Raw genomic sequence first — 230,686 nt, forward strand, 5'->3', positions numbered from 1 at the left:
ATGCCACTTTGGTATACCACGAGGATGCACGGCAGACGATGACTCGCTTTGCCGAGTGGAATAGCCGCTTTGAACAAAACTCAGACCTGATCTTACCGGTATATTCAGTGTTTGATATTGAGAATGCGAAGCAGCAAGGCAAAGTGGGTATATTTTTTGGCGCACAGAACTGTTCACCGATTGATGATGAGATTGGTCTTATTAGTGTCATGCGCCGTTTAGGTCTATTAATTATGCAATTGACCTATAACAACCAGAGCTTACTGGCGACGGGTTGTTATGAGCAAAATGATTCAGGGGTAACACGTTTCGGTCAACAAGCCATAGCCGAGATGAATCGAGTCGGTATGATTATTGATATGTCGCACAGCGCAGAGCAATCAACGCTTGAAGCCATTGAGATATCGAGCCGTCCAATCTGTATCAGTCATGCCAATCCGACTACTGCGCATGAAGCGTTGCGTAATAAATCTGACACCGTTATTAGTGCTTTAACCAAGGCAGGTGGCTTATTAGGATTTAGCTTATATCCTTTTCATTTACCGAATGGCAGTGATTGTACGTTAAATGATTTTTGTACCATGATTGCTGATTGTGCTGATAAATATGGCGTTGAGCATTTAGCGATTGGTAGTGACTTATGCCTTAACCAACCACAAGCAGTACTCGAGTGGATGCGTAACGGGCGTTGGTCAAAGGCAATGGACTATGGTGAAGGCAATGCTAATAACTCAGGTTGGCCAGATACTTTGCCGTGGTTTGCGGGCAAGGATGGTATGGAAAATATTTATAACGGTTTATTAAAACATGGCTTCAATGATAAAGATGCTGGAAAAATCATCGGTCAAAATTGGTTTGATTTTCTTGAAAGCGGTATAAAACCTTTATAAAGCGTTTAGTAATATTTAGCGCTTCAACCTAACAAAATGAACGTATAAACCAGCAAGGCAGTGTTAATGTCCGTGTCAATGTAATACCGACCTAAGCGAAACAACTTTATTATATGGAGCCACACCATGGCTGATTTAAAGGGAATTAATAGTAAGCATAGTGAGCAAGGAAGCTCAATCATTCCTGATGTTTCATTGGACAATTTGGTTCAAAGCGAAGAATCATCGGATACTCTAGGACTGAAAAACCCTGCTTTTTGGTACAGTGGTGGTTTTATCGTTATCTTTGTTTTAATGGCGATATTTGCAGAAGCGCGTTTAGCAAAAATAGTTAATGTAGGTTTTGTATGGTCGGCAAATGTCTTTGGTCCTTTTTGGCAACTTCTGCTGCTGGCGACGTTTGTGATTGCGTTAGCCGTTGGTGCTGGTCGTACGGGTCGGGTTATTTTAGGCAATTTACCCAAGCCTGAAATGGATAATTTCAAATGGATGGCGATTTTATTCTGTACGCTACTGGCTGGCGGCGGCGTTTTTTGGGCAGCGGCTGAGCCTATCGCTCACTTTGTGACCGCGCCACCTTTATATGGTGAATCGACTGATATCCAACAACGCGCCATTAATGCATTGTCACAATCGTTTATGCATTGGGGGTTTTTAGCGTGGTCGATTGTTGGTAGCTTAACCGCTATTGTGGTGATGCACTTGCATTATGACAAAGGTCTTCCTCTCAAACCGCGTACGCTGTTATATCCAGTATTTGGTGAACGTGTTCTGCATGGTCAAACGGGCGCAATCATTGATGCGTGCTGTATTGTAGCGGTTGCTGCAGGTACGATTGGTCCTATTGGCTTTTTGGGTCTACAAACCAGCTATGCCCTCAACACGCTATTTGGTATTCCTGATACCTTTACCACTCAGCTTATTATTATCATATTTGCTATCGCCCTTTATACCCTCTCAGCCATTAGTGGACTGACCCGAGGAATGCAAATACTGAGCCGTTTTAATGTGATATTGGCTTTTGGGTTGATGGTCTTTATTTTAATGTTTGGTCCTAGTAAGTTTATTGTGAATGGTTATATTCAAGGCGTTGGCACGATGGTGCATAACTTTATCCCGATGGCAACGTATCGTGGTGATGAAGTCTGGCTTGGTGGTTGGACGGTGTTCTTTTGGGGTTGGTTCTTGGGCTATGGTCCGATGATGGCTATCTTTATCGCCCGTATCTCCCGTGGTCGTACGATTCGTCAGTTGATCACGACGGTTTGTATTATTGCCCCGCTGGTTACTTGCTTTTGGTTCACGGTTATTGGCGGTACAGGTCTGGCGTTTGAGATTGCCAATCCAGGTAGTGTCAGTACTGCTTTTGAAGGCTTTAATCTTCCGGGTGCGTTATTAGCAATCACTCAACAGCTTCCGTTCCCCTTGATTACCTCGTTACTGTTTATCATTTTGACCATGATCTTTATCGTCACGACGGGCGACTCGATGACTTATACCATCAGTGTCGTTATCAGTGGTGAGCGCGAGCCCAACGCTACGATTCGTACCTTTTGGGGCATCATGATGGGTGTGACAGCGATTGCTTTAATCTCACTTGGTGACGGCGGTGTGACTGCGTTGCAATCCTTTATTGTGATTACCGCAGTGCCTGTGTCTTTTATTCTACTGCCATCGTTATGGAACGGACCTAAAATTGCGCAACAAATGGCTCACGACCAAGATCTTTATCGTCCTAACCGAGTTGAGACTGCTCATCGACTTGCTGAAGAAAAAATTGCTACAGAGAGTATTACTAAAAAAACAGTCACTAAAGAAATCAGTTAAGTGCGTCATTACTATAGCGAATAATTTATTTACTCATTTAGTTCAGTGTTTACACGTAGCAAATAAATTATTGGCTTAACCCATTATTTAAGGTGATAGTTATATGGAACATACTTTGCCAAACAACGAAAAGCTAGCCAACGATAATCTAGACGCGGTCAGCTTCCGTACCCCCGATGTGGTGATGCACTCTGAAAGATTGGGCGCGATGCACCAAACGCGTATCAGCTTTGTGCGGTCGCTCCTGCGTAAAATCGATAAAGAAAATTGGACGTTAACTAAGCATCTTTGGGATTTAGATGATAATGGCTACGGACAAGTTATTTATCGTTTGCAAACGCCTGAGCACATTTACCACTTAGTGGTATTCTGCAATCAAATTGCTGATGAAGAGCGTAACGACCGCGTGATTGCGCAAAAATGGGATGTAACATTTGCATTGGTTTATGGCGAAATCGGCGATGAGTTATTGGCAAACCTAAAAGCAAATGTGCCGCTACAAGAAGCAGGTCGCAACTCAAATATGGTCATGGTATTGGCACGTGCTAATAAAAGCGTGCGCGTCTTTGACCACATTGTCAGCGCGCTTGCTGACGGGCAACAGCCTGATTTGGACGTCTTGGCGCAAGTCGGTTATATCTTGCGTACGACAGCCGTTTATGGTAATGGGAAATTCGGTATTTACGACTTTAAGCCACTCGATCACAGTGAAGACTTTAACCAGTCTTTTCGCGCGCAGATGTGTGCCGTTTATTTGCTAAGAGAATTTAGCCTAGATTGGGTGGATTATTTGGCGAAGAAAAAAGGCGGCGATAAGGCAGTCAGCTTACATCCAGAGATTAAGCAATATTTGGGTATCGGTAATGCCACTGGTCTTGGGATGGCACCTTATTTAATTAATCATCCTTGTGTCGTTGATCAATGGTTAAGTACTCGCGAAGGGGCACTACAAGCGGTATTGGTCTGTGATATTGAGCCTGAATCTGATAATAGCAAAATACAGCAATTCTCAACCTTAATGAATCGTGCTATTCAACACTTCTCGGAAGTGGTCACCATCAATGAGCCGCAAATTCTACTGAATAGTACGGTCGTTAAAGAGTTAACAACGTTGCAAGAAAACCTTGCTACTGAGCTTAAAGACTGCGATACGTGGGCTGATTTTTTACAGCGTAATGACCATCTCAGTTATGAGAGTCAAGAAGTCATTATCTCGTGCATGATGGAGCTTTATCCTGAGCTTGTAGATGATTTTGCAGGGCAAGTAAATGCTGATGAAACCATGTCACTACCGAGTGGCAAAGTCGTTCAAGACTTGATTGAAGTATTAGAAGCGCGTTATCAGTGGGCAATTAACATTGATTTTGCTGCAGAAGAGAATGTCTATTGGTTTTGGTATCGCTCTGAGGATAAAGAAGAGCCGAGAATGGGCGTACGTGGACAAGAGCAGGGCGATGATAAAGAGTTCTTACTTGATATTGGTAGACAAGCCAATACGCTGTACTTGGCGTTACAACAAGCAGATCCACAACAGTTGCTATCAGAATTTATCTTAACCCAGCCAAAATATCGCACAATCGCCCGTCGCGTATGGACAATGGGTCATAAAAAGATGGGTGATATTCAGATTAACGTATTGCAAAAGACCGCATTACCGATGCATTTATTACGCTGTAAATTGTCTATGTTTGGTGCAACCAAATTTGATCCGCGTTCAGATCGCTGGGTGCGTGTGACATTGTTCCAAGGTGCGCCGTTATTCGATGACGTCCACAGTGATGAATGGCTATTTCCTCTTTTACCAAAAATAAATGAGCTACCGACCTTACCATTAGCCGCCCAATAAGGAGTATTGAGACATGATCGTATCGCATAATGAAATCGTGACCATGGTGAATAAAGCCTTTTTGGGGTTGCAACGTGAAGTCGGGGAGGCTGACTTGATTGCCTCGATGGTAGCAGAGCTGCAAATGGCAGGTCTTAACGGCATCACCCACTTTAATAATGCCAGTCCATTTATTTTATCTGAACGTGATGCGCCTATCGATATCGTCCATCAAGCTGACGGTGAAGTCAGTTTGGATTTGCATGGCAGCAGTTTGGTTTGTCATCTGCCTGCTGTGATGGACTACGCCATTGAAAAAATGGGCAATCGTGATCACTTTAAAATCTATTTGCGCAACTGCCATAATCGCTGGTTGGCTTATAGTGAGCTGGTAAATCTTGCGGCAAAAGGTATCGCTTGTTTAGCTAAATGGGACAATGGCACAGCACCGAAGCATACAATATTTACTTTAGATAAAAGATTCGTTTATCCTGATATATATTATTTTAATGAGGCACAGGATAACTATAATACCAACGATATGGTGATTGAGCTGTCGACCTCTAATTTTGATATTGAACAAGAAATCCAAATTTTTGACAAAAAAGTATCAACGGATGAGCTGTTTGAAACTCATAAACGCGCATGGAAAGAAGGTATTTATGTCGATGATGAGCAGTGGGCGATACTAAAGAAAAGTGCATCGGCGATATTGGTAGAAAACAGTGAGGCATCAAGTAAGGGAGCAGGAGGGTTATAGGTTACAAAACGAATCTGTAACGGTAAGCTCACAATATTCTTTATGATAAATATTAATGATTAACAAGAAGGTGTTTATTCTAATTTTCTTAGGACACTCGATGCTGTTTTAAAGCTCTCTACCTGCTAAAACATTTCTTTGTACACTTCACCACAACTAATGAGCGTATTGGCTATAAAAAAGGCGGCGAAGTGCAAAGCCGCTTTCTAAATAGATTTTCTGAATAGTATTGGTGTTAAAATTTGATAATGTGTATAGATTTTTGGGTTTTCTATCCATATCATGCTGAGGTGTATAGAAAAGCAGGTTTTTTATACCTAACGGGCTACAAAACCCAAATACCTCAGAATTGAGATATCCTTTTAATCAGTGCACTTCATAACATCTACTCTTATTCAGCCGCCTTCTCTCACTTCAGCTCAGCTATTTTATAATAGATCATGCTCTCTTAAACAGCTTTTATGACCTAAAAAGTAACTTTTCAACGTCCTAATGTCAAAGCTATAGACATGAAGATAAAGCGCTTCTCTGTATAGGATAACCAATGGTTGCTTTTGGTCAAGTTTACCTTCAGTCAGTTCAATAGGTGTTGTACAGATAAAGTACAGAAATATTTATAAATAGTTTTCCGTACTAATCAATCTTTATCATTACTTATGTAATTTTGCTCACAGTGTTGATGCGCTAAGCCAATAAACGCTTTATTAGCAGCGCTCTGATAAGCACCTTTTCGTTGCAGCAATACGGCAGTGCGCTGTAGTAAAGAGGGTGCCAGGGCAATCGCAATCAGCTCATCGCGATTACTCACGATGTTGGACGGTAACAAGGTGCTCAATTGCGTGTTGCGTACTATCTCAATCACAGCACTTAATGAGTTTGCCTCCATCAATACCTTTGGCTGGATGTCGTGTTGGCGCCAATAACGCTCAATTTGTCCACGGGTTACAAATTCATGGCTGAGTAATACCAGTTCCTGTTCACTTAGCGTTTGTACATCAATCGCTTGGCGCTTTGCAAGCGGATGATTTTTGTTCACGACCAACGCCAGTGTTTCAATGAGTAGAGTCTGCGCTTCTATATCAGCAGATTTTACATCCGCAAAAGCAATACCCACATCGAATTCATCATTAAGCAACTGCTTTTCCATCTGCTCCTGCGACATCTCTTGTACGCTCAGCGTGACGTTAGGATAACGGTCATGAAATGCTTTTATCAGCGGGCCAATGAGGTAGGTGGTAAAGGTAGGAGTAATGGCAATCCGCAACGCGCCGCGACTCAGATTTTGCACATCGTGAATGGCTCGTTGCCCCTCTTCTAAATCCTGTAACGCTTTATGCGCATACCGAGCATACACCTCACCGGCGTGGGTAAGCTTGACACGACGTCCCGACCGATCAAATAAAGGCGCGCCTAAAGTTTCTTCTAATTGCTTAATTTGTTGTGATAAAGCGGGCTGCGAGACATAAAGAGACGCTGCTGCTTGGGTGAAGCTTTGATGCTTGGCAACCGCGAGGAAGTATTTTATGTGTCTAAGTATCATGGTTTCTCGATTGTTATTTTTTTATGTTCATTACTTTATTGTCATTGCGGACGTTATTGGTGTTTATCAATAGCCATCATAATTTATATCTCGTCCTTTACCTATAAGTATTTGTTATCGAAATCATAATATACCAGTCTTTTACCTTATCGAAATAACGGCGTAGTATTCACTTTATCGACACAACAGAGACCGCCGTTATGAAAGATATTATTGAAGGCTTTTTAAAGTTCCATAGCGAGGCTTATCCAAAACGCGCCGATTTATTCAAGGATTTAGCGACTCAGCAAAACCCGCGCACGTTATTTATCTCTTGCTCGGACAGTCGCTTAGTCCCTGAGTTGGTCACCCAACGCGAACCTGGTGGTCTGTTCGTGATTCGTAACGCTGGTAACATCGTTCCATCTTATGGACCTGAGCCTGGTGGGGTCTCTGCCTCGGTAGAGTACGCCGTCACCGCACTACAAGTGACCGATGTGGTGATTTGTGGGCACTCAGACTGTGGAGCTATGTCTGCCATTGCCAATTGTACCTGTATGGAGCATATGCCAGCGGTTGGTAGCTGGCTAAAATACGCCGACTCAGCGCGTGTGGTGAATGAATCTATCACTCATCTCAATGACAGCGACCGTATTGAATCTATGGTACGAGAAAATGTCATTGCTCAGATTGAAAATATCAAAACCCATCCCTCTGTTCGTCTGGCGATAAGAGAAGGACGCTTGGCTTTACATGGTTGGGTTTACGATATTGAAACAGGTGGCATTGATGCTTTAGATGGCGCTACCAACACCTTTGTTGCGCTTGCCGAGAATACAGAAGTTCGCGCTTATCCTATAGCACTGCCAGTCGCGATTTAAACCATCCTTACTGTTTTATTGACGCTAAATACGATTGACTTAATTGCCATCATTTACTAATAACGATTCACTAATAACCACTAATTAATAAAAGGTACTACCATGATTCAGTCTCAAGTTAGCAACACCGCCCGTCAAGCTTTAACCGACACCATCATTGCCGCTAAAGCTGATAAAAACTTATCGTTTGAGCAAATAGCTGCAGGCACTAATCTTAGCGATGTCTATGTGACTGCAGCGCTGCTTGGTCAGCACCCATTGCCTGCGGATGCCGCACAAAAAGTCGGCGAAACGTTAGGTCTTGATGACGAAGCCATCGTTTTACTACAAGCAATTCCACACCGCGGCAGTGTGGGCAGTGAAATGCCTACAGATCCTACCATCTATCGGTTTTATGAGATGATGCAGGTCTATGGCACAACTCTTAAAGCACTGGTACATGAGCAGTTTGGTGATGGCATCATCAGCGCGATTAACTTTAAAGTGGATATCAAAAAAGTTGCCGATCCAGAAGGTGGCGACCGTGCTGTCATTACCCTTGATGGTAAATTTCTACCTTTTAAGCCTTTCTAATCGTTTATAAAGTTTTACGAACCTTTTTGAAAAGGTTAAAACGCTTAAAAGTTAAAACTTTAGAAAAATATGGCAAAAGTCGGCGCTCAGCGTCGGATTTTTTGGGCTACACTTTTAGCAATAAAGGACATCATCTTACTAATGATTACTGAACGTATTTCCTCTACGAGACACCAGTCGGCGCTGACGTTATTTTGGCCTATGCTCGTGATTGCTGGATTGGCATTAACGCTACGTCCAACCGTGACGTCCACTGGCCCGCTTCTGGAAGGGATTAGACTGAGTACTGGTATGGGCTTACAAGCGGCCTCTTTATTGGTCGTGTTACCGATGCTGTGTATGGGAGTTTTCCCTTTATTGCTACCTTTAATTGGGAAACATCTGAGCGAAAACGCTTGGATAACGGGTGGGCTATTAGCGATTGCTGCATCTGGTTTATGGCGTTTGGGTTTAGGAACAGGTTGGGCGTTGATTGCTAGCGCCTTAATAGGTGGTACTGGTATTGCTATCGTACAGGCGTTAGCACCCGGCGTGGTAAAACGCTGGTATCCTCAGCGTGTCCCGTTAGCCATGGGTATTTATTCAGCATTACTAATGGCTGGGGGCGGCATTGCGGCAACACTGAGCCCAGTAGTTGCTCAGCATTATGGCAGTTGGCAAGCAGGTCTTGGGATATGGTTGCTGTTGCCTGTAGTAGCACTTTTTTTGTGGTGGTTAAGACCGTCCGAGGTGATGGAAACAAAGCATAATGGCGTGGCAGTCAATTTTTTTAAGAATCGGCGCGCATGGTTATTAGCCAGCTACTTTGGCTTAGCGAACGCTGGTTATGCTTGTATGATTGCATTTCTACCGACTTATGCTCATGATTTAGGATGGAGCGCCCAAGGTAGTGGCGAGCTAATCGGTATTATGACTATTTTTCAAGTGCTGGGTGCGTTAGGTGCGCCTGCGCTGTCTGCTCATCGCTTAGATCGTCGCCCTTGGTTATTTTTTGCTGTAGGTATTCAGATTGTAGGCTTTGCAGGATTAATTCTGATGCCAGAGTCACTGCTGATTCTGTGGGCAGCTATGATAGGTGGTGGTCTTGGCGCTTGTTTTTCATTAACGCTTACCGTGGCGCTTGACCATCTATCCGCACCTAGATTGGCTGGCGCACTGACGGCATTTGTACAAGGAATAGGTTTTATTATTACCGCTATTGTTCCTTATTTCGCAGGGTTTTTACGTGAATGGTTAGGTAGCTTTCAGGTCGTTTGGCTACTGCTTTTGAGCACGCTGGTAGCCATGCTGGTGGTCACGATGAAGTTTGTTCCTACAGGTTATGCTAAGGCGATCAATCTTCCTAATACTTAATAGCGCTTAAATTAAATAATCAGTAAACTAACTGTTAGGATTTAACATGAAAAACTTACTTGTTTGTGCTGCCCTTGCAACGTCAATGTTGTCAATTACGGCTTGTGCCAGCACTACTGCACAAAGCAATCAAACTAAACCGAACGTATCTAATTCTGGAGCTTATATGGCAACAATTCCTGTATTAACTGGTGAGATGGCACAGAACATAGTGACTGCAGCCGCCCTAGAAGCTAAAAAGAACCAGTGGATGGTGTCAGTCACGGTCGTTGATGCCTCTGGACAGACGCTAGCCGTGTTAAGAGACCATCGAGCAGGGGTGCATACCATCCGTGCCAGTTATAAAAAAGCGTATACCGCTAATTCACAAAAAAGAGAAACGGCGGTCATTGCTAAGGGTGTTGCGGATGGTACGATTCCTAGTGACATTCGCTATTTAGATGAAAATATACTTATCTTAGATGGCGGTGTACCTATTTATATTGATGGCATTGTGGTTGGTGGTATTGGAGTGGGCGGTGCGCACGGCAGTCAAGATGTGCAGGTTGCTAAAGCCGGCTTAAAAGCTATAGAGTAGAGTCTGACCAGTAATCATAGCTTGAGCTCAAGTTACCAGTTCATTGTTTACCCAGTTCATCGTTTACATAGTAGTCACTGCCTTAAATTTCCATTTTTTATGTTTGTTAATTCCATAATTTTCTATAACTTATTAAAGCGTTAAGAAAGCATACAGCGCGTTGTAAATATGTCTTTATTAGTATTAGTGACGGCATGTGAACGACAGTAAATAGCATAAACTGACAATAACGCATAATAACGCTTAGTATAATTTGGAAACCAGCAGCCAGCGTACTGATTGTTAAGGCATCAGCTACCACTACTTTAGTCATGTCTTTCATGTACACTGCTAAGATAATCAAATTTAATAGCAACTGTATTCAAGTAGGTCTGTACCTTGAACTGGAGAATCTCATTGCGCGCTGTCCACTATAAATATGTGGTTATTATCATATTGATAATGCTTGCCGTTGGTTTTGCGCTATTTCGTTGGTGGCAGGGACCGCTGTTGCCAAGCTATACCGTACAGTCAATGCCACTGGTACAAACGGTGGTGGCAACTGGGCAAGTAGTCACGGTGTCGCGCACCCAAGTGGGCAGTGAGGTGACTGGCGTGGTACTTGAGCGACTGGTACAAGAAGGCGACCGCGTGGCACAAGGAGATTTGCTGTTGGTGTTGCGCTCAGATGACGTTGCCGCGCAAGTGCGCCAAGCAGAAACTGCGCTGACTGAGCTTGCAACCAGCACCCGTCCTCAAGCTGAAGTGGCATTGGCAAATGCGCAAGTTCAGTTGACCCAAGCTCGTGGGAATGTAGAGCGTCGCCGCCAGTTGGCAGCGATTTCGGCAATTTCCGCTGAAGAGATGGCGCAAGCGGAGCAGGCGGAAAGTCAGGCTAAAAATAATCTTGAAGCCGCACGTTTAAAAGCCGCGGCACTGCAAGAAGGCGGTGTTGAGGAAACGCTGTTAAAGGAGCGTGTGGCGGCATTACAGGCTCAATTTAATAAAACTGAAGTACGTAGCCAAGTGGCAGGTACGGTACTAACACGCGATGTAGAAACGGGCGATTTGATACAACCGGGTCAGACATTGTTCACCATTGCGGTTGATGGCAGTACGGAGATTCGAGTGCCACTTGATGAGCGCAATTTATCAAAGCTCGCCTTACAGCAAAGCGCGATGGCGATTACTGATGCTTATCCAGACCAGCCTTTTCCTGCTTATATTAATTTTATTGCGCCGAGTGTGGATCCGCAGCGCGGTACAGTAGAGGTGCGTTTGACGGTTAATCCTTTGCCTGAATTTTTGCGTCAGGATATGACGGTGTCGGTGAATATCGAAACGGATCGCCGCGCCCAAGCACTCGTGCTACCGAATGATGCTTTGGGCAGTGTACAAGGCGATGATGCGGTCGTGGTGCTGCTGCGTGATGGTAAAATACAACGTCAAAAAGTAACGTTGGGTTTGCGAGGTTTAGCCATGTCTGAGGTGATTGCAGGCTTAAGTATTGGTGATGAGGTGTTGGCTGATGCGGCGACCTCATTAGCAGATGGCTCTCGGGTACGTATTGAGTCGCAAAAAGCCTCACTGATTCAAAGTGTTCATGATAAAAATCTTGCTAGCGTATTACCGGAGACAAGTAATTGACCGGATTTTTTGGGCGACTGTGGATTGAAGCAACCATTGCGATGAGCTTTTTGCGTGAGGGACGTTTACAGTCGTTGATGATTACCGTCGGCGTTGCGGTGGGTGTGGCAGTTATTATTTTTATTACCGCTTTAGTACAGGGTCTGCAGTCTAATCTTATCGAGAATACGTTAGGCACGCAGGCGCATATTCGCCTATTACCACCCGATGAGGTCAATCAGGTGCTTGCGCCTATCGCAGGCACAGTACAATTATTGCAAGAAGATAAACGCCCACAGCGGCTACGCTCTATCAACAACTGGCAACAAATCACCACGACCTTAGATCAATTACCCCTATTAACGGCAGTATCACCCACGGTATCAGGACCTGCATTTGTACGGCGAGGTGATGCGTTGGCGTCGGTTGCATTAGTGGGTACTGACCTTGAACGATATCAGAAGATTATCCCACTTGAGAAGTATCTGATTAGTGGTCAACTGCGAGTTGGCGCTGATGAAGTGTTGATTGGCAGTCAGTTGGCTAAAGATCTTGGCGTACAAGTTGGTAGTAAGCTGCGATTAGAAACCGGTCAGCAGAATAATGCGGTGGTAAATGTTGCAGGAATATTTGAGCTGGGCGTGCGTGAGCTGGATGCACGCTATGTTTATTTAGACTTAAAACAGGCGCAATCATTGCTCAGTCTTCCAGGTGGTGTGACGGTGATTGATTTAACCGTTGCCGATATTTTTGAGGCAGAAAATATCGCTGCACAAGTAGGGCGTTTGACCTCATTGCAAGCAGAGAGCTGGATTAAGACCAATGTACAATTGATGAATGCGCTTTCAGCACAAAGCTTGTCGACCAATATGATTATCGTCTTTGTGGCGATATCGGTTGCCTTTGGCATTGCTAGTGTGTTGTCGGTCAGCGTCGTACAGCGCACCCGTGAAATTGGAATTTTACGAGCAACAGGTGCCACCCGTCAGCAAATCTTACGAATTTTTTTGATTCAGGGCGCTGTGTTTGGCTTATTGGGTTCTATTTTGGGCAGTGCAGCAAGTTACGTACTGGTGTGGGTATTTAATACTTTTGGTCCCGGTTTATTTTATATTCCAATTTCCGTCAAGCTAGTGATGGTAGCAATGTTACTGGCTACGCTGACAGGTGTGTTAGCCGCTGCCATACCCTCACGCCGCGCCGCGGCACTGGATCCTGTAGTGGCGATTCGCTATGTCTAATAATACGCTTAACCAGTTTAATAGTAAGTCTAATAATAAGGCTGATAGTAAGTCTGCTACCTCGCACGAAGTTCTGCGTTTAGAGGCGCTGCACAAGTCTTATAATGTTGGTCAGCCCAATGAAGTTGAGGTGCTGCATGGGATTAATTTAACCATTAGCAGTAATGACTTTGCCGCGCTGATTGGTCCTTCTGGCTCTGGCAAAAGTACGTTATTAAATATATTGGGATTGCTAGATAAGCCTACTAGCGGCGAGCTTTATTTATTAGAGCAGGCAACCAGTGGCATGGATGATGCCGGACGCACCGCACTGCGTGGTCATAGTATCGGCTTTGTTTTTCAGTTTCATCATCTGATTCAAGCTTTTACCGTGTTAGATAATATACTGATGCCATTAATGCTAACACGTGGCAAACCAGATAAATTTGCATTGCAGCGTGCACATGATTTACTTGCCGCTGTTGGATTATCTAAGTTTTCTGCCAATAAGCCAAACGAGCTGTCCGGCGGTCAACAGCAGCGAGTTGCGATTGCCAGAGCGCTTATTACCGAACCGGCGTTATTATTAGCTGATGAACCAACTGGCAATCTTGATACGGTGACGGCGGCTGACGTGTTCGAGTTATTCCGTAAAATTAATCGTGAGCGCGACTGTGCCGTATTGTTAGTCACCCATGATCCAAGACTATCAGCCTCTTGTGATCGCACTATTAACCTAGTTGACGGGCGCATAGAAAGTGATTCTTTAAATGACTAAAAAATATAGTATTGATAATACAGCGCATATTGGCAGTGAATTTAGCAGCTGAATAAATGATTTCATAAATACACGCGTCGATGCTGCTTCTAATAAAATTAGTGGCTTTCATATCAATATTAAAAAATGTTGAAAACACAATACTTATGATATTGAAGCCAGTCATTATTCAGTATGCTACCAACGATGATAGACCGACAGTCTAGCACGATTGTCAACGTATCCTTGATTTCAACACGCGGTCCTAACCGTATTCTCTACTCAACATCGAAGGTTGGCGTGATGCAATGACAGCTTCACTGACCTTTGAATACGCAAATGAAGGTATTAGAGTAACCGCTGTTGCGGCTGATGATAAAGAGGTACCGCTAAAAAAATACTTCGTAATGGTAAACCGTCAACTAAAAAAGAAAAAGGATTGATTGATGCATTGTTAATCAAACACTTTGTAGTACCTTGCTAGGAAGATATGGCACGATAGAGTAGCAAGTGAATACTATCTCTTTTTTAGCTTCGCATGCATCCTCCTATATCACTGGTAGCATCATACCCATTGGTGGCGGTGGCGATAAAGGTTAATACCCTTTGTTTTAGTTTGGAGAACATATCGCAGCTGAGACACTCATCTGATCTACCAACTTCGTCTATGAAGTAATGCCGATTTGCACGGAGGCAATATGGCAAATTTAATACAAACTCTGAAAAAAGACTGGTCAGTCTCAGCATCCGTTGCCGGTTTTTTAGCGGTACTCATCTCTTACGCTGGTCCTTTAATTATTTTCTTTCAAGCAGCACAAGCCGCGCAAGTTTCAGATGCAATGATGGCCTCTTGGATTTGGGGCATATCAATAGGTGCTGCTGTTCCTGGCATTTATCTATCGATTAAATATAAGACACCCATTATTACCGCATGGTCTGCACCAGGTACTGCTTTACTCGTAACGCTATTTCCACATATAAGTATCAATGAAGCTGTTGGAGCTTATATTATCTCAGCTATTGTTATTTTTATTATTGGGGCAATGGGCTATTTTGACAAAATCTTAAAATGGATTCCAAACGGCATTGCCGCTGGGATGATGGCCGGCATACTGTTTCAATTCGGCTTAGAATTATTCAAAGCTACCGATACCATGCCATTTATTGTTTTTAGTATGCTGGCTTGCTATCTATTCGCCAAACGCTTATCACCGCGCTATACAATGATTTGGGTATTACTGTGCGGTGTCATTTTAAGTGCCTTATTTGGTAAGATAAACCCTGTCAATTTTAACTTAGCGATAACTATACCAACATTTATCTCACCTGAATGGTCGTGGAACTCTACTTTTAACCTTGCCATACCGCTTATCCTTGTCAGCTTAACGGGACAGTTCTTACCCGGTATGGCTATCTTGAAATTAAGTGGTTATGAGACGCCAGCCAAACCTATTATCGTAGTTTCCAGTGTTGCCTCATTAGCCGTTGCTTGCGTTGGCGGTATTACTATTGTGCTCGCAGCGATCACTGCGGCACTGTGTACAGGCAAAGATGCTCACGAACTTAAAGAAAAGCGCTATATTGCCGGTGTCGCTAATGGTATCTTTTATTTATTCGGTGGTTTATTCGCTAGCAGTATTGTGATGGTGTTTAGCTTGCTACCTAGAGAGCTGGTCGCAGCGTTGGCTGGTCTGGCACTGATCGGTGCCATCTCTGCCAATATTACCACTGCTATGAGAGACGATGGTCAAAGAGACTCGGCATTGATTACTTTCTTAGCTACGGCATCTGGTATGCATTTCTTAGGGCTCAGTTCAGTATTTTGGGGTATTCTTATCGGTATGGTTGCCCATTATATTTTGACTAAAAAACGCCTGTTTCCTACTTCATCGTCGGTAGCATTGAAGACCGCTGACCACGATATTAAGTAATAAACACACTTTAGATTAAAGAATCTAGATAGCATAGGCACAACGATTAAATACTTAAATTAATCATAAAAGTAAAAGCGCTATCTGACATTACTGAATAATAGGAAGCAACTAGGATTAATAAAGCTGGAAAAGTATGGCTGATATGCTTGCTCAGTCAAAATAAAGAGGGTACTACCACAAGATAGCTTGTTGGAATGATCGATTGCCTCATCTACTTAAGTATCGAAAACTTAGTCGTGATTAACATAACGTCTGATAGGGGAATAGTCGGGAATTTCTGGGTAAGTTACTTATTATAATCGATATTCAAATCAAAACATGGCGTTCGATAATCAAATAAGAGTCGAATCATTGTTCTCGCATCGAAGGTATTTCCATACTTTCCCTTCACATTTTCCATCCAGATAAGTATTGTAGACTCTTTCTTACATAGGATTACAGTACTATTAGTTACTGTTTGTCCTGCCATACCTAATGAGTTTGGGCCATGGCCAATATGATTCTCGGTTGGTAATTGTTGCCATGATTCTTGCTCTAGATATGTTTTGAGTTTATATAATTTATCTATACTAAAGTTAGGACTAGTGTAATAACTTACCAGTAGTGTTGTTCGATATGCGAAATAAGTGTAGCTATTATCGTCATCCATAGTACTTTTAAATTTTTTACCTTACTAATCATATTGTTCTCATCACTTTGGCTTAGTGTTGATATTCAGCCTGCACTTATGCTTCTAATTAGCGCAACAATATATAGCGTAAATTTTTTTTCAGAACAGCCTAGTTTTACCTACAAGTAAACGCCACTAATAGTTTGATTTTTGATATACCATTATCTATCAAGTCATTCATATCAAGCAGTGCCGTATCTATTGAGCATTTGGTCGTCGCTGCTCATTTCTTGATGGTCAGCTTGCCATAAAAATTAGTCAATAAAGTATTTAGTATCTTTACTTGTCTATCATTCAGAGCATGTTGTTGATGCATCTGCCAAAAGCTCGCTTTATTGATAATTCTATCTGTGGTCTTTTGAGCGTTGATAAGCAATTGTTCCAGCGTTTGTGCAGTTGGAAATAAAGCGTAATAAACAATGTAAACTAAACCTTCTCTTTGATTGCCACCTCTTAATTGACCGACTCACGATATCTAATACTACTATCATCTCTGATTTTTAGTCGCCGTATGTAATACAGTGCCAATATAGAGTGGGATAAATAACTGATAATAAGATAAACTTCTTTACGCTTGATTGCCCGAGCATTTGTAAAAGGGCAGTGATATAAAGACATTAACAAAAGAACATTGATATAAGGCACATTGCTATGGAACCAAGACAGAACCCTATGGAACAAACTCAAAACGCTGTAGAACACAGACCCGTATTCATGCCTAGAGTTAATAGTGACAATCTGGTAAAAACGGACATGGTTAGGTTTGAGCGGCATGTGGGATTCGCCAGTAGACAAAAGAAAAAATCCATCAATGATATGCATCAAGTGATTCGCAAGAAATATGGGTTTAATAGTGTCTTAGAGCTATCGAGTAAATCTGGCAATAAGCTGAGTTTTTTACTGAGTCCATTGAGCTTAAAGCTGGCTAATGAGTATGATGGTAAGCAGTATAGTGTCGAAAATGCCTTTCAAAGCAGTGGTGTTTTTGAATACGGTGGTCCCTATACCGACTTGCTGACAGCGCCACCAAGACAAGCCAAAAAAGATGAGCGGTTAATAACTTCAGGTGAATTAATTAGCTACAATTATTTTGGTATAGAGTGGAGCGTAGAGCCATTGACCGCGTTTTATGATTGGCTGTATGTGAATGCCCTCAAGCAAAATACTCAACTGCATGAAGAGGTTATGCAATATCAAGCCTTTACTGATATGGAATTTAATCCAAAAAAATCCATCCATTGTGCAGCTTATGCGCTAGCGATGTTTGTGGCGCTCAATAAACGAGAGTTGCTTGATAATGTTGAAGACCCTGCGGTATTTTTTAACTTATACCATGATTTTAAAGTGAGTAATACTGAGCAGCTTTTGGAAGAAGGCTGGATCTGATAGCTAGACCCTGTAATGGTTGTAGTGGCACAATAATATTATAAGCTCACTTGTGTTTTAAGAGTCAATACGTCACCCTGAGAGAATTAAGCATTTATCTATTCTCCATATATACAAATAACTGGGTGTGGAAAGCTATTGAGCATGGACAGTCGATGAAAGTTTTAAGCAAACAGGATAATCCATGAGTGAGTTTACAGAACAAAAGGTATCTAACCGCAATCATGCGTGGTTGATTCCTTTTAGTTGTCTTTTAGCGGGTGGTTTATTACTTGGGGTATCTACCAATCTAGCGAAATACGCGGGCGAAATCGGCTTAACGCCACTGGCTTTTTTATTTTGGTCCATCACAGGCGCGGCGATTATTCTGTCAGTAGTGGCGCTGTTACGGCATGAGCATCCGCCTTTAAGCGCACGTGGTTTTGAATACTATTTTGTGGCTGCACTGGTCAGCGTTGCCGGTTCTAATTTAATATTTTTCTCAGCTATTCCGCATGTCGGTGCAGGCTTTGTGGCAATGATGATTGCACTGCCACCGCTGCTTACCTACCTTGGTGCACTCGCGTTACGTATAGAGCGTTTCAATACCATCCGTGCTTTTGGGGTAGCAGCAGCGCTTGCAGGTGCTGGTGTATTAGCAATACGCAAGTTTTCTGCACCCGATGCCAGTATATTTTGGATTTTAATCGCGCTCTGTGGTCCTGTCTTGCTCGCCATTGGCAATATCTATCGCACATTACGGTGGCCGGATAAGGCATCTCCTAGTGCGCTTGCACCAGGTATGCTGATTGCAGCAGCAATTTGGCTAGGAATGGTCAGTATATTTTCGAGCTTTTCATTGGTGGTTCCGCGTGGAGCAGTGCTACCGTTTGCTCTAATCGGTATACAAGCCTGTATCTTTGCAGGACAATTCTTACTCTTATTTTTGTTACAAAAAACGGGTGGTCCGGTGCTATTAAGTTTACTGGGATCAGTTGGGGCAGTGGTTGGCGTGCCTATCGCTATATTTTTACAAGGTGAAAGCGCACCGGATGGACTTATTCTAGGTGCATCTTTAATCGCGCTTGGCGTTGGCTTGGTGACATGGGGCGGCATAAAGATGACAGCACCATTGCCAAAAAAAAGTGAATAAAAAGCCCACGCAGTACTGCTAATAACAGTCAGGTGGGTTTTTTATGAATGCCTTATTAAGACAATGATTATTGACTGGTAAAGTTTACGGTTTGAGTACCACTATTTGTTGGCACTTGCAGCGTTAACTTGCTATCCAAGATGTCACCTTTGGCATTAATTTTATAGCATTCGGCAGAACTACCATTAGGGTCAACTGCCAATAAAGCATTGGCTGAGCTGTTGATACAAAACCACGCGGTTTGATTGCTATCTTGTACCAGAGACCAAGATTGATTATACACGCCTATTCTTTTAAGTTGACTGCTATCGCTATAGACCGTTTCTGTGATTAATGGACTTGCCTCACCGACCATAGCCAATTTTGGGAGGGTAGTCGTCTGTGTCGATACTGAATACTCACCTGCACTGCTGGTATAGCCATGGAACACTAATGGTGAAAGAGTAAAGTAATTAATACTGACGGATTGACTGACAACTTGATTGTCCGATTTATTAATCGTATTGACTTCAGTACCTTGAACCTGTTGATTGTTAAAGACCATATTGCCTTTAGGCGTCACTCTGATGTCTGCTGACAGTTGTTTGTCATCGACCACCGCAACCAAATTTTGGCTACGCGCTTTGGTATAAATGTTGAGCATGGCAGTTTCGACGGGATAGTTAGTGATGACGGTGTTTTGATTGCCATTACCAACAGATGTGCCACCATTCATACTCGTACAGGCGCTTAAGCTCAGCGCTACTGCAACACACAATCCTAGTTTTTTCATTACTTTATCCTTAAAATTATTGAGAGTAATTATTTTAATCTTTACTATAATTGAATTTTGAGCCAATGACATCTGCCATTTATCTTCGATCTTATCCTATCTGAATATAGTGACACTATCTGCGATACCGTCGATGCCGCTCACATTTACGGTTTATAATTGTATACTGTCAATATCAGATACAGTGTTATTAAGGTCAGATATAATGCAAATATCTCCGTCACTTACCCTCATATTGAAATGGATAACTTATGAACAATGCAGATATTAACTATGCAGACCAGCCAAGAGAGCCATTAGGGTTTTTCCCAACGCCGTTAATTGAGCTGACTAAATTAAGTCAAAAGCTTGGTGGTCCAAAGATTTTTATGAAACGGGATGACAATACTGGACTTGCATTGGGCGGTAATAAAACCAGAAAGCTGGAGTTTATTATTGGCGATGCTATTGCCAAAGGTGCTGATACCATTATTACGGCAGGTGCAGCGCAATCCAATCATTGTCGCCAAACCGCCGCTGCAGCCGCGAGTTTAGGACTAGAATGTCATTTGGTGTTAGGCGGACAAGAGCCTGAACATGTAAATGGCAATCTATTATTGGATAAAATTTTTGGCTGTCACATTCACTGGGCAGGCAGTAACCGTAAAGGCGAAGACATTCCCAAAATCGTTGAACAATTAAAACAACAAGGTAAAAAGCCCTATGTTGTCCCGTATGGTGGCTCGAATGAGCACGGTGCTTTAGGTTTTGTAGAAGCATTTCGCGAAATGGAATCGCAACGTCAAAGTATGAACGTATCATTCACCCATATCATTTTTGCTTCTAGTTCTGGAGGCACACACGCGGGGTTAATGCTTGGCAATAAAATCTTTAACACCGCTTATCAGATCGTGGGTATCAATATTGATAAAGGGGAAACGGATAAAGTACCTTTTGATCAATATATCGTGGCGTTGGCGAATAGTACGGCAACGTTAATCGGTGAAAATCATAGCTTTTCAGCGTCCGATTTAATTCTTAACTCGGATTATGTTGGCGAAGGCTATGGAGTGATTGGCGCATTAGAAAATGAAGCCATTGCCATGACTGCGCAAACTGAGGGCATCTTAGTCGATCCTGTTTATACGGGCAGAGCGATGGGTGGATTAATAGATATGATTCGTTCCAGAAAAATCAAGAAAACGGACAGTGTATTATTTTGGCATACTGGCGGTGCACCCGCTTTATTTGCTTATGCCGATGATTTAGAGGTTACGCAATAGAAATAACAAGGTAGGGCAAATACTGTTTTTATAACAAGTGTCTTTTATAACAAGCGTCACGTCAAAGTATTGAGGTGGCGTTTTGCTTGCGAATAATTTGCCACTTATTGACTAACTTGCTCATACTCATCTTTATTCTAAAAGTGGTTAATGATATATTATCTCGCTAAAAGCTGAGAACGCAAAAATCTGTTAACATTAAAGGCTACTGACTTTGCAAGCTATCGCTATGCAGTGGTTATTCAGCTTTTAACATCCTCTTCTTTACTCCTATATTCGACTTACTTCGTACCTTTAGCACTGCGCTCATCAAACCCCGCTAGGAAGCTCTCATGATAATCCGGCAGACACCAAATGCATTCAAAATACTTTTTACCCTGCGCGGCTCTGTAATTCCCCACATTTATCCCCAAGTTTTGCTCATTACCTTGCTGAGCGCCTTAATATCAGCGGTTCAGCACTGGATTCCAAGCTATTTTAGCTCTTATAGTACTGCGCCTTTTACCTTATTAGGTATCGCGTTATCGTTGTTTCTGGGTTTTCGCAATAATGCCAGTTATCAACGCTGGTGGGAGGGTCGGTGTTTGTGGGGGCAGTTAGTGTTTGATTCGCGTAGCTTAACGCGGCAAGTGCTCTCATTTATAGATGAGGAAGCTGAGACTGGACGAGATACACAGCGGCGTATCATTCACCTTAATATTGCTTTTACCCATGCATTGCGTCATCGCCTTCGGGGGTCGTCGCCGTGGGAGGACGTGGATCGCTTTGTGGATGCTCAATATCATGATAGCATGCGCCAAGCGCGAAATCTCCCTGAATACATACTGCGACTGATGGGTAAGCAGCTCAGTTACTGTCGCCGTCAGCAGTTGACCTCAGATCTAATGATACAAAATATGGATGAACGCATGACGTCTATGACGATAGTCTTAGCGGCCTGCGAGCGCATTCATGGTACGCCTCTACCATTTGCATATATCCTATTGGTACATCGCACCACTTATCTGTATTGCTTTATGTTGCCCTTTGGCTTAGCAACTTCTTTGGGCTGGGTTACGCCTTTAATCTGTGGCGTCATTGCCTATACTTTTTTCGGTCTTGATGCGCTCAGTGAAGAGATAACCGATCCTTTTGGCGTAGCGGCTAACCATTTACCACTGACGACAATATCGCGTACCATCGAAATCAATCTATTAGAAGCCTTGGGAGAAAGCGAGCTGCCACCTGATATCGTTCCTATAAAAGGTTATCTACAATAAAAGCCACGTGATAGAAAGAAAACATAGTTATGCACAGAATTTAAGCTAAGTTTATACGATCAAAAACATGGTAGTATTTAGTGAATGACCTTAACTATGGTTAACCCAATCATCTATTAAACTGACAATAACATAACTGAACGATTTATTTTGGTCTGACATGATGAGCTATCTATCATAAAAAAGGAGTTTTATGAAAACGACTTTTCAGACTATATCAAACCTATTAGCACGCTCAATCCATTATAACTCTAGTTGTACTTGCCCAAAATGTGGCTGTAGCTGCCCGTCAACCTGCGATAAATGCGATAGAAGTTCAAAATGCTGTCAGTGCGGTGAAAAGTAATAAACTTTATAATGTAGAACTATATATATATATCATGTTTAATAATTAAAAAGCAGCCTTTAGATGTCTATTCTAAAGGCTGCTTTTTTATATACAATCGTGAAAAAATAGAGGCTCTACTTTTCCGCAAACTTAGCCTTAGCTCGTCTAACCCCTGCAAATGCAGAAAATTCATCTGTATAATAATCGATTAGTACCAAGCCTTTTTCTTTATTTATATCAATACTGTGAGGTCCATAACAGTCATCTATCTTTACAGTTCCGCATATTTTCTCATCATAAGACTCTTTACTCAATTCAGTTATTTCAGAGATGGTAATAGCTGCGCCATAAGCTCTATTGTTGTTTTGCCCGAATCTAAATATTCCCTCTTCAGTCACAAGAATGCGCCCAGCCATCCTTGCTGATGAAGGTGAAATACATATTGGACTACTTGGATGTTCTTCGAACTCTCCATTTACTGTGTCTGAAACCCATAGATTTAATTTTGAGCTGGCTGATTCAAGTTCACCAAAAAATAAATACCAGACGTTATCGTGAAAAAATAATGTGGCATCAAGTATGCGTTTGTCTTCCAGTTTTTTAATGAAAATCAGGTTTTTCTTTTTATCAGATAAATTAAAAAATTTTTGTGACGAGTGAGAGGCGACTTCAGGTAATAACTGCTCTTCTCCATTCAATAAGAAAGAGAAGGGGTAGGAATAATGTTTACCAGTTAATAGTACCTTATGCTTATCATTATCTTCGACGTCAATTTCAATAATATCACCTAATCCACTCTTGTTCCCAAGAGCCTCTAACCTTATCTTCGATCCATCCAAAGAGAAAAAAGGATCGGCATAAAAATTATAATTATCTTTGATGGGAATATCACTAATTGAGGAAGCATTAATAATATTATCCCCTCTCAAATCTAAATTAAAATTAAGCGTACCTACTTTCCATCTTTTCTCAAAAAAAGTACCATAAATAATATTATCTACTCTTTTCTTAAAAAGAAGCGTTGAGAACTTTAATACAGTGCTATTACTCGGCAAATGATAATCTTTACCATTTGTTTTCATTTCTAATAGATTATTTTTTTTAAGATTCAATAATGCTTTTCTTAATAAAAATTGCGATTGCTTGTAAAAATTTTCTGAAGTTCTCTTATATGAATAATGGGTTAATTTAGATTCAGCAAAAGCTAATACATGACCTACATCTAATTGATTTGTTATTCTTTGAACGATTATTCCTGATTTATCAGCGTTACCTAAAAGCTCATAAAAACCAGCTGGTCTACCTCTATATTTAGAAGGATCTCCATGATGAAAAGATAAGATAGGGATATTTTTTAAGCTATCATCTATTTTAATAAAAGACATGCCAAATTTTATAATGACATCAATATTGCTTTCTACAATTTTATTAGAAATTTCTGTAGGAATGCACTGTCGACTTGATATCAGATTAGATTTAAAATTTAATATTTCTTCAGTGGATAATTTATAATTAGACTTTTTAGATAGCTTATTTCTTAAAGTAAGTAGATTTAAAGAATAATATAGAGAGTTCTTTATTATTTTTTTTGGAATATTTGTATTCTTACAGTTTAGAATAATTTTTATATCTAATAAATCAGATGCTTCTTCTAAAGCTAGTTTCTGCCACTCTGCTATTTTTAGACTGTCTAGAATAATAGCGGCCTTTAGTTTTTTCATTACTTTCCCTTAATAAATAGTGATGGATTTTTTATACAATTTTATCTAAAAATATTTTTATTGAAATTTATCAATTAGATATTTTATATTAAATATAGTGTTGTGATAGATGATAGATGATAGATGATAGATGTAAGATGTAGATTGTTATAATTTTATATATAGCATAATTATATTTCGATAACTATCAACGAAAAATTTAAACGATAGTTTTGAAATGAAAATACAATATATATAATAATTTATTAAAATATTAGTAAGTGCAATCGGTTGTAAAATGGACGACAACTGCTAGAGTAGAGAGGCTAGGTTTATATATATAAAGGTATATAAAAATACTTAAAGTCATAACGCTTAAATTAAAAAATTAGTAATAAATAATTTCCTAATCAACTTTCTATAAAAAAGATAATGATAAAGATATTATTATCATAAAAATTTGATTTTACTAAAGAGGAGGTCAAATAATAATGAATTCATTAAAACAGATATCCATTCATATTCGCTGCGATCAGGCGTTGGCAGACGAGTTTAAACAAGTGGTTGAGCATCATGGCTACACTACGTCAATGATGCTAGGAAAACTCATGCAAGAGTATATTAATAATGAGAAAAACTCTCTATTGCTATCTGAGCAAGAACAGATAGAGACAGTGTTAGCACAAGATGCAGTAACTAGAATGACACCGTTATCTGATAAAGTAGCTGATGACTTGTTGCAATTAGCCATTAGAATGGCAGAAAAACACATTTAACTTTGATGACGAGTGCATTCTATTATCTATTAACCTTCAATCGCTTTTCATTTAGAAAAAACCCTTATTAAAATCAGTAAGGGTTTTTTATTTACGCTGCAGCATCGCTATTATATGAATCAGCCTTTAATAACATTAATTTATACTGCGTTATGCTTTTTTGCATAGGCATCAAAGGCATCTTTACTATTTGGGTGAGGGTAGTTGATGACTTCTGCGCCTTGTTGTCCAAAGTCTTGTTTGAGTTTTTCGTACAGTGGTGCGGTGCCCCAACCGTAAACATCACCTAGCGCATCATCAGCCGCAAAGACGATACGGTCTATTTTTACTTGTAACATGGCAGCCATACACATACCGCACGGTTTGCCGCTGGCGTACATGGTAATTGTGGCATCGTGTGGCTTGCTTAAGGTTTCGCCCGCTTGGCGTATGGCTTGCATTTCAGCGTGCGCGGTCGGGTCATTATGAATATAGGCTTCGTTGACGGCTTCGGTGATAATCTCGCCATTTTGGGTCAATACTGCGCCAAATGGTTCGCCGCCTTTTTCTACATTAGCAATAGCGAGTTCGATAGATTTTTCAATCATCTCTTTATCAAAATCGGTTAAATTCCCTTCCATAATGATTTCCTTTATAAAAATAGTAGTCTTTTGTTTGATTTATTGTCTTAATTAATGACTATTGAATGATTCGTATTATACCTATTCACAAGACCTTATACATTAAATACTGTAAAAATACCTGAAAATATAAGGCGTTAAATAAAAGCATTGGCTTGTAGGATTCGAGCAGAGTATCGCTATTCTATTAACTATTGTCAAGACATGCGTTTTGTCTTAGCATGTGTGGCAAAATATTGTGTCTTAGACTTTTGCTAGATTTTTATTGAAAAAATAAGCATTTAAAATAAATAACCATTATCTTATGATAAATTCTTCTTATCTAAGATTAATAAAGAGTATTCCTTTATGATTTCCCTTGAACAGCTGCAGCATGCAGTCAAAACGCGTATCCAGCGTTACAATGAGTTTGATTTTCCGGTTGCTGACAGAGTTGTACAATCGATTGCACTTTTAGACAGTCAGCAGCATATTTTAGCGCAAGATATTGTCTCGCCATTTGCTGTACCGAGAAACAATTTATCGGCGATGGATGGTTATGCATTAGCAATGGGAAGTGCATTAAATAAAGGTAATACGATTGAGATTATCGGTGAGTCGCAAGCAGGTACGCCTTTTCTCGGAAGTTTGCAAGAGGGTCAGGGCGTACGTATTTTTACTGGTGCGGTTGTCCCGAATGCTTGTGATACAGTCATCATGCAAGAAAACACCAACTTTTTAGCGATCAAAGAGACGTTGGATAAGTCTAAGCCGTACGCGATAACTTTAACGGAAGCGGCAACCATTGATACGCATATTCGTAAAAAAGGTGAAGAAATTGAACAGAGTGAGGTGGTTTTAAGCGCAGGCAAACGCTTGAATCCGGCTGATATCAGTTTGCTTGCTAATTTAGGGGTTGCTAATGTTGATGTTTATCAGCCGCTTATCGTCGGCTTATTAGCCACTGGCGATGAATTGGTGGCGTTAGGCGAGCCATTAACCCATTTAGCCCAAATTTATAATTCCAATACGCCCACGCTTAAAAGTATGTTGTCCGACTTGCCTATTGTCCTACGCGACTATGGCATTATTCCGGATAGTTTGGAGGCGACCGTTGCCGCTGTGACTGACGCTATGCATGACTGCGATGTGCTGATTTCTACCGCTGGCGTGTCGGTTGGAGATTACGATTTTTTGACCACTGTCATTGAGCAATTAGGACAAATCAATCATTATAAAGTGGCGATGAAACCGGGTAAGCCGTTTGTTTTTGGAGAATTAAATAAAAGTGTTAATAAACCGGTACTGTATTTTGGCTTACCAGGCAATCCGTTGTCTACGGTTGTGGGTGCTTTGCAGCTGGTTACTCCGGCGCTGTGGCAACTCTCTGGCGTAAACAGTAATGATATGCCGATGATGCTAACCGTACAGGCAACGCTAAGTGCCGATATCAAAAAAGCTGCCGGTCGTAAAGATTTTCAGCGCGCTATATTAACGCAAAATGCCGATGGGTCGTTTGCCGTAACCAGCTTATCCAAACAGCAGTCACATCGCATTAAACAGCTCAGTCAAGCCAATTGCTTGATAGTGCTCGCGCAGGACGCAGGTAATATATCTGCTGGCGAGACAGTCATGGTACAGCCATTTCCTTGGTCGTAACTGTTACTAACAACCATAGCTAAAAGTAACAACCATAGACAAGAGTGACAGCATGCTTTTATAAATATGAATTAGGCGCTAATAGTAGGATAACGATGTTGCATTATGGTGACGATTGGCAATATGCCGTGTGCGTCACGGTAAAGTTGTTATAATTAAAAGTGAGCTTTCAACCTTATATTGAACCGCTTTTATTAAACAGCTTTTATGAATGGTAATCTGTTATGACCCATCACGCTAATAAGGCCACTGACACGACCGAACTTAATAATGATATTAGGGCTGACAATGCTGCCAAAATTGTCGGTCATCATCAGCCATTAGTAGATGGTTTTTCACGTCAGCTGACGTATTTACGGTTATCGATTACTGACTTTTGTAATTTCCGCTGTGAATATTGTCTACCGAATGGTTATCAGGGCAAGCGTCCTGATGATGAGCTGAGTGTGGCTGAGATTGCTACTTTGATACGCGGTTTTGCCCAAGTCGGTACTGAAAAGGTACGTATTACCGGTGGTGAGCCGTCTATTCGTCGTGATGTGGTTGATATTATTGAGACCATTAAAAATACGGCTGGTATTAAAACGGTAGCAATGACCAGTAACGGATATAAGCTAGGTAAGCATTTGGCGGCTTGGCAAAATGCAGGGCTTAATCAGCTAAATATCAGTATGGACAGCTTTGATGCGGCTACTTTTTATAAAATGACCGGCTTTGATATGTTGCCGCAACTATTGGCGGATATGGATACATTATTAGAAACGACAGATATTAAATTAAAAATAAACGGCGTTTTAATGGCAGAAACGGCATTTCAGAATCTTTTAGATGCTATGAGTTATGTTAAGACGCGTCCGGTGACCTATCGTTTTATTGAATTTATGCAAACCAGTGATAATAGTGATTTGTTTTTTGCCCAGCATGCTCAAGCGGATACCATTACCGATTATTTATTGGCGCATGGCTGGCAGACCAACGCACGCGGTCATGCCGATGGTCCAGCAGTGGAATATAGCCATCCGGATTATTTGGGACGAATTGGTATGATTGCCCCATATGCCGCGCACTTTTGTGACAACTGTAATCGCTTGCGAGTCAGTAGCTTGGGTAAGGTGCATTTGTGCTTATTTGACCAAGGTAATTATGATATTCGCCATCATTTACGCCAAAATGATGTCAATGGTCTGGTCACGGCACTACAAAGCTTTATGCCGGTTAAACCTGAGCATCATCATTTGCATGAGGAAAATAGCGGTATCATGCACAATTTATCTATTATTGGCGGTTAGCGTTTCTTTTGTGTCCTATCTTTTATTAAAAATTTGAACTATTTTATTTTCGTTAAGGAAAACCCATGTCTAAGCCCATTGCAGCATTTATTCCGCTCAATATTGCCGTACTGTGCGTGTCCGATAGCCGAACCTTAGATCAAGATACGTCAGGGCAGTATTTAGCAGACAGTTTGACGGCAGCGGGACACCATTTAGCAGACCGAAAAATCATTAGCGATGACATTTATCAGATTCGTGCCGTGGTTAGTGGCTGGATTGCTGATCCAAACGTACATGCCGTGATTACCACTGGTGGCACGGGGTTTTTTATCAGAGACAGTATGCCCGAGGCAGTGAGCGTGCTATTTGATAAATCCATTGATGGTTTTGGCGAAATGTTCCGTTTGATTTCAAAAGACGATATCGGTATGTCAACGATTCAATCGCGCGCGGTTGCTGGCATGGCAAACAGTACCGGGATATTTTGTCTACCGGGTTCGACGGGAGCGTGCCGAACCGGCTGGGAAGACATATTAAAAGATCAGTTTGATAGCCGTACGCGTCCGTGCAATTTTGTACCGCATTTTATGCGCGCTAATCCCAGTCATGACTGATACTCTAAATAGCCAAGATAACGCAAATCGTTTATCTGAAGTTGCAGTTTTGGCGGGAGTCGTCATTTTAGCAGGTGGCGCGTCCAAGCGTATGGGCTCATCTAAAGCCCAATTGATATTGCCAACTGATGAAACTTTGTTAGATTATCATGTTCGGCAGAGTATTAAGTTAAATGTGCCGATTATGATTGCCGATAATGGTCGCGGTTTTATCGTTGATGGTGACTTACTTGGCAGCAATCCTAAGTTGCCCATTTTTCATATTGCTGATTGTGACTCTACAAATGCATATAAGGTACATGATACTGGCGGTGCTTTAGTAGCCATCGAGTCGGCATTACAAACGTTAGCGCTAAGCTCGGCTAAGTCCACCGATTCTTCTAAGCTAGAAGCCAAGTCATGGCTACTGGTAATAAGCTGTGATAGCTTAATTCCTGCTAGCGAGCTTTGGCAACATTTGCAGCCTTTTATCGCTCACGTAGCTGATAAGTCTGTGATTTGTTTGGTAGACGATGCCCATTTACATCCGTTATTAGGACTTTATCGATTAGATATTGAGCCAGAATTACGGGCGTATATTGACCAAGGCGAGCGAAGGGTGATGCGATTTATTGAACCTATTAAGCACACGGTACCCATTCCAAAAATGTGGCAGCACTTAGCCAATTTTAATACGCCTGACGAATTTAAGCGCGCCTGTACGGTGTTGTATCAACTATAGATTATGCTGTTAATAAAATAATGAGAGTTTGCCAATGACTGCTAATGCTGACCAAAATATACCTACTGGATTAACACCTGTTTTATCCCATTTAGATAGCAATGGCGATGTCAGTATGGTTGACGTGAGTGGCAAAACAGTAACCACAAGAGAGGCACATGCCACAGGTCAAGTACGTTTTCCAGCGGCAATTTATGCACAGATTAAAGCGGCAGATGGCATGACCAAAAAGGGCAGTATTACCCAAACGGCACACATTGCCGGTATTATGGCGGCAAAACGTACCCATGATTTGATTCCGTTATGTCACCCATTGCCACTGGATAAAATTGGTTTAACCTTTGATTATGATGATGGTGCGCAGGCGATTATTGTGAATGCTACTGTCAAAGTAACGCATAAAACCGGCGTTGAGATGGAAGCGCTGACTGCCGTAAGCATCGCGTGTTTGACCATTTATGATATGACCAAAGCCTTATCGCATGATATCGTTATTGATAATATGCATCTGATTACCAAAACAGGTGGTAAGTCAGGTTATCACTCGCCTTTAGATTAAGGGTTATTTCATAATAAAGGACAGTGACAGGAGATAAGCATGAACGTTAACGATAAACAAAAGACCATCACAAAAGATATTACGGTTTTATATTTTGCAGATTTAGCAGATGAAGCCAATTGTCATGAAGAAAAAGTCAGTATCTCGCAGTCAACGTCATTAAATGAACTATACGAACATCTAAATGCACGCCACCATTTTAGTCGTCCACAGTCAGAATTACGGGTGGCAGTAAATGATTATTTCGTTAAATGGACAGAAATCATTAATGATGGTGATCAAGTGGTCTTTATCGTTCCTGTAGCAGGCGGTTAATCATGGAAAACAGCGTAAATAGTCCAAACAAAGAAGTGCAAGATACGGACGTACATAGGCAATCAATGCGCATTAACCGTGGTATTGATGAGGCATATGCGCTTGCTGAGCGCGATGGCTTTGCCTTATTAGATGTTGCCATTGATGAACGTAAGCTTAGAGAAATGCTCGATAATGACAGCTGCGGGGCGTTTGTGAGCTTCGAGGGGCGAGTACGCAATCATAATAATGCCACTAGTGTCGAGCGCTTAAGCTATTATGGCTATGAAGCATTAGCCATTAATCAAGGTCGGCAGATCATCGAAGAAGCCAAGCAGAAATTCGACATTACCCATGCTGTCGCCATTCACCGTATTGGAGCGTTAGAGATAGGTGATATCGCAGTGTGGATTGGGGTTGTCTCTGCGCATCGTTATCCTGCTTTTGATGCCTGCCGCTGGTTACTAGATACTATCAAAGCGGATATTCCGGTTTGGAAACAAGAATATTACGGAGATGAATCTTCTAAATGGCTAAGAAATAATGGCTAATAGTTAAATAATAATATAATAAGCATCCGTCATCACTTATAAATAATGCATAAATAAGGTAGCTATGAGTAACAATACATTAAATAGGGACGTCCATTTGAATTTTATGCAACGGGTTACCATGCTATCAAAGCCGGTATTAGCCACTATTTTGTCCGTCTTTACTATCTTTGCCATTTCTGCTTGTAACCAAGATAAGTTAACGGCTGCTGAGCAAAGTGTCTCTAATGATGATACTGCGCAAATAGAAACCATACGTATTGCCGCCGCTGCCAATTTAGCAGATGTACTGCCAGATATTATCGAAGGCTATAAAACCGATAACAATTTGCCTGCACAGAATATCGAAGTCAGCTATGCGTCTTCTGGCAAGCTGTACGCGCAAATTAAATCGGGTGCGCCTTATGATATTTTCTTGTCTGCCAATCAAGAGTTTCCAGAAAAATGGGTGAAGGAGCGTCCGGCAACAGTGTCCGCCCATCAGCCTTTTACTTATACTCAAGGTCAACTTTCAATTTATAGTACTACTAAATCTATGTCTGGACTGAATCCTACTCGACTAACAGAGCTACTTACCACTCAAAAAGACAGTAAAATTACCATTGCCAGTCCGGAGCTCGCCCCTTATGGCGCGTCAGCAAAAGCCTATTTACAAGCAAAAAATATCTATGATGCTCTAAATTCCCAAAAGCGTATCATACAGGCGGAAAATATCGGACAAGCCTTTCAGTATGCGCATACAGGCAATGTTGATTACGGTTTTGTCGCCCAGTCTCAAGTTACCGCGATTAAAGCCACTCCTGAGCAGTTTTATATTTTACCAGCAGATACGTATCCAGCAATTTTGCAAGACGGTATTGTCTTGTCTAATGCTGTTACCGCGACAGTCTTTACCGATTACCTGCGCTCTGCTGCCGGTCAAGCATACTTTGCAAAGGCAGGTTATTTAGCGGTTGAACCATAACGCTATAATAGCGTTGGTGATATATGTTCTTTATAGAGTTTGTTAAAATACAGAGTTTATTAAACATCATATGAGAAAGGCTAGGGTTAATCACTCTGAGCACACAGTAATGCTATGGTCACTCAGTCTCTTGTCATGACAATGCTAACACCGTTTTGGGTCAGTATTAAGCTCGCTGGTATTACAACATTATGCCTGCTGCTATTGGCAACACCGTTAGCATATTGGCTGGCAAAACCCAGTCGCCACTCTATAATTGCACGTATCAAAATCTTATTAATAGGCATTATTGCCATGCCGTTGGTGCTGCCACCGACCGTTATTGGTTTTTATCTGCTATTGCTGCTAAGTCCAACGTCATCTTTTGGGCAATGGCTGGCGACACATCATATCAGTTCCTTGATTTTTACCTTTGAAGGGCTGGTTATTGGCTCCATTATTTATTCATTACCGTTTTATGTGCAGCCAGTCTATGCGCAGTTTTTGCGTATTCCGAAAAGCGTGCTGGAAGTAGCCCATTTACTAGAGCCGAACGGCTTTCGGCGCTTTTTGACCGTAGCGCTGCCGCACGCGCGTGTTGGTATTGTTTTAGGCAGCTTGATTAGCTTTGCACATACCATTGGTGAGTTTGGCGTTGTGTTAATGATTGGCGGTAGTATCTCCGGTGAGACAAAGGTTATCTCTATTGCCATTTATGAGCAGGTAGAAGCACTGAATTATGACACAGCGCATATTATGGCTGCGATTTTAATGGTTTTAGGAATGGTTATGGTCACCCTGATTGCTAGTCTCAGCCGAGCGATATCACGCTAACAAATATTGTTTAAATGTTCCTAGCCTTACTAAGCATTATACTATTACCAAAACCAGTGCCAAGAAATCATTACTAAAATAGATATCGATAATGTTCAACTGTACACAAGGAAAAATTTGATGGATTTGAGCAGTATTTTTATTCATGACACCACATGGTCTTTTGCTGCTGAAATAGTCATTCGAGTTACCGTGATGTTTTTTATGATCATCATGTTTTTGCGCTTTACTGGCAAACGTGGTATTCGTCAACTGTCTATCTTTGAGTTAACGATTATTTTATCACTCGGCTCTATTGCTGGTGACCCTATGTTTACTGAAGATTTACCGCTGATTCAGGCGGTGCTGATTATGAGTTTAATCATTGGGATGTACCGTTTCTGTACATGGCTTACCATGAAATTCCAGCCATTTGAAAATTTTTTAGAAGGTAAATCGCTGTATATTGTTGAAGATGGAGTATTGGTGCTTGAAAAAATTGAAGAAGAAAAAATGTCGCACGATGAGTTTTTTGCTGAAATGCGCCAGCAAGGTATTGAGCATTTAGGTCAAGTTCGGGTAGGCTTATTAGAAACCGATGGCGAGTTCAGTATCTTATTATTCGCACCTGAAAATGTGCGGTACGGTTTGCCCCTATTCCCTAAGTCGTATCAAGCGGTCACTGAAGTCCAAGTGGATGATTGCTACGCATGTATGTACTGTGGTCAGACTGCATATATTATAAAGCCTAACGAGTCTTGCCTACGCTGTCATCGTAAATGCTGGGCACAGGCTATTAATAGTCCAGTGATTAGGTAGACCAATAGTTAGGTATAATGACTGGATAAAAGGATTAATTTGATTAAGTATTCAATCTAATTAATACGCTTCACTATTAAACATCGCTATTAACAGTAATGATTAATCTAAATAAATAATTCATCATCTCTAAAATGACGGGCTATTACCTAAGCCAAGTGCGTAAGCAAATGCTCCAGTAGCAACCTAATTTTTGGTGATAACTGCCGATTATGTGGATAAATTGCCCAAATACCTTCCTCAATTTCACTATAATTTTCTAACATACTGACCAATACGCCCGTGTTTAAATGCTTTTGTACATAATAATCAGGCAGCTGGACAATACCTAATCCTTTTAATGCTGCATCCATTAAGCTATAGCCACTGTTATACCGCACACCACCTGTCACGCGTACCTTCTTCTCTTTAGCCGAATCTTGAAATTGCCAATAGTCTAACGTACCAAGCAGACAGTTATGCTGCTTTAAATCAGCAAGGGTTTGCGGCGTGCCATATTGTTCGATATAAGCAGGCGCAGCGCAGACAAAATTAGTACGGCTGCTGAGCTTTTTTGCCATCATGGTCGAGTCGGGGAGCTTGCCAATACGAATCGCTAAATCATAGCCGCCATCAATTAAATCTAGCTTTTGATTGCTTAAAAAAGCCGTCACTTCAATATCAGGATAGTGCTTCATAAAATCATTGACCAGCGGTAACAATTGCTGCTCGCCATAAGTGACAGGGGCGGTCAGCTTAATTCTGCCTTGCGGTTTTGATTGTAAATTGGTTACCGCTTGTTCAGCAATCTCTAGTCCATCAAGTACGGCGCGGCAATGCTGATAAAAGACGCGCCCCTCTTCAGTAAGTGATACCTTGCGTGTGGTTCTATATAGCAGTTTCACCTTTAGCCGTTTTTCTAATGCCCCAACTTGGCGGCTCACTTGCGCGGTCGAGATACCCAGTTGCTTTGACGCTTGAGTGAAGCTTTCACATTCTGTTACGTAGACGAACTCGCTAATACCTTCCCACTGCATGATTATTACCCGTGTGTAAGAGTCATTTGCAAAGTTAGCATATTATCATTATTCTATACATACTATAAAATGCTAACATTACTTTAAGAGCCTTGGTAGAAACGTTTTAACATAAACGCGTTTTGCCATATAAAGGCGCTCAACTATCCTCACCATACATGAACTCTCAAAACTCTAACACTTAAAAATTACTCAAAAATAGGGATTGTTATGTCAGATAAATTTATCAAATCTAAAGCCGCCATTGCTTGGGGTCCTAATCAGCCACTCACTATCGAAGAAGTGGATGTCATGCTACCGCGCAAAGGCGAAGTGTTGGTAAAAATTGTCGCCAGTGGTGTGTGCCACACGGACGCCTTTACCTTATCTGGCGAAGATCCAGAAGGCGTGTTTCCAACCATTTTAGGTCATGAAGGTGGCGGTATCGTGGAGCAAATTGGCGAGGGCGTGACCAGCGTCCAAGTTGGCGACCATGTAATTCCCTTATATACTGCAGAATGTGGCGAATGTAAAATGTGCCTATCGGGAAAAACAAACCTCTGTTCAGCAGTACGAGAAACCCAAGGTAAAGGTTTGATGCCAGATGGCACCACCCGTTTTTATAAAGATGGCGAGCCGATTTATCATTATATGGGCTGCTCAACTTTCTCTGAATATACCGTATTGCCAGAGATTTCATTAGCCAAAGTCAACAAAGCAGCGCCATTAGAAGAAGTCTGTTTGCTGGGTTGCGGCGTGACCACCGGTATGGGTGCGGTCATGAATACCGCCAAAGTTGAAGAAGGCGCAACCGTTGCTATCTTTGGTTTAGGCGGTATTGGTCTGTCAGCCGTTATCGGTGCGGCAATGGCAAAAGCCAGCCGTATCATTGCTATTGATATTAATGAAAGTAAGTTTGAATTGGCGAAAAAACTTGGCGCAACTGATTGTATCAATCCAAAAGATTATGACAAACCCATTCAAGACGTTATTGTTGAGTTGACTGATGGTGGTGTGGATTATTCTTTTGAATGTATCGGTAACGTTGATGTCATGCGCTCAGCGCTTGAATGCTGCCATAAAGGGTGGGGCGAATCAGTTATTATCGGTGTTGCCGGTGCAGGAAAAGAAATCTCAACTCGTCCATTCCAGTTAGTGACTGGTCGAGTCTGGCGCGGCTCTGCTTTTGGCGGTGTAAAAGGTCGTTCAGAATTGCCCGGTTACGTTGAGCGTTATCTTGCTGGTGAAATCCCATTACAAGACTTTATTACCCACACCATGCCTTTAGAGGACATTAATGAAGCCTTTGATTTGATGCATGAAGGTAAAAGTATACGCACCGTTATCCATTTTGATAAATAAAAAGTAAATACTAGCTCTTCATTAAATAGTAATAAAAAATGCTGTCCTTTATCGGACAGCATTTTGCGCTTTAATGGGTTCGTCTTTGAGTGCTTAAATAACTAATCTTTTTTAAAGCTGTGCATATCTTCTAACATATCCGTAAATCTATCGTATAGCCACGGTTCCATATCATCAACCACTTGGTTATATAAATGCGGACCTATGGTTTTAATAATAAAATCTAATAAAAATTTGGCAGGTAAGTTTCCGATATCAACGTTGAACTCTGCTTCCATATAATCTCTAAGCTGGTCTAAAACGACTTTTTCTGCGTCATCTGATAGGTTTATTAATTTATCTTTATTCATATAAGTAGTCCTACTAAAAAATCTTGATTTATTCTTCCATATTGGCTAATTGCTCTAAAATATTGACATAATTGTCGACGCCTTGCGCGCCACTAACCAAGTGTTGCTCATTAAAAATTATCGCAGGAACGCTTTTAATACCTTGCCGCTGCCAATGCTGCTCTACCTCACGTACGGCATTAGCAAAGCGCTGGTCCTCTAAAACTGCTAATGCTTCCTCACGATTCAGTCCAATTTCAGCGGCGATATCAGCAAGTACCGCGATATCAGATAGGTTTCTATTGTCGGTAAAGTGCGCGGCAAATAACGCCTGCTTTAATCCATGCATGTGCCCTTGCTGCTCAGCCCAATGCAAAAGCTGATGCAGATTAAAGGTATTGTGCATACGCAGGTCATCATTAAAATTAAACTCAAAGCCGAAATCAGAACCCACGTCTGTTATGTGGGCACGGCTGGCGTCGGACTCTGCTTTGCTTGAGCCATATTTTTCTGTGATATGCTCACGCATATTTTGCCCCTCGCTTGGCATGTTAGGGTTTAACTCAAACGGATGCCAGTGTATCTCATGGGTAGTATTGGTTTGCTCTAATGCTGCTGCCAGCTGACGATAACCGACAACACACCAAGGGCAAACGACGTCTGATACGATATCGATGCGTAGCGGTTTTTTTGAATTTTTCATATGTTTTACCTAATTTATTGTCTGTTTTCTATTTAATAAAGTACTATTTGAGGCACGCTTCCTTTACCCAAAGCTGACTATAATCAATATACTTATCGAACGATATTAAGAGAAAGGTTAGGTGATTACAACGGCTGCTAAGTTACTAATGAAAAGTGTCAACTGTTATCACATATCAAGTTGAGGGTAATTACTTTTTAAACTGAGGACCAATCGTCGATTTAATTTCCTTAGTTGGCTTAAAGTTAAATAAACAGTTAGCAGGCTTGTGGACATAATACAATGCTTTAGCCATCATATTAACAGGACTGCTTGAATACATTACTACCGTCATACAAGATAAAAAACGGTGTACGTTATAATTTGTTTTTTATTAAATATAAAGTAAGAAAGTCTTATGAATCGTACATTATGGATGGTAGTTGGCGTTATCAGTATTCTTGGAGGTGTCTTTGCATTTTTTAATCCTCTTAGCGCCAGTTTCGCCGCTGAACAGTTAGCAGGGTTTGTATTTCTTCTGGTGGGTATCTTACAATTTGTCGCTCTATTTCGTGCGCACAGTACCATTGGTAAAGTGCTCGCTGCTATCGGTGGCGTGCTTGGTATATTGATTGGTATTGAGCTATTACAAAATCCATTACAAGGTATATTAACGTTGACAATGGTCATTGCTATTTTGTTTATGGCAACAGGTATTGTCAGAGCCGTGGTCGCTTTTGGACTGCGTAAGACAGTGGCTTTTATACCACTATTAATCTCAGGGCTTATCTCAATTGCATTGGCTATCATGATTTTTACCAGTTATCCGCAATCAGCGACATATATCATTGGTGTACTACTAGCAGTCGAGCTGATTTCTAATGGCATATCACTTATCATGTATTCACGCGTACAGCCACCTTTGATTAGAAACATCTAGATTTTAGCTGTCAGCTATCAGAAATAAAAAAGACTCCGTAAAATCGAGTCTTTTTTGGCTTGTACACTCTTAATAAGGACTTAATTCCGTTAATACGTTTCATAATGACAAAAAAATGCGCCTATTATTGATAATAAGGCGCATTTAATAATTTTTATTTTTTGATTCTTCAATTTTATTTAATCCAGAAATTTCAATCCAGATGTTTTAATGCCCCAAATTAATTCAACAAAGGCACGATTGTTGGTTAACGGCTCGCCATCAATAATCAATGCGTAACCATCATTATCAATCCATAAAAATACAAAGCTGGTTTCAGGAATTAATAAATCCACTTGTTGGAAAAAAGAAATGGCTCGGCTACCGACTGACCAGCCGCGCTGCTTTTGACGCAGCATAAAGCCTGAAAAGTCAGCTGCCGCAACGCTGAGCATGTCCGCTTCTTCTTGACTATAACCAATCCGCGCCAAACAGAATCCATCATCTGAGGCAATTGCTGCGCGACGCTTACCCGATAGACTTGCTACTACATAAGGTAAAAACTGATCGAGTGGTAAGTTTGGAGCAGGTAGAAAGGTTGACAGTCTTTCAATAAATCCCTGCTCAACAAAACCATCTAGCCACAGTTCGGGATACTCCTCTAGCCATGTTGCCACTAGCATGGTCTCACGATGTGAGAGCAGGGCTTGTAATGCCAGTTGCATTGCAGTCGGTGCTTGCTGTGAAAATGCTTCAAATACGCCAGCTGGCGTTAGGGTAATATAGGTTTTATCAGCATTATCGAGAATGGACATAGAAGCTACCTTATTAAAATCTGAAAAATAACGTTAGTGATGACCTGTGTTGGTAACTTATCCTGACATTATTGAGCTTCAGGTATGGGCGTAGTACGTTCTTCATTGCTAACCGTGGTTTGTTCTAAGCGTTGCTGGCAGTCACTCCAACGCTCATCAAATAACCAATCACTTTTTCCTAAGCGAAACCAGACGATGGAGAAGGCAAGGCGATCATTACACGCCAAACAATGGGCAAAGAATTCATTTTCAATTTGCTTAATGGTTTGCCAGTTTTCATTATCGCGTGCTTCCATCAGCTCAGTAGTGATATTTTTGGCGACTTCCTTGGCATCATCACTACTGATACGCAAGCGGTGTGTATCGACATTCAGCGATGGAGTCACAAGGACACTCCAACGAGTGGCAAAAATACTGCTGTGCTTAATATAATCAAGTTTGTTAATACAATTGTGAAAAGCTTGTTCTATCTGTGGATGCAAGCGCCCTTGAATGCGCGCAAATATTTCTTCAACATTATAAGGGATATCGTACCAACAACCGTAAAAAAAGTCTGCCAAAGCGCCTTGTAAAGGCTCTTTTTCATTTAATAATAAGGCGGCGTTAATGCGTTGTTCATGGTAATAACGATTGTTTGGAACCACAAATACTTTACGGGAAAAGTAACGGAAGGCTTTGCGAGCGGCGAGCTCGCTTTCCTCAGTTACAGGTACATTGACCATAACGCTATCCCTTATTATTGAGTGAAAGATTATCTATTGAGTTATTACTGAGTGAGCTGTTATTAAGAAAACTGTTATTAAGTAAATTATTATAAAGTGGAGGCTGGCAAGAATGGAGCTATCTATTCAGAATATTTATTTAAATTGGGCAAGCTTATAAATATTAAAAAAGCAATTAGTAACCATAATAAGTATCCATGAAGATATCATTTATCAAATATTTTAAACGATTTATAAACTTCTATAGATACCTAAAAATGGCTAATTTTATCTTTTATGAGCCATCAACTAATTCAGCAAAGTTTCCATCAAATCTAACATAAACTCTCCATCTTCTTCACTCATTACCTCAAAGCCTTGAGGCATACCAAGCTCAGTTAACGCTGCTTTACCATCTTCATCGTTATGCAAATTAAGAATGGCATCCATGAGAATGTCGGTATCAGGAAAATCATCTTTAATAAGTAATACATGGCTAATATCTGCCAAATCGCTTTCAATAAGAACGGATAGTTGAGCCTTAGTAAGTCGTGAAAAGCTATGGAAAATTTCAGCCAAAAAGAAAGCGGCTTGAGATTCACCTTTGATAACTTGGCGTGCCGCTGCTTGATAAGTTTCGGTTACTGTCCAATTAAGATCGTTTTCTTCCAAATCAACCGCTTCTAGTAAGCGTAAACCAATGAGCTTAACGTCACGGTTATTTGCCATAGAAATGGTCGCGCCGACGGTCAAATCTTCCAAGCAATTGATATCGCTATTGGCAGCCGCCGCAATCACCATTTCATCAGATTTACCAATAGGACGGGCAACTGCTCGGTAGCCTTGTTCGCGGATAAGCGTTGTTGCATCAAAAGGATTGGCATAAATGACTTGAATGTTGCCTGCGCTAATCAGTTCTTCTTGCTCAGCATGTGAAGCGGGTATATTCAGGTGCATATTTAGATTGGCACGTTTTTGAATTAAGATATTAAACATATGCCAGCCTGCAAAACGCTCAGGCGAAAAATCAGGGGCGATTAACATATTATGCGTCGTCATGATTTAACCTTCCTCGTTCTGTTTCATTTCGGCATATTGAGCAATAGCGGCTTCAATTTTGCTACGTGATGGTTTACGGCGTACTGACGTGTAACCGACTGTTTTACCGTGTCGTACATTGGGCACGACAGTGGCGTAAACCCAATAATGACTGCCATCTTTGCACAAGTTTTTGACATAGCCATGCCACTTTTGCCCAGACTCAGCGGTTGCCCATAAATCTTTATAGGCGGCTTTTGGCATATCAGGATGGCGCAAAATAGACTGTGGCTGACCGATGAGCTCGTCAACACTGTAGCCGCTAATTTCTACAAAAGCATCATTAGCATGTGTAAGAATACCGTTCAAATCTGTTCGTGACACGATGAGTTTACCATCGGGATAAGGGCGCTCGATCCCTGAGTCGTAAACAGTACGCGAGGTTCCATCGTGATACGTTAACGTGATTTGCTCAGCGGGCATATCAGGCTTATTGGCATCAGAAAGTGGAGAACCCATGATAATCTCCTTTATCTATTTTAATAATCATTATTAGTTGATGTACATAACAATCAATGTGTTATCTCATCAATTAGAATCAGTTTTATATCGTTATTACTATACGCTTATTACTATAGAGCAGCTTAATTAGCCTTTAAATCAGCTTAGCAAGTGCTTCTGAAGCGCGCTTAATGTCCAAAAAGACCAGCCCCAGCTTAGCATTAGGCTTAGTCATAATGGTTAGTACCGCTTCATCACCTGAAGACGTCATGATGACCGAACCTTTTTCGCCTTGAATCATAATGCGATCGATACTTCCACGTGCCAACTCTTGACCTGCACGATCTCCCAAAGACAATAGGGCGGCTGACATAGCGCCTACCCTGTCTTCATCAACATTCGTAGGTAATGCAGATGCTATCATCAGACCGTCGGTTGAGATAAGAGCTGACGCTTCAACATCGGCTGATGAATTGTTTAAGTCTTCTAAGATTTGTTGAAATGAATCTGTACGCATATATGTCTCTATTGCTGAATGTTAAATGGATACAAACTAACTATTGATAATTTAGAAAGTTATATTTTCTTATGCACGTACAGTATAAAACCTTACTTCTTATATTGATATAAAATTATCTAATAATTTATAAAAACTACATTGAATATAGTAATTAGCTGTAAAATAGGGTGCATTACTTATTTTATTAAATTATTTAGATGCTGACTATTAACCTGCATCAACAATACGCGTTTTTGTATCAAGAAGTGTTTTACGAGATTTATAATTTTCACTATTTTTAAAAAAAACTATTGACTTTTTTGGTCAGAGCTGTAAATTAAATAGGCAGAGTCAAGCGTCCATTCATAAAATACCTTTCACATATTATTCATGACATTATTTATTGTAATGTTCTCATCTACCTATAAATTGTAGCCTAGATGGCAGTCTATAGTGACCTATTCACAACTATAGACTTTAGTATTGTGTGTCCGTCTATGGGTCAGTCAGCTCGCTTATATTCAAGTCAGCCGCCATAGATTCTGCATAAGCTCAACACTTGGCTGTTTAATACTGCACCGGTATTTGTCATATTGTAGTATATTGTCGTGCAATATGACCCGGATGCTATTCAGTACACCCACCTCGCTCCATCGCTAAGGAAGATATATGAGTATCAGTGAAGCCATCAAAAAAATTGAAGCCCAATATGCGCATCAGCCCGAATTCATTCAAGCCGTAAAAGAAGTCGCTATCACCATCAAGCCGTTGTACGAAGCTCATCCTGAATATGAAACTTTAAAAGTATTTGAACGTTTGGTAGAACCAGATCGCATGGTTTGCTTCCGAGTTAACTGGGAAAACGATAAAGGCGAGATTCAAATCAACCGTGGCTGGCGTGTCCAGTTTAACAACGCCTTAGGTCCTTACAAAGGCGGTTTACGATTTCACCCAACTGTAACGGAATCAGTGCTCAAATTCTTAGGTTTTGAGCAAATCTTTAAAAATGCCTTAACTGGTCTACCGATTGGTGGTGGTAAAGGTGGTTCTGATTTTGATCCTAAAGGCAAGACAGACTCTGAAATTCGCCGTTTTTGCTACGCCTTTATGCGTGAGCTGCATCACTATGTGAATAAAGACATTGACGTACCCGCCGGTGATATAGGTGTTGGTGGACGTGAAGTCAGCTATATGTATGCGATGTATAAAAACTTAACACGTGAATCGACAGGTGTCATTACGGGTAAAGGCGTTGGTTTCGGTGGTAGCTTGATGCGTACGGAAGCCACTGGTTACGGTGCAGTATACTTTTTAGAAAGCATGCTCACGGCTCAAAACGATAGTATCAAAGGTAAAAAAGTATTGGTATCAGGCGCGGGTAACGTATCCTTACATGCCGCTGAAAAAGCAAATATGATTGGTGGTATTGTCTTAACTGTATCCGATTCGCAAGGCACTTTGTATGATGAGAAAGGTCTCAATCAAGAAAAAATTGATTGGCTAAAAGCTCAGAAAGAACAAAGTAAACCGCTTGCTGAATATGTTAGTGTGTTTGGTGGTGAATGGTTAGCCGGTCAAAAGCCTTGGAGCGTGAAAGCAGATATCGCTATTCCATCAGCCACGCAGAACGAAGTGGATGAGGCAGATGCCAAGTTATTGGTAGATAATGGCGTAAAATATATCGTTGAAGGCGCGAACATGCCACTTACTGCAGAAGCGATTGACCATATCCGTCTACATCATGTGCATTATGCGCCAGGTAAAGCGGCGAATGCGGGCGGCGTTGCCGTCTCTGCGCTTGAGATGTCACAGAACTCTGTACGTCAGTATCAAACTTTTGAAGAAGTGGACGAACGCTTAAAATGTATTATGAAAGATATTCATGATAGCGCCGCAGCAGCTTCTGAAAAGTATGGTCAGACTGAAAACGGTTACATTGACTATATGGCGGGTGCCAATATGGTTGGCTTTAAACGAGTTGCTGATGCCTTGGTGGCTTACGGTATCTTAAACTAGAAATAGTATCTGGCTACATTGTACGTAGCTGAATGAATCACAGTAATATTTTTAGCAAATAGTTAACGAAATACCGCATTTGTCTTCAATAGGCAGATGCGGTATTTTTTTGGATTAAAAATGAAAATTTATAATAATCATCTATTATAAATAATTATCACAATCAATTTATTGTTTCTGTATTTAACGGTTATATACATTCCTCTTTTCTAGTCAGTTCCTACTATTTCCCTGTATTATTTTGCTGAATTTCTAACATTATTTCTAAATATTTTTCAAAATTTCATCAATAAGTCTCTTAGTTTTATCAGAATAATTAAAATTAAGTTTAGTAATATGAATTATCCCCAAGCTGTTTAAAAGACGTTAACTAAATTTTATTGGAGTATAAACCCTTAATAACTAACATTTTTTTACGGGCGTTACTTAGCGTTACATTTACAAGGTTTTATAGACACTTGTTAGGTAACAATTAATTCATCTTTTGTTTATCATATGCATGTCTCGCGTGTTAAATAACTTAAAAAATAATAATCTTGGAAAGTGATAAAAAGTATTAACGAATAAATTTAGTTAATAACACTAGTGCTGGTTTGCTCAATTATTTTTATTACCAGATGTCATTCTCTAAATAGAAACGGTCGACAATGCTTAAGGATAAGACATAATGATCGGTAAGGATATTTGTTTAAATGAAATAGGTCACAAAATCTCTGCACTATTTATGGTGAAACAGCTGAGAGTGAGATATGCCTTTAATGAATATATTTATGGTGAATGTTGCAATAAAAGTGATGCTAATGATGAGATAAACGATGGTAATAAAGACACTATGTTCCGTTTCACCGGTGATAATTCAAATATTATGGTAAAAGAAAGTTTCGAAGACATTCATTATGATAAGAAAGCGCTTAATTATTTATTGAATTCTAAGCAGGCTTTAAAAAATAATGAGGTTTATACAGATGATGCGATACGGTTAAGTTTTCAGCTGATGACTCGCGCTGAACCGGCAAAGATGGTGATTGAAACCATTAAAAGTTTAATTGCCATTAAAGCGGCTGACGATGAGATTTTGATTGTTGATAATAATCATACTGATGTGGATTTATATCAGCCACTAGCTGATTTCTGTGCAGCATTAGATACAAAGCTTAATGTGCACTTTTATCATATTGATGCCGTAGCAGGTTTTAAAGCGGGCGCATTAAATTTGGCATTAGGACTGATGAATCCGATGTGTACGCACATCGTGGTGGTTGATAGCGATTATCAAGCATTACAACATGCTAGAGCGTCGATTGCTGCTGCTATTCAGGAGTATCCGCACCATGCGTTATTACAGTTTCCGCAATTTTATCGTGATGCGGGTCGATTAGAGGTGCATGGTGAGTTAAATCATTATTTTAATTATCATTTATACCGTGATTTTAATCGCAAGCGGGCGCTATCTACGGGAACTTATGCTGTTATTCAACGTATGGCGTTAATAGAGTTGGGAGGGTGGTCTGGGGCATCAATTACAGAAGATGCACAGATGGGTGTGCTGATGCATCGTCAAGGTCTACAGACAGCATTTATTCCAAAAGTCATTGCCACAGGTCTACTGCCAAATACAGTTGGGGACTTGATGAGCCAGCGTCGCCGCTGGATATATGGCAATATGCAGGTACTAAATACTTACTTTTCTAATCACTCGCTACCGTTATCAAAGACATCTGCGCCAAACAGCTTTAGTCAGCGTTTAGGGTATATGCGTGCTCATTTATCTCAGCTTAGTGCATGGGTAAATATGACAGGTATATTTATTTTTCTCCATATCTGTACGCTACTGATAATAAGTGGCGCTATGCTTGCCAATTTTGATATAAATTTCCCGTTATTATTAACGCCTTTATATACGGTGTATGCTGGCTATACCTTATTTTTGGGTCGCCGGTTATGGGCATATTGCCATGACAATGCGCCATTGAATCAGCAGATGAATGGTTCTGATATGCCTTATTTCTATCAAAAACTACGAGCTTGGTTAATGCATTTAAACTTTTGGGAGCTAGGTGCATTGTCATGGTTGCCCGTACTCTGGGGGCGAGAAAAACCTTTTATTTGTACGCCAAAACAAGTGTATGTTCGTACGCGCCGTACGGTATGGACTGCGAATATCGCAGCGTTACCTAAGTTATTTTTTATCATTAATCTAATAACAGCATTAATGGCTGCGCCTTTTTCACCGCTTTATTCGCCACTCATTTTTGTTTGTGCTATAACGGTTTGTATGTTGAAACTATGGTCAGCCCAGATCATGTTGGCAAATTATGGGTATACCGAATCTAGCAATACTGTAACAGCGGACTTTGTTCATAATATTCATCTTGATATTAATAATAAGTCTACTCGTCAAGAACATTCGGTTCTTAATGATTCGGTTACCAGCCGTAAACTTTCAACTTCATTACAAGATAACCAAATCATTAACACTTAATCTTTAGAGTATTTTCGACCTCTATTTTTGCTGCCTAATTGCTGTATTTATTTTGGATTTTTTTATGTCATCGACTATATTTATGGATGTATTGAATAATAGTGTATCTGCGACTGATGTGACTGATATTGAACCGTCAGAGGGTGTTAGAGTAAAACCTCCTTCTAAAATTGCTTATGCACCATCAAAAAATCGTGGGCAGTCACATTCACTTCCACAACTACAACCACAATCATTATGCATTGCAATCATTGCTCATTGTTTATACCCGATTGCTGAGCCTTATGCTGGAGGTTTAGAGATGATTACCCAGCTCCTATGTAACGAGCTGGTTGCTCAAGGTCATGAAGTACTGCTTTATGCGCATGCGGATAGTCAAACCCAAGCCACGTTAATACCCTTTTTAACCCGGGAACAGTTTGATGCGATGGTTTATGACAATGAGCATGACTCCGTAGGAATGAGTCGTGAAGAGCTGTATCAGTATTTAGTTTATCAAGGGGCGCTGCGCGATATTATTGCTCGTGACGGACAAGGCGAGATTGACGTGGTACACAATCACAGCTTGCATCATATTCCAATGATGCTTGGGCAAGCGTTTGGCGCACGTTTTTTTACCACTTTTCATACGCCTATTTTCCCACAGCTGCGTTTGGCGTTATTGACGCTATGTCAAGGCACAACCACTCAATTTACGGCAATTAGTCAGCATCAGCAACAGTTATTTGCTGAGTTTGTACCGTCACATGTGATTTACAATGGTGTTGATGTGTCATCATTTATTGCTAATATCCAGCCTATTAATGATGAAGTTTATTTTTGGTACGGACGTATTTGCCCGGAAAAAGGCACTCATCTAGCCATGCAATATTGTCAGGCAGCGGGAAAGCGTTTAGTGATAGCAGGTCCTAAAAGTAATGAGGATTACTTTAATAAAGAAGTTTTTCCACTGTTGACTGAGGGTGGTGGGAATGGAAAACCAAAGTTATTTGAATATGTTGGGCATTTAAGCAAAGCTGAGATTAATGATTATTTGTGCCAGTCAACAGCGATGTTATTTACCAGCACTTGGGATGAGCCTTATGGACTAACATTGGCTGAAAGCTTGGCATGTGGTACACCTGTGATAGGATTTGATGGCGGTGCTAGCGCTGAAATTATCACGCCAGATACGGGTATTATGGTACCGAAAATGGATAAAGATGCTTTTGTGCAAGCATTTGCTGATATTAAGGGTATCTCACGTCAAGCATGTCGTCATCGAGCTGAGCTTTTTTGTTCGGTAGCAGCTATGGTAGACGGCTACCTAGAATTGTATAAACGTAGTTTAAATGACGAGGTAGTTTCTCAATATACGTGTGATACGTATGAAGCGCCTCAATCTGTTATCGCTCAGAAAAAGTCTTTGCGTGACTTATCTATTACCAACGCTTCTGCTTTTTAGAATATTGAGGACAGTATTTATATGCGTATTGGCTATTATGCTCATCATCATGGCTCAGGACATTGCCGACAAGCAGATAAATTAGCGGCATTATTACCGACTGAATGGCGGCAACAGTTGACCGTATTTACCAGTCTAGCACCTGATGCTTATACTTTTACTACCATAACTGATGCTCAAATTGTCCGCCTTAGCGCGGAAGATAAGCGGTTAGACGATGTATTAGCAGGACGGGCAGGGCAATATTGGCAGCCAAGCTGTCTCCATTATTCACCCGTTGGTAATCATGATATTCAGACCCGTAGCTGGCAAATCCTAGATACTATTCAGCAGCGCCAAATTGATCTGATGATTATTGATGTGAGTGTTGAAGTGGCAATGCTGTGCCGCGTGGCAAGCGTGCCTTATCTTTATGTTCGGCTTGCCGGTATCCGCGATGATATACCGCATAGTGCAGCTTTTGCCGGAGCATTGGGGTTATTAGCGCCTTATCCACAAGTTTTAGACGCAGCTATGACACCCGACTGGGTGCGCCAAAAAACCTTATATCTAGATTTCTTACCTTTTTCTCATAACGAACCATCAACTTACCTAGCATTTATTCAAATGTTGAAGACCAAAACGACTGACGAAGTGGCGCTGGCACGTTTGCAGAACGCATTACCATGGCTTGAGCAAAACTCCTCGGCTAATGGCATGAATCAGAGTACCGAGTCTATCTCAGCAAAATCGGCAAATAGAGCCAAGCTTAAAATTATTACTGTTATTAAAGGCTATGGCGGTCACGAAGCTATTGATGCAAAATTGCCAGCGCTACGGCGCGCATTGCCTGAGGCATTTATCATATCGCTTGGACCGATTGATGAAGATAAGCGCGCTTATGTCGATATGGCAGCTCACGTTTCAGATGTTACCCCTTTTATTGCATACAGCGATTGGTTACTCATGGCATGTGGACTTAACGGTATTGCACAGGTCTATAACTATGACACGCCACTTGTAGTGTTACCAGATAGTCGTCCGCATCAAGAGCAAGAGGTGATGGCAGAAGCGCTTATCGACCAAGGGCGCGCGGTCAGTTGGGAGCATTTTGTCAGGCAAATAGCAGAGGGGAAAGAGGAAGGCAGGTTATCAGCGTACAGTGGTAATAATTACGCAAATAATGGCAACAACGATAATGAAAATAGTCACAATCTTCACTCTCAAGCTCAGGATTTTATGAGTAGTCTCGCTACTTATACCTCACCTAAACTTTGGTTTCAAGAATGGTTATTACCCAAAATGAAAATATTGCCTGAAATTTAGAATAAAAATAATGAAAGAAAAATTAATAATATTAAAGAGATAAGATTGATAAAAGAGAAGATTATGACCATAGCAACAGACGAGCCAGCAGCAGGTCCTGTAATTGTTCCCGTAAGTGTCATTACCACCTGTTACGGGCGCAATCAGCATCTTTATAATTTGCTTGGCAGCTTAATGCATGGGAGCGTTCGTCCTGCTGAGGTTATCATTGTTAATGATGATGCTGATTCCGAGCAACTAAAAGCATTTTCTCTTAATATCATACAAATTCCTACTACGGCTGGCATGCAAATCAATAATGACAAGGGTCAGTCTGCTTTTGATATCGGGCGCAATCGCAATCTTGGTGCAGTGAGAGCAAACTATGACGCGCTGATATTTTTAGATGTAGATTGTATTATAGCGCCCACTTTTATCGAGCAGTTATACGCTAAGTTGCAATCTCATCCTGACGCTTTACTTATGGGGCAACCGCGTTATCTGCTGAGTCCTTTAGCAACTAATGAAAGTTATGAGTTGCAACAAGGCATCTTACCTGAATCGTATTTGAGTAATTTGTCGGTTTATAATCCGTATCGTTATAACTTTGAGTCGACTTGTTACGCAACCACCAAAAACGATATTGAACAAACCCAAGACTATGGGGCATTTTGGAGCTTATGCTTTGCGATTACCAAAGCTCAGTTTAATAAGATAGGTGGTTTTGATACGGGATATATAGGCTATGGCGCTGAAGATACTGATTTTGCTTTTATGGCACGAGAGTTGACTATCGATTTTTATTTAACAGCAGATATCATTTACCATCAACAGCACAGCGTCTATCGACCGCCACTTAATCACTTAGCCAGTATCATTATCAATGCCAATCGGTTTTATGAGAAATGGCAGCATTGGCCAATGGCAGGATGGCTTACTGACTTTGCCGATATGGGATTGATTGCATGGCAGCCTGAACAGACCAATGCAATTAATATTCTTCGTCAGCCAAGCGTTGCCGAAATTTCAGAAGCTCATTATCCTGATGCGCCTTTTGTTTAGGATGCTTATCGCTAATATTGACGAATAATCTGTACACCAGCTGGCGCTTTTGCCATCTCTTGACGTTCAAATGCCCAGTTGTGCCCTGACCAGAAATGCTCAGTCTTATTCTCGTCATTAAAGCCAACCATCAGCATCTCTAACGGAAAGACAGAATTTTGCAAACGCTGCACATGTATGCGCGCTGCCAAAAGCAGGCGGTATAATAAAAAACCTGATGACGAAGCAGATGAATGAATATCAGAAAAATAAGGGTAATCTGCGACGACCGGATGATGCTCTGAAAGCACACCGCACTGATTATTATCATGTAATAAATCTACCAATTCCTCTGGAATGGTTAAGGCTCGACTTTCAGTTACGGGCCCATCGTGCGCAGTTAAATCGTCATTTAGATGCGGAAATTGATAGGGCTGATTACTTAGTAATATTCCCAGTGGCGCACGTTTGCTCATCTCATAAATACCACTTAAATTGTTGCTTCTGGGCGGCAGACCGAAATGCAAATTACTATCACCGATTTGGCGAAAAAATAATAGTTTAGGCAGCTGGCTTATCAATGGATGCGTGGCAAAATAATCAGCGTGAACGAAATGATTAAACAATACCAGCAGGTCTGTTGATTCTAGTAAGGTATCAAGGTTTGAAGTATCTATAGAAGGGTTATTAGCAATACAAACAATACGCTTTTTTTGCATGAGAGCCGTTTGTATCACAGGAGGCAAGCTGTCAAAAGCGGTTTTTGCTTCAGAATAAATGATAAAGTCAGATGCAATGCTGTAGTCACTACTATTATTATCAGGTAACGCGTCTGCGATATTTAGTAGGTCATTGTTAAGTAAGATATTATTGAGTGAAGTATCTAGCATAAAGGATATGACTGACCTTATGAGTGTAAAGTGATAAGTAGATGTGAAATAAGGGAGCATATTATACCCATTGTTGGCTGAGATAATATGACTATCTATAGTATGCAGTATTTATCGTGAATGACTTGCAAACAGAGCAATCTTTTACGACACATTGATCATACATTACGCTACTTTTTTGTCTCACCACCATTTGTAGAGCAACGTATTATGATATGAGCAGTAAAAATTAATGATAAAATTAGGGAGATAATCTCGTGAATATTATATCAAAACATCTTTATCTAATCACATTAAGCGTCTGCCTAACAGCAGCCTTAGGCACAGGCCTACTCAGTACTGCCGTAAATGCAGCCACAAATTCAAGTGAAGTGCGAGCAGCGCAAGCGAGTAAAATTACCTTGAAGCAAGCTATTGATATTGCTAGTAAACACTCTTTAGGCACGCTGATTAGTGCTGAATTCGATGATGACGACGACAAAGCAAAAGGTGGCGTTTATGAAATAGAGTTCAATACAGACACGCATAATCACGAAATTAAGGTCGATGCGCTGACAGGTAAAATCATCAGCACAGAAACAGATCGTCTAGATAGCGGTGACATTGCCGATTTCAAAACCATGAAGCAAGCAAAAATCAATATCACAAACGCGATGAGTATTGCCGAAAAAAATACCAGTGGGCGTGTTATTGAAATTGAATTTAAAAACGACCGGGATTATGCTGATCATACCTCCTATTATGAAGTAGAAATACTCAAACAAAATCAGATTATTGAACTTAATATCGACGCTACCACTGGTAAAGTTTTTAATAAGAAAATTAAAAGATAAAAATAGAAAATAAATGATTGCCTTGCCTCGAATTTCGTCGATGGTCGCTGCCTTGATCAATATTGAGATACCACGTTCAGGGTTAAAATTTCTTGACGGCTTTAAGATTGAAGACAATACTAATGGTTCTTCAAATAACGAAGGCAGCTATCAAAACGTCATTGGTGAGGGTTTATAGCATTAACAGCTCTCGTATCTCTCACCTCTAATAGTGATAATATGCCAGTAATGTTATAAATACAGTTGTATAAATACAATAAATTGATAATGAATCAAGCCCCAATTATGACACTCATGGTTGGGGCATTCTTGTTGGATACCGTATTCTTGAACATAGGACTAGGGCGCATTCTCAATGCAATCGCTGGCATCTAAATGGGCTAAAAATGTCTAAATCTTGCGAAACCGCTTCAAATACTTGGTTAATATTCTGATATGAGCTGCGCTACTTTTCTCATTTGACTGCAATTTATCACGTTTTTATCGCCATTTTTAAAATAAGAACGTTCTCTAGTAAATATTAGTATTCTTAATCTACTCACTATTTTTGTACCAACCTTAGGTAGCAATTGCGTTACTATGTTACGTAACTTAAGCCTATACACTATAACAATGGCGGTTTGGCTCATTTTTATGAAATTTTAGATTAATTTACTTTTAGTATAAAATCAGTATTGAAAAATAGGGGCTGCATCCTCAAATCGAGCAGCCAAATGTTATTTATAATAACGAGATTAACGATTATATTTTATGGTCGTATACTGGCTTTTAAAGCTAGGTTTTATGTAACTTCTCTTTTTCATATGTTTAAGGATGCCCTATGAAACGTCGCGCTTTATTAACGCTTGCTGCCAGCACGCTATTGCTAGCTGCCTGTAGCCAGTCAAATACGAACGATGCTGATACCACTGGTAAGGCGTCAGATGGTAGCTCGGAGCTACTGCAACGTGTCAATAGTAGCGGCACAATTAATGTGGGTACTGAGGGTACTTATCCACCATTCACTTATCATGATGAGAGCGGAAAGCTGACTGGCTATGACGTTGAGGTGACACGTGCTGTTGCTGATAAACTGGGCGTCAAGGTGGATTTTAAAGAAACCCAGTGGGACGCGATGCTAGCAGGTCTTGACTCTAAACGCTTTGATATGGTCGCGAACCAAGTCAGCCTTACTACGCCTGAACGTATGGCGAAGTATGATAAAGCCACAGCTTATAGCTGGTCTGGTGCAGTCGTCCTAGCGCCAAAAGATGACAGTCGTTATAGCTCGTGGGAAGCGTTAAAAGGTTTGCGTTCGGCACAGTCGCTTAGCAGTAACTATGGTGAGCTAGCAGAACGCTACCAAGCAGAAATCGTGCCTGTCGATGGTATGGCGCAAGCGGTTGAATTGGTCAAGCAAGGTCGTGCTGACTTTACGATGAATGACAATCTTGCTGTATTAGACTATCTAAAGAAATTTCCGAATAGCGGGCTTGAAATTAAACTCGTAGCGCCTGCGAGTGAGCAACGTGGTTCAGGTTTGATATTACGCAAAGGTGATGATGCCGTTGTCGCAAAAATAGATGAAGCGATGGCAGCCCTACAAGCTGACGGTACGTTGACTAAAATTAGCCAAGAATTCTTTGGCGCAGATATAAGCAAACAAAACTAATGCTCGCATCTATAATGTCAGTGTTTGCTGATCTATTAGCCTTATTGCCGTTTATGACGCCTGAACGGGCGCATATCGTTATCACTTCGTTTTGGCCCATGCTAAAAGGTGGTATCTACTATTCGATACCGCTGGCATTGATTTCTTTTGCGATTGGGATGACGATTGCGTTGAGTGTGGCGCTCATACGTATTGTGCCACGCGCAAGCTTGTGGCACCAAATCGTTTATCGCCTAGCACGTATCTATGTGTCTGCTATTCGCGGAACACCAATGCTCGTACAGCTATTCATCATTTTTTATGGTCTGCCAAGTATTGGTGTCAAGTTAGATCCTTTTCCATCCGCTATTATTGCCTTTTCACTCAATATTGGTGCTTATGCCTCTGAGACGGTACGAGCTTCAATCTTGTCGATTCCTAAAGGGCAGTGGGAAGCAGGGGCAACGGTTGGTCTGACTTATCTGCAAACTTTTCGCCATGTAATTTTGCCACAAGCACTGCGGGTATCGGTACCGCCATTGTCCAACACTTTTATCAGCTTGGTAAAAGATACCTCTTTAGCGTCTCTAGTATTGGTGACTGAGCTGTTTAAACAGGCGCAAATTATTACGGCGCGTAATTATGAATTCATGTTGGTCTATACCGAAGCGGCGATTATTTATTGGGGTATTTGTTTATTCTTGACCTTTATTCAAGGTAAGCTTGAGACGCGATTAGACCGCTATATTGCTAAGTAATTGATTAGTAACTGGCGCCATATCATTAATAATACCCGCACAACAGGAAAGTTTATGATTCAAATCACTAATATTCATAAAGCTTTTGGTGGCAATCAAGTGCTTAAAGGCATCGATTTGACTATTATTAAAGGCAATGTGGTGGTGATATTGGGACCATCAGGCTCAGGAAAAACGACCTTTTTACGTTGTATTAACGCGCTTGAGATTCCTGATCAAGGGGTGATTACCTTTGATGATGGCAGCTTGACAGTGGATTTTGCCAAGAAACCGAATAAGAAAACCTTACTGGCATTACAGCGTAAATCGGGTATGGTGTTCCAATCTTACAATTTATTTCCACATAAGACTGCACTCGAAAACTTAACATTAGGTCCAACGGTGGTACAAGGTAAAACAAAAGCTGAAAGTCGCACGCAAGCCTTGGCATTACTTGCTAAAGTGGGATTATCCGATAAAGCGGATTTATATCCGTTTCAGTTATCGGGTGGTCAACAGCAGCGTATCGGTATTGCACGTGCACTTGCCATTGAACCCTCATTGTTATTATTTGATGAGCCAACGTCTGCGCTAGATCCTGAGCTGGTGCAAGATGTGCTAGCAACGATGAAACAGCTGGCATCAGAAGGCTGGACGATGGTGGTGGTCACGCATGAGATTAACTTTGCCCGTGATGTCGCAGATCACGTAGTGTTGATTGAAGATGGAAAGATAGTCGAAGAGGGTAGTGCCAAACAGTTATTTGAGCTGTCGACGCATCCGCGTACGCAGGCATTTTTACAGCGAATTGACAGTTAGTATAAAGAAGACTGGCTTGCTATCAAGTCAGTCTTCTTTATATATTCTTAATTATTTTTAGAACAGTTTTACAGTACTTGTAATAAAAAATTAGTTAATAAGCGCTTAGCACCTTCGGTTGCAAAAGATTCAGGATGAAACTGCACGCCTTGAATCGGATATTCATTATGACGCAAGCCCATAATCTCATCACCTGCTTGAGCGGCATCTGCTAAGCTTAAATGGCGATGATCGTCATTGGCAACGACCGCAGTGACTGTTAGGCATTCAGGAAGCTTATCTGTAGCAACCATCAACGAATGATAGCGCATAATTTCAAGCTCTTGTGGCAATCCTTGATACACGCCTTCGCCATCATGACGTATCGATGAGACTTTGCCATGCATTGGGATACTGGCATGAACCACTTGTCCGCCGAACACCTGCGCAATACCTTGCATCCCTAAGCAAACGCCCAATAAGGGTATCGTCTTACCCAGTACGGCAATCACCTCTGCGCAAATGCCAAAGTATGCTGGATCGTCAGGTGCACCCGGACCTGGCGAGATGATAATCCGATCAGGTTTCATCGCCTGCACATCATCAAGCGTTATCTCATTATTACGCTTTACAATTACGCTGCCCGTGCCTTTATCATCCATTGTCTGCAATATCTCGCCCACATACTGATATAGATTAAAGGTAAACGAATCGTAGTTATCAATAATTAAAACATTCATCAGCAATCAACTCTTTTATAGAATACGGTTTATAGCAATAATGGTGTTAAGGGTGTATAAAGCTGTCTAGTACAACCTTCATTGCCGATAGCTTGCGCTGAATTTCTAAATATTCATCGGCTGGATTAGAATCGTAGACATTACCACCGCAAGTTTGTGCATACGCAGATTCCCCATTAATAAATAGGCTCCGAATCGGAATGGCAAAAATACAATCGCCGTTAAAGTTAAACGATCCAAGTGCGCCGCCATAAGCACCGCGACCATCTGGCTCTAGCTCATTAATAACTTTGATGGCCTCAATCTTTGGTGCGCCTGATAACGTTCCGGCAGGAAAATTACTAGCAAGCGCGCTAAACATATCCTCATCAGGATGCAAAATACCGACGATTTCAGAAGAAATATGCTGTACGTGTGAGAAGCGTTTGATATCCATCAAATTACGTACCTTTACCGTACCAAATCGTGCGACGCGCCCAATATCATTACGATGTAAATCGACCAGCATATTGTGCTCGGCAATCTCTTTAGCATCATTTAATAAAGCACGCGCCAATTGACGATCTTCTACCTCATCAACGCCACGCTTTGCCGTACCGGCGAGTGGATAAGTCTCCATCTCGCCTTGACGCAGGCGAAATAGTAATTCAGGTGAGGCACCGATGATGCACTGCTGAGCAAATTTCATAAAGTACATGTGCGGTGATGGGTTGACCGCCCGCAGCTTTTCATAAATCGGCATCTTATCGCCAGCAATACGATATTTGGACTTAAAGCCGACTTCACACTGAAAAATACGCCCAGAGATGATGTCTTCTTTGACTTGCATGACAACTTTAGCATGTTCATCTTTACTCATCCCATCACCCAAAAATTCTACGGTGGGCGGCTCATAGCTTGGAATTGGCATATTAATTAAGGCTTTAATTTGCTCGATACGGTTGTTTTGTTGCTCGGTTGGATAGTAAAAATAGAAAATCTCGCCGGTCATCTTATCGAGCGTCAAGCCATCTAAATAGACGCCAAATTTAAACGGTTCAAAATCATCACTAGGCTTAGCATTTATGCTGGGCTCAAAGAAATTTACACTGTCATAACCCAAATAACCGACTAAGCCACCCGTTTGGTCACGGGCGATGACATGCTGCGGGGTAATTGTGCGTAGCAGCTGATAGGGGTTGTCAGTCTGATAGTGTTTGGTTTCAGCGGTTTTATTATCGGTAATGGCAAGAGTTGTGCGGTCAATGGCAGCAATGGTCATCACCGGATCAAAACCAATGGCATGATGGCGTGACATATGACTGTCTTCGCCTAAGGATTCTAGTAAATAACAGGTATTGAAAACATACTCAATACGTTTAAATAACGCGAAAAAATCAATATCTTGCGTCAGCTTTATCCGCTGCGGCTTGCTAGGAATATCAATAGCAGCAGGCTGGATGTGCTGGGATATAGGAGAGGTCATAACGAGATCCAAAGTAATTCAAATAGGTGTAGTTAAAATAAGTTTAGGTAGTGTTGATTAATGTATTACGCATCTTGTCTGTGGGTCGTCAGCAGCGCACTAACATCGTGAATCTGCGTGGCTTTGGCACCGCGTGAGACAGTTGCAACACCGACACCTAATTGCTCAGATATTTCACGTTGGGTAACGCCGCGCTCTAGTAAATCAAAAATCCGAATACGATTGGCAATCTCAAATTGCTCTTTATCTGTTAGCAGTGCATTTAGCAGCATTTCGATATCGGCGCTGTCATGACAACTGGCTAAATGATTTAATAAACTGCGATAAGGGTCAGTACTCATAATATTTAATCTTAATAAAAAAAGAGATTAACAGCTATTTTGTTTCAGTATTCTAGTACAATAGTACATAAAAAACAAGTAAAGTGATTGAACGTTTTAGCATTACTTTATTAAAGCTGTCTTTTAAAAATATTTAATTCAGCATAAAACTAAAAAGCCAGCTAATCATAATTAGCTGGCTCTACCATTAAAAATTTTGGTGGTGTTCTAAAAATCATGCTGACATCAGACATCGCCATAATTGACATAAAAGAACATCAAATCGAACACTATTGGAGTTTGAAACGATACTTAATGCAGGTTGGAAGTTAGCTCAAGATTATTACTTTTCATAAAAAACTACGCTAGCAATTCTATTGCTAGCGTAGTTTTAAAAGTAATCAATGACATATTCGGATTAACGATTGTGCCTTAATATTACTTATTTTACTGGACGAATAAACGGCATATGTCTATTCACGTCTTTATACAGTAAATATCTAAATGGACCAGGACCGCCAGCGTAACAAGATTGTGGGCAGAATGCGCGTAGCCACATAAAGTCACCTGCTTCAACTTCTACCCATTCACCGTTTAAGTGATAGACGGCTTTACCTTCTAGTACATACAAACCATGTTCCATTACATGAGTTTCATCAAATGGAATTACGCCGCCTGGCTGGAAAGTCACAATATTCACATGCATGTCGTGACGCATATCAGACTGCTCGGTAAATCGAGTGGTTGTCCATACGCCACCAGTACCCGGCATTTCAATCGCTTCAACATCATGGTCGCTAGTAACAAAAGCTTCAGGCACATCAACACCTTCACAATGTTGATAAGCTTTACGAATCCAATGGAATTTAACATGCTTGTCGCTATTGTTTTTTAGCGTCCATTTGCAGCCAGGTGGTAAGAATGCATAACCACCTGATTCAAGATGATGAGACTCACCTTCAATAGTGATATCCATTTCGCCTTCAACGATGAATACGACGCCTTCAGCATTTGCATCTAGCTCAGGCTTTTCTGAGCCACCATTAGGCTCAACTTCGACGATATACTGTGAAAAAGTCTCAGAGAAACCTGAAAGTGGACGTGCAAGTACCCACATGCGCATGCCTGTCCAAAAAGGTAAATAGCTAATTACAATGTCGGTTAGTACACGTTTAGGGATAATCGCATAGCTTTCGGTGAAGATAGCACGATCAGATAGTAGTTGTGTTTGAGGAGGTAATCCGCCAGTTGGTGCGTAATAAGTACTTTTTGTTGACATTGTTAATGTTCCTTAGTGGTGTTGTGCCGCGATAGATTCGTGTCTGAACTCATGGAGCAAAAGTCAGGTATACCCGTTTTGCTGGGATTTCCCTTTAACTAAATCAAATGCAGCTTGAAAGGCTAAGCTATTGTCAAAATCGTTAGACGTTAGACATAGCCCAGTAGTTTGGATCGGTTTAATTTTGTTTATCGACAACTATAACTGATGCTGTTTTTTCTAATGACGCATGGAGCTTCGATTTATCTAAGATTCCATGCTTTAATCAGTTGCAGATATGCTAACTATAAATATGTAAAGTTGCTCTGTCTTCCATGAGTACAATGTTATAGATATCAGGCATCTTAGAAGCTCCCATGCCTAAATCAACCCATCGAACCACGTAACCTGACAGTCTTTACGCATTGTTTTCTAATCTATTTTCAATTTTTTGTACACTTAATTCTTCAAGAACATCGACTTGATGAGATTGTGCCCGCTCATAATCACTTACGAGTTAGGGAGTATTTCAGAATGCACAAAAATAATTATTATTAATAATAAAAACAATAGTTTACAATGACTAAAAAAGGGTAAGTACTAGCTTAAAAGTTAGTATTTTTTGACCAATTTTTATAGCAAATCTTACCCATATTATAGCAAATCGTACAGATAATGAGCAATTTTTTCCTGAACTATCTTGCCAATATAAAGCGACTAAACAAAGAAAGCTACGTTCTCGTCTCAATCATCTTCAAGTAACGTATCGCTCTGTTAGTATGGATAACTGAAACAGTTTTTTAACCGCTTTTAAGCAGGATAATAAACGGGAAGAAAAATAGCATACCGTAGTTATATAGGGCAATAACTGCCGTCTCAGACATCGGTTAAAACGAGCCATTAGAAAAACATGTTATTTTTCTAAAAAGCTCGGTAATTATTTCAGCCTGCTTAATTTGGCGGTCTTTTATAACAATTATTGCTATGTGTGTTTTCAGTGTGCTTTTTAGAGCATAACCAAAAGACTACTTATTTAATTTCTAAACAGTATTAGCCTTTGCTCTCTCTGATTTAGCTTGCTCAGCAGACACATCGACACAAACTTCCCAATCATCAATCTCGAATTCATAGCAGTTATTACCATCGCCATTGATACGATCGACAACTAAGAAATCACAATCCGCTTTTAGCGCTAGTAGCGGGTGATGCCAAACATTGGCATCATACTGTACGCCTTGATGCGAATGAGCATAAAACACTTCCAAATCATCAGCAGACTTAGGTGGCTCACCAGCTTTGGCCACAACAACTATATAGTCTGTTGAATTTATAGAAAAGAAGGCTTGCGTACCAAACGGATGGTATTCCATAACTGATAAAGTAATAGGGCAATCACGTCTTTTGGTACGGAAAATACTAAAACCTACTTCTCCGCCGTCATGACTAACTTTTGAGATAGCGTTATGGCGACAGGCAAAGCCACGATTGATATCCCAGCTGTTTTCAGGACATTTTTCTTGATCATCATAAGGCTCAATCACTGAGCCATAAGGAGCAAAAGCAGCTTTAGTTAAAGGTTGAGCAATTATTGTGGTTTTCATGAATTCACCCTTAGGTTAATAAACAATGATATTTATTTAGTTGTTTTAGCAACTTATTAAGTGATAGACCGTCAGTGGTCGATAGCGGTATCAGGTTTTTATTCGTAAGATTTTTCTAGTGCTGTACGATGGTTATAGCTAGGCAGTTTATGCGCAGTTTTCTGCTCATATTAATAAACGATCAGACTGAATGTTATCGGTATTTGCTTATTTATACTAAGAAAATACCGAACATAAGATGTAGTTTTTGAGCAATGGAATCACTGAGGTATAGACTGTTTAAGATTACATCCAGTTTGAAGTATTATCGGCAGTTGCTGGATGATTTTCATACCAGTGCTTGGCGATTTCATCACGGCGGCATACCCAAACATCGGGTTTACTGGTGATGTATTGTAGAAATTGTTTGAGCGCTTTAATACGACCAGCACGACCAATGATGCGGCAATGCAAACCAATCGTTAGCATTTTTGGCGTGTCTTGACCTTCTTCATATAAGGTATCGAAGCTGTCTTTTAGATATTGATAAAAAGGTTCAGCGTTAGTAAATCCAGGACTTGAAGAAAAACGCATATCGTTAGTTTCAAGCGTGTAAGGAATAACCAGATGCGGCTTGCGCGTTAAAGTATTGCCATCTTGTACTTTAACATTGAGCCAGTATGGGAGCTCATCAGCGTATGAATCGGAGTCATAGATATAACCGCCTTGTTCGGCAACCAATTCACGCGTGTTGGGACTATCACGTCCAGTGTACCAGCCTAATGGCTGTCCGCCAAGCATCCTTTCAAATATTTTAGTTGCAGCACGTACATGTTCACGTTCTGTCTCACGATACATGTCTTGATAAGTAATCCAGCGCAGACCGTGACTTGCTACTTCATGTCCGTCTTCCAAGATACGCTCGACAATATGTGGCGTCTTTTCAGCAGCAGTGGCGCAGGTGAAAGTAGTAATTGGCAAGCCATACTCTTTGAATACGTCAAGCACACGCCAAACTCCAACGCGACTACCGTATTCAAAGGCAGACTCGATAGATTGGTGACGATTGAGAAATTCAGGCGTACCTAATACGTCAGATAAAAAGCGCTCAGAATGACCATCGCCATGAAGGACACTGTTCTCTGCGCCTTCTTCAATATTTAGTACGAACTGAACCGCGATTTTTGCTCCACCTGGCCAATTTGCTTTTGGTGGATTATCGCCGTAGCCTTTGAGGTCGCGAGGATAAGCGTCCTGATCAAAGTCACTGGTAATCTTCTGCGTCATTGTATTTTATCCTTAATGAAAAATAGAGCAATATATTTACTCAAGACTTAATAATCATATGAATATCATATGATGGTTTAGCGAAAAGGCTAGAAATAAGTAGGTTAACAATAAAATGGATTAAAACTAAAAGGTGGTTAACCTGGTGGGGGTGCTAGAAGTACGCTAATTAATCATTATAATGACAGCAATGGTTAGCACACTCACCAACTCCCCTAAATGTAATTTTTATGAAAACTGCTTGTTTTGAACGTTCTTTACTTTAAAAAGTAACATTTAGGAAAAGTTATTTACTTTATAAAGTTAACTATTATTTGACTGTACTGTTTCATTCGGCGAGACAGCGTAAGGGCGCATAAGTAGCCAATAAACAATACCACCAATTGCTGCACCCATTAAAAATCCATAACCTTCAAGCTTGGAAAGCATAGGTACAAGTATGGTTGCAATAGAGAATACAGCACCAAAGGCAAATGCAATCAAACCTCGAATATTCCAACCTTTATAATAATAATATGCGCCGGTAGGCTTATCAGAGAATAGATCATTCATATCAATATGTTGGCGTTTAATAAGGTAATAATCAACCACCAAAATACCGAAGAAAGGCGCGATGACTGCACCGATGGCATTAACAAAACCAACAATACCTATTTTACTGATAAAAGATAGCCATAAACCACCAACAAAAAATGCAATTACTGCAGTAATCAAACCACCTTTTCGAAAGCTAATATACTTAGGAAAAAGGTTGGCCAAATCATAGGCAGGCGGTATAAAGTTTGCGACCATGTTGATACCAACTGTCGCTGCAAAGAAAGTTAGGGCGGCTACAATAGTTAATGGTACAGCATCAACACGTTCAACAATATCGGAAGGATTAGTTAAGGCTTCGCCAAATACAACTAACGTACCTGCTGTAATCACAAGAGCAATAAATGAAAAGAAAAACATATTAACCGGTAGACCGATTAAGTTCCCTAGCTTCATATCTCGTTCACTGCGTAAAAAGCGTGAAAAGTCCCCAAAATTAATGACTACCGCAGCAAAATAAGCCACCATTGTACCGACAATGGCTGTAAATGCCTGAAGTTGGCTACCATCATAATCACTATTACTGGTAAAAATGGAACTGATGGCTGGTAGTAATTCTGATCCCGACTGATACCATATCATACCCATCAAAACGACCATCACTACATATACCAAAGGTCCTGCCCAGTTTAAGAAGTGCTTAATGGGTTCAATACCTGCCCAAAATAGCATAATCTGAAATAGCCAAACAATGACAAAGGCAACCCAAGCAGTACTGTTTAAACCTAGTAAGGTGGCATCTGATCCACCCATGATTAAGGTTAATAAAATAGCAACAGCGGTTGAGGCAAAATAGGTCTGAACCCCGTACCAAAAAATTCCAATGATTGCTCGCAGGACCGCAGGTAAATTTGCGCCGTTAACGCCAAGGCTTGCACGTATGAGTACCGGAAAGGGAATACCGTATTTAACACTAGGCCTACCCGTTAGATTGACCATTAGCATCACAATAAAGCCGGCACATATGATGGCTGCCATCACCCACCAACCGCTTAAACCATAACTTAAGAATAATGAAGCAGCAAGCGTATAGCCGAATAAGCTTTGGATATCATTTGACCAAACGTTGAATATAGAAAACCAACCCCAAGTTCGTTCACTTGGCGGTAATGGTGCTAAATCTTTGTTATATAATCTTGAGTGCTGGATATTAGGATCAAGTAGACTGTGATCATATATAGTTGGATTTTGTTGGCGCTTATTAGACATCTGTTCTTCCTTTTAGCAGATGGCAGCCACAATTAAGCCTTCTTTACTGTATGTCTATATGATGATTTGGTCAAGATAATTTTTGCTTAATATGAATAAAAAATAATAAGAGAGGTGTAAGGTTCGGTTAGCCAAAACATAAGAGACATTATAACCGCTAAGATATTTATAGTTTTAGTTTTTAATTGAATATTAAGATATATAGGATAGTGCGAATACACGATAATCATCAAAATAATTAATGTGTATTCGGGGGGATAGATGTTGTTACTAGCCGGTAATGAACCAGCTAGCACATGAGGTATAATAATTTTAAAATTATAAACCTGAAGTGTAAGCTACTAGCTGCTGACGTTCTTCGTCAGTCAATTTAGTAATGTTACCTAGTGGCATATATCCACTTTGTACTGCAGTAACAATTTTAGCTTTATGAATTTTCATGTCTTCAGGAGTTTGAAGAATAATACCCGCTGGTGGCGCAGCAAAGCCAGCTTGCGTTGGTTGTGCCGCATGACAAGTAGTACAGCGCTCATGAACAACCGCCATCATCGCTTCATCGCCTGAGGCAACGCCAGCAGTAGCACTGTCAGTAGTCGTTGTTGCGCTAACAACTGGTGCAGGTGCCGCTTCAATTGGAGCAGGGCGCATCCAGAAGATTAATGCAAGTGTAGCAATGGCAGGAACGATTAAATAACCTGGTTTATTGCGACCCAAATGTTTTTCGTTGAAGAAATGACGGGCAGTTGCCGTAATAATACCGACGAATACCAATACTAACCAACCTTGTGCATGTGAATACATCATTGGATAGTGATTACTAATCATGATAAAAATTAACGGTAGGGTAAAGTAGTTATTCATCACTGAACGGTTTCTGGCCATTAATGCTAAAGCTGCTACATCTGGACCTGGTTTTTCGCCTTTACGAACACAATCCACCAACGCACGCTGCGCAGGCATAATACCAAAGAATACGTTACCTGCCATGATCGTACCTAAGATGGCACCAACGTGGATAAATGAGGCACGGTCACTGAACAGTTGGTAAGAACCCCAAGTGGCAATAACTATTAATATAAAGATAGTGACACTAAAAACCAGTTTATTTTTGCCTATATGGCTACGAACAATAAGTTCATAAATAAGGTAGCTGCCGAACAAGAAGGCTAAACTGACAGCGATTGCTTGAATATTGGTAAACGCAATCTTACTTGGATCTACCAAATAAGCAGTCGCATTGGCGTAATAGACGATAGATAGCATCGCCATACCGGTAAGCCATGTGGTATAAGCTTCCCATTTGAACCAATGCAATGTTTTTGGCATTTCTTCAGGTTCAAGCTTGTATTTGGCAATTTCATAGAAACCACCGCCGTGAACAGCCCAAAGATCGCCTGAAATGCCTTTTTTGGCTTTCCATTCTGGCGGCTTCTGAAGGCTCATGTCTAGCCATACGAAGTAGAAAGAGGCGCCAATCCATGCTACGCCAGCAATGACGTGGAACCAGCGGAAGAATAGGTTTAACCAATCGAGATAATATGCGCCCATGTATCAAATGTCCTTTTTGTATTGTTCTGTCTTAGTAAGTGGTAACGGCAGCGGCGCATCATCTTGGTATAACAAACTAGTGATACCAAGATGATGAGACAAGTAAAGGCGGTGCCGGCTTTGATATCTAATGTTTGATTCTGTCAATACCATCCATAGGAGTAGCGAGAATCAAACGACTTTATATCGTTAAGCAATTCAGTTCTAATACCAATCGATTAAAACAATGAATCAAACTACTAGAGTTAGCGATTTGTGATGTATTTACAGATTTAAAAATAATGCTTGCACTAAATACTTGTATTGAAAGTACCTATCCAGTAAATGCACCAGATAGGCATAGTGACTTAAGAGTGACTTACGAACCGCGATACGTACCATAGCCATGTGCACTTAGCAATAACGGTACATGATAATGGCTGGCATCACTTACCACAAAATCGATCACAACTTGTGGATAAAACGCGGTTAGTTTTTGTGCATCAAAATAAGATTGAGTATCAAAGGTCAAAGTATAACGACCGTTGTTTAAGTTGCACTCAGCGCTATCAACAGCGGCATCAAAATTCCAGCTATCAGGTGTTACACGACCATCATTGTTGGTAGTGCCATTAGCAAGTAGGGTAGCTTCACCATTGTCTGATACGCGATGTAGAGTCACTGCGATATCAGCAGCAGGTTTGCCTAAATGTGTATCTAAAATATGTGATGACAGGGTGGCTGACATAATGCTTCCTTATTATAAGTGAAATTCCGTTAGGGTGATAGCTTATTACTAAGCACTTTCTTAATATTATACAGCTAAATTATCTAACTAAAACATATAGATAGGTGACACTCTATTTCTAATTGCTATCTATGCAAGACCAAATAGCTTTTGGATACGTAGACGCGTTATTTTGTTTTGCTCAGCTGCTGCATTAGCAAGCTCAGTTGTGCGATCATTTGGCAGACGTGCCAATAATAAATCAAGCATTTGCTGCGCGCTCTTGCCTGTTGCAAAGACAATAAAGATAAAACCAAATTTATCGATATAATCTTGATTGCCTTGGGCAAGCGCTTCGAGCACTTGATCTTCAGCTTCAGCAGCGCCTGACTGCTCATGCGCAGCGCTGTCTTGCGTATTACGATATTTTTCTTTTAGCGAGTCAACGTTACCAATTTGTGGATGACCATCAAAGGCTTCAATTAAATTGGCTTCACTGGTTTGAGCTTCGTTCCAGGCGCTATCACTAGCAGCCAGCATAGTATCGATATCAGCAAAAGGACGAGCACCAGCAAGTTGCTGTGCCCAATTACTGCTCGTGCAGCAAGTTAACAGTTTTGCTGTAGCATCTTCTTGAGAAAGGTCGTTAAATTCTGACAGGGTTAAGCTCATGATGACATCCTTTTCTTTTAATAGTGAAGCCCGATAGTCTAACAGGCAAAGGTGATATAACCATCCCTTTATATAAATTGAGTGACATAACTCGATAGGGCAAACCAATATTACGACGGGATTATGTTCTTTATAAACAAGAAACACCCTAAGTAGAAAGTTTTAAAAGTGTAATAAGCGATGAGAATCGTTTATTAAAATGATACTAATTGAAACGCAATTGGTTTATATTGTCTATTGTGCAAAAACCTGACCATTTGGTCAACTATTTTATGAAAAATATTTCGCTTTTTGGTGTTATTTTCCTTAAAAACTAGCATTTATCGTCAGTGCTAACAGGAATTTAGCGTTTTTCTTATCAAAATTGCCGTGTGGCCTAAATTATGACCATTATGACTCAAAATAATCAGAAAAATAATGTGGGTGCATCGGAAGCACCATCCCATCGTAGTCAGCAAGATATTCGAGCGCGCAATCAAGATCGGATATTACGAGCAGCTGAAGAGGAGTTTGTCTTAAAAAGCTACCGCGGTGCGACCATGCAAGGTATCGCTGATCGCGCAGGATTACCAAAAGCCAATATTCACTATTATTTCAAAAATAAGAAAAATTTATATAAAGTAGTATTACGCTCGATTATTCAAGAGTGGAACGAAGGTCTAGTGACTATGACGGTAGATAGTGACCCTAAAACAGTCATTGAAAAATTCGTTCGCACTAAGCTGCATCAAGCTTTTGCTCATCCCAATCGCCATAAATTATTTGCTGTTGAAGTCATTAGTGGCGCGCCTCATTTGCATGACTTTATGTCGACAACGATGCAAGAATGGGCACTTGATAAAGTGCAAGTAATGAAAATATGGCATGAGCAAGGAAAAATTAGTGTTGCTGATCCATTACAACTGTTAATTTTAGTATGGGCAACCACTCAGCGTTATGCTGAATTTGAAACTGAAATCATCGGCTTAATGGGAAAAACAGCTTATGATAAAGAGGATGAAACTCTTGCGGCTGAGTTCTTAGTACCTTTTATATTACGTGGTTGTGGACTTGAATAATGGCCGCAAACAAGCAGTTTTTCTAGTTAATACATAATGGTATGCGTCTTTCGTTTGTATCAAGTAATTTATATTAATCAATACTATCTATGATGCATTATAAATCGTTTAATTAATTATTATATATTAAAAGCTGACCAATTGGTCAGCTTTTTTTGCTTTGTTCCTATATAAATCTAGTATTGATACCATTATTTTTATTATAAATGAGTTATTAGCTCTCCATAAATTAATCAGTCGCAACTATCGAACGATATTTTTTATTTCTAGTATTGCTAAATTATTAACAGTTCGTTATCATACTTTTCTTTTTAATGTTAACTATTATCATTTGTATTCGTAATACCGTTTGTATTGACAGGTTATGCAGGGTTAAAGCTAGAGGTCTACAATAATGTGGTACGTAAAAAACATAAGCGCACGACCAATATAGCGCTAGCTTCAAAATACAAAAGATAATAGGGCACAAAATTCTCGGGTTTTTACAGTCAAATAAAGTGAGTCGGTTATGCGTGAAGCAATATTTTCTAGTCAGTTCACAGTGCTATCAGTCGGTATAGCCGCAGTGTTATGGTCACAAATGGCGAGTGCAGAAGTAGAGCCAAGTACTTCTTTACAGACAATTACCGTGACTGCAAACAGTTCGGTACGAGGAAAGGTACAAGAAGGTTCTGTCTATACAGAGGACTATACGCCAGCACAGCAAGCCGATCATTTAAGTGACTTTTTGAATGTAATACCAGGCGTTACCGTAGGCGGTACTTCGTCAGTTAATCAACGCATACGCGTGCGCGGGCTAGATGATACCAATCTAAAAGTGACCATTGATGGCGCACGTCAAGAGGGCACGCTATTTTATCATATGGGTGATGTCACGATTGATCCTGATTTATTAAAGCAGTCTGAAGTGGCGGTGGGTAACAATTCAGTGACGCTTGGTAACGATGCATTAGGCGGTGCCGTTGCTTTTAAGACCGTTGATGCAGTGGATCTGCTGAAACCGAGTCAAAAAATTGGTGCCAAATTACATACAGGCTACGCCAGTAATAATGATGAGTTATTAACGTCAGCAACAGTTTTTGGCGCACCAACCGATAATACTGATTTATTGGCTTATTATGGCAAGCGTGATACCAGTTCGGGTGAGGATGGTAACGGTCGTGAGCTGTTTGAAGACAGTAAAAGCGAAAACATATTATTAAAGGCGGGCGCTTATGTTGCCGATGATCATCATATTGGCGCAAGCTTTAGCCGTACTGAAAAAGAGGGTATTTTCCCATTTCGTCCAGACTTTCCTGGTCGTCCTGACGCCCCGATACCGCAACAAGTTAAGCGCGACACTTTTGGGTTAGATTACAACTTTAATCCAGCAAGCAAATTGATTGATGTTGATACCAATGTTTATCAGACCAAAACCCGTATCTTGCGCGATTCTGATTATATTAATAACCCAGGTTTTGATTTTAACGCACAGGTTAAAACGACCGGTGCGAAAATACAAAATACAAGTAATATCGACACTAATGTCGGTACGCACAAGCTGATAGCGGGTGTTGAGCACTATAAAAAAGAATCTGAGATGGAACGCGACTTCGTCAAAAAAGGGTCGGATGAAGCCAAAAATACCTCTGTATATTTAGAAGATCAGTGGAAAAATGGCAAATTAACATTAACGCCTGGTGTGCGTTATGATCGTTATGAGTCACCAGAGTTCGTTGCTGGTGGCAAAACTTATGATAATGTCGTCGGTGCACTGGCGGCGAGTTATGAAATTGCGCCAATGACGCAAGTTTTTGCCAGCTACACGCAATTATTTAATGGTCCTGATTTAAGCCAAGCGATTTTTAATTCGGACGGTGACAACACTTACGTTAATAACAACTTGAAAGCAGAAGAAGGCTCTAATGCTGAAATTGGTATCGCCAAAACGTTACGCGACCTAACAGTAGCGGGCGATGCGCTCCAACTGAGCGGTAAATACTTTGAAACCAATATTGAAAACTTTATTGAATTTGTACGTTCGGGCGGTACTCGTGTTGGCTTAGACTGTGCAACTGGACAATCTGGTGGTGCGTGCCAAGGCGCAGTAAATAAAGATGAAGACTTTAAAATTAAAGGTGTTGAGCTTGCCGCTGATTACAAAATGAATAACTTTAGTATGGGTCTGGGCTATACCCGCGCGCGTAGTAAAGGTGAGAAAACAGGCGATAGTATTCCATCAGTAACGGGCAGTAATTCTAACTCGGGTGATCGTTACATGGTGAACTTGAACTATGAACCAAATGATGTCGTTGGTTTAGGCTGGCGCAGTACTTATGTCGCATCAATCACAGACAATAAGCAAAATACCAAGCCAAATTATGATGTTCACGATGTGTATATGAACTATACACCACGTCAACTTGATAATATAAAAGCAACGGTTGGGGTATATAACCTCTTTGATGAAGCTTACGCCAGCCACTCCTCTCGCTTAAATACTGCTGATTTTACTACTACTGACTTTGAGCCCGGTCGTAATATCAAAGCGTCATTGACGTATCAGTTTTAAGTAGAACTTCGCTAGTATTAGTATTTAACAAGCCAGATGTCTTTGGAGACAGCTGGCTTTTTTAGTGGAAAAATACGCTTAAATTACATTATGAATAATTAAAAAATAACCGTTAATCATAAACTTAAAACTAAAATTAATAAAGAATTTGGAAAGATGATCTCATTTAACTCCCGACAAATCTGTCTTTGGATTCATCGTTATACCGGACTTGCGATAGCAGGTTTTTTAATTATTGCCGCTATTACAGGCTCGCTACTAGCATTTCATGATGAATTAGACGATATCTTTAATCAGCGTTTGGCGGTTGTTGAGAAAATGCAGACACCGCCATTGTCTATCGCCACCCTTCATGACAAGGTGATTAGCCGCTATCCAGAATATGGTTTTTCAACCATGCCCGTAGCAATTGAGCCTAACCGAGCCGTCGTCTTTGCGGTTGATAAAAATAAAGGTGATGTAAAGATAGCGCCTAAACCCTTGTTCCAAGAAGTTTATATCAATCCCTATACTGCGGATATCATGGGGGCGCGTGATAAAGACGAATGGGCATGGCGCAATACCATGTGGAAAGTGTTTTGGCTACATCGTGAGCTGTTACTAGGTGATATTGGCAAGCTGATATTGGGTATTATTGCATTGGTTTGGACAATTAATTGCTTTATTGGTTTTTATTTAACTTTTCCACGCGCCGTTAAAAAAAATCAGGTATCGCGCCAAGAAACTGCTAAAAAACGTGCTTCTCTATTCAAGCGCTGGCTACCGGCATGGAAAATCCGTACTAAAACCAATACCTTTAAGCTCAACTACGACTTACATCATGCGTTTGGCTTATGGCTGTGGCTGATGTTGTTTGTGATTGCATGGTCAAGTGTGGGTTTTAATTTGCAGCAGGTTTATAAGCCTGTTATGCAAGCAGTAGTAGGGCTTGATGGTAAAGAAGGTAAATCAAATAAAGCGGACAAATCTAGCGAGCTAGTAAGAAGTGAAACGGGCACCGCTAATCTGGTTAATAAAGCCAATAGTATCGACTATTTAAGTAAGCAAGCGAATATTGTCGCGCAAGAAAACGGCTTAACCGTGCAGCAGTTATTAGGTATTCGCTGGGTTGAGGAAGACAAGCAATGGCAAATGCGCTTTAAAACTAATAAAGATATCGGTAAAAAAGGTGGCGCGTCTTCGATTACCGTCAATGCAATAGATGGCAGTATCGAGCGCGTAAATTTTGCTTATCAAAACGTCTCATTTGGTAATAAGGTTGATCAGTGGTTATATACCTTGCACATGGGACATATCAGTCATGGCGCAGGTCATCTGGTATATCAAATCTTCTTAGCATTGATGGGGTTAGCGGTAGCGGTACTGTCTGGCACTGGTGTGTATTTATGGTGGAAAGGACGGCAACAACGCTTAAAATCTTTGCGAAATCTGAGATAAGTTTGGCTAAAGCTGACAAAGCCGTTTACGAGTACGACTTTAAACCGTATCGATAATCACTGGGCGACCTTGATGATTAAGCACGGTAACGTCCACGTTATAGAGGTCTTTCATAGTAGCTTTGGTGATGACATCCACTGGTCGACCAATAGCTTGTACTTGACCGTCTTTCATCGTCACCACGGTATCAGCAAACTGTGCTGCTTGATTGATATCATGGAGGACGATGACCACGGTTTTTTGCTGGCTATGACTCAACTCACGTAGCTCACGCATCAAGCGCCCTGAATGATACATATCGAGATTATTTAGTGGCTCATCGAGCAATAAATAAGGCGTATCTTGGCAGACAATCATCGCAATCAGCACTCGCTGGCGCTGTCCACCTGATAGCGCAGATAGAAAGCGATCGGCTAAGGGTTGCAGCTCGAAGCGTTCGATGATTTCATCTACTTTTTGCTGATCTTTTGCCGTTGGACGTCCTTGATGATAGGGGTAGCGCCCGAACATCAGCAGCTCATGAACCCGCAGTCGCCCTTGCACTTGATTATCTTGGCTGAGCATCGCTACTGTCGTGGCAAGCGTGCGCGCATCACAGCTGACAATATCGTGCTCAGCAAAGCTTATTTGTCCAGTTTGTAATGCTTGCAGGCGTGCCATGACCGAAAACAGCGTAGATTTACCCGCGCCATTGGGACCAATTAAAGCAATGACTTGTGAGCTTGGCAATGACAAGCTAATGTCATATAAGATTTTTTGTTTACCAATATGATGCGATACGCCATTTATTTTAATCATAGTCTTTCTTATTCTTCGCTGAATGTGTAATAAATTCTAAGTCTTAACGGCGTTGGCTCATGAATATTAAGGCTAAAAATACCAAACCACCTGCCAGCTCGATGACGACGGACAATACCCCAGCCATACCAAGCACTTGCTCAAATAGCGTTTGACCCAATACTAAACAAATCATCGCTACCAAGCTAACCAAAATTAAGCGTTCGCTATGGTACATATTGCGTGCCAGTCGATTGGTTAATGCACAAACTAATAAGCCAAAAAAAGTCACAGGACCTACTAATGCAGTTGCCGTTGCGACCAATACCGCAATGACAGTTAATAACCCAAATGCTAAACGCTGATAGTTAATGCCTAAATTAATAGCCTGCGCCTTACCTAACATGAGGACATCACATTGAAAACGCCAACGCCAAACAAATAGTGCACTCACCACACAAATAAAGAGACTGATACCAAGGAGCTGCGGATTGACAGTATTAAATTGCGCATAACTTGCTGATTGCACCACCACAAAATCATCTGGATTAATCAGCCGTGCAATCAACGCCGATAAACTACGAAACAATACACCAAAGATGACACCTACCAATATCAGCCGCGTTAAATCCTGACTGCTTTTGGAAAACAGTAATTTAAATAGCAGTAACGACGCGCCAAACATCAACACAATCTCAAGTGAGAATTTGGCAATGGGGTTAAGACTGGTGAAGCTAATCGCACCCAAAAAGAACACTAGTAAGCTCTGTAATAACACATAAAGCGAGTCAAAGCCTAATAATGAGGGTGTCAAAATAGGATTATGCGTTAGCGTTTGAAAGAGGAGAGTAGAGACGCCAACTGCATAACCGACCACCATCAGCGCCAATAGTTTTTTACCGCGAAGTGGCAAAGCAAAGTCCCAATGACCATGCACATTAACGGTTAAAAATAAAATGGCGGAGATAAGTAAAGTGATGGTGGCAATTGATTTTGGATGTTGACTGACGGCTAACCATAGCCGTACCCAAAATTTTGCTAATAGGTTAAGGCTGGTAGTAGCACTATCAATAGTAGCATCGGTCGTTGGGCTGGAAGAGGCAGAAGGTAAAAACATACGCTGATCTTATAAAAGAGAATGGCAAGTAAAACGATAAAGATAAATTATACAGTTTAGATAGCTTAGGACTCAGCAGGCACACGTAATAATAGCCATAAAAACACTACCGTACCGACCACCCCAAACACAGTTGCTACCGGTACTTCAAACGGATAGCGAATAGAGCGCCCGATAATATCGCAGAGCAATACCGCTGAAGCACCCAGTAAAGCAACCGCTGGCAAGCTGCGTCTAAGCTTATCACCCATAATACGACTGACGATATTCGGCACGACCAAACCAATAAATGGAATCACCCCAACCGTGACCACGACCACTGCGCTCATCATGGCGACCATGCCAACGCCAATCCATGTCACATGACGTTTACTGATACCCAAGTTCAAGGCAATATTGTCACCTAAGCCAATGATAGTAAGTTTATCAGCAATAATATAAGCGATAATGCAAAGTACGCCAGTAAACCAAAGCAGCTCGTAACGTCCTGCCAACACGCTTGAGAAGTCACCGAATTGCCAAACGCTGAGCATCTGTAAGGTCTCAGTTTGATAAGCAATAAAGGTGGTTATGGCATCAATAATCCCACCGAAAACAATGCCAATCAGCGGAATCATCAAAAAGTCAGTTGGCGGAATCCTGTGAATGAGCAGCATAAATAACATCATGCCAAATACCGCAGCGATAGTTGCCACACTCATTTTGATAATGAGCGCGCTGGCAGGAAAGAAAAGACTGACCACCAATAAGCCAAGAGCAGCGCTTTGAGTCGCGCCAACCATAGACGGCTCTACAAAGCGGTTTTTAAGCACGACTTGGATAATCATCCCAGCAACTGCCATGGCAATACCGGTCAAAATAATGGCAATCGTCCGCGGTAAGCGACTGACCAGCATCAATGAGCTGTCTGAATTGGCGCTGTGAGTGATAAGACTGTGAAAAATTCCTGACCATGAAAAGTCGGCAACACCAATAGACAAACTCAGTAATACCAATATTCCCATGATAATAAGGCTTGCTGTATTGATTAACCAAGGTGGAATTTTGGTATGGGGCGATTTAGCGTTTAAATCACCATTTACCTGCTGCTGCCATCGTGATGGCGCAGAAGGTAGAGATTTATCAATATTGACGTTATCAATATTAGTAGCGTGATTAGAAAATAGGGGCATAACGGTTGCTAACTTATGGCTGGCGTGAAAGGTCTACGCAAAAATATTTACTTATGGTCTATTTTTTAATGGATAAAAGCATTTACTTTGCCTGATTAAATGCCGTTTTAATCGCTGTTAAATCCTGCATCCACTGATAATAACCGCCAAATGCAAGGTAAGAATCTGGGCTAAGATAGACTACTTGATTCTTTTTCCAAGCTGTCGTTTGCGCGACTAACGGGTTGTCCAAGACGGCTTTTGCACCGACACTTTCTTCACCGATAGCGGCGCTACGGTCAATCACAAACAGCCAGTCAGGATTGGTTTTTTGTAAGTACTCAAATGACACTGGCTGACCATGACTAGCGTCTTTAATTTGATTATCCACCATCGGTACGCCAAGTACGGTATGGATAAAGCCAAAGCGTGATTTATCGCCATAGGCTGACAGCTTATTACCATTAACCATGACCACCAAACCATTACCTTTATTGTTGGTTACCGTTTTTGTCTCATCAATAAGACCATCGATATCCTGTTGCAACTTTAACGCTTGATCACTTTTGCCAAACAATGCGCCCAAATCATGCAAACGCTGCTTGCTAGACTCATAAATATTGGCGGTATCAATACTCATATCGAGTGTTGGGGCGATGCTTGATAGCGCATTATATTTCTCTGCCATACGCGAGCCGACCAAGATAGCTTGTGGCTGCATCGCATTTAATGCCTCGAGGTCTGGCTCAAATACGGTACCGACTTCCTTTGGCTCAGGCTGAGTTTTTGAATGTAGATTATCTAATTTTAGACCGCTTGGCATACCATCGACGGCGACATTTAGCGCTGCCAAATCCTGCATCAAGGTCATGTCATAGACCACAATAGGCGCAGGATTAATCGGCAATTTTACTTTACCTTTCACCGTCTCAACATCAATGTTTGTCACCGATATTGCATCATTATTAGCCACATTTGACGCCACATCTGCCGTTTTATTTTCCTTTTTCGTGTCATCTAATTCTGAATTCTGAGAAGGTGAGCAGCCTACTAGACTCGTGCTGGCAAGCAATACGGCCGTCATTGTAGTTAATAAAGGACGTTTGAACATTGAAGGTGATACAGAACGGGTAGTAGCGAAGCTATTGGTAAACATAAAACACTCGGTATAAGACAAATGGTTACCAGTACGTATTTAACACACTGATGACCTATAAAAAGAAAAAGAGCCCGTTTAGCGCTCTATATAGAAGGCTAAAACATTGCTCATGTATTAGATTATTGCGTCTATTAGTAACTTACATAAAAGATTTAATAGTATAGAAGCAATAAACTTAGATAATCATATAGGAAAGAAAACGTTTTATCAATGATAATGATAACGATTTATATTAACAATATCACTTTAAGAGTAATAATAAAGATGCATTTTAGAAGTCAAGATTATGCTTAATAAGACATCCGGCAATAAATCATCGCAGTTAATAAACGCAATAATCAATGAATTATTTTATTGATAATAATTATCGTTTGTATTACTATTAAGCCACTTTGAATTTGGTCAATGATTAGGGTGTTATGGGCTCAACGGATTTTAATACAGCGCCACGCAACATGACACTGATAGCACTCAGTGCCGTTGTTGGATTACACGTACTTGCGGCAATGGCGCTCGTGACGATGAAACCGTCAACCCCTGTTATTAAAGCGCAGGATATACCGCCTATTGAAATTCAAATGGTGACGCTGCCTATTTCTACACTTAAGCCTGAACCTGTCGAGTTAACAAATCCAGCTCCTAACAGTAAACCGATTGAAAAAAACGAGCCTGAAAAATCAGAAAATACATCACAAGTGCCACACGAAATTAAAGCAAAGCCTGAGGTAAAACCTGAAACAAAACCTAAGACTAAGTCGATAATAAAAGAGATTCCGCCAGAAGCATCTAAAGAGATAGAAGAAACTAAGCTAGAACAAACCAAGATACAAAACATTGAACCTGAGCCAGTCACCACGCCACAAGAGAAACGTATTATTGAAGATAAGATTGTGACTGAAACGGTAATCGAAAAAGAACCCCGTCCGATTGTTGATAATAGTGCAGCACAAGCATTAGCAGAAAAACAGCGTCAGATAGAAATCGTTAAGCAAGCAAACCTAGCAGCTGAAAAAGCGGCAATGCGTGATGTGCAGCAAGCAGCAGAAAAAGCAGCGCAAGAAAAGGCACAAGCCGCTCAAGAAGCAGAAGCGGCGGCAAAAGCTCAAGAGAATGACAAAGCTAAGGCAGATGCTAAAGCAAGAGTAGAGACAGAGGCAAAAGCAAAGGCAAAAGAGGAAGCAGAGGCGAAAGCAAAGGCAGAAGCTGCTAGTAACACACCCATGAACTTTAGTGCCAGTAATGCCAATTGGGCTTCAAAGCCGAACTTTAGCTTTCCTGATCGCGCCTCACGTGGTGCAAGTTCAGGCGATACCTTTAATCTAGTATTACTATTACGGGTGAATAAGCAAGGCGGCATTGATAGCGTCAGCCTGGCACAATCTTCTGGGAATACCATTTTAGATCGAGAAGCACTGCGTCAAGTGCGTTCGGGCAAGTTTAGACCCTTTATGAACAATGGAGTACCGGTAGTGGGCAATGTCACGCTACCCGTCAGCTATGCGGTTCCTTAACGAGCTTGCATTTACACAGCACCAATTATAAACAATCATTATTTATCGTGTCATCATAAAGTCAATAGCGCCAGTCGCAGCAGGTTTATGTATGTGCACCCTTTATTATCTATTGAGGAATCTGCTATGGACTTTATGAGCTACTGGCAATACAGCGACATGGTAACCAAGAGCTTGTTCTTTATGCTCCTGGTGCTATCAGTGCTCTCTTGGGTGACAGGTATCATTCGTGTGATTCAAAGCCGTAAGATGGCAATACAAGTGGCTGATGATTTAAGCCAACAGTTGCAAGAGAAACATGCAGTAATATCCGAGCTTGATGCTGCGGGGCGTCGATTGATCACAGAGCAAGCATTGCTGCAATATATTGGACGTTATCGCTACAACAGTGAGCGGGGCTTACCCATTTTAGGTACGACTGCGGCTATCGCTCCATTTATTGGGCTATTTGGTACAGTATGGGGTATTTTTCACGCGCTACATAATATTGGCGTTAGTGGTCAAGCAGGGCTTGGTCAAGTTGCAGGACCAGTTGGGGAAGCGCTCATTATGACAGGTCTTGGGATTGCGGTTGCGATTCCAGCCGTTATATTTTATAACTTATCTGTGCGTATCAATCGCCGCGTAATGTACCATGCCAACGATCGCGCTCATGAACTATTAGCACAATCTGCTCAATTGGCTGTGAGACAAAATCAGTCTGCATCTAAATCGCAAGCAGCACCCATTGTGAACAATACTAACACTACACAAAATTCTGCGCATCAGTCAGCAGACTATCGTAAGCCTGCCACCTCACAAACATAAAACGAGCTTTAAGCAGTTAAGACCATGTTATTCAGATTATGTTATAAAAAATGACACACAATTGAGAACATTATTGAGAGCACTATGGCATTTCAGTTAGGTGATGATGACGTACAAGGTATGAATGAGATGAATCTCATTCCGCTCATTGACGTCATGCTGGTATTAATGATTATCTTTTTATTGACCGCTACAGTACTCAATCCCACCGTGCCGCTTGACTTGCCAAAGACCAGCGCCGTAGTCAATGAGCAGCCACCAGAAGTGATTCAAATCAGTATTGATAAAGATGCTGGTATTTTTTGGGACAGCGATCCCATCACGATGGAAGAGCTAGATATACGCTTACAGCAAGAAAGTGCCTCAGGTAAAGACCCTGCTATTCAGCTGCGCGCGGATAAAGACAGTAAATATGATAGTGTCGCTAAAGTTTTGGCATCGGCAAGCCAAGCAGGACTGAGCAAAATTGCCTTTGTTAATGAATAAGCGTTCATAAAAAATAAGCTAAAAAGAAAAACGTTATAAGTTGGGTTACACAAGTAAGTTGGCAGTGTAGATAATGCCAGCAATCAGTAAAAAAATAAGCAGAATAATAATAAGAACAACGATAATAATAAATCTTACCTCCAACCTCGCAGAAATAGCACTGTGAGGTTTTCTTTATTATACGGTATTAATCTGCTTCGAAAATATCCATTGAAATGCCGTACTAAAGCAAGCTGAGCTTTATCATCGAAGCAAACCATTACCAGCCGTAACCGAAGGGGCGATAAGGATAGCCAAAACGTCCAGAGCCATAACCAAATGGATAAGGCGCACGTAAGTTATCCAAATCGCGCTGGCGAATATAATAGTAGCGCCCTTGTGAGTATGCCTCTTCTAGTTTTTCAATGCCGTTCAGAGGACAAACAGGCTGCCAATCATAACCTTCACGACCAAGTTTATAAGCGTTTAGCTCCGTACAGTACTTTTTAATTCCTTGCTGGCGACCTTGTTCCCAAATTATACGATTAGGCATTGCACCGACGACGCTTGCGCAGCTATTAATATAGTGACCGAAGTAATCTCCTGAGCGACCGCGCAGCCCATCTACATAACCAACCTCTTGCCAGTTACTAGCTTGGCACTGCTGCGGCGTTAGACTCTGAGTCGTTGCACAGCCGGACAAGGCAAATAGCGCTGCCCCCATTAACGAGAACGCAGACCATGATTTAAATTTATAGATAGAGTTAATAGTCGAAACCGAAAGCAGGGGCGATGTTTTTATAATATTAGTCATAATAAACCTGCGCGCATTTAAAATTATGGTTTATCATAGCATTTTTTACTGTCAGCAATGTTTGACATCTTGTTGTTAAATTTATTTTTATTGTTCTCAAATGCTTGATATCTAAGATTAAATAGTTAGTTTGCGGTTGAAAATACGACTGCTAGATAATTGTATTAGCTTGATTTCTAACGTCTGATACCTATTTAAGTAATGGTTTACAAGTACTTGTAATAGTAAATACTTATAATGACCTCTTAACACTGGCTATTGTAATGTATTAACAGTGAACATTTAATTCAGCTAAAAGGCTAGATTGTCATGGGAATATGGATTGCTGTTGCCATTGTACTATTCGTATTAGGGAGTATGATGGCGCTCAAACCGAGTGGTATTGATCAGCGCTTGGACAGGCTGCGCATGACCGCACGGCGGCTGGGTCTAAACCCAAAGCTGGTCGCTTGTCCAGATTGGGTCAAAGGAAAAGACCATGAATACGGTCGCGGTATGCTTGGGCAATATGGCTTAGTGCTGGACAATGTACAAATGCCACACAGCCGCTATCAGGCGATTGATGGACAATGGCGTCCTGATACGAGCTTAACGGACAGTAATCAAACCATGCCTTCAAGCTTTTATCTGGATAAAACACCGTTGAAATTACCGGCATCAATTGAGCCATTTGTCAAAGCGCTATTGATTAAAGCCAATAGTATTGTTATCTATTGGGAAGATATCGCCTATGTGCGTCCATCGACCAATCCAAGCTATAAGTCATTTGAGATTGAACCCGATTTATTGGTGCTTAAAGCACAATTAGAACAATGGGCGCTGCAAATGCAGGCAAGTCCGCGTCGTCCTTATGATAGTAGAGATATGGATGGGAATGATGTTTATAGCCGTGGCATTAACAGTCAGGGTGTTAATAGCAAAATGCTCAACAAAAACTTTTGAGTGAAGGTTACACGTCATATCATGGTCGTGACATTTTCAGCTGAACAGGTCATTTTTTAAAAACAATAAATGACGATTTGGTTGATATTTATCCTTTATAAGCCAGGTGGTTTTTAGTGCTTCGTATTTATTTACGGTTGACATCGTAACTCTTAGCAGTGTAACGTCTTGATAAGTTTGTCTATGCTTAACAGCTTATATTTATTTTATGACCTATTTTCATAAGTATTTTTTATAAGCGGCACCCCTGATAATAAATTAATAATCACAACTAACAGGCACCGCTGCTAACTTCTATCACTTTTAATTCATTTATTTTAACTCATTTATTCTGGTGTCGTCACACATGGCAAAAACCACAAGTACAAAAACCGCAACCTCTACTGCTGAATCGGCTGACTCGCCTAACAATAGTGCCAAGGGCAAATCGTTAGTGATTGTCGAGTCACCCGCCAAGGCAAAAACGATTAATAAATATTTGGGCAATGACTTTATCGTACGCTCTAGTATCGGGCATGTGCGAGATTTGCCAGTGGGTGCCAGTAAAGGTGCCAAAAAGGTGCCAACGACTAAAAAAGACGAGAGCTTAAGCAAAGAAGAAAAAACCCAGCAAGCATTGGTGCGCCGTATGGGCGTTGACCCTGAGCATGGTTGGGCGGCGGTCTATGAAGTGCTACCGAACAAAACTAAAGTCATCAAAGAGCTGAAAGCGTTAGCCAAAGACGCAGATAAAATCTATTTGGCAACGGATATGGATAGAGAAGGGGAAGCCATTGCGTGGCATCTCAAAGAAGTGATTGGTGGTGCTGATAGTAAATATGAGCGTGTGGTCTTTAATGAGATTACCAAAACCGCCATTCAAAATGCCTTTAAACAGCCGTCAAAACTCGATATTGACCGTGTTAATGCGCAGCAAGCGCGACGCTTTTTGGATCGAGTGGTTGGCTTTATGGTGTCGCCGCTACTTTGGCAAAAAGTTGCTCGTGGTCTCTCCGCAGGTCGTGTGCAGTCGGTAGCAATGCGTCTAGTCGTTGAGCGTGAACATGAAATCCGCGCTTTTATCCCAGAAGAATATTGGCAGATTTTTGCAGATACTCATATCGCAGACAGCAAAACCAAAACAGCCACAGACGCTGAGCACATTGCTATTCGCTTAGAAGTAACGAAACAAGACGGTAAAACACTGAAGCTGGTCAATAAAGAACAGACCGATAAGGTTTTAGAAGTATTAAATTCTGCCAGCTATATTGTTAAAGAGCGTGAAGAAAAACCGACTCAGTCAAAACCTAGCGCGCCATTTATTACCTCAACATTGCAACAAGCAGCCAGTACGCGTTTGGGCTTTTCAGTGAAAAAGACTATGATTTTGGCGCAGCGTCTTTATGAAGCGGGTCATATCACCTATATGCGTACCGACTCGACCTTTTTATCAGGCGATGCATTAGCTACGGTTCGTAGTTATCTCGAAGAAAGTTTTGGCACTAAATATGTCCCAGAAAAGCCCAACTTCTATGGTAATAAGCAAAACGCGCAAGAAGCGCATGAGGCGATTCGTCCCTCTGATGTCAATGTAAAATCAACCCAGCTGAAAGCGGTCGAGCGTGATGCTATTCGTCTGTATGAATTAATCTGGCGTCAGTTTGTGGCTTGTCAGATGACACCTGCTAAATATCTATCCGTCAATTTATTCGTAGGGGCTGACGATGTTGAACTAAAAGCGCGCGGTCGTACTATGGTGTTCGATGGCTATACCAGAGTGCTATCTCCAGCTAAAACGGACGATACCTTATTGCCGGATGTTAAAAAAGGCGATGAGCTAATTTTAGATAAATTAGATCCAAGTCAACACTTTACTAAGCCTGCACCGCGCTTTACAGAAGCAAGCTTGGTCAAAGAGCTTGAGAAAAAAGGTATTGGTCGTCCTTCAACTTATGCCTCCATTATCTCGACTATTCAAGATCGTGGTTATGTGAAGCTTGAGAACAAGCGTCTGTTTGCTGAAAAAATGGGCGATATTGTCACTGATAGATTAACAGCAAGTTTTCCAGATTTAATGGATTATACCTTTACTGCTGCGTTAGAAGACAAGCTTGATCATGTTGCTGAAGGCGAACAAGATTGGAAAGCTGTTCTAGATAATTTCTATGATGACTTTAAAGTTAAACTTGAGCACGCCAAAGATAAAGATGGTATGCGCCCGAATGACCCAACTGATGTGCCCGATGTACATTGTGACTTATGCGATCGTCCCATGCAGCTGCGCACTGGCTCCACGGGTGTATTTTTAGGCTGTACCGGCTATAACTTACCACCAAAAGAGCGTTGTAAAGGCACCAAGAACTTGATGCCGGTGGAAGCATTTGCCAATCTCGATGATTCAGAAAGCGATGATGAAGCAGCTGAAGTTAAAGATTTGATGGAGAAAAAGCGTTGTCCGAAATGTTCAACAGCAATGGATGGTTATATCGTTGATGGCGGGCTGAAACTGCATGTGTGTGGTAATAACCCAGATTGTGATGGTTATATTTTAGAAGAAGGTAAGTTTGAAGTTCCGGGTTCAGATTCTCCTACGATTGATTGTAATAAATGTGATGGACAAATGGAGCTGAAGACTGGACGATTTGGTCCTTACTTTGCTTGTCAAAAGTGTGACAATACACGTAAAGTACTAAAAACAGGTGAGGCTGCGCCACCGCGTATGGATCCTATTCATTTGCCAGAGTTAAAGTCGGTCAAGCATGAGGATTATTTTATCTTGCGTGAAGGCGCAGCTGGAATGTTCTTAGCTGCTTCTAAGTTTCCAAAAATTCGTGAGACACGTCCACCAAAATTGGCTGAGCTGCGTGAGATTAAAGATAAAATGGAAGAAAAGTTCCAATATCTATTCGCTGGACCCGACCAAGACCCTGATGGTAATGCCACAATCCTGCGTTGGTCACGCAAGAAAAAAGAGCAATATATTGGCTCTGAGAAAAACGGTAAAGCCACGCGTTGGGGCATTTACTGGCGTAACGGAGAATGGGTAGAGGAATAATTAATTTATCCTTTATCTTTAAAGCTGTAAATACCGTCCAATAAAAAACCTCTTATTAATTAAGAGGTTTTTTATTAACTAAAGAAACATTAACTATAAATATTATTAATTTTTTTCGATAATACCGCAAGCAATACGGTCACCCGATGCCCCTGCTGGTTGACTGACGTAATCATCTGCACCGCCATGAACGATAAAAGCCAAGCGGTTGACACTATATTTACCTGCTTCGGCAGCAGATATTTTCTTATTCACATAGTTAATGGTAGCAACACCGTCAGCGTTTGCCGTTAGGTTTGGCAAGTCCCCGGCATGACCATTCATATTGTCAGGATGAGAATGCATTTTGTTATCAGGGTTGAAGTGACCTCCAGCCGCCTTACCCATATTGGCACAGCTTCCAGTCTCATGGATGTGCAGCGCAACTGTCTGCCCTGGCGTCAAATTTATCAGCTTACCATACACTTGTACTCCACCATCAACGGGACGTAAGAACATTTGACCGACTTCAGTCTGATTAGCATCAGTGGTTTTAATCGTTGATTTTAGCGTCGGCTGACCAGAGGTATTCCCAGTTTTTAGTTGTCCTTCAGTACTTTGGCAGCCAGTAATTGCTAAGGCAGAACCACATAATAAAGCACTCACAAGCATCAATTTTTTCATTATTATCTCCATTTATATTTAATTTTATCAAATACTGATTGTATCAAGTACCACTCAAGGTAGAACGAACGGTCATAATGTTTTTCAAACCCGCAATCAGTATAGCGAAGCCCTGAGCTTAGATATTCATTAGAAGCGCAACAAAGCGTTAATATATGTAAGTCTTATACAACATATAAAAATAGTAACTTTACGTTCGCTTAAGAAAAGATGACGAAATGAAATGGTAACTGAGCCAACAGTACCGCAAAATAAACGTTTAATAATAATTAGGAATGACTATGAAAGCTTTGTTTAAGTTAGCAGGCTCTACTGCATTGGTTATGGGTATGTTAGGCGCAGGGACTGTAACTGCGCAAGCAGCAACGCAAACTGGTGATTTACATTATTCGGCAGATTGTGGCGTTAAAGAACTACGTATGGATAAAGGTCGCTATGACATTAACCGAGCTGGTGCGGTGAAGGGCAGTAATTATTGCGAATACTATTTTTATGCTAAAAAAGGGCAAAAGGTAAGTGCGACCATTATTGGTAGCGATGATTTATATCCGGTACTATACAGCACCAATTCGCCAGATTTAAGCACGCAAACGGTAACCCTTGATAAAACGGGCAAGCATACCATTCGTGTATTACAACCGCGCAATCAAGCGCGCGACGGTAACACGCCTAAGCCTTATTATCTGACGGTGACGATTAAATAAGCTGTTTTTTCATAAGATTTATGGATGGTTAAAACACAGTCAATATGAACAAAAAAGCCAAGCATTTATTGCTCGGCTTTTTTGCGTTCTAAATTTGGATTAACGCTGTGGTTTTTCTTCATTTTGCCAAACTAAGGTTTCGCCTGATTCCATCGTTTGCAATAGGTTGTAACGTGGAAACTGAGTTTGGTTTTTTGATTCCAGTTTTTTGGGTTGCAAGCTCAAAGTTAACTGGCTACTACTATTGCGCATGAAATCAAATAATGCGGTCTCAATGCGATTGCCTGTTTCACCGCAATTTATCGCGGAACTAAGGATGTTACTTACCTTGAAAGTATTATCTGTTAACAGAAAATAGGGCGCACTAGAACCATTGCAGTCTGCATTAAAAGCAACATATGGACCGTCTGGACTATTTCTAAATTCGAGTGAAATAGGATGGTTAGGATAATAAAAATCACTGATAGGCTGTCGAGATATAATCTTTCTATTATCATCAAAAGTATTATGAACAGCGCTAACCAAACGCCAGTTGTAGCGCTCTAACAGCTCGTTAGTAATAGATAAGTCAGTATGAGTAGGTAAGGCGTTTTTTACTGTCGTCTCGTCTGTAATTTTAGAGTTATTTTGAATAGGGGTTGTATTGATGATGGCAGCGGTCAGCTGAGCCTTTGCAACAGAAGTGGATTGACAGCCTATTAGACCTATTGAAAACGACACAACTGAACATACGTATAGAGCTGAACGGTTTAACATTATTATTATTACCAAATAAACATTTGTCCAAAATATAGCATGATATTTTAATAAGATTGTTGCTTATTATTACCAAAAAAAGCCGCCTATCTTCGTGATAAGCGACTTTTTTAATATTAACTATCAAGCGATTATGAATTAACTATAGCGGTTATGATTAATTATGCAGCGCTTGACCTTTGGTTTTATCAACCGTGACTTTAGCAGGTTTGATTGGCTTTGGCATACTGATCAATGCCACTTTTAATATCTCATCAATTGTCGCTACAGGCTGAATGGTCAGACCTGCTTTAACGTTATCAGGGATATCGGCTAAGTCACGCTCATTGGTGGCTGGAATCAAGACGTGCTTAATACCACCACGATGAGCTGCTAATAATTTCTCTTTTAGACCACCAATACGGAGGATTTTACCGCGTAAGGTGATTTCACCCGTCATGGCAATATCGGGACGAATAGCAATACCCGTTAGAGCAGATACCAACGCCGTTGTTAGCGCGCCACCAGCGGACGGACCATCTTTTGGTGTGGCACCTTCTGGCAAATGGACGTGGACATCAGTGTTTTTAAAGGTTTCATAGTCGATACCTAAGCTGTCACCACGCGCCCGAACCACACTCATTGCTGCGCGAATAGACTCTTTCATCACGTCGCCGAGTGAGCCGGTGACGATAAGTTCACCTTTACCTTTCATGGCAACGGCTTCAATAGTAAGTAGCTCGCCGCCAACCTGTGTCCAAGCCAATCCAGTAATGCGACCAATTTCCGGCTCTTCTTCAGCTAGACCGTAGTCATATTGGTGCACACCGAGATAGTCATCAATGTTGGTATCATCAACCACAATTAGCTGACGCTCATCTTTTTTCGGTGCACGGGCGCCATGATTTTCAACTGCGCCGCGAACGACTTTTCGACAGATTTTATTTACTTCACGTTCGAGATTACGCACGCCTGCTTCACGAGTGTAACTGCGCACGATGCTGTGTAGTGCCGCTTCAACAATCTCAATCTCGCCTTCTTTTAGACCATTATTTTTAATGGCTTTTGGCACCAGATATTTTTTTGCAATACTTACTTTTTCATCTTCCGTATAACCCGGTAGACGAATAACTTCCATACGGTCAAGCAAGGCGGCTGGAATGTCCATACTGTTGGCGGTACAGATAAACATGACTTGTGATAAGTCCAAATCCATATCTAAATAATGGTCGTTAAAGCTATGGTTCTGTGACGGGTCAAGCACTTCTAGCAATGCTGATGCAGGATCACCACGGAAGTCTTGCGCCATTTTATCGATTTCATCTAACAAAAAAAGCGGGTTTTTGACTTCGGCTTTTGCTAGTGATTGGACGATTTTACCTGGCATCGCACCGATATAAGTACGGCGATGACCACGAATTTCAGCTTCATCACGGACGCCGCCCAGCGCCATACGGATAAACTTACGCCCAGTCGCGCGTGCAATAGATTCACCCAATGACGTTTTACCCACACCTGGAGGACCCACTAAGCACAGAATTGGACCACGCAGTTTTTTCACACGTGATTGTACGGCGAGGTATTCCAAGATGCGGTCTTTCACATCTTGCAAGCCATAATGGTCTTCATCCAAGATAGTTTTGGCTTTATCAAGGTTGATGGATACTTTAGTCGTCGCGTTCCACGGAGTGTCTAAAATCCACTCAATATAGTTGCGGACGACTGATGACTCTGATGATGCTGGTGGCATCATTTTGAGCTTTTTCATCTCTTGATCGGCTTTTTTACGTACATCTTCTGGTAAGTCAGCATCTTCAAGGCGCTGTTCAAGTTCACTGATATCATCATCACTATCAAATGCGCCGTCATTCATATCTGACAGCTCATTTTTAATCGCTTTCATCTTCTCATTTAAGAAGTATTCGCGCTGATTGTCTTCCATTTGCTGACGGACAGCGTCTTGAATGTCTTGCTCGATATTTTGTTCCGCGCTTTGTTTGACCAAATATTCAGTCAAAGTATTAATATGCGCTTTGAGATCGTCTTTTTCCAAAAACGATTGTTTAACGTCTAAATCCATCGATACGCGAGTAGAGATAAAGTACACCAGCTCTAGCAAATCATCGATACGTTTAGCCACTCGCGTTAGCTCACGCGCGTTACGCAACCGCGCATCGGCATAGCTTTCAAATAAACCTGTTAAGGCCTTGATGGTGTTTTTTTGCTGACTGTCATCCATTGCTACATCAAGGTCAGCACGCTCAAACTTCGCCATCAACACGTCATCATGGTCTTCTAGCGCATCGACGCGCGCACGGTATTGACCTTCGATAAGGACTTTAATGCAGTTCTCATCGCTGTCATGCGGCATGGTGCTCACGATGCGGCAAACGGTGCCATATTGGTATAAGTTGTCTTGGTCAATATCTTCGGTGAGCGAATCTTTTTGTGCAACGACCAACACTTTATCGCCATATTCGGCTTGCGACAATTCAACCGCTTTAACCGATGGCGCACGACCAACGAATAACGCAATTTGCATATGTGGATAGACAACGACGTCTCGTAGCGCAAGTAGCGGTAAGTAACTCTCTGGCTTAGTATCGTCTGGCTTGGTATCGTCTGTGGTTACAGACTCGTTTTCTTCTTCGCCTTTAGTAACAATCTTGCTTTCAGCGTCGATTTTATTATCAATGTCAGTGTCGATCTCAATGTCAACGTTGTCTTTATCAATATTATAGTCAGTCATATCTTCTATTTCCTTATTAACCAGACTTGCAAAGTCAAGTTGGTAGCTCATGTTTAAATAAATGGTGACCCCAATAAAAATTGCAAGGCTCGTCATTCAACAGGCTTAAAAATAGTGGTGATTGACTGCCTATTGTTAGGTTGTGCGCGTAGGTTTTGATATGAAAATCAGGTAAACTGGCGCGCGTCTTAATGATAGGCAGCGCTATTGTAAAAAATTAGCGTCAATATTTAAGCCAATAGCATTAAGAAACAGGTTAAAAGCCAAGTAATAAATTACAGAGTAAAAAGGGAAAAATATGACAATCAATGCGGTGCTACTGGCAGTAGTTATTATGTTAGGGCTGTCACTGGCGCGGGTACATGTGGTACTGAGCTTACTGATTGGTGCAATCGCTGGTGGGTTGATAGCGGGAATGGGATTGACCGACACGTTAACTGCCTTTCAAGATGGTATCAAGAATGGCGCACAGATTGCACTGTCTTATGCTTTACTTGGGGCGTTTGCAGTAGCGATTGCACATTCGGGCTTGCCGCAGTCGCTGGCAGGCGCGGTAATTAAGCGTATTGATGCTGGTGGCACGAGCGGTATGATTAAATATATGCTATTTGCCGGTCTGGTTATGATGAGCTGCTTTAGCCAAAACCTTATTCCCATTCATATTGCTTTTATTCCTCTACTCGTGCCGCCCTTATTACTGGCATTTAACCGGATGCATATTGATAGACGCTTAATTGCGTGTCTGATTACCTTTGGCTTGGTGACGACATATATGTTCATTCCTTATGGGTTTGGCGATATTTATCTCAACCAAATCATGCTAAAAAATGTCGGCGAAGCGGGCATTGATGTCAGTAATATCTCAGTCACTAAAGCGATGGCAATTCCAGCTTTAGGGATGTTAGTCGGTTTACTAACCGCCGTATTTATTAGTTATCGCAAGCCACGTCACTATAAGCAATTAGCAATGGATAAAGCGGCACATGATGAGGCGTTGGAGAATGATGCGTTAAGTAAAACTGCTGCTCACGCACAAGCGCAAACCAAGATGAAAACACTGGTTGCGATAGCGGCAATTGTCACCGCCTTTGTCGTGCAGATGTACACCGACTCATTATTGCTTGGCTCAATGTTTGGCTTTGGCGTCTTTATGGCAACGGGCGTGGTCAAGTGGCGTGACGCCGATACGGTTTTTAATGACGGTATCAAGCTGATGGCGATGATTGGTTTTATTATGATTACCGCGCAAGGTTTTGCTGAAGTCATGAAAGCGACCGAGCAAATTCAGCCTTTAGTAGACGGTGCCACGGATGTTTTCGGTGGCAATAAAGCAATGGCAGCTTTTGTTATGCTATTGCTAGGTTTAATCGTGACGATGGGCATCGGCTCGTCATTCTCGACCATTCCGATTTTGGCAGCGATTTATGTGCCGTTGTGTATTTCGCTAGGATTTTCGCCATTGGCTACGGTTGCAATTGTCGGTACGGCTGGCGCGCTTGGTGATGCCGGTTCGCCTGCATCTGATTCAACGTTGGGACCGACTTCTGGTCTAAACGTCGATGGGCAGCATGATCATATTAAGGACAGTGTGATACCAACCTTTCTCCATTACAACATTCCGTTATTGATATTTGGTTGGATTGCGGCAATGGTGCTTTAATAAGATAATTGTTGAATAAAATACGCTATAATAACAAGTGCTTTAAACAGTGACATAGCTTTTCAAACTGCTATAAAAAGGTGAGTATAACTATAAATTATGCTCGCTTTTTTAATCTCATCGTTTATCTAATGGCTATATTTATCATTCTTACCTATTATTCCTATTTATCAAAATCCTTGAGTTCACCATTCAAACTACTCAAAAATGCATCGCTTTGTTCCAGTAGATCAGTTAAGCGTTGCTCGTTAATCACTTTTCCAATCTCCTCAGCGCTAAAAGACTGCTCTTGACTGTAATACAGAATCTCTGTGACATCGATTTTCTCTAGCGTTTGTAAGTGCTGCTCAACGTGCTCGGCGCTAGATTTTATGTCTTGCCGCTTTTTACTGTCCATTAAAACCACCTTATGCCATTAGGCGTAATCAATCCGTCAAGCGGCACATCCCATGGATGCCTTGCCAACTGTTCTACCACTTGAAAATCGTAACACCAGCCTATCTTTAATGGCTTTTTTGCGCCAGAACGATAGATTTTGCCCAGCGTCCTATCATAAAACCCGCCACCCATGCCCATACGGTTGCCCTGTGTATCAGCAGCGGTAAGCGGACAAATAATAACATCGAGCTCATCTGCCCACAGTAGTCTTCTATGATGGTTTTGCTTCATGCCAAGATTATGGATTCGGGTTGGAATATTGAGCAGTTTTTTTTGATAGATTGGCACGAAGCGCAGACGTTTATCATGTTGACTGAGGGAGCCAACGACTGGTAAATAGGGTTGATAGTTCAGACGCTGACACCAGTTTAATAGCGGCTGAGTTGGTAGCTCACCAAAACCATCATAATATAAGCCAATACGCGCATGAGCAGGCAGGCGCTGTTGTAGCTTATTCAGGTGCAAACTGGCAGCACGGGCAAAGTGTTGGCGCTGATTATCGGTTAACTCACGGCGCTGGCGAGTAAACTGGCGTCTAGGCGGATTATTTATAACGGGTGGCAGAGGTAGATGCTCGTCATCGCGACGAGCAACCTCATAATTAGCAATACCACGAGCGCTAAGATTGGTTATCATATTTTGATTACCTTTTTAATGTAAACCATAATTTTAGAGTAACAAATTCGTTTTTTACTATAGATAATGGGTATTAGTGATACAGCGTATATTGTTATATTTGTAAAAATGTCATTAGGACCTTATGCTGTCCGTGAGATATTTGTGATAAGTCATGCTATTATATTGTAAATAACACGCACGGTTAGTCAGATGAGCTACAATTTAGGCTCTTTTTTCTCGCAATCAATCATCAAAGAGGACAGTTATGTCGACACAGAATCAGGCAACTCGTACCGAAAAAGATACCATGGGCAACGTGGAAGTTCCGGCAGATGCCTATTGGGGCGCGCAAACCCAGCGTAGCCGTGAGAACTTTAAGATTGGTGGCGAGACTCTGCCGCGTCCAATGATTGAAGCCATGGCAATGGTCAAAAAAGCTGCGGCAATTACCAATGCTAGTCTTGACCGTATCGACGATGATAAGCGCGATTTAATCGTGCAAGCCGCTGATGAAGTGATTAATGGTGGATTGACTGATCAATTCCCATTAGTCGTATGGCAAACTGGTTCTGGTACGCAGTCGAACATGAATATGAACGAAGTGCTTGCCAACCGTGCCAACGAAATCGCTGGTAATGCCCGTGGTAGCTATCAGCCGATCCACCCAAATGACCATGTCAATCATGCACAATCCACGAATGACAGTTTCCCAACTGCGATTCGTGTGGCTGCTGCGCGACAAATTAACAGCTTACTTATCCCAGCTATCAAGGCATTACGTGCTACTTTGGATAGCAAAGCCAAAGAATTTGATAGTATCGTTAAAATTGGTCGTACCCATTTACAAGATGCCACGCCTTTAACTTTAGGTCAAGAATTTAGCGGTTATGTCAGTCAACTTGATCATTCTCTCGTGCGTATTGATAATGCGTTACAAGGGTTGTATGAGTTACCACTTGGCGGCACAGCAGTTGGTACAGGTCTTAATGCGCATCCTGATTATGCGGTAAAAGCCGCTGAGCAATTGGCGACCTTAACGGATCTACCATTTGTAACGTCACCAAATAAATTTGAAGCATTAGCCGCTCGTGATGCCGAAGTCTTTGCATCTGGTGCGCTAAAAACAGTCGCTGCAAGTTTAAATAAAATCGCTAATGATGTGCGTTGGTTGGCATCAGGTCCTCGTTGCGGCTTGGGCGAGCTGACGATTCCTGAGAATGAGCCAGGATCGTCTATCATGCCGGGTAAAGTGAACCCAACCCAGTCAGAAGCGATGACGATGGTGGTTGCACAAGTGATGGGTAATGATACCGTCATTAATATGGCAGGTGCGTCAGGTAACTTTGAGCTAAACGTCTTTAAACCGGTTATCGCTTATAACTTATTACAATCAATCCAGTTATTGGGCGATGCGTGTAATAGCTTTAATGATAATTGTGCGGTCGGTATCGAGCCAGTAAAAGATAAAATCGATGAATTTTTGCATAACTCGTTGATGCTAGTGACTGCATTGAACCGTCATGTTGGTTATGAAAATGCGGCTAAAATTGCTAAAACGGCTTATAAAGAAAACAAAACTTTGAAGCAAGTTGCAGTTGAATTAGAGCTATTAACTGAAGCACAGTTTGATGAGTGGGTGACGCCTGAAGATATGGTGCATCCTTCTTAATTTAGATTTTTGTTTTAAGTAGAAAAAGACCTTGTCATGTAGTGTGACAAGGTCTTTTTATTGATAGTATCAATTATCTTTTGACTGAATCCTTTGCCAAAAATTAGTAACTATTAATTATATAACTCATAACATTTTCTACCATACTCTTTCATAATTGCCCCAGTCAGTCCTTGTTGGGCGAAAGATTGAGCAATACCTGCATTGATTTTCTTTCCTTTATAAGTTAAAACTATCTTAGAAAAATTAACATTATTTTTAGCAGTTGTACCGTCTTTTTTCTGTAACTTAAAACTATAGTCTTTTCTATTTAAAACGTAATCCTTTAGCAAAATATCAAATACCTTTCCGCAAAAAATAACATAATCACGTTTTTGTTGAGTAATTGTGTCTAAAAGCAAGTCAGTATAGGGTACTAAAGTACTTAGCTGCATCAAATTAGTTTTAAATGAGTCTGAACCAAAAGGTATAAGTTCAAGCTGTAACTTATCATCTATGACTTTTTCAAGATTCACAAACGCATCGTTATCATTTAGATCTATAACATTAAAGGGCTTTATAAAATTAACTTGTTTTGAATCAAACCTCGACTTACTTTTTTTCGTTGCTAATTCGCCATATTTAAATTTTCCATAATTCCGATGAAAACAAAGATATTCGTTGAAGCTTTTATGTTTAAACTCTTCTTCATACTTATCAGAATAATTGTCTTTTTGCTTTGGGTTAAGGTGCACCAGTACAAATTTTGCATCAGGATTGCCAAAAAAATAAGATGGATATTCATTATGATTGACATGCATTCCAGTAGCACTAGCAAAGCTCTTAGCTCGCTCTATTTTACGGCTGTTATGAAATTCTTCAAAATCAATTTGCATGACTTCAGTAAGCTTGTCCATTGCATCTCCTAAAATAAAGCAGTAAAATTTTTGTCAATAATACAAAATTTTTTTACGCTTTAAAAATCTAAAAAATTAAAACTTATAAAGCAAACCAAGCGTAGTCGTTGACTCAGTACGCGAGTCTACCATTGGGCTGTCGTATTGCTCATCTGAGAGATAATCTAACGTTTGACTGGCAAAGCCTGCCCATTTCTCATTAATATCGTAGTTGGCGCTGACGCTAACGTAAGGGTTAAAGCTTTGGCTAGGTGAGTAAGCAGCAACGCCTGTACGCGCCGACTCTTTGTTGCTTACGCCATAATAATAGTCGTTATAGCTTTCGTCATGCCATTCAAGGCCCACGCTTGGATAGACGGTTAATTTATCTTTAGTAAATTTGGCAAGGTAAGTTAAACGAGCTAAATTACCATCATTACGACCTAAAATATCAGTGGCGAACTGTCCGCGGAAGCCACCAATAGGCGTACGGCGCAGATATGTGATACCAGCAGCCGCTGATGCTTTACGTTCATCAAGACCCGCTAGTGCACCATTGGCATCATCAGGGTCAAACTTACTACCCGCAAGTTGTGCGTAGGCAGACAACTGATTGGTACCATCATTGATAAGATAAGCACCTGCTTGAGCACCGCGAGCGTAGAATTTATTATTATCATAAAAAACGCCCGGTAACACCAGCACTTCTGCGCCATCGACGTCATAAGCTGAGTTGTTAATGATTACGTTTGCACCAACGCTTAATTCTGCATTGGGATCAGCAGGTAGGTTTTTAAAGGGCGCTGCATTTGCCATGCCAGCAGTGCTCAATAATGCTGTTGCCGTTAAAGCACCTAACAAGGTACGAGTGCTAAGAATAGAGGTGATAGCGTTGGTTAAAGTCGATGCTTTAGACATAGTTAAGTCTCATAAAGGAGTAGGGAGAAATGACGGAAAATTATTGTCCAGCTGATAATGCTCGTAATATTTGAATATGAATATCTTGCCACCACAGAAAAAAACTAATCGAGATAGCCAGCATTACAAGCCATGGCAGCAGTTGCCAAATCATAGCAGGCTTAGACGTAGAATGATTACTATTTTGCATATCAAAAGACGGCTGAATATTGATATTGCCATCAGCTGAATAATGAATATAATCCGTTTGATAGGGCGGTATAGACGCTTGCTGAGCGCTCATGCGCTGACGATGGACAATACCGATAGCCAAGGCAATGACCAAACCCGTTATCGCACCGCCAATATGTCCCGCATTATCAATCCCCGGCACCGCAAAGCCATAAACTAAATTAATACCCATTATCAGCACTAAGCTTTTAAGATTGAGTACCATACCGTTGACGGATATTTTAAACAGTGCCGCGATCAATAACGCTGCCCCGATACCCATAATGCCGCCAGACGCACCCGCTGAAATGCCGGGCTGGGCGCTACCCTCTACAATACCTTGCCACGTAATATAATTATTAAGAAGATTGCCACCAATAGCAGTCAATAAAAACAGTGCCAAAAATTTACTGGAGCCAAACATCGGCTCAGCAATTTGCCCAAAAAAGTACATGGCAAAGCAATTAAACAATAAATGCATCAAACCAATGTGCAAAAATGCACTACTTACCAAGCGCCAAGGCTCAAAACCCATGGTAAAGGGCAGTGCATTTGCGCCCCATTTGAGCAGCGCTTCTGTCGATGGATTATTGGCATCCATACCAGACAATACTTGTAAGATATATAAGCCAATAAAGCAGACCAATAATAGGGTCGTGACCGGGGCAGTTTTAAAAAGCTGTTGAATCGTCATAAAGCTGGGTTTTAGTTAAAAATGATGGGTAGAGTATAAAGGGTATGACTACCATAAAGAAAGCTACCAGCGCATTGGCGCGACATAAGGCAGCGCTGTTTTAAGATGTTCATACGTGCCTTTAACCAAAATATCATCACGCACTTGGTTAATGTCCGTATGACCACAAAACGCCATGGTAATATCGCATTCATTGTAAATCAGCTCAAGAGCGCGGCGCACGCCATCTTCGCCATAAGCGCCAAGACCGTATAAAAATGCGCGCCCAATCATCGTGCCATTGGCACCCAATGCCATGGCTTTAAGCACATCTTGACCAGAGCGAATACCACTATCAAGCCAAATCTCAATCTGACTGTTCTCAGCACGCACCGCTTGCACGATATCGCTAAGTGCAGCAATGGAGGAGGGCGCACCGTCTAGCTGACGACCGCCATGGTTAGAGACGACTAAGGCATCTGCGCCACTACGCGCGGCTAATACTGCGTCTTCTGGCTCCATAATGCCCTTGATGATTAACTTGCCGCCCCACATATCCTTAATACGTGCCACATCATCCCAGCTAAGCGCCGGGTCAAACTGCTCAGCCGTCCATGCGGATAACGATGAAAGGTCTTCGACATTCTTAGCATGACCGACGATATTACCAAAGGTGCGGCGCTTGGTGCCAAGCATATTCATGCACCATTCAGGTTTGGTCATCAAGTTTAAAATATTGGCAAGTGTTGGTTTTGGTGGCGCGGATAGACCATTTTTAATGTCTTTATGACGTTGCCCTAACACTTGTAAGTCAGCGGTTAAGATTAATGCTGAGCAATTGGCGGCTTTGGCGCGGCGGATGAGATTTGCCATAAATTCTTGGTCGCGCATCACATAAAGCTGAAACCAAAAGGGCGCACTGGTATGTTCGGCAACATCTTCAATGGAGCAAATACTCATCGTTGATAGTGAAAACGGGACGCCAAATTTTTCTGCTGCTCGTGCTGCATGAATCTCGCCATCTGCCCACATCATGCCCGTAAAGCCAGTAGGTGCAATAGCGACCGGCATTTTTACTGGCGAGCCAAGCATTTCGGTGGCAAGTGAGCGCCCTTCCATATTGACCAATACCCGCTGACGGAGCTTAATGCGATCAAAGTCCGTTTCATTATTGCGATACGTTGTCTGTGTCCACGACCCTGAGTCAACATAATCATAAAACATACGCGGTATTTTGCGTTGAGCCACTTGTCGTAGGTCTTCAATTTCGGTAATTTTGCTCAAATCTTTCATGAAATTTCCCTTAGTAACTTTCTAGCAAACTAACTAGAAAGCTGACGCTAGTATCAAGGATACGATAGCGTCAGCTTAAATACGATTGATGAGTTACGGTTGATTCGTTTACATGATTTCTCTTTTTGGTTTAACTTTCTAGTTTAAACATCAGCTTTATTTACCAGTGAAGGCGGTGTTTTTTTACTGGTGAGTGCCATAATTCCGAAAAATGCGATTGGCCAAATAACTGCCAAAATCCACCACCACATTTGCCCGAAAATAATACCCATGCCAATTAATCCGGCCTGAATGACATAATAAGTCATTGCTAGCAAGGTTTTGCGAATCACATAGCCTTCTTTGTCCATCATTCCAACTACGGCACAGGCTGCAACCACGTTATGCACCGCAATCATATTACCAGCTGCACCGCCCACTGCTTGTAAGGCGACCACTTGAGCGGCAAGGTTGCTATCAAAGCCAATTTGATTGGCAGTTGACCACTGGAAGTAGGAGAACATCATATTACTAACTGTGTTTGAGCCAGCGATAAATGCGCCCATTGCGCCAATCCATGGAGATACTAATGGCCATGCGTTTTGGAAGGCATCGGCTGCACTTTCGGCTAGTAATATAGGCATAGCAGGCAGCGCATTAGCGACGTCAGCAGCTGAACCGGAGTTAATAAATACTTGCACCATCGGCACTGAAAACAGTAGTGCAGGTGCAGCGGCAACCATGGTTCTAGCAGAATTGGTCCAACTGCGCTTCACCGCACGACCATTCATCTTAAACAATAAAATACACACTAAAGAGGTGATAATAAGAATAGTACCTGGAGAGTAGGCAAGCTGCACTTTACTAGAAATAGTCGTACCAAATAGATTACTAAATTCTACCGTCGTCAAATCCCCAGTTAAAAATGCTTTCAGGGGTGCAATGACGCGAGTCAAGATTAGTAGACCGATCACAATCAAATAAGGTGAGAATGCTCGAACTAATGAGAATTTTGGTGCGATTGAATCATCAAATTTTTCTTCAGTAAGGGTGCCGAGCCAATCTTTATCCCAGTTCGCACGCGGTGGAAAATGAAAGATTTCTTTTGGCATTAAAAAGCCACGTTTTGCTGCTGGCAAGACAATCATCAGTCCAATAAAGCCACCAACCAATGACGGGAATTCAGGACCCAAATATTTAGCCACTAAAAAGTATGGAATGGTAAAGCTAAGACCAGCAAAAATAGCAAATGGCCAAACTTTTAACCCTTCAACAAAGGAGCGCTTTGCCCCGAAAAATCGCGTTAAGAAACCACTCAATATCAATGGAATTAAAAACCCAACCAGAGCATGAATCAGACCGATATCACCGGTAATTTGTAGCAAGTAGTTTTCTGGCGTAAGAGGCGCAATAGCTTCGGTAATGTCTTGTTTATCACTAATACCGGTCCAAACTCCAAGCAACACTGGCGTACCAACTGCGCCAAATGATACGGGCGTTGACTGAATAATCAGTACCGCCATGACGCATGCCATTGCTGGGAAGCCCAATGCCAATAATAAGGGTGCACCGATAGCAGAAGGCGTCCCAAATCCTGACGAACCCTCAACCATAGAGCAAAATAACCACGCTACAATAATCGCTTGAATACGCCTATCGGGCGAGATATCCATAAATCCTTTACGGATAGCGACAATTGCGCCACCTTCTTTTAATGTATTGAGTAATAAAATGGCTGCAAAAACAATAAATAATAGAGTTAAGGCAACAATAATGCCGTTTACAGTAGCTGCTGCCACTTGCGCGCCACTCGTTTGCCATACAAATAAGGCCAGCAGAGCGGTAACTAAGTAGGCTGCACTCATCGAATATTTTGCCGGTAGCCGCATGATTACTAGCAGTACCAGCACGACTAAAATAGGCGCTAAGGCCAAAAAGGTATACATTATTTACAATCCTTGTTAATAAATGCCGTTTAAAGAGAAACAGTTAGAGCGTAAAAATTTATTGTTATTAGGGTTAGGGTGCCTGAAGCACATGTTTTTATGATGGTTTATTTTTAATTAATTTTTGTGGTGATATGACTCCTAAAAAGCGGTTTTTTATCAGGGAATCTGCTAATTCAACGATAAATTAAACATAACAAAAGTCGGAAAAATATACCAGTTAATAATGATAGAGCATACATATTCATACAAATGGTCAGATGAACATAATTAAGCAAGGTAACTGTGCCATCTTATAGGGTTGAAAAGACGGATAAAATTTACGTTATTTGGACTTATATTAATTGCTGCAAATCCATAACTGAAAAGGGATAATTTAAGCGACGATTTTGGGTGATTAATACTGGAATAGTCGTGGCAAATGTCATCATTAAGGACTCATCAAACTCCGCAATATCAACCAGCTGATAGGAGATTGGATACACTGCTTGTAAATTTCGTAAAATTTCTTCAGCTTGGTCACACAAATGACAGCCAGATGTACCAAGTAATAGCCAATCATAGTTATATTTATCGCTATCAAAATCAGGTAAGGCATCGATAATATCCGCCCGTAACGACTCTATATAGCATTTATCACCATTATCTGTATTTAAATTTGGGCTCATATCTGTACTCGAATTTTTGCTATACATATTTATTGTCTTTATAAAAACGACTATATTAAAAGTCGTGACATTAAAAGGCGTGGCGTTAGAAAACGTTATCAAAGTTCAATAACGTCCATGATTATTAACATCGATGTTATCGACATCATCAGGTTGTCATAATAAAGAAAGCGGGCAATTAATGACAGCGATTGTAAGATTAGGTAAGATAGCCTTCTGTTTACATGCCTATTACGCTCATAAATTTTTTGCCGCTCCATACTATAGATAGCGGTGCCCCCTTTTTTTAGCTGATTTAGCCTCCAACCTCTCGGATATTGTACGCATGACAAGTATTGGCAAATTATTCAAACGACTGTTATTAGTAGCGTTATTATTGATAGTAGCCTTTCATGTGTTGGTCGCAGGATTGCTGTTGATGTGGAAGACGCAGCCGATTGATAACAGTATGTTTATGCTGTCCCACAGATTAAAAGGCGGTAGCGTTACGCAGCAGTGGGCAGATTATGATGCGATAGCCAAATCTGCCAAGCAAGCGGCAATTGTCAGTGAGGATTCCAAATTTAGCCAACATAATGGCTTTGACTTGGATGGCATTGAGGCTGCACGTAAAAAGAATGAGGCGTCCGGTAGTATGTCTGCAGGTGGCTCGACCATTACCCAGCAGCTGGCAAAAAATTTATTTTTAACCTCGCATCGTTCTTACACGCGTAAAGCTGAAGAAGCTATTATTACGGTTATGATTGAAACATTATGGAATAAACAGCGTATTTTAACGGCCTATTTAAATGTGGCAGAATTTGGTGAGGGTATTTATGGCATTGATGCCGCTGCGCACCATTATTTTAATAAATCGGCTGCCACGCTTAATCGCGATGAATCAGCGTTATTGATTGCCATGCTCCCCAATCCCAAGTATTACGGCAAAAATAAAGGCGATAAACGCCTGCGTAATAAGCAACGTATTATCAAAAGACGCATGAATAACGCTGTCTTACCACAAGCAGTCTAAATTTTATGAAAGTTATTTTCATTTAATCAACGACAAAGCAGGCAGTTAGGTCTAAAATAGATGAAATTTTAAAAAATCTACTATAGAAAAGTAATTTTTTGAAAAACTGCTAATGCCAAGGGTGGTAGTACCGTTACGATAGAAAATAGGGGAGAAGTTGCATGACCAGCGCAAGTAATGACCACAGTGAAAACATGATCAATAAACAGTCAGTAATAGAAAACGTGTCAAAAAGTAATCAGGTAGAAACCAATTTAAGCGGAAAAATTCACAACAGTCAGAATAAAAGTAGTGGAGATGTGAGTAGCATTGCACCTCATCAAGATAAGACAAACACTATTGACAAGCCCGAAGTTAAAAATCCTAGCATCGACGAACCAAGTACCACCAAGCCCCTTCAAATTGATGATAAACCGCTAGCCACGAAAAAACCTGCTCCCAGCACACCTGCAAAACCAAAAGCCGTGAGAAAGCCCAGAACAACCACGAAAAAACCTGCATCATCAGCTAAAACGCTTAGTACCGTTACTAAATCTGCTTCCCAAACGACAGCTAATCCTATAAACAACATTACAAGCAAACCAGCAATGACTACCACACCGAAACCATTAACGACCGCATTAGCCACTATTTCGTCAAAAGCAAGTTCAAAATCATCTGCCACCTCGAAATCATTAGCATTGACGACAACGAATAAAACTACGCCAGCAAATACATTGACTAAAATTGCATGGCAGCGCCTAGAAGATGGTACGTATTCGCCAAACAGTTATATTCATCGTGATTTGTCATTGTTAGCCTTTCATCTGCGCGTTTTAGCTCAAGCGGCGAGTCCACGCCATCCGCTATTAGAGCGCCTCTTTTTCTTGATTATTTTCTCCTCCAATATGGATGAGTTCTTTGAGATTCGCGTTGCTGGCATCATGCAAAAGCTTAGTGTAGGTAATGTTGCTGATACCCCGCACGGTATGCGCCCAAGTGAAGTGCTTGATGAGATTTCAGCTATTACGCATAAGGCAATTGCTGAACAATACCGTATTCTGAACGAAGATATTTTGCCAGCGTTAGCAAAACAAGATATTCGCTATCTTAAGCGTGATGAGTTAAATGCAAAACAGTCAGCGTGGATGAAACGCTATTTCATTGAACAAGTATCACCAGTACTAACGCCAATCAGTATCGATCCTGCGCATCCTTTCCCAAGACTGGTTAATAAGAGTCTGAACTTTATTGCCACGCTAGAAGGTAAAGATGCTTTTGGTCGTGATATTAATTTGGCAATTGTACCTGCACCGCGTAGTTTGCCGCGTGTAATTCGCTTACCAGATGAACTGACTGGTGGTAAAGAGCACCATGTCATGCTCTCAGCAATCATACATGAGCATATCGGTGAATTATTCCCGGGCATGAACGTCACTGGCTGTCATCAATTTAGACTGACGCGTAACGCGGATTTAGATTTAGCTGATGACGTTGATGATATTGCTAAAGCCCTTGAAGGAGAGCTTGAAAACCGTCGTTTTGGTGACAAAGTGCGCCTTGAAGTCACGACCGATTGCCCAACGCCGATTAGTGATTATTTGCTTGAAGAATTTGGCTTGCACAACAATCAATTGTACCGTGTCAATGGGCCGGTTAACATAACGCGGCTGTTGTTTGACTTTAATTTGCCAGATTTACGTTATCAGCCCTTTACCCGTATTGTGCCAAAAGCCTTCCGCCGTGATATAGATAAGCTGGATAAGACCACCAGCATGTTTGCTGCCATGCGTAAAGGCGACGTATTGGTTCATCATCCTTTTGATTCCTTTACGCCTGTGATCAACTTATTATGGCAAGCAGCAAATGACCCCAAAGTCTTAGCTATTAAGCAAACCCTTTACCGCTCTGGCACCAACTCTGAGATTGTCAAAGCCCTCGCTGCAGCAGCGCGTAATGGCAAAGAAGTCACCGCTGTGATTGAGCTGCGTGCCCGCTTTGATGAAGCGTCTAACATTGCTGTTGCCAACTTTTTACAAGAAGCGGGCGCGGTCGTAGTTTACGGTATCGTTGGCTACAAAACTCATGCCAAATTGATGCTGATTGTACGCCGTGAAGACAATCGTATTCGCCGCTATGTGCATCTAGGCACTGGTAACTATCATGCCGCTAATGCAAAAGTGTATACCGACTATGGCTTATTCACCGCTGACCCTGATATCTCAGAAGACGTGCATAAAATCTTTCAAGAACTGACTGGTATGGGCAAACCTGCTAACCTTAAAAAGTTGCTCCACGCCCCATTTACGCTACATGACAAGCTTATCAGCTTTATTGATGATGAAATTGCTCATGCTAAAGCCGGCAAGCGTGCTCATATTATCATTAAAGTCAATGCACTCACTGAACGCCGTCTGATCGACAAACTTTATGACGCCTCGCAAGCTGGAGTAACGGTTGAGCTGATTCTGCGCTCTATCTGCTGTTTGCGCCCGCAAGTAAAAGGGTTATCAGAAAATATCACTGTGCGCTCAGTGATTGGACGCTTTTTAGAGCATACTCGCGTGTATTATTTTTATAATAATGGCGACGAGCGCATGTACTGTGCCAGTGCCGATTGGATGGATCGCAACCTATTTCACCGGGTCGAAGTTGCCTTCCCAATTGAAGATAAAGGATTATTCAAACAAATCTATCATGATGGATTGCTCAACTATCTAAAAGATAACACTCAATCATGGGCACTTGATGGCAATGGTGATTGGCAACAAAATCAACCGGCGGTCAATGAGCCGGTACACATTGCCCAAGACCATCTGTTGAAAGTCATTAATCGAGTTGGCGAATAAAATAGTGATCAGTCAGATATATAGTGGTTAGAAGAATAACTAGCGCCATATAAATAGGAATTCATTCTAAATTTTAATGACTTGCTAACATGATAAAAGCCAAGCTCAGAGTACCATCTGAGTTTGGCTTTTTTACGTCTAAAATTTGATAAGGATTGTTTTTTACTATAGAAAAATTAGTAAATGTCGGTTACAAACTGTGTTTGAACCTCACACATACTCACATATTGACACCGCAGTACACTAGTTTAGTATACAACGATATCTTTATAATCAATATTAGCTAAAAGTTATATTTAATAAAGCAGCTAAAAAAACAATAGATAAAGGACTAAATAATGAGTACTACTACTAATGATATTTCAGATATTAAGCAAGCCGCTAACAATGTGAATGTTGAGAAAATAGAAGAGAACTTACAAGATAGAAATCTGATTGAGGAACCAGAGTCATTAACTGAAAAGCAAAAAACGCCATTCATTGATGAAGAAACACGAACAGATAATTCATAATAATTCTTTATGCTCTAGAAATTATCCAAAGAAAAATAAATTATAAAAATCCAATTAACTATAAATAAAGCATTATAAAAAATTATTCATAAGGAAATGTTATGACTACCCAAGTAAAGCAAACCAGAAATTCCGTTATAAATGAGAAAACTGTGAATAACGAAGAGCCAGTGCCTATTAAAGATCCTGCTGCTCTCGCACCGGATAATCCTAAAGATAGCTATGAAGGACGTAAGAATGAGCCTGACATAAAAGGTCCACAGCAAGAATCGCAAGAAACTGATGAGATTTATGCTGACCCTCGTAAAGAAGAGAATTTACCTGATGGTGGCAAAAACGTAGGTGATTTAAATGCTTATGATTTAAGTCAAAAAGGGAATGAAATCTAAGAAAGAAAAAGAGTGAACAAATAAAGATAGGTATGTGATATTTAAAAAATAATGTTCTAAGTGAAATGGTGATGTAACCAAACAAAGAGACGAATATAGTGGTATCAGGGTTATAAATATAAACCAGAAAAGACACTAACGACGGTATGTTAAAATTTCCATAAGATGATGTTGAGAATATCGTGTCTTTACTTTCATTACTTTTAAGGATGATATTATGCAAACTAAAGATCCAGCATTAACCAAAACGCTTATCGTTGATGGCGATAAAGATAAGATCGCCCATCCTCATGTTAGCGAACATCACCGAGTGGTAGAAGTCATTCAGGATGATCTCCATCACAAAGGAACTGAAACACTTCAAGAAACAGTGTTAGGTACGTTGTACACTAGTGATCATATTTTTGATGAAGTTCTTCATGAGCATGATAGGAATCATCATCGTCAGCATGATGGAGCTCTAATTCATGATGATCCCGTTCATCAGGATATCGGTAACACCCAACACGAACGTAATGATCCTAAAAATACTGATACCTTCCAAGAAACAGTAGTAGGTTCAGGGTATATCGCTGATGACCATATAGTTGAGCATGATATAGGCAGTACGGAGAACTATAGAAACGAAAATACACTGGCTGGTGATAACTTAGGTAGAGATAAGGTAGACAGTGGATTTTTAGATAATGACCTTCAGCAAGGAAATGCAGTACATTTAGAGCATATAAACGAGGGAAATGAACCTGTCCTTCAGCCTGATAGACGTGACCAAGAGGGCAATGCATTTGATGATGGTATTAATGAACATAGTGTTGGCACTGAAGTTCCAAAAAGCGAACATATTAATGATATGAACCGTTATGCCAGTATTGATAACGCGCAAACTCGTGTACTTAACCCTGATGAAAAGTAACAAAATGCATTATTGTAAATAGAGGTTAATTTTAAGATAGAAATCACTAAGGTGGAGATTGATAATCAATAAGTTAAATAGTTATATGAAAAAAAATAGTGTAAAAAAGCACAATAGCGCTGATAGATTCAATCTCAGTCCTGTTGTGCTTTTTTATGCTACTTATTAACGGTACTTTATCAGTGATATTTCAGAAAAATTTAAAAACCCCTTATATTTTATTCGGGTTCGCCACTATGAAACCTTAGCTCATTATCAGGTCTTGAGATTAGCTCTAATTCTACCTCTTTAAAAAAAGCCACACGCTCATCAATATTATCTGTAGATAAGGATTGCGCTAGCGTTAGATAATCCTCAAAATGGCGACTTTCAGATTTCAGTAGATAGCGATAGTATTTCGCTAGACGCGCATCGTCAATCACCTCCGCTAAAGCAGAAAATCGATCACATGAGCGCGCTTCAATAAACGCACCGATAATCAAAACATCTATCATAGCAGCAGGCTCATGGGTTCGCTTATGCTTTAGCATACCTTTAGCATAGCGCCCTGCACTTAGATACGCCCACGCTTGACCACGCTCTTTCATGATACCCAGAACTTGCTCATAATGCAGCATCTCCTCACGAATCAACTGTGCCAGCTTAGCCTGTAGCTCATAAGAGAACTCATAGCGGAACATCAAGTTCATCGCTGTACCTGCCGCTTTTTTTTCGCAATTCGCATGGTCTTGAATGATTAACGGTAAATTAGCCAGTGCCGCTTCTATCCATGTTTGTGAGGTTCGACTTCCCAAAAAATTATAAATAGGCGAGAGGTCGATTTTGATTGGCGTTCGTAGCTGAGCAATATCTATACTGTCTTCTGTCTGCAAATCTGTAGCTACAATACTGGAGTGCTGAGTATTCATAATCTTATACGCTTATATTAAAAATCATCATGTAAAAACTAAGTCAGTTTACCTCAACCACTATTTTTCTTATGCTAAAAAATAACATTTTATATAAAGATAAATCGAAATAGAGCAACAACAATTGTATTAATAAATAATATTTAATTATAAATAGTCATCGTAATGATTACTTACAGTTTATCTTTACTCATTAGTCACCCTATAAGCTCAGTAATATAATGCTGTCAAAGCTATACTCACTCTAAACTATCATTATTATATAATCCCATTATTTATCTTATGAATGGCAATTGCTTGTTAATTTTCTTATTTGATAGTACGATATATTTTGTTTATGATACGTTTTGTCTTACTATGGGTTGTTACCTCATTATTACTAACCGTTATTATTATTAACTATAATAAATCGCTCGACAATTATGTAATACATCAATACGTATTAATAGCTAAGTATATTAGTCATCACTGAATACTAGGCACTAAATACTAAGCGTTTATTATTTCAAACAGCCGACGCAATAAAATACCTGCACGACTCCTCAAGAACCGATAAGGACATCATTATGAGCCAGGCTTCTCACGCTAATCGTATCCAAAAAGGCATTCTTGCCATCGACCCTTTAATGTATGACTTTATTGAAAATGAAGTGCTGCCAACGGTCGGCGTCGATTCGGAAAGTTATTGGGCGGGTTTTGAGAAGGTCGTCAAAGAATTGACACCGCGAAATAAAGCACTACTGGTAACTCGTGATGAGCTGCAAGCTAAAATTGATCAGTGGCATCTCGACCATCCTGCCAAAAATGGTGAAATTGATTATCCTGTATATAAGCAATTTTTAAAAGATATCGGCTATTTGCTACCAGAAGGTGATGATTTTTTGGTCAGTACCGGAAATGTCGATAAAGAAATTACCGATATTGCAGGACCGCAGCTTGTTGTGCCGGTGAAGAATGGTCGCTATGCGCTAAATGCCACTAATGCACGTTGGGGCAGTCTATACGATGCGCTTTATGGCACAGATGTTATTAGTGAAGATAATGGTCAAGAGATTACTCGCGCTTATAACCCAAAACGCGGTGCTGCTGTAGTAGCCTACGCTAAAAATTTCTTAGATGAAAATTTTACCCTTGCTTCAGGTTCGTATAGTGATGTGACCGATTTTGATGTAATAGACGGTAAGCTTGTCTTAACTCAAGGCAATAGCCATACCACGCTGAAAGACCCCAGCAAATTTGTGGGTTATGTTGGCGAGGCGAGTAGTCCAACAGGTATCTTATTAAAAAATCATAACTTGCATGTCGAAATTCAGATTGATGCCAATAATCCGATTGGTAAAGACGACCCAGCATTTATTAAAGATGTCTTACTTGAGTCCGCTATCAGCGTGATTCAAGATTGTGAAGATTCCGTTGCTGCTGTTGATGCTGATGGTAAAGTTAAGGTGTATCGTAATTGGCTTGGTCTTATGAATGGTACGTTGGAAGATACCTTCAAGAAAGACGGCAAAATACAAACGCGTAAACAAAATCCAGATCGCGAATACACCACACCAGAGGGTGGCAAGCTGGTGTTACCCGGTCGTGCGCTGTTGCAGATTCGCAACGTTGGTCATTTGATGCAAAATCCTTCTATTCTCGTTGATTTAGGTAATGGTCAAGAAGAAGTCTTTGAAGGCATTATGGATGCACTAATGACGCCGCTTATGGCATTAAATGATATCAGAGGGAAAACCGAGCGACCAAATTCGCGTACTGGCTCTATGTATATCGTTAAGCCAAAAATGCACAGCCCTGATGAGGTCAAGTTCGCTAATGACTTATTTAACGCCTCTGAAGACGTTTTAGGGTTACCTCGTTATACGGTTAAAATGGGCATTATGGATGAAGAGCGCCGGATGACGGTGAATCTAAAAGAAGCCATTCGTCAAGCTAAAGAGCGCGTTATTTTTATCAATACTGGCTTTTTGGATCGTACCGGCGACGAGATACACACCAGTATGAACGCAGGACCTTTTGTACGTAAAATTAAGATGAAAGAGCAAGTTTGGATACCTGCTTATGAGCAATGGAACGTAGACATTGGACTGGACGTCGGCTTGCAAGGTCATGGGCAAATTGGTAAAGGCATGTGGGCGCGTCCTGATGACATGAAAGAGATGATGGAGCAAAAAATTGCCCATCCACAGGCGGGCGCTAATACAGCATGGGTGCCATCACCAACGGGCGCAACCTTACACAGCATACACTACCACATGGTCGATGTAGCTGATGTACAAAGCCGTCTAAAATCTCGTAAACGCGCCAATATAGATGATATTCTGACCATTCCCTTGGCTAAAGATACTTATTGGACTCCTGAAGAGGTACGAAACGAGCTTGAAAATAATGCACAAGGCATCTTAGGTTATGTGGTGCGTTGGGTAGACCAAGGCATTGGTTGCTCGAAAGTACCTGATGTCAATAACGTCGGTCTTATGGAGGATCGTGCAACGTTGCGTATCTCGAGTCAACATATTGCCAACTGGTTGCTTCATGGTATCGTCAGTGTAGAACAGGTGATGGAAGTGATGAAACGTATGGCAAAAGTCGTTGATGGGCAAAATGCTAATGACCCAAACTATAAGCCAATGGCTACTGATTTTGACAACTCCATTGCTTTTAAAGCGTCTTGTGATTTGGTGTTTAAGGGTCGCGAACAGCCGAGTGGCTATACTGAGCCACTACTACATCATGCCCGTCGTGCGTTAAAAGGCAGCTTATAAATTGAGATTTTTCTAGACTAAAATGATTATTAATTAAGACAAAAACGTTTTCAGTCTTTTGGTTATCTTATCATCTTACAAGATTGAAATCGTTATTCTGAAATGACTGTAAAACCACTATTCGCTTCGGCGAGTAGTGGTGTTTTTTTGAGCTTTTATTTGCGCATTCTCTGCTTTTGCAGGCAGGTTTTAACAAGATAATAGTGCAGTTTTTAACACAGACATGACGCTGCAAATCTAAAAAAGTGTTGCAAATTATGTCAAAGTTGTTATCCTAGTAGTTGAAGTATGAGTTTGGTAACGGATGTTACAATCTAGAACGTTAAAGACTTACCTTTACATAATAGTTACATTTTTAGTAGGCATTATGTACGTTAAAGTTTTTTTCATCGGATGGTAATAGCACTTCGCCACACTTGTTGCTGACCGAACTCGGTAGCCAGTTACATATTATATCTTTGAGGATTTGTGACGATACCATTATGGGCATTCGCTAATTAAAGCCCGTCTATTACTAACATTGTAAAGTGGAGATATCCCATGAAAAAATTACTTCTAGCTACAGCAGTTGCTGCTCTATCTGTATCTGCAGCCAATGCAGCACCAACGTTCTATGGTAAAGCTTTTGTAGCTGCTGACTATATTAACGCTGAATTTGATGGCCCTGATGGTAACATGTACGATGAAAGTACAGTAGAGATCAACTCTCATTCTTCACGCTTAGGCCTTAAAGGCTCTGAAGCTATGACAGCTAACACTGATGTCATCTATCAGTTAGAGTATGGTACAAGTATCACTGGTGATAACGCTACTTTCACTAACCGTGATACATTCCTTGGTATAAATAACAAGCAGTTCGGTGAGTTCCGTGCTGGTAAAAACCAATCAACGCTAGCTCGTATCGACAACGTTGTTGTGAACGAAGGTTACTGGGATAACCTAGGTCAAACTGTAAATGAGAAACAAACAATTGCAGCGTTAAACATGGCGGATAGTAATCGTCTTCCAAGCTCAATCATTTGGACTGCACCAAAGTACAATGGTTTGCCATTACAATTGTCTGCAATGTACAGCTCTAATGATGTAGATGGCGATAACTCTGATGACTCAGGTTTCGGTGTTGCCATGTTGTTTGATCAAGGTACTGGCTACACAGCTGGTCTAGCTTATGATAAAGATCAAAATATCGATGGTGATATCATCCGTGGTACCGCTACTGTAGATCTAGGCAAATACATAGCAGCGCCTGTAAATTTAGGTGCCTTATATCAAGTAGCTGACTATAATCAGGGTTCTTCTAAAGAAAAAGGTTTGGTGGTTAGTGCTCAGATGGCTCTAGCAAACTTTGCCCGTCCAGCATCTGTATATGCACAATACAACAAAACTGACAATCTAAATGGTCTTAATAACGCTGATTCAAATCAGATCGTTGTTGGCGGCAAATACTTCTATAAAGACAACATCATTGCTCATGCCTATGCTGGTCTAAACAAAGCTGACAATGTACAGTACAATCCAGCCGAACTTACAGTTTCACCACGAGGTGACGCTGAAGTATTAGTAGTTGGTACTGGTCTAGAATACAAATTTTAATATTTATATAAGAAGATATTAAGATTTGACTAAAAAAGCTCATCCTCCGGGGTGAGTTTTTTTATTACTCATATTCACCTCTAATAACTCATATCCTATGCGATAGATAATGAAGATAACATAGGTAAAAACTAGACTTCTTAAAAGTCTAAAAACATGACTTCTCAGTAAAGATTCATCTTTATTGTGTGCCAACGTTTTTAAAATATTACCAAAATTGTTATACTTGTTACTAAAGTATTAGTTTGGTGCTCGTGTTTACTAATATGGTGCATTGGTAATCTTTTAGCAAAACATCAACATTTCATCTAGACGTCATAATGAATTGTCACACTGATACTTATCCAAACCGATAAAGCGCTTATTATAATCAGCGACTACGTCGTGCATGATAGGCGTACCTTTAGAGTCTGCTCCTGAAGTTAGCTCCTTACTAAAATCGTAAAATTGAGACATACCCATGAAAAAACTAATATTGACCTCAGCCATTGCGGCTTTAACCATATCAGCTGCGCACGCTAAGCCAGAGTTTTATGGTAAAGTTTTTGCTACTGCTGACTATATTAATTCTGAAGCAGATGTGAAAAACCGACTTGCTGCCGATGAGCGAGTTGAAGCGTTGAATGATTATGATGAAAATGCGGTAGAGATTAACTCGCATTCCTCACGCTTAGGACTTAAAGGGTCTGAAGCAGTGACTGACAATACGGACATTATTTATAAGCTCGAGTATGGCTTTAGTGTTGATGGTGATAAAAGTGATTTTAAAAGTCGAGACACCTATATTGGGGTTGCCAATAAAAAATTAGGCGAATTCCGTGTGGGTCGTAACTCAACAGTGCTCGATAATGTGAATAACGTCACGTTGACTGAGGGCTACTGGGACAATTTAGGTGACGGTAAGCTTAAAAGTGAGAAAGAACTTCGCGCGCTCAATATGTTGGATGATTCACGTCAAAATAGTTCTATTGTATGGATTGCGCCTAAGTATAAGGAGTTACCACTAGAGCTGGCCTTACAGTATGCTGCTGACGAAAATTTTGAAGACTCTAACAATGGCTTTGGTGCGTCATTGATGTTTGATCAAGGCACTGGTTTTACAGCGGGTCTTGCTTATAGCAAAGATATGGATATTAATGGTGATATTAACCTGCTAAATACAACAGATCCAAAGAAAAAAAATAAAGTAGATTACGGTGGTGATGTTATCCGTGCTACCGCTACTGCTGATTTGAGTAAATACATTGCTGCACCGATCACAATGGGTGTCATGTATCAGCAGGCGGATTATGACTTTACTGGTTCTACTAAAGAGAAAGGTCTAGTAGTCAGTGGTGAAATGGGTCTCACGAATTTTGCGAAGCCAGCGTCTGTTTATATGCAGTACAACAAAACCGATAATCTAAACGGCTTTAATGATTCGAATTCAGATCAAATTGTTTTAGGTGGCAAATACAAGTTTAAGAAAAACATCATTGGTCATGCCTATGTTGGTCAGAATTCAGCGGATTATGTAGCAGTTGGCAAAGTAAACAAAATCAATGATAAAGGTAACGAGAAACTTGAACGTTACGACATCATTCGCTCCGATATTAATGTGTTTGCAGTCGGTGGTGGTTTAGAATATAAATTCTAATTTGCCACTAAACTTGTTAATTTGTTAGAATATCGTGATAAAAACTCATCCTTCGGGGTGAGTTTTTTACGATTACCTTTTAAATGTTTGGTAAGACAGCTTAGGTAAATACTAAAACCTAAGAGTTTGAAAGAGTTTGTGCTTTTGCCCTATATTTTGTGGCGTATTTTTAGTAAAATCCTTCTTTACCAATTACCGATAGAGTGCTATGACCAAGTTTATATTTGTGACCGGTGGGGTAGTGTCCTCACTAGGAAAAGGTATTACTGCCGCTTCTCTTGCTGCAATCCTTGAAGCCCGTGGTGTGAGCGTGACCATGACCAAAATGGATCCGTATATCAACGTCGATCCGGGTACGATGAGTCCATTTCAGCACGGTGAAGTATTCGTCACTGAGGATGGCGCGGAGACGGATTTAGATTTGGGCTATTACGAGCGCTTTTTGCGCCACTCAAAAATGAGTAAGAGTAATAACTTCACCAGTGGTCGCATTTATCAAAACGTGCTGAATAAAGAGCGCCGCGGTGAATATTTGGGCGGTACGGTGCAGGTTATTCCGCATATTACTGATGAGATTAAAAGCAAGATTATTGCTAGTGGCGTGGGTTACGATGTTGCTATCATTGAAATTGGCGGTACGGTTGGCGATATTGAGTCACTACCCTTTATGGAAGCAGTACGCCAAATGCAAGTAGAGCTGGGCCGCAATCGTGCCATGCTGATGCATTTAACTCTTGTTCCTTATATTGCCAGTGCGGGTGAGACCAAAACCAAGCCAACTCAGCATTCGGTGAAAGAGTTGCGCTCTATTGGTCTGCAACCAGATATCTTGATTTGTCGATCTGAGCATGAAATATCGCTGGATAATCGCCGTAAAATCTCGCTATTTACCAACGTTGAAGAACGTGCGGTCATCATGTGCGAAGATGCGAAAAGTATTTATCAGATTCCACGCACACTGTATGAGCAAGATTTGGATGATTTGATTTGTGAGCGTTTTGGACTTGATGTACCTGAAGCAGATTTAAGTGATTGGGATAAAGTGGTCGAAGCCCAGCTTAATCCAGAATCTACGGTAACTGTAGCGATGGTCGGTAAATACGTTGAGTTGCCGGATGCTTATAAATCGATTAATGAAGCTCTGCTCCATGCTGGTATTACTCACAAAGCGGCGGTTAAGATTGATTATATCGATGCTGAGCGTTTAGAAGATGATGATAGCTTGCTTGCACGCTTGAATGATGCCGATGCTATCTTAGTTCCCGGTGGTTTCGGTGAGCGCGGCACGATGGGTAAAATGAAAGCCATCACTTATGCGCGTGAGAATAAAGTTCCGTATTTAGGCATCTGTCTGGGTATGCAGTTAGCCGTTATTGAGTATGCGCGTAATGTGCTTAACATTGATGCCAATTCATCTGAATTTGATCGTAAAACCGCTGAGCCGATTATTGGTCTGATTACCGAATGGTTAGATGAGCGTGGTGAATTGCAAATCCGTAGTGATGATTCAGATTTAGGTGGCACCATGCGTCTGGGCGCACAGCAAGCAGAATTGGTTGCCGGTAGCAAACTTGCGCAGATTTATGGCGCGACCAATATTACTGAGCGTCATCGCCATCGTTATGAGATGAATAATCGCTATATTGAACCATTAGAACAAGCAGGCATGACCATCTCAGGTTATTCAGCCAAGCAACATTTAGTGGAAGCGGTCGAGTTGGCTGACCATCCTTGGTTTGTTGCGGTTCAGTTCCATCCGGAATTCACCAGCTCGCCACGTGGCGGTCATCCATTGTTTAATAGCTTTGTTAAAGCGGCAAAAAACTACAGTGCCAGCAGATAATATTGAGCTATTGACTGCTATCAACTAGATACAGCAAGCATAATAAAAAGACCAATCTTCGGATTGGTCTTTTTTTAATTAAAATTTACCCTAGATAGTTTTAATTATATAAATACTCGTTTTTGATTACTTGCTGTTTATGGCTAATTACGTTCCTGCACTTCTTTTTAGGCTGCTATCAGTTACAATATACGGAAGACAATTGATAACAATAAAGAGGGCAGTGTTTTATGGATAATTTAATTACCGCGCAGTCGCATATTGAACTACATACGCCTAATAATGAGCGTGCTATCAATATTGGTAATGACCAACCTTTTGTATTGTTTGGCGGTATGAATGTCTTAGAATCAAAAGAGTTGGCGTTTGAGATTGCTGAGCAATATATTGATATTTGCCAACGTTTAGGTATTGGCTATGTATTTAAAGCCAGCTTTGATAAAGCCAATCGTTCAAGCTTGACCTCGTTTCGCGGTCCTGGTTTAGAGCAAGGTATTGATTGGCTTGGGCAAATTAAAGAAAAATATCAAGTGCCGATTATTACGGACGTTCATGAACCGTATCAAGCAGCACCAGTTGCCGAAGTTGCTGATATTATTCAGCTGCCTGCATTTTTGTCTAGACAGACAGATTTGGTGGAAGCAATGGCGAAGACGGGCGCGATTATTAATATTAAGAAGGCGCAATTTTTAGCACCTCATGAGATGCGCCATATCATGAATAAATGCCTTGAAGCCGGTAATGACAAGCTTATCTTATGCGAGCGTGGCAGTGCCTTTGGTTATAATAATCTGGTCGTTGATATGTTGGGCTTTGATACCATGAAGCAGATGAATGTGCCAGTCTTCTTTGATGTGACGCACAGTCTGCAGCAACCTGGCGCACGTAGTGACAGCGCTGGCGGTCGTCGTGAGCAGATTACCACTCTTGCACGTGCGGGTATGGCAACAGGTTTAGCGGGACTATTTTTAGAGGCGCATCCCAGTCCTGAAACTGCAAAATGCGATGGACCTTGTGCGCTACGCATGAGCCAGTTAGAACCCTTTTTGCAACAGATAAAGCAGATTGATGACTTGGTAAAAGGTTTTGATGTGTTAGATACGCAATAAAAGTTAAAGCAGAAATTTATACATTAATACCCATAAAAGGAGACTAGGATGGCAATTCAATTGGCACAAGTCAGTATTGATAATATCGATGATGTTGAGGGACTAGAGAGCATTATGACGGCGCTCAAAAACATCACAGGGGTAAGCGCGATTGAGTTGGACCCTGCGAATAATATCGCGACTGTATGCTATGAAGATACCGATACTAGCATTCATGCGCTGACAGCAGCGATTAGCATGGTGGATTATGTGACTCAACCATTTCCAATCGATTCTCCACAGAACCCTCATTATCAGGGCTAAATAACAACTGACTATTAATAACCAATCATTAACTGACTATAAGGAGCTTATAATGGCAGAGCAAATGCGAGTACTTAACATTGATGGTATGACTTGCGGAGGCTGTGTTGCCAGTATTTATAGCGCAACTGCTGATATTGATGGATTACTGACCATGAGTATTGAACTGACAGATAATCAAGCGACTATCAGCTATGATGACAGTAAAACCGATGCTGAAACCATCGCTGCGGCAATTGAAGATGCTGGCTTTGATGTCACCATCGCTCAAGCGTAATTCGTATGCACATTAAAAAACCAGCTGCTTTAGCTGGTTTTTTAATATTTTATTTTGCTAAAAAATTACCGTGATAACACGTCACTTCACAAGTGTTTATCCGCTATGAGATAGGTTTTTACTATAAGATGTCTCGTTTTAAATAAGATTGACTTAAAAAGATTAGGTTTACTTGAAAAAAGAGGCTTTAACCTAATCTTGACAGATAATTGATGTATTTTTTCATAGCGCCGCGCAGTGTACCGCACCTCTCTATGTGTTTTTATTTTTTGACTTTGCTATAACGAGTTTTATTTATGAATGATTCCAGCCGCACTGACAGTGACCAAATCAGAGATCAGCCTTATGCCGTAGAGACGGATATTCAAGCGCAGACGCAATTGCAACCGCAGCGTGCGCATTTACAATTGGCGATTGAGGGTATGACGTGTCAGGCGTGTGCATCGAGAATCGAGAAAGTGTTGCATAAAAAGCCTGCTGTGTATGAGGCGAGCGTTAACTTCGCTGGCGAGACAGCGAACATTGATTATGACCCAACCCAAACCACGGCAGACGAGATTACCGCGTGGGTAAATAAAACTGGCTTTGTGGCAAATATGCAGGCAGCGGACGAGTTGTTTGCGCAAAATAATGAAGCGTCGGGTAAAAATTTGCCTTGGCGATTGATTGCCATATGGATATGTTTGCTGCCATTTTTAGTAGGCATGGCAGGTATGCTGACAGGTTTTGGCATGGCGTGGATGCCGCCCGTGTGGATACAGTTTGTTTTAGCAACGATCGTTCAGTTTGGCTTGGCATTACCCTTTTACAAAAGCGCGTGGGCATCTGTAAAAGGTGGTTTGGCTAATATGGATGTGCTGGTCGTCCTTGGCACAGTGACCATTTGGGCATATTCAACCTATATTTGGCTGACGCATGGCGACAGTAGTATGGGAAATATATTGCAGGACGCTGCGAATCATGGACCTGAGGTTTATTTTGAAGCTGGGGTGATGGTCATTGCCTTTGTACGTACCGGTAAATATTTAGAAGAACGCACCAAAAAACACAGCTTGAACAGTATCGATTTACTATTGTCTTTAACACCGGATAAGGTTGAGCAGCAGCAGCCAAATGGTGACTTTCATAATGTGGCGCTGACCGATGTGCAAGTGGGTGATATTTTGCGCGCTAAGCAGGGTAGCCGCGTTGCCACAGATGGTATTGTCATTGATGGTTCGGGCTACTGTATAGAAAGTCATCTGACAGGGGAATCTATACCGCTAAAAAAAGAAGAGGGTAGTGAGCTGCTGGCAGGTGCCTTGGTTGATAATGGCAGCTTGTTATACCGGGTTCGTGCCAAAGGTCGGGACACCAAGCTTGGAGATATGGTGCAAGCACTTAGTGACGCCCAAGGATCTAAAGCCAATTTGGCGCGACTTGCTGATAAAGTTACGGCGATATTTGTGCCCGTAGTTGTGACGATTGCCTTAATAACTTTTGCATTAACGTGGTGGCTCACAGGCATGGTAGATACTGCGTTAATGCATGCGGTGTCTGTATTGGTTATTGCTTGCCCATGCGCGCTTGGCTTAGCCACACCGGCAGCGATTATGGCAGGTATGGGCGTGGCAGCTCGGCACGGCGTTTGGTTTAAAGATGCGCAAAGTTTAGAGGCAGCGGGCGATATCGATACCGTGGTATTGGACAAAACAGGTACCCTTACTATTGGTAAACCGACCATCGTTGGTCAGGTAATGGTAGACAGTTCAATAGCGGTGAATGAGGTGCTACAGCTGGCTGCGAGTGTCGAGGTACATGCCAGTCATCCTTTAGCGACCGCATTGGTGCAGGCAGCAAGATATCGTAAGTTATCGTTATTACCCGTCACGGATATCAACGTTATTCAGGGCGCTGGGATTCAAGCAACTATTGACGGTCTTGGAGTCGTAAAAGTTGGCTCAGCAGAATTTGCTAATTTGACGTTACCAAAATTAATGCCTAAAGTCTGGAAGGTTGCCAGTACTGTGGCTGTGAGCATTAACGATGAGCCGTTAGGCGCATTCGCGTTAGCCGATGACCTAAAAGCCGATACCCCACAAGCGATTGCCGCGCTACAAGACGCTGGCATGCATGTGATTTTGATGAGTGGTGATAAGCAATCAGTAGTTGATCATATCGCTGGGCAATTGGGTATTCAAGCCGCGTATGGCAGCATGAGCCCGCGTGATAAAGCGACTCGTATTGCCAAATTACAAACCGCAGGACATAAGGTAGCAATGGCAGGCGACGGCGTTAATGACGCCCCGGCAATGGCAACCGCGGATGCCAGTTTTGCCATGTTCGAAGGGACAGATATCGCTCAGCATAGTGCCTCAGCGCGCTTGATGGGCGAGTCACTTATGCATATCGATGCTGCACAAAAAATTGCTCAAGCTACGGTACGCAATATTAAACAAAATCTGTTTTTTGCCTTTATTTATAACTGTTTGGGTATTCCGTTGGCAGCGTTTGGTTTTTTAAATCCAATGATTGCAGCAGCGGCAATGGCGTTAAGCTCCATCTCTGTATTAATGAATGCGCTGCGCTTAACTCAATTTACTACTGCGGTTGAAGGTCATGATACTGAAGTGATGAACGAAGTAATGGCTGAATCTGATGCTCATAAATAAGTATCGATTGATAGCTGATTAAAGGCAGTATAGCTTAGATGAAGGTGGGCGATGTTTTAGTGAATTTATGCTATGATGCCAAACATTATCAGCAAGTATTCTAATAACCCAAAGTTTATTTATTATTGAGTTTAACATTATAATAAATAGGCAGTTTGGGTGGTGATTTGCTGATTAATTTTTTATGCTATTGACCCTTTTTTATCCCATAAACCTGGCATGACCAAAGGAATTAACAAACATCATGTACGCTGAAGAAACCACAAACGTCACTCAAATTAAAGACATTCGCGCCCGTGAAATTCTAGACTCGCGCGGCAACCCAACGATCGAAGCCGATGTTATCTTAGCTGACGGCACCATTGGGCGTGCAGTCGCTCCTAGTGGCGCGTCAACTGGCTCACGAGAAGCGCTTGAGTTACGTGACGGTGACCAAGCCCGTTATATGGGTAAAGGCGTCAAAAAAGCAGTTGCTAATGTGAATAGCGAAATTCGCACTGCATTGATGAACACTGATGTTACTGAACAGCAGCGTCTTGATGATGCCATGATTGCCCTTGACGGTACCGAAAATAAAGACAATCTTGGTGCTAATGCTATATTAGCAGTGTCACTTGCTGCTGCTAAAGCTGCATCAAAATCACAAGGTTTGCCACTGTATCAATACATCGCAGACTTGCGTAACCAGACGTCACTCACCATGCCTGTACCAATGATGAACATCATCAACGGTGGTGAGCATGCGGATAATACTGTTGATATCCAAGAGTTTATGATTGAACCGGTTGGCTTTAGCAGCTTTTCAGAAGCGCTTCGTGCTGGAACTGAGATTTTTCATAGCTTAAAATCAGTATTAAAATCACAAGGTCTTAATACTGCGGTCGGTGATGAAGGTGGCTTTGCCCCTAACTTACGCAGTAATGAAGAAGCCATTACCGTTATCATGCAAGCCATTGAACAAGTTGGCTACAAGGCTGGCGAAGACATTCATTTAGCCCTAGATTGCGCGGCTAGTGAATTCTATAAAGATGGCAAGTATGTATTGGCAGGTGAAGGCAACAAATCGTTTGATAGCCAAGGGTTTTCAGACTACCTAGTAGGTCTTGCCCGTCAATATCCGATTATCTCTATCGAAGACGGTCTTGATGAGTCAGATTGGGATGGTTGGGCATACTTAACCCAGCAGCTTGGCGATAAAGTACAGCTGGTTGGTGATGATTTGTTTGTGACTAATCCGGCTATTTTACAGCAAGGTATAGATAAGCATATTGCCAATGCTATTTTGATTAAATTTAACCAAATTGGCACACTTTCAGAAACGTTAGATGCTATCTATTTAGCGAAGAAGAATGGTTATGCAACGGTCATCTCACATCGTTCAGGTGAAACTGAAGATACGTTCATTGCTGATTTAGCAGTGGGCACGGCAGCTGGTCAAATTAAAACAGGTTCACTATGCCGCTCAGATCGCGTTGCAAAATATAATCAATTGCTCCGTATTGAGCAGCAAGTTCGCGCCAGCTATCGCGGACGTGAAGAGTTTATCGGTTTACGTGGTTAGGCGCCTTTATTAATCTGGTTTTATATTATCTTTAGTCATCGTGTAATAGTTATACGATGGCTTATGATGCGATTAATGGTAAGTTTTTGATAAACAGACAACTTTATAATATTATTTTCATCGTTAGAGAATAATATTATAAAGCTTATTTTTATACAAGTCGGGTGAGCTATAGTCTATAGTAGTGTCACCTTTTTTTATTCTCATTTTTTAGTGTGTGGCGTTATTGTGATATGAAATATTTTAGCCAGCTTATGTTACTTGCTTTAGCCGTAGTCGTGCTATTAGGATTGCAATACCAATATTGGTGGGGTGAGAACGGTCGTTTTGCGCACAATGAGTTGCTGGCTGAAATTGATACGCAGCAACGATTAAATGGCAGTCAGCTTTCTGAAAATGATTTACTGCGTACAGACGTGAATGATTTAAAAAATGGTCTAGAAGCGGTAGAAGAACATGCACGTTTAGATTTAGGGCTTATCAAACCGAATGAAACTTTTGTGCAAGTATCCACGGCTTCCAGTATACAAAGTCAGTAGTGTTAATTACTTATATTGAGTATTCATAATGTTCATTATTTAGCACTCGTTGTGTTTATCAACTTCTTTTTCATTATCATCTAACCCTCTTCTCTTGGTCATTTAAGCGATTCACTCCACTTACGCATGATTGTTTTTCTAATAACGGATACTTACTGTGAGTAATGACCTATGCGTATAAATACTTCTCCTAAAGTACATGCCATGATTGTTGCTGCAGGTCGTGGTAGCCGCTTTGGGGCGTCTATTGCTAAACAATACGTCACCCTACAAGGACAAACCCTTCTTCAGCATAGTGTGGCTAGATTGGCAGGCAGTCATTATATTGATAAGTGTGTATTGGTAATTGCCGAAGATGACAATACGGCGCAGACGCTAAATTTTGCTATGCCTATTTATTATGCTACAGGAGGCGCTGAACGTTGGCAGTCAGTGTTGGCAGGTTTAGAAGCCGTCATTACTGGAGGAGCAGAAGCTGATGATTTAGTGCTGATACATGATGCTGCACGTCCAGCAGTGCCTTATCAGGATATCGAAGCGGTGGTAGCGGCAGCAATGCTGGAACCCTATGGCGCGATTTTAGCGACGCCCGTTGCTGATACATTGAAGCTCTCTCAGCATAGCGCTAACCATAACGTAAATGATTTAGCTGACTATGTTGAACGAACTATTGATCGCAGTGATATGTGGCAAGCACAAACGCCGCAAGTCTTTCGTGTGAATGAATTACGTAAGGTCTTGTCCTATGTTATTACTCATCATATGCACATTACCGATGAAGCCAGCGCTTTTGAACATCTTAATCTTCCCATTCGTCTAGTGGCTGGTAGCCGTCAAAATATCAAACTCACTTACCCTGAGGATGCAACCATATTAACCGCCATTCTTAATATCTAATCTCAATTCTAAACTTAGTGCTTATATTAATGATAGATGTATAGCAATATTCGTCTACTGTTAATAAAAGATCGCTATATCAAATGTGTTTACCTGTGCCTCACCATAAATACAACGATATAAGATACATTTGTTGGTTTACAAAAATAATTGTTGTATTATCGTAATAATTTGCTAAGTTAACTGAACTAATCTATGATGTAACTAAGTTAATACAATAACTATAATTGATTGATACTGCGATAATATACATAGCTGGTCCACAAACGAGGCTAGCATGATGTTATTTTCCGAGAGTTAGCAAGCGACTTGTTCACTCAAGTTGGCATCGAATAAGGAGAGGCTGGTTGTCAACATTTACTGATACTGACATTACCAACTCAGAAGTGGTAGATGTTTACCAGTTCATCTATATAAGCCGAATCACTTCTACAGGCTTATCAGGCGCTAGTACGTTAAATGATATTGCCGAAACTTCAATTAAGAATAATACAATCAACAATATTACCGGCATACTTTGTTATGGCAACGGCTATTTTTTTCAATATGTTGAAGGTACAGAACAAGCATTAACAAATTTAAAAAATCAGCTATTAATGGATGATCGACACAAAGATTTGCAGATGTTAGAGTTTTCAGAAATCAAAACGCGCCGTTTTGAGAACTGGTCGTTACGTTCAATTGTGCTTGAACAATGGCTATTTAAAGATCCCAATTTAAAAGCACTATTGCCATTAAAGCCTTATAGTTGGAATGCAGAAGACAGCAAAGTTTTCTTAGACTCGTTGCAACATTATTATGACAGTCAAGTCAAAGTAGAGGAGGTTGATATGCAACCTATTAAGTATAATGCGCTAGGTATTACACTATCTAAAGTTGTCGGTCAACATCAGGCATTCTTCTTAATTCAGACAGTGCTCGGTACGTTAATTGTGCTCGCCTTACTATGGTTTATGTTGGCAGATAAATTTTAGCAAAGCGGAACTAAGATTAACGACATTACTTATATATGCCAGAAAAAGTCAGCAAATTGCTGGCTTTTTGCATCTCTTCTTTCGTACTAAATAAGAATATGTAGTCAGAACCAACCGATTATATAAAACAATAGACCATAAAAAAACTCTCAAAACCTGAAAGGCTTTGAGAGTTTTAAAAAATATCATCAAAAATAATATTTTAATATATGGCGTCCCCACGGGGGTTCGAACCCCGGTTACCGCCGTGAAAGGGCAGTGTCCTAGGCCACTAGACGATGGGGACTAGTGATACTCCAGCTACTTTCACTGTTTACGCTGAAGTGGTGCACATAATAATAGGAAAGCTAAATACTGTCAAGCTATTTTCGAATATTTTTTGCAGTTAGGTATTTCTGCCGTCTTTTTGCCATTAAATATCTTTTTTTGATAGCACGACGCGGATGTAAGTCATTACTTTTTAAGTGATGGCGAATCCATAAAGAAGTACAAGCGCTAATAGTCAAAGCAAATAGCATATAACCAAAAATAGTGCCCCATAAAATATGATGCGGTTCCATAATAACGTCCTCCCTGACAATTGTCTTGCCGCAACAGAACTAACAAATATGATATAAATGACATTGAACTAAGCGAATTCTTTAAAATTTTAGAGCAACTTAATAATAAGTATAATTTAAAATAATAGAGCTATTGTTTAGTTATTGTTGTGAGCTGTCTGTATCGGTGATATCAGTGCTAGATGTGGCAACTTGTAAAGCGTTGGGTAACATCGGATAGTGATTGAGAATATGACAAAAAAGCTCCGCGGTTTTTTGTGTGTCATATAGTGCTGAGTGGGCATCATTCCCATCAAAGTCAAGCCCCGCAGCCTTGCAAGCGCGCGCAAGCACGGTTTGTCCAAAAGCCAAAGCAGATAAAGTCACGGTATCAAAAACAGAAAATTGATGAAATGGGTTATGATTTTTACTATTGGTACGCAGGACGGCAGCATTTAAAAAGTTTAAGTCAAAATGAGCATTGTGACCTATCAATACGCATTGACGGCAATCTTCTTCCTTACGTACTTCTTTTAGCCCTTTAAAAATTCGACGTAGTGCTATTTTTTCATCTTCGGCGATGGCTTTACGCATCGGATTATTGGGGTCAATGCCAGTAAAAGCTAGGGCACTTGGTTCTAAGTTTGCCCCTTCAAAAGGTTCAATATGAGCATTGAGTGCCTCTCCTGGATAGAAGATACCGTATTCGTTTAATAAAATAGGAATACAGGCAATCTCTAATAGGGCATCAGTATGCGCGTTAAATCCAGCAGTTTCGACGTCAACAACGACAGGCAGAAATTTGCGAAAGCGTTCTTTTAAAGCCATTGGTGCCAATGTTTCTGCCGCTGATTTTTCTTCATGAATATAAGCATTATTTGGCAAATGATCAGTAGCTGGGGAAGTATTATTTGAGGTGGTCATAACAAGTTAAATCGCTTATATCGGTTGAGCTGTATATTGAATAAATAATAGGCAAGTCTTACGTCATAAATAAACGCGATAATATAGACAATATGCTTATATTATCGCGCAGAGCAAAATACCTATTAGTCTTTAATAGACCAAGGTAAAGTTTCACCTGCCATAAGTGGCGTAAGGGTTGAGCCATTAAAGTAAGGATAATGTGTCGGTATTTGCATCGGAGTATTAATGAGGGTCACGGTATTGGTATTGACTGGCAGTCCATAAAACTCTGCGCCAAAACGACTAGTGAAGCCTTCTAGTTTATCAAGCTTGCCCACACTGTCAAAAGCTGTGGCATATAGCGGTAGGGCAGTCGCTGAACTATAGCAGCCAGCACACCCGCATGCTGCTTCTTTTTTATCTGTGGCATGTGGCGCAGAATCCGTACCTAAGAAGAACTTAGGGCTGCCACTAGTAGCGACAGCCAATAGCGCTTGCTGATGAGTGGCGCGCTTTAAAATGGGTAAGCAATACATATGCGGCTTGATACCACCCAATAGCATGTCATTGCGGTTGAGCATCATGTGCTGGGGAGTAATAGTAGCGCCTATTCGGTTGCCTTGTGCCAATACAAAGTCGGCGGCATCGCTGGTGGTGATATGTTCAAGAACAATTTTAAGGGTGGGGAAGCTCGCTATAATTTTTCCCAATACTTCATCTAAAAAGCGCTTTTCACGATCAAAAATATCAACATGAGCGTGAGTTACTTCACCATGCAGCAACAAAGGTAAATTATATTTTTCCATCGCTGCAAAAACGTCAGCACAAGCAAGAATGTCGGTTACGCCATCGGCTGAATTGGTGGTAGCGCCTGCAGGATATAACTTAACAGCTTGTACGATACCTGATTTCGCTGCGATTTCGATATCTTGAACCGAAGTATGGTCCGTCATATACAAGGTCATGCGCGGATCAAAGGTTGCTTTACGGGCAGCACTGATATCACTGGTGGCAAGCTGCTGCATGATACGCTCACGATAAGCGCGCGCGTCATCGGCATTTTTAACAGGCGGTACTAAATTTGGCATGCAGATAACGCGGTTAAAACTGGTCGCGGCATGTGGTACTGTGGTCGCTAAAGCGGCATCGTCACGTAAATGGATATGCCAGTCGTCTGGCTGGAGAAGGGTTAACTCTTTAATCGGCTGGGTCATAGGAATCACGATGCTCTAATAGGTAAAATAGTCAGATAAAAAGGCGAGATAAAGGGGTTATAAGGGTTTTATAATGATAGCATTTAGTCAGTAGTTATAATAACAGATTTGCCGGCTCGACTGAATATACGCATCGTGTCGGCTGTAAAGATAAGATAAACTGGCAATAAATACCCACATCATATCGTGCTTGCACTTTTGCCTATCCTAAATATGATGTACACTGAGTAGACACCCTACTTTTTGTCTGATTCTTACGAATTATGGCTTACTCGTATCATTTTTTTGCATTATTTCTATACTTACCAGCCTTTATTAGGAGTTTTTCATGGCTAAACTAGATCCAAAAAACATTAATAAAATTGTCTTGGCATATTCTGGTGGTTTGGACACGTCCATTATCGCCAAATGGCTTCAAGATACCTACGACGCTGAAGTGATTACCTTCACCGCTGATATCGGTCAGGGCGAAGAAGTTGAGCCAGCACGTGCTAAAGCGCAGGCAATGGGTATCAAAGATATCTATATTGAAGACTTACGTGAAGAGTTTGCGCGTGATTATGTGTTCCCAATGTTCCGTGCCAATGCCATTTATGAAGGCGAATATTTATTAGGTACCTCTATTGCGCGTCCTCTAATTGCCAAGCGTTTGGTTGAAATTGCTGCTGAGCATGGTGCTGATGCTATCAGCCATGGTGCAACTGGTAAAGGTAATGACCAAGTACGTTTTGAGCTTGGCGCTGTTGCCTTGTCGCCTGATGTGGTAACGATTGCCCCTTGGCGTGAGTGGGATTTATCGAGCCGTGAAAGCTTAATGCAATATGCTGAAGAACATAATATCGCCATTGATTATGCGGGTAGTAAGAAAAAATCACCGTATTCAATGGATGCTAATCTTTTACATATCTCTTATGAAGGCGGTATCCTAGAAGATCCGTATGCTGAAGCAGAAGATGATATGTGGCGTTGGTCGGTTAGCCCAGAAGAAGCGCCTGACGAAGCCCAATATCTAGAATTAGAATACGAAAAAGGCGATATCGTTGCGATTGATGGCGAAAAACTCAAGCCATTTGAAGTAATGATTAAGCTTAATGACATCGGTGGCAAACATGGCGTTGGTCGCTTAGACATCGTTGAAAATCGTTATGTTGGTATGAAGTCACGTGGTTGCTACGAGACGCCAGCAGGTACGATCATGCTTAAAGCGCATCGCGGTATCGAGTCATTAACCCTTGACCGTGAAGCGGCGCATCTAAAAGATGAGTTGATGCCACGCTATGCTAAGATTATCTATAACGGCTATTGGTTCAGTCCTGAGCGTCTGATGCTGCAAGCTTTGATCGATAAATCACAAGAATATGTTAATGGTACCGTTCGCATAAAATTATACAAAGGCGCGGTTAGCGTCGTTGGTCGTAAGTCAGACGATTCATTGTTTGATGAAAAAATAGCCACCTTTGAAGATGATGCTGGTGCGTATGATCAAAAAGATGCTGAAGGTTTCATTCGTCTAAATGGTCTACGTCTTGCTATTGAAGCAAGCCGTGGTCGTGATTTGTCTAAATAAGCTCTTATCAACTAGTTTAGGTAATTAGATTTAGACAGTTGGTTATAAATAAAGAACAGAGATGTGATGTCTCTGTTTTTTTTGGGTCAAAATTGCTATAAATGTATGATACTTTCTTTCACAAATGAAATTTTTTATAACTAAAATTGTTGCTACACTCATTATTATAAAGAGACTTAATAATAATTAAAAATGGATAATACTGAATGAAAAATAATGACGGTAAAAACAATATGAGACATGCTGCCTTACGCCTAATTATTAACATTGAAAAACAAAAGCTTAGCGTTTATCAGCAAAAGATAGAAGTTTGTCATTATGATATTTCTACCGCCAAAAATGGTATTGGTAGCCAGCAAAACAGTGGTTGTACACCGCTTGGCGCTCATATTATTGCGGAAAAAATTGGGGGTAGTCAGCCTATCAATGCCGTATTTTTGGGACGTGTGCCGACAGGGGAAATTTATAGCGCTGCTCTTGGTGCACAATATCCTGAGCGCGATTGGATATTAAGCCGGATATTATGGCTAGCAGGTTTAGAAGAGGGCAGCAATAAAGACAGTAACGAGCAAGGCAGCTGTGATACCTATCAGCGTTACATCTATATTCACGGTACACCCGATAATGAACCTATGGGTGTGCCACGCTCGCACGGCTGTATACGGATGCGCAATCAAGATATTATTGAGTTATTTGAGCACGTTAAAGAGGGCACACCTGTACATATTATAGCCAGCTAGAAGGGAATCATCGCAGCATAATGATATTGTAGGGCATGAAAAATAAGTTAAAAAAGGTAATATTACAATATCATTAATAAAAAATACTTAATAATATATAATATAAGTTAAGAATAACGTTAATATAAGAGTTGAGCTTAGGATAGATGTTTTTAATAAAAGTATTTATTTAGCTCTATATTTAACCCTTATATCTAATATTTAACTTAAAAGCTTACCCTGATGACAAATCAGCCTAATTAGCAAGGATAATAATAATGACCACAGAAAACTTAGTCAGTTTACAACAAGCCTTTGATACTCGTCGCACTATTTACGCTTTAGGTAATGAGCTACCCGTTATGCCACAAGCGATTGTTAATATTGCTGAGCGCGTATTACTACATACCCCGTCTGCTTTCAATTCGCAATCATCAAGATTGATAGTACTGTTTGGGAAACAGCATACTCAGCTTTGGGATATTACCGAAGCTAAATTGCGGCAAGAGGTAGGCAATGGAGACTTTTCGAGCAGTGAAAAAAAGATAGATAGCTTTCGTGCCGCAGCAGGAACGGTATTATTTTTCGAAGATAGTGACGTGGTTAAAGCGCTGCAAGATAAGTTTCCGCTTTATGCCCATCATTTCCCAACTTGGGCACAACAGACCTCAGCCATGCACCAGTATGCGCTTTGGACAGAGCTGCGCACGTTAGAAGTGGGTGCCAGTTTGCAACACTATAATCCTCTGATTGATAATGATGTGGCGACAGTATTCAAAGTTCCTGATAACTGGGTGCTGGTTGCCCAAATGCCCTTTGGTAATATTTTAGAGCCAGCCGGTAAGAAAACCTATCAGCCACTTAATGAGCGTATGCGTGTCCTTGGTCTAGAGAGCTAATCTTCAAAAAACAGTTATGAAACTTAAAAGTGATAAAAAGACAGCCTATATCAATGGCTGTCTTTTTTATAGAGATTTTTATTAAAAACTATCACCAAAATATCGGGCATTCTTGCAGACGATATAAATGCTTTTGCCAGCGTTGCTGTTGCTCTAGCAGCGTTGCAGCAAGCCACCCAGCGCCATATAATGCTGACGGAGTGGTAACTGATTTTTGTTTATAGCGCTGTTGGTAGTTGAATTGCTGTTGATATTTTTCAAGTGATTTTTGTGCTTTAACTAAACGCTTTATCCAGCGTTTGCTTGCCTTTTTTGGATATAAAGGGGCAGCAAACTCAGCAATATAGCGTAACTCAGTCAGTTGCCGATAGATATCGCTATTATTATCCTGCTCAACTTGCAATAAATTGGCCTGTTTTTTTGCTAAAATTTTAGATAACTTATCTATCGCAAGTTTATCGGCTTGCGGTTCAGAAGATAGATCACTCATCACAAATTCAATAAGTTCTAATAAAATCAATTGAAAATCATTTGCACACACTGCGTCATTGAGTTTGGTCTTAATAGGTTCAATCTCCGTGCTCCAATCAATGGACGGCGCCCCATGCTTTTGCAATATTGGCTCAATATTTGTGAGCACATAGGAGGTGCTGACGTACTCATAGATTGATGTTGTCGTCAGGTTGACAATACTTAGCCATTCATTATTTAACTGCTCCGAGAATTTACCAAAGGTTTGCAGTGCAGTGGATAAGCGGGTAAGACCATGAGCAAGTTGTATGGCATGGTGGATGTCGTTACTGCCATCGGCAATCGCACTGCTGTTCGGTAGTATTTGCAATAGACAGTTATGCACAACAGCGCGTATAAATTCAGGTAGGTTACTGTTTGTATTAGCCTGTAATAGAGTCAAATCTGCCTCAGCCGCTGGACTATAGGCTTGCTTATTAATTAGTAAGCCGCCACGCTCCGCTTTGGTAACGGTAGATAGGCACAGCTTATAGCGCTTACACCATACTTTAGCTGTCGCAAATAAAAACCCAAGCTCACCTGCTATTAGCTCAAACTCGATTTCTTGGATGGCTTGGCGCTGAGTATCATCGCTACCATGAATAATTGCTCCGTAATCATACGCCATCTCTATACTGCTAATATGCTCACCACTATCGTCTTCTAGTAATCGCGTCGTACGCTGCACGTCAGTAACATATTGCCGAGTTAAATTTTTCGCCAGTTTTTTTAGTTTAAAATCCATTAAGGCAGGGGCAATAGCCGTGTTCTTATAAAGTGTCAAATCAGGTAGCAAGTTATTATCAGCCAGCATTGCTTGCACATGGTCGGTATCAAGAACGGTATTGTGCTCCAAGCGCGCTGCTATACCATCGCCACCTGCTTTAATCGTCTGTACCCATGTTTCGCCCTCTTGGCGTATGCGTAATCCAATACCAGCCGCTGCCAGTTCCTGCTTTGGGGTATCAAAATAGTGCGCAGACATATGAATATCTTGGGAAGATTTTACTTTTGCTTGGCGCATCAAACCTTTTAAACGAGATTCTGGCACCAGAAACTTCAATTCAATTTCATGCATGATGGTGACCTTATTATTAGTAAATGTTGGCTCACAGCTATAGAGTGATGATACTCTCTAAAAAGTGATCACTATCTTTAATCTTAACACCCTATGTAGCTAATTAGAAAATGACAATGATGTAAATGCTTATATGTATGTACTATAAATAATTAAATGCTATAAAATAAACACCCATAAAAAAACCGCCCTACATAGTGTAGGGCGGTTTTTCTTTTTCTGTAAAATGTACTTTATAGAGTATGGCTTATTTGAACTGATCCATAGTGTTTTTACCACCACCAGCTTTCAGTGCGTTTTCACCTGAGAAGATCTCTTTATGATCATCACCGATGTCAGAACCAGCCATTGCTTGGTGCTTAACTGCTTCAACACCTGCACGGATTTCTTTACGTTGTACGCCAGCAACATAAGCAAGCATACCATCTTCACCGAAGTAGCCTTTAGACAATTCGTTCATCTCTAAAGCTGCAGTATGGTAAGTAGGTAGTGTGATTAGATGATGGAATACACCTGCTTCACGAGCAGCATCGCGTTGGAAGTTTTTCGCAAGCTCATCAGCAGCAGTGTTCAATTCTGTATCGTCGTAATCGCCGCTCATTAAGTTATCTTTGTTATAAGCAGAGATATCTTTACCTTCAGCTTCCCATGCAGCAATTACTTGCTTACGGAAGTTTAGCGTCCAGTTAAACGATGGGCTATTGTTATAGACCAATTTCGCTTGTGGTTGTTGCTCTTTAATACGATCAACCATCATTTTGATGTGTTCAACGTTAGGAGTAGGCGTTTCGATCCATAATAGATCAGCACCGTTTTCAAGAGCAGTTACACAGTCAAGCACAACGCGGTCAATGTTCGTTTCTTCACGGAACTGATACAGACCGTTTGGTAAACGCTTAGGACGAACCAATTTGCCGTCATGCTTAAGCAAGCTGTCGTTTTCGTTAGCAGTTTCTAGCGTAACTTCTTCCATTTCGATGAAATCGATATATTTAGAAGCTAAATCACCAGGCTCATTTGATACTGGGATTTTTTGCGTTAGTGATGCGCCTTCAGAGTCAGTACGAGCAACGATAACGCCGTCTTCAACACCAAGCTCTAAGAATGCATAACGGATAGCGTTAAGCTTTGAGATATAGTCTTCATGCGGTACAGTAACTTTACCCGCTTGGTGACCACATTGCTTAGCGTCAGATACTTGGTTTTCGATTTGTAGTGCACAAGCACCCGCTTCGATAAGTTTCTTAGCAAACAAGTAAGTCGCTTCTTCGTTACCAAAACCTGCATCGATATCAGCAATGATTGGCACAACATGCGACTCAAAGTTTTCAATTTTATCTTGAATAGCTTTAGTGTCTTGACCAGCTTCTTCAGCAGCGTTTAGCTCACGGAAGTAGTCATTTAATACTTTAGCATCAGCTTGACGTAAGAACGTGTAGATTTCTTCGATAAGATCAGATACTGCAGTTTTTTCATGCATAGATTGGTCAGGTAATGGACCAAATTCTGAACGAAGCGCAGCTACCATCCAACCTGATAAGTAGATGTATTTTTTAGAAGTCGTACCGAAGTGTTTTTTGTTCGCATACATAGTTTGCTGAGCGATAAAACCATGCCAAGCACCTAATGATTGCGTGTATTTAGAGGTGTCTTGATCGTATTCTGCCATGTCTTGGCGCATGATTTTTGCAGTATATTTTGCAATATCTAAACCAGTTTTAAAGCGGTTTTGTACCATCATACGTGCAGCATCAGTTTCGCTGATGTGTTCCCAGTTACCGTATTTTGCTTTTAATTCACGTACACGTTCGATTGCAGATGTATAAGTTGACATCTAGACTTCTCCTTGGTGGGGTATTAAAGATTAACGCACAAAAAATCAAGTATTAGAGAGATTATAACTATGTTGCACTGAAATTGCGGGGGATTGCGATTACATTGGTTATATCGAAACTTAATTGTTGCAAGTAGCACTAAGACTGTATTGAAGTTCAATCCATAAACTACAAGTAGCAATTGATCATAAATCTTAGCCGTACTTACCCTAAACAAACCGAATAAAAATTACAAGGGTTTTAAATGAGTAGAGTGCTAAAAATAGAAACATTTTGTGTCATTGATACTGACGCTACTTAAGATTTGATTGCTATTGACAAGCTTACAGAGGATCTAAAGATAACGAACGATAAATTTTTGATGCGCGTTGATAAGATAGTCACGAGCAGTGTGCCTACTTATCAGTAGATAATGATACAATAACCTATAACGTATTGAAAGGCTAATAATAAGCCTAATCAATATTATGAGCAGTCGGTCATTAAGCCCGTGCTCTTGTTTATCGCGGTACTATTATAACATAGAGATGGTGCAAATAGTTAGACGGTTATACTGATGGTTATGGACTACTTACCAGCCTTATTTACTCTATAAGTTTTATGTAATCGATGTAATATCTAGATGACATGCCAATGATTAGCCATAAAACATCATTACTTTGTTGCACTTATGATACGCACTATATCGGTGTTGTTAGAATTTATCTAATTTATGATGTTTATCTTTAGTATTTCAGTAGATTATAAGCCAATGAAAACAAGGCATGGCAAGAAAAATTAGAAGCTATAAAGAGAAACATATAATTATTAAAGTCTTAAAAAATATGATAATAAATAATATATATAGCCAGATTGTCAGCATTTATAGACAGTGGTGGTCGATAGAACCGTCAATATTGTAGTGGCGTTTATTTTTAGGTAAAGAGACATAGATATGAATTTGCAGCGGGTTGATTTGAATTTATTGGTACATTTAGATGTGCTGCTACGAGAAAAAAATGTCACACGCGCCGCTGAGCAATTGGGCATTACTCAGCCTGCCATGAGTAATATTTTGCGGCGCTTACGTAAGCTGTTTAACGACCCTTTATTGGTACGTTCATCAGAAGGGATGACACCGACGGAGCGCGCGCTTGAGTTGCAGCCACGTATTCGTGAAGTGCTCGCTGACCTGACGCAAGTGCTAGAACCGCGCACTGAGTTCCGTCCTTACAGCACGTCACGTGTGTTTCGGATTATGACCTCCGATTATGCTGAAGCGACGTTGGTTCCAAAGCTGGTTAAGGCATTGCGTTCTGAAGCTCCCAATGTCATTTTAGACTTTTTAACGCCTTCTGATGTGTCGTATCGAGATATGGAACAAGGACGCGTTGACTTGGCGATTAATCGTTTTAACGAGATTCCGCAAAGTTTTCATCAAGTTTTAGTCTGGCGTGATACATTTAGCTGTTTGCTATCGGCAGACAGCCCGTATGCCAACCGTTTTAATCTCAAAAATTATCTAAAAGGTCAACATGTTTGGGTATCAAAAACGGGTATGGGCGTTGGCTTTGGGGTTAATCCTGAGAAATCTGGCGGTTTAGGGTCGATCGATCAAGCACTACAGCGATTGGGACAAAAGCGGCAAATCAGCGTCTTTACGCGTCATTATCAGATGCCTGCGATGCTTGCTGCTAATAAAGATTTGATTGCGACATTGCCGACGCGAGTGGCGCGCATGCAGGCAACCAATGACAGTATTATTATGAAAGAGCCGCCGTTTTTTATTCCAGAGTTTGAGCTGACAATGGCATGGTCACCCTTGTTACAGCATCATCCAGCGCACCGTTGGTTACGCCAGCTGATTATGCATGTGGCGCGGCAAGTGGTGGCGGACGAAGAAGAACAAAAACAGCAGGAAAAAGAAATTCCAGTGAGTAATCAGTTTTTCTAATAGCTTGTTTATTCATTTAATTGCTTCAACAACAGAAGATAAAAAAGCCCAGTTTCGCGTATAGCAAGACTGGGCTTTTTTAATAAAGATAGCCAATTTTTAACTGATAGTATTGGCTTACGGTCTATGAGCAGGTATGACTCATCTGTTTAATACCTTATGTATTAAGCATTGATAAATAATTGCAAGGGCAAAGCAGGCAAGTAAGTTGTCTTAATAGAGTTTTGCTCATCAACATCCAGCGATAGTACGCCATTGGTAAGTAACAAAATCGTCCACGGCAACAGCTTATGCTCAAGCTTTTGCACCCGTGCCTGTAAGCTATCGGCGGTGTCTTTCGCACTGACGGGTAACATGGCTTGGGTTAATACTTGTCCAGCATCCAGCTCAGCAGTCACCAAGTGTACACTACATCCATGATAGCGCTCACCAGCTTGAATAGCGCGTTGATGCGTCTGCATCCCTTTATATACAGGGAGTAGCGAGGGATGCAAATTAATCATCGGAGCAGGCGCATTATCAATAAAATCAGCGCTCAATACACGCATAAAGCCAGCAAGGACGATGAGGTCAGGCTGCCATGTGGCAAACTGGGCACTAGCGTGGGTCTCAAAGGTTCTGATAGCCATACGCTTGCCACTAGCCGTGTGAGACAATACGGCAACGTCTATACCTGACTGCTGCGCGCGGGTAATAGCATAAGCGTCCTCACGATTACTAATAACGCCAACGATTTCAATCGGTAGCGCCCCAGCTTGCATAGCATCTATTAATACTTGTAAATTACTGCCACTGCCTGACACCATGACGACAACGCGTAAAGGCTTACGCTGCTGTTGGTGTATAGCTGCTTCTTGAGGCGTTGCTTGTTGAAGAGCGAACATTAGCGATATACCACTGCATCCGCTTGACCATCAGTAGCGCGGCTGACCATCTCACCAATTGCCCAAGCATTTTCGCCCGCATCATTTAGAGTTTTAATGGCTTCATCAGCTTTATCTTTTGGCACGACAATAACGAAGCCTACGCCACAGTTAAAGGTACGATACATCTCGCTTTGTGCAATATTACCTTGAGTTTGTAGCCACGTGAATAGTTCTGAAAACTGCCAGCTGTTGGTATCAATGCTAGCGGCTAAATGGTCAGGAAGAACGCGAGGTAAATTATCGGTTAAACCACCACCCGTAATGTGCGACATGGCATGGAGATTTTGATTGCCTAAGGTATCTTGCAATGCTTTAATGGCTTTAACATAAATACGGGTCGGTGCCATTAGTGCATCTTGAATCGGCTGTCCATCTAGCTGTTCAGTGCTATTGGTCACGTCAATGCCGCTCACTTCAATGACTTTACGAACTAAAGAGTAGCCATTAGAATGCGCGCCACTTGAGGCAAGAGCAATCAGTACATCGCCTTCTGCGACATTTTCACCTGTGATGACTTCTGCTTCTTCAACCACGCCTACACAAAATCCAGCTAAGTCGTAATCATCGTCTTGGTACATGCCTGGCATCTCAGCCGTTTCACCACCAATCAAGGCGCAATTTGCCAATTTACAACCATCGCCAATACCGGTTACTACCGTCGCTGCAACATCAACATCAAGCTTACCGGTTGCATAATAATCTAAGAAAAATAATGGTTCAGCACCACAAACTAATAAATCATTAACGCACATCGCAACCAAGTCAATACCAATGGTATCATGGCGATTAAGCTGCAAGGCTAGCTTTAATTTTGTACCAACACCATCGGTACCAGAGACCAAAAGTGGGGAAGTGTAGCCGGTTGGGATGCGACATAGCGCGCCGAAACCACCAAGCCCGCCCACTACTTCAGGACGAGAAGTGGCTTTTGCCACCGACTTGATGCGCTGAACCAACGCGTCGCCAGCATCGATATCGACGCCAGCGTCTTTGTAGCTTAAAGAAGGCTTGTCACTCATGGTCATCTCACAGTTAAGGGTGGTAAAGTAAATGAATTGAACTAAACAGGTAAAATTTGACTGTAGTGCGTGCATTATACCCAAAAATAGCTCGCACTCGCAAAACAACTTGGGAATATTCGCTCAGTATGCGCAACACTAGCGATAAAGTTTGATCAATACCTTTTCAAAAATATATATCGTCACTAAAAAACAGGCATTAAGATAATCTAGAAAATGGACTTTTAAGCAACAAAAAATCACTGCTTTTTTTATCTACTCTGCGATAATAGAGCGCTTAGCGTATCTCATCATCAAACTTTTAATTATTATCATATTATCCCTTTATTACTATCCGCTTACCTGTAGGATTCCCATTAATGATCAACCAACCGATAGATCCTTTTTTTCGGCGCTTGTTTATTGTTGTTGCCATTGTGATAGCACTGGTTATGCTGCATCTGATGACGCCTGTTATTGTTCCGTTTGTTTGCGCCTTTGTGCTCGCTTATTTATTTAATCCGTTAGTAAGAAAATTATCGAAATATATTAAACGGTGGATGGCAATTATCGTGGTTTATGCCACGATTACAGTAGGGATGGTCGTATTATTATGGTGGCTGGTACCAACGCTGTGGCGTCAATTACAAGCCGCTTGGGAGTATTTACCGCAAATTCTAACCTGGTACAATGATGTGGCGCGCGAGTGGTTTGTCAATAACACCCGCATACGTTTACCGGAACTTGAGGCCAAAGGCTTTTCTGAAACCTTTGTAGATTATATGCAAACCCACTATAAATTTGCCGATGCCAGCAGCTTAATGAGCCAAGCATTAGCATCGAGTATGAATTTTATTAATAGTGCGGGTTTAATCGTCTTAGTGCCTATTCTGACCTTTTACTTCTTATTCAATTGGGACAAACGTCTGCACGGTTGGGAAATGGCGATTCCTAATGCGTATAGCAAAAAAGTGGTCGGTATTGCCAAAGAATGTGATAGGGCGTTAATGGCATTTATTAAAGGTCAGCTTTTGGTTATGGTATTACTTGGTATTATCTATGCAGTACAGTTACAGTTAATTGGACTTGAGCTTGGGCTTATTATCGGTATGGCAGCAGGTATTGCCAGCTTTGTTCCTTATTTGGGATTTGGTCTTGGATTTATTGCTTCAATTATCGCAGGTTTGTTCCAGTTCGGCTTGGACTGGTTCCACTTATCGCTGATTGTCGGTGCTTTCCTTGTTGGGCAGGCGGCTGAAGGTTATATTCTGCAACCCCTATTATTGGGCGATAAGATTGGGCTGTCACCGTTGTGGGTTATCTTTGCAGTACTGGCAGGTGCAAGTTTACTGGGCTTTGTTGGGATGCTTATTGCCTTACCGGTGTCTGCGGTGCTTAACGTTTTATTTATTCATCTTTATGCTTATTATCGAACCACTGACTTTTATCGTGGTCGTAAGCAATTGAATTTATTTGAAGAAAAATAACGATTTATTGATTCGATAGGTTCTAGGTCCTTTTCGCAGTTGTTAAAGGACTTGTCAGTCATTTTGCAAGTATGGTATATATAGGCGCATTATTTAGGCAGAAGCGGTTACTAAACTGCTTCTGATAGCGTACCATGTCGTATCACATTATTATGATAAGATTTTACTCGTAACAGTCTTAATTGAAGAAATTTAGACATCGTTTTGACAGTATTTAAATGTTTATATAGTCAAACGCTAAGCTAGCTTAATAATATTTGTTTAAGAAAAATAAAATAGAGAGTAGCCTTCTAGTTATTTGTTGCCCATTTGTGAGCTACGTAAACCGAGTTGATGATTCATGGCAGAAGCACAGCTAAGTCTCAATCTAGATATCAAGCACGATGCGAGTCTCAGCGACTTTGCCGGGCCTGGCTGGATGTCGATTATTGATGCCGTGCGCCAGTTGCATGTCGGTCTTATCCGTCAGCTGTACTTATTTGGCAGCCCGGCTACAGGTAAGTCGCACTTACTGTCAGCTATTTGTGAATCTTTTATTGAGATGGATAAGTCCGCCATTTGTCTATCGCTTAATGAACTGATACATACTGATGTTGATGTCTTATCCTCGCTTGAGAATTTCGATGTCATTGCTATTGATGACTTAGAAGTGATTGAGCACAGTAGCCAATGGCAGGAAGCCTTATTTCATCTGATTAATCGTAGTCGTGAAGGGCAACGCCAGCTCTTATTTGCTGCTAATACGCCCGCAGGCGAGCTGCCGTTTCAGCTGACGGATTTATTAAGCAGACTGTCGCAAGCACCAACCTTTAAAGTACCAAATGGTCGAGATTTGGCGGATAGGCAGGCATTACTGCAGTCTATTTTGCGTCGTCGTGGTTGGCAATTTGATGAGCGTATTACCGATTATTTGCTTAAGGAAGGTCCGCATCGTATCGGTGCCATGATGGTAGTGCTCAATTATATCCAGCCTATGTTCTCTAATCTTGGACGCAGTAATATATCGAAAGCCGTTATTAGCGATGCGCTGCGGACGATTGATGAGCAAACCCTTGTCGCTGAACTTGCCGATATTACTCAAGAGGCGGAAGTGGATAAACGTGCCGCCGAACAAGACAATCAAACCATACCTTTAGATTTTTAGTATATTTATTAATAAGTGATTTCAGTAATCTAATACTATCCGCGTGGCTCCGAGCTTACCCTTACTTTTAACCTGTCAGTATTACCAATAGGAATTTTTATGAAAAATAGCGCTTATGGACTACAAAAACTGACTATTAGTATGTTGTTGGTTGGCATGGGGTCATTATCGATGTTGTCACACGCGGCAGTCACGTTAGTGGTAGACGACAATATTAAAGTCACAGCGATTAATGGTCAGGAGCTCAAACAAAGCCTTTTTCAGCCATTAACCAAAGAGTTCACTTTACAGCCGGGTAAGCACGTTATTACGGCTAAATATGATCGTTTGTATAATTTGCGCCGTGATGAGCATGACTATCTGCGTTCAGGCAATATCAGTGTGGCAGCGGATTTAGCTGATAATCAAACCTATCGTCTAACCATGCCCAATCAGCCAGAAGACTATGCTGCGGCTAAGAAGTATGCTGAAAATCCAACTTTAGCGATACAACAAAATAATACCGTGGTTGCAAGCCAAAAAAGTCTAGGCGGTAATGATGGCAGTATCTTCTCAGGATTAGGAAAAGCACTGGGCGGCGTGTTCGGTGGCGGCGGTAATGCGGAATTACAAAACCAGCAAGCGATTGCCGCATTGGGTCAGCCAGCTGTAACAACTCAGAGTACTACAAACTCTGGTGCGGTATCATCGAGCCGTTATACGGTGACGCCTGCAAGCCAGTCTGCCAGCACGCTGGATCAATTTATGCAGCTTTGGTTAAATGCTACGCCAACTGAGCGCGAAAAAATGCGTCAATGGATGCAAAAATAATCTGTTATTTTTTAAATAAATTTTGCACAAAAAAAGCACCTAGATTAGGTGCTTTTTTATCATCTGAATTTTTAGTTATCATTCGGCTATGCTGTCAATATTAGCCTAAAAATGCAGTATACATCCAAACCAGTTTTTCTTGTTCTTGCACATAGGCATCAACCAAATCTGCTGAGCCTTGATCTTCACTTTCTATTGCTAGTGCAGACACTTGACGTTGCTCTTCAATTAGCTCTTGTAGACCAGCTACTACACCATTAACGCAACGGGTGCCGTCTTTTACGTTCTTGTCTTCGCTGATGCTGGTATGCTGAGAAAAGTCGCTATAGGCATGTAGCGGCGTGCCACCTAGGGTTAAAATACGCTCTGCAATTTCATCAATTTGGATTTGTAGCGCGGTATACAGTTCTTCAAATTTAGGGTGCAAAGTAAAGAAGTGCTCGCCTTTTACATTCCAGTGATAGCCACGCACGTTGATATAGAACATATGATAGCTAGACAATAAGCCATTTAATTTTGCAATAACTTGGCTCATCTCAGCCGTTTCTAAACCAATTTGATTGGTACTTTGGTTACTACTGCTTGTAACGTTACTCATAATATTATCCTTGTTATTGAGAGACTTGTTATTAAAACCTTAGTATAGATAACAACTAGTGTGGCAAATCTTGTAATATCACTGGGGCTTAATTATTAGCTTTTTGAGTCAAACCTTTTTAAGTAATACGTTTTCAACTAATGCCTTTGATGTTTACTATCATAGCAAGCATATTTGAATAAGTTAAATGAATCAAATTAAAGATAACATCAAGTTTTATCAAATAATATAATAATGTTAAATCTTAACGATAAGCACTAATAATCATAATGCCAGTAGGCGTCTTAAAAAATAGTAAGCATTCTTAATAATTAGCTACCTGGCATTTATACAGTATTAAGCCGGTGGCTGTAAGTGTTCGGTTTGTAAGCCGCGAATAGGCACGACTTCTTGCAAATGCTGACGGACGGTATCAATTGGGAATTTCTGTCCCTGTAAACGCTTAGGTACAATTTGGCTGCCTTGTTGACCTTTTACCTCAAACATGACAAAGATATAATCATCGGTTTCATCCCAGCTTTTAACAGCGCTCCATGGGATAACGGCTTGTTGCATCGAGCCTGCACGCATTTGCATGCCGCGCATTTTATTGTTATTAAACATATCGGGCTGATTAACAGGCATCGCCATCACTAGACCATGCTTTTGTACGCCAAGTTTCATCTGGCGCATCTCATCGGGCATGTCTTGCGCAGCAACCTGTTTCTCAAATTCTTTTTTCACATACCATTTGAATCCAAGCGTGCGTACCAATAGGTAAATCACAATGGCGACCAGCATCATCCAAAAGATAATGGTGGAATAGCCCGACACAAACATTAAACCTGTCACTGCTAATACAACACCGATAGCTATAATAATCCATTCTTTGGTTTTTAAGCTTTTTAAACCAAAAGAGGGTTGAGCATTCACAAATAATTCATATTGCGCTTGCTGAAACTCTGCCTCAGTGAGGTTTAAGGCGACAGGTTGGAGCGTATAGGGGTAAAGGGCCATAAAAGGTTCTCAAATACTCAAATTAAAAGCGTTGGATAACAGTCAATACATAAAAAGTGTTGAACGTAAAAGATTACGCATCACTTGGCTGCACGTGGAATTGAACTCTGTGCTTATCTTACCGAAAAGCGTCTGTAAATGAAACAGATAAGCATCGCTGTATGTGGTGATAGGGCGTATTAATCGGGTGTTAAAGCCGTTAGCGTTCGTGAAAACGTAGTCAAATCTATCGGGTCTTGTTATCATAGCGGATATTTTATATTAATCCTTTTAATATTCTTTTTATTCCCCGACCATCAGCGCTATAGGCAGATATTATGATTGATCCGAAACTCTTACGCGGCGACTTGCAAGAATTACAGCAGCAACTGGCGACCCGTGGTTATGCCCTTGATATCGATTTTTGGCAAACCATCGAAACTGAGCGCAAAGCATTGCAAGTAAAAACGGAAGATTTGCAATCGCGTCGTAATGCTGGGGCAAAACAGGTCGGTAATCTCAAGAAATCTGGTGAAGATGCCAGTGAATTATTGGCAGAAATGCAAAGCGTGAGCGGCGAGATTAAAACCGCTGAAGACGAATTGCGTACCTTGCAAGAGCGTATCAATCAAGCAGCGCTACAAATTCCTAATTTGCCAGCCGCCGATGTGCCTGTAGGTACTTCAGAAGACGATAATATCGAGATGCGCAAATGGGGCACACCGCGCAGCTTTGATTTTGATATTCAAGACCATAGCCATATTGGTGAAACGTTAGGTATGCTTGATTTTGAAGCGGCAGCTAAATTAACCGGCAGTCGCTTTAGTGTGTTAAAAGGGCAATTGGCACAAATGCACCGTGCCTTGATTCAGTTTATGCTTAATACCCACACGATGAAGTACGGCTATACCGAAATGTATGTGCCGTATATCGTTAATTCAGAAAGCTTAAAAGGTACCGGTCAGCTGCCTAAATTTGAAGATGATTTATTTAAATTGACCAATCATACCAATAATGATGGCACTGATTTTTATCTCATTCCAACGGCTGAAGTGCCGATGACCAATTTGGTACGCGGTGAGCGTTTGGATATTAAAGAGCTGCCGTTAAAATTCACTGCGCATACGCCTTGTTTTCGTAGTGAAGCGGGCTCGCATGGTCGTGATACCCGTGGTCTGATTCGCCAGCATCAGTTTGAAAAAGTTGAGATGGTTAATATCAGTACCGCTGAGCAGTCTGATGACTTGCTTGAAGCAATGACCGGACAGGCAGAATTTATCTTGCAGCAGCTTGATTTGCCGTATCGCTTAGTCAAACTGTGCACGGGTGATATGGGCTTTGCCGCCCAAAAAACTTATGATATCGAAGTGTGGTTACCTAGCCAAGATACTTATCGTGAAATCTCTAGCTGCTCAAACTGTGGTGACTTCCAAGCTCGCCGTATGGGCACACGCGTTAAAGACGGCAAACAAACTGCGCTTGCACATACATTAAATGGTTCAGGCTTGGCGGTTGGTCGCACCTTGTTGGCAGTAATGGAAAACCATCAAAATGCTGATGGTAGCATTACTATTCCAGAAGTATTGCGTCCGTTTATGGGCGGTGCTGAAACAATTTCAGCCTAAATGTATTAATGAAAATTGTAGAGGGTAAAGCATTATTTTATAAAACTGATGATAATCATTGTTAAATAGAAATGCCGTAGTGACGCCATTTCTTAGCGTGGTCTCTATCAAATATGTTAATATTAGCGTCTGATTTTACAGTCTATAAATTAGTCTATAACTTAAGGGCGTATGTGGCGTCCTTATCGTTATGCTCTGTTGAGTAAACTCTCCTCTTATCAGTAATACTTCTTATCAGAATACTAGGACACTCTATGTCAGCTCCAATTAGCGAACGTAAATTAGCCAATGCCATCCGTGTATTATCATTTGATGCGGTTCAAAAAGCCAATTCTGGACACCCTGGTGCACCGATGGGCATGGCGGATATTGCTGAAGTGTTGTGGCGTAAATTTTTAAAGCACAATCCAGCTAATCCAAGTTGGCACAATCGTGATCGCTTTGTATTATCGAACGGTCATGGCTCGATGCTTATTTACTCCTTGCTACATTTATCGGGCTATGACGTTAGCGTTGATGATTTAAAGAGCTTTCGCCAATTGCATTCAAAAACTCCCGGTCACCCTGAGCTTGGCTACACCCCAGGTATTGAGACAACGACTGGCCCATTAGGACAAGGGATTGCCAACGCGATTGGTTTTGCCATTGCTGAGAAAACTTTAGCGGCGCAGTTTAATCGTGACGGACACAACATCGTTGACCACCATACTTATGCATTTTTAGGTGATGGTTGCTTGATGGAAGGCATCAGTCATGAAGTATGCTCGCTTGCGGGCACGCTAAAACTTGGCAAACTGGTCTTTTTCTACGATGACAACGGTATCTCTATCGACGGGGATGTCGACGGTTGGTTCACTGACGACACCCAAGCGCGTTTTGAAGCCTATGGTTGGCACGTTATTAAAGTAGACGGTCACGATGCCGAAGCCATTACCGCTGCTACTGCTGCAGCGATTTCTGAAAATACCAAGCCAAGCTTAATCATCTGTAAAACCACTATTGGCGCTGGTAGCCCGAACAAACAAGGTCTGGCGGCAAGTCATGGTGCGCCACTGGGTGATGACGAAATCGTTTTAACACGTGATGCGTTATCTTGGAAACATGCACCGTTTGAATTGGATGATGAAATCTATCAGGCATGGGATGGCAAGCCTAAAGGTGAAGCGCAACAAAAGAACTGGGATGCTGACTTTGAGAATTACAAAAAAACCTATCCAGAACTGGCGAATGAGTTATTACGTCGCCTAAATGGTGAACTGCCAGCTGATTTTGATAAGCAAGCAGAAGCGTATATTCAGCAAACGCAAGAACAAGGCGGTGATGTTGCCAGCCGTAAAGCCAGCCAAAATGCGATTAATACCTTGCAGCCTTTATTACCAGAGCTTTTGGGCGGTTCAGCAGATTTAGCTGGTTCTAACTTAACGCTATTTAAAGGTGCAAAAGGCATCCAAGAAGACGACGCTGGGAATTATATTTATTACGGCGTCCGTGAATTTGGTATGACGGCAATTGCTAACGGTATTGCGCTGCATGGTGGCTTTATCCCTTATGTTGCGACGTTCCTGATGTTTATGGAATACGCACGTAATGCGGTACGTATGGGCGCGCTCATGAAGCAGCGCGTGATCCATGTCTACACGCATGACTCTATCGGTCTGGGTGAAGATGGACCAACGCATCAGCCGGTTGAGCAATTGACCAGCTTACGCACCACGCCAAATCTACGTACGTGGCGTCCTTGTGATGCAACCGAATCAGCAAGTGCTTGGGTTGAAGCCATCAAATCAGAAAATAACCCATCGGCATTGATTTTCAGTCGTCAAAGCTTGCCACATCAAACACGTGATGCAGAGCAAGTGGCTAATATCACTAAAGGTGGCTATGTGCTTGCTAAAGAACAAAGCGAGCTACAAGCGATTATCATCGCTACTGGTTCTGAAGTTGGTCTAGCTATGCAAGCGTATGACACGTTGAGCGCAAATGGCGTTGGCGTGCGTGTGGTTTCTATGCCTTGTGCTGAAATTTTTGTAGAGCAAGATGCGGATTATCGCGAGTCGGTATTGCCTGCCAATATTCGTGCCCGCGTAGCAGTAGAAGCCGCGCATGTGGATTACTGGTATAAGTTCGTAGGTCTTGATGGCAAAGTGATTGGCATGACCACTTACGGTGAGTCTGCACCGGCAGAACAGCTATATCAAGAGTTTGGTATTACTACTGATGCCGTGATTGAAGCGGTGAATAGCTTGGTGTAATTAGACCTCGCTCAGTTTTAAAATTAAAAAAAGAGTTGCTAGAATTTCTAGCAACTCTTTTTTTAGTCTCGCTATTATCCATAACGTTATTGTAATCCGTAGGATAGCTACTCTAATCAAAGCTAAGATGCGCCACAGGACGACTATTGTATGGTAGATTAAGTTCAGCGTAGTTTTTAGTCTTATTGATGCGTGGAGCCTACTCTATAAATTTAAAATTCATACTACCGGAGATATTATGATTTGGCTTGTTTCTATTGGTGTAATCATATTATTACTTTTTTTATATCAAGCTTATGAAAATAGTAAAAAAGCTAAAGCTGAGGAAAAAGCGAACGTAAACTTTAATATTTTCCTAGCAAATAATCATGAGGACATTGAGTATGCGAGTTTTGATTTAGCTAAATATTCTCAAAGTGGAGTTTGGAAAACAAGATTATCGGTGGATGAGGTTTATATGAATAAGGCAAAACATCCAAAGATTAAAAAAGTCATAGACGATTCTGAAAAAGCGGGATTTGGAAGTTATTGGATTTCTGAAAAATTATCTTCAGAAGCGAGCAGAATAAGGGACAAATCCTTCAAGATTTTTTTAGAAAATAATCGGCATGATTTAGATGAGGCTTTAGGCTATCTAATATCTATTAAAGAGAGTTTTATAGGAGGGGTTTGTCATACATTTGAAATTGAAGAAGCCACAAAAAGTTGTGAAATAATCGCTCAACTAAATGTGAAGGCAAGTAAGAGTGTTTTTCCAAATGAGATGTTATACGATTATATCGGAGAAATAACTAACAAGAAATTAGAGACTATGAAAATTGAGAATGATGATGAGTTTGATATTTTTGTTAAATACAAAATATAGCAAGTTTATGATAGGTTACGCCTTATTGTCATTCTTTACGAGAACTTGGGCAAGTTTAACGCTACCCTATACTAAATATAATATTTTTGTCAAAATATGATTATTACAAACTTAAAGTTTCTTACTGAAGGTTAGCGAAGTAACAGCAAATTACTGATACAAGCAAAAGGTTGCGATACCACCGAGGTATGAGGCGTGAGTAAAATCATTAAAGAGAAACCGACCCATGCCGTGCATATTTCCCTACTTATAAAGCACTCATATTTAGAGGCTAATCTTTTGCCTTTTCCTAACCTGTAGAATAACCAAACCCCAAAACAAAAAAAGAGCAGCTAGAATTCTAACTGATCTTCTTCTTTGATATTTTTTATTAGTATTTTTAATGGTAAAATTAGCTGGCAGCAATCAGATTTCCCGTGATATCAAGCGGTATCATATTGCCGACAACTTTTGGAAACGCAGTCACACCATAGGTATATCTATCGATAATACCTGTTGCACGGAATTTTAACGTGGGCTTTTTAGTCACTGGGTCAGTTTCGACATTAGCCAGCGTGACTCTCACTGTCAATGGTTTCGTCTTTCCTAATACTGTAAAATTACCCGTCACGTTTGCTTCTTTATCATTAATCATGCTGACTTTTTTTGATACAAAGGTCATCGTAGGATACTGTGCAGTATTTAACAGCTCTTTTCGGCGCAAAAACGAGTTTCTTAACTTTCCGCCAGCATCTACACTATTGGTACTCACCACAAAATTAATAGTAGTGCTCGTTGGGTCTTTCATATCATAATTAATAGTGCCATCAACCTTATTAAACTGACCTTCTACGGTCCCACTTCCTAAATACGCTACCTTAAAATCCACATTAGTTTTTGGTACATCTAGTTTCCATTTTTGCGGCGCAGCGGCGGTGCTGATAACGGGGACGGTGAGCAGCAAAGAGCTACTTAGAGTAATGGCAAGTAAAGGGCGGGCAAGTAACATCATAATATTAATCCAAGAACTAAAGGAGGGTACGTGCTGGTATGGCGCGTCTGTGATTATCGTCGATTATTAATAGAATATAGGATAAACGAATCATCATAAATATGAATGGTTGCTATAGATGTGTCAGTGGTTATATAACTAATCGCACATGACATTTTTTAAAACAATTGTTTATGATACCATTTTACAAATGATGAGAGGCAGTAAAAAATGATGAGCGTATCCGTTTTTATTGTTATACCAAAATCTTATTCCATCCAATAGCTATCTTCCTAATTGAGATAGTTTCATGTCCCTGATGTCCAATTTTAAAGGCTTCGTAGGCGAGACCGTTATCAATCTTGTCACGTGGTTGATGCTTGATAAAAAGACTTACCATCGCCTAAATAATATTACCTTGCCGCTAGCCAATGGCGGCAGTACTCAGATTGACCATGTTATCGTCTCCATCTATGGCATCTTTGTTATTGAAACCAAGCACTATAAAGGTTGGATATTTGGCAGTGAACGACAAGCGCAGTGGACGCAATCAATAATGGGTCGGAAATATAAATTCCAAAATCCACTACGCCAAAATTATCTCCATATTAAAACCTTAGCCGAATTATTAACGCTGGATATGTATTATTTTCATTCCATGATTGTCTTTATCGGTGAATGTAAGCTAAAAACCAGCGATAAGCTGCCAAAAAATGTGATGAAAAGTGGTATGGTCACCTATATCAAAGACAAGCAAAATATACTCTTAACCGAAGCAGACGTTCAGTCGATTGTTGAGCAGATAGAAACCAATCGCTTTGCTAAATCTTGGCGAACCAACAGACAGCATAAAGCCTATTTGAAAAATAAGCATAGCGATGCAGGTAATCAGCTAAAGAACATACCGGTAAAAGGTTTAAATGCTAAGCCAATTGCGGGCTTAAAGGCTATCCCAAAAGTACAAGTTGCGTTTAAGCCAAAAGAAGTTAATCGATGTTCTGGACAAGTCGAACAAGATAAGTCACCGATAGATTATTTTACCAATGATAACTTTATGGATAATGGCGTTTTTATCACGCCATTTGCCCTTGCTGAAGTAGAGCCTATTAATAATGAAAATTTCGTTACTGAGCCAGTGAACCATCCTACTATTTCTACTAGTATTCCTGCTTGTCCAAAATGCAATGGTGAGATGATTGAGCGTATTGCTAAAAAAGGCGCACGGCAAGGTCAGGTATTTTTTAGCTGCACGCAATTTCCTAAATGCTGGGGAATCGTGAATATTAATTAGCGAATGAGTAGTATGAGTGATGACTAAATACTGTTATTCAGTCTTTAACCGCGCATATCTCAGAGCGCACAATAAAGCGTTTACCTTCGGGTATTTCTAAAGAGAAGCTAGCACCGCGCCCGTTGACCACATCAATGGTTAAATCGGTATGTTGCCACAGCTTGTATTGCGCAACTCCCATATAAAACGGACAACCTGCCAGATCACCGATGAGTACATCTTGACCGCCCACTTTAAACTCGCCTAATGGATAACACATGGGAGAGCTGCCATCACAGCAGCCACCTGATTGATGGAACATTAACTCGCCATGTTTGGATTTTAGTAATTCTATCAGCGCTTTACAGGATTCCGTAGCTGTGAGTTTCATCTCGTACTCCTTATTATTAAGATTTTTATCTTATTAAAAATAAGTATTCTATATAGAAATAAAAAAGGTCGTATCCTAATCAATCACATGAGTAGTAACATGTGGCTGAAGATGATACGACCTATCATTGATGATTAAGCGTACGAATCACCAAGCTATCATATCGCTACATACTGTAGTCGATTACAATGCGACCTTCGATTTTGCCTTGACGCATACGCTCAAAGATATCATTGATATTCTCTAACGGTTCAGCGGTGACAGTCGCTTTTACTTTGCCTGCTGCTGCCATATTCAATGACTCTTGTAAGTCGAGTCGTGTACCAACGATTGAGCCACGGATGGTAATACCGTTCAGAACAGTATCAAAAATCGATACTGGGAAATCGCCTGTTGGTAGACCATTAAAGACCACCGTACCACCACGTCTTACCATACTCAGCGCTTGATCGAATGCTATAGAGGACACGGCTGTGACGAGCACGCCATGAGCACCGCCAATCTCTTTTTTTAGATACTCGCCAGGATCCGTGTTTTTAGCATTAACAGTGACGGTAGCGCCTAACTTTTTGGCAAAGGCAAGTTTTTCATCATCGATATCTACAGCGGCAACGTTTAGGCCCATAGCAATCGCATACTGTACGGCCATATGACCCAGTCCGCCGATACCTGAGATGACGACCCAATCACCCGGACGGGCTTCGGTCATTTTAAGGCCTTTATACACCGTAACGCCTGCACATAAAACGGGTGCAATTTCAATGGAATCAACACTCTCAGGGATAATGCCGACATAGTTGGCATTGGCCAGAACATATTCTGCAAAACTACCGTTAACCGAATAGCCAGAGTTTTGTTGGCTTTCACATAAAGTTTCCCAACCGCCTAAACAATGAGTACAGTGACCACAGGCAGAATAGAGCCAAGCAACGCCAACTCTGTCGCCTTCTTTGACATGGGTCACGCCTTCGCCAACAGCTGTTATCAAGCCTACGCCTTCGTGTCCAGGGATAAATGGTGGGCTAGGTTTTACTGGCCAGTCTCCTTCAACCGCATGTAAGTCTGTATGACAAACACCTGAAGCTTGCATCTTAACCAAAATCTCGCCAGCACCTGGAGTAGGAATATCTACCTCTTCGATTTGTAAAGGCTGACCAAACTCATGTAATACCGCAGCTTTCATTTTGTTACTCATGATAGTACTCCAGTTGTTTTCTTTCAGTTTAAGTGACTATGTTAAGAGACTAAGTTAAATGATTAAGAAACTTCTAAGCTATAACTTCATGACGCTGTAAATAAAATCCTGCAAACAAATATCTTAGAAAAAGCCCATTGCTTTGGTGCTATAAGACACCAGCATGTTTTTGGTTTGCTGATAATGATTGAGCATCATCAGATGATTTTCACGACCAATACCCGACTGCTTATAACCGCCAAATGCAGCATGCGCTGGATAATGATGATAGCAATTGGTCCAAACTCGACCGGCTTTAATGCCGCGACCGAAGCGGTAAGCACGATTGCCATTACGTGTCCATACGCCAGCACCAAGCCCGTATAGTGTATCGTTTGCGATGGTCATGGCTTCTTCGTCATCTTTAAAAGTAGTGACAGCGAGTACGGGACCAAAGATTTCTTCTTGGAACACGCGCATATCGTTTGTACCTTCGAAGATAGTCGGCTGGACGTAAAAGCCTTCTGTGATGTCGCCATCGTGCTTAGCTTGTTCACCGCCAACGAGCACTTTAGCGCCTTCTTTTTTACCGATATCGAGATAAGAGAGGATTTTCTCTAATTGATCAGAGCTGGCTTGTGCGCCCACCATGGTATCAGTATCAAGTGGATTGCCTAATTTAATGGCTTCTACACGGGCGATACAACGTTTTATAAATTCCTCATAAATGCTTTCGTGTACTAAGGCGCGTGAAGGAGAGGTACAGACTTCGCCTTGGTTGAAGGCAAACATCACCAAGCCTTCGATGGCTTTATCCAAGAAATCATCATCTTCATCCATAATATCAGCGAAGAAGATATTAGGACTTTTACCACCAAGCTCTAACGTCACCGGAATAATATTTTCACTGGCGTATTGCATGATAAGACGACCCGTTGTAGTCTCACCAGTAAAGGCGATTTTATTAATGCGTGGATTAGAGGCGAGTGGTTTACCTGCTTCAACGCCAAAACCATTCACCACGTTAAGTACGCCTTTAGGCAAAATATCAGCCGCACCAATGATATCTAACATATATAAGATAGAAGCAGGGGTTTGCTCAGCAGGCTTGAGAATGACGCAGTTACCAGCAGCAAGTGCAGGGGCGAGTTTCCACATCGCCATTAAAATAGGAAAGTTCCAAGGAATGATTTGTCCGACAACGCCTAGTGGCTCATGGAAATGATAAGCGACGGTGTCTTCATCGATTTGGCTAATACCGCCTTCTTGAGCGCGAATAACACCAGCAAAATAACGCAGATGATCGACCGCTAATGGAATATCAGCAGCAAGGGTTTCACGTACTGGTTTGCCATTCTCATAGCATTCAGCGATAGCGATTTTTTCAAGATTGGCTTCCATGCTATCGGCAAGTTTAAGTAATATATTCGAGCGTTCAGTGACACTGGTTTTACCCCAAGCGTCTTTTGCCGCATGCGCTGCATCTAGAGCTATTTCGATATCGGCAGCTTTAGAGCGTGCCACCTGACAGATAATTTTTCCATTGGTCGGACTAGGATTATCAAAATATTCACCATCAATGGGAGCGACCCACTCGCCATTAATAAAGTTATCGTATTTTTCGCGGAATTGTACCGGACTGTTTTCAGTATTTGGGTTGGCATATAACATGAACGATTCCTTGTTGTGATGTGATTTAGCTATGCTACTTATTAAGGGAATATCTGATCTTCCTAATCTTGATACCCACTTAATCCTACTGAGATTTTGTTGGGAATGCTAGTTAAGTTTGATAGCAGTTTGTAACTGCTTATATAACTTTAAGTTATATCTCGGTATGGCGTTAAAGTCGTTTGCAATGGCAAGCGAGCTGTTATAATTGTTCTTAAGTATTTTTAACGACTATCGTTATTCATCTCATTTTTTCTTCTTATCTTATTGGTTGGTTTGGATATATGCGTCAATCTTCTGCTCTTGATATTCTAAAAACAGGTCAAAACGTCTTTTTGACGGGTTCAGCAGGTTCAGGTAAGACCTATACCCTTAACCAATATATCAATTATCTGCGCGCGCGCCGTGTGCCCGTTGCCGTCACCGCAAGTACCGGTATTGCTGCGACACATATGAATGGCACGACCATTCATAGCTGGTCGGGTATCGGTATTAAGGATGAGCTGAGCGAGCGTGATTTGACCAATCTTGCTCGTAAACAGTTTTTAGCAGACCGGCTTAAAGACACTGCGGTGCTGGTTATCGATGAGATATCGATGCTGCATGCCAAGCAGCTTAATGTCGTTAATGAAGTGCTCAAACACGTGCGCAAAAGTCCGTTAGCGTTTGGCGGTATTCAAGTGGTGGTCGCAGGAGACTTTTTTCAGTTACCACCGATTGGTAGTCGTGGTGAGAGCAATCGTGAGAAGTTTGCATTTATGTCGCAAGCATGGCTCGATGCTGGCTTTCATATTTGTTATCTGAGTGAGCAACATCGTCAGGTAAGCGAAGAGGCAAATGGCGGAATTGATTTAGATGATATTTTGAATCAAATTCGCCGTCAAGAAGTGAGTTTTGAATCGATTGCCGCCCTTGAAAACACCTTTAACCAAGATATTGATATCAAACGCACGCGCCTATATACCCATAATCTCAACGTCAATAAAATTAATGATACAGAGCTTGCCGATTTAAAAGGCGAAACGATGCGTTTTGATGCCACTTTGAACGGTGATACTAAACTGGTTGAAACTCTAAAAAAGACCGTGCGTACCCAAGACGAACTTATCTTAAAAGTTGGCGCAAAAGTAATGTTTATTAAAAATAATACTGAACTTGGCGTCTCTAACGGCACAATGGGCGAACTCGTTGGCTTTGCTGCAGTAAAAGTAGAAGACGATAGTAATAAAAGTGATGCTTTAATCGATGATGACGCAAACACGGACATTAAATCTAAAGCAAAAGCAGACAAAAAAGAAAAGTCAAAAGATAAAAAGAAAGTAGCAATCACTAAAAAAATGCCAGTCGTCAGATTAAATACAGGGCGTGAAGTGGTGGCTGAACCGGAAGAGTGGATTATTGAAGATGAGCATGGCGAGGTGCTGGCAAGTTACGAGCAAGTGCCGCTGTGCTTGGCATGGGCGATTACTATCCACAAATCACAGGGCATGACCCTTGATGCCGCTGAGATTGATTTATCGCGCACCTTTGAGCTGGGGCAAGGTTATGTGGCGCTGTCACGGCTTAAATCGCTAGCAGGTTTACAGCTGCTCGGTATGAACGATATGAGCTTACAGCTAGACCCTCTGGCACGCGGTGCGGACAAGCGCTTTTTGGTACTTTCCGATGAAGCTGATGCCAATTATGCGATGCTTGATGAAAAAAGCATGAAGCAAGAACATGATAACTTTATCTTAAAATCAGGTGGCACTTTGAGTAAATCAGTCATTGACGCCTATGCCAGCTTACAAAAAAAGCGCCGCGAACAGCAATTAGCACAGCAAAATAAAAAACAGAAACTGGGCAATCAAATCGCCGATAAATCCGCAAGCACTTTACTTGCCACGCGGTTATTATTAGAAGAAAGCTTGAGCATTGCAGAGATTGCCGAATCGCGTGGACTTGCACAATCGACCATTATGCGCCATATTAGTGATTTGAAACGTCAAGATCCCAGCCTTGCTTGTGATCATCTGCGCCCTGATGCGGCGGTAATGACTGCCGTTGGCAATGCTTATGTAGCGATTAAAGTCGCGAACAATCCCAATGACTTTGCTGATGATGGCAATATTAAAATCAAGCCCATCTATGAGCATCTGAAACAAACGCTGGATTACAACGCCATACGTTTGGCACTGATTTTTATCACTCCTTAGATGGTGATAAAAATATACCATGCTATGCTATAACGAATGCTATAAACCGCACACAATGACTAAAAATTTATAAGCATGTTGCGATCAGCATGCTTAACCTCTTGCTCTTATCTCTCATATGCCACTCGCATACCCTAATTTCCACATGGATAGTGATACTTCTTTATGCCCGATTTTTCTAGTGCCAAATACTGCCTGACTTCCGATTTTGCAGTTGCGACTGCTTTTCATGCCAATAGTGACCATATTCAGCCGCTTAGAGTAGCGATTAATGGCTTTGGGCGTATAGGGCGCAATGTGCTGCGCGCCCTGCTAGAGCGCTTTGAAGTGCTCGGACGAGCGATTCACGTAGTAGCAATTAACGACTTAGCGCCTGCTGATATTTTATTGCATTTATTAAAGTTTGATAGTACTCATGGTCGCCTGAGTCGGCTTGGAGTGAATGCAGAACTGATGGTTAATGGTATTGATGAGACCAGCGAGACGCAGCTGTGTTTGACCAAAAATGATTATACCTACTGTATCCGTATGCTCTCAGAAGCCGATCCTAAAAACCTACCATGGAAAGAGCTTGGTATTGACATGGTGCTTGAATGTACAGGTTATTTCCGCTCTTACGAGCAGGCACATACGCATATTGACGCCGGTGCACATCAGGTCATTATTGGCGCAGCACCCTTTGATACGGTCGATGCTTGTATTGTAATGGGTGTTAATAGCGATGAGTTAACCACCGATTTGCCAATTATTTCCAGCGTCTCTTGTACCACACAAGCATTAGTACCGCTGATTGATGCGCTAGATAAAGCCTTTGGCGTCGAGTCAGCGATGATGACTGAAATACATGCAGTGACCGCTGACCAAACCGTGCTAGACCAAGCTCACCGTGACCCAAGACGGGCGCGCGCATCGGGCTATAATATTATCCCAACCACTTCGAGCAGTATTGCTGCCACCGAGCGCGTCTTGCCCGCCATGATTGGTAAAATCAATGGGCACTCTATTCGCGTCCCGACCATTAACGTGGCTGCCATTGATGTTAACTTTGTATTTGCTACCTCCGATATCACTATTGAAGATATTAGAGAGGTATTAAAGACTGCCAGTAACGGTTATTTACATAACATCATGGCATATACTGACGAGCCGCTTGTATCTAGCGATTTTATCCATCAACCTCAATCACTCATTATTGATGGCGCGCAACTCATGCAAGTGGGCAATCAATACAAAGTATTTGCTTGGTATGATAACGAGTGGGGCTATGCCAATCGTCTGCTTGATATGTGCTTGCAGCTGGCGTCCAATACACCTGTCTCTCGTAAGTTATTGGCTGCTGAATCTGCTTAAATAAAAATATTTCATTTTTTTTATTCAAGTACTTGCATTCTTCTCATTTCTCTATATAATGATGCACCAATGGAGACGTGGCAGAGCGGTTGAATGCACCGGTCTTGAAAACCGACAAGGGTTCATAGCCCTTCGAGAGTTCGAATCTCTCCGTCTCCGCCAAATTTAAGACAGTAGTTAAAAATAAAAAATCCCCAATCATATTTTGATTGGGGATTTTTTTTGTATCTGCTTTTATATTAGTTTTACATAATTTTATTTCAATATGTCTTGAAGTTATACGTTTTCCTCGATTTAGTAAATTTGTATGCTAATTACAATAGATACATGAAAATTACAATTAAGCAAATAAAAGGTGGATGTTGTTATTGATTGTATTCTAATTGATGCTTATTATCAGAATTGTTACTGTCCAATAAACATACCTGAGGATAAGCTAATGAAGAAACTTGCTTTGTATCTATTAGTTGGCGCTACCCTTGTAGGTTGCGGTGGCGATGATAATTCTGATTTTAGCTCAAACCCTAGTCCTGACCCAAATCCTGGTATCAAGCTGCTACCGGGTATCTACTCAGGCGTAACAAATGAAGGAGAATATCTAGAAGGGTTGGTCGATGATGATAATAGAATGTGGTTCACTTATTTCGCAGAGCAAGAGGGCTTTATAGGTTTTGTAAAAAGTAATGAGCCTGTAGTACTTAATAATAGTAAATTCAAAACATCAGGAAAAAACTATCCGTTTGATAGTCGTTCTAGTCGAAGTATAACGATTAATGGGAATGTTCAAACATCAAAAGCAATCGTAGGTACGATTGACGAGTCAGGTTCGGATAAGATAAATTACAATATAGGATATGACGAAGCATCATCTAATAGAAAACAAACATTAGATATGATTAATAATCGAATGTTTAACATTGATTCATATGGAACAGGTAGGAATGGCTCAATTGGTACGACCATTACTTTCACTACGGATGGCAAATTTACTGGTTCTGATAACAGTAGCTGTATTTCAACGGGAAAATTCACGCCGGCTGCTTCAGGACGATACTTTGTCAGTACCATGACATTCAGCGGTTCAGCTTGTTCTGGTGCTGGCTATGATGTTGGACAGACTTATACGGGAGTAGCAGTAATCAACAAAGATAATGAGCTTAAGCTCCTTAGTACAGATAGTATGAAAAATAAAAGCATCGCTTTTATTGGTTCGATGAATCCATCATAAACTTTACTATTAATTGTTATTAGCACTTTAATGCTAAAGAAAAGTCTCTAGTGAGCAATACTTAGAGACTTTTTTTATGACTAATTAGATCATAACTGTAAAAAATAACTAGAAAAAACGAATATGGCTTAACAGTTGCCTATAAATAAAATATTGTTTATTCTCTTATGCTTTGAGTAATATCATTTGAGGCGGGAATAGTGAAAAAATTAGCTTTGTACTTGGTAGTGGGCGCCACTCTTTTAGGCTGCGGTAGTGATGACTCTAGACCAGGCGTTATGCCAGGGTTACCGCCCGGCGGTACAGGTCAACCGACAACTCCTAACCAAGGCGGCTCTACGCCCAATCAGCCGCCGACTGACTCAAACACGCCACCATCAGGACCAGGCAATGAGCAATCTAATGCTCAGCTGCTACCTGGCATTTATACCGGTAAAGTCAGTGATGGTAATGATGTAGAAGGCTTAGTAGATGATAATAAACGCCTTTGGTTTATATACTCAGAAGATGATGATATTTTAGGTTTCATTAATAGTAATAATAATGTAAAAAGCAGCAATGGCAAATTCAGTGAAAAAGGCAAAAACTATTCTTACGAAGCTAGAAACTCGTTCAATGTTACTATTGACGGAGATCTAAAAGCATCAAAAGTTATTACCGGTTCAGTTACGGGCGTGCCTTCAGATGTAGTGACCTATAATTTACAGTACGATGATACGCTATCTGCTAAAAAACAGTCGCTCACTATGATTAATAATAGAATATTTAACGGTGATTCTTATGTAACAGGAGATAGTGCTGCGGGAATAACTAGAATTACATTTGGCACAAATGGTAGCTTTACTGGTTTCGGAGAAGGCTGCTCTATGACTGGTAGCTTGATCCCGTCCGCTTCAGGACGCTACTTTAATGCTAGCGTCAAGTTCACTAGTGCTGGCTGTTTTGCGAATGGTGAAACACATTCCGGCGTGGCGTTATTAGATAATAATAATGAATTGATATTCCTTGGTACCGATAATAATAGAAGTAAAGCGGTATACTTTAACGGTCAATCTCGTTAGTACTTCATAAAATGATACGTATAGCAAAAGCCCCAATCACTCTCTGGTCGGGGCTTTTGCTATACAAACTAAATCAATTATTCAACGTCAATAGGCTCAGGGGAAAATACAACTTCTTGCCCATCGCTTAGCTTGATCACCCCTTCATCAATAGTGATAGTAACATCCTGTGCATTTTTAATAGCCCGCATCACATTAATATCCTCAATACTGGTTTCAATAACTATCATACTAGAGTGGTCAGCGGCAATAGCTGGCTCGAAATGTGTAAGCGGTATGTTAAAAAGCCTGCCTTTAGGGAGTTTGGCATCTTGCATGAGTAATGTGCCTTGAAAACTATCAATTGCAACGGTGCCTTCATTAGACAAGATAAATTGTAACTTCACTTTATTTAAACGGTCACTAGTACTGGTTTTGACCGGCAAGAGCGCGATAGGATAATTTTGCGCTTGCAACTTACCAGCTTGATGATTGATACCCACAGGACTTTTTTTACCAGTTGGGTTGTTTGGGTGTATGCGCTCATATTCGAGCTGTTGTACCAAAGCTTGTTTAATAGTAGTACGCGGTATCGCGCCTGATTCATATGCGTCGCTAAGTTTCATACGTAACATATAGCGGCTTAGTAACTGCTGATCGGGTTCGGGCAACTGCTCTAAGGTAGCGCCCAGCTTTTTTTGCCACTGATTGGAGTCGGTAGGTATGGTCTGCTGGCTAAGTTCTGTTTGGTTCTCTGAACACCCAGCGATTAATGACATCATTATCGCTAGAGATATTATCAATGCCAGTAATGGCAATCGCATCAATGAGTGGCGCACTCTGTGCTGATGCCACGCCCCATTAACACATATCGATAATATAAATGGCTGTACGTATATTTCTTTATCGGCAAGTAACCATTTTTTTAACCTGATAAACATAACCGACCTCCTTTTTAACGCTCATTATTTATTGTCAATTATTATTTATAATGAAATTGCGAGCAAACTGATAATGAATCATTCTAGTGAATATACCCTGTTTATATAGGAAAATATTGCACAATGTAAAAATCACTTATCAAAGTAGAGAAAAAGACGGAAATGATGGAAAAAGAAAAATGGTTTGTCAGGCTAAAAGAATCAAAGTAAAACTAAATAAAATAGTCGCGATTAAAGACAAAGGTTATAAGACCGCCCAACGAAATATAATATTGAATACTAATTATTTAATGACTTAAACACCATAGATCAGATTAAGTCCGACCGGCTATTTATCTTGTAGCTCAGATAACGGTTGGGTCGTGTGCTTATTATGGGTCACTACAATTGCTTCATCAATAATACGCTGACTGACACCATTCTTGCGCAAGGTTTCGATAAACACCTCATCATGAGCCAACGTGTAGTCTTGGTGGTCACGGTCAAGTCCTTGACGAATATACAATCGTATCAACCCTTGAATACGCTTAAAGCCAAGCTCTGCAGCCGTTGAGTTTAACAACTCAATCATCTCCTCAGATAGACGAATACTGATCGGACGCATGACTTTTTGTGGGTGCGCTGAAAACTTATTTTTGATGCGTACAGGTATCATAATAGACCATTATTTTTAGTGACTAGGAATAAAGAACTTGGACGAGAATCGTTAATACTCACCATACAGCAAAGCGCAGTGAAATAAAATGCCAGTGTGCGAATGGGGTAGTGTCGTATCTAAATGGCGATATAGTTCAAGGGGAAATCAAAAAATATGCAACCATAAAAAAACCTTCACCGTATACGGGTGAAGGTCTCTTCGAATATGGCTCCTCAACCTGGGCTCGAACCAGGGACACACGGATTAACAGTCCGACGCTCTACCAACTGAGCTATTGAGGAATAGGCTGTTATAACTTGCATAATTGAAATAACATATCGTTATGATAATAATGCTACAAACTGTCTAACAGTGTTTGCGTTATGTGGGAGGTATTCTAGCCAAGGTTCTGGTGTCTGTCAACCCTAACGCTAAAATATTTTTTATTATTCAAGTAAAGTAGCAGAAAATCGGATATTTAGCCGTACTTAGCGGTAACTCATTTGGTCAAAGGTATTAAACAAGTTATAAAAAAAGATATAAAAAAACCCTCATCAAAGAGATGAGGGTTTTGGCAAATGCCATAATCGAATCAAAAGGGATTCAAATATTTACTACTAGAATGTGGCTCCTCAACCTGGGCTCGAACCAGGGACACACGGATTAACAGTCCGACGCTCTACCAACTGAGCTATTGAGGAATAAGCGGTAAGGGTTACTATCTTACTGCGAGCTTAGAATAAACGCTTTCGAGTTCGTCCTAAGTGGGGCGTATTCTAGCAAAGATAAGATTTTCGTCAAGCTTTATTTTTAAATATTTAATAAAAAGTACGAAATAGTGTGTATTTAGTCATTATTTTACGATAAAAAAGCAAAATAAAAAAAGACGCCCACAATCGGGACGTCCTTTTTCTTTATAGCTGGTATTTAATTTTAGGTGATTAGTGCTTATTCAGCAACGTCCAGTTCCGCAACGGCTTTTTCAATACGAGCGAGCGCGTCTTTTAGCGTGGCTTCATCGGTAGCGTAAGAGATACGCATATGACCACCAAGACCAAATGCATCGCCAGGTACGACAGCAACGCCAACTTTTTCTAGTAACCATGCTGAGAATTCAGTACAAGATTTTAGACCAGCGGCTTTAATCAAAGGCACGATATTCGGATACACGTAGAATGCGCCATCTGGACGCAAGCAAGTGATGCCTTTAATAGCATTTAAGCCATCAACAACGAGGTCACAACGCTGCTCAAAAGCTGCAATCATTGGCTCTAGGACGCTTTGATCACCACTGATAGCCGCTTCAGCTGCCACTTGGCTGATTGAAGTTGGGCAAGAGGTTGATTGTCCTTGTACTTTTTTCATCGCGCCAATCAATTTTGCCGGACCACCAGCATAACCAATACGCCAGCCCGTCATGGCATACGCTTTTGACACACCATTTAGAATGATGGCTCGCTCTCTTAACTCAGGCGCTGCATTTAAGATGTTGTAGAACTTGTCATCTGTCCAGCGAATGTGCTCATACATGTCATCTGATGCGACATAAACTTGTGGATGCTTTTTGAGCACTTCAGCAAGGGCTTTTAGCTCATCTAGGCTATAAATCATACCCGTTGGGTTAGAAGGACTGTTTAGTACCAACAGTTTGGTTTTGTCAGTGATAGCGGCTTCTAACTGTTCTGGCGTGATTTTAAAGTCTTGTTCAGCAGGACATTTAACGATGACGGGTACGCCTTCAGCCATAATAACCATGTCAGGATAGCTGACCCAGTACGGCGCTGGAATAATGACTTCATCACCTAGGTTAATAAAGGCTTGCACAAGGTTAAAAAATGACTGCTTACCACCAACAGAAACCAAAATCTCATTTGGCGCATAGCTGATGTCGTTATCGCGTTTGAACTTCTCAATAATGGCTTTTTTAAGCGAAGGTGTACCGTCAACAGCGGTATATTTGGTAAACCCTTCATTAATCGCTTTAATCGCTGCTTGTTTCACATGTTCTGGGGTATCAAAGTCAGGCTCACCTGCACCTAAACCTATGATGTCTTTACCAGCTGCTTTAAGCTCTGCGGCTTTACTGGTGATGGCAAGGGTCGGTGAAGGTTTAATACTGTTGACGCGGTCAGACAATTGCAGTTCGCTCATTGGAGATCCTTGTAGTCTTGGCTTTGGTTTTAAGCACATAGATACCGGCGATAAAGGGGCTATCATCAGTTTATGTACAGTTAGAATATGCGGTATAAGTATTATTATTGGTATTAAGTCGCTAAATGCAGCGCTCTAAAATTTGGTTTATCGCATTGTAACATGACAATACAGCACTGTCTTAAGCACACATTAACGGAAAGTATAAAAAATATAGAAAATAATGTTGCTATTTAAAGATAGAGAGACTGGATAGAATTAGTCGTTTTATTAATGATGATAACCGTGAGTGGCTAATCATTCGTTTGCGAAGTTACAACAATAGCAACCACAGCTTATATTACACTCAGTTGATATTCTATTATTTAGTTTTGGTAAAAAAATAACGAGTTTTAATTAGTTGTACCTCAAAAAGACAATGGTTATTCGTTTAAAGTATTGATAAGAATACTCACTAAGTTAAGCGATTTATACTGATAAAAGGATACTTAAAATGAGCACTCCTCCTAAAAGTCTACATATTTTAATAACTGGTGCGACGTCTGGTATCGGTAAGCAATTGACAAAAGACTATCTACTGACGGGTCATACTGTGTATGCGGTTGGGCGTGATGACGAGGCGCTTGCTGAGCTACAAGGTTTAGGTGCAATGCCTATCAGCGTGGATTTGATGGATCGTGACAAGGTGCTTGATGCGTTTGCCAACATTAGCCAGATTGACTTGGCGATTTGCGGTGCTGGCATGTGCGAATATTTGGATATGCCCAATTTTGATAGTAGTGTGTTTATGAAAGTTATGACCGTGAATATAGGCACATTGTCGCATACGATAGAGGGTATATTGCCACAATTGATTGCATCAAAAGGTCGATTAGTTGGCATTGGTTCAGCCTCTGCTTATGTGCCTTTTGCTCGTGCCGAAGCTTACGGTAGCTCAAAAGCAGCGATTCATTATTTGATGAAAACTTTACAAATCAGCCTTGCACCGCATGATGTAGCGGTCAGCTTAGTCGTACCCGGATTTGTAGAAACGCCAATGACTAAGCAAAACGACTTTCCTATGCCCTTTATCCAAACCACAGAGCAGGCAAGCCATGCCATTCGTGAGGGTATTGACAATGGTGATGAAGTCATTGAGTTTCCTAAAAAGCTAACTTTACCGCTAAAGACGTTAGGCGCATTGCCAGATATGGTGTGGCAACAAGTCAGCAAAAAGATGAATAAAAAATAGCTTGTCTTGATATACCTGAGAATATCTAAAAAAATAATAAGGAACGCCTTTATGTCGTTTTTCCATCGTAAAGTTACGCGTACAACAGCAGTCTCTAATACCTCTAATTCTAAAACCTTTAATGGCTCTAACGTATTTAATAACAGCAGCCGCGATTTACATGACTCTCTAAACGTCCCAGATAAAAAGCGTGTCGCTATTATTGGCTCAGGCGTATCAGGGCTGACTTGCGCCCATTATCTAGCTAAGAAATATGACGTGACGATATTTGAAGCCAATGACTATATCGGCGGTCATGTGAATACGATTGATGTGACGCTGCAAAGTGGTAAAAAATCGAAAAGTAAGCATGTAGAAACGAGTGCAATTGATACTGGCTTTATTGTCTTTAATGAGCGTACTTATCCCAATTTTTTTCGACTGTTACATGATTTACAAGTTCCGTTTCAAGCAACAGACATGAGCTTTTCAGTAAAAAACGTTGCCCGTAATTTTGAATATAATGGACATACGCTAAACACTTTATTGTCGCAACGTAAAAACGTATTAAACCCAAAATTTTGGCAATTTATTAAAGATATTTTACAGTTTAATAAGCATATTCGCCAGTTACGTCAAGATTTCGACGCTGCGAGAATGCAAGGTCAGGATGTGAGCGTTTTAACGAAGCAGACGCTCGGTAGTTATTTAGACAGCAAACATTATGGCAAATTATTTACTGATAATTATTTACTGCCAATGGTGTCTGCCATTTGGTCAACGAGCCTTAAAGAAGTACAAGATTTTCCATTAGTATTTTTTGCGCAGTTTTTTGATAATCACGGGTTGCTTGAGGTGGTCAATCGCCCGCAGTGGTTCACGATTAAAGGCGGCTCAAAGCAATATGTGAATAAATTGGTCACGCGCTTTGTGAAAGCGGGCGGTACGATAAAGGTAAATAGCCCAGTAGCTACGGTGTCACGTAGCGCAGATAAAGTTATGGTTAAGAATAAGACAGACGGTAATACGCAAACGCTCATATTTGATGAGGTTATTTTTGCTTGTCATGCTGATACTGCGCTGCGTTTATTGGCAGATGCCAGTCATGACGAAACGGAAATATTAAGTCATTTTCACTTTACCAATAATACCGCTGTTCTACATACCGATAGCAGTGTGCTACCGAAAAAGCCTTTGGCATGGGCAAGTTGGAACTATCTGATTGACAATAAAATAGACAGTAAAAATGAACAAACGACCTCAAAACCCGTGCTCACTTATCATATGAATATCTTGCAACGACTGACTAAGCAGCATAATTATCTGGTGACGCTGAATCCGGCGACACTCAATAAAAGCATTGATGAGGCGCAAGTGATTAAGCAAATTGATTATAGCCATCCGGTTTATAACAACGAGATGATTGAAGCGCAAACACAATGGTCACGGATTTCTGGCAGTGGTTTGCATACCCATTTTTGCGGGGCCTATTGGTTTAACGGCTTTCATGAAGACGGCGTTAGAAGTGGGCTGCGTGTCTGTCAGGCATTGGGTAGCAATATTGATATCAAAGATGAAGTTGACCCAAGCCATTTACCGGATGCCGAGAATGCGCATACACCATTTCGCTATAAAGATTTACCTGTAAAATCGGATAAAAACGCGCGTAAATTGCAGAAACGTCAGGTTGTGACGGCAACTACCAATCAAGAATTGGTTGATTATATTGCCACTCTACGACCTAATGTGCCTGAATTTAATAATAAGAAAAAGCGTGGATTTTTTAGCAAACGTATTAAGTCTAAAGTTGAATAGTTCTAAGGTTGAATAATTTTAAAGTTAAGTAGTTCTGCGATAAATTACTAAATCAGTGGTTAAATGAATAGATAAATGATGTGATAAATAAAGAGAGCCTTATGTCTAAAACTACTAGCTCGTCTGACTCTACATTACCGAACGTATTGCTTCATCCCATACCGCATCAGCTGTTTCATGGGACGACATGGCATAGTCGTTTGCTACCCAGTGTGAATAAGTTTGCTTATCCGTACCGTTATTGGGGTGTCAATATTAGCGCCTTAGCCGCAGGGCAGACGTTACCAGAGGTTACGACAACATCGTTTAGTAAAAGTACATTATTTAAACAAGGGTTACTTAAAAAAGGACTACCGTTATTTTCAGCACAACATCGCGCTTTGCAGCAGTTTTGTGCAGATGATTACCTAATAATTGATGCTCAAAGTTCAGAGAAAGCGGTGGGCGACGATTTCGAAGCGCTTAAACACCGGTTAGAACAGACATTCATAAAACAGACGGGTAGCGCCCCACTAGGCGATATGATTGGAATGATGGTTTGCCGTAATGCAGGACTTTATTTCAGTCCGGTGAATTTTTATTTGGGTTTTGATAATGAACAAACGCCGACGCATTTATTAGCAGAAGTCTCTAATACGCCATGGGATAAGCGCCACTATTATGGATTTTTACTAGAAGGTGCGGATACTGAATTTTGTCACGATAAGGATTTTCATGTGTCACCGTTTAATCCCATTGACCAGCAATATCGCTGGCAAGTGTCGGTAAAAAAACAGCCAAACCATTGTTTACAAGTTCGTATTGCGATTAATATCAGTGACGCGCGCGGTGAAGTATTAAAAACAGGTATAAAAATGACAGGCTTACCACTGACTAATGAGAGCGTTCGCCACAGTTTACGTAAAAATCCACTGATGAATATCACCTCACTTACTCGTATTTATTGGCACGCTTTTAAGCTCTATGCCGTTAAAAAAGTACCTTATATTAATTATGATGAAAAGTTGGCAGACAGTAAGCAGCAAGAAAGACATCAATAACAATTTGTTAGTAGGACTTACAACGTTTACATTTTTGATAAATTAAATTTAACAATTATAAGATATGATTTAAATGCTAATTAACAGTAATTTATACCAACTTTGCTTATAACAGTGGTTTATTTTTTAAGGATTTTTATGTTATCAATCTCAAAATCAGTATCAAAAGCGGCATTTGCCCTTGCAATTATCGCAGGCAGTACGTCCGTTATGGCAGCCCCATCGGCTGTTAAACCCAGTCTGGTATTACAACAATCTAATGTTTCACTGACGCTTGCCAATCAGCTCATCGACGCCACCATGGCAGCGTGTCATGCTGAAGGTAAATCTGCCGTTGTTGCAGTTGTTGACCGTGCTGGTAACCTTATTGCGCTACAGCGTGATGATAGCGTAGGTCCTCATAATACTGATGCCGCTATCCGTAAAGCATATACCGCACTATCTACCAAAACGCCTTCGCGCCTCTTGGCGAACAATGCCCGCGCCAATCCAGATTCTAGTAACTTAAATACCGTACACGATTTATTGCTTATCGGTGGCGGTGTGCCATTAAAGTTCGGTAATGAGGTGATTGGTGCAATTGCAGCGGGTGGTGCTGGCGGGGCTATGCAAGATGAAAGCTGTGCCCTAAAAGGTATTGAAAAAGTAATGCCTACTCAAAAACTGATGCCAAGGAAGTAAGAAGTAAATAATTTGAACGTGAAGTATGTTTGGTATTTAACAATTAAATATCAAATGTGCTTCAGATGTTATCCAAAATGACGTTATCTAATATGATGAAGACAACCCTACTCTAAAAAGCATAAGCTCATTTGCCACAAGGATGATAAGACGATGCCAGCACGCCCAACAGACCGCACGCCAACCTCAACCTTAGAGAAAATCACGGCCCGTATGAATCAAGCGGTCAATGATACCACTCTGTTAAAACCGATTAGCCAAGGTGTGAATCATCTAGCCAGAAAGGTGGTATTTCGTGCGCTCAGCCATTTACAGTTTGGTAGCTTGACGTTAATTGAAGACTTCGATGCAGAAATGCCAAACAGTCAAACCTTTGGGCAAAAAAATACTGGCAATTTAAATGATAGTTCTACTACAGCTGCCAGTAGTTCGGCAGTAGGGCGACATGCGCTCGATGTGACGCTCATCATTCATGATAGTAACGTCTACCGTCAGCTACTATTTGGCGGTTCAATCGCACTTGCGGATAGCTATATTAATGCTGAATGGGATACCGATGATTTAACGGGATTTATACGACTAGCGGCACGTAACTTAGCCGTACTTAATAAATTAGAAAGTCGTTTTGCCCGTATTAGCAAAACCTTTGAGAAAACCAAGCACCAATTACGCAGTAACGATCAGACGGGCGCGAAGTCCAATATTCTAGCGCATTATGATTTGGGTAATGCGATGTATGAGCGCTTTTTAGACCCAACGATGATGTATTCCTCAGCGGTTTATCCAACGCCTGAGATTTCGCTAGAACAAGCGCAGCAGCATAAATTAGCGCTTATTTGTCAACGCTTACAGCTTAAAGCTGATGATCATGTGCTTGAAATTGGTACAGGTTGGGGCGGTTTTGCCATTTATGCAACCAAGCATTATGGCTGTCATGTGACCACTACCACGATTTCAGACGCTCAGTATCAAGAAGCGCAACGCCGTGTCAAAGCGGCAGGTTTGGCTGATAAAATTACGTTACTCAAGCAAGATTATCGTGAGCTAACAGGGCAGTATGATAAGTTAGTCAGTATTGAAATGATTGAAGCGGTTGGTCATGAATTTTTACCGACGTTCTTTGCTAAGTGTAATGATTTACTTAAACCCACAGGCTTGATGGTGCTACAAGCCATTACTTTTAATGATCAGAATTATCGTAATTATATTGACTCAGTCGACTTTATTCAGACCCATATTTTCCCCGGTGGCTGTCTGCTCTCTAATCAAGAGCTCACCACTCAATTCACTGAACAGACCGATATGGTCATCAAGCAGTTGCATGATTATGGTTTTGATTATGCCTATACGCTGCGAGATTGGCGTGCATCATTTATGTCGCAGCGACAAGAGATTAAAGCCTTAGGTTATGATGAGGCATTTATTCGTTTATGGGAGTTTTACTTCTGTTATTGCGAAGGTGGCTTTTTAGAACGTACCATCGGCGTGGTACAAGTGACAGCGGTGAAGCCAGATAATATCGACACGCTACATTTTTCTGATTTACCAGTTAAAGTCGCTCAATGCGCTTAAAATTATAATCTTTGTTAAATAATGACATCAAGTGATGGCACTTAAGTATAAGTAACGACAAGAGCATAACAATAAACAGATAATTGTTATAAAGCGATATTAACCTATAAGTAAAAACTGGCGACATCTATAAAGCATACCATCATAAAAAGGATATTATTATGGGCTATGTATTTATCTACCTTACTGCCGTTGTCATATTTTTGGGCATTGATTCGGTGTGGCTGACCACCATGAAAGGCGCATTTTATGAAGCGCGTATCGGTCATTTGCTTGCTGATAAACCCAATATGGCTGCCGCTGGCGTATTTTATCTGTTTTACCTGCTTGCCTTATGTATTCTCATTTTATATCCCCAAATTAAAGCACAGGCATCCATTGGGCATATTTTTTTATTGGGTGGTCTGATTGGTCTCATGGCATATGGAACGTATGACTTTACCAACTTGGCGTTGTATAAAGGCTTTACGCTCGACACCGCATTGGTAGATTTTGCATGGGGTGGCTTATTAACCGGTTCAGTCAGCGCACTGGTTGCGTGGCTGGCATATCGCTTTCATTGGTTAGGTTAAATTTTCTTCATTCTTATAGATTTAATTTATTCATAACACCATATTAATGGCGTATACATGCTTGCCATTAATAAAAACTATCTGAACATCCCGAATATGCGCTACACTAAATCTGTGCTATCTTAAATAGCGCACCAACAATGGATGTTTATAATAGTAAGGATTGCTATGCCTCAAGATAATACCTCTTCAACTGCCAAAAAAGCCCCCTTAAATCACGAACTATATATGTCGATACTGATGACGCCTGATATGGCAAACTTCATCGGTAATGTTCATGGTGGTGACTTGCTCAAAATGCTTGACCAAGTTGCCTATGCTTGTGCCAGCCGGTACAGTGGTAGCTACGTCGTTACCTTATCGGTCGACCAAGTGATGTTCCTTGAGCCAATTTACGTCGGTGAGCTGGTCACTTTTGCTGCCAGTGTCAATTATGTTGGTCGTACTTCGATGGAGATTGGTATTCGCGTTGAGGCTGAAGACGTACGTGCACGTACCATTCGCCATACCAACAGCTGTTATTTCACTATGGTAGCGGTAGATGATAAGGGTAAACCTACCCCAATTCCTCCATTAAATATTAAGAATCCATTGCAAAAATGTCGCTTTGATGCCGCTCTAGAGCGTAAACGTATGCATCAAGAAGGGGCCAACCGTCCCAGCTGCGATATCTCTTTATTAACTGACAGCGATGATTGTGAAGATACCAGCCAATAAGTTTTAACTGATAAGTTATAAATATGTTATACAACGACTCACGAAATAGTTATTGATAATTAGCAACTGCTATTTTAAGCTAAAACATCTATAACCAAGAAGCAGGGCAGTTATAGTAACGCTGTGGCAGATATTATCTGTCGCAGTATGTATCGTAATTGCACTGTGATAGTGAGTCGAGTATGAGCCTAAAACCATCTATCGCTAAGCCCACCACTCAGCTAACGGCTCCGCCACATGCTCAAAGTATTCCGCGTGCGCGCGGTGCAGGCATATCTCCTATGTCTCATGTCAATGATAATGCTGACAGCGTAAACATTCCTAATAGTAGTAGTCCTGCGCCTATAAATAATAAAAAACCTTCAAGCTCACTCACTACAGTATTAGTCGCTGTTGGGGCAAACTTACTGATTGCCATCGCCAAAACAGTGGGCGCTGTGATGACGGGTTCTGCATCTATGATTGCAGAAGCGGCGCACTCTTGGGCAGATGCGGGTAACGGCACATTGTTAATCGTTGCTGAAAAGAAGTCGGTGAAACCTGCCGATAGAAGTCACCCATTAGGCTATGGCAAAGAGTCCTACGTATGGTCGATGATTGCGGCATTTGGCGTCTTTATGGCAGGCTCGATTGTCTCAATCTACACTGGTGTAACAGAGTGGAACGCTGCTGAAACTGAGACCGACTATACGATTGGTTTTGTCATCTTAGCGGTCGCCTTTGTGCTTGAAGGCTTGTCATTGATGCAAGCTTATCGGGAAAGTAAAAAGCATGGCGAGGTACTGAATATTAGTGCGCTTGGTTATGTGATTGATACTTCTAACCCGACATTGCGTGGGGTATTTTTTGAAGATTTAGCGGCGGTCATTGGCTTGGTAATTGCTGCCACTGCCATGGGCATGCATGCATATACCGGAGAGCCGTTTTGGGATGCATTGGGTTCTATTGTTGTCGGGCTGTTATTAGGTGGTGTGGCAATATTTCTGATTAGCCGTAATCGTGATTTTTTGGTTGGTCATAGAGTGACGGATAAAATGCACCATTATGTGCTGGGCGAGCTGCTGGCACATGCCGATATTGAAAGCGTGTCATACCTGCATTTAGAATGGGTAGGACCTAAGAAGATATTTATGGTGGCAGCGGTCGATATCACGGGTAATCAACAAGAAAACGATATTGCCCAAAAATTTGAAGATATTGAAAATCAATTCCGTGCCAATCCAATTTTTCAAGAAGCTATTTTAACCTTGTCAGTGCCTAACGCTCCAGTGCTCAAGCTTAAACCTTAGCCGTTGAAGTTTTAAAAATAACTGCTTGGATATCTATGCTAAATAACTACTTTTAAATAGTATTGCTTAAAAATAAGCCATAAAAAAGGTCACCAACTAGGGTGACCTTTGTTTAATTTCTATTTAAATTTTACTTAATTTAAAACTTACTTCTTCGGGGCGTTGGCACCAATAAACCATGCATCTTTATCAACGATACGGCTTACTTCAGTCAATAAGTCAGCGGTATCTTCATCACCAGCATCACCAGCAGTATCAATGCCTTCACGCAATGAAGCCGCAATGATTTTGTAGCGGTTAGTCAGCTCACGAACGTGTTGGTCAACTTCCGTGATTTCAGTAGGATAAGTCTCTAAGATAGAGTCCTCAACCACACGTTTAGAAATACCATTAGCTTTACCGCCAAGAATAACAATGCGTTCAGCAACCGTATCATAAGCTTCAGTTAAGCGCGCATGAGTATCATCTAATAACTGATGAACACCAATAAAGCCAGTACCTTGAAGGTTCCAATGACACTGCTTGCTATCCATACTCAAATCGATCAGATTTGCTAGATTGGCGTTTAACAAATCAATCATTTTTTGGGCAGTTGCATCATCAATTCCACTAGCGTAACGTTCTCTCATTTTAAGCTCCATTTTTTATTTGTTAAGGGTTTTATTGTTCTATATTAAGAGGTGTACGTTTAGAAAATTTATTTTTAATATAATTTTTGCTACGTTCATACAGCTGATTTAATAGTGTATATTCGTTATATAACACACTGATTAAGGTATGAATTATTTATCCAGTGCCGATAATAACACCTTGTCTGCGCAATAAAACCCCTAAGATTTAGGCTTTATACAGTGGTCGTGTAATGAGTGTGTTAATCATGAAAAGCTTTGTAAATATAACGATTAAAATAGGTTGTTCGATAACAATTGGCGCACAAGTTAGCCCCTTTTAAGGAGAATTAAAAGGGGCTAATTTAAAGAATAAAGGTAGCCAGTATTTGAAATATCTAATCAATAAGCATAAACAATATTAATTTTGAGGCTTAATGCCTTTTTCGGCAAATTTATCAAACAATTGCTGCTGAGTTAGGTTGACCGTATCATTAGCGAATGCATAATAATCTGGCTTTTTATCAATGAAAATCTGGCTCTCAAAGGTCAGGTTAGGATTGTCTTGGAACAGGCCAAGCGATAGCACATAAGTCTCAGAACCCAGCTGATGATAATACAAATTAGTACCACATTTATGGCAAAACGCACGCTCCGCCCATGCTGAAGAGGGATAGACGGTTATAGAGTCTTCACCTTGAATGTCAGGTTTTGAGTGACTATGTATCGCCATCAATGGTCCGCTACCCCAACGGCGACACATCGTACAATGACACGCCTCGAAGGTATTGATATCTTCTAATTCAATCGTCACGTTACCGCACAGACAATGACCTTTCATAACTCATTCCTTGATTAATTGTCCCTGAACTATACCTGATATGGGCGCTTGTTATTGCGTGTTTTTGCATCTAGCTGGGGTAAATCTATGAGCTGTTTATAGTATTTTAAGCGGACAAATAACCTTTAAAAATAGTCATTTAACCCCATATTATTACAAACTTTACCTCTTATAACTTTTTATAAATATCAGGAAGAAAGTCACTATGCGAATGCCCGAACCGCGCTCATCGCGTCAGTTAAATCAATTAGCCACCCAGCTGCAAGGCGAAGCTGAAATCAGTGGTGTGAATGCGTCTGGCACGCAAATAGCCAGTCGCGCCTTTGAGATGGTGACAGAATTTGAGCCAGCAGGCGATCAGCCGCAAGCGATTGCAAAGCTAGTTAAAGGTATTAATGCTGGCATGGACGAGCAATTGCTGCTTGGAGTGACGGGCTCTGGTAAGACCTACACTATGGCAAAGGTCATCTCTGAGACGCAACGTCCAACCATCATTATGGCACACAATAAAACCCTTGCCGCGCAGTTATATGGCGAGTTTAAAGCGTTTTTCCCAAATAATGCCGTTGAATATTTCGTCAGTTATTATGACTATTATCAGCCCGAAGCTTATGTTGCCGCTAGTGATACCTTTATTGAAAAAGATAGTGCCATTAATGACCATATTGACCAAATGCGTTTATCCGCCACGCGGGCATTATTAGAGCGTCGTGATGCCATTATTGTGGCGTCGGTATCCTGTATTTATGGTTTGGGCGACCCTGAAAGTTACCTAAAAATGCTATTACATATTGTAGTGGGTGACAAGGTTGACCGTACTGCGGTGATTAAGCGTTTGGTTGAAATGCAATATATGCGCAATGAGCTGGACTTTGGGCGTGGTACCTATCGTTTGCGCGGTGAGATATTAGATATCTATCCGGCAGAGTCGGAGCAGCTTGCGGTACGTGTGCATTTATTTGATGATGAAGTGGAGAAAATCTCTTGGTTCGATCCTTTAACCGGCAAAACCGTGCGTAGCGTGCCGCGTATTACTATTTATCCAAAGTCGCATTATGTGACACCACGTAATAAGTTAGAGGCGGCAACCCATACGATTCGTGCGGAACTTGAGCCACGTTTAGAATATTTCCGTGAAAACAATAAACTGGTTGAAGCGCAACGTCTAAAAGAGCGCACCCAATATGATCTTGAAATGATTCAACAGCTTGGCTACTGTAACGGCATCGAGAACTACTCGCAGCATTTATCAGGTCGCCCATCAGGGGAAGCACCGCCAACGTTGTTTGATTATATTCCAGAAGATGCCTTGTTATTCCTTGATGAATCTCATGTGACGGTGTCGCAAATTGGTGCGATGTATAAAGGCGATCGGTCGCGTAAAGAAAACTTGGTCAATTATGGTTTCCGTTTGCCAAGTGCGATGAATAACCGTCCGATGAAGTTTGAAGAGTGGGAGCGTATTAAGCCAACGACGATTTATGTCAGCGCTACGCCTGCATTATATGAATTGGAACATAGCGAGCAAGTGGTTGAGCAAGTCGTACGTCCAACCGGTTTGATTGACCCTGAGATTGAGATTCGTCCGGTGCTCACCCAAGTCGATGATGTATTATCAGAGATTACCACACGCAGTGCCAAAGATGAGCGCGTGCTGATTACTACTTTGACCAAGCGCATGTCAGAGGATTTGACCAGTTATCTCAAAGAATACGATGTCAAAGTCGCTTATCTCCATTCAGATATTGACACCCTTGAGCGTATGCAAATTATTCATGAGCTGCGTACGGGCGTATATGATGTACTGGTCGGTATTAACTTGCTACGTGAAGGTCTAGATTTGCCAGAAGTGTCATTGGTGGCGATATTTGATGCGGATAAAGAGGGATTTTTACGTTCGGAGCGAGCCTTGATTCAGACAATTGGTCGTGCTGCGCGCCATCTTCATGGTAAGGCGATTCTCTATGCCGACCGTATCACCAACAGTATGCAAAAGGCGATTGATGAGACCGATCGTCGCCGTGAAAAACAAGTGGCATTTAACCTTGAGCATAACATCACACCAAAAGGCGCGCGCCGAAATGTCACGGATAAAATCGATACCGGTGAAGATTTGGACGCCAATGACAATCAAGCGATTCCGGTCAAAAGTAATCTGCCTGATGTTGATATCAGTATCTTACGCAGCCCTGATTTGCTCGCTAAAGAAATCAATCGTCTTGAGAAGCTAATGAAGCAATTCTCACGTGATTTGAAGTTTGAGGATGCCGCGAAAACTCGCGATAAAGTGTTGGAGTTAAAGGCGCATTTGATTTAGAAATATTGGAATTTAAAGTATGAGGGCGGGTTAACGGCTAGTTAACTCGCCTTATTTTTAGATGATAAAAATGAAAATAAAAAATTGGATACTAAAAGAATATTTGTACTAGGTAATGGCTTTGATTTAGCGCATTATCTGCCAACTGCGTACGTACATTTCATGGATGCAATGATGGTTGTTGAATCTTGCGAAGAAAATAAAGAGCTTGGGTTTGATGATTTGTTTCAGAAATATATATCAGGAGAATGTTCCGATAGAGACAAGGAGTTTTTTAGCAAGACTAAGGAATTGTATAAAACATATAACTTGAAGTTATCGATTGATATTGTGAAGGGCTTGCAAATAAAGCTAAAGGATAACGGCTGGTTTCAGCATTTTAAGCATCATTTAAATGATGTAGATACTTGGATTGATTTTGAGAATGAAATAGAAAAAGTTTTGATTTTATTAGGTACATTATTCAATATTGAGTTTGAAAAGAACTCAATTATCAATTTTGACGAGGATAACAGTTCTCGGTTAGATATAGCTAAAAATATAATAGATAATGACACAGTATTACTTAATAAAATACTTCTAGACCGAACTGGTCTAAAGTCAAATATAATTAATTCATTATTAAAAGAATTTAAAATATTTAACACTATGTATGGTGTTAGGTCACAAGAAAAATATTCGACCCAAAATTATTTCAAAAAAGTAACAAAAGATGAGTTTGATATTTTTCAAGAGGTTACTAAAAATGTAAAGGGCTTGATTGGATTAAATCTTTATTCACATAAGAAAGAAGCTTTTAGTGAAGTGTTAAATAAGAAGTATTTAAAACGTTTTGAAGACAAGTTTTTATCATTTAATGAGACTGAAATATTTAGACAGCTTTTGATAGAGTTAGATGAGTTCAAGCATATATTTGAGAACTATATTAGTTCCATTATAAATAATATTGAGCCAACTAAGAGTTTTGATACCTTTGGTGATTTGGCAAAAGAAATTGATGCAGTCTATACGTTTAACTATTCTAACATCTTCGAGAGACTGTATCCAAATAGTCTTGAAAGTCAACTTAATCAAGTAGAAGTACAGTATATTCATGGCAGTGCAGAACATAAAAATATTGTGCTTGGAATAAGTGACTTAGATGAAGGAAAATTAAAAAAATATAAAATTTACGGATTTGTTAAGACTTTCCAAAAACTTGTCAGTAATACTGATTATATATTTTTAGATAATAGTGATGTGAAGTTAACAAGTAAGCCACCTATAAATTATCTGCTTCAAAATGACTATGAGATTATTATCTGGGGACACTCTTTAGATTCTTCAGATGGAGAGTATATTAGAGAAATGTTTAATCTTAACAGTGAGAGTCTGTTGAATAGAGTCACTATAAGAATTTGGTATCATGGCTCACAACAACTTGCTAACCTCATGCATATTATGGGTAAAGACGTTATTCAAGAGTGGATGAAGAAAGGCTGGCTAGTATTTGAAGCAGCTCCTGATATTTATCAGCTTAATCAGCAAAAGCAGAGTTTGTTAGAAATAGCATAATTGCCAATCTCAAACACCCTTTTACATTTTACATCTTAAATAAAATTGTCAGTTTATATAGGATAGAGACATAAAACAGGGAGGTTATAAGCGCCTTGTTAAGTCCTAGTATTATAAAAATTCAATTTTAGAGGTACAAATATGTTTGATATTAAGTCGTTATTAAAGCGTGGCATTGAAAAGGAATTATTGGATGTTGATGACTATATTTTTATGCCTGAAAGCGTAAAGATTGTGATCGATAATGGTGAGTTGAACTGTGTGCTTAATAGTGATGGTCGGGTCAATATTTTCTATACCAAACACGGGATTACAGATGTGAGATCGGCAGCGCGTAAGCACGCATTCACGTCTTTTGAGCGGGAACTTGAGCACGGAATGTACGATGATATTATCGAGGATTTGGTTAATGAGGTTGAAAAAATTATCGATGGTCAGTCTAAGTATTTTCGTAATAGAGTCTTAACTATAGACAGTCCTTTAGAGCCGTAATCAATTGTAAGAAATTGAAATTTGATGAGTATTTATGTGATATTAGTCTTTATTTGACACTATTTTTTAGTTGATAATAGTTTGCGGCAAATAATTATCAAAAAAGGTGCGTTGATAAATTATAACGCACCTTTTTATTTATTTAATAAATAGTCATTTATTTCGTGAAGCTGGCATAACAACTTTGCAGTGATTTTGCGATGACACGGGTGGCTAACTGTACTCGATACTCTGGATTAATTGCGGCATTGCCTAGCTCAACAATGGTAACGTGCTGTGGGGCTTGCTCACTGACACAACCACATACTTTACTTTTTACCGCTTCTTTTTGCTCTTCGTTCATGACAACGCTGGCAACACGCCATGTCGTTTGCTTTTCAATCTCAGCACGGCATTGGTTGTTGATAGCTGCTTTAAAAACATTCATACCAATATTAGTTGCGTTACCAACTGCAGTACCAGCGTTAGTGTTAGCGCCTGTTGACGCGCAACCAGATAAAGCAAATGTAGCAAGCATAGCAGTAGAGATTAATAATTTTTTCATCGTTGTATCCTACGAGTTTTTTGAGATTGTCTGAAAAATGTGTTTACACGTGATAAGTATTGTCCGTTTTGGCTTAGTGACAATAACGAACGATTATTACATATTTTTAACACATTACCTTATCTCATTCTTGTATAGGAAAAACGATTATTTTGAAGTTCACTTCAGGCTATGATTATTAAGTCGTGTTATTAAGAATAAAATCTGTTCTAAAATATAGAAGCCATAAAAAACCAGCTAAGAAGAGTTAATCATCATAGCTGGTTTTTTATGGCGTTACTTCACTTCTAAATTTTATACATTTTTACCATGTTGCTTTTGTTGAATATCTTTTGCTAAGTTATAGCACTCTTCAATATGGTCAGTAGCGATTTTCTTAAAAATGGTGTAGCCCATAGTCGCTGCGACCAGTTGTCCACCTAATGGAATAAATTTGGTGACTTGCTTGGCAGCGATACGACCACCAAATCCTTGGATGGTTTTTTTGACGATACCGCGTGTTGCCATGAGACCGGCAAAATCAATGGTTCGATCTTTTAGTGCGCCCCAATGAATAGCACGCGATTCTAAATCAATGGCGGATTCGCGTCCTTCAATCAGACCAAAGCGTTCGCTAATCTCAGGCAGCAGCTGGGTTAACATACCGGCATCGATTGCCACATCGAAGAATGGTATAGGGATAACAGCCACACCAGCAGAAATTTTGGCTCGTTTTTTGACTAACGCCAGACACTCTTGCTTTACTTGCTCTAAATTTAAGCTTGGGTCAATGGTGTTTGGAATTTTTTCAGCAGCAGGTGTAGTTTTCATAAAGATGTCCTTATAAGAATCTCAAAGTTATAAAATAAATAGATTATAAAACAAGCAGGTTATAAAATGATTGGTCAATATATTTTAAGTATGGCAAGTAGTACTCATTTTATGGATTTATCGGCTTCATACAATCATAGCTTTGTATCAAAATACAAATAATACCGTTTCTATGCACCGTTTTTGTAAATATAGGATAAGTGAGCACCTCATCAGCTAAGTCGAAATTATAATTAATAAGAATTATAGAGTCAGTAGGGATAATATAATTATAAAAATGAGATCGAAAATAAAAGTAATACTGGGATTGTCGCGACAGCGGATGTCACATGGTGAATGTTCATGCCATTGTTTGCTATTGTGACCGCCTACCAAAGCCAGTAGAATACCGACATGCTAAATTTAACCCCCCGATATACCGGTACTCGCATTGACGAGTTACCCGCCGCATTGCAACCGCTTGCCGCCCAATCATTGACCCTAGCGCGCCTCTATGCAGGACGCGGTATCACCGATCCTGACGAGCTGGAAACTGGACTGGCGGGTTTGTTGCCTGCTGAGATGCTGCATGGCGTTAGTGAAGCAGTGCGTCTATTAGATATTGCTATTGATGAAGGTCAGCGTATTCTTATTGTTGGCGACTTTGATTGTGACGGCGCGACCAGTACCGCATTAATGATGCGCGCTTTAACCGCAATGGGCGCGGTGGTTGATTTTTTAGTGCCTGACCGTTTTAAATATGGCTATGGTTTGACACCTGAAATTGTTGAGCTGGGCATTGCCACCTATCAGCCGCAAATGATTGTGACCGTTGATAATGGTATCTCTAGCCATGAAGGTGTGGCACGTGCGCAAGCCGATGGTATTACGGTTATTATTACTGACCATCATCTCACCACCAAGCCAGTGCCGCCTGCTGAAGCCGTAGTCAATCCCAATCAGCAAGATTGTGACTTTAGCAGCAAGGCTTTAGTTGGCGTGGGCGTGGCATTTTATGTGCTGGGACGCTTAGCAAAGTTGCGCCGTGAAGCTGGCAAGTCAACCGTACAAGTCAGCCAATATTTGGACTTAGTGGCGCTGGGTACGATTGCCGATGTGGGTATTCTAGATAAAAATAATCGTATATTAGTACATCATGGTCTACAAGCGATTCGTCAAGGGCGCTGCTGTTTGGGTATTTTAGCGCTTCTTGAACAAGCTGGACGTGACCCAAAACAATTACAAGCGCAAGATTTTGGCTTTATCTTAGGTCCCCGTATTAATGCGGCAGGGCGGATGGATAATATGCGCATTGGTATCGAGTGTTTACTGACCGAGGATTGGAGCGAAGCGCAACGTTTGGCACATGAGCTTGAGCAGCTTAATCGCAATCGCCGCCAAGTTGAAGGCGAGATGCGTAGCCAAGCGGATGATATTATCGAAGCTTTAAATACTTCTCATAATAGTAACGATTTAACAGACGATAACAATGGTCTGATTATTACGGAAAATGATGCGCAAAACGATATAGTAAATACAGTAGCTAAAACTGATGACGATAACGCTAATATTGATAAAAGCAAACGCAGTATTGTGCTGTATCGAGATGATTGGCATCAAGGCGTTATCGGTATCGTGGCTGGACGTTTAAAAGAAAGTCATTATCGTCCTAGCATTGTGTTTGCGCCAGCTGATATTGAGCGCACAGGTGACGAAGATGCGATTAAAGGCTCGGCACGCTCGATTGCTGGCGTGCATATTCGTGATGCAATCGAGCAAGTGGTGGAGCAACATCCGGATTTAATCACACATTTTGGTGGTCATGCGATGGCAGCGGGGCTGACCATTAAGCGTGGTAACTTTGATGCCTTTGTTGACGCTTTTAATAATGTGGTAGCGCAGCTGGAAGATGGTATTTTTACTGAGCAAAAACTTACTGATGGCGCGTTGCAAGCGGCAGATTTTAGCTTGTGGTTTGCTGAGCATTTAACCGATGCCAGCATTTGGGGGCATGGTTTTGCGCCACCGATGTTTGATGGTGTGTTTGAGGTACTCAGCTTTAAAGTATTAAAAGACAAGCATCTAAAGTTGTCACTACGATATCCGGATGTGCAATATCCGATTGACGCTATTTGTTTTAATTATGATAGTAGCGTGTGGGATTATCGCGCAGAAAAAGTACACCTGTTATTTCAGCTGGATATCAATGAGTGGAATGGCAAACAAAGCTTGCAACTAATGGTTAGAGATTTGGATGTGATTACTGATGTTTAAGGATTAACTTTTACTATCATTTTTAGTTAAAAAAAGGGCGTTAATCAAACAGATTAACGCCCTTTCTGTTTATTATTTTTCAACGTATTAAAGCGTTTGTTTTTTCACTAAACCAATATCTGGGAAATGCCAATCATAACGTACTGCCAGCATACGAATTACAAAAATTGTTAACATGGTCAAGGATTCTTTTATCCAAGGTGTCACGCCCATACCTTCTAAGACAAAATATAGTATTCCCCCAACAATCGCCGCAGTAACATAAATCTCGCGCTGTAATACCAGCGGAATCTCATTACACAGCATGTCACGAATCACGCCACCAAACAAAATGTTCAATACGCCAAGCAAGATACAAATGGGAATATTAGCGCCCATTTCTTGCGCCACTTGAATACCAATTAAGGTGAAAATTGCCAACGCCATGCCGTCAAATAATTTTAATAAACCATCGACATGGCTTGATTTTGGATTGCAAAACATCTGAAAACCTACTGAAGTGATGGTGATAATCAGTAGATAATTCATATTTACCATCCAAAATAACGGATAGCGATCCAAAATAATATCACGTGCAGTCGGACCACTAATCGCAGCAATCATCGCCACTAGAATACAGCCGAACATATCGAAGTTCTTATGTTTAGCAATCACCGTTCCCGACACACTACAGGCAAAGATACCAAACATCTCAAGCCAAAACATAAAGGAGGTAGGCTCAAATCGGGTCACAAAATCTGTACTCAGACCTGCTGGCGGATGAATAGTGGGTGCGACTGGAATGGGCGGTGCAGCAGCGCCAAGCGTGAGACTGGTTGATATAGGAGACAAGAACAGATCGAAAGATTTGCCAAATAAAGCCTGGCAGCAGGCGTTAAGCCACGCATAAATATTGACGCTGATAATACTGATCATAATGGTTCACATAAAAAACACTGAAGTAGCTAAGAGTTTAGCCAACCCAGCGAATGGAGGGAAGATGCCAATCAAAACGCAGTGCCAACATCCGCACTGCAAAGATGACGCCAAGCATAATAAATTCATTCAATCTTGCAGGTACGCCCCAAACCTCAAGCAGCAGATACGTCACTGAACCGACAATACTGGCAGTGATATAAATCTCGCGCTGGAGCAAAAGGGGTATCTCATTACATATAATATCGCGCAGTAAGCCACCGAGAATTGCTGTCCATACGCCCATCATAATGGCAATGACAGGCGACATGTCTTGACCGAGCGCCACATTAAAGCCGATGACGCTGAAGGCTGCCAGTCCAATAGCATCAAATAGCTTAAGCGTCTTATCGATTTTATCAAAAAGATTAAAAAATATTTGTAAAATAAGGGAGGTAGCTGTGATAACTAATAAATAACTAAGATCCGTCATCCAAAATAGCGGATGCCGATCCAGTGCCATATCGCGCAACGTACCACCACCAATGGCATTGACCATCGATACCAGAATGCAGCCTGCAATATCAAAGCCTTTGTGCTGTGCTAGCAACGTACCAGCGCTGGCACAGGCAATAATGCCAATCATGTCTAATATATACAGTAAAATATCAGGGAAAATAAAAGCGCTGAACATGTTGATACCGCTCATCATTACTGACTAAAAGAGTTTTTGCAAAGAAATATATGATAGAAAAAAATTATAAAATAGATAGTACAGTATCAGATAATCAATTAAGTATTATCAACCGTCTTTAGCAAACAATATCAATCCCAGTATAATCAGCCCAATACCGAATAAGCCCATTGCTGATGGCAAGACATTATCCAGTAAGAATATCCCACCGATCAGCGCAAATATCACTTCACTGGCTTGCGTCGAATCGACTCCAGCAACTTCACTAGATGTTTGCGCTTGTTCACGCGCATATAAAAAGATACTGGTTGCACCAACTCCTGCTAATAATGCGACAAGGAGGGTATTGAAAACTTGTGATGAGCTGGGCATTTCAGGACGCACTATAATGCCTAAAATTAGCCAAAATGGCAAACTACCAAAGGACATTAACCAGACTTTATTAAAGGCATTTTGCAGCAGATCCGTCTCAATAGCAGGGATACGCCCAATCAGTTTTTGCAACATGGATTTATGTTGGATAGCAACATGAGATAAGGTGTTAACTGTGTTATCAGTATCTATAACAATATTGACATCGTCAGAGTTGATAGAGTCTGTAGAATTATCGTCACGCGCTTTTTGTAATGCTGCGGTATGCTTGCGAGAATTATAAGAGACTTGCCAAACCAATTGATTGCCAATGGGATAGCTAAAGGCCGCGATTAAAGCAGGTAATGCACCATACAACAGCATCTCCGACATGGGCGTCGAGACTGCCAAATCTACCACTTCCGATGCGCGCAATCCTTCGCTGACGTTTACCAATACCACGCCAATAAACACTAGCAGCGCATAGAGAATGAATTTCTTGTCAAAACGCTGACCAAAGGCAAGCAGTACCAGTAGGCTGGTGACCACAGTAAACATAAACGTAGCGGCAACGACCCAACCCGCAACGTGATCGCCAGCATAACAAATACCGGTATAAAATAACCCAAAGCCGATTCCACCAGTCACGCACCAAAATTTCCAATGGGCACAAAAAATAGCCGTTAATTCTTTAATGCGCCCAGCGCCTTGTTGCATGGCAATAATAACAGTTAGCATCAGCCACATAAAAAGATAACGCAGACTGGCTGACCAAAACCAATGCCCACCCGCCGAACTCATCATCTCGTTTAAAATAAACGTAGAGCTAAATAAGGCACCTGCTAATAAGCCCAATAAAATGAGTTTGACCATCCTTGCGTCCTTGCTGACTATCACGACTTATTATGGGGTATGCGAGCGAGAGAATTCTAGAGTGAAAACTCGCTCATTAACTGATTAGATTCATTTACCTTTAGCATCTGCCCAAATGATTTTATGCAGTTGTAACTGAAAGCGAACGGGTAGTGCATCTACAAGAATCCATTCGGCAAGCTCACGCGCTAATACGGGTACTTCAGGACTATTATTGTTTAAAGTATCATCTTCTGCGACATTGAACATTGGCGAAAACCAAACTGTACCGACCAGTTTGTGTAGCTTGTGCTCAAGCAATTTAGACTTTGCCCAGTCATAATCTTCACGGTTCATAATGACAAATTTCAGTTGGTCATGCTGAGTAAGATAATCAAGGTTTGACCAAAGGTTTTTATCCGCTTCACCTGAGCTTGGTGTTTTTAAATCCATTACCTTGCTAACCGCAACGGGCACATCTTGCACGGACAATGCACCTGCTGTTTCAAGAGATATCTCATAACCATCAGCCAGTAAGCGTTTCATCAGCTCAATCGCATTTGGTTGCGCTAATGGCTCACCGCCCGTCAAGCAAATACGCTTGCATGGAAAGCTGGCAATCGTTGCCATAATCGCTTCAAGCGACTGACGCTCACCGCCACTAAAGGCATATTCGGTATCGCAATAGACACAGCGCAGCGGACAACCGGTTAAGCGTACAAATATCGTCGGTAAACCTGAAGTAATGGCTTCACCTTGCAAAGAATAAAAAATCTCAGTCAGACGCAGACCCGCTTCAGGGTCAGTGACAGGAATGGCGGATGTACGTAGCGATGGCTTGGTCATAACAATATCAATATCAAATAAAAGGATGGGATAATCAGAATAGGTATACTGATAAAAAAGAAAAATCGTGCTACAGCTAATTCATAGTGATAGGTGTATTTACACGAATTTTTCAAAGAATATATGAAAAATGTCATAAGCAAAGGATTATAACGCACAGTGCTTAACTAAGCTGCACTAAATTAAAAGTATAAAAAAGATGCTAAAGGATATCTCCAGCATCTTTTTTTAAACCGTTATCTTATGAGCACTTGGCTGGTTAATACCGACCTTTTACGCTAAACGTAATAACTCATTTACAGATGTTTTAGCGCGGGTTTGGGCATCGACTTTTTTCACGATAATCGCGGCATACAAGCTGTGTGTGCCATCTTCAGACGGTAAACTGCCCGGTACAACGACTGAACCAGCTGGTACGCGACCACGATGAATTTCACCTGTTTCGCGATCATAAATACGCGTTGATTGACCGATATACACACCCATCGAGATGACGGCGCCTTCTTCAACGATCACACCTTCAACAATTTCAGAACGTGCACCGATAAAGCAATTGTCTTCAATAATCGTTGGGTTGGCTTGTAATGGCTCTAATACGCCACCGATACCAACACCACCTGATAGATGCACATTTTTGCCAATTTGGGCACATGAGCCAACGGTTGCCCATGTATCGACCATCGCGCCTTGATCAATATATGCACCAATATTCACATAAGATGGCATCAATACAGCGCCTGCTGCGATATAAGAGCCTTTACGAGCGATAGCAGGTGGCACAACGCGTACGCCAGCTTCTTTAAATTGTGCTTCTGTCCAATCGGCAAATTTAGTCGGTACTCTGTCATAAAACTGCACATGTTCGCCAGCTGACATTACATAGTTGTCATTGAGGCGGAACGATAGCAACACCGCTTTTTTCGCCCATTGATTGACAACCCATTCGCCATCTTTTTTCTCAGCGACGCGTAAGCTGCCATTATCAAGCTGTTCTAGTACTTGATTAATAGCGTCACGGACGTCCTGTGGCATGGTGCTTGGGCTATACTCATTGCGATTTTCAAAAGCTTGTTCGATAACTTGTTGTAATGACATAAAAAATCCTAAAAAAGTCAAAGTCAAAGTGCTGCTTAGCGGCTCATCGAATACTTATAATAAAAGCCTTTATCGTAAAAGCACTGGCAATAAGAGCACTGCTGATAAGAATCGAAAAAAAAGGTAATGAGTCGTATTGTCGCTAATTTAACCGCTTTTAGCAAACTACATTCCTTATAATTGTGTAGTACTTAAATTACGTATCCAATGTAAGATATCATAGTACACCGCGCTATGATGCTGCTCATGCAACGGTTCATGACGCATATTAGGATATAGACGCATATCTATTTGGCTAAAGTTTTGTTTGCGAAGTTTACGAACAATGCGGCGAATGCCTTGCCCCATATCACCAACTGGATCATTGTTGCCACTAACAAATAGCATGGGGAAGTCTGTAGTAATGGTCGACGCCCATTTTTTATCCAATCCTGTTTGCATCAATACCAATAAGGTCATAAAGCCGTTATTAGTGAGTTCAAAGCCTGTTAAGGGATCTGCTTCATATGCTGCAATATTTGCCGTATTTTCGCTCAGCCATGCAAAATTAGAATCGGAAATACGATTTTCAAACCTGATGTTCAATAAATTATTTATCCATTCAGCGAATAAAGCATTGGGCTTTTTCGGTGCTGTTTTTGCAAGTATTTTATTGATGGGAAGTAGTACTTTTAACAGGGGCTGGCTATCAGCAGTGCCCATCATAATGGCGCCAGAAAAGGCATGCGCATGGTGTTTGAGTACCGTACGCACAATAAAAGAGCCCATCGAATGGCCCAGAATAAAATGTGGAACCTTTGGATGCCTCGCCTTCAAAGCATCCGCCATGATAATGACGTCTTTTAATAATGACTGTACAGGATGCTCATGACCAAAGAAACCCAGCTCATCAGGCGCTTTAATAGTTTTGCCATGACCAAGCTGATCGTACGTGGCCACGGCAATACCATTATCAGCTAAAAACTGTGCAAAATCAGCATAACGACCGCTGTGATCTGACATCCCATGTACAAGTAGTAAGGTTGCCTGAACGTCAACGTCGCTATTGCTTGGTTCAAAAAATGTATGGTATAAATAATGAGTATTGTCAGAGGAGGTAATGTTCTCAGGGTTACTCATAAGTGGTTCCTTAAATGGTCTAGAGGACTAGAATGCCAAAAACAGAGAGCGTTAAAAAATACTAATGTCAAAAATAAATATCGTGTCATCGCTTTTTTATAATATAAATTGTATCAATTATTGGGATGTTTTTTTTATAAGCATTAAACAACTAACGACAAGTGTCACCAATTTAACGACAAAGCGTTATCAGGTCAATGTTATTTCAGCGTTTATCGATAGGAATAAGATAAGTATTCATCTTTTACCCTATAAAAAAAGAGACCTAGTGGGGTCTCTTTTTTAAATCAATGCGCTAAAACAGTCACTATTAACTACTGATTAACAGCCCAGTTTACCTTCAGCAATCAGTGCCTTTTTGCTGCGGATTGGTGCTGGGCAATCTTCACCATAAAATTGACGGTCAGCAAAGTAACTTGAACGTACCATTGGACCTGCCCAAATATTAAAGAAACCGATCTTTTTGCCATATTCCATATAACGCTCGAACTCGTCAGGATGGACATAACGATCGACTGGCGCATGGTTTTTACTTGGTTGTAGGTATTGACCAACCGTAATCATATCGACATTGTGCGCTTTCAGATCATCAAGTAAGGCGTAGATTTCTTCTTCAGTTTCACCCAAGCCAACCATAAAGCCACATTTGGTCGCGATATCAGGACGACGTTCTTTGTAGATTTTTAGCAAGTCTAATGAATGTTGGTAGTCAGAACCGGGACGGAATGCTTTATACAAACGTGGCACGGTTTCGATATTATGGTTGAATACATCCGGCGCAGTTTCAGTTAACAAGTCTAACGCGATATCCATACGACCACGAAAATCAGGTACTAAGATTTCGATTAAGCAATTTGGACTTAAAGCGCGTGATTCATTTAATACTTCAACAAAATGATTGGCACCGCCGTCTTTTAGGTCATCACGGTCGACTGAAGTAATGACCGCATATTTTAACTTAAGACCTAAGATCGTCTCAGCAGTATGGCGTGGCTCATCTTTATCTAGCTCATTCGGACGACCATGACCCACATCACAAAACGGGCAGCGGCGCGTACAAATGTCACCCATAATCATAAAGGTAGCCGTACCATCAGAGAAGCACTGTGCCAAGTTAGGGCATGCGGCTTCTTCACAGACGGTATAGAGCTTTTGCTCACGCAAAGTGGCTTTGATACGCGCCACTTCAGCAGGAGAAGACAGCTTAACGCGAATCCAGTCCGGCTTTTTCTTTGCTTCGACCGTTGGAATCACTTTAATTGGGATACGCGCAACTTTGTCATAGCCGCGTAGCTTTTCGCCTTGGATGGCTTTTTTCGGTTTGGCTTTTGCTGCCGGAACATAGGTTTGTACCGCTATTGAGCTCATAGACTTATCCTAAACCCTTACAATCCTAAGCCTTTATAAGATAAGGGTTTTGTTTGTTATTTAATGACAGTGGAATAGAAAAATTTAATAGAGTGATTATAGCAAAATTTATGCGTTTTTTCATCTGCTCACAGTTATTCTAAAATAGAGATAACAACAAAGTAATGACAATAATGATGCATAAAAAGAGAGATATGTGACTGTATGTTAAAAAGGGCTATAAAAATAGTGCTGCTGACAAAGCATACGCACCAAAACCACATGCATCAGAAATATGGTACAACACTCAGTTATGACACAAAACATGGAGGGACTAATTTGTCATGATATTCACTAGAGTAAGGTTTGAGTAATGATAATCAGCTCATGCTTTATAGAATTGATAGGATGACAAATAAGCTGATGATAAATGCTATTACCAAAACAGAAATAATGATAAACACTACAAGGGCACAATCCATGATGCCATAGTGATGCCAATTAGGCGTAGTGAAGTACTACTAACTAGTAGTGAAGTACTAATAGTCTTTAAATTTAATTGTTTTCTAATTTAACAGAAAAAGGATAGAAAAACACGGTAAAATTAATCTAACCCTATTCTTATCATATTGTTGTCACACGGTCTAACGATAACCAAAATTTTACCTAATCTAATCCACGTTACAAAATACCTCCCATTTTTTTAATAAATGTTGGCTATGCACCTGATTTCACAGCGGGTCATTAACATCTAAGACGATTTACGCTATATTGTTTAAGTGTAATTACTCAATGCAGCGCACCGATGCAGGCGGTCATACTGACTACTCACGTGGTGTGCTGATACCAACCGACGAGGACGACTATTGTGTTAGAAGCTTATCGTAAACATGTCGCAGAACGTGCCGAGCAAGGAACTGTACCGCTTCCATTGAATGAGAAGCAAGTAGCAGACTTGGTTGAGCTACTAAAGAATCCACCAGCGGGCGAAGATGCGTTCTTGGTAGACTTGTTAGAAAACCGTATTCCTGCCGGTGTTGACCAAGCTGCCTACGTAAAAGCTGCATTTTTAGCAGCTATCGTAAAAGGTGAGGCGCAGTCGTCGTTAGTAAGTAAGCAAAAAGCGGTTGAACTCTTAGGTACGATGCAAGGTGGATATAATGTTCAGCCATTAGTTGCTGCACTTGACGATGCTGATGTCGCACAGTACGCTGCTGAAGCATTGAAAAAAACCTTATTGGTATTTGATGCTTTCAATGATGTTACCGAAAAAGCAGAAGCGGGTAATGCCATTGCTAAAGAAGTGGTACAGTCGTGGGCAGATGCAGAGTGGTTCTTAAATCGTCCTGAAGTACCACAAAAAACCACGTACACCACGTTCAAAGTGACTGGCGAAACCAATACCGATGACTTGTCACCAGCGCAAGATGCTTGGAGCCGGCCTGATATCCCATTACATTCATTAGCCATGCACAAAAACTCTCGCGACGGTATTACCGCTGACGTTGAGGGTGAAATTGGTCCGATGAAACAGATTGAAGCATTAAAAGAAAAAGGTCATCCATTGGCCTATGTTGGTGACGTGGTTGGCACGGGTTCTAGCCGTAAATCAGCAACCAACTCAGTATTATGGTTGATGGGCGATGATATCCCTAACGTGCCAAATAAACGTGGTGGCGGTCTAGTATTGGGTAATAATATCGCACCTATCTTCTTTAATACCATGGAAGATTCAGGCGCATTGCCAATTGAGAAAGTAGCCGTTGATAACTTAAATATGGGTGATGTGTTTGATATCTATCCGTATGAAGGTAAAATCACCAAGCATGACTCTGAAGAAGTGCTATCAACCTTTAAGCTAAATTCACCAACACTACTTGATGAAGTCCGTGCCGGTGGCCGTATCCCGTTAATCGTAGGTCGTGGTTTGACCAATCGTGCTCGTGAGTATATGGGTTTAGGTCATTCAGATATTTTCGCTAAGCCAGAAGAGCCAGCCGATACCGGTAAAGGCTTTACCTTAGCGCAAAAAATGGTTGGTAAAGCATGTGGTCTAGCAGGAGTTCGTCCTGGTATGTATTGCGAACCTAAGATTACTACCGTTGGCTCGCAAGATACCACAGGTCCAATGACCCGTGATGAGCTAAAAGACTTGGCGTGTTTAGGTTTCCAATCTGACTTAGTATTGCAATCATTCTGTCATACGGCTGCTTATCCAAAGCCAGTGGACATCGAAACTCAGCACACGTTACCTGATTTCATCATGAACCGTGGCGGTGTGAGCTTACGCCCAGGTGATGGTATTATTCACTCATGGTTGAACCGTATGCTACTTCCAGATACCGTTGGTACTGGTGGTGACTCGCATACCCGTTTTCCAATTGGTATCTCATTTCCAGCCGGTTCTGGTCTAGTCGCCTTTGCTGCTGCAACTGGTGTTATGCCGCTTGATATGCCTGAATCTGTCCGTGTTCGTTTCATCGGTGAACGCCAAAAAGGGATCACGTTACGCGACTTGGTTCATGCCATTCCTTATCAAGCGATTAAAGAAGGTCTGTTGACCGTTGATAAAAAAGGTAAAATCAACGAGTTTAACGGTCGTATTCTTGAGATTGAAGGTCTAGAAGATTTAACTGCTGAGCAAGCGTTTGAATTATCTGATGCTTCTGCTGAGCGTAGTGCTGCTGGTTGTACGATTACCTTGTCTGAGAAATCAGTAACAGAATACCTAACGTCTAATATCACCTTGTTAAAATGGATGATTTCAGAAGGTTATGGCGATGCACGTACCATCAGCCGTCGTATCGAAGGTATGCAAGAGTGGTTGGCTAATCCAAGCCTATTGCGCGCTGACGAAGATGCAGAATATACCATCGATATGGTTATCGATATGTCTGAAATCAAAGAGCCGATTCTTTGCTGCCCGAATGATCCAGACGATGCAAAAACGCTAGCAGATGTGGCTGGTGATACCATTGATGAAGTATTCATTGGTTCATGCATGACCAATATTGGTCACTTCCGTGCAGCTGGTAAATTGCTACAAGACGTCCCAGCAGGTAGCTTGAAAACTCGTCTATGGATTGCGCCACCAACCAAAATGGATGCGCGTCAGTTGATGGAAGAGGGTTACTACAACATCTATGCACAAGCGGGCGCTCGTACTGAGATGCCAGGTTGTTCATTATGCATGGGTAACCAAGCCCGTATCGCACCGAACTCTACTGCGGTATCGACTTCAACCCGTAACTTCCCGAACCGTTTGGGTCAAGGTGCTGACGTTTATTTAGCATCTGCTGAATTGGCTTCGGTTGCTGCGGTATTGGGTAGATTACCAACCAATGAAGAGTATCAACAGTATGCCGGTATGCTCGATAGCATGGGCGAAGAAGTGTATAAATACATGAACTTCGATCGTATGGACACCTATACTGAAGATGCGGATAAAATTGACGTTGCCCAATTGGCTTAGTTTATAATATAAAAAATTGCTAATTATTTAAGACAAAAACCCCGTATCGTGATGATGCGGGGTTTTTTCTTATTAAAGATGAAAGACAAACATTCTTAATAGTTTCTAGAGTAGACTATTTTAATAGTTTTGCTTTATATATGTTTAAACATAGAACTTTTTGGAGGTTATATTTGTGAATTTTGAGGATTATTACCGTTTGAGACAGGCAGAAGAGGAAGTTTTTAAGCGTAAGAATGTTGCTATTAAAATAGAGTACCCTGAGTCCTTAGATGAGTACCGTCAAATCGATGATATTATTCTTGATTTTCATAATGAATTTTATGTCTTTAAAAATTATTTAGATAAATTTTATACACTTATACTTTTTATAGTTATGCTTTTTTTAGTGTTCAGCTTTATTGTTTTTAGCTTTTTAACACTTTCTATAGTAAGCTTCGATTTTTTGAAATACTTTTTCGACATGTCTTTTGAAAAAGAATATGTAATAAAGCTATGGTTTTTTTCTATAGGAGCAAATTTCATTTTATTATTGTTGTTTTTTCCTTTTCTGTTTTTTCGAGATAAAGCTTATGAAAGTAGTTATTATCAAAATTTAGTAAAAACTGACAGTAGTAATAATGAATTTACTAGCGAAGGACTTAGTAAGTTTAGGAGTTTTACCATTAAGGATTACAGAACTTATTGGGTTAAATGTTTATTTGATCTAAAAGACATTGAATATGTATTCACAATTTATAATAACTATATTAGTCATAAAGATGAATTAGATCAAGTGGTTAGTATAAAAGAATTTTTGTCAAACAAGTTTACAAAAGGAATTTTCGCTGTATTTACAACAGGTGTGATAGGCTTCCTAGCGTCTTATAATGCAAATATACAAAGTGAAAACTCAGATTTATTTTCAAAAAATCCGCAATTCTTCTTTGATGCAATATTTATGATTTTTTATAGTTTGTTATCTATATTCTTAACATATTTCCTATTTTTTATTCTAAAAGATTGGTTCTTCAATTTTGTAGACTTGTTTAGAAACAATAGTGAAGTTACAGAGGTCAGAAAAAATAGGCTTGTGTATTATATACATCAGTCAAGAGTTTTAAAGATTAAAGGAAGGTATGGAAAGTTAAGTAATAATTCTAAGAAAATTACTTTCAAAATTTGAATGAAAATAAATCTTCCATTCAATTACCATCAAATTTATCGCTCATAAAAGCGTGCGATAAAACGAAAAATATTTCTCAACTCTAAACTAGCAAGTATAAATAGTCGTTCTAGAATTACCTAGATATAAATATTAAAAGTTACTTACCCTGATAAACTGGCTTCCTTTTTTCCATAAACGCCGTAATCCCTTCTTTAAAATCCTCAGTTTGTGCCATCATCGTTTGTTGATTCACTTCCATATCCAGCGCTTCGTTAATACCCATAAAGGCATGGGTATTAATCATATGCTTCATCGAGGCGAGTGCTTTTGCTGGCAATTGACTCAATCGGGTTGCCAAAGCAAGTACGCTGGCATCAAGTGCATCTGTACTGACCACCTCATTGACTAAGTTTAAGCGTGCCATGTCATTAGCGCTCAGCTTATCGCCCAACATGACCAGTTCGGTCGTCTTTGCTGCACCAACTAGCTGATTCAATAAATAAATACCGCCAGCGTCTGGCACTAGACCAATATTAACAAACGCTTGCACAAATTTAGCATTATCCGCTGCAATACGAAAATCACAGGTTAAAGCAAGATTCATCCCTGCGCCAGCCACTGCGCCTTCTAGTTTGGCGATAATGGGCTTATGAATATTACGCAGTTTTAAACTAATTTCAGCAACTTCAGACACCATAAAATGAATCTTATCCGCAAGGGCATCACTGTCCATGCCGTTCTCTAGCATCTCACCAATATGACCACCACTTGAAAAATTTTGCCCAGCACCTTGTAGCACAATGACGCGTACTTGATCATCAGCATCCGCTTTATTTAATGCGTCCATCATGGCAGCTTTAAGCAGTGTGCTAAAAGCATTTAGCGTCTTAGGATCATTCATAGTAATGGTCGCGATATACTGATTAATGTGATATTCAACGAGAGGCTGTGTCATTGTAAAGTCCTTATAGATAAAATCATGAAAGCGATATAATGCTTAATCTGTACTATAACAGTTTACCCTGATTGTAAAAGTCAGTTTTGTGGACGCTAACGACTGACATGGCACAACATTTGATATGTCTGATTTTAAGATAAATAACACCTTGTCTGCTTTATCTTATAACTCCTAAAATCGCGTTAAAACAATGCTATAGAAGAATGTGATAAAACAAGCGAATAAAAAGTCCTATGAAACTCCTAATTTGTGAATTATGCTAAAGCACTTTTAATGCTAGTCATGGCTTAATGATTTATATTTTACATATAAATAGTAAAATGCTATCAATCAATAAGTTGCTAAGTATCGTTAACTGAAATATAAGATTGTTTTTAACAGTGGCAAACAAGGAGAGAAGAATGCCTGAGATTAAAGTAAATAATGTCACTCTGCATTATGAAGACAGTGCGCCAAACGATACGCAAAAACCGGTGATGGTATTTGCGCATGGGCTGCTATGGAGCACGCGCATGTATGATACACAAGTTGCATTTTTTCAAGATAATTATCGCTGTATTGCTTTTGATTTTCGCGGTCAAGGGCAGTCACAGGTGACTATTGACGGCTACGATATGGAGACATTAACAGAAGATACACTTGCGCTATTGCAGGCACTTAATATTGAGAAATATCATTTTGTGGGACTATCAATGGGCGGATTTATAGGGCTGCGACTAGCGATTCGTCATCCGGAAAAGTTGTTATCCTTAATACTAATGGAAACCTCAGCAGATCCAGAAGACCCGAAAACTGCACCACTATATCGCAAGCTTATCAGTGCCATCCGCTGGATGGGTATGAAAAGAGTAAGTAAAAAGGTTATGCCGATTATGTTTGGGCAACGCTTTTTGACCGATAAGACGCGTAAAGCGGAGCATAAAAACTGGATAAAACAAATGCAAGCCAATCATAAAGTCGGCGTCGTAAAAGCAACGATGGGTGTCATTGAGCGTCAGGGAGTTTATGATCAGATAGAAAGTATCAGCACTCCAACGTTAATTGTGTTCGGTGATGAAGATGTTGCTACCCCGTATTCCAAAGCTGAGCGTATGCACTTTGCGATTAAAGGCTCTAAGCTGGCGATTATTAATGGCGCTGGGCATACGGCAACGGTAGAAGAGCCGGAACAGGTCAATACTGTTATTCATAAATTTTTAGCATGCTGTGTTTAATTTTTAGAGGTCATAAAAAAAGCCGTTATCTATTAAGATAGCGGCTTTTTTTATGTTAAAGAGTGATCGTATGAATAATTGGAGATTAAAGCAACGGTTTATAGTCGCTATTACCATCATTAATGGTGCCAAATACTTCGGCACGATTGATGATTTCATGTGCCCAAGCGCCGTGAGTAGCAGGCTCTAACATGGTATTGTTATATTTAAAGACCGCTTTCGCTTCAGTATGTAGGATAGCTTGTGCTTCATCTAGCATACTTAGCGGAACGCAGTAAGCTTGTTGGACTAAGGCAATTTGACTGGGATGAATGACCGTTTTACCGACTAATCCTAAGCTCACATCACGGGTTAGCTCTTGCATAAATAGCATCGGCTGATCCAAATACTCAAAGACAGGCGCGGTCAAATAAAAACCATGTGGCACAAAGCAACCAAGCAGCTGATAGGCGAGGGTGCCAATCGGGGTGTCATAAATAATACTGTCTTTGGGGCGACGCAGACGTAAGGCTGCAAATAAGTCATTACCACCAATACGCAGCGCAAAAATAGGCTGGCTAAAGGCTTCTTTAAAGGCAATCGCCAACTCTTGATTATGATTTGGATTAAATACAGCTGCCGTCTCTAAGGTTGGCATTAATAACTGCTCGCTACTGAGATTCTGACAGGCCATACGCCAATTGGATAAGCTATACATATCAACTTTGGGCATGACAAAGCCATCAAGCAAATCAATGTTGTCAAAATCTACCAGCTGCTGGAGCATCATCGGATTGCGCGGACGTACAAATACCAGCGGTCGGGTAGGCTGAGTATGCTTCTCTATTGGGTTTGACGGGGCATTTATGCTGTTCACATGCGATGCCCAAGTATTAAGCAAAGTTTGCAGTCGCGTGAGCGCAAGCTCAACATCGCTATGGCTCACCGCGTCTTCTAAGCAAATAATAATACTATTAATCGTTGGTAACTTGTCACGCTTAATCACTTGCCAAATATCTTGCCGAGTGGCAGGCATATATAAGCTTGCGCCCAGCTGATACGGGTGATACATACGTGGTTTGAGCATGGCATGGCGCTCAGTAATCAGATGCGCGTAAGACTGGGTGTTTTGGTACAAAGTAGCAGATGTATCAAGCATAGTAGGTGTCATAAATAATGATGAATAAGAAGTAAGAGTATAAGGGTGATGCACTTATCAAAGAGGTTAGTTGTTTGTATTGCGCTGTTTAATAATCGTAACCGCCTGATAGGGAAGTATTTTACCACCTAATATAACAATATTAATATCTCTCTCGGCACATAAATGGCGCAATAAAGCGGTATCAGGATGATCAGCGTTTGCAAGCAACACACATTCAGGGTCACGGCGTAATATCGCACGCGTTGCCTCGGCAATGGTCGGTTTAATACGATTGCGATTGCTGATTTGATAGCGCGTTGCCAACATATCTATGGTGGATTGAGTCGTATAACGCGGCTGCTTGAAAGTTTGTAGTCGTTGTGGTGACATACTTAGTTGCTGTCGCGCACTATCGATACGCCCAATAAAGGCAAGACTGTGATCATACGCCACCAAATCGTCATAAAATACACTACGATGCAAGCCTTCTTGCGGCTCAGTATATAAGCTACGCGAGATTAACCCTGATACCGTACTGTTGAGTAGTCCTGATGGAATCAACCAATCATCTTCACTCGCTGCAAGCCAAGCAACACCGGCTGGATCAGCAAGGGTTAGTAGTGGAATAACTTCCTTACCTTGATGAAAAATATTGGCAAAATTAGGATGATTAGGATCACTGAATGGCGCAAGACTCGTTGCGAGTTCTTGATAAATTGCCCCTTTCCCCGTCCAACCATCTACAAACACTATTGGGCTGTTTGGATGCTCATTCAAAATCATTTGTAATGCTACTGGATCGAGACCACGATCACGTATGATGCTAATACCATAATGAACGCTTGGCAGGTCATAGTTACTGTTGCTATCTATCAGTGCGCGCTGTAATAACACACCAACAGGTAAACCGGCGCGAACGAGGCTGACCAATATGAATGGCTGCTCTACCGTTACGGTGTGCTGAAAAGTCTGATGTAAAGTGTAAGCAAGATTAGCAATGTCGGTTGCAATGCGTTGCGTCCCTTGTGCCAGCGCTTGCTTATATAGTTGCTCATGCATGGCGCTGGGTGCACCTTCCAAAGTAATCATATCGGAATAATGACGCTGACCACTTTGGATTAACGCTTCCTTTTGCGCGACAGGCACATCGGCAACCGCATTTCTATCGACTATATTCAATAGCACAGTTACATCGCTTGCAAGGTAACTGCCTGAGCCAAACTCATCTAACGTAAGTTTATTTGCGGTAATATCCTGATTAATAGCGTTCATTAAGTGTGCCAAGTTTTAAGTTGTGAATGTAATTGACCGCGATTGGGCATACCGTACCAGTCTAATAATTGCAAAAAGGGCAAATCTGCCAAGCTATCACCAAAGCCAAAGCTGGGTCGCTCCTGGTCTAAATGATGGTCTAATAAAAACTGTACTGCATGTTGCTTATGAATTGCGTGTGGCAGTATTGCTAAATTATTAGCATTCACATGCACGTAAAAATGCGTGTCAAAATCCGGAATCAGTGTTGGTAGTTGCTTGGCTAATAATTCCAATGCCTGATGGTCTTTTTGTGCATGTTTAACTGCTAAATAGATCGTCAGTTCAGACCAGTTAAAATTATCTCTATGCGGAGTGAATAACAAATCACTCTGAGCGGTATTATCTATATTGGCAATTAGTTCAGTAAGCTGTATTAATTTGTCTTGTAGCGGTAGCAACTTGGTAAAAATATGCTGTTGCCAAGCATCTAAAGGCGTACTATTAGGTGTTAATATCACTGCACCATGAGTCAATACTTGCCAGCTATTAAACGGTAGTTCGACCCGCTTTATTTCTGCCGTATCACGTGCAGTAACGACTATTAATTCAGTACTGGCAAGTAGCCAATTAAAGAAGGACGCTTGGCGCTGACTCATAAAACTAAGCGGTTCGCCTTGTTTATTGACCGTCGCGCAAACAAGATTATCTGGTTCAGCGGTAGGCAAGTTCCATGCGTCAATCTTACGTTGCGTTTGAAACAAGGTGTCGTCTAAATCCATGAGCGCGTATGGTTTTATAACATCAACGCTGGGCTGAAAAAATAGAGTATTCATAGTTATCCGTGGTCAGTCTATAGAGTAGATTGTGATATTGCATAAAAGGTATGGAAAATTATGGACTTACCACCAGTACATTATCCAAATCTTTCCATAGCCCATCAACGCTATCCGCATCCGTTTCCACACACAATACAATCAAATCCCAATCTGTAGGCTTAACATTATAAGCAAAATTAGTCATGCCAAGCCCATAGTTATCAGTAAAACTAAGCATAGTAGTAATTGCCCCGCCAAGGGCGATGGGTGAGCGAGTTAATGCACTAAACTTAACAGTGCCATGACTGCTATCTAAATTCGCGTTTTGCTCTAACCATTCAGCCAATAAAAAAGGCAACCACACAAACTCGTTACTACCTAAGATCAATATCTTTTGTGGCAAACTCGTTGTACAAAATTTACTTTGTCCCTTAAATTTAGTGAAACTTTGCTGAAATTGAACTAAGTAATTAGCAAAGCCATCCGTACTATCTAGGCTTGGGAAGCGTCCCCAATTGCCGGTATTACCTAGTGTTTGCGTGCCCGCTGACGTGGTATCGACCGATGGCATAATAATGGATTCAGGATTAGGCGCATCTGTCCATTGCCATGCGCCAGATAGCAAGTGATGACGCAGAAATTCGATGTCTGGTAAGCGCTCAGCTAGGGCATCGTCCATACCTGCCTGACCCAAGGACCAATCAACCAGCGTCGTCAGATGGACTTGCTCTAATTGTGTCAAACCTGCATCACGTAAGGCGCTGACCACATTGATACAAGTGTTACCGGTAGACGCTTCATCATCAACCATAATTAAGGTTTTACTGGCAAGTAATTGCACTTGGGTAAATTGATTACTACTTTTATAAATCAGATGTTGGCTGGCATGACTATGGTCTTCACTAAAAGTGGTTAGCAATGTTTCAGTATTATCATCGTCGTGCTGTGCGTGACGAGTCGAGTTCAGCAATAACGCATTTGGATAGCGCGTTTGTAACGCTTGATGGACGCCCGCAGACAGCCCAACCGCTGTTTCTGCCATACCAATGACTAGAATTGGCTCAGGTAAATTATCAGGCACTGAAGCTGCCAGATCAGTAAAGGCTTGGCGCATAATACTGGGTGCGACCGGAATATGGCGTCCTAAAACTTTTGAGACAAACAAAAACGCACGTTTTGGATTTATACGTTGCGCAAAATCAAGCAAGTCTTCTAGCTGATAAGAAGCATCTTTATGCGTTTGATACGTTAAATCCAGCGTACCGCGAGGTAAGGTAATCGTAGTACTGTGTTGCTGTGTAGACATTCATATTCCTTAACGCATTGCATGGATTACTAAAGCTTAATACTCATCATAATAGAGCGGACTTGGCAGGGTATAATTTGCGCAGCAACAGTCTCTAATTCTGGCTTGTCAGTGAAACTAAGCCAATAACCAAAGCCGACTTGCGTTAAGTCGAAACCGCTATGAGTCGTATAGCCAATGCCACCAGATGGGCGACTGTTAATCTCAAGAGCACGGTGCTGACCTGTATCGTCCGCTTTGGTCTGTACGCTAACGATACCGTCACAATCAAACGCTTTAATAAGTGGAATAACCACATCCATGACAGACTTATCATAGCCAATATGCTGAATTTTACCAGTCTTATGACGTGTGATCGCTGCCAGTACTTCACCATGCTCACACACCACATCGATAGAATATTCTTGACCTGCTAGATACGGCATTAACAGCATAGGAATGGGCTGTTCCTTAATCATTTGACTGCGCTCATAAGCGGTAATAAACTGCTCAGTATTGATTTTTTTATCTTCAGTAAAATATAAATGCTCAAAGCTATCATAGCGCTCATCAGTGTCTTTACCGGTATCTAAGCGCCAAAATCCTTGGGCAAAGATACCCGTTACCGGCTTCACGCATAACGGCTGATGGTCATGTTCGGCAAGTAATGTGCGTAGCTCATCGATATTATCAAAACGCCACGCTTCAGCGACTGGGATATCATGGGCGTGACAATGTTGCATAAAGGCAAATTTATCTTCAATCATCTCTAGCGCTGACACGCTCGTTGCACCCGTTAATAAGCGAATACCAGCTGCCGTAAATAGGTCACGGTGTGCTTCATAATCGATGCCATTGCGCCCCGTTAATAGCACTTTGACATTATCTTTTTGTGCCTGCTTTAACACAAACTGCCAACGTGGCAAGACATTTTTAACGTGAGACTGTGCATGATTATCGATAGAGGCGCTATCCTCATTATCATCAGCGTCAGCGTCTAACCGCGCTACAGACGGCTCATAATAAACAGTATCCGCAAATTCAAAAATCTCTGGGCGCTCATGACGATGTGAGGCAATAATATTTAATGGCGTGTTGGATTGTGTTTTAAGCGCTTGTAGGCTTTCCAGCATATCGCGCTGGCTTGATTGACCTTCAGCTAACCATACCGCTGCTAAATCAGACTGCTCATTAGTACTTTCAGATTGGTAATTGCGATCAACGTTATCGTTGCTTCTATCATTGGTATGAGCATTATTAATAAGATTGTGCATAATTCTCTCAGCGCCGGCTTGATTCATATTTTATTGACTGCGTTTTATTTTTAATGATTAGTTTATCGTATTTTATGATCGCCATTATATACAAGTGCAGCCGGATATAAATGCTTAACGACAAACCATATGTCAGTTAATCGCAATTATTTTGCTAAGTAAGCCCATAAAAAAATAGTCGACATCCGTGCTACTATACATTGAGCGTTACTATAAAAAATAATGTAAATGATAAGGATAAATCATGAGTCAAACCTTGATTGCTGGAGCCAATGCAGCTTTACCAAACGATGCCATTAGCGTCCGTATTTTAAGTCAAAATGCCATTGACTGCGCCGCTTATCGGTTAACAACAGACGGTCGCGTGCGTGGTGACGGTGATATGATATTTTATGGTCAAAAGCGCAGTGATGATGGCAATGTCAGCTTTCGCGGTCATGATAGTGATGGTTTTTTTGATATTAATTTGCCAGCACAGCCTGCCAATATTGATAAAATTGCCCTCGCGTTTTCAAGCGATCAGCCCCTTGCGCAAATTGGCGATGTCGAGATCCAAGTTTTACAAGGCAATCATGTGCTGCTTACCTCTCAGCTTAGTGCTGCCGGTCGTACGGAAAAAGCCATTATCCTAGCAGAATGTTATCGTCGGCAGGGCAGCTGGAAGTTTCGCTTCATTGCTCAAGGTTTTGATGGCGGCCTAAAACCTTTATCCGAGCATTTTGGCGTTGAGATTGCCGATGATGTTCCTGCTCCAGCTCAGACTCATTCATCAGCATCTATCAATACCCAGAAGCCTACCAATACTCAAAAGCCTATTAATACTCAAAGAGCGGTCAGTCCACCACCGATTCCTACCGTCAACAATAGCGCTACCAAACCGTCAGTTAATCTAAGTAAAATTACGTTAACCAAAAACCAATCTAGTATTAATTTAACCAAGCGTGATGACTTTGGCAAAATATCAGTCAATCTTAACTGGAATCAGCGTCCAGATATCACCAAGCAAGCGCCTAAAAAAGGACTGCTAGGCGACTTATTTAAACAGCATAAAGAAAGCGGCATTGATTTAGATGTTGGCGCAATGATTCATCTTAAAAATGGTGAGAAAACCCTGATTCAAGCTTTGGGCAATCGCTTTGGTAGCTTATCATCAGCGCCCTTCGTATGTTTGCGCGCCGATGATAGAACGGGGCAGACCAGTGGCGGTGAGTGGCTTGATATTAATGGGCAACAGTGGTCACAAATCGAAGAAGTGTTTATTTTTGCTTTCATTTATGAAGGCGCGCCGAATTGGGCACAAACGAATGGCGTGGTCACTATTCATGTTCCTGGGCAGCCACCGATTGAAACACAATTAACAGAAGGTGCTGGTAATCTACCGATGTGTGCGATTGCGCGCTTGGTCAATCAAAATGGCAGCATCAATGTTGAGCGTATTAATGAATATTTTAAAGGGCATCAAGAGATGGATAAAGCCTTCAACTGGGGCTTTAGCTGGAAGCGAGGCAGTAAATAAGTAGTAGAAAAGCCGCTCTATAATAATTGGTAATCAAGAAAAAGCCCATCTACTGTAGATGGGCTTTTTCTTGACTAATTAAGCGTTTTAATTCAGTTACGCATGCGGTGTGATAGCAGGCATTAAATCATGGAAGGTGCGCCCAGAAGCGGTTTCGCCGATTGCATGCATTTTCCACTCATTATTATGACGATACACTTTTGCCATAATCATAGCCGTATGAGGACCTTGTGATGACAAGTTATAACGTGCAACTTCACTGTTATCATTGGCATTAACAATACGACAAAATGCATTTTCAACTTTCTCAAAGCTCTGTCCGGTAAAGCTGTTGACCGTAAATACCAATGATACGATGCTGGCTGGTACCTTTGATAAATCAACATTGATGACCTCATCATCGCCTTCTCCATCACCGGTGCGGTTATCACCAGTATGGACGATACTGCCATCTTTTGACTTTAATTGACTGAACCAAACGGTATCAACTGGCTGTTTATTGCTATCAAACATGATGCAGGACGCGTCCAAGTCAATAGAATCACCGCCGCTACCGCCGCCGAATAATTTACCTAGTAGACCACCTTTTTTTTCTTGAGGCGCTTGTGCCACATCCCACCCCAATCCTAATTTTACTTGGGTGAGCGTACCACCAGCTTCTTTGCTTAAGGAGATTTTTTGTCCCTTTTGTAGACTGACTGCCATACGATAATCCTTATAATAGTTGCATTTGAAGTTATGAAGAATAAGCTTTTATACTGATAAAATTTGGAAAAAATGTTGATAGATCTAATTATAAAACATTACCCATAAAGCCACTGCTACCACCACGCCCGCCTGAACTAGTACCCAAGATACTTTGTAGCCAGCCTTGATAACTGTCACGATTACGTGAGCAGATGACCACTTTACCTGTACCGGAGAAGTTTAAAACCATACCTTCACCACTGGTGACAGAGTTAATGATATTGCCCATAAAGCCTTTTTTCTTGCTAGTAGCAACTGAGAGTTTATAATCCAAGCGCGAATCCCAACACACCACATGACCATTATCAATAATCACATCTTTACCGGGCTCTACATCAATCTCGAACAATGAGCCGAAGCCTGAAACCACGACTTGACCGTTACCTTGTGTCTGCATGACCATAAAGCCGCCGGTATCGCCAAATATTGCACCGCCTAAATTACGCTGAATCTTAGCTTTGACATCAACACCTGTTTGCGCGGCAACAAATGCGCCATCACTCAATGTATATTGCTGCGCACCCACATCAAGTATCTGCATATCGCCATCAAGTGTAGGGGCAAGTAGACAATCACCTTCGCCATTGACCGCTTCGATCTGCTGCTGAAATAGTGATTCGTCATTGGCAAAGCGTCGCATGAGTGACTGCACTAATCCGCCTTGCAGCTTACCTTTAAGCTCAAGATTGGATTCCATCATGACCATAGCATTGGCTTCACAATAAATTGAATCGCCCTTTTTAAGGTTACAATGTAAAAAAGGTTCAATCGTACCGATTAAGCTAAAGGTTGCTGCCATGGAGTGAAAATCCTTATATTGGTGCTTTAATAATAGTGATACTTTGATACAATTTTGAGTATTTCTTTAAAACTAGGTTTCAAAACATATTTTCACTAGCCTAGTACTTTTAAAGCCATCAAATGTGATAGTAAGACACACTTGATGGCTTTTTTAAGTTTGCCGATTCAGCTTTTAGTCTTAAACATTAACGCCATAAGATGAAGCTAATGGACCTAGACCACCGCTAAAGCCTTGACCGACAGCGCGGAATTTCCAATCACCACTATGACGATATAGCTCACCGAAAATCATTGCAGTCTCAGTGCTACCGTCTTCTGATAAGTCATAACGGGCGATTTCAGCAGCGCCATTGTCATTGACCACACGGATATAGGCATCGCCGACTTGACCAAAGTTTTGGTTACGCGCTTGACCTTCATAGATAATGGCACATAGTGCAATTTTGCTGACGTCAGCTGGGACATTCGCTAAGTTTACTTTGATGGCTTCATCATCGCCAGCGCCTTCGCCAGTACGGTTATCACCGGTATGTTCAACAGCGCCATTGTCTGATTTTAAGTTATTAAAAAAGATAAAATCTTGGTCATTACGAACTTTGCCTGCTTCATCAACTAAGAAACCAATAGCATCTAAATCAAAATCTTGACCGTCAGTTGCGCGAGGATCCCAGCCAAGACCAACGGTGATGTTGGTTAAACCTGGCGCTTCTTTTGATAAGTTGACGTTACCGCCTTTCGTTAAGCTAATAGCCATGTAAATGTCCTTTGGTTTATTAATTAAAAGTTTAGTAATTGAATTAATTTTTTGATTATAAAGTGTATTCAAAATAATACAGCATAATAACTGCTGTGGTAGTAGTTACTTATAATACTACCTGTGAGCTATACGCTGCATCTCATTACGTTTTACTATACTTAGCGAATGAGCACTAAGCAAGACGAATTTTGTCTGTTTACTAAGCGACACAATAACTTCGCACAGCAGACAGATTTTTTACAGCTGCTATTAGGCTAGATAAGATATGGTGATTAAAAACAAGCGATCTACAGCGAATAGATGAACTATTAGGCCTTAAAAAACAGGTCATACCAAATGCTTGATATGACCTGTAATAAGCTAAAACTGTAAAATCTTAAACGTGTTACTAAAGCTTAAGTCAATTGCTTGGCTAGGGTTTTACGATGTTTTAGTGATGCCAACAATGCCCAGCCGATGAAGGCAATACCGATTAGACCGGTAATGATTTCAGGCACATGGAATTTCACTGATAATAACATGATGATAGCTAGGGCACCGATGGCATAATGCGCGCCATGCTCAAGATAGATGAATTCATCCAGTGTGCCTTTGTCCACCAAAAAGATGGTCATCGAACGCACGAACATCGCACCAATCGCCAAACCTAACATGATGACAATCACATCATTTGTGATGGCAAATGCGCCAATCACGCCATCGAAACTGAATGAGGCATCAAGGACTTCTAAGTATAAGAAGCCAATAATACCGCCTTTCATAATGGCGCTTGTTGCTCCAGCGCCAGAACCACTTTCTTCGTTTTCTAAGTCTTCTTCGAGGTCGCCCTCTAACATACCAGAGACTACTTGTACCCCTAGGTAAATTAAGATACCCCAGATACCAGCAATCAATACGGCATAGGCTTGGTCAGCATTTGCCCACGTGACGGCAACCATCAGAACGATTAGCGCCACAAAAACGCTCATAGCATCAACTTTGCCCAGTTTCGCCAAGCGGCTCTCAAGCCAATCAAACCAATGCACTTCTTTATCATCAAAGATAAAGTTTAAGAAGACCAGTAATAAGAAAATACCACCAAAAGCAGATATCTCAGCGTGATGCGCTAACAGTTTGGCAGAGTACTCTTTAGGGTCATATAGAGCTAAGTTAATCACTTCCATCATGCCAAGGTCTGCGGTAACCGCAACAATAACAATCGGGAATACTAAACGCATACCGAATACGGCAATGATAATACCGACAGTTAAGAAAATCTTTTTCCAAAATTCGTCCCAGTGTTTGAGCACTGAAGCGTTGACTACCGCGTTATCAAACGATAACGAAATTTCCATGACAGCCAAGATAGCGGTAATTGATAGAGTGGTTATCATTCCGCTCATACCGCCATGTGAAAATCCCCACCACGCGGCTACCATCAATGCGATAGCCGTGAAAATGAAGTCTAAATAAAAATGTCTCATGACATATCCTGTCTGGTTACGTAAAGCTAAGGTCTATCTATTAAAGATGTAGACCATAAAAAAGCGGCTATCGCTAGCCACTTTTTTATGCATAATTTTAAATGAAACATAAAGCATTATTATAAATTTAGCTATAGCGAATTGTGGCTATTTTGCAACCAAATGTGCTTTACTTTTTAGACACGATATAAATATAAATCGTAACTTAGATATTGACACCGTATTGTTGACACATCGCTTGCAATCCGCCAGCATAACCTTGACCGACTGCGCGGAATTTCCACTCACCGTTATGACGATAAACTTCACCAAACACCATCGCAGTCTCAACAGAATAGTCTTCTGCTAAGTCAAAACGTACCACTTCAGTACCGGTTTCTTCATTCACAACACGAATAAAGGCATTGGCAACTTGACCGAAGTTTTGGCTACGCGCAGCGGCATCATGAATGGTAACCGTCACGACAATTTTATCAATGTCAGCAGGCACTTGGGCGAGATTTACTTTAACGACTTCATCATCACCATCGCCTTCACCAGTACGGTTATCGCCGGTATGTTCAACCGCACCATTGTCTGATTTAAGCTGATTATAGAAGATAAAATCGTGGTCACCGCGTACTTTACCTGAAGTGCCTACTAAAAATATACTGGCATCTAAGTCGAACTCAGCACCAGAGGTTGCGCGTTCATCCCAGCCAAGTCCGATAAGTAGCTTGTTTAGGTTAGGGTCTGTTTTAGTCAGCGATAAGTTACCGCCTTTGTTCAATGATAAAGCCATGATATATCCTTGTTATTAGAGTGGTTTATTGGAGCAGAGTAAACAACGATATAAAAATGTTTACTAAGTAGCGCTCTATCATAACAACAAAAAATGACCCAATCAAAGTCGATTGAGTCATTATTGTTTTAAAACCGTTATTGACTGATGAACTTAACGATGGCGAATCTCAAAACTTTGATGAATCGGTTTTTTAACATCAAAATCAAAGCCAATGGTTTGCGCTGTGATATCAATAATATTGTAGCGTTCAGTTAATTGCTCATCCAACTCAAAACGAGTAAAGTTATTTGAGAAATACAATACGCCATCAGCCGTTAAGCGATTCATCGCCCGATTGATAAGCGCAGTATGGTCTCGCTGTACATCAAAGGTGCCTTGGAATTTTTTCGAGTTTGAAAAAGTCGGCGGATCAATAAAGATAATATCGAATTGTTCCGTATTGTCTTTAATCCACTCAAAAATATCGGCGGCGACAAAGTGATACTTATTACCGCTGACATTTAGACCGTTTAGAGCAAAGTTTTGTTTTCCCCAATCGAGATAATTCTGTGATAAATCGACGCTGGTGACTTTTTTAGCGCCTGCCAATGCTGCATGCACACTGGCGGTACAAGTGTAAGCGAATAAATTTAGCACCGCTTTGCCTTTACTATTGGCTTTGATACGTGCGCGCATATTACGGTGGTCAATAAACAGACCAGTATCAAGGTAATCGGTGAAGTTTACGTAAAAATAAGCATTATCTTCACGAGCGATATAAAACTTACCGCGCTTTTCGGTATTACCTTGCTTGCTATATTGGTCATTACCCGATTGGCGGGCGCGGGTTTTGATAAAGATTTGCTCACGGTTAATACCAAACACTTCACGAATACCCATTAACGCCAAGTTAAAGCGTTTTTTAGCCGTTTCAGGTGGAATGGTTTTCGGTGGTGCATATTCTTGGACGTGGACATAATCACCATATAAATCGATAGCCACTTTAAAGTCGGGCAAATCGGCATTATAAACGCGCAAATTGCTGACATTTTCTTTACTAGCTTGTTTTTTAAGGCGACCCAAGTTTTTTTGCAAACGATTGATAAAGTCTTGTCCTTCTTCAGACACGATTTCACGTTTTTCAAACTGGCTCATTAAATAACCGACTTTCCCAGCAATCAATGTGCCGTAACGGAAATAAACTGTGATTGCACCATTATGGCAGCGCAAGGTTTTTGGCTCTTTAATCGGTAAAATATCTACTTGTTCGACATGAGACGCTAATATGCCCAGCATTGGCGTGATACCGCTACCGGCAAAGCTGTCTTGCAAAATAAGCCCAATCGCTTGATACAGCGGCTTAATCATCTCTTCATCACCCAAACGTTCACCATAAGGTGGGTTGGTGATAATGAGTGGATTGCTCAATCTGCCGTCATTCACCATCGGACGTAAGCGGTTATTGAGTTGGTCAAGGGCGCGGGTTTCAAGGTCAATAAGGGGTAATAAGTCATGTAGACCAGCAGCGATTAAATTCTTCTCTGTCGCTAAAATAGCACCGCTGTCCGCATCAAATCCTAAAATAAGGGGCAAAGTATCTGGTTGCTCACAAGCAATCGCTAATGCTTCGCGGAATCGCGTTTGTGCATCATCAATCATCGACAACCATAGCGTTTTATCATGATGTTGCCATTGATAAAAACCAAATTGATTAGCCGCTTTATCAATGCCGACCGCATAATCGCAATGCATGAGCAAAGCTTCGATAAGAAATGTTCCTGAACCACACATTGGGTCAATTAACGCATTGTAATAAGGCGCGTCACCTTCGGCACTTTTCTTATGCCAGCCTGCGCTATAGAGTAGGGCAGCCGCTAGATTTTCTTTTAACGGTGCATCGGTCATTGCCACGCGATAACCACGGCGATGCAAGCTAGTACCTGATAAATCTAGGTATAATTCTGCTTGTTTATCATTCACTGTAGCAAAAATAGAAAAGTCTGGATTTTTACTGTCTACGTTTGGACGGCTGTCAAAAGCTTCAGTAAAGGTGTCAGCAATTGCATCCTTAATACGTAGCATCGCAAACTGCTGACTGACCGCAACGCGCTTATCGACAGACAGACGAATCGCAAAGGTTTGCTCAAGTTTAAACTCTTTTGTCCAGTCAACTGACTTTGCCAAACCGTACAGCTGCTCAGCCACATCATATTCAGCATTGATATTTTTGCGTTTGATGAGCATCAATACTCGTGATGCTACTCGCGACCATAAACAAATTTGATATAAATCCTGTAACGAGCCAGTGACGGTCAGACGTCCCGTACTTTTGATTTCGCTCTCAATACCGAAGCTGGTTAGCTCGGTTTGCAGCGGTACTTCTAGCCCATCGGCACAGGTGATAATAAGGTCAAGCGATAATGCGGTTGATGTAGATAAAGTGGCGGGCGCGGTGTGTTCGGTCATACGGATACCTGTGTGGCTAAATGGGCGAAGCAAAAAATAAAAAAGAAATTTTGACCGATAATTTTACCATAATTCAAAGCATAAGTTTTAGAGCTAACCACTTTTCCTTGCAGTAGCAGTCATCGCTCTTTGTTAATCGCTTTTCTTATCTAACGGTATGGGTGCTATGGCAGTTTCCGCTACTAATTGCTTATCAGCCGCAAAAGACTGATCGGTAATAGGGTAATCGCCAGCTTTTGGCATTAAGAGGCGTATATGCGGATAAGGGGTCGTAATATTGGCAGTATCAAAAGCGCGCTTGATGTTCTCGGTAAGGTCTTCTTTAATTTTTGGCATGCGCGCAACCGAGGCAGGTTTGACCCAAAAACGCACGATAAAAAAGATACCAGATTCGCCAATTTCTGCCACCGTCGCTGACGTTTCAGGGCGACTTAGCACCACATCGGTATCACTAAGCACTTGTAATATCTCGCTGCGCGCTGCATCAATATCGCCTTCTAAGGCAATACGTACCCGAATATCGAAACGAATAAAGTTCTTGGAAGTTAAATTGGTCACCTCAGAGGAAGCTACTGTAGCATTTGGCACAATGACGGTGATGTTGTCACGGGTTAAAATATGGGTGGTACGCAGCGATATAATCACCACGCGCCCTTCAACATCATTGATATTAATCCAGTCGCCAACCTGGAATGCCTGATCGATCAAAATTGTAATCCCAGCGATAAAGTTCGCTAATGTTGACTGCGCGGCAAAGCCTACTGCTAAGCCAACAATACCTAAACCTGCCACTAAAGAGACAATATCAAAGCCAAATTGCGCCATGACGCTGGCAAGCCCAAAGACTAAAATTAATACGGTAAGGATGTTTTTTAGCAACTGTTCAATGGACGCATTCATTCCATAATGCTGCAAAACTTTATGAATAATTTGACCCGAAGATGCCCAAAGAACGTAGTAAATACCAGCCCAAACGCTGGCTTTTGCCGTAGACTTTACCGTGCTGGGATCAAAATAAATCTGGCTCATAATGGCAATTATGCTTGCCACTACCCACATATATCGCAATATTGAGCGTGCGATTTTAACCCGGCGTTCATTTAGACGAATACGGGCAGTATTGTGCTTGACCAAATAAATTGCTAACCAATAAAAAAAACCTAAGATGACTAATAAAATTAGAATCTTAATACTGGTGCTGGTCAACTCTACGGCATGAGCAGTCCAGTCGCGGGATCCTTCTTCCTCTAATGTGCCACCGATGGCAAGATATAAGCTGGAATGTAAGTCACGAACAATTTCTTGAAAAAAATCAGTAATACCAGCGATGGCCATTGTCTTATCCATGGGGTTTTAATAATGAATACTTATCTAAAAGGGTCTCTCAGCACTTAACTAAAAGCTATCTTGTTCGGTTTTCTGATTTTGGTAAGGAATAGACATCTGCTCTTGCACATCGCGTAAGGCAGTGCGTAGACCTTCTAAGATGGTTGGATGATAAAATGGCGTATCAAGTAATTCTTTAATACTTAAGCTGTTTGTAATAGCGACGGCTAAGATATGAGCAATATACTCGGCATCAGGTCCGACCATACTTGCGCCTAAAATTTTATCCGTCTGTTTGCAGCCATAAATATGTAATAAACCACAGTTAACGCCCATGACGCGGCTGCGCCCTTGGTTGTCAAAACTTACTTTGCCAATCACATACTCGCGCTCTGATTCTTCGATTTCAGGACGTGTCATACCAACATTAATAATTTGTGGCTCACAAAAGACAATAGATAACGGTATCGCAGGCGGACGTATATAAGCGTCTATATTATTCGTGCAAACTGAGCTACCAGCACCGAAGCCTTCATCACTTGCGACATGAAGTAGAGGAATATGTGCATTAGCATCACCAATAATATAAACTTCTAGGTCACCAATCTGCCCAGTATTTATATCTAAATCCTGTGGACGGTTTTTATCATCTAAGCTAACACCTAAGTTCTCTATACCCAATTGGTCAATCGTGTTGTGTCGTCCAGTAGCGACCAGAACATAATCACCTTGCCACTCACGTGTATGTCCATCACTACCTATATAGTGAATAAAGGCTACTGACTGCGCCGTACCTTCCTTATCTGCTTCAAGCTGATCAGTGTCAACTTTAAGCCGCGAGCCAACACCTTCAATCTTACTATTCAGCTTCATTGTCAGTTCTGAGCCTAAGCAAGCAATCGCTTTGGTATTGATAGCGTCATCTTTTAGTCCTGCAACCCGATTGGTGCGGTTAAATAACGTAACGACAACGCCCAAACGGCTAAAAGCTTGCGCCAGCTCTAACCCAATTGAACCTGCACCGATAACCGCCATTGAATTTGGCAAGTCGGTCAGCTCAAATACCGTGTCTGAAGTGAGTAATCTATCTCCAAGTTTTTCTGTCCAGCCATCAGGAATGAAAGGCGTACTACCGGTAGCAATAATAATTTTATCGGCTTTAATAAGCTCATTATTAACCTCGATAATGCCATTTTGGTTAATGTGCGCACGACCTGATATTTTTTTATCTTCAGGCCAACTATCGACTTGCTGTTCGAGGAAACCGGCAAAACGGTTGCGCTCAGCTTGCACCCTTGCCATGACTTGCTTACCGTCTATTTTTACGTCGGCATAAATACCAAATGCTTCAGAATCCTTAGCTTCATGAGCGCGGTTAGCGGCAGCAATCAGTAATTTACTTGGCATACAACCAACGGTGGCACAAGTAGTGGTCCAAAATCCATCATTGATAATTACAATATTATTGGTGGTTTTGCTGGCTTGACGAAAGGCGTTTTGTCCTGCCGTACCTGCACCAATGATGGCAACATCGACATGACGGGTGCTTTGATCCGAGTTGCTATGTGAGTTGTTATCCAAATTTATAGTCATAATAATCTCTAATGATGGATTTTGTTCAAAAAAGTTATGATGTAGGCGTTAATGTGCTTAATAAACGATCAGTGTATCCAGCAGCGCGTAGATTGCGCTGGGCATGGGTCAATACGCCGTTCTTATCAAAAACAAAAACGGAACGTACCAAGCCTAGCGTGGTCTTGCCATACATGTTTTTTTCTTGAATAACATCAAAATGCTTACACAGTTTTTCATCACTATCACTAATGAGCGGTATTTGAAGCTCATATTTAGCCAAGAACTTTTTATGCGAGTCAATGCTATCGCGTGAAACCCCAACGATATCATAACCTAAGCTATCAAACGCATTGATATTGGCGGTAAAATCAGTCGCTTGGGTGGTACAGCCCGGCGTATCATCTTTTGGATAAAAATAGAGAATCAGTCCTTTGCTCGTGTGCGCTACCATCTCTGTTAAGCTCAAATCATCATGAATAAAGTTGCCATCCAGCTCACGAACCATAGTTACTGGGAAATTTGGTAATGCAATTACTTCAGTTGTCGGCTTTGCCATTATTAAATCCTTTTTAGTTTTTATGTCTATAAGATAGTTATTTATGAGGTTGGTGTTTATAAGATAGATTTCATAAATTGAAAAACAGTCATCACCAATTAGTCTTACATTTTGGTCGTTTATTGGCAACTACTAACCAAAAAAAAGACTGACAAGTGCCAGTCTTTTGATAGTAGCGATTATATATTTCGGCTCATTAGAGTAAATAAGTTCTTTAGGGATAACGCTATAATCATAACTCGCTTTAATCACACAGCTTTGAGCTATAAAGCCTTGAATTATAAAGCCAAAATATTAAAGCACTGCTTTTAAAGTAAGGTTACGCAGGTTTTTGTGGCTTCTTAAGGTTCAGACCAACCGTGCACTGCTGTAAGTCTTTTTGCATTCTTTTCACGTAAGGCAAGCTAGAAGGGTCTTTTTTGCTTTGTGCGTAGCTCTCAATTTCCCACATCTGACCAATAGTCATTTGGCTACGTACGCCAATGGTGCAGTTACATAGCTTTGTCGCCGTGCTCTTATCAGCAACTTTGTATTTTACCGCACCATTAACACAGTTGTTAATATTGTCTTGTTTAATGTCTACAGCGTTGGCTTGTGGCATCACCATCATACCAATAAAAGCTAATGGTAAAAGTTTTAACAGCTTCATAAATATTCTCTCAAAGGCCGTATCAATAAATCTAAATATATTGAAGAAGTAACCAGACTAAAGGGTAAGTAAATAAAAAATGTAAATAATAAACGATTATAAAAGCAATCGGCTACACGATAACAACTATTTTTGCCAAAAAATACTATGCGCTTGCTGTATTGATGCAAGCGAATGTTACGCATATGTTTAAATATATGTAAGTTATACTTATTTAACAGGTCATTAATCTGTCGTTACTCTACGAATCAGGATGCATAGCTCTACTAAATAGACGTCTTAATCAGGTTCATAAGCAAAAAAAGTCATAAGTGAACGATAAAACCGCTGTTTATCTTTAAGCTTGATAATGAGTAGGGTCAGCAACACCTACTTGAGCAAAGCCTTGACGTCGTAGTGCGCAGCTATCACATACACCGCATGCGCGACCTTCTGCATCGGCTTGATAACAAGAAATCGTCTGACCGTAATCCACGCCAAGCGATAAGCCAAGCTCAATCGTTTGCGCTTTTGATAGTTGCTGTAGTGGTGTTTGAATACTTAAATGATGACCGGTTACGCCCGCTTTGGTTGCCAAATTCGCCATATGTTGAAAGGCAGCAATATATTCAGGACGACAATCCGGATAGCCTGAGTAATCCACTGAGCTGACGCCAATGATAATATGGTTGGAGTCGGTCACTTCTGCCACTGCCAGCGCATATGATAAAAAGATGGTATTACGTGCCGGTACGTAAGTGTTGGGAATGGCATCGTTATCGATTTCATCGCGTTTTTTATTCGGGAATTTATCAATGTCGCCGTCAGGGACAATCATACTATGGTCAGTGAGCGATGAGCCGCCAAGCTGAGCGATATCAATATCAATGATACGATGGTTGACACCTGCCGCATCGGCAATGGCTTTTGCTGCCACCAGCTCGCTATTGTGACGTTGCCCATAATTAAAGCTGAGCGCAGTGACGGCAGCATAACGCGCCTTTGCCCAATAAAGACAAGTAACAGAATCAAGCCCACCGGATAACAGCACAACGGCATTTTGAGCATTATAAATAGGAGCAGAGGTAGCGTTAGTCATAGTTAAGTCTATTATAATTAAGAATAAGAGTGAGGATTAAGAAAGACGGCTATCTTATCAAAATTCACGCCATTACAAAACCGTGACTTTATAATGCTATCAAAAATGGATGAAAACCATAATCGGCAACGCTGAAAATCATTAACACTTAATATGCAAAATAAGTGTCCGTAACGTGACATAAAGCAACCAGCGACATCGTTCACTTAGTTTTTCAATCTACGAGTAAATTTTGTTATAATATTGGCTGTATTTACCCTTTTTTACCTTGTATTTTGCGTAGTAAGATATCTTTAGCGCAACCCTTTTATTGTCTAGACAACGAGTAATTTATGACCCCAGCCACCTTGTTTACGCCCAATGCCGCGCACCAAGCTGCCGCTTCTACCGACATTGATTTTCATAACGAGTTTGACAAGGTATCAGATTTTTTACCAACAGAAAATTATGATAACGTTGATGACGACAATGATGACGATGGCGAACAAGATGAGTTAGGCGCTGCAAAAGATAATTATGTGCCTGGTTTTGAACAAGCAGCTATAGACTCCGCTCAGTTACGCAGACTACAAAAAAGGCTGCGCAAGCAAGTATCATGGGCGATTCGTGATTTTAATATGATTGAAGACGGCGATGTGGTCATGGTCTGTGTATCTGGGGGCAAAGACAGCTATACCTTGCTTGATATTTTGCTACAGTTAAAGCGTGCGGCTCCCATTCAGTTTGACATAGTAGCGGTCAATTTGGATCAAAAACAGCCCGGTTACCCTGAAGATATCTTGCCCGCTTACCTTAACGAGCAAGGCATTGCCCATTATATTTTAGAAAAAGACACTTATAGCATTGTTAAAAGCGTGGTACCAGAAGGTAAAACCTATTGCTCAGCTTGTTCACGATTGCGCCGTGGTTCGCTGTATGGCTTTGCAAAACAAATTGGTGCGACTAAAATAGCTTTGGGTCATCATCGTGATGATATGCTTGCAACCTTCTTTTTAAATCTTTTTCATGGTGGCGCGCTCAAATCTATGCCACCAAAGCTACTGAGTGATGATAAGCAAAATATGCTGATTCGTCCACTTGCTTATGTTGAAGAAAAAGACATTATTGAGTATGCGCGCTTAAAGCAATTTCCGATTATTCCATGTAATTTATGTGGCAGCCAAACCAATCTTCAACGCGCCATTATTAACGACATGCTAAGAGAATGGGACAATGCGCATCCGCAACGTTTAGCCTCTATTTTTAAAGCCATGCAAAATGTTGCACCGTCGCAATTGGCTGATCGGGAATTGTTTGACTTTGAGCGATTGACATTAGAGCGTGACGATGAAGAGCGCTTGTTTGAAGGGGATAATATTCAAGCAGGGCAGACAGACAGTTTGGCTGAAATCGGCTTACCCGTTGCACCGCAAACCCGAACCTTTAATCCTAAATTTGCTAAACAGCCAGCTAGCGTATCTAATAAAATGCTAAATCAAAAAATCCCAACTATTAATCCAGTTATTTAAGCTATTTATAGAGCTATTTATTAAAAATTAATCGTCATCAAAAAAGCCAGCTAATAATAGCTGGCTTTTTTACGTTCAATGAGTCGAAATAGTATTTTTAAAAATAGAGATTAGCTTTTTCCAAATACCTGTAAAGGATTAAAGCTTACTTCTGGGCGTGGTAGTTTTGCCACGTCCTTCATGCGCCAATCGCTTTTGCCAGCGTGGCTGACCTGTAGGTAATACTTGGCTTTCACTTCATCTAATTTTACTTGCGCGCTATATTTATTGCCGCTTTGATGTTTCAAGACCACATCGCGATCTTTATGCACATCCGTTGCATGAGAAATAGAGAGGTCTAAGGTGTCAGGGTAAGTTAAAATATCTCCATTGAGCAATTTACCCGTTTTTAAACTTTGCTCGGGATAATTTAAATAAAACGTCACTTCACCGGTTGGTGAGAACTGCATCTTACCGTGCAAATCTAAATCATAGGTCAGCTTATCACGACCAACATCATGGTATAGCGTTTTACCGTCCATATACCAATCGTCACGTACCACGCTATCACGGATTTGATAGGAATAATACACGAACCAGATACAGGCAATCACTACAAAAGCTGGCATGCCGATGACAAAAACCACTACCATATAGTTTTTATACCAAGGCTGACGGTCTTGCTGTTTAAAATCTGAGGACTGAATGGGTTGAGACATAAGAGACCTATTTAACCTATGGATATAAAGATCACTATTTAGTATAGCGACTCTAACCATTATTAATAACTGTAATTGTGATAACAGTTACTTAAATAACGAAAATTAAATAACTGAACTCATATTTATAATTTGTATAATCAGCGCTTAGTATAGCGTGATTAATATGGCATAGCAGCGACTAAGTACTTGATAATAAGTACTTAGCCTACTGACTTTGCGTTTTGAAGACTTACTGACCTTGAGTGGTAAAGATATTTTGCTTGCTGACCTTATACTTACCATCTTCACTAACTACATTTAAAGTAACCGCTGTTTGACCTTCAGTAATGGTATCAGGATCGCCATAGATACTAACGGGCATATCAAAGCTTTCACCTGGCTCTAGTGGCACATCATTGAAGCGCAGTTGTAAACTTAAGCCCTTTTGTGGCGCTAAGGTGATTTTATACGTGTGAGGGTCTTGAGTCTTATTGGTTAATTTAACGATATAACTATTTTCAATCATACCTTGCGCATTTAGCGATGATAACTGGTTACGATCGCGACGAATATCTATCTCTAGCGGTACGCGGTCGTTCAAAGCATATATAACCCCGCCACACAACACGGTCAATAAGGTCAGATAAGCAAATAAACGTGGACTGAATACTCGAGTTGCTTCTTTTTCTGCTAATTGACGTTCTGTTGTATAACGAATAAGACCGCGAGGATAACCGACTTTATCCATTACCTCATTACAAGCGTCCACACAAGCAGCGCACTGAATACAAGCAACTTGCAAGCCATCACGAATATCAATCCCAGTAGGGCAGACCTGTACACACATTAGACATTCAATACAATCTCCTAAATTTTCAGGATTGGTACCTTTTTTGCGCGTACCACGTGGCTCACCGCGTTCGTAATCGTAAGAGACAACCAGCGTATCTTTATCAAACATCACACTTTGGAAGCGACCATAAGGACAGATTTGAATACACATCTGCTCACGCATGTAGCCGGCATTAACGTAGGTCGAAAATGCAAAGATAAATATTGAAACCCATATCCACGTTGACCAATCAGGAAACGGAATAAAGCCTATCATCTGCCAACTGTTATATAACGCGTCTGTTCCCGATACATAACTGACGAAAGTAGTCGCAGTGATCATCGAGAATACAAACCAAATAAAATAAACCAAAAAGCGCTTAAAAGCTTTGGTCGCGCTCATCGGCTCTTTATCGAACTTAATACGTTTGTTACGGTCGCCAATCACTAGTTTTTCAACATATTGAAACATATGCGTCCAAATAGTTTGTGGACACGCATAGCCACACCAAACGCGCCCTGCATATACGGTCACCATAAATAGCGTAAATGCAGCAATCAGTGCAAACGCAGCAATAAAATAAAAATCTTGCGTTAAAAAGGTCATCCCAAAAATATAATAATGCTGTGATGGAACATCAAACCAAATAGCCTGCCGACCATTATATCGCAGCCAAGGTAAAATCAGAAAAAGTGCCAAAAATGCATACATACTGATAACACGTATGTTTTGATAAAAGCCAGTAATAAAACGGGGGTGAATACGTTTTTTAGTGGCGTTAAGATCGACCTCAATAACAGGAATTCGATTAGGTTGTGGTGCTGACATAAACTTGCCTCTTTAAAAAAAGAATCAGTCTGCTGGCATGGGTAACAAACATCTATGTTAAAGATAAGATGAAGGAGATTATACTGTTATCAATGTCAGTAAGTAATAAAGTCCTAAATAAATAGAACATTACGACGAACGAATGAAAGATTATAAATAATGAGAATTATAGATCATTATTCTAACATTCCCTTTAATATAAGTGGGGGAATAATCCATAAAAACAATGTCGATATTAAGACTAATATAAAAGCGAAGCTTATATTCTGCCTAGCTTAAAGCTAGTATGCATTGAAATGAGAATGATTATAAACTCTTGTCTATTATTAATGTATATTGTATATCTGATTACTCTGGCTTATTAATTATTTGAATAAATAAGATCAGAAAATTAAGCATTAAAAACCAATAATGACCGAAATATTAATAGCTTTTATAAAAAAAATTACTAAAAATCAGCCATTAAAAAAGGAGCACTGTAATGACAGTCCTCCTTGTTATAACGCATCACGTTTCAATAAATTAAGCTATCTTAATTAGCAGAAGCTGCTACTGGAGCTTGCACAGTTTTAGGGGCTGCAGTTGCAGACACTTTCACCGCTGCTGTATTACGATCTGACAACGAATATACATAAGCGGCAAGAAGCATAATACGCTCATTACCCAGCTTTGATTCCCATTGTGGCATTACGCCAGCACGACCATAGCGCAGAGTATCACGAACCGTTTCACGCTCACCGCCATACAACCAAACGTTATCGGTTAGGTTAGGGGCACCAGCTGATATCATACCTTTACCATCTTTACCATGACAAAGTGCGCAGTTCTGATCAAAGATAGCTGCACCTTGGTTAACAAGGATTTTATCCAGCTCGCCATTGCTCTTACTACCATTGCTAGAAGATAACGACAGCACATATTCAGATGCTGCACGTACACCATCTTCACCGATCTGATCACGCCATGCAGGCATACCGCCCACACGTCCCTTGTGCAATGTGGCTAAGATATGGTCAGCTTCACCGCCATATAACCAGTCATTGTCAGTCAAGTTAGGATAGCCTGTGGCGCCTTTAGCATTAGAGCCATGACAAACCGAACAGTTCTGTAAAAACAGACGACTACCAACTTTCAATGCATTTGGATTTTCAGCCAGTTTTTGCACGTAAGGTGCTAGTTCTGCGGTGGCTTCATCAATCTTCGTTTGTAAGTCCGCAGGTGGCGTTTCACTACGACGCAGGGTCGCTTGCATATCAGATAAGCTCGCTAGCGTTTTGGTTGCGCCACTTGCACCAGCTTGTGCAAGAATACTTTTCTCAAAGTTGTCAGTGAATACCTTGTTGTTCTTTTCAAGATCACTGTTTAACTCGTTATGAGACGTCCAGGGTACGGTTTCACCATCCACTTGTACGGTCGAAATGCCATCCCAATATTTTGGAAACATAGCAGGAAAGAATATCCAGTAAGCTATTCCCCAAACGATAGAACCAAAAAAGATAACTAACCACCATTTTGGTAAAGGCTTATCGTACTCTCGGATACCGTCGTATTCATGACCTGTCGTACCATCTTCTGCTACTTCTGGCTTAAACTTTAACACCATCAATAAAACGCCAAGGATGAAAAGCCAACATCCAAAACTTAAGATGGTAATCCAAGAACTCCAAAAAAATGTCATTGTTCATCCTTATTGCGCTGCTCTTCGGACAAAGATTCAATGTCTTTGTCATCAAGCGCAAGTTGTGCATCTTCTTCGAAGCGTTTTTTGTTTTTTGGCGAATACGCCCACCATGCAACACCTACGAAGGCAATAAAGGCAGAAACGGTCGCAATTGTTTGTAATTCACCAATACCCATTAGCGCTGTCCTTCCATAGCAGTACCTAGCTGTTGCAAATAGGCAACCAGAGCATCAAGCTCGGTAGCACCAAGCACAGCATCAGGTGCCCCTTCGATATCTTCATCAGTGTAAGGTACACCGAATCGATCACGGAATAGACGCATTTTTTCCTGCACATTCGTACCGTTTACTTCATTTTTGGCTAACCAAGGAAAACCTGGCATTACCGACTCAGGTACAAGAGAACGAGGTGCGATAAGATGTTGTTTTTGCCAATCTTCAGAATAGCGACCGCCAACACGTGCTAAATCAGGACCAGTACGTTTTGACCCCCATAAGAATGGGTGATCCCACGTCGACTCAGCAGCCCGCGAATAAGGTCCATAACGCTCAACTTCTGCACGTAATGGACGCACCATTTGGGTATGGCAGACGTGACAACCTTCACGGATATAAATATCACGACCTTCAAATTCAAGTGCAGTCCAAGGCTCCATAGCAGGTAGGGGAGCATTCACCCCACCTTCTTCAGGACCTTTATTGTCATATATTAGCGGTACAATCTCAACGAGCGTTGCAAAGCTAATAGCGATAACGATACCGATGACCAACAAGCCTGTATTTTTTTCAATAATTTCATGCGGTGTACCAGCCATGATCGTTCCTTATACTTTAGCTGTCGAGATTTGATCGACACTAGGTTCATGATCAGTTGGATCAGCAATATCTACAGGCTTACCTTCTGGCATTTTGAGCGTTTTATAAACGTTATATGCCATAACAAACATACCTGATACATAAAGCAGACCACCAAACGCACGACCAATATATGGGAAATGCGAGAACTCAACGGTATCAACGAAGCTGTATACCAAAGTACCATCTGGGTTCGTCGCTAGCCACATCATGCCTTGGCCAATACCTGAAATCCACATAGATACGATATAGAAAATGGTACCTGCTGTTGCTAGCCAGAAATGCGTCGTGATCAAGCTAATAGAGTACATTTTTGGCTTGTTATAAATACGTGGTAATAGCACATACAATGAACCAATAGTAATCATACCAACCCAGCCAAGCGCACCTGAGTGTACGTGACCTACTGTCCAGTCGGTATTATGCGATAACGCGTTGACCGTCTTAATAGACATCATTGGACCTTCAAACGTCGACATGGCATAGAATGACAAGGCAACGATCATAAAGCGAATGATAGGATCCGTACGCAATTTATCCCAGCTGCCTGACAAGGTTAAGACACCATTAATCATGCCGCCCCAAGAAGGTGCGAATAGGATAATAGAGAATACCATTGCTAAAGACTGTGTCCAATCTGGAAGCGCTGAATAGTGTAAATGGTGACCACCAGCCCACATGTATGAAGCAATCAATGCCCAAAAGTGAACGATAGACAAGCGATAAGAATAGATAGGACGACCAATCTGTACTGGAACGAAGTAATACATCATTCCTAAGAATGCTGCTGTAAGATAAAAACCTACCGCGTTATGACCGTACCACCACTGTACCATTGCATCCGTTGCACCGCCAAATAGCGAATACGACTTAAATGCGCTGACAGGAATTGCCATACTGTTAACAATATGTAGTAAGGCAATGGTAATAATAAAGGCAGCAAAAAACCAGTTAGCCACATAAATATGCGAGGTTTTACGCTTGATTAATGTACCGAAGAACACAATGGCATAAGAAATCCATACCAATGCAATCAAGATGTCAATCGGCCACTCAAGCTCAGCGTATTCTTTAGTTGAGGTCAAACCTAACGGTAGTGTAATGACAGCAGATACGATGACCGCCTGCCAACCCCAAAAGGTAAACCATGCTAAATACGGAGCAAATAACCGCGTCTTACAGGTACGCTGAACGATGTAATAAGACGTTGCAAATAAGGCACTACCACCAAACGCGAAAATAACCGCATTGGTATGCAGTGGTCTTAGACGACTAAATGTGATCCAGGGAATGTCAAAATTAAGTGCTGGCCATGCCAGCTGTGATGCGATGAAAACACCGATACCCATACCGACGATGCCCCATACTACGGCCATAATCGTAAAGAATCGTATGATGGTGATTTCATATTCACGATCAACTGGGGCGACTGCTGTGTTTTGTAAACTCATTGGATGATTCCTTTACAGCCCGAATTATCAGGAGTATTAACTCATGCTAACGTCTGACCTCATCACTACCACAAACGGTATTAACCAACAACTTAGATAACTTATTATCAGCTGTTGCTGATAGGCAAGCGTCATTAACGAGGGCGCGTGCAGCTAAGCGGGGATAGTATAATCAATACCATAGTTAAGTGACTAAATGATTAACTAAAAGAGCATTCTCTTTTAGAGCAGCGACTATCTATTCATAATGACTGGTTATATTTTTCATAATGCTGTGCTCTCTGTGAAAAAATACGTTTTACAGCATCACCTGATTTCAAATAGATAGAAGTGCATGCTATGACTGACAAAAGCATGTTTACGTAATGTTTAGTTAAAACTGCCGATTCTATTTAAGGTATTGTAACGCAATATTAAGCAAATATCATTAGAACTCTGCGCTAAAATACAAACTCTTTGGTAAAAACATGATTTTAAAACATAGGTTATTTGACAAATTTATTGCTTGTAAACCTTTGTTTTTACCGGAAAAAATATTAAAAGCTATAAACACTAAGAAGCATTTATTCTAAGGGTGGTGTTAAGGCTCATCATCGAGCGCATATCACCCTACCATTACTCACTAACATAACGTTAACAATATAATTAACTTCATAATACGCCTATCCAATAGAGAAGTTAAGATTTAAATACAGATTAATCCTTAACAACACATTAAAAACGAGAGGAGTTATGAAGGTTTGACGGATACATTAATAGGATAAATGTGGCATGGGAGTTATGATAGCAAAAAATCGCAACATATCAACACAATATAAAGGGGATTACACAGATAAGCGCAATAAGGTAATTTTATCAGTCACTAAGGAGACTAAAGGTTGTTGAATTAAAAGATTACTAAGGTTTAAGACAATACTTTGATGAAAACGTATTTAAGTCTGAACTTTCAAAATTGATACTGTAATCAAGTCTATACTAATAACCATGCTATTCATTCACACTAAATTTGTTACACTTTCGCAAATAATGATGATTATAGGTTTTACTTCTTTTAAAAGCGCGCCATAATAAGACTGATTTATATCGACTGTCTCTTTTCATCTGACAGTAATTGGTTGGAATGTTAATTGGTTAGAGTAAATGTGGTAGCCGGTATTTATGACAAGTAAACTATAAATAACTTTTTATACGCTATATAACACTAAGGATGTCATAACCGTTAGTAAAAGCTGAGCGGGGCATTTAAAGTGTAATATTTATTAGGGATAGTATTATGTTGGATTTTTTATCAGACCCTTGGTTTGAACAAGTGGAACAGTTTGGTCAAGAAGCCGGTGAATTGAATTTGCCACCTGCATTGGCGGATATGGTGATTAATCTTAAAGTTGCTGATAGTGACCAAGATATTGAAGCCAATTTTGCTAACGGCTATTTGCATCGCGGATTGAATGACAAGGCGACCACTACCTTGCTATTGGATCGTGAATTATTACAATCTATCATCACTGATTTTGATATGAATGAGATTATGGGCGCCTTTATGGGTGGCAGCATTCGTGTTGAGGGCGATATGTCACAACTAATGGCATTGCAAACAGCACGTCCAAGCACCGAGCAAAAAGAGCTGTTTAAACGTATTCGCTCAGAGACTAATATGGGTTAATGCTGCTCATGATAAATGGTAAGTACGTTTATTATTGATAAAAACATAACTCATAAAGCTGTATTGTAATTATAGATAATGTAATCATAAAAAAGCCCCTAAATCATTTAGGGGCTTTTTTACTGGGAACAGGATCATTGTTATCACTTAAAGAGCAATATATTCTAGCTGGCTTTCGACTGGTTTAGCGATTGGGCTGCTGTTTGATTCTCTTTGTAAATAGCTGCTTGGAGCCAAATATTGGCTTGCACGTAGTCATGGACTTGGATGGCTTCTGTGCCAGCGTGTTTCATTGCGCCAATACGTACTACGAATGGGGTGGCACTTTGTTCACGTAAAATCACTACGTCAAATAAAATTACCGTCTTACCATTAAATGAGGTTTCTTGTTTACCCAGTACCTGACCTTGGCACCATGCTTCGTCTTCTTGACCTAATGCATCACCGAATAAATAGGCACACATATGACCGAGGTTTATTTCTACCGGTTGCTTTTGTGCTTCGGTTGTCGGTTGCCACTGCTTGATTTGTTCCTGCAGATCGTCCGGAAGTTGTCCGTCATTTGCAGCCACAATGTCGTTAAAGGCGCGGTGATAACGAATGGCTTCAGGGTCTTCTACCATGATGACTTCGTTTTGTTCACTCAAGGTGATTTCATGTGCCCACCCGCTAAAATTCACAAAATAATCAGTACCTTGTTGGTAAAGGTGACGGTTAGCCGTATACAGCTGATCAAAAGCATAAATAATACTGCCATCTGCGGTGCGCATACGAAGCACTGCATCGTTGGTATTTTCATTCACAATCATACGCTCGATGCGGCAGGTCAGACCATAAGGACCATCAACGCAAGGATAGGCATTAATAAAACACTCAGGCTTACCATCTTTCATGGCAAGGACTTGATTGATATGGCAAGGCTGATCTTCTGATAATAATAAGCAGGTATCATTCGAGCTGACATTGCCGTTGAGACCTTTTGGCATTGCTGCTTGCTCAATCATTTTTTGTAGCCATTCTGGCACGTCATTACTCATATCGTCGGTCAAAATACGCCAATGATCAGCATGACCGGCAGACTGTTCATCCGTTAAGACAACTTTGGTAGGAAATTGGATATTTTTATATTGATAATTAATAGTCATGAAAATACTCAAAATTAGGTCAGCTATGATGCTTGAGAGTTTAGTGATTATATTCTTAACTATTATACAATGCGTAAGTATCCAGCAATAATCAGCTGAATATTGACTCTTGTGACAAGTTATTCGCCTAAAAATGGCGTTATATAATCAAGATAACGGTAGCAAACAGTCATGATGGGTGAATGATAATGATCCCTAGTCTATAATATATAGGTATAGACATGCGTAATAGCAAGCCTCTCACAAAAAATAATAACAAAGCCTAGCCTTTTGAGGGAAAATACGCGCAGTTTTTATAAGTGAATAAATGAATGAATGGCACATGGTGAACAATTTGTGTCAAACTGTCCTCCTTTTGCCAGTCTCGTTATATAAAAAATAAGACAAATAACACGACTGTTTAACATCAAGTCTGTCTAAAACCATATGGGTTAGTGTCGACTTACGCATGACATCGCGCTGCCCATAGATAAGATAAAGAGTTTGAATATGTTTCGTCCTTTAGCATTATTTATCGGATTACGATATACCAGAGCAGAGCGCAGTAACCGCTTTATCTCTTTTATATCGCTCATCTCGATGATAGGTTTGACCCTTGGGGTTGCAGTATTAATCACTGTTCTATCAGTAATGAATGGTTTTGATCGTGAGCTTAAAACCCGTATTTTAGGCATGGTGCCGCAAGCAACGGTTACGGCAACTGAAGTTATCGGTGACTGGGAAGCCTTGGCTGATAAGATTAAGACTGAAGACCCACAAGTAGTGGCAGTAGCCCCTTTTATTCAGTTGCAAGGGATGTTGACATCTAACGGTCAAGTTGCTGGGATTATGGTCACTGGCGTAGATCCAAAATACGAAAAAAACGTCTCCATTATCAATGAACACATGACTGAAGGCAGTATTGATACCCTAAAAAGTGGCGACTTTAGCATTGTGCTCGGTGAAGAGATGGTGCAGTCCCTTGGTCTGACTATCGGTGATAAAGTCACCTTGGTGTTGCCAGAAGCGTCGCCATCGCCAGCAGGGGTTATACCACGCTTTAAGCGTTTTACTTTAACCGGTATCTTTAGCATCAGCCCAGAAGTGGATAGCATCATGGCATTTATTCCGATGAATGATGCCGCCAAGCTGTTGCGATTGCCATCTGGGGCGCAAGGCATTCGCATGAAGCTTAATGATATATTTACAGCACCGATAGCCGCACAAAAAGCAGCAGCGATTGCGCCGGATCAGCTCTATCCCAACGATTGGACGCAAACCCATGGCAATCTATTTGGCGCGATTCAAATGGAAAAAGCGATGGTTGGCTTGTTGCTGTTCTTAATTATTCTGGTTGCTGCGTTTAATATCGTCTCAAGTTTGGTGATGCTGGTCACTGACAAAAAAGCCGATATTGCTATTTTAAAAACCTTTGGTGCGTCACCGCGCTTGATTACGCAAGTGTTTATGGTACAAGGCGTGGTTATTGGAGTGATTGGAACGGTTGCTGGCACGATATTGGGTGTCATATTCGCGCTAACCATCAGTGATATTTTGGGCTTTATCAATCAAAGCTTTGGTTTGCATTTATTTGATGCTTATTTTATTAATTATTTACCCTCGCAGTTGCGCTTGGTGGATGTGGCGTTAATTACTGGTGCCTCATTTGTATTGAGTTTCTTAGCGACTATTTATCCGGCACGCCGCGCTGCTAAGATACAACCAGCACAAACCTTGCGCTATGAGTAATAACTATTAATAAGTGATAGCGCCGTTTTTATAATAAAAAATCTGCGTTAGTACTTACTAATTACCCATGCCACTTAAGCTTAAATGCTTATTCCAGCTGTTATTAAGTAAGAACAAAGGATACGCTATGTCTGCCATATTAAAGGCGAGCAATATAAGTAAAATATATGATGAAGGCGCGGTGCGCACGCAAGTATTGACCGGGTTAGATATGACGGTGAATGCGGGTGAACGTATTGCGATTGTCGGTACCAGTGGTTCAGGAAAGAGTACCTTGCTACATTTACTCGGTGGGCTTGATACGCCAACCAGTGGCGAGGTGTGGCTACATGGTCAACTGTTAAATAGCATGAATGAGACAGAACGTGGCGCGATGCGTAATAAGCATTTGGGCTTTATTTATCAATTTCACCATTTATTGGCTGAGTTCACTGCTATTGAAAACGTCGCGATGCCATTATTGATGCGTCCAAAGGTCTCAACGACTGAAGCACGCCAACAAGCAATAGATATTTTAACCAGTGTTGGTCTTGAGCATCGTTTGGCGCACAGGCCTGGAGAACTGTCGGGCGGTGAGCGTCAACGTGTAGCAATTGCGCGGGCGTTGGTAACTAAACCGTCGCTGATTTTAGCGGATGAGCCAACGGGAAATTTGGATTATGACAATGCGCAAAGCGTATTTGGGTTGTTATCCGAGTTACAAAGTACCATGCAAACTGCACTATTGATGGTTACCCATGACCGTAATCTGGCAGCGCTTGCCGATCGGCAATTACTGCTACGCAATGGACATTGGGAAGAGTATTAGCCGAAAGTTTATCAGTTATCATGTATATTGATGTAAATTAATAGAAGCTTAAAGGTTTATAAATCTTTAGGCGACTTATTAGTGAACTCTTTTTGGCGTTGTTGCCAAGTGATAATGGTTTTATAACGCCAGATGGCTTTAAACGCTAAACCACAAATGATACTGGTCAGCACCGCCAATATGATTAACCCCAAACAAAATGCCGAAAGTGAAACCGCACCGCGATAGGTCTCAAATGGATTGGGACCGCTTGCCAATATCCATAAGCTAAAGTCCGATATCATTTTGCCAATCAGTCGCAAGCTAATCATCGGTACATCTAGAATTTTGGCACCAACGTAATAAGCAGCGTAAAAAACTGGCAAGGTCGTTACCGGGTTTGTAATCCACGTTAGCCCAAGTGCCATAGGTACATTGGCACGAAAAATAAGCGCGCCAATAAGCGCAAGTAGCATCTGCCCAGGTAACGGAAAAAACGCACTCAGTACGCCAATATAAACCGCTTTATTCAAACTATGGCGGTTAAATTGCCATAAGCGTGGGTCTATCAAATGAGGTGCTAAAAGCCTTAACGAGCGACTTTCTAGTATTTTTTCGGGCGTAGGCAACAGTTTTTTTAGTCGGTTTTTTGGCACAGGCTTGCCTTTTATCAGGGATTATAATCAACTCATTAAAATCTTAGACATTGATATTTTAATTCTAGTATCATTCTTGTTGTGAATGGTAGCAAGGATAAGATATGCGGTAAATAGTTTCGATGATGCCGAAAATTGTTGAATCAGTATAAGACAATCGCACAGGTAATGCTATTAGAGCGTTATTGATTAAAAGAAGGGTAACTCACAGCGCCCGCTATGATAATAGCGCATTTTAAAATGTCTTTGAGGCTTTATTATAAGCTGACCATCTATCTAATTATTACTGTTAGTCGACTCTTATTTTCATTAAAACTCTACCTATATTTAAAGGTTTTGTATTTAAGATAACCTTCCTGTTCCATTCCACTATCCAGAAAGGAGCGCTAGTGTACGGATTGCTTGGAATTGTTATTCTTGCTGTAATGCTAGCAGTGTTGAGCGTGACAACTACTGCTGGTATACCGGGTAGCGCCTCGCTACTGGACATAAGTCATAATTTGTTTAGCATGCCATCTTTTATGATTATGGCAGTACTACTCTTATTTATAAGTCAGCGTGGTACACGGTCTGCTGTGCCTGTTACAGCACTGGATACAGCTCTGAAATCACAGCGCTCATCATCTATTATTAATGTATTTTTGCTGGTCATACGCTATGTGTTTATGGCAGTTTTAGCGTGCGCTTTGATTTTCGGTAGTGCTTGGCAAGCACTTAAACATTACCAGCAGGCAGAGATCACTAAAATCACCCAGACGATGCGCGTCACGGCATGGGTGACTATCGAGGGCATTAGTGACAGTGTTTATCATACTGATGATAAAAGTGGTGATAATAGCGGCTATCGACAGGTGGCGCTGTTACGCTCCGTAACGCCGTTAGTATCAAATATGACAGCGCAAGATTTAAATAAGGTAACAACTGACTATCTTAAATCAGACGCTCTTAAAATGCAGTCTCAAGATAGGCTGGTAAAGAATAACGCTGAAGACACTCAATATCGTATTTTGCTTAATGCCTATCCTAATAACAATAAAAAAGCGGCGAAGTTAGATGCATTAAATAATTTAAAACCGGGTGACGAGTTATTGATGAGTCTCACGCTTGCGCCACTAAAAACATCGCAAGAAGACATGAATAATGCCTCAGGATTTGACAGTTATCGCTGGCTGCGTGCTCGGCATATTGATGGCGTTGCCAATATCATTGCTATCGGTGCGCCCGTTCATCCTACTGCTGACCATTCTACCTCAACTACTTCTACGTTGACGAATCATAATAGTTATCTGCAGCGCCTTCGCCTGACTATTGATCAAGGTCGTTGGCAGTTGCGTCAGCATTTTTACAAAGAGTGGGCGTGTTATTCAAGCGCAGAACAGCAAGCGCGTGCAGTGACATTAAGTTTGCTTACTGGTGATCGCAGTTTGATTAATCGCGAGACGAAAGACTTATATCAACTGGCAGGTATCTCACACTTACTGGCTATTTCTGGCACTCATGTCTTGTTTTTAGCCATTGTGCTTGCAGGGCTGGTAACATACATTCTGGATAGCAAGGGTGCGACGCTATATCGCCATATTTCGCGTTGGCAGGTTCGCTGGCTGGTGATGATTGGTGCGGCTTTTATTTATGCATTATTTACTGGGTTTGATGTCCCTGCTGCGCGCACCGCTTGGATGTTACTGGCGATAGGTGCGGTACGTTTGACATTATTGCCTGTGAGTACCATGCGGGTACTATTGGCGCTGGCAGTTATCATGGCATGGCATGACCCTTATGTCTTATGGCAGGCGGGTTATTGGTTGTCTTTTATCGCAGTGGCATTATTATTAAAATATGATAACAGCTCACAATTGGTAAATAAAAATAGCATAGAAAGTAGTCAGCTGCTGTTGTCATCTGCTAATCGCACGGATTTACCTCTTACTGCCTCGCCATTTGCTGAACAGCTATGGCTGCGGTTTAAGCAATTATTTAAGCTACAGTGTTGGTTATTTATTGCCTTGTTGCCGATTACCTTATTACTGTTTGGTAAAGCATCACTGTGGGGTTTAGTGATTAATCTGTTTGCCATTGGTTTATTTGGCTGGGTTATTGTGCCGCTGAATTTGCTTGCCGGGCTGTGTTATCTGCTTGTACCGATGGTTGCGGATGGCATTTGGGTCTTTGTAAGTGGTATTGTTGCTGGGTTGCATGAGCTTATCAAAGCGCTTACAGCATTACCTGCTTTAAAAGGTGTATGGCTTTATACCCCATTCAATACCGGCATGATACTGATGGCGCTGTTGGTTGCGCTGCCTTGGATGCTACCACGTGGGCTGCTTAGTCGTTGGCTATCATTGCCGCCTTTAACATTATTAATGACGACCATATTTGCCAATCAGCAAGCGTTAATATTAACCCCAACGTTGTATGTTTTGCCTACGAGTGATCGTTATGTGACCGCAGCAGTACTGCAATATCCTTTTAATAATGGCAAAGATAGGGTCAATTGGCTATTTCTAGCAGATCACCGACTCCAAGGCGAGCGGACCATGCCTAGTAACTTGATGGCTGATAAACTGTCGACTTCGTTGGAGGAGCAGCTACGCAGCTTGGCTATCAATCATTTAGAAGGAATTGTGGTACAGACACAAGTGGCTGCTTTAACCAAACCTTCAGCCTTGAGTAAAACTATTCCCCTTAAAAAGCAGCACCCAGTAGGCAATGACGCCTCATTGTTGCTACCGTTAACAGTTGCGAAGATCACGAAAAATTTGCCTACTAATAATTATTGGCAAGCAGGGCGTAGTGAGCGCTGGTCAAATATAGTCATGAACGATGTCAACGTTAGCGCTACAATTAAGACGTCGATTACCGCGCAAGGCTGTGAGCAAGAAAAAAAATGGCAGCTGCCTAATGGTACATTAACCTTGCATGCCTTAACCGGTTGGAGTCAGATAGACGATAGTAGTGTTTGGGATTGTGCCTTAGCTATCGACAGTGCTTTACCAATAAAAATTGTACAATATAATCCTAGCGCGCCGCAGCAATCGTCACCCTTAACGATTCAATCCATCTTAACAGCACCGCCACATTCACAATCTCGCTTAATTGTTGATGCCAGTACACATGCACGGGTTTGGCAATTATGGTCTTTATTATGTGGTGCAAATCCTGCTGCTAATTCTGATATTGGTGTTAATCGTTCCGATCATGCGACCACTTGGCTATCGCACAGTGCATCGCAAGTATCAGCTGACGTATTATCCGCCCAGCCCATTAATAAAGTAGTTACCTATAATAATGAACCTTTGGAAGTTGCCTTATCATTGAATTCAGTACCTTCAGAAGACTAATTTGCTACTTATAAAAAATCACAAATTAGCAGCAATCGTACTTTATATAGTCAATAACTTTATATTATTTGTTTTTTTACAGTTTGTTCATTCTACAAATTGGGTATTTCATAAATTACTTATTTTATAAATTGCTTATGTCTACTATTGAACCACAATACAAATACCACCATACTTACCCATTGAGATGCAAACGGACAATCGGCATTAACCTGATTGTCCCTACTGTGATGATTTTCTATATTACAGCACCTTGTCTCTAACGATACCGTTTCTAACTTAGGAAGTACTATGTCCAACTGGCCGCCAGACCCTAATAAACGCTCTGACAACTCGTCGAACCAGCCAGCTCCCATGCACCAGCCGCCAAGCCAGCCAACTGGACAAGAATGGCGACTGATTGAAAATACCTTATTAGCCAGTGTGGTAGAGCAGCGCCGTGCTCGGCGTTGGAGTATCTTTTTTAAGCTACTGACTTTTGGCTATATCTTATTACTCTTTTTGACTATCGGACGCGGCTGTAGCACCAAAGCACCGACAGGGTTGGAAGGAATGGATACCAGCAAGCCACATTTAGCCGTAGTGGAATTACAAGGTACTATCAGTAATGATGATAAAGCCAATGCGTATGACGTGAGTGATGCGTTAACGCGTGCCTTTGAAAATAGCAATTCTAAAGCAGTGGCGCTAGATATCAACTCACCCGGTGGCTCGCCTGTACAGTCGGATGAAATTTGGCAAACCATGGTGGACTTGCGTAAAAAATATCCGAATAAAAAGTTATATGCCGTAATCGGTGATATCGGTGCATCGGGTGCGTATTATATCGCCTCTGCTGCCGATGAGATTTATGTCAATCCTTCGAGTTTGGTCGGATCTATTGGCGTTATTATGCCAAGCTATAATATCGAAGGACTGATGGATAAAGTAGGCATAAAAGATCGCACCATTACCGCAGGCGAGTATAAAGATATCTTAAGCCTGTCGCGTCCGCTTACTGATTATGAAGAGCAACACGTAGAAAAGGTGCTTGCCAATACCCACAAGCACTTTATCAATGCAGTTAAGGAAGGTCGCGGCAGTCGTCTCAAAGATCCTGAAGCAAACAAACTATTCTCAGGATTGTTTTGGACAGGTGAGCAATCTATTGCTCTAGGTTTAGCTGATAAGACAGGAAGTATCTCAAGTCTAGAGAAACAGCTTAAACTGAAAAGCACAGTGAACTATACGCCAAGAGATCCCTTCCAGTTCTTTATGGACCGCTTTGCTGTGAAAATGGGCGCAGGGATTGGCTCAAGTGTCAATCTGGACGTCTTACCGCAAGAAGACGGCACTGCAAAAATGCGTTAGTAGCAGAGTTTTATATAGAATGTTTTATTCAGCAACTGCCTGACCTAACGGTTAACAAAACTGAGCCATGCATAACGGCTCAGTTTTGCTGGTTTACTATCTACTAATTTTCCACAATAATCCATTAATACCAAAGAGAGTAAGTCATGAGTGTGATCAATGCGCAGACCTTTGCGTCGTTGCCTGTCTCCCAAATAACGCAAAAGCCAGTGATACATTTTGCTCATGCTAATGGCATGCCAAGTCCAATATATCAGGCATTTTTTGCCCGTTTAGCAGAATTTTTCACCATTGAATATGTATCTATGCTAGGCGGTGACCCTAATTATCCAGTGGATAATCACTGGCGCAGCTTGACCCAACAGATTGTGAATAGTGTCGAGCGTACTTGTCAGCAGCATGGGGTTGCGCAAGTGGTAGCAGTTGGACATTCACTGGGAGCGATGTGTACTTTACAGACGCTTTATCGTATCCCTGAGCGCTTTAGCCAAGCGGTACTGCTTGATCCGCCATGGATTTATGGTAAAACCAGTTTGCTATGGCATCTGGCAAAAACTGCCGATCGCCTGCCGTTTATGAATCATCGCTGTATGGATAAGTTGTCGCCTTCTGGTATATCCAAATATCGCCGTGATGTGTGGAACAGTCGGCAAGACGCTTACGATAAGTTGCGTCACAAAGGCTTTTTTAAGCATTTTGATGAGCGTAGTTTTGAAGGTTATGTTAAGCATGGTTTACATGAGCGTGCGGATGGTAAGGTAACGCTAGCAATTCCAAAAGTGAATGAGGTGGCTATTTTTCGCAGCAATCCGTCTTGGTACTGGCTGACCCCAAATCGTGCGCCAAAAGTGCCAGTCACGCTAATAATTGGTCAAGACAGTGTGTTTTTTAAGCAGCGTTTTCCACAACAAATTAATGCGCGTTTGGGTATTCCATATGAGACCCATGAGGGCGGTCATATGTTTCCGCTCGAGTACCCTGAA

At 41.0% G+C, this 230,686-nt stretch carries 199 protein-coding genes, 4 tRNA genes and 1 pseudogene (2 of these 204 cut by a window edge); 107 read left to right on the forward strand and 97 right to left on the reverse strand.

The window, feature by feature from the left end:
* The 4 genes from H2245_RS00500 to H2245_RS00515 form a co-directional block, all read left to right on the forward strand.
* Positions 1 to 890: the 3' portion of a dipeptidase gene (locus H2245_RS00500; protein WP_259365020.1), read on the forward strand. It extends 175 nt beyond the left edge of the window; only the last 890 of its 1,065 coding nucleotides appear in the window; its start codon lies off the left edge, out of view; the stop codon is at positions 888 to 890.
* A 126-nt stretch (positions 891 to 1,016) separates the two neighbouring features.
* A complete protein-coding gene (locus H2245_RS00505) occupies positions 1,017 to 2,717 on the forward strand; it encodes a BCCT family transporter (protein ID WP_182405068.1) in 1,701 nt (566 codons plus the stop codon).
* Positions 2,718 to 2,820: 103 nt separating this feature from the next.
* Positions 2,821 to 4,563 carry a hypothetical protein gene (locus tag H2245_RS00510; RefSeq protein WP_182405069.1) on the forward strand — a complete coding sequence of 581 codons (1,743 nt, stop codon included), beginning with the start codon at positions 2,821 to 2,823 and terminating at the stop codon, positions 4,561 to 4,563.
* Positions 4,564 to 4,576: 13 nt separating this feature from the next.
* Positions 4,577 to 5,302 (forward strand): DUF3726 domain-containing protein, encoded by a 726-nt coding sequence (locus H2245_RS00515; protein ID WP_182405070.1) that lies wholly within the window; start codon positions 4,577 to 4,579, stop codon positions 5,300 to 5,302.
* Between the two features lie 637 nt (positions 5,303 to 5,939).
* Here the strand turns inward: H2245_RS00515 and cynR are convergent.
* The gene (cynR, locus tag H2245_RS00520) at positions 5,940 to 6,842 is read right to left on the reverse strand and encodes a transcriptional regulator CynR (protein WP_182405071.1); all 903 of its coding nucleotides are present in this window, start codon (positions 6,840 to 6,842) and stop codon (positions 5,940 to 5,942) included.
* 200 nt (positions 6,843 to 7,042) lie between these two features.
* On the opposite strand from cynR, the gene H2245_RS00525 reads away from it, so the two are divergent.
* The 11 genes from H2245_RS00525 (at position 7,043) to H2245_RS00570 (ending at position 18,909) form a co-directional block, all read left to right on the forward strand.
* Positions 7,043 to 7,702: a carbonic anhydrase gene (locus H2245_RS00525; protein WP_182405072.1), complete on the forward strand. Its 660-nt coding sequence runs from the start codon at positions 7,043 to 7,045 to the stop codon at positions 7,700 to 7,702.
* 102 nt (positions 7,703 to 7,804) lie between these two features.
* The gene (gene cynS, locus H2245_RS00530; protein WP_182405073.1) at positions 7,805 to 8,275 is read left to right on the forward strand and encodes a cyanase; all 471 of its coding nucleotides are present in this window, start codon (positions 7,805 to 7,807) and stop codon (positions 8,273 to 8,275) included.
* A 141-nt stretch (positions 8,276 to 8,416) separates the two neighbouring features.
* Entirely contained in the window at positions 8,417 to 9,628 is a 1,212-nt protein-coding gene (locus H2245_RS00535; RefSeq protein WP_182405074.1) for a CynX/NimT family MFS transporter, read from the forward strand.
* Between the two features lie 46 nt (positions 9,629 to 9,674).
* Positions 9,675 to 10,205: a heme-binding protein gene (locus tag H2245_RS00540; protein WP_182405075.1), complete on the forward strand. Its 531-nt coding sequence runs from the start codon at positions 9,675 to 9,677 to the stop codon at positions 10,203 to 10,205.
* A 396-nt stretch (positions 10,206 to 10,601) separates the two neighbouring features.
* Complete coding sequence (locus H2245_RS00545) at positions 10,602 to 11,831, forward strand: efflux RND transporter periplasmic adaptor subunit (protein ID WP_182405650.1); 1,230 nt, start codon at positions 10,602 to 10,604, stop codon at positions 11,829 to 11,831.
* Entirely contained in the window at positions 11,828 to 13,051 is a 1,224-nt protein-coding gene (locus H2245_RS00550) for an ABC transporter permease (protein ID WP_182405076.1), read from the forward strand. The genes H2245_RS00545 and H2245_RS00550 overlap by 4 nt, the downstream gene beginning before the upstream one ends.
* Positions 13,044 to 13,808, forward strand: a complete 765-nt coding sequence (locus H2245_RS00555) for an ABC transporter ATP-binding protein (RefSeq protein WP_182405077.1) — start codon at positions 13,044 to 13,046, stop codon at positions 13,806 to 13,808. Before H2245_RS00550 ends, H2245_RS00555 begins: the two co-directional genes overlap by 8 nt.
* A gap of 287 nt (positions 13,809 to 14,095) precedes the next feature.
* Entirely contained in the window at positions 14,096 to 14,230 is a 135-nt protein-coding gene (locus H2245_RS12035) for a hypothetical protein (protein ID WP_259365021.1), read from the forward strand.
* Between the two features lie 255 nt (positions 14,231 to 14,485).
* Complete coding sequence (gene benE, locus H2245_RS00560) at positions 14,486 to 15,718, forward strand: benzoate/H(+) symporter BenE (protein WP_182405078.1); 1,233 nt, start codon at positions 14,486 to 14,488, stop codon at positions 15,716 to 15,718.
* A gap of 1,345 nt (positions 15,719 to 17,063) precedes the next feature.
* A complete protein-coding gene (locus tag H2245_RS00565; protein WP_182405651.1) occupies positions 17,064 to 17,777 on the forward strand; it encodes a DUF6977 family protein in 714 nt (237 codons plus the stop codon).
* A gap of 184 nt (positions 17,778 to 17,961) precedes the next feature.
* Positions 17,962 to 18,909 (forward strand): DMT family transporter, encoded by a 948-nt coding sequence (locus H2245_RS00570; RefSeq protein ID WP_182405079.1) that lies wholly within the window; start codon positions 17,962 to 17,964, stop codon positions 18,907 to 18,909.
* 67 nt (positions 18,910 to 18,976) lie between these two features.
* Here H2245_RS00570 and H2245_RS00575 read toward each other — a convergent pair whose 3' ends face one another.
* Entirely contained in the window at positions 18,977 to 19,681 is a 705-nt protein-coding gene (locus H2245_RS00575) for a hypothetical protein (RefSeq protein ID WP_182405080.1), read from the reverse strand.
* A gap of 251 nt (positions 19,682 to 19,932) precedes the next feature.
* Here H2245_RS00575 and H2245_RS00580 point away from each other — a divergent pair, with 251 nt between their 5' ends.
* Together H2245_RS00580 and H2245_RS00585 are read left to right on the forward strand one after the other, a co-directional pair.
* Positions 19,933 to 20,943 carry a D-cysteine desulfhydrase family protein gene (locus H2245_RS00580; protein WP_182405081.1) on the forward strand — a complete coding sequence of 337 codons (1,011 nt, stop codon included), beginning with the start codon at positions 19,933 to 19,935 and terminating at the stop codon, positions 20,941 to 20,943.
* 332 nt (positions 20,944 to 21,275) lie between these two features.
* Positions 21,276 to 22,202, forward strand: coding sequence for a bestrophin family protein (locus H2245_RS00585; protein WP_182405082.1), 927 nt, complete (start codon positions 21,276 to 21,278; stop codon positions 22,200 to 22,202).
* Positions 22,203 to 22,664: 462 nt separating this feature from the next.
* Here the strand turns inward: H2245_RS00585 and H2245_RS00590 are convergent, their stop codons facing one another.
* A complete protein-coding gene (locus H2245_RS00590) occupies positions 22,665 to 24,251 on the reverse strand; it encodes a hypothetical protein (RefSeq protein WP_182405083.1) in 1,587 nt (528 codons plus the stop codon).
* Between the two features lie 470 nt (positions 24,252 to 24,721).
* On the opposite strand from H2245_RS00590, the gene H2245_RS00595 reads away from it, so the two are divergent.
* A complete protein-coding gene (locus tag H2245_RS00595; RefSeq protein ID WP_182405084.1) occupies positions 24,722 to 25,006 on the forward strand; it encodes a hypothetical protein in 285 nt (94 codons plus the stop codon).
* Between the two features lie 140 nt (positions 25,007 to 25,146).
* On the opposite strand, the gene H2245_RS00600 is transcribed toward H2245_RS00595, so the two are convergent.
* The gene (locus H2245_RS00600; protein WP_182405085.1) at positions 25,147 to 25,626 is read right to left on the reverse strand and encodes a nucleoside deaminase; all 480 of its coding nucleotides are present in this window, start codon (positions 25,624 to 25,626) and stop codon (positions 25,147 to 25,149) included.
* 348 nt (positions 25,627 to 25,974) lie between these two features.
* On the opposite strand from H2245_RS00600, the gene glp reads away from it, so the two are divergent.
* The 10 genes from glp to H2245_RS00650 all read left to right on the forward strand — a co-directional run bounded on the left by glp (position 25,975) and on the right by H2245_RS00650 (position 33,849).
* Entirely contained in the window at positions 25,975 to 27,264 is a 1,290-nt protein-coding gene (gene glp, locus H2245_RS00605; protein ID WP_182405086.1) for a gephyrin-like molybdotransferase Glp, read from the forward strand.
* Positions 27,265 to 27,488: 224 nt separating this feature from the next.
* A complete protein-coding gene (gene moaA, locus H2245_RS00610; RefSeq protein ID WP_182405087.1) occupies positions 27,489 to 28,553 on the forward strand; it encodes a GTP 3',8-cyclase MoaA in 1,065 nt (354 codons plus the stop codon).
* A gap of 65 nt (positions 28,554 to 28,618) precedes the next feature.
* Positions 28,619 to 29,149: a molybdenum cofactor biosynthesis protein B gene (gene moaB / locus H2245_RS00615; protein ID WP_182405088.1), complete on the forward strand. Its 531-nt coding sequence runs from the start codon at positions 28,619 to 28,621 to the stop codon at positions 29,147 to 29,149.
* The gene (locus H2245_RS00620; protein ID WP_182405089.1) at positions 29,142 to 29,870 is read left to right on the forward strand and encodes a molybdenum cofactor guanylyltransferase; all 729 of its coding nucleotides are present in this window, start codon (positions 29,142 to 29,144) and stop codon (positions 29,868 to 29,870) included. The genes moaB and H2245_RS00620 overlap by 8 nt, the downstream gene beginning before the upstream one ends.
* A 34-nt stretch (positions 29,871 to 29,904) precedes the next feature.
* The gene (moaC, locus tag H2245_RS00625) at positions 29,905 to 30,429 is read left to right on the forward strand and encodes a cyclic pyranopterin monophosphate synthase MoaC (RefSeq protein WP_182405090.1); all 525 of its coding nucleotides are present in this window, start codon (positions 29,905 to 29,907) and stop codon (positions 30,427 to 30,429) included.
* A 39-nt stretch (positions 30,430 to 30,468) separates the two neighbouring features.
* On the forward strand, positions 30,469 to 30,744 hold the full coding sequence (locus tag H2245_RS00630) for a MoaD/ThiS family protein (RefSeq protein WP_182405091.1): 276 nt from the start codon (positions 30,469 to 30,471) through the stop codon (positions 30,742 to 30,744).
* Between the two features lie 65 nt (positions 30,745 to 30,809).
* On the forward strand, positions 30,810 to 31,274 hold the full coding sequence (locus H2245_RS00635; RefSeq protein WP_404944642.1) for a molybdopterin synthase catalytic subunit: 465 nt from the start codon (positions 30,810 to 30,812) through the stop codon (positions 31,272 to 31,274).
* Between the two features lie 106 nt (positions 31,275 to 31,380).
* Positions 31,381 to 32,238: a molybdate ABC transporter substrate-binding protein gene (modA, locus tag H2245_RS00640; RefSeq protein WP_259365044.1), complete on the forward strand. Its 858-nt coding sequence runs from the start codon at positions 31,381 to 31,383 to the stop codon at positions 32,236 to 32,238.
* A gap of 114 nt (positions 32,239 to 32,352) precedes the next feature.
* Positions 32,353 to 33,051 carry a molybdate ABC transporter permease subunit gene (gene modB / locus H2245_RS00645; protein ID WP_182405093.1) on the forward strand — a complete coding sequence of 233 codons (699 nt, stop codon included), beginning with the start codon at positions 32,353 to 32,355 and terminating at the stop codon, positions 33,049 to 33,051.
* A 120-nt stretch (positions 33,052 to 33,171) separates the two neighbouring features.
* A complete protein-coding gene (locus tag H2245_RS00650) occupies positions 33,172 to 33,849 on the forward strand; it encodes a DUF421 domain-containing protein (RefSeq protein ID WP_182405094.1) in 678 nt (225 codons plus the stop codon).
* Positions 33,850 to 33,998: 149 nt separating this feature from the next.
* Here the strand turns inward: H2245_RS00650 and H2245_RS00655 are convergent, their stop codons facing one another.
* Positions 33,999 to 34,865: a LysR family transcriptional regulator gene (locus H2245_RS00655; RefSeq protein ID WP_182405095.1), complete on the reverse strand. Its 867-nt coding sequence runs from the start codon at positions 34,863 to 34,865 to the stop codon at positions 33,999 to 34,001.
* A gap of 210 nt (positions 34,866 to 35,075) precedes the next feature.
* Between H2245_RS00655 and H2245_RS00660 the strand changes: the two genes are divergently transcribed.
* Complete coding sequence (locus H2245_RS00660) at positions 35,076 to 36,206, forward strand: S-(hydroxymethyl)glutathione dehydrogenase/class III alcohol dehydrogenase (RefSeq protein WP_182405096.1); 1,131 nt, start codon at positions 35,076 to 35,078, stop codon at positions 36,204 to 36,206.
* Between the two features lie 101 nt (positions 36,207 to 36,307).
* Here H2245_RS00660 and H2245_RS00665 read toward each other — a convergent pair whose 3' ends face one another.
* On the reverse strand, positions 36,308 to 36,556 hold the full coding sequence (locus tag H2245_RS00665; protein WP_182405097.1) for a DUF2164 domain-containing protein: 249 nt from the start codon (positions 36,554 to 36,556) through the stop codon (positions 36,308 to 36,310).
* A gap of 28 nt (positions 36,557 to 36,584) precedes the next feature.
* Positions 36,585 to 37,238, reverse strand: a complete 654-nt coding sequence (locus tag H2245_RS00670) for a DsbA family protein (RefSeq protein WP_182405098.1) — start codon at positions 37,236 to 37,238, stop codon at positions 36,585 to 36,587.
* A 397-nt stretch (positions 37,239 to 37,635) separates the two neighbouring features.
* Between H2245_RS00670 and H2245_RS00675 the strand changes: the two genes are divergently transcribed.
* Entirely contained in the window at positions 37,636 to 38,157 is a 522-nt protein-coding gene (locus H2245_RS00675) for an HdeD family acid-resistance protein (RefSeq protein ID WP_182405099.1), read from the forward strand.
* Positions 38,158 to 38,336: 179 nt separating this feature from the next.
* Here the strand turns inward: H2245_RS00675 and H2245_RS00680 are convergent, their stop codons facing one another.
* From H2245_RS00680 to H2245_RS00700, 5 genes are all read right to left on the reverse strand, one after another.
* Positions 38,337 to 38,951, reverse strand: a complete 615-nt coding sequence (locus H2245_RS00680; RefSeq protein WP_182405100.1) for a hypothetical protein — start codon at positions 38,949 to 38,951, stop codon at positions 38,337 to 38,339.
* Positions 38,952 to 39,019: 68 nt separating this feature from the next.
* On the reverse strand, positions 39,020 to 39,673 hold the full coding sequence (locus tag H2245_RS00685; RefSeq protein WP_182405101.1) for a hypothetical protein: 654 nt from the start codon (positions 39,671 to 39,673) through the stop codon (positions 39,020 to 39,022).
* Positions 39,674 to 39,961: 288 nt separating this feature from the next.
* On the reverse strand, positions 39,962 to 40,711 hold the full coding sequence (locus tag H2245_RS00690; protein ID WP_182405102.1) for a PhnD/SsuA/transferrin family substrate-binding protein: 750 nt from the start codon (positions 40,709 to 40,711) through the stop codon (positions 39,962 to 39,964).
* Positions 40,712 to 40,714: 3 nt separating this feature from the next.
* Positions 40,715 to 41,209 (reverse strand): PAS domain-containing protein, encoded by a 495-nt coding sequence (locus H2245_RS00695; protein ID WP_182405103.1) that lies wholly within the window; start codon positions 41,207 to 41,209, stop codon positions 40,715 to 40,717.
* Between the two features lie 136 nt (positions 41,210 to 41,345).
* The gene (locus H2245_RS00700; RefSeq protein ID WP_182405104.1) at positions 41,346 to 41,708 is read right to left on the reverse strand and encodes a roadblock/LC7 domain-containing protein; all 363 of its coding nucleotides are present in this window, start codon (positions 41,706 to 41,708) and stop codon (positions 41,346 to 41,348) included.
* Positions 41,709 to 42,359: 651 nt separating this feature from the next.
* Here H2245_RS00700 and gdhA point away from each other — a divergent pair.
* The 5 genes from gdhA (at position 42,360) to H2245_RS00725 (ending at position 49,978) form a co-directional block, all read left to right on the forward strand.
* On the forward strand, positions 42,360 to 43,706 hold the full coding sequence (gene gdhA / locus H2245_RS00705; RefSeq protein ID WP_182405105.1) for an NADP-specific glutamate dehydrogenase: 1,347 nt from the start codon (positions 42,360 to 42,362) through the stop codon (positions 43,704 to 43,706).
* A 742-nt stretch (positions 43,707 to 44,448) separates the two neighbouring features.
* Positions 44,449 to 46,188, forward strand: coding sequence for a glycosyltransferase family 2 protein (locus H2245_RS00710; protein WP_182405106.1), 1,740 nt, complete (start codon positions 44,449 to 44,451; stop codon positions 46,186 to 46,188).
* 64 nt (positions 46,189 to 46,252) lie between these two features.
* Positions 46,253 to 47,632: a glycosyltransferase gene (locus tag H2245_RS00715; protein WP_182405107.1), complete on the forward strand. Its 1,380-nt coding sequence runs from the start codon at positions 46,253 to 46,255 to the stop codon at positions 47,630 to 47,632.
* 21 nt (positions 47,633 to 47,653) lie between these two features.
* A complete protein-coding gene (locus H2245_RS00720) occupies positions 47,654 to 48,937 on the forward strand; it encodes a hypothetical protein (protein ID WP_182405108.1) in 1,284 nt (427 codons plus the stop codon).
* A gap of 63 nt (positions 48,938 to 49,000) precedes the next feature.
* Entirely contained in the window at positions 49,001 to 49,978 is a 978-nt protein-coding gene (locus H2245_RS00725) for a glycosyltransferase family 2 protein (protein ID WP_182405109.1), read from the forward strand.
* An 11-nt stretch (positions 49,979 to 49,989) separates the two neighbouring features.
* Here H2245_RS00725 and H2245_RS00730 read toward each other — a convergent pair whose 3' ends face one another.
* The gene (locus H2245_RS00730; protein ID WP_182405110.1) at positions 49,990 to 50,847 is read right to left on the reverse strand and encodes a hypothetical protein; all 858 of its coding nucleotides are present in this window, start codon (positions 50,845 to 50,847) and stop codon (positions 49,990 to 49,992) included.
* Positions 50,848 to 51,104: 257 nt separating this feature from the next.
* Between H2245_RS00730 and H2245_RS00735 the strand changes: the two genes are divergently transcribed.
* The 5 genes from H2245_RS00735 to H2245_RS00755 all read left to right on the forward strand — a co-directional run bounded on the left by H2245_RS00735 (position 51,105) and on the right by H2245_RS00755 (position 54,866).
* The gene (locus H2245_RS00735) at positions 51,105 to 51,680 is read left to right on the forward strand and encodes a PepSY domain-containing protein (protein WP_182405111.1); all 576 of its coding nucleotides are present in this window, start codon (positions 51,105 to 51,107) and stop codon (positions 51,678 to 51,680) included.
* Positions 51,681 to 51,693: 13 nt separating this feature from the next.
* Positions 51,694 to 51,858, forward strand: a complete 165-nt coding sequence (locus H2245_RS00740; RefSeq protein ID WP_182405112.1) for a hypothetical protein — start codon at positions 51,694 to 51,696, stop codon at positions 51,856 to 51,858.
* 642 nt (positions 51,859 to 52,500) lie between these two features.
* The gene (locus tag H2245_RS00745; protein ID WP_182405113.1) at positions 52,501 to 53,331 is read left to right on the forward strand and encodes an amino acid ABC transporter substrate-binding protein; all 831 of its coding nucleotides are present in this window, start codon (positions 52,501 to 52,503) and stop codon (positions 53,329 to 53,331) included.
* A 53-nt stretch (positions 53,332 to 53,384) separates the two neighbouring features.
* Entirely contained in the window at positions 53,385 to 54,068 is a 684-nt protein-coding gene (locus tag H2245_RS00750; protein ID WP_220464358.1) for an amino acid ABC transporter permease, read from the forward strand.
* A gap of 54 nt (positions 54,069 to 54,122) precedes the next feature.
* Positions 54,123 to 54,866: an amino acid ABC transporter ATP-binding protein gene (locus tag H2245_RS00755; protein ID WP_182405115.1), complete on the forward strand. Its 744-nt coding sequence runs from the start codon at positions 54,123 to 54,125 to the stop codon at positions 54,864 to 54,866.
* 68 nt (positions 54,867 to 54,934) lie between these two features.
* On the opposite strand, the gene H2245_RS00760 is transcribed toward H2245_RS00755, so the two are convergent.
* The 11 genes and pseudogenes from H2245_RS00760 to uraD all read right to left on the reverse strand — a co-directional run bounded on the left by H2245_RS00760 (position 54,935) and on the right by uraD (position 66,224).
* On the reverse strand, positions 54,935 to 55,585 hold the full coding sequence (locus H2245_RS00760) for an aminodeoxychorismate/anthranilate synthase component II (RefSeq protein WP_182405116.1): 651 nt from the start codon (positions 55,583 to 55,585) through the stop codon (positions 54,935 to 54,937).
* A 46-nt stretch (positions 55,586 to 55,631) separates the two neighbouring features.
* A complete protein-coding gene (locus tag H2245_RS00765; protein ID WP_182405117.1) occupies positions 55,632 to 57,050 on the reverse strand; it encodes an anthranilate synthase component I family protein in 1,419 nt (472 codons plus the stop codon).
* Positions 57,051 to 57,115: 65 nt separating this feature from the next.
* Positions 57,116 to 57,391, reverse strand: a complete 276-nt coding sequence (locus H2245_RS00770) for a Trp family transcriptional regulator (RefSeq protein ID WP_182405118.1) — start codon at positions 57,389 to 57,391, stop codon at positions 57,116 to 57,118.
* 421 nt (positions 57,392 to 57,812) lie between these two features.
* Positions 57,813 to 58,649 carry a bifunctional allantoicase/(S)-ureidoglycine aminohydrolase gene (locus H2245_RS00775; protein ID WP_182405119.1) on the reverse strand — a complete coding sequence of 279 codons (837 nt, stop codon included), beginning with the start codon at positions 58,647 to 58,649 and terminating at the stop codon, positions 57,813 to 57,815.
* Positions 58,650 to 58,932: 283 nt separating this feature from the next.
* Positions 58,933 to 59,037 (reverse strand): annotated as a pseudogene (locus tag H2245_RS12200) (hypothetical protein); the annotation flags it as partial.
* A gap of 631 nt (positions 59,038 to 59,668) precedes the next feature.
* A complete protein-coding gene (locus H2245_RS00785; RefSeq protein ID WP_182405121.1) occupies positions 59,669 to 60,229 on the reverse strand; it encodes an ureidoglycolate lyase in 561 nt (186 codons plus the stop codon).
* Positions 60,230 to 60,514: 285 nt separating this feature from the next.
* On the reverse strand, positions 60,515 to 61,495 hold the full coding sequence (gene puuE / locus H2245_RS00790) for an allantoinase PuuE (protein WP_182405122.1): 981 nt from the start codon (positions 61,493 to 61,495) through the stop codon (positions 60,515 to 60,517).
* A gap of 303 nt (positions 61,496 to 61,798) precedes the next feature.
* Complete coding sequence (locus H2245_RS00795) at positions 61,799 to 63,298, reverse strand: NCS1 family nucleobase:cation symporter-1 (RefSeq protein WP_182405123.1); 1,500 nt, start codon at positions 63,296 to 63,298, stop codon at positions 61,799 to 61,801.
* Positions 63,299 to 63,616: 318 nt separating this feature from the next.
* Positions 63,617 to 64,846, reverse strand: a complete 1,230-nt coding sequence (locus H2245_RS00800) for a urate hydroxylase PuuD (RefSeq protein ID WP_182405124.1) — start codon at positions 64,844 to 64,846, stop codon at positions 63,617 to 63,619.
* 358 nt (positions 64,847 to 65,204) lie between these two features.
* On the reverse strand, positions 65,205 to 65,573 hold the full coding sequence (gene uraH / locus H2245_RS00805) for a hydroxyisourate hydrolase (protein WP_182405125.1): 369 nt from the start codon (positions 65,571 to 65,573) through the stop codon (positions 65,205 to 65,207).
* 129 nt (positions 65,574 to 65,702) lie between these two features.
* Entirely contained in the window at positions 65,703 to 66,224 is a 522-nt protein-coding gene (uraD, locus tag H2245_RS00810) for a 2-oxo-4-hydroxy-4-carboxy-5-ureidoimidazoline decarboxylase (RefSeq protein ID WP_182405126.1), read from the reverse strand.
* A 383-nt stretch (positions 66,225 to 66,607) separates the two neighbouring features.
* Between uraD and H2245_RS00815 the strand changes: the two genes are divergently transcribed.
* The 3 genes from H2245_RS00815 to H2245_RS00825 all read left to right on the forward strand — a co-directional run bounded on the left by H2245_RS00815 (position 66,608) and on the right by H2245_RS00825 (position 71,270).
* Complete coding sequence (locus tag H2245_RS00815) at positions 66,608 to 67,282, forward strand: TetR/AcrR family transcriptional regulator (RefSeq protein ID WP_259365022.1); 675 nt, start codon at positions 66,608 to 66,610, stop codon at positions 67,280 to 67,282.
* Positions 67,283 to 67,790: 508 nt separating this feature from the next.
* Positions 67,791 to 69,833 carry a TonB-dependent receptor domain-containing protein gene (locus tag H2245_RS00820; protein ID WP_182405127.1) on the forward strand — a complete coding sequence of 681 codons (2,043 nt, stop codon included), beginning with the start codon at positions 67,791 to 67,793 and terminating at the stop codon, positions 69,831 to 69,833.
* A 156-nt stretch (positions 69,834 to 69,989) separates the two neighbouring features.
* Positions 69,990 to 71,270, forward strand: a complete 1,281-nt coding sequence (locus tag H2245_RS00825) for a PepSY domain-containing protein (protein ID WP_182405128.1) — start codon at positions 69,990 to 69,992, stop codon at positions 71,268 to 71,270.
* 39 nt (positions 71,271 to 71,309) lie between these two features.
* Here the strand turns inward: H2245_RS00825 and H2245_RS00830 are convergent, their stop codons facing one another.
* The 4 genes from H2245_RS00830 to H2245_RS00845 all read right to left on the reverse strand — a co-directional run bounded on the left by H2245_RS00830 (position 71,310) and on the right by H2245_RS00845 (position 75,471).
* Positions 71,310 to 72,068 carry an ABC transporter ATP-binding protein gene (locus H2245_RS00830; RefSeq protein WP_182405129.1) on the reverse strand — a complete coding sequence of 253 codons (759 nt, stop codon included), beginning with the start codon at positions 72,066 to 72,068 and terminating at the stop codon, positions 71,310 to 71,312.
* A gap of 43 nt (positions 72,069 to 72,111) precedes the next feature.
* On the reverse strand, positions 72,112 to 73,164 hold the full coding sequence (locus H2245_RS00835) for an iron chelate uptake ABC transporter family permease subunit (RefSeq protein WP_182405130.1): 1,053 nt from the start codon (positions 73,162 to 73,164) through the stop codon (positions 72,112 to 72,114).
* Between the two features lie 65 nt (positions 73,165 to 73,229).
* On the reverse strand, positions 73,230 to 74,336 hold the full coding sequence (locus H2245_RS00840; RefSeq protein ID WP_220464342.1) for an ABC transporter permease: 1,107 nt from the start codon (positions 74,334 to 74,336) through the stop codon (positions 73,230 to 73,232).
* A gap of 82 nt (positions 74,337 to 74,418) precedes the next feature.
* Positions 74,419 to 75,471 (reverse strand): siderophore ABC transporter substrate-binding protein, encoded by a 1,053-nt coding sequence (locus tag H2245_RS00845; protein ID WP_182405131.1) that lies wholly within the window; start codon positions 75,469 to 75,471, stop codon positions 74,419 to 74,421.
* Positions 75,472 to 75,893: 422 nt separating this feature from the next.
* Here H2245_RS00845 and H2245_RS00850 point away from each other — a divergent pair, with 422 nt between their 5' ends.
* The 3 genes from H2245_RS00850 to H2245_RS00860 all read left to right on the forward strand — a co-directional run bounded on the left by H2245_RS00850 (position 75,894) and on the right by H2245_RS00860 (position 78,278).
* Complete coding sequence (locus H2245_RS00850) at positions 75,894 to 76,985, forward strand: energy transducer TonB (protein ID WP_182405132.1); 1,092 nt, start codon at positions 75,894 to 75,896, stop codon at positions 76,983 to 76,985.
* A 126-nt stretch (positions 76,986 to 77,111) separates the two neighbouring features.
* Complete coding sequence (locus tag H2245_RS00855) at positions 77,112 to 77,792, forward strand: MotA/TolQ/ExbB proton channel family protein (protein WP_182405655.1); 681 nt, start codon at positions 77,112 to 77,114, stop codon at positions 77,790 to 77,792.
* 84 nt (positions 77,793 to 77,876) lie between these two features.
* The gene (locus H2245_RS00860; RefSeq protein WP_182405133.1) at positions 77,877 to 78,278 is read left to right on the forward strand and encodes a biopolymer transporter ExbD; all 402 of its coding nucleotides are present in this window, start codon (positions 77,877 to 77,879) and stop codon (positions 78,276 to 78,278) included.
* A 259-nt stretch (positions 78,279 to 78,537) separates the two neighbouring features.
* Here the strand turns inward: H2245_RS00860 and H2245_RS00865 are convergent, their stop codons facing one another.
* Complete coding sequence (locus H2245_RS00865; protein ID WP_182405134.1) at positions 78,538 to 79,071, reverse strand: DUF2799 domain-containing protein; 534 nt, start codon at positions 79,069 to 79,071, stop codon at positions 78,538 to 78,540.
* Positions 79,072 to 79,380: 309 nt separating this feature from the next.
* Here H2245_RS00865 and H2245_RS00870 point away from each other — a divergent pair, with 309 nt between their 5' ends.
* Positions 79,381 to 80,013 carry a hypothetical protein gene (locus H2245_RS00870; protein ID WP_259365023.1) on the forward strand — a complete coding sequence of 211 codons (633 nt, stop codon included), beginning with the start codon at positions 79,381 to 79,383 and terminating at the stop codon, positions 80,011 to 80,013.
* A gap of 346 nt (positions 80,014 to 80,359) precedes the next feature.
* A complete protein-coding gene (gene topA / locus H2245_RS00875) occupies positions 80,360 to 83,047 on the forward strand; it encodes a type I DNA topoisomerase (RefSeq protein ID WP_182405135.1) in 2,688 nt (895 codons plus the stop codon).
* Positions 83,048 to 83,152: 105 nt separating this feature from the next.
* Here topA and H2245_RS00880 read toward each other — a convergent pair whose 3' ends face one another.
* On the reverse strand, positions 83,153 to 83,710 hold the full coding sequence (locus H2245_RS00880) for a superoxide dismutase family protein (protein ID WP_182405136.1): 558 nt from the start codon (positions 83,708 to 83,710) through the stop codon (positions 83,153 to 83,155).
* Positions 83,711 to 83,991: 281 nt separating this feature from the next.
* Between H2245_RS00880 and H2245_RS00885 the strand changes: the two genes are divergently transcribed.
* Positions 83,992 to 84,414: a hypothetical protein gene (locus H2245_RS00885; RefSeq protein ID WP_182405137.1), complete on the forward strand. Its 423-nt coding sequence runs from the start codon at positions 83,992 to 83,994 to the stop codon at positions 84,412 to 84,414.
* A gap of 99 nt (positions 84,415 to 84,513) precedes the next feature.
* On the opposite strand, the gene H2245_RS00890 is transcribed toward H2245_RS00885, so the two are convergent.
* Positions 84,514 to 85,134 (reverse strand): hypothetical protein, encoded by a 621-nt coding sequence (locus H2245_RS00890; protein WP_182405138.1) that lies wholly within the window; start codon positions 85,132 to 85,134, stop codon positions 84,514 to 84,516.
* Between the two features lie 193 nt (positions 85,135 to 85,327).
* Positions 85,328 to 87,898 carry an endopeptidase La gene (gene lon, locus H2245_RS00895; RefSeq protein ID WP_182405139.1) on the reverse strand — a complete coding sequence of 857 codons (2,571 nt, stop codon included), beginning with the start codon at positions 87,896 to 87,898 and terminating at the stop codon, positions 85,328 to 85,330.
* Between the two features lie 298 nt (positions 87,899 to 88,196).
* Between lon and H2245_RS00900 the strand changes: the two genes are divergently transcribed.
* Positions 88,197 to 89,558: a Na+/H+ antiporter family protein gene (locus H2245_RS00900; RefSeq protein WP_182405140.1), complete on the forward strand. Its 1,362-nt coding sequence runs from the start codon at positions 88,197 to 88,199 to the stop codon at positions 89,556 to 89,558.
* A gap of 163 nt (positions 89,559 to 89,721) precedes the next feature.
* Here H2245_RS00900 and H2245_RS00905 read toward each other — a convergent pair whose 3' ends face one another.
* Both H2245_RS00905 and H2245_RS00910 read right to left on the reverse strand, forming a co-directional pair.
* Positions 89,722 to 89,955, reverse strand: coding sequence for a hypothetical protein (locus tag H2245_RS00905; RefSeq protein ID WP_182405141.1), 234 nt, complete (start codon positions 89,953 to 89,955; stop codon positions 89,722 to 89,724).
* A complete protein-coding gene (locus tag H2245_RS00910) occupies positions 89,955 to 90,632 on the reverse strand; it encodes a 5-formyltetrahydrofolate cyclo-ligase (RefSeq protein WP_182405142.1) in 678 nt (225 codons plus the stop codon). The genes H2245_RS00905 and H2245_RS00910 overlap by 1 nt, the downstream gene beginning before the upstream one ends.
* Positions 90,633 to 90,879: 247 nt before the next feature.
* Here H2245_RS00910 and fumC point away from each other — a divergent pair, with 247 nt between their 5' ends.
* A complete protein-coding gene (gene fumC, locus H2245_RS00915) occupies positions 90,880 to 92,283 on the forward strand; it encodes a class II fumarate hydratase (RefSeq protein WP_182405143.1) in 1,404 nt (467 codons plus the stop codon).
* A gap of 113 nt (positions 92,284 to 92,396) precedes the next feature.
* On the opposite strand, the gene H2245_RS00920 is transcribed toward fumC, so the two are convergent.
* From H2245_RS00920 to H2245_RS00945, 6 genes are all read right to left on the reverse strand, one after another.
* Positions 92,397 to 93,179 (reverse strand): hypothetical protein, encoded by a 783-nt coding sequence (locus H2245_RS00920; protein WP_182405144.1) that lies wholly within the window; start codon positions 93,177 to 93,179, stop codon positions 92,397 to 92,399.
* A 75-nt stretch (positions 93,180 to 93,254) separates the two neighbouring features.
* Positions 93,255 to 94,076: a MipA/OmpV family protein gene (locus tag H2245_RS00925; protein ID WP_182405145.1), complete on the reverse strand. Its 822-nt coding sequence runs from the start codon at positions 94,074 to 94,076 to the stop codon at positions 93,255 to 93,257.
* A gap of 40 nt (positions 94,077 to 94,116) precedes the next feature.
* Positions 94,117 to 94,980: a rhomboid family intramembrane serine protease gene (locus H2245_RS00930; protein ID WP_182405146.1), complete on the reverse strand. Its 864-nt coding sequence runs from the start codon at positions 94,978 to 94,980 to the stop codon at positions 94,117 to 94,119.
* 63 nt (positions 94,981 to 95,043) lie between these two features.
* The gene (locus H2245_RS00935) at positions 95,044 to 96,252 is read right to left on the reverse strand and encodes an alpha-hydroxy acid oxidase (protein WP_182405147.1); all 1,209 of its coding nucleotides are present in this window, start codon (positions 96,250 to 96,252) and stop codon (positions 95,044 to 95,046) included.
* A gap of 143 nt (positions 96,253 to 96,395) precedes the next feature.
* Complete coding sequence (locus tag H2245_RS00940; RefSeq protein WP_182405148.1) at positions 96,396 to 98,177, reverse strand: L-lactate permease; 1,782 nt, start codon at positions 98,175 to 98,177, stop codon at positions 96,396 to 96,398.
* Positions 98,178 to 98,512: 335 nt separating this feature from the next.
* Positions 98,513 to 98,845, reverse strand: coding sequence for a glutaredoxin family protein (locus tag H2245_RS00945; RefSeq protein WP_182405149.1), 333 nt, complete (start codon positions 98,843 to 98,845; stop codon positions 98,513 to 98,515).
* 325 nt (positions 98,846 to 99,170) lie between these two features.
* On the opposite strand from H2245_RS00945, the gene mtgA reads away from it, so the two are divergent.
* The 5 genes from mtgA to H2245_RS00970 all read left to right on the forward strand — a co-directional run bounded on the left by mtgA (position 99,171) and on the right by H2245_RS00970 (position 104,499).
* Positions 99,171 to 99,857 (forward strand): monofunctional biosynthetic peptidoglycan transglycosylase, encoded by a 687-nt coding sequence (mtgA, locus tag H2245_RS00950; protein ID WP_182405150.1) that lies wholly within the window; start codon positions 99,171 to 99,173, stop codon positions 99,855 to 99,857.
* Between the two features lie 161 nt (positions 99,858 to 100,018).
* A complete protein-coding gene (gene ppk1 / locus H2245_RS00955; RefSeq protein ID WP_259365024.1) occupies positions 100,019 to 102,685 on the forward strand; it encodes a polyphosphate kinase 1 in 2,667 nt (888 codons plus the stop codon).
* A gap of 338 nt (positions 102,686 to 103,023) precedes the next feature.
* Positions 103,024 to 103,197 (forward strand): hypothetical protein, encoded by a 174-nt coding sequence (locus H2245_RS00960; protein WP_182405151.1) that lies wholly within the window; start codon positions 103,024 to 103,026, stop codon positions 103,195 to 103,197.
* Between the two features lie 101 nt (positions 103,198 to 103,298).
* Complete coding sequence (locus H2245_RS00965; RefSeq protein ID WP_182405152.1) at positions 103,299 to 103,586, forward strand: hypothetical protein; 288 nt, start codon at positions 103,299 to 103,301, stop codon at positions 103,584 to 103,586.
* A gap of 217 nt (positions 103,587 to 103,803) precedes the next feature.
* Positions 103,804 to 104,499: a hypothetical protein gene (locus H2245_RS00970; RefSeq protein ID WP_182405153.1), complete on the forward strand. Its 696-nt coding sequence runs from the start codon at positions 103,804 to 103,806 to the stop codon at positions 104,497 to 104,499.
* A gap of 218 nt (positions 104,500 to 104,717) precedes the next feature.
* Here H2245_RS00970 and H2245_RS00975 read toward each other — a convergent pair whose 3' ends face one another.
* Positions 104,718 to 105,407 (reverse strand): tRNA-(ms[2]io[6]A)-hydroxylase, encoded by a 690-nt coding sequence (locus H2245_RS00975; protein ID WP_182405154.1) that lies wholly within the window; start codon positions 105,405 to 105,407, stop codon positions 104,718 to 104,720.
* 566 nt (positions 105,408 to 105,973) lie between these two features.
* On the opposite strand from H2245_RS00975, the gene H2245_RS00980 reads away from it, so the two are divergent.
* Positions 105,974 to 108,172, forward strand: coding sequence for a malate synthase G (locus H2245_RS00980; RefSeq protein WP_182405155.1), 2,199 nt, complete (start codon positions 105,974 to 105,976; stop codon positions 108,170 to 108,172).
* A 540-nt stretch (positions 108,173 to 108,712) separates the two neighbouring features.
* The gene (locus H2245_RS00985; RefSeq protein ID WP_182405156.1) at positions 108,713 to 109,765 is read left to right on the forward strand and encodes a porin; all 1,053 of its coding nucleotides are present in this window, start codon (positions 108,713 to 108,715) and stop codon (positions 109,763 to 109,765) included.
* A 315-nt stretch (positions 109,766 to 110,080) separates the two neighbouring features.
* On the opposite strand, the gene H2245_RS00990 is transcribed toward H2245_RS00985, so the two are convergent.
* Complete coding sequence (locus H2245_RS00990; RefSeq protein ID WP_182405157.1) at positions 110,081 to 110,227, reverse strand: hypothetical protein; 147 nt, start codon at positions 110,225 to 110,227, stop codon at positions 110,081 to 110,083.
* Here H2245_RS00990 and H2245_RS00995 point away from each other — a divergent pair.
* From H2245_RS00995 to H2245_RS01040, 10 genes are all read left to right on the forward strand, one after another.
* On the forward strand, positions 110,226 to 111,401 hold the full coding sequence (locus H2245_RS00995) for a porin (protein ID WP_182405158.1): 1,176 nt from the start codon (positions 110,226 to 110,228) through the stop codon (positions 111,399 to 111,401). The genes H2245_RS00990 and H2245_RS00995 overlap by 2 nt on opposite strands.
* Positions 111,402 to 111,609: 208 nt before the next feature.
* Positions 111,610 to 113,244 carry a CTP synthase gene (locus H2245_RS01000; protein ID WP_182405159.1) on the forward strand — a complete coding sequence of 545 codons (1,635 nt, stop codon included), beginning with the start codon at positions 111,610 to 111,612 and terminating at the stop codon, positions 113,242 to 113,244.
* Positions 113,245 to 113,474: 230 nt separating this feature from the next.
* Positions 113,475 to 114,353 carry a 3-deoxy-8-phosphooctulonate synthase gene (gene kdsA, locus H2245_RS01005; RefSeq protein ID WP_182405160.1) on the forward strand — a complete coding sequence of 293 codons (879 nt, stop codon included), beginning with the start codon at positions 113,475 to 113,477 and terminating at the stop codon, positions 114,351 to 114,353.
* A gap of 48 nt (positions 114,354 to 114,401) precedes the next feature.
* Positions 114,402 to 114,656, forward strand: coding sequence for a hypothetical protein (locus H2245_RS01010; RefSeq protein ID WP_182405161.1), 255 nt, complete (start codon positions 114,402 to 114,404; stop codon positions 114,654 to 114,656).
* Positions 114,657 to 114,708: 52 nt separating this feature from the next.
* Entirely contained in the window at positions 114,709 to 114,933 is a 225-nt protein-coding gene (locus H2245_RS01015) for a heavy-metal-associated domain-containing protein (protein WP_182405162.1), read from the forward strand.
* A gap of 296 nt (positions 114,934 to 115,229) precedes the next feature.
* Positions 115,230 to 117,584, forward strand: a complete 2,355-nt coding sequence (locus tag H2245_RS01020; protein ID WP_182405163.1) for a cation-translocating P-type ATPase — start codon at positions 115,230 to 115,232, stop codon at positions 117,582 to 117,584.
* A gap of 244 nt (positions 117,585 to 117,828) precedes the next feature.
* Positions 117,829 to 119,145 (forward strand): phosphopyruvate hydratase, encoded by a 1,317-nt coding sequence (eno, locus tag H2245_RS01025; protein ID WP_182405164.1) that lies wholly within the window; start codon positions 117,829 to 117,831, stop codon positions 119,143 to 119,145.
* Positions 119,146 to 119,378: 233 nt separating this feature from the next.
* Positions 119,379 to 119,684, forward strand: coding sequence for a septum formation initiator family protein (locus tag H2245_RS01030; RefSeq protein ID WP_182405165.1), 306 nt, complete (start codon positions 119,379 to 119,381; stop codon positions 119,682 to 119,684).
* Positions 119,685 to 119,855: 171 nt separating this feature from the next.
* Positions 119,856 to 120,581: a 2-C-methyl-D-erythritol 4-phosphate cytidylyltransferase gene (ispD, locus tag H2245_RS01035; protein ID WP_182405166.1), complete on the forward strand. Its 726-nt coding sequence runs from the start codon at positions 119,856 to 119,858 to the stop codon at positions 120,579 to 120,581.
* Positions 120,582 to 120,928: 347 nt separating this feature from the next.
* Positions 120,929 to 121,555, forward strand: coding sequence for a BLUF domain-containing protein (locus H2245_RS01040; RefSeq protein ID WP_220464343.1), 627 nt, complete (start codon positions 120,929 to 120,931; stop codon positions 121,553 to 121,555).
* 210 nt (positions 121,556 to 121,765) lie between these two features.
* On the opposite strand, the gene H2245_RS01045 is transcribed toward H2245_RS01040, so the two are convergent.
* The 4 genes from H2245_RS01045 to pyrC form a co-directional block, all read right to left on the reverse strand.
* Positions 121,766 to 121,841: transfer RNA gene (locus tag H2245_RS01045), tRNA-Glu, on the reverse strand.
* Positions 121,842 to 121,917: 76 nt separating this feature from the next.
* On the reverse strand, positions 121,918 to 122,115 hold the full coding sequence (locus tag H2245_RS01050) for a hypothetical protein (RefSeq protein WP_182405167.1): 198 nt from the start codon (positions 122,113 to 122,115) through the stop codon (positions 121,918 to 121,920).
* A gap of 141 nt (positions 122,116 to 122,256) precedes the next feature.
* On the reverse strand, positions 122,257 to 122,922 hold the full coding sequence (gene rnt, locus H2245_RS01055; RefSeq protein WP_182405658.1) for a ribonuclease T: 666 nt from the start codon (positions 122,920 to 122,922) through the stop codon (positions 122,257 to 122,259).
* Between the two features lie 221 nt (positions 122,923 to 123,143).
* Positions 123,144 to 124,214 carry a dihydroorotase gene (pyrC, locus tag H2245_RS01060; protein WP_182405168.1) on the reverse strand — a complete coding sequence of 357 codons (1,071 nt, stop codon included), beginning with the start codon at positions 124,212 to 124,214 and terminating at the stop codon, positions 123,144 to 123,146.
* 328 nt (positions 124,215 to 124,542) lie between these two features.
* Here pyrC and H2245_RS01065 point away from each other — a divergent pair, with 328 nt between their 5' ends.
* The 3 genes from H2245_RS01065 (at position 124,543) to H2245_RS01075 (ending at position 127,399) form a co-directional block, all read left to right on the forward strand.
* Positions 124,543 to 125,781, forward strand: coding sequence for an argininosuccinate synthase (locus tag H2245_RS01065; protein WP_182405169.1), 1,239 nt, complete (start codon positions 124,543 to 124,545; stop codon positions 125,779 to 125,781).
* 206 nt (positions 125,782 to 125,987) lie between these two features.
* A complete protein-coding gene (locus H2245_RS01070; RefSeq protein ID WP_259365025.1) occupies positions 125,988 to 126,521 on the forward strand; it encodes a L,D-transpeptidase in 534 nt (177 codons plus the stop codon).
* A 257-nt stretch (positions 126,522 to 126,778) separates the two neighbouring features.
* Positions 126,779 to 127,399 carry a nitroreductase family protein gene (locus tag H2245_RS01075; RefSeq protein WP_182405170.1) on the forward strand — a complete coding sequence of 207 codons (621 nt, stop codon included), beginning with the start codon at positions 126,779 to 126,781 and terminating at the stop codon, positions 127,397 to 127,399.
* Between the two features lie 91 nt (positions 127,400 to 127,490).
* Here H2245_RS01075 and H2245_RS01080 read toward each other — a convergent pair whose 3' ends face one another.
* Together H2245_RS01080 and H2245_RS01085 are read right to left on the reverse strand one after the other, a co-directional pair.
* A complete protein-coding gene (locus H2245_RS01080) occupies positions 127,491 to 128,987 on the reverse strand; it encodes a CYTH and CHAD domain-containing protein (protein ID WP_182405171.1) in 1,497 nt (498 codons plus the stop codon).
* Between the two features lie 247 nt (positions 128,988 to 129,234).
* Positions 129,235 to 130,821 carry an isocitrate lyase gene (locus tag H2245_RS01085; RefSeq protein ID WP_062535504.1) on the reverse strand — a complete coding sequence of 529 codons (1,587 nt, stop codon included), beginning with the start codon at positions 130,819 to 130,821 and terminating at the stop codon, positions 129,235 to 129,237.
* Between the two features lie 935 nt (positions 130,822 to 131,756).
* Here H2245_RS01085 and H2245_RS01090 point away from each other — a divergent pair.
* On the forward strand, positions 131,757 to 132,755 hold the full coding sequence (locus tag H2245_RS01090; protein ID WP_182405172.1) for a LysR family transcriptional regulator: 999 nt from the start codon (positions 131,757 to 131,759) through the stop codon (positions 132,753 to 132,755).
* A 164-nt stretch (positions 132,756 to 132,919) separates the two neighbouring features.
* Here H2245_RS01090 and purN read toward each other — a convergent pair whose 3' ends face one another.
* Together purN and purM are read right to left on the reverse strand one after the other, a co-directional pair.
* Complete coding sequence (purN, locus tag H2245_RS01095) at positions 132,920 to 133,639, reverse strand: phosphoribosylglycinamide formyltransferase (RefSeq protein WP_182405173.1); 720 nt, start codon at positions 133,637 to 133,639, stop codon at positions 132,920 to 132,922.
* Complete coding sequence (purM, locus tag H2245_RS01100; RefSeq protein WP_182405174.1) at positions 133,639 to 134,700, reverse strand: phosphoribosylformylglycinamidine cyclo-ligase; 1,062 nt, start codon at positions 134,698 to 134,700, stop codon at positions 133,639 to 133,641. Before purM ends, purN begins: the two co-directional genes overlap by 1 nt.
* A 359-nt stretch (positions 134,701 to 135,059) precedes the next feature.
* Here purM and H2245_RS01105 point away from each other — a divergent pair, with 359 nt between their 5' ends.
* The 3 genes from H2245_RS01105 (at position 135,060) to H2245_RS01115 (ending at position 138,120) form a co-directional block, all read left to right on the forward strand.
* Entirely contained in the window at positions 135,060 to 136,166 is a 1,107-nt protein-coding gene (locus tag H2245_RS01105; RefSeq protein ID WP_182405175.1) for an AI-2E family transporter, read from the forward strand.
* A gap of 340 nt (positions 136,167 to 136,506) precedes the next feature.
* Complete coding sequence (gene hda, locus H2245_RS01110; protein ID WP_182405176.1) at positions 136,507 to 137,310, forward strand: DnaA regulatory inactivator Hda; 804 nt, start codon at positions 136,507 to 136,509, stop codon at positions 137,308 to 137,310.
* A 141-nt stretch (positions 137,311 to 137,451) separates the two neighbouring features.
* A complete protein-coding gene (locus H2245_RS01115) occupies positions 137,452 to 138,120 on the forward strand; it encodes a DUF2057 family protein (protein ID WP_404944643.1) in 669 nt (222 codons plus the stop codon).
* A 100-nt stretch (positions 138,121 to 138,220) separates the two neighbouring features.
* On the opposite strand, the gene H2245_RS01120 is transcribed toward H2245_RS01115, so the two are convergent.
* Together H2245_RS01120 and H2245_RS01125 are read right to left on the reverse strand one after the other, a co-directional pair.
* Positions 138,221 to 138,718 carry a Dps family protein gene (locus tag H2245_RS01120; protein WP_182405178.1) on the reverse strand — a complete coding sequence of 166 codons (498 nt, stop codon included), beginning with the start codon at positions 138,716 to 138,718 and terminating at the stop codon, positions 138,221 to 138,223.
* Between the two features lie 336 nt (positions 138,719 to 139,054).
* A complete protein-coding gene (locus H2245_RS01125; protein WP_182405179.1) occupies positions 139,055 to 139,714 on the reverse strand; it encodes a YcxB family protein in 660 nt (219 codons plus the stop codon).
* A gap of 317 nt (positions 139,715 to 140,031) precedes the next feature.
* On the opposite strand from H2245_RS01125, the gene serS reads away from it, so the two are divergent.
* The 3 genes from serS (at position 140,032) to H2245_RS01140 (ending at position 144,435) form a co-directional block, all read left to right on the forward strand.
* Positions 140,032 to 141,318: a serine--tRNA ligase gene (serS, locus tag H2245_RS01130; RefSeq protein WP_182405180.1), complete on the forward strand. Its 1,287-nt coding sequence runs from the start codon at positions 140,032 to 140,034 to the stop codon at positions 141,316 to 141,318.
* Between the two features lie 254 nt (positions 141,319 to 141,572).
* On the forward strand, positions 141,573 to 143,570 hold the full coding sequence (tkt, locus tag H2245_RS01135) for a transketolase (protein WP_182405181.1): 1,998 nt from the start codon (positions 141,573 to 141,575) through the stop codon (positions 143,568 to 143,570).
* A 238-nt stretch (positions 143,571 to 143,808) separates the two neighbouring features.
* A complete protein-coding gene (locus H2245_RS01140; RefSeq protein WP_182405182.1) occupies positions 143,809 to 144,435 on the forward strand; it encodes a hypothetical protein in 627 nt (208 codons plus the stop codon).
* Between the two features lie 391 nt (positions 144,436 to 144,826).
* On the opposite strand, the gene H2245_RS01145 is transcribed toward H2245_RS01140, so the two are convergent.
* The gene (locus tag H2245_RS01145; protein WP_182405183.1) at positions 144,827 to 145,426 is read right to left on the reverse strand and encodes a YceI family protein; all 600 of its coding nucleotides are present in this window, start codon (positions 145,424 to 145,426) and stop codon (positions 144,827 to 144,829) included.
* 289 nt (positions 145,427 to 145,715) lie between these two features.
* Between H2245_RS01145 and H2245_RS01150 the strand changes: the two genes are divergently transcribed.
* Entirely contained in the window at positions 145,716 to 146,696 is a 981-nt protein-coding gene (locus H2245_RS01150; RefSeq protein WP_182405184.1) for a nuclease-related domain-containing protein, read from the forward strand.
* Positions 146,697 to 146,733: 37 nt separating this feature from the next.
* Here H2245_RS01150 and H2245_RS01155 read toward each other — a convergent pair whose 3' ends face one another.
* The 3 genes from H2245_RS01155 to H2245_RS01165 all read right to left on the reverse strand — a co-directional run bounded on the left by H2245_RS01155 (position 146,734) and on the right by H2245_RS01165 (position 149,911).
* Positions 146,734 to 147,066: a DUF779 domain-containing protein gene (locus H2245_RS01155; protein ID WP_182405185.1), complete on the reverse strand. Its 333-nt coding sequence runs from the start codon at positions 147,064 to 147,066 to the stop codon at positions 146,734 to 146,736.
* A gap of 166 nt (positions 147,067 to 147,232) precedes the next feature.
* Entirely contained in the window at positions 147,233 to 148,261 is a 1,029-nt protein-coding gene (adhP, locus tag H2245_RS01160) for an alcohol dehydrogenase AdhP (RefSeq protein ID WP_182405186.1), read from the reverse strand.
* A 123-nt stretch (positions 148,262 to 148,384) separates the two neighbouring features.
* A complete protein-coding gene (locus tag H2245_RS01165; RefSeq protein WP_182405187.1) occupies positions 148,385 to 149,911 on the reverse strand; it encodes an aldehyde dehydrogenase family protein in 1,527 nt (508 codons plus the stop codon).
* A gap of 284 nt (positions 149,912 to 150,195) precedes the next feature.
* Here H2245_RS01165 and H2245_RS01170 point away from each other — a divergent pair, with 284 nt between their 5' ends.
* The 5 genes from H2245_RS01170 (at position 150,196) to H2245_RS01190 (ending at position 155,745) form a co-directional block, all read left to right on the forward strand.
* A complete protein-coding gene (locus tag H2245_RS01170) occupies positions 150,196 to 152,106 on the forward strand; it encodes an AAA family ATPase (RefSeq protein WP_182405188.1) in 1,911 nt (636 codons plus the stop codon).
* A 165-nt stretch (positions 152,107 to 152,271) separates the two neighbouring features.
* Positions 152,272 to 153,456, forward strand: coding sequence for a type I glyceraldehyde-3-phosphate dehydrogenase (locus H2245_RS01175; RefSeq protein WP_182405189.1), 1,185 nt, complete (start codon positions 152,272 to 152,274; stop codon positions 153,454 to 153,456).
* Positions 153,457 to 153,527: 71 nt separating this feature from the next.
* Positions 153,528 to 153,618, forward strand: a tRNA-Ser gene (locus H2245_RS01180).
* A 277-nt stretch (positions 153,619 to 153,895) separates the two neighbouring features.
* Positions 153,896 to 154,684: a hypothetical protein gene (locus tag H2245_RS01185; protein WP_182405190.1), complete on the forward strand. Its 789-nt coding sequence runs from the start codon at positions 153,896 to 153,898 to the stop codon at positions 154,682 to 154,684.
* Positions 154,685 to 154,884: 200 nt separating this feature from the next.
* On the forward strand, positions 154,885 to 155,745 hold the full coding sequence (locus H2245_RS01190) for a hypothetical protein (RefSeq protein ID WP_182405191.1): 861 nt from the start codon (positions 154,885 to 154,887) through the stop codon (positions 155,743 to 155,745).
* Positions 155,746 to 155,822: 77 nt separating this feature from the next.
* Here H2245_RS01190 and H2245_RS01195 read toward each other — a convergent pair whose 3' ends face one another.
* From H2245_RS01195 to H2245_RS01215, 5 genes are all read right to left on the reverse strand, one after another.
* Positions 155,823 to 156,665, reverse strand: a complete 843-nt coding sequence (locus tag H2245_RS01195; protein ID WP_259365026.1) for a hypothetical protein — start codon at positions 156,663 to 156,665, stop codon at positions 155,823 to 155,825.
* 328 nt (positions 156,666 to 156,993) lie between these two features.
* Positions 156,994 to 157,320 (reverse strand): CopG family transcriptional regulator, encoded by a 327-nt coding sequence (locus H2245_RS01200; protein ID WP_182405192.1) that lies wholly within the window; start codon positions 157,318 to 157,320, stop codon positions 156,994 to 156,996.
* Positions 157,321 to 157,528: 208 nt separating this feature from the next.
* A tRNA-Asn gene (locus H2245_RS01205) sits at positions 157,529 to 157,604 on the reverse strand.
* Positions 157,605 to 157,927: 323 nt separating this feature from the next.
* Positions 157,928 to 158,003, reverse strand: a tRNA-Asn gene (locus tag H2245_RS01210).
* Between the two features lie 247 nt (positions 158,004 to 158,250).
* Complete coding sequence (locus H2245_RS01215; RefSeq protein ID WP_182405194.1) at positions 158,251 to 159,453, reverse strand: pyridoxal phosphate-dependent aminotransferase; 1,203 nt, start codon at positions 159,451 to 159,453, stop codon at positions 158,251 to 158,253.
* A 493-nt stretch (positions 159,454 to 159,946) separates the two neighbouring features.
* Between H2245_RS01215 and H2245_RS01220 the strand changes: the two genes are divergently transcribed.
* The 8 genes from H2245_RS01220 to H2245_RS01255 all read left to right on the forward strand — a co-directional run bounded on the left by H2245_RS01220 (position 159,947) and on the right by H2245_RS01255 (position 168,349).
* A complete protein-coding gene (locus H2245_RS01220; RefSeq protein ID WP_182405196.1) occupies positions 159,947 to 160,684 on the forward strand; it encodes an SDR family NAD(P)-dependent oxidoreductase in 738 nt (245 codons plus the stop codon).
* A gap of 51 nt (positions 160,685 to 160,735) precedes the next feature.
* On the forward strand, positions 160,736 to 162,478 hold the full coding sequence (locus H2245_RS01225; protein WP_182405198.1) for an NAD(P)/FAD-dependent oxidoreductase: 1,743 nt from the start codon (positions 160,736 to 160,738) through the stop codon (positions 162,476 to 162,478).
* A 101-nt stretch (positions 162,479 to 162,579) separates the two neighbouring features.
* Entirely contained in the window at positions 162,580 to 163,518 is a 939-nt protein-coding gene (locus H2245_RS01230) for a DUF1365 domain-containing protein (RefSeq protein WP_182405200.1), read from the forward strand.
* 138 nt (positions 163,519 to 163,656) lie between these two features.
* Positions 163,657 to 164,199, forward strand: a complete 543-nt coding sequence (locus H2245_RS01235; protein WP_182405202.1) for a heme-binding protein — start codon at positions 163,657 to 163,659, stop codon at positions 164,197 to 164,199.
* 153 nt (positions 164,200 to 164,352) lie between these two features.
* Complete coding sequence (locus H2245_RS01240) at positions 164,353 to 165,771, forward strand: cyclopropane-fatty-acyl-phospholipid synthase family protein (protein ID WP_182405204.1); 1,419 nt, start codon at positions 164,353 to 164,355, stop codon at positions 165,769 to 165,771.
* Between the two features lie 161 nt (positions 165,772 to 165,932).
* Complete coding sequence (locus H2245_RS01245; protein WP_182405206.1) at positions 165,933 to 166,343, forward strand: DUF2177 family protein; 411 nt, start codon at positions 165,933 to 165,935, stop codon at positions 166,341 to 166,343.
* A 168-nt stretch (positions 166,344 to 166,511) separates the two neighbouring features.
* Positions 166,512 to 167,060 carry an acyl-CoA thioesterase gene (locus H2245_RS01250; protein WP_182405208.1) on the forward strand — a complete coding sequence of 183 codons (549 nt, stop codon included), beginning with the start codon at positions 166,512 to 166,514 and terminating at the stop codon, positions 167,058 to 167,060.
* 182 nt (positions 167,061 to 167,242) lie between these two features.
* On the forward strand, positions 167,243 to 168,349 hold the full coding sequence (locus tag H2245_RS01255; protein ID WP_259365027.1) for a cation diffusion facilitator family transporter: 1,107 nt from the start codon (positions 167,243 to 167,245) through the stop codon (positions 168,347 to 168,349).
* Positions 168,350 to 168,495: 146 nt separating this feature from the next.
* On the opposite strand, the gene dps is transcribed toward H2245_RS01255, so the two are convergent.
* Positions 168,496 to 168,978 (reverse strand): DNA starvation/stationary phase protection protein Dps, encoded by a 483-nt coding sequence (dps, locus tag H2245_RS01260; protein WP_182405210.1) that lies wholly within the window; start codon positions 168,976 to 168,978, stop codon positions 168,496 to 168,498.
* Positions 168,979 to 169,378: 400 nt separating this feature from the next.
* Positions 169,379 to 169,798 carry a GFA family protein gene (locus tag H2245_RS01265; RefSeq protein ID WP_182405213.1) on the reverse strand — a complete coding sequence of 140 codons (420 nt, stop codon included), beginning with the start codon at positions 169,796 to 169,798 and terminating at the stop codon, positions 169,379 to 169,381.
* 205 nt (positions 169,799 to 170,003) lie between these two features.
* Between H2245_RS01265 and uvrB the strand changes: the two genes are divergently transcribed.
* From uvrB to H2245_RS01280, 3 genes are all read left to right on the forward strand, one after another.
* Positions 170,004 to 172,115 carry an excinuclease ABC subunit UvrB gene (gene uvrB, locus H2245_RS01270; RefSeq protein WP_182405215.1) on the forward strand — a complete coding sequence of 704 codons (2,112 nt, stop codon included), beginning with the start codon at positions 170,004 to 170,006 and terminating at the stop codon, positions 172,113 to 172,115.
* Between the two features lie 84 nt (positions 172,116 to 172,199).
* A complete protein-coding gene (locus tag H2245_RS01275; protein WP_182405217.1) occupies positions 172,200 to 173,669 on the forward strand; it encodes an AbiH family protein in 1,470 nt (489 codons plus the stop codon).
* 141 nt (positions 173,670 to 173,810) lie between these two features.
* A complete protein-coding gene (locus H2245_RS01280; RefSeq protein ID WP_182405219.1) occupies positions 173,811 to 174,161 on the forward strand; it encodes a hypothetical protein in 351 nt (116 codons plus the stop codon).
* A gap of 157 nt (positions 174,162 to 174,318) precedes the next feature.
* Here H2245_RS01280 and H2245_RS01285 read toward each other — a convergent pair whose 3' ends face one another.
* Positions 174,319 to 174,705, reverse strand: a complete 387-nt coding sequence (locus H2245_RS01285) for a hypothetical protein (protein WP_182405221.1) — start codon at positions 174,703 to 174,705, stop codon at positions 174,319 to 174,321.
* Between the two features lie 294 nt (positions 174,706 to 174,999).
* Entirely contained in the window at positions 175,000 to 175,515 is a 516-nt protein-coding gene (locus H2245_RS01290) for a hypothetical protein (protein ID WP_182405223.1), read from the reverse strand.
* A gap of 393 nt (positions 175,516 to 175,908) precedes the next feature.
* Between H2245_RS01290 and recJ the strand changes: the two genes are divergently transcribed.
* Positions 175,909 to 177,768, forward strand: a complete 1,860-nt coding sequence (gene recJ, locus H2245_RS01295; RefSeq protein WP_182405226.1) for a single-stranded-DNA-specific exonuclease RecJ — start codon at positions 175,909 to 175,911, stop codon at positions 177,766 to 177,768.
* An 87-nt stretch (positions 177,769 to 177,855) separates the two neighbouring features.
* On the opposite strand, the gene H2245_RS01300 is transcribed toward recJ, so the two are convergent.
* The 7 genes from H2245_RS01300 to lipA all read right to left on the reverse strand — a co-directional run bounded on the left by H2245_RS01300 (position 177,856) and on the right by lipA (position 184,987).
* The gene (locus tag H2245_RS01300; RefSeq protein ID WP_259365028.1) at positions 177,856 to 178,683 is read right to left on the reverse strand and encodes a trimeric intracellular cation channel family protein; all 828 of its coding nucleotides are present in this window, start codon (positions 178,681 to 178,683) and stop codon (positions 177,856 to 177,858) included.
* 37 nt (positions 178,684 to 178,720) lie between these two features.
* Positions 178,721 to 179,356, reverse strand: coding sequence for a trimeric intracellular cation channel family protein (locus H2245_RS01305; RefSeq protein WP_182405228.1), 636 nt, complete (start codon positions 179,354 to 179,356; stop codon positions 178,721 to 178,723).
* 108 nt (positions 179,357 to 179,464) lie between these two features.
* Entirely contained in the window at positions 179,465 to 180,580 is a 1,116-nt protein-coding gene (locus H2245_RS01310) for a multidrug resistance efflux transporter family protein (protein WP_182405230.1), read from the reverse strand.
* A gap of 90 nt (positions 180,581 to 180,670) precedes the next feature.
* Complete coding sequence (gene queE / locus H2245_RS01315; protein ID WP_182405232.1) at positions 180,671 to 181,405, reverse strand: 7-carboxy-7-deazaguanine synthase QueE; 735 nt, start codon at positions 181,403 to 181,405, stop codon at positions 180,671 to 180,673.
* A 273-nt stretch (positions 181,406 to 181,678) separates the two neighbouring features.
* Positions 181,679 to 182,500, reverse strand: coding sequence for a 2,3,4,5-tetrahydropyridine-2,6-dicarboxylate N-succinyltransferase (dapD, locus tag H2245_RS01320; protein WP_182405234.1), 822 nt, complete (start codon positions 182,498 to 182,500; stop codon positions 181,679 to 181,681).
* Positions 182,501 to 182,674: 174 nt separating this feature from the next.
* Positions 182,675 to 183,619, reverse strand: a complete 945-nt coding sequence (locus tag H2245_RS01325; protein ID WP_182405236.1) for an alpha/beta fold hydrolase — start codon at positions 183,617 to 183,619, stop codon at positions 182,675 to 182,677.
* Positions 183,620 to 183,940: 321 nt separating this feature from the next.
* Positions 183,941 to 184,987 (reverse strand): lipoyl synthase, encoded by a 1,047-nt coding sequence (gene lipA / locus H2245_RS01330; protein ID WP_182405238.1) that lies wholly within the window; start codon positions 184,985 to 184,987, stop codon positions 183,941 to 183,943.
* An 847-nt stretch (positions 184,988 to 185,834) separates the two neighbouring features.
* Here lipA and acnB point away from each other — a divergent pair.
* Both acnB and H2245_RS01340 read left to right on the forward strand, forming a co-directional pair.
* Positions 185,835 to 188,438, forward strand: a complete 2,604-nt coding sequence (gene acnB, locus H2245_RS01335) for a bifunctional aconitate hydratase 2/2-methylisocitrate dehydratase (RefSeq protein ID WP_182405241.1) — start codon at positions 185,835 to 185,837, stop codon at positions 188,436 to 188,438.
* Between the two features lie 175 nt (positions 188,439 to 188,613).
* Positions 188,614 to 189,603, forward strand: coding sequence for a hypothetical protein (locus H2245_RS01340; protein WP_182405243.1), 990 nt, complete (start codon positions 188,614 to 188,616; stop codon positions 189,601 to 189,603).
* 139 nt (positions 189,604 to 189,742) lie between these two features.
* Here H2245_RS01340 and H2245_RS01345 read toward each other — a convergent pair whose 3' ends face one another.
* The gene (locus H2245_RS01345; protein WP_182405245.1) at positions 189,743 to 190,540 is read right to left on the reverse strand and encodes an enoyl-CoA hydratase/isomerase family protein; all 798 of its coding nucleotides are present in this window, start codon (positions 190,538 to 190,540) and stop codon (positions 189,743 to 189,745) included.
* A gap of 404 nt (positions 190,541 to 190,944) precedes the next feature.
* On the opposite strand from H2245_RS01345, the gene H2245_RS01350 reads away from it, so the two are divergent.
* On the forward strand, positions 190,945 to 191,757 hold the full coding sequence (locus H2245_RS01350; RefSeq protein ID WP_182405247.1) for an alpha/beta fold hydrolase: 813 nt from the start codon (positions 190,945 to 190,947) through the stop codon (positions 191,755 to 191,757).
* Positions 191,758 to 191,842: 85 nt separating this feature from the next.
* Here the strand turns inward: H2245_RS01350 and H2245_RS01355 are convergent, their stop codons facing one another.
* From H2245_RS01355 to H2245_RS01375, 5 genes are all read right to left on the reverse strand, one after another.
* A complete protein-coding gene (locus tag H2245_RS01355; RefSeq protein WP_182405249.1) occupies positions 191,843 to 192,895 on the reverse strand; it encodes an HpcH/HpaI aldolase/citrate lyase family protein in 1,053 nt (350 codons plus the stop codon).
* A 66-nt stretch (positions 192,896 to 192,961) separates the two neighbouring features.
* A complete protein-coding gene (locus H2245_RS01360; RefSeq protein WP_182405251.1) occupies positions 192,962 to 194,149 on the reverse strand; it encodes a cysteine protease StiP domain-containing protein in 1,188 nt (395 codons plus the stop codon).
* Positions 194,149 to 194,964 (reverse strand): HAD family hydrolase, encoded by an 816-nt coding sequence (locus H2245_RS01365; protein ID WP_182405253.1) that lies wholly within the window; start codon positions 194,962 to 194,964, stop codon positions 194,149 to 194,151. The genes H2245_RS01360 and H2245_RS01365 overlap by 1 nt, the downstream gene beginning before the upstream one ends.
* 58 nt (positions 194,965 to 195,022) lie before the next feature.
* Positions 195,023 to 196,252, reverse strand: coding sequence for a phosphoribosyltransferase domain-containing protein (locus H2245_RS01370; protein ID WP_182405255.1), 1,230 nt, complete (start codon positions 196,250 to 196,252; stop codon positions 195,023 to 195,025).
* A 29-nt stretch (positions 196,253 to 196,281) separates the two neighbouring features.
* Positions 196,282 to 197,364 (reverse strand): ATP-grasp domain-containing protein, encoded by a 1,083-nt coding sequence (locus H2245_RS01375; protein ID WP_259365048.1) that lies wholly within the window; start codon positions 197,362 to 197,364, stop codon positions 196,282 to 196,284.
* 385 nt (positions 197,365 to 197,749) lie between these two features.
* Between H2245_RS01375 and H2245_RS01380 the strand changes: the two genes are divergently transcribed.
* Positions 197,750 to 199,021 (forward strand): TerD family protein, encoded by a 1,272-nt coding sequence (locus tag H2245_RS01380; RefSeq protein WP_182405257.1) that lies wholly within the window; start codon positions 197,750 to 197,752, stop codon positions 199,019 to 199,021.
* Between the two features lie 96 nt (positions 199,022 to 199,117).
* Here the strand turns inward: H2245_RS01380 and H2245_RS01385 are convergent, their stop codons facing one another.
* From H2245_RS01385 to queC, 11 genes are all read right to left on the reverse strand, one after another.
* Positions 199,118 to 199,726, reverse strand: coding sequence for a TerD family protein (locus tag H2245_RS01385; protein WP_182405259.1), 609 nt, complete (start codon positions 199,724 to 199,726; stop codon positions 199,118 to 199,120).
* 88 nt (positions 199,727 to 199,814) lie between these two features.
* The gene (locus H2245_RS01390; protein ID WP_182405261.1) at positions 199,815 to 200,567 is read right to left on the reverse strand and encodes a TIGR00266 family protein; all 753 of its coding nucleotides are present in this window, start codon (positions 200,565 to 200,567) and stop codon (positions 199,815 to 199,817) included.
* A 180-nt stretch (positions 200,568 to 200,747) separates the two neighbouring features.
* Positions 200,748 to 201,323 (reverse strand): TerD family protein, encoded by a 576-nt coding sequence (locus H2245_RS01395; protein ID WP_182405263.1) that lies wholly within the window; start codon positions 201,321 to 201,323, stop codon positions 200,748 to 200,750.
* Positions 201,324 to 201,721: 398 nt separating this feature from the next.
* Complete coding sequence (locus tag H2245_RS01400) at positions 201,722 to 202,789, reverse strand: DUF475 domain-containing protein (RefSeq protein ID WP_182405265.1); 1,068 nt, start codon at positions 202,787 to 202,789, stop codon at positions 201,722 to 201,724.
* 205 nt (positions 202,790 to 202,994) lie between these two features.
* A complete protein-coding gene (locus H2245_RS01405; RefSeq protein WP_182405267.1) occupies positions 202,995 to 203,570 on the reverse strand; it encodes a TerD family protein in 576 nt (191 codons plus the stop codon).
* A gap of 153 nt (positions 203,571 to 203,723) precedes the next feature.
* The gene (gene rlmKL, locus H2245_RS01410) at positions 203,724 to 206,018 is read right to left on the reverse strand and encodes a bifunctional 23S rRNA (guanine(2069)-N(7))-methyltransferase RlmK/23S rRNA (guanine(2445)-N(2))-methyltransferase RlmL (RefSeq protein WP_182405269.1); all 2,295 of its coding nucleotides are present in this window, start codon (positions 206,016 to 206,018) and stop codon (positions 203,724 to 203,726) included.
* A gap of 132 nt (positions 206,019 to 206,150) precedes the next feature.
* Positions 206,151 to 207,353: a mechanosensitive ion channel family protein gene (locus H2245_RS01415; RefSeq protein ID WP_259365029.1), complete on the reverse strand. Its 1,203-nt coding sequence runs from the start codon at positions 207,351 to 207,353 to the stop codon at positions 206,151 to 206,153.
* Between the two features lie 60 nt (positions 207,354 to 207,413).
* Positions 207,414 to 208,937, reverse strand: coding sequence for a dihydrolipoyl dehydrogenase (locus H2245_RS01420; RefSeq protein WP_182405274.1), 1,524 nt, complete (start codon positions 208,935 to 208,937; stop codon positions 207,414 to 207,416).
* Positions 208,938 to 208,971: 34 nt separating this feature from the next.
* A complete protein-coding gene (locus H2245_RS01425) occupies positions 208,972 to 209,475 on the reverse strand; it encodes a peroxiredoxin (protein WP_182405276.1) in 504 nt (167 codons plus the stop codon).
* A gap of 319 nt (positions 209,476 to 209,794) precedes the next feature.
* Positions 209,795 to 210,124, reverse strand: coding sequence for a hypothetical protein (locus H2245_RS01430; RefSeq protein WP_182405278.1), 330 nt, complete (start codon positions 210,122 to 210,124; stop codon positions 209,795 to 209,797).
* A 337-nt stretch (positions 210,125 to 210,461) separates the two neighbouring features.
* Positions 210,462 to 211,202, reverse strand: a complete 741-nt coding sequence (gene queC / locus H2245_RS01435) for a 7-cyano-7-deazaguanine synthase QueC (RefSeq protein ID WP_182405280.1) — start codon at positions 211,200 to 211,202, stop codon at positions 210,462 to 210,464.
* A 332-nt stretch (positions 211,203 to 211,534) separates the two neighbouring features.
* On the opposite strand from queC, the gene ttcA reads away from it, so the two are divergent.
* A complete protein-coding gene (gene ttcA, locus H2245_RS01440; RefSeq protein WP_182405282.1) occupies positions 211,535 to 212,710 on the forward strand; it encodes a tRNA 2-thiocytidine(32) synthetase TtcA in 1,176 nt (391 codons plus the stop codon).
* Positions 212,711 to 212,820: 110 nt separating this feature from the next.
* Here ttcA and H2245_RS01445 read toward each other — a convergent pair whose 3' ends face one another.
* The 6 genes from H2245_RS01445 to ccoN all read right to left on the reverse strand — a co-directional run bounded on the left by H2245_RS01445 (position 212,821) and on the right by ccoN (position 219,036).
* Entirely contained in the window at positions 212,821 to 213,408 is a 588-nt protein-coding gene (locus H2245_RS01445; protein WP_182405285.1) for a FixH family protein, read from the reverse strand.
* A 232-nt stretch (positions 213,409 to 213,640) separates the two neighbouring features.
* The gene (gene ccoG / locus H2245_RS01450) at positions 213,641 to 215,050 is read right to left on the reverse strand and encodes a cytochrome c oxidase accessory protein CcoG (RefSeq protein ID WP_182405287.1); all 1,410 of its coding nucleotides are present in this window, start codon (positions 215,048 to 215,050) and stop codon (positions 213,641 to 213,643) included.
* A gap of 532 nt (positions 215,051 to 215,582) precedes the next feature.
* A complete protein-coding gene (gene ccoP / locus H2245_RS01455) occupies positions 215,583 to 216,728 on the reverse strand; it encodes a cytochrome-c oxidase, cbb3-type subunit III (RefSeq protein WP_182405289.1) in 1,146 nt (381 codons plus the stop codon).
* Positions 216,725 to 216,907, reverse strand: coding sequence for a cbb3-type cytochrome c oxidase subunit 3 (locus H2245_RS01460; protein ID WP_182405291.1), 183 nt, complete (start codon positions 216,905 to 216,907; stop codon positions 216,725 to 216,727). The genes ccoP and H2245_RS01460 overlap by 4 nt, the downstream gene beginning before the upstream one ends.
* Positions 216,907 to 217,545 (reverse strand): cytochrome-c oxidase, cbb3-type subunit II, encoded by a 639-nt coding sequence (gene ccoO, locus H2245_RS01465; RefSeq protein WP_182405293.1) that lies wholly within the window; start codon positions 217,543 to 217,545, stop codon positions 216,907 to 216,909. Before ccoO ends, H2245_RS01460 begins: the two co-directional genes overlap by 1 nt.
* A 9-nt stretch (positions 217,546 to 217,554) precedes the next feature.
* Positions 217,555 to 219,036: a cytochrome-c oxidase, cbb3-type subunit I gene (gene ccoN, locus H2245_RS01470; RefSeq protein WP_182405295.1), complete on the reverse strand. Its 1,482-nt coding sequence runs from the start codon at positions 219,034 to 219,036 to the stop codon at positions 217,555 to 217,557.
* 1,273 nt (positions 219,037 to 220,309) lie between these two features.
* Here ccoN and H2245_RS01475 point away from each other — a divergent pair.
* A complete protein-coding gene (locus H2245_RS01475) occupies positions 220,310 to 220,699 on the forward strand; it encodes an SCP2 sterol-binding domain-containing protein (RefSeq protein ID WP_182405297.1) in 390 nt (129 codons plus the stop codon).
* Positions 220,700 to 220,863: 164 nt separating this feature from the next.
* Here H2245_RS01475 and H2245_RS01480 read toward each other — a convergent pair whose 3' ends face one another.
* Positions 220,864 to 221,844, reverse strand: a complete 981-nt coding sequence (locus H2245_RS01480) for a hypothetical protein (protein ID WP_182405299.1) — start codon at positions 221,842 to 221,844, stop codon at positions 220,864 to 220,866.
* Between the two features lie 489 nt (positions 221,845 to 222,333).
* On the opposite strand from H2245_RS01480, the gene H2245_RS01485 reads away from it, so the two are divergent.
* Both H2245_RS01485 and lolD read left to right on the forward strand, forming a co-directional pair.
* Positions 222,334 to 223,572, forward strand: coding sequence for a lipoprotein-releasing ABC transporter permease subunit (locus tag H2245_RS01485; protein ID WP_182405301.1), 1,239 nt, complete (start codon positions 222,334 to 222,336; stop codon positions 223,570 to 223,572).
* Positions 223,573 to 223,699: 127 nt separating this feature from the next.
* A complete protein-coding gene (gene lolD, locus H2245_RS01490; protein WP_182405303.1) occupies positions 223,700 to 224,380 on the forward strand; it encodes a lipoprotein-releasing ABC transporter ATP-binding protein LolD in 681 nt (226 codons plus the stop codon).
* Between the two features lie 56 nt (positions 224,381 to 224,436).
* Here lolD and H2245_RS01495 read toward each other — a convergent pair whose 3' ends face one another.
* Positions 224,437 to 225,015 (reverse strand): DUF2062 domain-containing protein, encoded by a 579-nt coding sequence (locus tag H2245_RS01495; protein ID WP_310734108.1) that lies wholly within the window; start codon positions 225,013 to 225,015, stop codon positions 224,437 to 224,439.
* A gap of 389 nt (positions 225,016 to 225,404) precedes the next feature.
* Here H2245_RS01495 and H2245_RS01500 point away from each other — a divergent pair, with 389 nt between their 5' ends.
* From H2245_RS01500 to H2245_RS01510, 3 genes are all read left to right on the forward strand, one after another.
* Positions 225,405 to 228,353, forward strand: coding sequence for a ComEC/Rec2 family competence protein (locus H2245_RS01500; protein ID WP_182405305.1), 2,949 nt, complete (start codon positions 225,405 to 225,407; stop codon positions 228,351 to 228,353).
* Between the two features lie 291 nt (positions 228,354 to 228,644).
* The gene (sppA, locus tag H2245_RS01505; protein ID WP_182405308.1) at positions 228,645 to 229,703 is read left to right on the forward strand and encodes a signal peptide peptidase SppA; all 1,059 of its coding nucleotides are present in this window, start codon (positions 228,645 to 228,647) and stop codon (positions 229,701 to 229,703) included.
* Between the two features lie 146 nt (positions 229,704 to 229,849).
* Positions 229,850 to 230,686 carry the 5' portion of an alpha/beta fold hydrolase gene (locus H2245_RS01510; RefSeq protein ID WP_182405310.1) on the forward strand. The gene runs 45 nt beyond the window's last position, so 837 of the gene's 882 nt are visible here — the first part of the coding sequence; the start codon lies at positions 229,850 to 229,852; its stop codon lies off the right edge, out of view.

It is taken from the genome of Psychrobacter sp. GP33, from assembly GCF_014119005.1.
In the GTDB taxonomy this organism is placed as follows: Bacteria; Pseudomonadota; Gammaproteobacteria; order Pseudomonadales; family Moraxellaceae; genus Psychrobacter.

Coding starts and splice junctions, on each gene's coding strand:
- H2245_RS00505 (WP_182405068.1), top strand. CDS start 1,017: ATGGCTGATTTAAAGGGAATTAATAGTAAGCATAGTGAGCAAGGAAGC.
- H2245_RS00510 (WP_182405069.1), top strand. CDS start 2,821: ATGGAACATACTTTGCCAAACAACGAAAAGCTAGCCAACGATAATCTA.
- H2245_RS00515 (WP_182405070.1), top strand. CDS start 4,577: ATGATCGTATCGCATAATGAAATCGTGACCATGGTGAATAAAGCCTTT.
- cynR (WP_182405071.1), bottom strand. CDS start 6,842: ATGATACTTAGACACATAAAATACTTCCTCGCGGTTGCCAAGCATCAA.
- H2245_RS00525 (WP_182405072.1), top strand. CDS start 7,043: ATGAAAGATATTATTGAAGGCTTTTTAAAGTTCCATAGCGAGGCTTAT.
- cynS (WP_182405073.1), top strand. CDS start 7,805: ATGATTCAGTCTCAAGTTAGCAACACCGCCCGTCAAGCTTTAACCGAC.
- H2245_RS00535 (WP_182405074.1), top strand. CDS start 8,417: ATGATTACTGAACGTATTTCCTCTACGAGACACCAGTCGGCGCTGACG.
- H2245_RS00540 (WP_182405075.1), top strand. CDS start 9,675: ATGAAAAACTTACTTGTTTGTGCTGCCCTTGCAACGTCAATGTTGTCA.
- H2245_RS00555 (WP_182405077.1), top strand. CDS start 13,044: ATGTCTAATAATACGCTTAACCAGTTTAATAGTAAGTCTAATAATAAG.
- H2245_RS12035 (WP_259365021.1), top strand. CDS start 14,096: ATGACAGCTTCACTGACCTTTGAATACGCAAATGAAGGTATTAGAGTA.
- benE (WP_182405078.1), top strand. CDS start 14,486: ATGGCAAATTTAATACAAACTCTGAAAAAAGACTGGTCAGTCTCAGCA.
- H2245_RS00565 (WP_182405651.1), top strand. CDS start 17,064: ATGGAACAAACTCAAAACGCTGTAGAACACAGACCCGTATTCATGCCT.
- H2245_RS00570 (WP_182405079.1), top strand. CDS start 17,962: ATGAGTGAGTTTACAGAACAAAAGGTATCTAACCGCAATCATGCGTGG.
- H2245_RS00575 (WP_182405080.1), bottom strand. CDS start 19,681: ATGAAAAAACTAGGATTGTGTGTTGCAGTAGCGCTGAGCTTAAGCGCC.
- H2245_RS00580 (WP_182405081.1), top strand. CDS start 19,933: ATGAACAATGCAGATATTAACTATGCAGACCAGCCAAGAGAGCCATTA.
- H2245_RS00585 (WP_182405082.1), top strand. CDS start 21,276: ATGATAATCCGGCAGACACCAAATGCATTCAAAATACTTTTTACCCTG.
- H2245_RS00590 (WP_182405083.1), bottom strand. CDS start 24,251: ATGAAAAAACTAAAGGCCGCTATTATTCTAGACAGTCTAAAAATAGCA.
- H2245_RS00595 (WP_182405084.1), top strand. CDS start 24,722: ATGAATTCATTAAAACAGATATCCATTCATATTCGCTGCGATCAGGCG.
- H2245_RS00600 (WP_182405085.1), bottom strand. CDS start 25,626: ATGGAAGGGAATTTAACCGATTTTGATAAAGAGATGATTGAAAAATCT.
- glp (WP_182405086.1), top strand. CDS start 25,975: ATGATTTCCCTTGAACAGCTGCAGCATGCAGTCAAAACGCGTATCCAG.
- moaA (WP_182405087.1), top strand. CDS start 27,489: ATGACCCATCACGCTAATAAGGCCACTGACACGACCGAACTTAATAAT.
- moaB (WP_182405088.1), top strand. CDS start 28,619: ATGTCTAAGCCCATTGCAGCATTTATTCCGCTCAATATTGCCGTACTG.
- H2245_RS00620 (WP_182405089.1), top strand. CDS start 29,142: ATGACTGATACTCTAAATAGCCAAGATAACGCAAATCGTTTATCTGAA.
- moaC (WP_182405090.1), top strand. CDS start 29,905: ATGACTGCTAATGCTGACCAAAATATACCTACTGGATTAACACCTGTT.
- H2245_RS00630 (WP_182405091.1), top strand. CDS start 30,469: ATGAACGTTAACGATAAACAAAAGACCATCACAAAAGATATTACGGTT.
- H2245_RS00635 (WP_404944642.1), top strand. CDS start 30,810: ATGCGCATTAACCGTGGTATTGATGAGGCATATGCGCTTGCTGAGCGC.
- modA (WP_259365044.1), top strand. CDS start 31,381: ATGCAACGGGTTACCATGCTATCAAAGCCGGTATTAGCCACTATTTTG.
- modB (WP_182405093.1), top strand. CDS start 32,353: ATGGTCACTCAGTCTCTTGTCATGACAATGCTAACACCGTTTTGGGTC.
- H2245_RS00650 (WP_182405094.1), top strand. CDS start 33,172: ATGGATTTGAGCAGTATTTTTATTCATGACACCACATGGTCTTTTGCT.
- H2245_RS00655 (WP_182405095.1), bottom strand. CDS start 34,865: ATGCAGTGGGAAGGTATTAGCGAGTTCGTCTACGTAACAGAATGTGAA.
- H2245_RS00660 (WP_182405096.1), top strand. CDS start 35,076: ATGTCAGATAAATTTATCAAATCTAAAGCCGCCATTGCTTGGGGTCCT.
- H2245_RS00665 (WP_182405097.1), bottom strand. CDS start 36,556: ATGAATAAAGATAAATTAATAAACCTATCAGATGACGCAGAAAAAGTC.
- H2245_RS00670 (WP_182405098.1), bottom strand. CDS start 37,238: ATGAAAAATTCAAAAAAACCGCTACGCATCGATATCGTATCAGACGTC.
- H2245_RS00675 (WP_182405099.1), top strand. CDS start 37,636: ATGAATCGTACATTATGGATGGTAGTTGGCGTTATCAGTATTCTTGGA.
- H2245_RS00680 (WP_182405100.1), bottom strand. CDS start 38,951: ATGTCCATTCTCGATAATGCTGATAAAACCTATATTACCCTAACGCCA.
- H2245_RS00685 (WP_182405101.1), bottom strand. CDS start 39,673: ATGGTCAATGTACCTGTAACTGAGGAAAGCGAGCTCGCCGCTCGCAAA.
- H2245_RS00690 (WP_182405102.1), bottom strand. CDS start 40,711: ATGACGACGCATAATATGTTAATCGCCCCTGATTTTTCGCCTGAGCGT.
- H2245_RS00695 (WP_182405103.1), bottom strand. CDS start 41,209: ATGGGTTCTCCACTTTCTGATGCCAATAAGCCTGATATGCCCGCTGAG.
- H2245_RS00700 (WP_182405104.1), bottom strand. CDS start 41,708: ATGCGTACAGATTCATTTCAACAAATCTTAGAAGACTTAAACAATTCA.
- gdhA (WP_182405105.1), top strand. CDS start 42,360: ATGAGTATCAGTGAAGCCATCAAAAAAATTGAAGCCCAATATGCGCAT.
- H2245_RS00715 (WP_182405107.1), top strand. CDS start 46,253: ATGTCATCGACTATATTTATGGATGTATTGAATAATAGTGTATCTGCG.
- H2245_RS00720 (WP_182405108.1), top strand. CDS start 47,654: ATGCGTATTGGCTATTATGCTCATCATCATGGCTCAGGACATTGCCGA.
- H2245_RS00725 (WP_182405109.1), top strand. CDS start 49,001: ATGACCATAGCAACAGACGAGCCAGCAGCAGGTCCTGTAATTGTTCCC.
- H2245_RS00730 (WP_182405110.1), bottom strand. CDS start 50,847: ATGCTAGATACTTCACTCAATAATATCTTACTTAACAATGACCTACTA.
- H2245_RS00740 (WP_182405112.1), top strand. CDS start 51,694: ATGATTGCCTTGCCTCGAATTTCGTCGATGGTCGCTGCCTTGATCAAT.
- H2245_RS00745 (WP_182405113.1), top strand. CDS start 52,501: ATGAAACGTCGCGCTTTATTAACGCTTGCTGCCAGCACGCTATTGCTA.
- H2245_RS00750 (WP_220464358.1), top strand. CDS start 53,385: ATGACGCCTGAACGGGCGCATATCGTTATCACTTCGTTTTGGCCCATG.
- H2245_RS00755 (WP_182405115.1), top strand. CDS start 54,123: ATGATTCAAATCACTAATATTCATAAAGCTTTTGGTGGCAATCAAGTG.
- H2245_RS00760 (WP_182405116.1), bottom strand. CDS start 55,585: ATGAATGTTTTAATTATTGATAACTACGATTCGTTTACCTTTAATCTA.
- H2245_RS00765 (WP_182405117.1), bottom strand. CDS start 57,050: ATGACCTCTCCTATATCCCAGCACATCCAGCCTGCTGCTATTGATATT.
- H2245_RS00770 (WP_182405118.1), bottom strand. CDS start 57,391: ATGAGTACTGACCCTTATCGCAGTTTATTAAATCATTTAGCCAGTTGT.
- H2245_RS00775 (WP_182405119.1), bottom strand. CDS start 58,649: ATGTCAACAAAAAGTACTTATTACGCACCAACTGGCGGATTACCTCCT.
- H2245_RS00785 (WP_182405121.1), bottom strand. CDS start 60,229: ATGAAAACCACAATAATTGCTCAACCTTTAACTAAAGCTGCTTTTGCT.
- puuE (WP_182405122.1), bottom strand. CDS start 61,495: ATGACGCAGAAGATTACCAGTGACTTTGATCAGGACGCTTATCCTCGC.
- H2245_RS00795 (WP_182405123.1), bottom strand. CDS start 63,298: ATGTCTAATAAGCGCCAACAAAATCCAACTATATATGATCACAGTCTA.
- H2245_RS00800 (WP_182405124.1), bottom strand. CDS start 64,846: ATGGGCGCATATTATCTCGATTGGTTAAACCTATTCTTCCGCTGGTTC.
- uraH (WP_182405125.1), bottom strand. CDS start 65,573: ATGTCAGCCACCCTGTCATCACATATTTTAGATACACATTTAGGCAAA.
- uraD (WP_182405126.1), bottom strand. CDS start 66,224: ATGAGCTTAACCCTGTCAGAATTTAACGACCTTTCTCAAGAAGATGCT.
- H2245_RS00815 (WP_259365022.1), top strand. CDS start 66,608: ATGACCATTATGACTCAAAATAATCAGAAAAATAATGTGGGTGCATCG.
- H2245_RS00820 (WP_182405127.1), top strand. CDS start 67,791: ATGCGTGAAGCAATATTTTCTAGTCAGTTCACAGTGCTATCAGTCGGT.
- H2245_RS00825 (WP_182405128.1), top strand. CDS start 69,990: ATGATCTCATTTAACTCCCGACAAATCTGTCTTTGGATTCATCGTTAT.
- H2245_RS00830 (WP_182405129.1), bottom strand. CDS start 72,068: ATGATTAAAATAAATGGCGTATCGCATCATATTGGTAAACAAAAAATC.
- H2245_RS00835 (WP_182405130.1), bottom strand. CDS start 73,164: ATGTTTTTACCTTCTGCCTCTTCCAGCCCAACGACCGATGCTACTATT.
- H2245_RS00840 (WP_220464342.1), bottom strand. CDS start 74,336: ATGCCCCTATTTTCTAATCACGCTACTAATATTGATAACGTCAATATT.
- H2245_RS00845 (WP_182405131.1), bottom strand. CDS start 75,471: ATGTTTACCAATAGCTTCGCTACTACCCGTTCTGTATCACCTTCAATG.
- H2245_RS00850 (WP_182405132.1), top strand. CDS start 75,894: ATGGGCTCAACGGATTTTAATACAGCGCCACGCAACATGACACTGATA.
- H2245_RS00855 (WP_182405655.1), top strand. CDS start 77,112: ATGGACTTTATGAGCTACTGGCAATACAGCGACATGGTAACCAAGAGC.
- H2245_RS00860 (WP_182405133.1), top strand. CDS start 77,877: ATGGCATTTCAGTTAGGTGATGATGACGTACAAGGTATGAATGAGATG.
- H2245_RS00865 (WP_182405134.1), bottom strand. CDS start 79,071: ATGACTAATATTATAAAAACATCGCCCCTGCTTTCGGTTTCGACTATT.
- H2245_RS00870 (WP_259365023.1), top strand. CDS start 79,381: ATGGGAATATGGATTGCTGTTGCCATTGTACTATTCGTATTAGGGAGT.
- topA (WP_182405135.1), top strand. CDS start 80,360: ATGGCAAAAACCACAAGTACAAAAACCGCAACCTCTACTGCTGAATCG.
- H2245_RS00880 (WP_182405136.1), bottom strand. CDS start 83,710: ATGAAAAAATTGATGCTTGTGAGTGCTTTATTATGTGGTTCTGCCTTA.
- H2245_RS00885 (WP_182405137.1), top strand. CDS start 83,992: ATGAAAGCTTTGTTTAAGTTAGCAGGCTCTACTGCATTGGTTATGGGT.
- lon (WP_182405139.1), bottom strand. CDS start 87,898: ATGACTGACTATAATATTGATAAAGACAACGTTGACATTGAGATCGAC.
- H2245_RS00900 (WP_182405140.1), top strand. CDS start 88,197: ATGACAATCAATGCGGTGCTACTGGCAGTAGTTATTATGTTAGGGCTG.
- H2245_RS00905 (WP_182405141.1), bottom strand. CDS start 89,955: ATGGACAGTAAAAAGCGGCAAGACATAAAATCTAGCGCCGAGCACGTT.
- H2245_RS00910 (WP_182405142.1), bottom strand. CDS start 90,632: ATGATAACCAATCTTAGCGCTCGTGGTATTGCTAATTATGAGGTTGCT.
- fumC (WP_182405143.1), top strand. CDS start 90,880: ATGTCGACACAGAATCAGGCAACTCGTACCGAAAAAGATACCATGGGC.
- H2245_RS00920 (WP_182405144.1), bottom strand. CDS start 93,179: ATGGACAAGCTTACTGAAGTCATGCAAATTGATTTTGAAGAATTTCAT.
- H2245_RS00925 (WP_182405145.1), bottom strand. CDS start 94,076: ATGTCTAAAGCATCGACTTTAACCAACGCTATCACCTCTATTCTTAGC.
- H2245_RS00930 (WP_182405146.1), bottom strand. CDS start 94,980: ATGACGATTCAACAGCTTTTTAAAACTGCCCCGGTCACGACCCTATTA.
- H2245_RS00935 (WP_182405147.1), bottom strand. CDS start 96,252: ATGAAAGATTTGAGCAAAATTACCGAAATTGAAGACCTACGACAAGTG.
- H2245_RS00940 (WP_182405148.1), bottom strand. CDS start 98,177: ATGTATACCTTTTTGGCCTTAGCGCCTATTTTAGTCGTGCTGGTACTG.
- H2245_RS00945 (WP_182405149.1), bottom strand. CDS start 98,845: ATGAGCCCAAATTTAAATACAGATAATGGTGATAAATGCTATATAGAG.
- mtgA (WP_182405150.1), top strand. CDS start 99,171: ATGACAAGTATTGGCAAATTATTCAAACGACTGTTATTAGTAGCGTTA.
- ppk1 (WP_259365024.1), top strand. CDS start 100,019: ATGACCAGCGCAAGTAATGACCACAGTGAAAACATGATCAATAAACAG.
- H2245_RS00960 (WP_182405151.1), top strand. CDS start 103,024: ATGAGTACTACTACTAATGATATTTCAGATATTAAGCAAGCCGCTAAC.
- H2245_RS00965 (WP_182405152.1), top strand. CDS start 103,299: ATGACTACCCAAGTAAAGCAAACCAGAAATTCCGTTATAAATGAGAAA.
- H2245_RS00970 (WP_182405153.1), top strand. CDS start 103,804: ATGCAAACTAAAGATCCAGCATTAACCAAAACGCTTATCGTTGATGGC.
- H2245_RS00975 (WP_182405154.1), bottom strand. CDS start 105,407: ATGAATACTCAGCACTCCAGTATTGTAGCTACAGATTTGCAGACAGAA.
- H2245_RS00980 (WP_182405155.1), top strand. CDS start 105,974: ATGAGCCAGGCTTCTCACGCTAATCGTATCCAAAAAGGCATTCTTGCC.
- H2245_RS00985 (WP_182405156.1), top strand. CDS start 108,713: ATGAAAAAATTACTTCTAGCTACAGCAGTTGCTGCTCTATCTGTATCT.
- H2245_RS00995 (WP_182405158.1), top strand. CDS start 110,226: ATGAAAAAACTAATATTGACCTCAGCCATTGCGGCTTTAACCATATCA.
- H2245_RS00990 (WP_182405157.1), bottom strand. CDS start 110,227: ATGGGTATGTCTCAATTTTACGATTTTAGTAAGGAGCTAACTTCAGGA.
- H2245_RS01000 (WP_182405159.1), top strand. CDS start 111,610: ATGACCAAGTTTATATTTGTGACCGGTGGGGTAGTGTCCTCACTAGGA.
- kdsA (WP_182405160.1), top strand. CDS start 113,475: ATGGATAATTTAATTACCGCGCAGTCGCATATTGAACTACATACGCCT.
- H2245_RS01010 (WP_182405161.1), top strand. CDS start 114,402: ATGGCAATTCAATTGGCACAAGTCAGTATTGATAATATCGATGATGTT.
- H2245_RS01015 (WP_182405162.1), top strand. CDS start 114,709: ATGGCAGAGCAAATGCGAGTACTTAACATTGATGGTATGACTTGCGGA.
- H2245_RS01020 (WP_182405163.1), top strand. CDS start 115,230: ATGAATGATTCCAGCCGCACTGACAGTGACCAAATCAGAGATCAGCCT.
- eno (WP_182405164.1), top strand. CDS start 117,829: ATGTACGCTGAAGAAACCACAAACGTCACTCAAATTAAAGACATTCGC.
- H2245_RS01030 (WP_182405165.1), top strand. CDS start 119,379: ATGAAATATTTTAGCCAGCTTATGTTACTTGCTTTAGCCGTAGTCGTG.
- ispD (WP_182405166.1), top strand. CDS start 119,856: ATGCGTATAAATACTTCTCCTAAAGTACATGCCATGATTGTTGCTGCA.
- H2245_RS01050 (WP_182405167.1), bottom strand. CDS start 122,115: ATGGAACCGCATCATATTTTATGGGGCACTATTTTTGGTTATATGCTA.
- rnt (WP_182405658.1), bottom strand. CDS start 122,922: ATGGCTTTAAAAGAACGCTTTCGCAAATTTCTGCCTGTCGTTGTTGAC.
- pyrC (WP_182405168.1), bottom strand. CDS start 124,214: ATGACCCAGCCGATTAAAGAGTTAACCCTTCTCCAGCCAGACGACTGG.
- H2245_RS01065 (WP_182405169.1), top strand. CDS start 124,543: ATGGCTAAACTAGATCCAAAAAACATTAATAAAATTGTCTTGGCATAT.
- H2245_RS01070 (WP_259365025.1), top strand. CDS start 125,988: ATGAAAAATAATGACGGTAAAAACAATATGAGACATGCTGCCTTACGC.
- H2245_RS01075 (WP_182405170.1), top strand. CDS start 126,779: ATGACCACAGAAAACTTAGTCAGTTTACAACAAGCCTTTGATACTCGT.
- H2245_RS01080 (WP_182405171.1), bottom strand. CDS start 128,987: ATGCATGAAATTGAATTGAAGTTTCTGGTGCCAGAATCTCGTTTAAAA.
- H2245_RS01085 (WP_062535504.1), bottom strand. CDS start 130,821: ATGTCAACTTATACATCTGCAATCGAACGTGTACGTGAATTAAAAGCA.
- H2245_RS01090 (WP_182405172.1), top strand. CDS start 131,757: ATGAATTTGCAGCGGGTTGATTTGAATTTATTGGTACATTTAGATGTG.
- purN (WP_182405173.1), bottom strand. CDS start 133,639: ATGTTCGCTCTTCAACAAGCAACGCCTCAAGAAGCAGCTATACACCAA.
- purM (WP_182405174.1), bottom strand. CDS start 134,700: ATGAGTGACAAGCCTTCTTTAAGCTACAAAGACGCTGGCGTCGATATC.
- H2245_RS01105 (WP_182405175.1), top strand. CDS start 135,060: ATGATCAACCAACCGATAGATCCTTTTTTTCGGCGCTTGTTTATTGTT.
- hda (WP_182405176.1), top strand. CDS start 136,507: ATGGCAGAAGCACAGCTAAGTCTCAATCTAGATATCAAGCACGATGCG.
- H2245_RS01115 (WP_404944643.1), top strand. CDS start 137,452: ATGTTGTTGGTTGGCATGGGGTCATTATCGATGTTGTCACACGCGGCA.
- H2245_RS01120 (WP_182405178.1), bottom strand. CDS start 138,718: ATGAGTAACGTTACAAGCAGTAGTAACCAAAGTACCAATCAAATTGGT.
- H2245_RS01125 (WP_182405179.1), bottom strand. CDS start 139,714: ATGGCCCTTTACCCCTATACGCTCCAACCTGTCGCCTTAAACCTCACT.
- serS (WP_182405180.1), top strand. CDS start 140,032: ATGATTGATCCGAAACTCTTACGCGGCGACTTGCAAGAATTACAGCAG.
- tkt (WP_182405181.1), top strand. CDS start 141,573: ATGTCAGCTCCAATTAGCGAACGTAAATTAGCCAATGCCATCCGTGTA.
- H2245_RS01140 (WP_182405182.1), top strand. CDS start 143,809: ATGATTTGGCTTGTTTCTATTGGTGTAATCATATTATTACTTTTTTTA.
- H2245_RS01145 (WP_182405183.1), bottom strand. CDS start 145,426: ATGATGTTACTTGCCCGCCCTTTACTTGCCATTACTCTAAGTAGCTCT.
- H2245_RS01150 (WP_182405184.1), top strand. CDS start 145,716: ATGTCCCTGATGTCCAATTTTAAAGGCTTCGTAGGCGAGACCGTTATC.
- H2245_RS01155 (WP_182405185.1), bottom strand. CDS start 147,066: ATGAAACTCACAGCTACGGAATCCTGTAAAGCGCTGATAGAATTACTA.
- adhP (WP_182405186.1), bottom strand. CDS start 148,261: ATGAGTAACAAAATGAAAGCTGCGGTATTACATGAGTTTGGTCAGCCT.
- H2245_RS01165 (WP_182405187.1), bottom strand. CDS start 149,911: ATGTTATATGCCAACCCAAATACTGAAAACAGTCCGGTACAATTCCGC.
- H2245_RS01170 (WP_182405188.1), top strand. CDS start 150,196: ATGCGTCAATCTTCTGCTCTTGATATTCTAAAAACAGGTCAAAACGTC.
- H2245_RS01175 (WP_182405189.1), top strand. CDS start 152,272: ATGCCCGATTTTTCTAGTGCCAAATACTGCCTGACTTCCGATTTTGCA.
- H2245_RS01185 (WP_182405190.1), top strand. CDS start 153,896: ATGAAGAAACTTGCTTTGTATCTATTAGTTGGCGCTACCCTTGTAGGT.
- H2245_RS01195 (WP_259365026.1), bottom strand. CDS start 156,665: ATGTTTATCAGGTTAAAAAAATGGTTACTTGCCGATAAAGAAATATAC.
- H2245_RS01200 (WP_182405192.1), bottom strand. CDS start 157,320: ATGATACCTGTACGCATCAAAAATAAGTTTTCAGCGCACCCACAAAAA.
- H2245_RS01215 (WP_182405194.1), bottom strand. CDS start 159,453: ATGAGCGAACTGCAATTGTCTGACCGCGTCAACAGTATTAAACCTTCA.
- H2245_RS01220 (WP_182405196.1), top strand. CDS start 159,947: ATGAGCACTCCTCCTAAAAGTCTACATATTTTAATAACTGGTGCGACG.
- H2245_RS01225 (WP_182405198.1), top strand. CDS start 160,736: ATGTCGTTTTTCCATCGTAAAGTTACGCGTACAACAGCAGTCTCTAAT.
- H2245_RS01230 (WP_182405200.1), top strand. CDS start 162,580: ATGTCTAAAACTACTAGCTCGTCTGACTCTACATTACCGAACGTATTG.
- H2245_RS01235 (WP_182405202.1), top strand. CDS start 163,657: ATGTTATCAATCTCAAAATCAGTATCAAAAGCGGCATTTGCCCTTGCA.
- H2245_RS01240 (WP_182405204.1), top strand. CDS start 164,353: ATGCCAGCACGCCCAACAGACCGCACGCCAACCTCAACCTTAGAGAAA.
- H2245_RS01245 (WP_182405206.1), top strand. CDS start 165,933: ATGGGCTATGTATTTATCTACCTTACTGCCGTTGTCATATTTTTGGGC.
- H2245_RS01250 (WP_182405208.1), top strand. CDS start 166,512: ATGCCTCAAGATAATACCTCTTCAACTGCCAAAAAAGCCCCCTTAAAT.
- H2245_RS01255 (WP_259365027.1), top strand. CDS start 167,243: ATGAGCCTAAAACCATCTATCGCTAAGCCCACCACTCAGCTAACGGCT.
- dps (WP_182405210.1), bottom strand. CDS start 168,978: ATGAGAGAACGTTACGCTAGTGGAATTGATGATGCAACTGCCCAAAAA.
- H2245_RS01265 (WP_182405213.1), bottom strand. CDS start 169,798: ATGAAAGGTCATTGTCTGTGCGGTAACGTGACGATTGAATTAGAAGAT.
- uvrB (WP_182405215.1), top strand. CDS start 170,004: ATGCGAATGCCCGAACCGCGCTCATCGCGTCAGTTAAATCAATTAGCC.
- H2245_RS01280 (WP_182405219.1), top strand. CDS start 173,811: ATGTTTGATATTAAGTCGTTATTAAAGCGTGGCATTGAAAAGGAATTA.
- H2245_RS01285 (WP_182405221.1), bottom strand. CDS start 174,705: ATGAAAAAATTATTAATCTCTACTGCTATGCTTGCTACATTTGCTTTA.
- H2245_RS01290 (WP_182405223.1), bottom strand. CDS start 175,515: ATGAAAACTACACCTGCTGCTGAAAAAATTCCAAACACCATTGACCCA.
- recJ (WP_182405226.1), top strand. CDS start 175,909: ATGCTAAATTTAACCCCCCGATATACCGGTACTCGCATTGACGAGTTA.
- H2245_RS01300 (WP_259365028.1), bottom strand. CDS start 178,683: ATGATCAGTATTATCAGCGTCAATATTTATGCGTGGCTTAACGCCTGC.
- H2245_RS01305 (WP_182405228.1), bottom strand. CDS start 179,356: ATGTTCAGCGCTTTTATTTTCCCTGATATTTTACTGTATATATTAGAC.
- H2245_RS01310 (WP_182405230.1), bottom strand. CDS start 180,580: ATGGTCAAACTCATTTTATTGGGCTTATTAGCAGGTGCCTTATTTAGC.
- queE (WP_182405232.1), bottom strand. CDS start 181,405: ATGACCAAGCCATCGCTACGTACATCCGCCATTCCTGTCACTGACCCT.
- dapD (WP_182405234.1), bottom strand. CDS start 182,500: ATGTCATTACAACAAGTTATCGAACAAGCTTTTGAAAATCGCAATGAG.
- H2245_RS01325 (WP_182405236.1), bottom strand. CDS start 183,619: ATGAGTAACCCTGAGAACATTACCTCCTCTGACAATACTCATTATTTA.
- lipA (WP_182405238.1), bottom strand. CDS start 184,987: ATGAGCTCAATAGCGGTACAAACCTATGTTCCGGCAGCAAAAGCCAAA.
- H2245_RS01345 (WP_182405245.1), bottom strand. CDS start 190,540: ATGACACAGCCTCTCGTTGAATATCACATTAATCAGTATATCGCGACC.
- H2245_RS01350 (WP_182405247.1), top strand. CDS start 190,945: ATGCCTGAGATTAAAGTAAATAATGTCACTCTGCATTATGAAGACAGT.
- H2245_RS01355 (WP_182405249.1), bottom strand. CDS start 192,895: ATGCTTGATACATCTGCTACTTTGTACCAAAACACCCAGTCTTACGCG.
- H2245_RS01360 (WP_182405251.1), bottom strand. CDS start 194,149: ATGAACGCTATTAATCAGGATATTACCGCAAATAAACTTACGTTAGAT.
- H2245_RS01365 (WP_182405253.1), bottom strand. CDS start 194,964: ATGAATACTCTATTTTTTCAGCCCAGCGTTGATGTTATAAAACCATAC.
- H2245_RS01370 (WP_182405255.1), bottom strand. CDS start 196,252: ATGTCTACACAGCAACACAGTACTACGATTACCTTACCTCGCGGTACG.
- H2245_RS01375 (WP_259365048.1), bottom strand. CDS start 197,364: ATGCTGGAAAGCCTACAAGCGCTTAAAACACAATCCAACACGCCATTA.
- H2245_RS01380 (WP_182405257.1), top strand. CDS start 197,750: ATGAGTCAAACCTTGATTGCTGGAGCCAATGCAGCTTTACCAAACGAT.
- H2245_RS01385 (WP_182405259.1), bottom strand. CDS start 199,726: ATGGCAGTCAGTCTACAAAAGGGACAAAAAATCTCCTTAAGCAAAGAA.
- H2245_RS01390 (WP_182405261.1), bottom strand. CDS start 200,567: ATGGCAGCAACCTTTAGCTTAATCGGTACGATTGAACCTTTTTTACAT.
- H2245_RS01395 (WP_182405263.1), bottom strand. CDS start 201,323: ATGGCTATTAGCTTAACGAAAGGCGGTAACGTCAACTTATCAAAAGAA.
- H2245_RS01400 (WP_182405265.1), bottom strand. CDS start 202,789: ATGAGACATTTTTATTTAGACTTCATTTTCACGGCTATCGCATTGATG.
- H2245_RS01405 (WP_182405267.1), bottom strand. CDS start 203,570: ATGGCTTTATCATTGAACAAAGGCGGTAACTTATCGCTGACTAAAACA.
- rlmKL (WP_182405269.1), bottom strand. CDS start 206,018: ATGACCGAACACACCGCGCCCGCCACTTTATCTACATCAACCGCATTA.
- H2245_RS01415 (WP_259365029.1), bottom strand. CDS start 207,353: ATGGCCATCGCTGGTATTACTGATTTTTTTCAAGAAATTGTTCGTGAC.
- H2245_RS01420 (WP_182405274.1), bottom strand. CDS start 208,937: ATGACTATAAATTTGGATAACAACTCACATAGCAACTCGGATCAAAGC.
- H2245_RS01425 (WP_182405276.1), bottom strand. CDS start 209,475: ATGGCAAAGCCGACAACTGAAGTAATTGCATTACCAAATTTCCCAGTA.
- H2245_RS01430 (WP_182405278.1), bottom strand. CDS start 210,124: ATGAAGCTGTTAAAACTTTTACCATTAGCTTTTATTGGTATGATGGTG.
- queC (WP_182405280.1), bottom strand. CDS start 211,202: ATGACTAACGCTACCTCTGCTCCTATTTATAATGCTCAAAATGCCGTT.
- ttcA (WP_182405282.1), top strand. CDS start 211,535: ATGACCCCAGCCACCTTGTTTACGCCCAATGCCGCGCACCAAGCTGCC.
- H2245_RS01445 (WP_182405285.1), bottom strand. CDS start 213,408: ATGTCTCAACCCATTCAGTCCTCAGATTTTAAACAGCAAGACCGTCAG.
- ccoG (WP_182405287.1), bottom strand. CDS start 215,050: ATGTCAGCACCACAACCTAATCGAATTCCTGTTATTGAGGTCGATCTT.
- ccoP (WP_182405289.1), bottom strand. CDS start 216,728: ATGACATTTTTTTGGAGTTCTTGGATTACCATCTTAAGTTTTGGATGT.
- H2245_RS01460 (WP_182405291.1), bottom strand. CDS start 216,907: ATGGGTATTGGTGAATTACAAACAATTGCGACCGTTTCTGCCTTTATT.
- ccoO (WP_182405293.1), bottom strand. CDS start 217,545: ATGGCTGGTACACCGCATGAAATTATTGAAAAAAATACAGGCTTGTTG.
- ccoN (WP_182405295.1), bottom strand. CDS start 219,036: ATGAGTTTACAAAACACAGCAGTCGCCCCAGTTGATCGTGAATATGAA.
- H2245_RS01475 (WP_182405297.1), top strand. CDS start 220,310: ATGTTGGATTTTTTATCAGACCCTTGGTTTGAACAAGTGGAACAGTTT.
- H2245_RS01480 (WP_182405299.1), bottom strand. CDS start 221,844: ATGACTATTAATTATCAATATAAAAATATCCAATTTCCTACCAAAGTT.
- H2245_RS01485 (WP_182405301.1), top strand. CDS start 222,334: ATGTTTCGTCCTTTAGCATTATTTATCGGATTACGATATACCAGAGCA.
- lolD (WP_182405303.1), top strand. CDS start 223,700: ATGTCTGCCATATTAAAGGCGAGCAATATAAGTAAAATATATGATGAA.
- sppA (WP_182405308.1), top strand. CDS start 228,645: ATGTCCAACTGGCCGCCAGACCCTAATAAACGCTCTGACAACTCGTCG.